Annotated in this window: 188 protein-coding genes and 1 other annotated feature; of the genes, 173 read left to right on the top strand and 15 right to left on the bottom strand. The window is 31.9% G+C overall.

The window, feature by feature from the left end; translation table 11 throughout:
* Positions 1-357: 357 nt before the first annotated feature.
* From P8V03_RS08385 to P8V03_RS08375, 3 genes are all read left to right on the top strand, one after another.
* Positions 358-1632 carry a hybrid sensor histidine kinase/response regulator gene (locus P8V03_RS08385; protein WP_261671677.1) on the top strand — a complete coding sequence of 425 codons (1275 nt, stop codon included), beginning with the start codon at positions 358-360 and terminating at the stop codon, positions 1630-1632.
* Positions 1633-1723: 91 nt separating this feature from the next.
* Entirely contained in the window at positions 1724-4915 is a 3192-nt protein-coding gene (locus tag P8V03_RS08380; RefSeq protein WP_318797846.1) for a response regulator, read from the top strand.
* A gap of 20 nt (positions 4916-4935) precedes the next feature.
* Complete coding sequence (locus P8V03_RS08375; protein ID WP_318797845.1) at positions 4936-6084, top strand: CheR family methyltransferase; 1149 nt, start codon at positions 4936-4938, stop codon at positions 6082-6084.
* 115 nt (positions 6085-6199) lie between these two features.
* Here the strand turns inward: P8V03_RS08375 and P8V03_RS08370 are convergent, their stop codons facing one another.
* Positions 6200-6631, bottom strand: a complete 432-nt coding sequence (locus P8V03_RS08370; RefSeq protein WP_261671674.1) for a ferritin-like domain-containing protein — start codon at positions 6629-6631, stop codon at positions 6200-6202.
* A 188-nt stretch (positions 6632-6819) separates the two neighbouring features.
* Between P8V03_RS08370 and P8V03_RS08365 the strand changes: the two genes are divergently transcribed.
* The 10 genes from P8V03_RS08365 (at position 6820) to hisE (ending at position 14714) form a co-directional block, all read left to right on the top strand.
* The gene (locus tag P8V03_RS08365) at positions 6820-7998 is read left to right on the top strand and encodes an ATP phosphoribosyltransferase regulatory subunit (protein WP_318797844.1); all 1179 of its coding nucleotides are present in this window, start codon (positions 6820-6822) and stop codon (positions 7996-7998) included.
* 46 nt (positions 7999-8044) lie between these two features.
* Positions 8045-8698, top strand: a complete 654-nt coding sequence (hisG, locus tag P8V03_RS08360; protein WP_318797843.1) for an ATP phosphoribosyltransferase — start codon at positions 8045-8047, stop codon at positions 8696-8698.
* Positions 8699-8711: 13 nt separating this feature from the next.
* Positions 8712-10022 carry a histidinol dehydrogenase gene (hisD, locus tag P8V03_RS08355; RefSeq protein ID WP_318797842.1) on the top strand — a complete coding sequence of 437 codons (1311 nt, stop codon included), beginning with the start codon at positions 8712-8714 and terminating at the stop codon, positions 10020-10022.
* A 38-nt stretch (positions 10023-10060) separates the two neighbouring features.
* A complete protein-coding gene (hisC, locus tag P8V03_RS08350) occupies positions 10061-11116 on the top strand; it encodes a histidinol-phosphate transaminase (RefSeq protein ID WP_318797841.1) in 1056 nt (351 codons plus the stop codon).
* 38 nt (positions 11117-11154) lie between these two features.
* On the top strand, positions 11155-11748 hold the full coding sequence (hisB, locus tag P8V03_RS08345) for an imidazoleglycerol-phosphate dehydratase HisB (RefSeq protein ID WP_318797840.1): 594 nt from the start codon (positions 11155-11157) through the stop codon (positions 11746-11748).
* Between the two features lie 47 nt (positions 11749-11795).
* The gene (gene hisH / locus P8V03_RS08340; protein ID WP_428978968.1) at positions 11796-12401 is read left to right on the top strand and encodes an imidazole glycerol phosphate synthase subunit HisH; all 606 of its coding nucleotides are present in this window, start codon (positions 11796-11798) and stop codon (positions 12399-12401) included.
* Between the two features lie 18 nt (positions 12402-12419).
* A complete protein-coding gene (gene hisA / locus P8V03_RS08335; protein ID WP_318797839.1) occupies positions 12420-13136 on the top strand; it encodes a 1-(5-phosphoribosyl)-5-[(5-phosphoribosylamino)methylideneamino]imidazole-4-carboxamide isomerase in 717 nt (238 codons plus the stop codon).
* Between the two features lie 3 nt (positions 13137-13139).
* Positions 13140-13901, top strand: coding sequence for an imidazole glycerol phosphate synthase subunit HisF (gene hisF / locus P8V03_RS08330; RefSeq protein ID WP_261671666.1), 762 nt, complete (start codon positions 13140-13142; stop codon positions 13899-13901).
* Positions 13902-13977: 76 nt separating this feature from the next.
* Positions 13978-14331 carry a phosphoribosyl-AMP cyclohydrolase gene (gene hisI / locus P8V03_RS08325; protein WP_318797838.1) on the top strand — a complete coding sequence of 118 codons (354 nt, stop codon included), beginning with the start codon at positions 13978-13980 and terminating at the stop codon, positions 14329-14331.
* A 47-nt stretch (positions 14332-14378) separates the two neighbouring features.
* Positions 14379-14714 carry a phosphoribosyl-ATP diphosphatase gene (hisE, locus tag P8V03_RS08320; protein ID WP_261671664.1) on the top strand — a complete coding sequence of 112 codons (336 nt, stop codon included), beginning with the start codon at positions 14379-14381 and terminating at the stop codon, positions 14712-14714.
* A gap of 81 nt (positions 14715-14795) precedes the next feature.
* Here the strand turns inward: hisE and P8V03_RS08315 are convergent, their stop codons facing one another.
* Positions 14796-15995 carry a nucleotidyl transferase AbiEii/AbiGii toxin family protein gene (locus P8V03_RS08315; protein ID WP_318797837.1) on the bottom strand — a complete coding sequence of 400 codons (1200 nt, stop codon included), beginning with the start codon at positions 15993-15995 and terminating at the stop codon, positions 14796-14798.
* Between the two features lie 160 nt (positions 15996-16155).
* Here P8V03_RS08315 and gloA2 point away from each other — a divergent pair, with 160 nt between their 5' ends.
* The 8 genes from gloA2 to P8V03_RS08275 all read left to right on the top strand — a co-directional run bounded on the left by gloA2 (position 16156) and on the right by P8V03_RS08275 (position 22889).
* A complete protein-coding gene (gene gloA2, locus P8V03_RS08310) occupies positions 16156-16542 on the top strand; it encodes an SMU1112c/YaeR family gloxylase I-like metalloprotein (protein ID WP_318797836.1) in 387 nt (128 codons plus the stop codon).
* 261 nt (positions 16543-16803) lie between these two features.
* Positions 16804-17472, top strand: a complete 669-nt coding sequence (locus tag P8V03_RS08305) for a phosphatase PAP2 family protein (RefSeq protein ID WP_318797835.1) — start codon at positions 16804-16806, stop codon at positions 17470-17472.
* The gene (locus P8V03_RS08300; protein ID WP_318797834.1) at positions 17418-18119 is read left to right on the top strand and encodes a response regulator transcription factor; all 702 of its coding nucleotides are present in this window, start codon (positions 17418-17420) and stop codon (positions 18117-18119) included. The genes P8V03_RS08305 and P8V03_RS08300 overlap by 55 nt, the downstream gene beginning before the upstream one ends.
* A complete protein-coding gene (locus P8V03_RS08295) occupies positions 18109-19605 on the top strand; it encodes a sensor histidine kinase (protein ID WP_318797833.1) in 1497 nt (498 codons plus the stop codon). Before P8V03_RS08300 ends, P8V03_RS08295 begins: the two co-directional genes overlap by 11 nt.
* Before the next feature lie 220 nt (positions 19606-19825).
* The gene (locus tag P8V03_RS08290) at positions 19826-20434 is read left to right on the top strand and encodes a hypothetical protein (protein ID WP_318797832.1); all 609 of its coding nucleotides are present in this window, start codon (positions 19826-19828) and stop codon (positions 20432-20434) included.
* Positions 20435-20675: 241 nt separating this feature from the next.
* Positions 20676-21581 carry an AEC family transporter gene (locus P8V03_RS08285; protein ID WP_318797831.1) on the top strand — a complete coding sequence of 302 codons (906 nt, stop codon included), beginning with the start codon at positions 20676-20678 and terminating at the stop codon, positions 21579-21581.
* 14 nt (positions 21582-21595) lie between these two features.
* Positions 21596-22366, top strand: coding sequence for a histidinol phosphate phosphatase (locus P8V03_RS08280; RefSeq protein WP_261671656.1), 771 nt, complete (start codon positions 21596-21598; stop codon positions 22364-22366).
* Between the two features lie 28 nt (positions 22367-22394).
* Positions 22395-22889, top strand: a complete 495-nt coding sequence (locus tag P8V03_RS08275) for a flavin reductase family protein (protein WP_261671655.1) — start codon at positions 22395-22397, stop codon at positions 22887-22889.
* A 526-nt stretch (positions 22890-23415) separates the two neighbouring features.
* Here the strand turns inward: P8V03_RS08275 and P8V03_RS08270 are convergent.
* Positions 23416-23829 carry a hypothetical protein gene (locus tag P8V03_RS08270; protein ID WP_318797830.1) on the bottom strand — a complete coding sequence of 138 codons (414 nt, stop codon included), beginning with the start codon at positions 23827-23829 and terminating at the stop codon, positions 23416-23418.
* A gap of 1 nt (position 23830) precedes the next feature.
* Positions 23831-24031, bottom strand: a complete 201-nt coding sequence (locus P8V03_RS08265) for a helix-turn-helix transcriptional regulator (protein ID WP_318797829.1) — start codon at positions 24029-24031, stop codon at positions 23831-23833.
* 312 nt (positions 24032-24343) lie between these two features.
* Between P8V03_RS08265 and P8V03_RS08260 the strand changes: the two genes are divergently transcribed.
* The 8 genes from P8V03_RS08260 to P8V03_RS08225 all read left to right on the top strand — a co-directional run bounded on the left by P8V03_RS08260 (position 24344) and on the right by P8V03_RS08225 (position 30376).
* Complete coding sequence (locus P8V03_RS08260) at positions 24344-24688, top strand: PadR family transcriptional regulator (protein ID WP_318797828.1); 345 nt, start codon at positions 24344-24346, stop codon at positions 24686-24688.
* The gene (locus P8V03_RS08255; RefSeq protein ID WP_318797827.1) at positions 24681-25304 is read left to right on the top strand and encodes a permease prefix domain 1-containing protein; all 624 of its coding nucleotides are present in this window, start codon (positions 24681-24683) and stop codon (positions 25302-25304) included. Before P8V03_RS08260 ends, P8V03_RS08255 begins: the two co-directional genes overlap by 8 nt.
* Positions 25305-25415: 111 nt before the next feature.
* Complete coding sequence (locus P8V03_RS08250; protein ID WP_261671651.1) at positions 25416-26201, top strand: hypothetical protein; 786 nt, start codon at positions 25416-25418, stop codon at positions 26199-26201.
* 176 nt (positions 26202-26377) lie between these two features.
* On the top strand, positions 26378-27184 hold the full coding sequence (locus P8V03_RS08245) for a DUF368 domain-containing protein (protein WP_318797826.1): 807 nt from the start codon (positions 26378-26380) through the stop codon (positions 27182-27184).
* A 224-nt stretch (positions 27185-27408) separates the two neighbouring features.
* Positions 27409-27783, top strand: coding sequence for a GntR family transcriptional regulator (locus P8V03_RS08240; RefSeq protein WP_261671649.1), 375 nt, complete (start codon positions 27409-27411; stop codon positions 27781-27783).
* A gap of 3 nt (positions 27784-27786) precedes the next feature.
* Positions 27787-28653, top strand: a complete 867-nt coding sequence (locus P8V03_RS08235) for an ABC transporter ATP-binding protein (protein WP_261671648.1) — start codon at positions 27787-27789, stop codon at positions 28651-28653.
* Positions 28646-29305 carry an ABC-2 transporter permease gene (locus tag P8V03_RS08230; RefSeq protein ID WP_318797825.1) on the top strand — a complete coding sequence of 220 codons (660 nt, stop codon included), beginning with the start codon at positions 28646-28648 and terminating at the stop codon, positions 29303-29305. The genes P8V03_RS08235 and P8V03_RS08230 overlap by 8 nt, the downstream gene beginning before the upstream one ends.
* A 96-nt stretch (positions 29306-29401) precedes the next feature.
* Complete coding sequence (locus tag P8V03_RS08225; protein WP_318797824.1) at positions 29402-30376, top strand: TIM barrel protein; 975 nt, start codon at positions 29402-29404, stop codon at positions 30374-30376.
* 163 nt (positions 30377-30539) lie between these two features.
* Here the strand turns inward: P8V03_RS08225 and P8V03_RS08220 are convergent, their stop codons facing one another.
* Complete coding sequence (locus P8V03_RS08220; protein WP_318797823.1) at positions 30540-31853, bottom strand: replication-associated recombination protein A; 1314 nt, start codon at positions 31851-31853, stop codon at positions 30540-30542.
* A gap of 302 nt (positions 31854-32155) precedes the next feature.
* Here P8V03_RS08220 and P8V03_RS08215 point away from each other — a divergent pair, with 302 nt between their 5' ends.
* The 23 genes from P8V03_RS08215 to P8V03_RS08105 all read left to right on the top strand — a co-directional run bounded on the left by P8V03_RS08215 (position 32156) and on the right by P8V03_RS08105 (position 55945).
* Complete coding sequence (locus P8V03_RS08215) at positions 32156-32938, top strand: hypothetical protein (RefSeq protein ID WP_318797822.1); 783 nt, start codon at positions 32156-32158, stop codon at positions 32936-32938.
* Between the two features lie 186 nt (positions 32939-33124).
* Positions 33125-34270, top strand: coding sequence for an AAA family ATPase (locus P8V03_RS08210; RefSeq protein ID WP_318797821.1), 1146 nt, complete (start codon positions 33125-33127; stop codon positions 34268-34270).
* Between the two features lie 111 nt (positions 34271-34381).
* Positions 34382-35761: a vWA domain-containing protein gene (locus P8V03_RS08205; protein WP_318797820.1), complete on the top strand. Its 1380-nt coding sequence runs from the start codon at positions 34382-34384 to the stop codon at positions 35759-35761.
* 97 nt (positions 35762-35858) lie between these two features.
* Positions 35859-36314 (top strand): RrF2 family transcriptional regulator, encoded by a 456-nt coding sequence (locus tag P8V03_RS08200; RefSeq protein ID WP_261671641.1) that lies wholly within the window; start codon positions 35859-35861, stop codon positions 36312-36314.
* Positions 36307-37509, top strand: a complete 1203-nt coding sequence (gene nifS, locus P8V03_RS08195; RefSeq protein WP_318797819.1) for a cysteine desulfurase NifS — start codon at positions 36307-36309, stop codon at positions 37507-37509. The genes P8V03_RS08200 and nifS overlap by 8 nt, the downstream gene beginning before the upstream one ends.
* 5 nt (positions 37510-37514) lie before the next feature.
* The gene (gene nifU, locus P8V03_RS08190; RefSeq protein WP_261671639.1) at positions 37515-37943 is read left to right on the top strand and encodes a Fe-S cluster assembly scaffold protein NifU; all 429 of its coding nucleotides are present in this window, start codon (positions 37515-37517) and stop codon (positions 37941-37943) included.
* Between the two features lie 132 nt (positions 37944-38075).
* Entirely contained in the window at positions 38076-38600 is a 525-nt protein-coding gene (locus P8V03_RS08185; RefSeq protein WP_261671638.1) for a PRC-barrel domain-containing protein, read from the top strand.
* Positions 38569-39597, top strand: a complete 1029-nt coding sequence (locus P8V03_RS08180) for an AI-2E family transporter (RefSeq protein ID WP_261671637.1) — start codon at positions 38569-38571, stop codon at positions 39595-39597. The genes P8V03_RS08185 and P8V03_RS08180 overlap by 32 nt, the downstream gene beginning before the upstream one ends.
* 53 nt (positions 39598-39650) lie before the next feature.
* Positions 39651-39885 (top strand) — a binding site (T-box leader).
* 68 nt (positions 39886-39953) lie between these two features.
* Positions 39954-42593, top strand: coding sequence for an alanine--tRNA ligase (alaS, locus tag P8V03_RS08175; protein WP_261671636.1), 2640 nt, complete (start codon positions 39954-39956; stop codon positions 42591-42593).
* Between the two features lie 63 nt (positions 42594-42656).
* The gene (locus P8V03_RS08170) at positions 42657-42908 is read left to right on the top strand and encodes an IreB family regulatory phosphoprotein (RefSeq protein ID WP_261671635.1); all 252 of its coding nucleotides are present in this window, start codon (positions 42657-42659) and stop codon (positions 42906-42908) included.
* Positions 42909-42966: 58 nt separating this feature from the next.
* Entirely contained in the window at positions 42967-43383 is a 417-nt protein-coding gene (gene ruvX / locus P8V03_RS08165; RefSeq protein ID WP_261671634.1) for a Holliday junction resolvase RuvX, read from the top strand.
* A gap of 92 nt (positions 43384-43475) precedes the next feature.
* Positions 43476-43745: a DUF1292 domain-containing protein gene (locus tag P8V03_RS08160; RefSeq protein WP_261671633.1), complete on the top strand. Its 270-nt coding sequence runs from the start codon at positions 43476-43478 to the stop codon at positions 43743-43745.
* A gap of 138 nt (positions 43746-43883) precedes the next feature.
* Positions 43884-44345: a Fur family transcriptional regulator gene (locus P8V03_RS08155; protein ID WP_261671632.1), complete on the top strand. Its 462-nt coding sequence runs from the start codon at positions 43884-43886 to the stop codon at positions 44343-44345.
* 42 nt (positions 44346-44387) lie between these two features.
* The gene (locus P8V03_RS08150; RefSeq protein WP_261671631.1) at positions 44388-46055 is read left to right on the top strand and encodes a ribonuclease J; all 1668 of its coding nucleotides are present in this window, start codon (positions 44388-44390) and stop codon (positions 46053-46055) included.
* A gap of 95 nt (positions 46056-46150) precedes the next feature.
* On the top strand, positions 46151-46501 hold the full coding sequence (locus tag P8V03_RS08145; RefSeq protein ID WP_318797818.1) for a YlbF/YmcA family competence regulator: 351 nt from the start codon (positions 46151-46153) through the stop codon (positions 46499-46501).
* Positions 46502-46686: 185 nt separating this feature from the next.
* On the top strand, positions 46687-48510 hold the full coding sequence (gene typA / locus P8V03_RS08140) for a translational GTPase TypA (RefSeq protein WP_261671629.1): 1824 nt from the start codon (positions 46687-46689) through the stop codon (positions 48508-48510).
* A gap of 12 nt (positions 48511-48522) precedes the next feature.
* Positions 48523-49548, top strand: coding sequence for an endolytic transglycosylase MltG (gene mltG / locus P8V03_RS08135; RefSeq protein ID WP_318797817.1), 1026 nt, complete (start codon positions 48523-48525; stop codon positions 49546-49548).
* Between the two features lie 134 nt (positions 49549-49682).
* A complete protein-coding gene (locus P8V03_RS08130; protein ID WP_318797816.1) occupies positions 49683-50330 on the top strand; it encodes an O-methyltransferase in 648 nt (215 codons plus the stop codon).
* A gap of 1 nt (position 50331) precedes the next feature.
* Complete coding sequence (locus P8V03_RS08125) at positions 50332-51552, top strand: peptidase U32 family protein (protein WP_318797815.1); 1221 nt, start codon at positions 50332-50334, stop codon at positions 51550-51552.
* Between the two features lie 39 nt (positions 51553-51591).
* The gene (udk, locus tag P8V03_RS08120; RefSeq protein ID WP_318797814.1) at positions 51592-52215 is read left to right on the top strand and encodes a uridine kinase; all 624 of its coding nucleotides are present in this window, start codon (positions 51592-51594) and stop codon (positions 52213-52215) included.
* Between the two features lie 61 nt (positions 52216-52276).
* Positions 52277-53935 carry a penicillin-binding transpeptidase domain-containing protein gene (locus tag P8V03_RS08115; protein WP_261671624.1) on the top strand — a complete coding sequence of 553 codons (1659 nt, stop codon included), beginning with the start codon at positions 52277-52279 and terminating at the stop codon, positions 53933-53935.
* A gap of 73 nt (positions 53936-54008) precedes the next feature.
* Positions 54009-54710 carry an RNA polymerase sporulation sigma factor SigK gene (sigK, locus tag P8V03_RS08110; protein ID WP_261671623.1) on the top strand — a complete coding sequence of 234 codons (702 nt, stop codon included), beginning with the start codon at positions 54009-54011 and terminating at the stop codon, positions 54708-54710.
* Positions 54711-54889: 179 nt separating this feature from the next.
* Positions 54890-55945: a type IV pilus twitching motility protein PilT gene (locus P8V03_RS08105; protein ID WP_318797813.1), complete on the top strand. Its 1056-nt coding sequence runs from the start codon at positions 54890-54892 to the stop codon at positions 55943-55945.
* Between the two features lie 104 nt (positions 55946-56049).
* On the opposite strand, the gene P8V03_RS08100 is transcribed toward P8V03_RS08105, so the two are convergent.
* The gene (locus P8V03_RS08100; protein WP_261671621.1) at positions 56050-56187 is read right to left on the bottom strand and encodes a hypothetical protein; all 138 of its coding nucleotides are present in this window, start codon (positions 56185-56187) and stop codon (positions 56050-56052) included.
* Between the two features lie 414 nt (positions 56188-56601).
* On the opposite strand from P8V03_RS08100, the gene P8V03_RS08095 reads away from it, so the two are divergent.
* From P8V03_RS08095 to P8V03_RS07875, 45 genes are all read left to right on the top strand, one after another.
* Entirely contained in the window at positions 56602-57876 is a 1275-nt protein-coding gene (locus P8V03_RS08095; protein ID WP_318797812.1) for a glycosyltransferase family 2 protein, read from the top strand.
* 176 nt (positions 57877-58052) lie between these two features.
* A complete protein-coding gene (ftsA, locus tag P8V03_RS08090) occupies positions 58053-59324 on the top strand; it encodes a cell division protein FtsA (RefSeq protein ID WP_318797811.1) in 1272 nt (423 codons plus the stop codon).
* 16 nt (positions 59325-59340) lie between these two features.
* A complete protein-coding gene (ftsZ, locus tag P8V03_RS08085) occupies positions 59341-60468 on the top strand; it encodes a cell division protein FtsZ (RefSeq protein WP_261671618.1) in 1128 nt (375 codons plus the stop codon).
* Positions 60469-60675: 207 nt separating this feature from the next.
* A complete protein-coding gene (gene spoIIGA / locus P8V03_RS08080; protein WP_318797810.1) occupies positions 60676-61473 on the top strand; it encodes a sigma-E processing peptidase SpoIIGA in 798 nt (265 codons plus the stop codon).
* A gap of 28 nt (positions 61474-61501) precedes the next feature.
* Positions 61502-62209, top strand: coding sequence for an RNA polymerase sporulation sigma factor SigE (sigE, locus tag P8V03_RS08075; RefSeq protein WP_261671616.1), 708 nt, complete (start codon positions 61502-61504; stop codon positions 62207-62209).
* A 76-nt stretch (positions 62210-62285) separates the two neighbouring features.
* Positions 62286-63059: an RNA polymerase sporulation sigma factor SigG gene (sigG, locus tag P8V03_RS08070; protein ID WP_261671615.1), complete on the top strand. Its 774-nt coding sequence runs from the start codon at positions 62286-62288 to the stop codon at positions 63057-63059.
* Between the two features lie 197 nt (positions 63060-63256).
* Entirely contained in the window at positions 63257-63520 is a 264-nt protein-coding gene (locus tag P8V03_RS08065) for a YlmC/YmxH family sporulation protein (RefSeq protein ID WP_261671614.1), read from the top strand.
* Positions 63521-63654: 134 nt separating this feature from the next.
* On the top strand, positions 63655-64110 hold the full coding sequence (gene nrdR / locus P8V03_RS08060) for a transcriptional regulator NrdR (protein ID WP_318797809.1): 456 nt from the start codon (positions 63655-63657) through the stop codon (positions 64108-64110).
* Between the two features lie 369 nt (positions 64111-64479).
* Positions 64480-66612 (top strand): methyl-accepting chemotaxis protein, encoded by a 2133-nt coding sequence (locus P8V03_RS08055; RefSeq protein ID WP_318797808.1) that lies wholly within the window; start codon positions 64480-64482, stop codon positions 66610-66612.
* 83 nt (positions 66613-66695) lie between these two features.
* A complete protein-coding gene (locus P8V03_RS08050; RefSeq protein ID WP_318797807.1) occupies positions 66696-68474 on the top strand; it encodes a GGDEF domain-containing protein in 1779 nt (592 codons plus the stop codon).
* A 92-nt stretch (positions 68475-68566) separates the two neighbouring features.
* Positions 68567-69277, top strand: a complete 711-nt coding sequence (gene pgeF / locus P8V03_RS08045; protein ID WP_318797806.1) for a peptidoglycan editing factor PgeF — start codon at positions 68567-68569, stop codon at positions 69275-69277.
* 25 nt (positions 69278-69302) lie between these two features.
* The gene (locus tag P8V03_RS08040) at positions 69303-69998 is read left to right on the top strand and encodes a response regulator transcription factor (RefSeq protein ID WP_318797805.1); all 696 of its coding nucleotides are present in this window, start codon (positions 69303-69305) and stop codon (positions 69996-69998) included.
* Positions 69999-70000: 2 nt separating this feature from the next.
* Entirely contained in the window at positions 70001-71707 is a 1707-nt protein-coding gene (pnpS, locus tag P8V03_RS08035; protein WP_318797804.1) for a two-component system histidine kinase PnpS, read from the top strand.
* A 274-nt stretch (positions 71708-71981) separates the two neighbouring features.
* Positions 71982-72872: a phosphate ABC transporter substrate-binding protein gene (locus P8V03_RS08030; protein ID WP_318797803.1), complete on the top strand. Its 891-nt coding sequence runs from the start codon at positions 71982-71984 to the stop codon at positions 72870-72872.
* Between the two features lie 177 nt (positions 72873-73049).
* Positions 73050-73940, top strand: coding sequence for a phosphate ABC transporter permease subunit PstC (gene pstC, locus P8V03_RS08025; protein ID WP_318797802.1), 891 nt, complete (start codon positions 73050-73052; stop codon positions 73938-73940).
* Positions 73940-74827 (top strand): phosphate ABC transporter permease PstA, encoded by an 888-nt coding sequence (pstA, locus tag P8V03_RS08020; RefSeq protein WP_318797801.1) that lies wholly within the window; start codon positions 73940-73942, stop codon positions 74825-74827. Before pstC ends, pstA begins: the two co-directional genes overlap by 1 nt.
* Positions 74828-74839: 12 nt before the next feature.
* Positions 74840-75589 (top strand): phosphate ABC transporter ATP-binding protein PstB, encoded by a 750-nt coding sequence (gene pstB / locus P8V03_RS08015; protein ID WP_318797800.1) that lies wholly within the window; start codon positions 74840-74842, stop codon positions 75587-75589.
* Positions 75590-75827: 238 nt separating this feature from the next.
* The gene (gene phoU / locus P8V03_RS08010) at positions 75828-76484 is read left to right on the top strand and encodes a phosphate signaling complex protein PhoU (RefSeq protein ID WP_261671605.1); all 657 of its coding nucleotides are present in this window, start codon (positions 75828-75830) and stop codon (positions 76482-76484) included.
* 366 nt (positions 76485-76850) lie between these two features.
* The gene (locus P8V03_RS08005; RefSeq protein ID WP_261671604.1) at positions 76851-77474 is read left to right on the top strand and encodes a DUF47 domain-containing protein; all 624 of its coding nucleotides are present in this window, start codon (positions 76851-76853) and stop codon (positions 77472-77474) included.
* On the top strand, positions 77467-78465 hold the full coding sequence (locus P8V03_RS08000) for an inorganic phosphate transporter (protein WP_261671603.1): 999 nt from the start codon (positions 77467-77469) through the stop codon (positions 78463-78465). Before P8V03_RS08005 ends, P8V03_RS08000 begins: the two co-directional genes overlap by 8 nt.
* Before the next feature lie 109 nt (positions 78466-78574).
* Positions 78575-79909: a DUF512 domain-containing protein gene (locus tag P8V03_RS07995; RefSeq protein ID WP_318797799.1), complete on the top strand. Its 1335-nt coding sequence runs from the start codon at positions 78575-78577 to the stop codon at positions 79907-79909.
* 3 nt (positions 79910-79912) lie between these two features.
* On the top strand, positions 79913-81229 hold the full coding sequence (gene der / locus P8V03_RS07990) for a ribosome biogenesis GTPase Der (protein ID WP_261671601.1): 1317 nt from the start codon (positions 79913-79915) through the stop codon (positions 81227-81229).
* A 2-nt stretch (positions 81230-81231) separates the two neighbouring features.
* Complete coding sequence (locus P8V03_RS07985) at positions 81232-82230, top strand: NAD(P)H-dependent glycerol-3-phosphate dehydrogenase (protein WP_318797798.1); 999 nt, start codon at positions 81232-81234, stop codon at positions 82228-82230.
* An 81-nt stretch (positions 82231-82311) separates the two neighbouring features.
* Positions 82312-83790: a stage IV sporulation protein A gene (spoIVA, locus tag P8V03_RS07980; RefSeq protein ID WP_318797797.1), complete on the top strand. Its 1479-nt coding sequence runs from the start codon at positions 82312-82314 to the stop codon at positions 83788-83790.
* A 188-nt stretch (positions 83791-83978) separates the two neighbouring features.
* On the top strand, positions 83979-84968 hold the full coding sequence (locus P8V03_RS07975; RefSeq protein WP_318797796.1) for an asparaginase: 990 nt from the start codon (positions 83979-83981) through the stop codon (positions 84966-84968).
* A 236-nt stretch (positions 84969-85204) separates the two neighbouring features.
* The gene (locus tag P8V03_RS07970) at positions 85205-86083 is read left to right on the top strand and encodes a YicC/YloC family endoribonuclease (protein ID WP_261671597.1); all 879 of its coding nucleotides are present in this window, start codon (positions 85205-85207) and stop codon (positions 86081-86083) included.
* 17 nt (positions 86084-86100) lie between these two features.
* A complete protein-coding gene (gene remA, locus P8V03_RS07965) occupies positions 86101-86373 on the top strand; it encodes an extracellular matrix/biofilm regulator RemA (RefSeq protein ID WP_261671596.1) in 273 nt (90 codons plus the stop codon).
* Positions 86373-87002 (top strand): guanylate kinase, encoded by a 630-nt coding sequence (gene gmk, locus P8V03_RS07960; protein ID WP_318797795.1) that lies wholly within the window; start codon positions 86373-86375, stop codon positions 87000-87002. The genes remA and gmk overlap by 1 nt, the downstream gene beginning before the upstream one ends.
* Positions 86983-87201 carry a DNA-directed RNA polymerase subunit omega gene (rpoZ, locus tag P8V03_RS07955; protein WP_261671594.1) on the top strand — a complete coding sequence of 73 codons (219 nt, stop codon included), beginning with the start codon at positions 86983-86985 and terminating at the stop codon, positions 87199-87201. The genes gmk and rpoZ overlap by 20 nt, the downstream gene beginning before the upstream one ends.
* A complete protein-coding gene (gene coaBC, locus P8V03_RS07950; RefSeq protein WP_318797794.1) occupies positions 87201-88391 on the top strand; it encodes a bifunctional phosphopantothenoylcysteine decarboxylase/phosphopantothenate--cysteine ligase CoaBC in 1191 nt (396 codons plus the stop codon). Before rpoZ ends, coaBC begins: the two co-directional genes overlap by 1 nt.
* A gap of 80 nt (positions 88392-88471) precedes the next feature.
* Complete coding sequence (gene priA / locus P8V03_RS07945) at positions 88472-90673, top strand: primosomal protein N' (RefSeq protein WP_318797793.1); 2202 nt, start codon at positions 88472-88474, stop codon at positions 90671-90673.
* Positions 90674-90712: 39 nt separating this feature from the next.
* Positions 90713-91168, top strand: coding sequence for a peptide deformylase (gene def, locus P8V03_RS07940; protein WP_318797792.1), 456 nt, complete (start codon positions 90713-90715; stop codon positions 91166-91168).
* 3 nt (positions 91169-91171) lie between these two features.
* Complete coding sequence (fmt, locus tag P8V03_RS07935) at positions 91172-92104, top strand: methionyl-tRNA formyltransferase (protein ID WP_318797791.1); 933 nt, start codon at positions 91172-91174, stop codon at positions 92102-92104.
* A 123-nt stretch (positions 92105-92227) separates the two neighbouring features.
* A complete protein-coding gene (locus P8V03_RS07930; RefSeq protein ID WP_261671589.1) occupies positions 92228-92905 on the top strand; it encodes a zinc metallopeptidase in 678 nt (225 codons plus the stop codon).
* 30 nt (positions 92906-92935) lie between these two features.
* Positions 92936-94270, top strand: a complete 1335-nt coding sequence (gene rsmB, locus P8V03_RS07925; protein WP_261671588.1) for a 16S rRNA (cytosine(967)-C(5))-methyltransferase RsmB — start codon at positions 92936-92938, stop codon at positions 94268-94270.
* 3 nt (positions 94271-94273) lie between these two features.
* A complete protein-coding gene (gene rlmN, locus P8V03_RS07920; protein WP_261671587.1) occupies positions 94274-95323 on the top strand; it encodes a dual-specificity RNA methyltransferase RlmN in 1050 nt (349 codons plus the stop codon).
* Positions 95324-95326: 3 nt separating this feature from the next.
* A complete protein-coding gene (locus tag P8V03_RS07915) occupies positions 95327-96070 on the top strand; it encodes a Stp1/IreP family PP2C-type Ser/Thr phosphatase (protein WP_318797790.1) in 744 nt (247 codons plus the stop codon).
* On the top strand, positions 96045-97940 hold the full coding sequence (gene pknB, locus P8V03_RS07910) for a Stk1 family PASTA domain-containing Ser/Thr kinase (RefSeq protein WP_318797789.1): 1896 nt from the start codon (positions 96045-96047) through the stop codon (positions 97938-97940). Before P8V03_RS07915 ends, pknB begins: the two co-directional genes overlap by 26 nt.
* A 171-nt stretch (positions 97941-98111) precedes the next feature.
* Positions 98112-98981, top strand: a complete 870-nt coding sequence (rsgA, locus tag P8V03_RS07905; RefSeq protein WP_318797787.1) for a ribosome small subunit-dependent GTPase A — start codon at positions 98112-98114, stop codon at positions 98979-98981.
* 117 nt (positions 98982-99098) lie between these two features.
* Positions 99099-99749 carry a ribulose-phosphate 3-epimerase gene (gene rpe, locus P8V03_RS07900; protein ID WP_318797785.1) on the top strand — a complete coding sequence of 217 codons (651 nt, stop codon included), beginning with the start codon at positions 99099-99101 and terminating at the stop codon, positions 99747-99749.
* A gap of 1 nt (position 99750) precedes the next feature.
* The gene (locus tag P8V03_RS07895; protein ID WP_318797783.1) at positions 99751-100389 is read left to right on the top strand and encodes a thiamine diphosphokinase; all 639 of its coding nucleotides are present in this window, start codon (positions 99751-99753) and stop codon (positions 100387-100389) included.
* Between the two features lie 270 nt (positions 100390-100659).
* Positions 100660-100875 (top strand): hypothetical protein, encoded by a 216-nt coding sequence (locus P8V03_RS07890; RefSeq protein ID WP_318797781.1) that lies wholly within the window; start codon positions 100660-100662, stop codon positions 100873-100875.
* 126 nt (positions 100876-101001) lie between these two features.
* On the top strand, positions 101002-101130 hold the full coding sequence (locus P8V03_RS07885; RefSeq protein WP_261671580.1) for a hypothetical protein: 129 nt from the start codon (positions 101002-101004) through the stop codon (positions 101128-101130).
* A 127-nt stretch (positions 101131-101257) separates the two neighbouring features.
* Positions 101258-102217 carry an N-acetylmuramoyl-L-alanine amidase gene (locus P8V03_RS07880; RefSeq protein WP_318797779.1) on the top strand — a complete coding sequence of 320 codons (960 nt, stop codon included), beginning with the start codon at positions 101258-101260 and terminating at the stop codon, positions 102215-102217.
* Positions 102218-102336: 119 nt separating this feature from the next.
* Positions 102337-102504 (top strand): hypothetical protein, encoded by a 168-nt coding sequence (locus tag P8V03_RS07875; protein ID WP_261671697.1) that lies wholly within the window; start codon positions 102337-102339, stop codon positions 102502-102504.
* Between the two features lie 190 nt (positions 102505-102694).
* Here the strand turns inward: P8V03_RS07875 and rpmB are convergent, their stop codons facing one another.
* Positions 102695-102886 (bottom strand): 50S ribosomal protein L28, encoded by a 192-nt coding sequence (gene rpmB / locus P8V03_RS07870; protein WP_261671578.1) that lies wholly within the window; start codon positions 102884-102886, stop codon positions 102695-102697.
* Positions 102887-103089: 203 nt separating this feature from the next.
* On the opposite strand from rpmB, the gene P8V03_RS07865 reads away from it, so the two are divergent.
* From P8V03_RS07865 to P8V03_RS07840, 6 genes are all read left to right on the top strand, one after another.
* Entirely contained in the window at positions 103090-103440 is a 351-nt protein-coding gene (locus P8V03_RS07865; protein ID WP_261671577.1) for an Asp23/Gls24 family envelope stress response protein, read from the top strand.
* A gap of 16 nt (positions 103441-103456) precedes the next feature.
* Positions 103457-105121 (top strand): DAK2 domain-containing protein, encoded by a 1665-nt coding sequence (locus P8V03_RS07860; RefSeq protein ID WP_318797776.1) that lies wholly within the window; start codon positions 103457-103459, stop codon positions 105119-105121.
* 139 nt (positions 105122-105260) lie between these two features.
* On the top strand, positions 105261-107303 hold the full coding sequence (gene recG / locus P8V03_RS07855) for an ATP-dependent DNA helicase RecG (RefSeq protein WP_318797775.1): 2043 nt from the start codon (positions 105261-105263) through the stop codon (positions 107301-107303).
* Positions 107304-107496: 193 nt separating this feature from the next.
* Complete coding sequence (rsmD, locus tag P8V03_RS07850) at positions 107497-108057, top strand: 16S rRNA (guanine(966)-N(2))-methyltransferase RsmD (RefSeq protein WP_318797772.1); 561 nt, start codon at positions 107497-107499, stop codon at positions 108055-108057.
* Positions 108058-108062: 5 nt separating this feature from the next.
* Positions 108063-108545 carry a pantetheine-phosphate adenylyltransferase gene (coaD, locus tag P8V03_RS07845; RefSeq protein WP_261671573.1) on the top strand — a complete coding sequence of 161 codons (483 nt, stop codon included), beginning with the start codon at positions 108063-108065 and terminating at the stop codon, positions 108543-108545.
* An 11-nt stretch (positions 108546-108556) separates the two neighbouring features.
* Positions 108557-109081 carry an ATPase gene (locus tag P8V03_RS07840; protein ID WP_318797770.1) on the top strand — a complete coding sequence of 175 codons (525 nt, stop codon included), beginning with the start codon at positions 108557-108559 and terminating at the stop codon, positions 109079-109081.
* On the opposite strand, the gene ylbJ is transcribed toward P8V03_RS07840, so the two are convergent.
* Both ylbJ and P8V03_RS07830 read right to left on the bottom strand, forming a co-directional pair.
* Positions 109064-110230, bottom strand: coding sequence for a sporulation integral membrane protein YlbJ (gene ylbJ / locus P8V03_RS07835; RefSeq protein ID WP_318797768.1), 1167 nt, complete (start codon positions 110228-110230; stop codon positions 109064-109066). The two genes, P8V03_RS07840 and ylbJ, sit on opposite strands and share 18 nt — an antisense overlap.
* Before the next feature lie 204 nt (positions 110231-110434).
* Positions 110435-111655, bottom strand: a complete 1221-nt coding sequence (locus tag P8V03_RS07830; protein WP_318797766.1) for a nucleotidyltransferase — start codon at positions 111653-111655, stop codon at positions 110435-110437.
* A 293-nt stretch (positions 111656-111948) separates the two neighbouring features.
* Here P8V03_RS07830 and pta point away from each other — a divergent pair, with 293 nt between their 5' ends.
* The 21 genes from pta (at position 111949) to rnhB (ending at position 130281) form a co-directional block, all read left to right on the top strand.
* Complete coding sequence (pta, locus tag P8V03_RS07825; protein ID WP_261671569.1) at positions 111949-112953, top strand: phosphate acetyltransferase; 1005 nt, start codon at positions 111949-111951, stop codon at positions 112951-112953.
* Between the two features lie 54 nt (positions 112954-113007).
* Entirely contained in the window at positions 113008-114207 is a 1200-nt protein-coding gene (locus tag P8V03_RS07820) for an acetate kinase (RefSeq protein ID WP_261671568.1), read from the top strand.
* 97 nt (positions 114208-114304) lie between these two features.
* Entirely contained in the window at positions 114305-114808 is a 504-nt protein-coding gene (locus P8V03_RS07815) for a YceD family protein (protein ID WP_261671567.1), read from the top strand.
* A 14-nt stretch (positions 114809-114822) separates the two neighbouring features.
* A complete protein-coding gene (gene rpmF / locus P8V03_RS07810; protein WP_261671566.1) occupies positions 114823-115005 on the top strand; it encodes a 50S ribosomal protein L32 in 183 nt (60 codons plus the stop codon).
* A 54-nt stretch (positions 115006-115059) separates the two neighbouring features.
* A complete protein-coding gene (gene plsX / locus P8V03_RS07805) occupies positions 115060-116061 on the top strand; it encodes a phosphate acyltransferase PlsX (protein ID WP_318797762.1) in 1002 nt (333 codons plus the stop codon).
* Between the two features lie 115 nt (positions 116062-116176).
* Positions 116177-116410, top strand: coding sequence for an acyl carrier protein (gene acpP / locus P8V03_RS07800; protein ID WP_315903166.1), 234 nt, complete (start codon positions 116177-116179; stop codon positions 116408-116410).
* A gap of 172 nt (positions 116411-116582) precedes the next feature.
* Complete coding sequence (rnc, locus tag P8V03_RS07795; RefSeq protein ID WP_318797760.1) at positions 116583-117284, top strand: ribonuclease III; 702 nt, start codon at positions 116583-116585, stop codon at positions 117282-117284.
* Positions 117277-118365: an elongator complex protein 3 gene (locus P8V03_RS07790; protein ID WP_318797758.1), complete on the top strand. Its 1089-nt coding sequence runs from the start codon at positions 117277-117279 to the stop codon at positions 118363-118365. The genes rnc and P8V03_RS07790 overlap by 8 nt, the downstream gene beginning before the upstream one ends.
* A 47-nt stretch (positions 118366-118412) precedes the next feature.
* Positions 118413-118673: a stage V sporulation protein S gene (locus P8V03_RS07785; protein ID WP_261671561.1), complete on the top strand. Its 261-nt coding sequence runs from the start codon at positions 118413-118415 to the stop codon at positions 118671-118673.
* Positions 118674-118917: 244 nt separating this feature from the next.
* Entirely contained in the window at positions 118918-122484 is a 3567-nt protein-coding gene (gene smc / locus P8V03_RS07780; RefSeq protein ID WP_318797756.1) for a chromosome segregation protein SMC, read from the top strand.
* Positions 122485-122648: 164 nt separating this feature from the next.
* Positions 122649-123560, top strand: coding sequence for a signal recognition particle-docking protein FtsY (ftsY, locus tag P8V03_RS07775; protein ID WP_318797754.1), 912 nt, complete (start codon positions 122649-122651; stop codon positions 123558-123560).
* Positions 123561-123800: 240 nt separating this feature from the next.
* Positions 123801-124142, top strand: coding sequence for a putative DNA-binding protein (locus P8V03_RS07770; protein ID WP_318797752.1), 342 nt, complete (start codon positions 123801-123803; stop codon positions 124140-124142).
* Positions 124143-124152: 10 nt separating this feature from the next.
* Positions 124153-125505 (top strand): signal recognition particle protein, encoded by a 1353-nt coding sequence (gene ffh, locus P8V03_RS07765; protein ID WP_261671557.1) that lies wholly within the window; start codon positions 124153-124155, stop codon positions 125503-125505.
* 74 nt (positions 125506-125579) lie between these two features.
* Positions 125580-125822, top strand: a complete 243-nt coding sequence (gene rpsP, locus P8V03_RS07760; RefSeq protein ID WP_261671556.1) for a 30S ribosomal protein S16 — start codon at positions 125580-125582, stop codon at positions 125820-125822.
* 18 nt (positions 125823-125840) lie between these two features.
* On the top strand, positions 125841-126068 hold the full coding sequence (locus tag P8V03_RS07755) for a KH domain-containing protein (RefSeq protein ID WP_261671555.1): 228 nt from the start codon (positions 125841-125843) through the stop codon (positions 126066-126068).
* Between the two features lie 145 nt (positions 126069-126213).
* On the top strand, positions 126214-126705 hold the full coding sequence (rimM, locus tag P8V03_RS07750) for a ribosome maturation factor RimM (RefSeq protein WP_318797749.1): 492 nt from the start codon (positions 126214-126216) through the stop codon (positions 126703-126705).
* The gene (gene trmD / locus P8V03_RS07745) at positions 126702-127433 is read left to right on the top strand and encodes a tRNA (guanosine(37)-N1)-methyltransferase TrmD (RefSeq protein WP_261671695.1); all 732 of its coding nucleotides are present in this window, start codon (positions 126702-126704) and stop codon (positions 127431-127433) included. Before rimM ends, trmD begins: the two co-directional genes overlap by 4 nt.
* Before the next feature lie 141 nt (positions 127434-127574).
* Positions 127575-127919 (top strand): 50S ribosomal protein L19, encoded by a 345-nt coding sequence (gene rplS / locus P8V03_RS07740; protein WP_261671553.1) that lies wholly within the window; start codon positions 127575-127577, stop codon positions 127917-127919.
* Positions 127920-127976: 57 nt separating this feature from the next.
* Positions 127977-128534, top strand: a complete 558-nt coding sequence (gene lepB, locus P8V03_RS07735) for a signal peptidase I (protein ID WP_261671552.1) — start codon at positions 127977-127979, stop codon at positions 128532-128534.
* Between the two features lie 19 nt (positions 128535-128553).
* Positions 128554-129399, top strand: a complete 846-nt coding sequence (gene ylqF / locus P8V03_RS07730; RefSeq protein ID WP_261671550.1) for a ribosome biogenesis GTPase YlqF — start codon at positions 128554-128556, stop codon at positions 129397-129399.
* Between the two features lie 18 nt (positions 129400-129417).
* Positions 129418-130281: a ribonuclease HII gene (gene rnhB, locus P8V03_RS07725; protein ID WP_318797746.1), complete on the top strand. Its 864-nt coding sequence runs from the start codon at positions 129418-129420 to the stop codon at positions 130279-130281.
* An 80-nt stretch (positions 130282-130361) separates the two neighbouring features.
* Here rnhB and P8V03_RS07720 read toward each other — a convergent pair whose 3' ends face one another.
* Complete coding sequence (locus P8V03_RS07720; protein ID WP_261671548.1) at positions 130362-130730, bottom strand: YraN family protein; 369 nt, start codon at positions 130728-130730, stop codon at positions 130362-130364.
* Between the two features lie 270 nt (positions 130731-131000).
* Between P8V03_RS07720 and P8V03_RS07715 the strand changes: the two genes are divergently transcribed.
* Positions 131001-132518, top strand: coding sequence for a YifB family Mg chelatase-like AAA ATPase (locus P8V03_RS07715; protein WP_318797743.1), 1518 nt, complete (start codon positions 131001-131003; stop codon positions 132516-132518).
* Between the two features lie 67 nt (positions 132519-132585).
* Here the strand turns inward: P8V03_RS07715 and P8V03_RS07710 are convergent, their stop codons facing one another.
* Together P8V03_RS07710 and P8V03_RS07705 are read right to left on the bottom strand one after the other, a co-directional pair.
* Complete coding sequence (locus P8V03_RS07710; RefSeq protein ID WP_318797741.1) at positions 132586-133404, bottom strand: TIM barrel protein; 819 nt, start codon at positions 133402-133404, stop codon at positions 132586-132588.
* A 46-nt stretch (positions 133405-133450) separates the two neighbouring features.
* Positions 133451-134254 carry an MBL fold metallo-hydrolase gene (locus tag P8V03_RS07705; RefSeq protein WP_318797739.1) on the bottom strand — a complete coding sequence of 268 codons (804 nt, stop codon included), beginning with the start codon at positions 134252-134254 and terminating at the stop codon, positions 133451-133453.
* 159 nt (positions 134255-134413) lie between these two features.
* Here P8V03_RS07705 and dprA point away from each other — a divergent pair, with 159 nt between their 5' ends.
* The 40 genes from dprA (at position 134414) to P8V03_RS07505 (ending at position 176767) form a co-directional block, all read left to right on the top strand.
* The gene (gene dprA / locus P8V03_RS07700) at positions 134414-135502 is read left to right on the top strand and encodes a DNA-processing protein DprA (RefSeq protein WP_318797737.1); all 1089 of its coding nucleotides are present in this window, start codon (positions 134414-134416) and stop codon (positions 135500-135502) included.
* Positions 135503-135649: 147 nt separating this feature from the next.
* The gene (gene topA / locus P8V03_RS07695; protein WP_318797735.1) at positions 135650-137806 is read left to right on the top strand and encodes a type I DNA topoisomerase; all 2157 of its coding nucleotides are present in this window, start codon (positions 135650-135652) and stop codon (positions 137804-137806) included.
* Between the two features lie 263 nt (positions 137807-138069).
* Entirely contained in the window at positions 138070-138771 is a 702-nt protein-coding gene (codY, locus tag P8V03_RS07690) for a GTP-sensing pleiotropic transcriptional regulator CodY (RefSeq protein WP_318797733.1), read from the top strand.
* A gap of 361 nt (positions 138772-139132) precedes the next feature.
* The gene (gene rpsB / locus P8V03_RS07685; protein WP_261671541.1) at positions 139133-139834 is read left to right on the top strand and encodes a 30S ribosomal protein S2; all 702 of its coding nucleotides are present in this window, start codon (positions 139133-139135) and stop codon (positions 139832-139834) included.
* Between the two features lie 74 nt (positions 139835-139908).
* Positions 139909-140829, top strand: coding sequence for a translation elongation factor Ts (gene tsf / locus P8V03_RS07680; protein WP_261671539.1), 921 nt, complete (start codon positions 139909-139911; stop codon positions 140827-140829).
* An 89-nt stretch (positions 140830-140918) separates the two neighbouring features.
* Complete coding sequence (gene pyrH, locus P8V03_RS07675) at positions 140919-141632, top strand: UMP kinase (protein ID WP_261671537.1); 714 nt, start codon at positions 140919-140921, stop codon at positions 141630-141632.
* Between the two features lie 20 nt (positions 141633-141652).
* Positions 141653-142210, top strand: a complete 558-nt coding sequence (frr, locus tag P8V03_RS07670; protein ID WP_261671536.1) for a ribosome recycling factor — start codon at positions 141653-141655, stop codon at positions 142208-142210.
* Between the two features lie 89 nt (positions 142211-142299).
* The gene (uppS, locus tag P8V03_RS07665; RefSeq protein ID WP_318797729.1) at positions 142300-143064 is read left to right on the top strand and encodes an undecaprenyl pyrophosphate synthase; all 765 of its coding nucleotides are present in this window, start codon (positions 142300-142302) and stop codon (positions 143062-143064) included.
* A gap of 130 nt (positions 143065-143194) precedes the next feature.
* The gene (locus P8V03_RS07660) at positions 143195-143992 is read left to right on the top strand and encodes a phosphatidate cytidylyltransferase (RefSeq protein WP_318797727.1); all 798 of its coding nucleotides are present in this window, start codon (positions 143195-143197) and stop codon (positions 143990-143992) included.
* Positions 143993-144209: 217 nt separating this feature from the next.
* Positions 144210-145190, top strand: a complete 981-nt coding sequence (locus P8V03_RS07655; RefSeq protein WP_318797725.1) for an AI-2E family transporter — start codon at positions 144210-144212, stop codon at positions 145188-145190.
* Between the two features lie 28 nt (positions 145191-145218).
* Positions 145219-146382, top strand: a complete 1164-nt coding sequence (dxr, locus tag P8V03_RS07650) for a 1-deoxy-D-xylulose-5-phosphate reductoisomerase (protein ID WP_318797723.1) — start codon at positions 145219-145221, stop codon at positions 146380-146382.
* 45 nt (positions 146383-146427) lie between these two features.
* The gene (rseP, locus tag P8V03_RS07645) at positions 146428-147438 is read left to right on the top strand and encodes an RIP metalloprotease RseP (RefSeq protein WP_318797721.1); all 1011 of its coding nucleotides are present in this window, start codon (positions 146428-146430) and stop codon (positions 147436-147438) included.
* Between the two features lie 157 nt (positions 147439-147595).
* On the top strand, positions 147596-148645 hold the full coding sequence (ispG, locus tag P8V03_RS07640) for a flavodoxin-dependent (E)-4-hydroxy-3-methylbut-2-enyl-diphosphate synthase (protein WP_318797719.1): 1050 nt from the start codon (positions 147596-147598) through the stop codon (positions 148643-148645).
* A 415-nt stretch (positions 148646-149060) separates the two neighbouring features.
* Positions 149061-149525: a ribosome maturation factor RimP gene (gene rimP / locus P8V03_RS07635; RefSeq protein WP_261671529.1), complete on the top strand. Its 465-nt coding sequence runs from the start codon at positions 149061-149063 to the stop codon at positions 149523-149525.
* A gap of 18 nt (positions 149526-149543) precedes the next feature.
* A complete protein-coding gene (gene nusA, locus P8V03_RS07630) occupies positions 149544-150692 on the top strand; it encodes a transcription termination factor NusA (RefSeq protein ID WP_261671528.1) in 1149 nt (382 codons plus the stop codon).
* A 23-nt stretch (positions 150693-150715) separates the two neighbouring features.
* The gene (gene rnpM, locus P8V03_RS07625; RefSeq protein WP_261671527.1) at positions 150716-150985 is read left to right on the top strand and encodes an RNase P modulator RnpM; all 270 of its coding nucleotides are present in this window, start codon (positions 150716-150718) and stop codon (positions 150983-150985) included.
* On the top strand, positions 150975-151289 hold the full coding sequence (locus tag P8V03_RS07620) for a ribosomal L7Ae/L30e/S12e/Gadd45 family protein (protein ID WP_261671526.1): 315 nt from the start codon (positions 150975-150977) through the stop codon (positions 151287-151289). Before rnpM ends, P8V03_RS07620 begins: the two co-directional genes overlap by 11 nt.
* A 17-nt stretch (positions 151290-151306) precedes the next feature.
* Positions 151307-153394, top strand: coding sequence for a translation initiation factor IF-2 (infB, locus tag P8V03_RS07615; protein WP_318797716.1), 2088 nt, complete (start codon positions 151307-151309; stop codon positions 153392-153394).
* Between the two features lie 46 nt (positions 153395-153440).
* Positions 153441-153806 (top strand): 30S ribosome-binding factor RbfA, encoded by a 366-nt coding sequence (gene rbfA, locus P8V03_RS07610; protein ID WP_261671524.1) that lies wholly within the window; start codon positions 153441-153443, stop codon positions 153804-153806.
* Positions 153793-154755 carry a DHH family phosphoesterase gene (locus P8V03_RS07605; RefSeq protein ID WP_318797714.1) on the top strand — a complete coding sequence of 321 codons (963 nt, stop codon included), beginning with the start codon at positions 153793-153795 and terminating at the stop codon, positions 154753-154755. Before rbfA ends, P8V03_RS07605 begins: the two co-directional genes overlap by 14 nt.
* Positions 154756-154890: 135 nt before the next feature.
* Positions 154891-155766, top strand: a complete 876-nt coding sequence (truB, locus tag P8V03_RS07600; RefSeq protein ID WP_318797847.1) for a tRNA pseudouridine(55) synthase TruB — start codon at positions 154891-154893, stop codon at positions 155764-155766.
* A gap of 6 nt (positions 155767-155772) precedes the next feature.
* On the top strand, positions 155773-156711 hold the full coding sequence (locus P8V03_RS07595) for a bifunctional riboflavin kinase/FAD synthetase (protein WP_261671522.1): 939 nt from the start codon (positions 155773-155775) through the stop codon (positions 156709-156711).
* A 116-nt stretch (positions 156712-156827) separates the two neighbouring features.
* Positions 156828-157091, top strand: coding sequence for a 30S ribosomal protein S15 (rpsO, locus tag P8V03_RS07590; protein ID WP_261671521.1), 264 nt, complete (start codon positions 156828-156830; stop codon positions 157089-157091).
* Between the two features lie 171 nt (positions 157092-157262).
* Positions 157263-159374 (top strand): polyribonucleotide nucleotidyltransferase, encoded by a 2112-nt coding sequence (locus tag P8V03_RS07585; RefSeq protein ID WP_318797711.1) that lies wholly within the window; start codon positions 157263-157265, stop codon positions 159372-159374.
* Positions 159375-159529: 155 nt separating this feature from the next.
* Positions 159530-160828: a M16 family metallopeptidase gene (locus P8V03_RS07580; RefSeq protein ID WP_318797709.1), complete on the top strand. Its 1299-nt coding sequence runs from the start codon at positions 159530-159532 to the stop codon at positions 160826-160828.
* Positions 160829-160903: 75 nt separating this feature from the next.
* Entirely contained in the window at positions 160904-161176 is a 273-nt protein-coding gene (locus P8V03_RS07575; RefSeq protein ID WP_261671517.1) for a YlmC/YmxH family sporulation protein, read from the top strand.
* Between the two features lie 56 nt (positions 161177-161232).
* Positions 161233-162444: an aspartate kinase gene (gene dapG / locus P8V03_RS07570; RefSeq protein WP_261671516.1), complete on the top strand. Its 1212-nt coding sequence runs from the start codon at positions 161233-161235 to the stop codon at positions 162442-162444.
* Between the two features lie 123 nt (positions 162445-162567).
* Complete coding sequence (locus P8V03_RS07565) at positions 162568-163269, top strand: ClpP family protease (RefSeq protein ID WP_315903164.1); 702 nt, start codon at positions 162568-162570, stop codon at positions 163267-163269.
* A gap of 173 nt (positions 163270-163442) precedes the next feature.
* A complete protein-coding gene (locus P8V03_RS07560; protein ID WP_318797705.1) occupies positions 163443-165701 on the top strand; it encodes a DNA translocase FtsK in 2259 nt (752 codons plus the stop codon).
* A 92-nt stretch (positions 165702-165793) separates the two neighbouring features.
* The gene (gene rimO / locus P8V03_RS07555; protein WP_318797703.1) at positions 165794-167134 is read left to right on the top strand and encodes a 30S ribosomal protein S12 methylthiotransferase RimO; all 1341 of its coding nucleotides are present in this window, start codon (positions 165794-165796) and stop codon (positions 167132-167134) included.
* Entirely contained in the window at positions 167118-167705 is a 588-nt protein-coding gene (gene pgsA, locus P8V03_RS07550; protein ID WP_261671513.1) for a CDP-diacylglycerol--glycerol-3-phosphate 3-phosphatidyltransferase, read from the top strand. Before rimO ends, pgsA begins: the two co-directional genes overlap by 17 nt.
* 397 nt (positions 167706-168102) lie before the next feature.
* Positions 168103-169164: a recombinase RecA gene (gene recA / locus P8V03_RS07545; protein WP_261671512.1), complete on the top strand. Its 1062-nt coding sequence runs from the start codon at positions 168103-168105 to the stop codon at positions 169162-169164.
* A gap of 309 nt (positions 169165-169473) precedes the next feature.
* Positions 169474-171015, top strand: coding sequence for a ribonuclease Y (rny, locus tag P8V03_RS07540; RefSeq protein ID WP_261671511.1), 1542 nt, complete (start codon positions 169474-169476; stop codon positions 171013-171015).
* Between the two features lie 153 nt (positions 171016-171168).
* Positions 171169-171429 (top strand): stage V sporulation protein SpoVS, encoded by a 261-nt coding sequence (gene spoVS / locus P8V03_RS07535; RefSeq protein WP_261671510.1) that lies wholly within the window; start codon positions 171169-171171, stop codon positions 171427-171429.
* Positions 171430-171733: 304 nt separating this feature from the next.
* On the top strand, positions 171734-172600 hold the full coding sequence (locus P8V03_RS07530) for a decaprenyl-phosphate phosphoribosyltransferase (RefSeq protein ID WP_261671508.1): 867 nt from the start codon (positions 171734-171736) through the stop codon (positions 172598-172600).
* A gap of 22 nt (positions 172601-172622) precedes the next feature.
* Positions 172623-173876 carry a hypothetical protein gene (locus tag P8V03_RS07525; RefSeq protein WP_318797699.1) on the top strand — a complete coding sequence of 418 codons (1254 nt, stop codon included), beginning with the start codon at positions 172623-172625 and terminating at the stop codon, positions 173874-173876.
* Complete coding sequence (locus P8V03_RS07520) at positions 173873-174229, top strand: SMR family transporter (protein WP_318797697.1); 357 nt, start codon at positions 173873-173875, stop codon at positions 174227-174229. The genes P8V03_RS07525 and P8V03_RS07520 overlap by 4 nt, the downstream gene beginning before the upstream one ends.
* Positions 174230-174257: 28 nt before the next feature.
* Positions 174258-175100, top strand: coding sequence for a PHP domain-containing protein (locus P8V03_RS07515; protein ID WP_318797695.1), 843 nt, complete (start codon positions 174258-174260; stop codon positions 175098-175100).
* A gap of 43 nt (positions 175101-175143) precedes the next feature.
* Positions 175144-176337 (top strand): pyridoxal phosphate-dependent aminotransferase, encoded by a 1194-nt coding sequence (locus tag P8V03_RS07510; protein ID WP_318797693.1) that lies wholly within the window; start codon positions 175144-175146, stop codon positions 176335-176337.
* A 169-nt stretch (positions 176338-176506) separates the two neighbouring features.
* Positions 176507-176767 (top strand): HPr family phosphocarrier protein, encoded by a 261-nt coding sequence (locus tag P8V03_RS07505; protein WP_261671501.1) that lies wholly within the window; start codon positions 176507-176509, stop codon positions 176765-176767.
* A 46-nt stretch (positions 176768-176813) separates the two neighbouring features.
* Here the strand turns inward: P8V03_RS07505 and P8V03_RS07500 are convergent, their stop codons facing one another.
* Complete coding sequence (locus P8V03_RS07500; protein ID WP_261671500.1) at positions 176814-177032, bottom strand: DUF378 domain-containing protein; 219 nt, start codon at positions 177030-177032, stop codon at positions 176814-176816.
* 277 nt (positions 177033-177309) lie between these two features.
* Between P8V03_RS07500 and purB the strand changes: the two genes are divergently transcribed.
* The 5 genes from purB (at position 177310) to P8V03_RS07475 (ending at position 184280) form a co-directional block, all read left to right on the top strand.
* Positions 177310-178740: an adenylosuccinate lyase gene (gene purB / locus P8V03_RS07495; protein ID WP_318797689.1), complete on the top strand. Its 1431-nt coding sequence runs from the start codon at positions 177310-177312 to the stop codon at positions 178738-178740.
* 347 nt (positions 178741-179087) lie between these two features.
* Positions 179088-181160 carry a glucose-specific PTS transporter subunit IIBC gene (ptsG, locus tag P8V03_RS07490; protein WP_318797687.1) on the top strand — a complete coding sequence of 691 codons (2073 nt, stop codon included), beginning with the start codon at positions 179088-179090 and terminating at the stop codon, positions 181158-181160.
* Positions 181161-181284: 124 nt separating this feature from the next.
* Complete coding sequence (locus tag P8V03_RS07485; protein ID WP_318797685.1) at positions 181285-181539, top strand: hypothetical protein; 255 nt, start codon at positions 181285-181287, stop codon at positions 181537-181539.
* A gap of 129 nt (positions 181540-181668) precedes the next feature.
* A complete protein-coding gene (locus tag P8V03_RS07480) occupies positions 181669-183111 on the top strand; it encodes an NAD(P)/FAD-dependent oxidoreductase (RefSeq protein WP_318797683.1) in 1443 nt (480 codons plus the stop codon).
* Positions 183112-183425: 314 nt separating this feature from the next.
* Complete coding sequence (locus P8V03_RS07475; RefSeq protein WP_318797681.1) at positions 183426-184280, top strand: 4Fe-4S binding protein; 855 nt, start codon at positions 183426-183428, stop codon at positions 184278-184280.
* A 67-nt stretch (positions 184281-184347) separates the two neighbouring features.
* Here the strand turns inward: P8V03_RS07475 and P8V03_RS07470 are convergent, their stop codons facing one another.
* Positions 184348-185283, bottom strand: coding sequence for a Rossmann-fold NAD(P)-binding domain-containing protein (locus P8V03_RS07470; RefSeq protein ID WP_318797679.1), 936 nt, complete (start codon positions 185281-185283; stop codon positions 184348-184350).
* A gap of 255 nt (positions 185284-185538) precedes the next feature.
* Here P8V03_RS07470 and P8V03_RS07465 point away from each other — a divergent pair, with 255 nt between their 5' ends.
* Both P8V03_RS07465 and P8V03_RS07460 read left to right on the top strand, forming a co-directional pair.
* On the top strand, positions 185539-186075 hold the full coding sequence (locus P8V03_RS07465) for a 2'-5' RNA ligase family protein (RefSeq protein WP_318797677.1): 537 nt from the start codon (positions 185539-185541) through the stop codon (positions 186073-186075).
* A gap of 79 nt (positions 186076-186154) precedes the next feature.
* Positions 186155-187090, top strand: a complete 936-nt coding sequence (locus tag P8V03_RS07460) for a hypothetical protein (RefSeq protein ID WP_318797675.1) — start codon at positions 186155-186157, stop codon at positions 187088-187090.
* 44 nt (positions 187091-187134) lie between these two features.
* Here P8V03_RS07460 and P8V03_RS07455 read toward each other — a convergent pair whose 3' ends face one another.
* Positions 187135-189549 carry a Lon protease family protein gene (locus P8V03_RS07455; protein ID WP_318797673.1) on the bottom strand — a complete coding sequence of 805 codons (2415 nt, stop codon included), beginning with the start codon at positions 189547-189549 and terminating at the stop codon, positions 187135-187137.
* A 265-nt stretch (positions 189550-189814) separates the two neighbouring features.
* On the opposite strand from P8V03_RS07455, the gene P8V03_RS07450 reads away from it, so the two are divergent.
* A complete protein-coding gene (locus P8V03_RS07450) occupies positions 189815-190228 on the top strand; it encodes an acyl-CoA thioesterase (RefSeq protein ID WP_318797671.1) in 414 nt (137 codons plus the stop codon).
* Positions 190229-191032 lie beyond the last annotated feature (804 nt).

Genomic DNA, 191032 nt, shown 5'->3' with positions numbered 1-191032 from the left:
GGAAACTGGTTTAACTTCAAGAGAAGCAGTATATGCTGGTGGAGATGCTGTAACTGGAGCTGCTACAGTAATATTAGCTATGGGAGCTGGAAAGAAGGCTGCTAAGGCTATTGACGAGTTCTTAAGCCAAAAGTAGGTTATCTCAGGTAAATACTTAACTTATATAACAATATACCATTCTTTAGATACACTGCATTAGGGTAAAGCTTAATGTAGTGTTTTTTTATCTATAATTATAATAAGTCTGTATATTTATAAATTTACTAAATTTGACAAATCCCTGAAATAGGGTACAATTATATATGGGGAAGGTATATTAATATGCCTAATTATAGCCTATTGCGGAGGATTGTGGAATTGGAGAAGGATGCGTTATATAATATACTAATTGTTGATGATAATAGAAATAATTTGATATCACTAAGAGCTCTTATTGAAGAATATATTAATGCTAATGTAATAGAAGCAAACTGTGGACAAGAGGCCCTAAGGGAATTATTAAAACAGTCTATAGACTTAATAATTCTAGATGTACAAATGGAAGGAATGGATGGATTCGAATTAGCTACATTAATAAAACAGAGGAGGAAAACAGAAAGTATACCAATCGTATTTTTAACTGCTGCGTATACTAATGAGCAATTTAGAAAGCGAGGCTTTCAAGTTGGTGCTGTAGATTACTTGACCAAGCCTATTGATGAATATCAGCTAATCAATAGAATTAATATATACCTAAAAATGATTGAAAAAGAAAGAACTATGAATTTAGAATTAGAACAGAGAGTAAACGATCAAGTCAAGGAGTTAAAAAAAGCGAAAGAATTAGCAGAGCAGCTAAATGAGGCAAAAAGCACTTTTATTGCAAATATGTCTCACGAGCTTCGCACACCTCTTAATATTTTATTAAGTACAACCCAGTTAATTAACTTATATCTGAGGGAGGATAGGGCGCTAGATAGAGAAAAACTACAAAGTAAAATAAACTTGCAGGTACAAAATTGTTATCGATTACTAAGACTTGTAAATAACTTAATTGATATTACAAAAATAGATGCAGGATATTTTAATCTTAGGTTAAGCATGTGTAATATAATTGAAATTGTTGAGGAAATAACCATGTCAGTAGTTGAATATGTTGAAAACAAAGGAGCTAATCTAATTTTTGATACAGATATCGAAGAAAAAATTATTTGTTGTGATCTAGATGCTATTGAAAGAATTATGTTAAATCTGCTTTCTAATGCTATAAAATATACCCCTAAAGGAGGAAGTATATTTGTTAACGTAAAAGATTTAGGGGATAAGGTGATGATTTCAGTAAGAGATACAGGTATAGGTATCCCAGAGGATAAACTTAATATTATATTTCAAAGATTTAAACAAGTAGATAACCTCCTTACAAGGCAATGTGAAGGAAGTGGAATTGGTTTGAATTTGGTAAAGTCTTTAGTAGAAATGCATAATGGACAGATATATGTTGAAAGTGAGTATGGAAAGGGAAGTGAACTTATATTTGAACTACCTACAGATTTACAGGGGGAGCAGGAATCTATTCCTGATTTAAAACCGCTTATTACGGAAGAAAACGTTATGCAAAGAATACATGTTGAATTTTCAGATATATACTACTAAGCTTTTAAGAGCATATAGTTACTATTTTAGCTAGGAAATAAACAGCAGATACAAAGATACAAAGTTTAGCAAGGAGGCCTTCACTTTTACTATGAAATTCTTAGAAAATGTAAGTATACAGAAACGTCTAATCGGAGCTCTTGTAATCTGGATGATTATTCTTATTGGTTTTGGCACCTTAGCAATTATCAAGCTTCAGGAGCTTGCCTTGGTGACTCAAAAAATATACGATTATCCATTACAGTTATCAAATTCAGCAAAGGAAGTTAGAGTAGATATTATAAAAATACATAGAGAGATGAGAGACGTAATACTTTCTGAAAGCGAAACAGAAATACAAAGTCATATAGATGTTATAAATTCACTTGAAAATAGAGTTTATCAAGAAATGGATGTAATAAAAGATGCCAGTTCTTCTGGAGACGTTAAAAGCTTAGAAATGGATATCAGATCTTTATTAACAAAGTGGAAAAAAAGCAGACAAGATGTAATCAATCTTTCAATAAACGGGGAGAAAAGAGAGGCTTTAATTTTATCACAGGATAATAACAGTGATTTTGTAGGTAAAATAGAAGAAGAGCTAGATAAAATAGATAAGCTAGAAGGAATACTAGCCAGTGATCTAATAACAGATGCTCATAAAATTCAGAACTCACAAAAGTCTATACTTTTATTATCTTTATTAGTATTTGGACTTATAGCAGTTGCTTTTTTTACCCTAATAGCAAGAAGTATAATAGTACCTATTGCTCAGTTAAAGGCTGTAATGAAAGATAGTGTCACTACCGATGACCTACTGGAATGTAGCCTACAGGGGAAAAATGAGCTAGTAGATATGTCAGAAAACTTTAATGCTTTAATTTACAAGCTTAGAAGTCAGTTTTGGATAAAAGATGGGCAAAACAAATTAAGTCAGCAAACATCAGGTAACTACTCTTTAAAAGAACTTACTCAAAGGGTTATTAACTTTTTAGGTGAGTTTTTAGAAGCGGGAAATGGAGTTTTCTATTTATATAACGAGAAGGATAAAACCCTGAGATTAAATTCAGCTTTTGCTTTTACTGAAAGGAACATTTTATTTGAACATTATGCTATGGGACAGGGAATTGTGGGGCAGGTTGCATTGGAGAGAAAGCCTATTCTATTACGTAATATAAAAAGGCAGGATGCTTTAATAAGGACTGGTATAATTAGTGAGCCGCCTCTTAACTTATATGCCTTTCCATTAATTCACGAGGACAAGCTTTATGGTGTTATTGAGATTTCCTCTTTTCAACCTTTTACAGATGCAAAACAGGAGTTTTTAAAAGAAAGCAGCAGAATAATTGCCATTAATCTTTTTTCTGTAATTCAAAATGAAAAGATAAAGACTCTTCTAGAAGAATCAGAGGAAGCAAAGGGAAAAATTCAGATTACTGCAGAAGAATTGCAAAAGGCCAACACTATATTAGAGGAACAACAGATATTATTACAGCAGCAAACGGAAGAGTTACAAAAAACCAACGCTGAACTTGAAGAACAACAGCAATTGCTGCAGCAGCAAAGTGAGGAACTGCAGCAAACTAATAGTCAACTTGAAGAACAACAGCAAATGTTAGAGGAACAATCTAAGGTTCTAAATACTCAGAATAGAGAATTAGAAAGTTCTAGAGAGGAACTTATTAGTCGTTCAAATGAATTAGAAATAACTAATAAGTATAAGTCGGAGTTTTTGGCCAATATGTCTCATGAGCTTCGAACACCTTTAAATTCTATAATTTTGTTATCTAAATTATTAATAACAAATCAAGAAAGTAGGTTAAGTAAGGAATATATTGAAAAAATAAGTATTATACATAGTTCTGGAAATGAATTGCTAAGATTGATAAATGATATACTAGACCTTTCAAAAATTGAGGCTGGAAGAATGAATTTAAACATAACAAAATTTCATTCTAATGAACTTTTACAAAACCTAAAGAACCTCTTTGGCGAAGTAGCTGAAGAGAAGAATGTTCAGTTAATAATAAAGGATAGTGTTGATAAAGAATTAAAGGGTGATAGAGATAAGATTTCTCAAATACTTAGAAACTTATTATCTAATTCCTTAAAGTTTACTAACGAAGGATCTGTTAAATTAATAGTAGACCTAGATGAGTATAAAAAAGACATAGTAGTATTTTCAGTTATAGATACCGGTATTGGGATAAGATATGAGCAGATACAGATGATATTTGAAGAGTTTCAACAGGGAGATGGTTCTATATCCAGAAAATATGGCGGCACCGGTCTTGGGCTTTCCATATCAAAGAAATTAGCTGAATTCATGGGAGGCTGCATTGAAGTAAACAGCCAACTAGGAGTGGGAAGCGAATTTAAGCTGATTTTGCCAGGATTAATTGATATCTGTGCCACCAGAGAGGAAATTAAGGTTATTCCAGATGATTCTAGTGAAAATATAGGTGAAGGGCTGGAAGAGGAATCCGCAGGAAAGAGTGATAGACTTACTTTATTGCTTGAAAAAAATTTAGACTTTATAACTTCTGTGAAAAACATTAACCAAGGTCTAGGTTTCAATACTGTAGTTGCTGCTAATGTTGAAGAGGGAAACAGTATACTTAAAAAGTGTAAAGTAGATGGTATTATAGTGAATTTAGCATTATTGAGTAAAGAAGAGTTACAAAGGCTAAAAGCACTGAGGAATAGTAATAACAAAGAAATCCCTATTATTGCATATACAGATAAAGAGTTGGAAGTTGATGAAGAAAGGAAAGTAAAAAGGTATTTTGATAGTGTAATTTTGAAGACATTTAATTCTGACGAAAGATTGATAGATGAAATTACGTTGTTTTTACATAAGGTTAGAAAAAATAATAAAGAGAACGGATACCTAGTAAGTAGAACAGATAGAGAATATGCTTTGAATTTGAAAGGTAAAAAAATACTAATAGTAGATGATGATCCAAGAAATATTTTTGTTTTAGCATCTGCTTTAGAAGACTTTGAGGGAGAGGTGCTTGATGCTGAAAATGGAAAGATTGCAATAGAAAAGCTTAAGAAGAATAATGTGGATTTAATCTTAATGGATATTATGATGCCTGTTATGGATGGATACGAGGCTATAAAGACAATACGTAAAGATGAAAAATTAAAAGACATTCCTATAATTGCACTTACTGCAAAAAGTTTAAAGGAAGATAGAGCAAAGTGTATTGAAGTTGGAGCAGATGATTATATTTCAAAACCTGTAGACTATGATATTTTTATCCGTTTAGTAAAGGCTTGGATAAGCAAAAAACTTTAATGGTTAAGGAGGATAAGTGAATGGGGGTAAGTGTGGATAAGGTAATAAATGGAGTATGTATTACAGTAACCGGTGAGTTATGTGATGAAATTGAGATAGAAGAATTTTTTAATATACTAGATCAACAAATCACTACTGAAGCCCAAGTAACTTTTCTTGATGCCTCTACTTTAGAGGCGGCAATTATTGAAAAACTGGCAGATATTCAAAGTGCTAGAAAATTAGAAATTTCTGTTGTTAAGTCGTATCTGTATTCTTATATGTATAAGCTAGGAATTCGATGTAAGTATAATCCAATGAGAAATATGAGTTCGGGAATTATCTCTAAAAAGCTGCAAAGCGCTGAAGTAAAACTAGGGAGAGAAGAGGTTTTATATTTCCTTGAGAATATTAATAAAAAATATGGCTATGATTATACTGAGTATCAAGTTGACAGTATTATGAGAAGAATTAAAATATCAATGCTGAGAGCTAATACTGACGATTTTACCGGGTTTCAGAATTTAGTTTTAGAAAATGACAGTTATTTTGAACAGCTATTTTTAGATTTTTCTATAAATACCACAGAGTTTTTTAGGAATCCAGAAGTTTTTCAGGTAGTGAAAAATAAAGTACTTTTACACCTTAACTTTTATTCACATATTAGAATTTGGTGCATAGGTTGCTCTACAGGAAAAGAACCCTATTCCTTAGCTATTTTATTAGAAGAAGCAGGATTACTCCACAGAGTACAAATATATGCTACAGATATAAATCCATATGTTATAGAAGAAGCAAAAAATGGTATGTACTCCATGGATGATATAGAAGAAGGAATTCAAAACTATAGGAAAGCTGGTGGTGAAAATAGCTTTACCAGCTATTTTGAATTGAAGGGAAATTATATTAAAATTAAACAAGGGCTTAAGAAAAACATATTGTTTTTTCAACATAGTATTTTAGGAAATGGTATTATCAACGAATTTCATCTTATACTATGTAGAAATGTATTAATTTATTTTAATAACAGTCTTCAGAAAAAGGTATTAAGGTATCTAAGTGACTCCTTAGATAAAAATGGTTTTTTAGTTTTGGGAAAAAGTGGAGGAATACTTCAAAATGGTGGCTATAACTATTTTACCAAGTATGATGAAATAAATAAAATTTATAAAAAGAAAGAATTAGTTTAGAGCTTAGATGAAAGTATAAAAACAATGATAAAACATAAGTTAAGAGAGCTGAAAACTGGACATTTTAGCTCTCTTAAAATTACTTTAAAATCACGATTTAACTAGGCATAGTTTGTTATTTTAGCATACTGTACAGATATACAAATCTAGTTGCATGCTCCTGTTCATCAGTAATGATTTCAAAAAGCATATCTCTCATCTGGATAGTAGGAAGCATTGACTGAATTCTTCTATACAATTCAACAGCTCCCAATTCCCCGTTTATACTACTTTCAATTGCAGGAAGCAGACAGTCTATCTTTTCAATTTTAGGAACCGGTATGTCGCATTCTCTTCCGGTTAGCATATAGTAAATGTGTTTAAACATCATATAATGTTTTCCTTCATCCTTATAGGCGAATTCTATTTGTTTGCGAACCTTATCATTTTTAGCTAATTCCATCATTTTTTTATACTTTACTCTATCATGTCGTTCATCTTTCATGGCTTCAGTGATTAAGTCTAGTACATTTTTGTCTCTCCTATACATATCCATTCCGTTAAACAAAATATGTTCCTCCCTAAATATTGGTGTTGCTAGAAGCACTTAACTATATAATATGTGGCTAAAATAAATTTGGTTACTGAATATTTTACTATTGCAATTCTAGGAATAAACTGTTAAAATTACACTATGACAAATTAGTGCTTTATTATGATAAAATGATAAAGTGATAAAATGAGGAAGTGAATTTGATGCTAAGTTGGAAGAGATATATACCAGAAGGTACAAGAGATATGTTATTTGAGGAATGTAGTAGAAAAATTCAAGTAGAAAATATATTAAGGACGACCTATGTAAATAGCGGGTTTTTGGAAGTAATATCTCCAACACTGGAGTTTTATGATGTCTTTAGTGGAGAAACCTCTACTTTGGCTCAGGAGAAAATGTATAAGTTACTTGATAATCAAGGTAGAATATTAGTTTTAAGACCAGATATGACTACACCTATAGCCAGACTAGCAGCTACTAAACTAAAAGATGCACCTCATCCTTTAAAATTATGTTATACATCAAATATTTATAGAATGAATGAAAGTTTAAATGGTAAAAATAGTGAAATTACCCAGTCAGGGATTGAACTTATAGGGATAGACAATATTAAAGCAGATGTGGAAGTAATAATAACAGGAATATCTGCACTATTAAGCTGTGGACTTGATAATTTCAAAATAGAGCTAGGGCATGCTGAGTTTTTTAAGGCTATAGTAGAAGAAGCTAACTTTGAAGATGAAGTAAAGGAAAAGCTTAGAATACATATAGAAAACAAAAACTTTACGGCTCTTTCAGAATTTTTAGAAGAGAAAAAAGCTGATATAGATGAAAAAACAGTATTTATTCTAAAAGAGCTTCCTAAGCTTTTTGGAAACATTGAAATATTAGATAAAGCCTCAGAACTAACAGTTAACTCTAGAGCTTTAGATGCATTAGAAACTATAAGAAATGTTTATAAAGTAATTGAGGATGCAGAACTTTCAGGGTATTTATCTGTAGATTTAGGGATGGTTCAGGACTTAAATTATTATACCGGAATAGTTTTTAGAGGCTATGCACCAGGAGTTGGTGGAAATATATTAAGTGGAGGAAGATATGATAAATTGATATATCAGTTTGGAGAAGAACAGGCGGCTACAGGGCTTGCCATTGATGTAGATAGTATTTTGACAGCTCTGCAGAATAGTGATAGTAAAGAATCAGTTAAAGAGAAGATTTTAATTTACTATAAAGAGGGGCAATTTAGAGAGGCATATAGAAAAGCGATAGAACTTAGAAGAAGCGGCATTATTACTGAACTTAATCTAACAAATTCATATGAGGAAGCTGTTAAATATGCACAGATGAAGGGACTAAATAAAATTGTGAAAATTATATAAGTGAAAGACAAAACTTTATCAAATTAGGAACATTGGAGGCTTTAATATGGAGAATAAACAAACTGTCAGAATAGCTTTAACTAAAGGGAGAATTGAACAAGGGGCTATAGACATTTTTAAGGCTGCTGATATAGACTGCAGTGAGCTTTTAAATAAAGGCAGAAAACTAATATTTGAGAACAAGTGCAGCAATATAGAATTTGTTCTTGTAAAAGCAGCAGATGTTATAACTTATGTGGAACACGGAGTTGTTGATATAGGTATAGTTGGAAAAGATACATTAATGGAATATAATAAAAGCTTTTATGAAGTTCTAGACTTAAAATTTGGGTGTTGTAAGTTTGCGGTAGCAGGTCCTAAAAACTCTAATTTTTATGAAGGCTACAATAGGAAGAAAATTGCTACTAAATATCCTAATGTAGCAAGAAATTATTTTAGAACCATTGGTCAAGATGTTGAAATAATTAAAATAGAAGGTTCTGTAGAGTTAGGTCCTATTCTAGGACTAGCTGATGCTATAGTAGACATAGTAGAAACAGGAAATACATTAAAGGAAAATGGTTTGGTAATTTATGAGGATATATGTAGTATAAGTGCAAGAATGATAGTAAATATAGCTAGTATAAAGATGAAGAAAGAAGAAATAGGAGAAATTATGTTAAAGGTTCAAAGGGAAGTTAGCAAAAGGGAAGCAGTGTAGTCGGAGGTAAGTTATGGAGAATGAAATTATAAGTTTAATATATAAAGATACAGATGAAGGGATTAAATATTTGAGTGCTCTTAGAGATAGGGAAGAGAGCGTTCAAAGAGAAGTGATTGTTAGAGTTGAAGAAATATTAAAAGGCATAAAAGATGAGGGAGATGATGCCTTAATAAAATATACTAATATACTTGATAGTGACAAAGTAAACAAAGAAAATATTTGTGTAACTAAAGAGGAACTAGAGGAAGCTTATAAGCAGGTTGAGGGAGAGTTTTTAGAGGCTATTAAGCTAGCAGCTAAAAATATAAGATTTTTCCATGAAAAACAGAAGAAAAATTCCTGGATGGTGACAAAGGAAGATGGCGTTATCTTAGGTCAAAATATTAGGGCTCTAGAAAATGTAGGGATTTATGTTCCGGGCGGCACAGCAGCATACCCATCATCAGTGCTTATGAATGCTATTCCAGCAGAGGTAGCAGGAGTTGATAACATAATAATGGTAACACCTCCTCTAAAAGATGGCAGCATTAATCCAAATATATTAGTGGCAGCAGATATAGCTGGAGTAGACAAAATTTATAAAGCTGGAGGTGCACAGGCAATTGGAGCACTAGCCTTTGGAACAGAAAGTATAGAAAAAGTAGATAAAGTAGTTGGTCCAGGAAACATGTACGTTGCCATGGCAAAGAAAAGTGTATATGGATACGTTGATATAGATATGATAGCTGGTCCAAGTGAAATTATGGTTATAGCAGATGACAGTGGAAAGGCAGAGTATATAGCTGCAGATTTGATGTCTCAGGCAGAACATGATAGATTAGCTTCAGCAGTTTTGGTTACCACCTCCCAAAAGTTGGCAGAAAAGGTTAGGAAGGAATTAGAGAGACAGGTAAAAAGCTTAAGTCGTAAAGATATAATAGTAGACTCTCTTCAAAATTATGGGGTAATTATTGTAGTAGACAGTCTACAAGAGGCAATAGATATGGCTAATAAAATAGCACCAGAGCACCTTGAACTTTGTATCAAGGAGCCATTTAGAGCACTTGGAGATATTAAAAATGCTGGCTCAATTTTTTTAGGGGATTATGCACCGGAACCTTTGGGAGACTATTTAGCAGGGCCTAACCATGTATTGCCAACTAGTGGAACTGCAAGATTTTTTTCTCCGCTTTCAGTAGATGATTTTGTTAAAAAATCTAGCTTTATTCATTACTCTAAAGAAGCTCTTTTAGAAGTTGGAGGGAAAGTGGTAAAGCTTGCGGAAACTGAGGGATTAACAGCTCATGCTAATTCAATCAGTATAAGAATGAAAAGTAAATAGAACTCTGATTATGTTCTTATTGTGAAAGGATGGGGGCTATGATAGAAGAATTATTTAAGGAAAATTTAAAAGTGTTTAAGGCATATGAAGTTCCGAAACTTGAGTATAAGGTGAAGCTAGATGCTAATGAAAGTTTTCTGGCCTTGGATGAAGAAATTCTTGAAACAATAGCAAGTAGACTAAAGAAAATTACCATCAATAGATATCCGGATGCAGAGTCCCAGACAGTTTGTCAATTATATGGACAATATTCTGGAATAAGTCCTAAAAATATAATTGCTGGAAATGGTTCTGATGAATTAATACAAATGATTGTAGGAACTTTTGTAGATAAAAATGAAAAAATAATGACCCTAAATCCAGACTTTTCAATGTATAAAAGTTATGTGGAATTAGCCGGTGGTAAGGCGCTACATTTTGAACTAGATGAGGAGTTTAATTTAGATGTAGAATCACTTGTAGAAAAAGTTAATGAAGAAAAGGTAAAGATACTATTTATATCAAATCCCAATAATCCCATAGGAAGGGTTATAGAAAGAAGAGAAATAATAAAAATAATAAAAAGTTGCAATTGCATAGTAGTGATAGATGAAGCTTACTTTGAATTTTACGGGGAGTCGGTAGTGGACGAAGTTCAAGACTATGAAAATTTGATAGTTCTAAGAACTTGCTCAAAGGCTATAGCAGTGGCAGGTATACGATTAGGATTTTTAATAACAAATGATCTTCTTTTAAACGAGATTAAGAAAGTTAAGCCTCCTTTTAACGTAAACTCTGTTACTCAGTTGATAGGTGAAGTAGTTTTAGAAAATACAGCTAACATAAAAGAAGCCATAGAAAAAATAGTAAAAGAGAGAAGTTTCCTTTTGGAACAATTAGCCTCTATAGAGAAGATAAAAATATATCCGACCTTTGCTAATTTTATATTAATTCAGTCTGAGAATATAGATAGGATTTACAATGGTCTTTTTGAAAAGGGAATAATAGTGAGAAAGTTTAAGGATGAGAGATTAAAAAGATGTCTAAGAATAACTGTTGGAAGCAGGAAAGAGAATCAGATATTATTAGACTGTCTCAAAGGTATAGAACTTTAACAGTGATTTTAGTAAAGATGAAAGGTGAATAGAAAGATATGAGTAGTATTAGAAAGACAGAAATTTTTAGGATAACTAGTGAAACTGATGTGGCTGTAGAAGTGAACTTAGATGGAGAAGGAATTTATAATGTGGATACAGGAATAGGCTTTTTTGATCATATGCTTTCTCTTATTTCAAAACACAGCATAATTGATTTAAATATAAAGGCCAAAGGTGACCTGTATGTTGATGGACATCATACTGTAGAAGATGTGGGAATAACTCTTGGTAAGTGTATACAAAAGGCTTTAGGAGATAAAAGCGGTATAAAAAGATATGGCACAGCCTTTGTGCCTATGGATGAAGCTCTAGCTGTAGTTTCTATGGATATAAGCGGAAGGCCTTTTTTGGTATTTGACGGCAAGTTTAATTCAGAAAAGGTTGGAAAAATGGATTCGGAGCTAGTTGAAGAATTTTTTAGAGCATTTGCTGTTAACAGTGGAATCACTCTCCATATAAAGGTGCTCTATGGCAAAAATACTCATCATATGATAGAGGGAATTTTTAAGGCCTTTGGAAGGGCTTTAAGAGAAGCAATAAGTAAGGATGATAGAATAAAGGGAGTGATGTCAACAAAGGGAAGTTTATAATTTCGTTGTACTTATGTAGAAATGTTTTTGTGCTGGAGGTGAAAGTAGTGATTTCTATTATAGATTATGGTATGGGAAATTTAAGAAGTGTTGAAAAAGCTTTAGAGTACATTGGAGAACAAGTTGTTATAACTTCAGATAGAGAAGAAATAGAAAAAAGCACTGGAATAATATTACCAGGAGTAGGGGCTTTTCCAGATGCTATAGAGAACTTAAAAAGTAGAGAATTAGATATGGTTTTAAGGACAGCAGTAGATAAAAATAAACCGATGTTAGGCATATGTCTCGGCATGCAGCTTTTATTTGAAGAAAGTGAAGAAGTTAGCTTGAACAAAGGCTTAGGTTTTTTAAAAGGCACAGTTAGAAGGCTTTATGGTGGTATAAAAATACCTCACATGGGCTGGAATAGTTTAAAGGTAGAAAGAAATTGTCCTATTTTAGAAGACATAGAGGAAGGAAGCTATGCATATTTTGTTCACTCCTTCTATGCAGATGTTGAAAATAAAGAAAACCTTGATGCTATAAGTTTTTACGGAATCGATATTCCTGCGGTGGTAAGCAGCGGCAATTTATTTGGAGTTCAGTTTCACCCTGAAAAGAGCGGGGATATTGGGATCCAAATGCTAAAGAATTTTGTAAAACTTACAAAATAGATTCGGGAGGTAAGTACAGTGATAATATTTCCTGCTATAGATTTGAAAGAAGGTAAATGTGTAAGGCTTTACCAGGGCGAAATGTCTTCTTCAGAGATTGTTGGTGAAGACGCAGTAAAAACAGCGTTAAGTTTTAAAAATTCAGGAGCTGAATACCTACATATGGTAGATTTAGATGGTGCGGTGAAGGGATCACTTCAGAATATGGATGTAGTTTTGCAGGTAGTAAAGGAAGTTAAAATACCGGTGGAACTAGGTGGAGGTATAAGAGATTTGCAGACTATTGATACAATTATAGACAAGGGTATCAGTAGAGTTATACTGGGAACTGAAGCTCTAAGCAATCCCGAGATGGTAAAGGAAGCTGTGAAAAAATATAACAAAAAGATAGCAATAGGAATAGATGCTAAAAATGAGTTAGTAGCAGTAGATGGCTGGCTAAATGTAAGTAAGGTGAAATATATAGATTTTGCTAAAAAAATAGAGGATATAGGAGTACAAACTATTATATATACAGATATAAGCAGAGATGGAACTTTGACAGGACCTAATTTGGAGCAGCTTTCAAGAATAAACTCCGCGGTCTCCTGTAACATAATAGCTTCTGGTGGGGTAAAAAACATTGAGAGTATTAAAGAACTTAAAGAAATAGGGGTATATGGTGCAATAGTTGGAAAGGCTATTTATTCACATAACATTAATCTGGAAGAGGCAATATCTGTTGGGAGGGAGTAAGATATGCTTGGTAAAAGAATAATTCCCTGTTTGGATGTAAATATGGGGAGAGTAGTAAAAGGTATAAACTTTGTTAAACTTAGAGATGTTGGCAATCCAGTAGAAATAGCAGAATTCTACAATAAAGAAGGCGCTGATGAATTAGTTTTTCTGGATATAACTGCCACTCACCAAGGTAGAAAAACTATGATAGAGGTGGTAGAGAGAACTGCAGAAAAGGTATTTATACCTCTTACTGTTGGTGGAGGTATAGGCAGCATAGAGGATTTTAAAAGTATATTGAGAGCAGGTGCTGATAAAATTTCTGTTAATTCAGCAGCTATAAGAACGCCGCACCTTATTAGCAGGGCCGCAGATAAATTTGGAAGTCAGTGCGTTGTAGTCGCAATTGATGGAAAGATGAGAGAAGATAAATCAGGGTGGAATGTAGTTATAAACGGTGGCAGAATAGATACAGGTTTGGATGCAGTAGAATGGGCGAAAGAAGCAGAAAGACTAGGTGCAGGAGAAATACTTTTAACTAGCATGGATGCTGATGGAACAAAGGCTGGATATGACATAGCTCTTACTAAAGCTATAACTGATAGCTTAAATATTCCAGTAATAGCTTCCGGGGGCTGTGGAAAGTTAGAACATTTCTATGATGTGTTTGCAGAATCTGGGGCAGATGCAGCGTTAGCAGCGTCACTCTTTCATTATAGAGAATTAACTATAGGTAAAGTTAAGGAATACTTAAGAGGTAAGGGGCTAGAGGTTAGAATATAAATTCTATAAACTTTAGGTGGATTATAGACTGATTTTTGAGGTGGAAAGTAAAAACTTGCTAAAGAAGGTAATTTTAATGGAAAGTTTACAGTTAAGTAATATAAGTAATAATAATCTCAAAGAGGTAGATTTTAATAAGGGGTTGATCCCGGTTATTATACAAGATTACGAAAGCAAAGAAGTGCTTATGCTAGCATACATGAATAAAGAATCCCTAAATAGAACTTTGGAAACAGGAACTACATGGTTTTGGAGTAGATCAAGAAATAAATATTGGAATAAAGGGGCTACTTCAGGGCATTTTCAACATGTAAAGAGTATAAGTATAGATTGTGATGGAGACACCTTGCTTATAAAAGTAGAACAGGTAGGTGCTGCTTGTCATACAGGAAGCAGAACTTGTTTTTATAGAGAAATTATTACAGAGTAAAACTTTGGGAGGTTACTTGATTTTAAATTAATAAGGGAGGGGTTAAGATGGAGTTAAAGAGTATCGTAGAGCAACTTTATGGAATAATAGAAGAAAGAAGAGAAAACCCAATAGAGGGCTCCTATACTAGTTACTTATTTAAAGAAGGCTTAGATAAAATATTAAAAAAGATAGGAGAAGAGAGTTCCGAAATAATAATAGGAGCTAAGAATAATAGTAAGGACGAAGTGGTATATGAAACCTGTGATTTAGTTTACCACTTATTGGTACTGATGGTTCAACAGGGAATTGATATTAATGACTTAGTAAAAGAGCTAGAAAAAAGAAGATTAAAAATATGCAATAAAAAACCAGAAAGAAAAACAGTAGAGGGTATACACTAAAGGAAAATTAAGTTTTTAAAAGCACTAATCTTTTTAGGATAAAGTGCTTTTTCCTCTTGTTAACATATACGGAATATTTGCTTACAAGGTACTAGGTTTCATATTACTTAAAATATAGTCTAAACATATAAGTCTTAATGGATGTCCTGTACCTTCTAAGTTTAGTAAAGAATCTTTTGAACTAATCCGAGCCTTAAGTGCCCTTTTAAAGTGGCGTCTTTCTTTTTTGCCTAAGGATTTATAATATTCATACTCTTCGATGACGATATTTATTGCCTCTAATTTGTAGTAATTTTCTTCAATAATATAGGTTTTTAAAGCAAACACCCATATGTAAAGGAACAATGCCATTATACTCCACATATCTGTTCCTAAAATTTGTCTATTTTGCTCAGGCATTGAAGCTTCTTGAAATCTAAGAATCTGAACAGGCAATTCTGAGTGATTTTTCACTAGACTAAAAGTAGCAATATCATAAGTATTGTATAAGATATCATCTAAAAATGTTTTAATGCTAATAGGATAAGCGTTTTTCATTTTTATTTCCTGTTCCAGGCTTTCCTTAATTCTTTCAGATATTATTATAAAACTCTCTAAGTCGTTATTAGAATTTATTAGGCAGTATAAATCATATATATTCTTATAAATTCTATCTAATTGAGTTTTTTCAAGACCAGAGAGATTAGGTGCTAAAGTGAGAAATTTATCACTAATAGTAGAATATTTATCAATAACAATAGGCTTATATGAGAGTTCAAGTCCTAAAGCTTTACATTTAGAAAGTCTTACAGTATGAAGTTCTTTCAAATCTAAAAACAAAAAGTCTATTTTAAGCCCTGGATATCGTTGTCTTTTCCAAGAGTTAAATACAAAAGGTATATGGAATATAAAAGTCATCATAGGTATGGTCCTACCATGGATTTGTACTTCTCTAGGTATATATTCTTTATAACTGCAGTGAATGCCGCCTTTATTAAAATCCTCTTTAATTGAACGGATTATTCTCTCTAATTCTTTTCTTGATAAATCCGTTGCACAATCTATATCAGCTGTTAATCTTTGGAGTTCCAGAGGAAGATGTAGTTGTGTAGCTGCTCCACCCTTTAAGACACATCTATTTTTTGCTCTCCTCTGTATTTGAGAGTGCAGTTCATATATCCAAATTTGATCTTCTAAGGTGTATTTATTTATTATACCAAGCTGCTTAGAGGCAGACTTAATATATCCTTTTGTAAAGTTAACAGATGGATGACAGAGCATATTCTGTTTTTTCCCCGCCAAAACCTTCACCTCTCCATCATAATTTAGTTTTAGAAAAACTATATTTATATAATTATTATTACAAATTGATTAAATTATATCATAATTGTGCATTGAAAATAATGTTATAATTAGTGAAAGTAGTTATTAAGTTTTAATGGAAAGGGAAAGATGGGAAGTTATGAAGTTAAATAAAATTCATCATGTTGCTATTATCTGTTCTGATTACCAGAAATCTAAAGATTTTTATGTTAATATATTAGGATTAAAGATTATAAGTGAAACTTATCGGGAGGAAAGAAAATCTTATAAACTAAATCTTTTAATTGGAAAAGAGGAAGAAATAGAGTTGTTTTCATTTCCCAATCCACCTAAAAGACCGAGCTATCCTGAGGCAAGAGGCTTGAGACATCTAGCCTTTGAAGTTGATGACATTGAGATTATAGTAAAGGAATTAAATTCAAAGGAGATAGACACTGAACCCATTAGGAAGGATGAAATTACCGGTAAAAGATTTACATTTTTTAATGACCCTGATAACTTGCCAATAGAATTGTATGAAAAGTAACTAAACTCTAGAACATATTAAGGTATACACTTAAATATAAGTTCTTTAACTTTATTATGGTTTATGTTTCCAAAAGGGTGCTCATGGCACCCTTTTTATTAGTTAGCATATTTTAAATTATAATTTGTGTAGTAGAGTTAAAAGATATTTTTAAGAAATAATTAAGATTTTGCATATCAATTAATTAAGATGGACATCTTATAATTTTACATATAGATTTTAGAAACATGAGGATAATCCATAAGAAAGGGTGATTATGAAATGAAGAGGTTAAAAGATAACATATTTCCATTAATGCTAATGCTATTAATACCGTTGGTGAATATTTTTTACGGTTATATAAATAATCCTAGAAGAGGAACACACAGCCTCGTGACGGATTTAGATAGAAGCATACCTTTTATAAAAGCATTTATAATACCCTATTTAATATGGTATCCCTTTATAATACTTACCCTAATATATTTATGCATTTACTATAGAGAAACTTATTATAAAACTATAAGTACCATAATTATAGGCATGCTTTTAAGTTATTTAGTATACTTTTTCTTCCAGACCACTGTTCCAAGGCCTATACTTACTGAAAATGATTCTCTTACGGAAGTTGTAAAATTTGTATATAAAACAGATAATCCTTTTAATTGTTTTCCAAGTATACATGTTTTAACCAGTTATGCTATGATAAGAGGGGTAAGAAAAAGCAGCTGTAGCAAATTAACTATTAAGTTAACCATTTATTTAACAGCTATACTTATAATTTTATCAACTGAATTTGTTAAACAACATGTTATTTTAGATATATTTTCAGCAATATTGCTAACTGATGGAATATATAGAACTATTGACAATTTGACTACAAAGAGGTGTTTAGTATGGAAAAAGAAACAATTTTGGTCGTGGATGACGAAAAAGAAATTAGAGATTTAATAGGAATATACTTAGCAAATGATGATTATAGGGTTTTAAAAGCAGGAAATGGAATAGAAGCTTTAAATTCCTTGGAAAAAGAAAATGTAGACTTAATAATATTAGATATTATGATGCCTAATATGGATGGAATGGAAGCTTGTATGCAAATTAGAAAAGATAAGAATATGCCAATTATTATGCTTTCCGCCAAGAGTGAGGACATTGATAAGATTATGGGCCTTACCACAGGAGCAGATGACTATGTTACTAAACCTTTTAATCCTTTAGAACTTATAGCTAGGGTAAAGTCTCAGCTTAGGAGGTATAAAAGACTAAACTCATCAGCGGCACTAGAAAAAAATGAGGCTGTGATTGAAGTAGATGACCTTTTAATAAACATAGATACTCATGAGGTTAAAAAAGGTAGTAGAGAAATAAAGTTAACGCCTAGAGAGTTTGATATATTATTATTACTTGCTAGAAACAAAGGTATAGTTTTTAGTATAGAAAAAATATATGAAATGGTATGGAAGGAAGAGTTTTTTCAATCGGATAATACGGTAATGGTTCATATAAGAAAAATAAGAGAAAAGGTAGAGGATAATCCAAGAAAACCTAGATTTATAAAAACTGTGTGGGGAGTTGGATATAAAATTGAAAATTAGGGTTCCCAAAATAATAAAGAAGCTTTTTAGTCCCGGTAGGAAATTGTATACACTGATTTTAAGTAAAGTTAGTAAAAGTATAAGAATGGAATTAGTTTTAGTGTTTGGAATATGTTTACTAGCTTCTATATTGGTGGGAAGTATAGTAAGTGATTCTTTTCAAGGAAGAAACGCTAGAATCGATTACACTACAGGCGTACGAAGGATATCAGAACAGGCAAGTTATATCGCTAATACCTTAAGAGAAGGAAAAGTAAGTGTAAATGATAAGGAGAAGGTACAACAGACTTTGCAGCATTCAATACAATCTGAGAATTTTAAAGTACTAATATCAGACCTAGATGGAAAGGTTTTATACAAATCAGCTAATTCCAATGAAACGCAGATAGACATATATAGTACAATAAAAAATGCAATGGAGACGGTTAGAGATTCTGAATATGGAAACAACTCAGCTGTGTATAGAAATAAAGAATATGTAAGCTTTTATCCTGTGAACTTTACAGATGCAAGGGGATATTTAATAGTAAGCGGAATGCCACAGGGAGAGATAGTTTATGATAAAAATAATAATAATTTGCCAGGCACAGTAGCAATACTAGTTACTTTTTTATCATCCTTTTACTTTATAACAAATAAAAAGATGAAATACATAGAGGTGGTATCTAAGGGGCTTTTAGAAATATCCAAAGGTAATTTAGATTATAGAATTAAAAAGTATGGAAATGATGAACTTGCTTCTTTAGCAAATAATATTAATTTTATGGCAGAAGAGCTTAAAAATAAGATAGAAAGTGAAAGAAAATCAGAAAGGGCAAAAAGTGAATTAATAACTAATGTATCTCACGATTTGAGAACACCTTTAACCTCAATTAAAGGATATTTATCACTAATTAAAGATAAAAAGTATTCACAGGATTCTCAGTTAGAGCAATATGTAAATATAGCCTACAGCAAGTCAGAAAAGCTTGAAGTTCTAATTAATGACTTATTTGAATATACTAAAATTGCTAATAATGGAGTTAGTTTAGAAAAACAAAATATAGCTTTAAATGGATTGTTAGAGCAGCTTATAGATGAATTAGTTCCTATTAGTGAAGAAAACAATGTGTCTATATTTAAAGAGTTTGTAGAGGAAAAAGTGATTGTTAGCGTAGATCCAAATAAAACTATGAGAGTATTCGAAAACTTGTTAATGAATGCTATAAGGTATAGCTTGAAGCCAGGAAAAGTTAAGGTAGTTCTTTATAAGGAAGAACAATTTGCTCTAGTAAAAGTGCAGAATAACTGTGACAACATAACTGAAGAGGATTTAGAAAAGATATTTGATAGATTTTATAGAGTAGAGAAATCTAGATCTACAGATACAGGAGGAAGTGGTTTAGGACTTGCTATAGCAAAAAATATTGTAGAGCTTCAAGGAGGCGAAATTGACGTAAACTATAACAATGGATATATAAGTTTTAATATTAAATTTAAACTATAAAAGGGCTAGAGACAAACAAACTTTAGCCTTATTTTAACCTTGAATAGAAACTATGCAACTGCTAGTGTTTAGGATAAAGTGAAAGATTTGAAAGAAAATAACAAGTTAAAAATATAAAAATGTGGTATAATTTAGTGTGTGCAATAAATTTAACTTGTGTTATGTTTAATTTTTAACAAATATTATATTATTCAAGAGGACAAGCAGGGGAGGGTTAATCATGGAGAGTAGTATTAAAGATAAGAATACTTTAATATTAGAACTTGTAGAGATTTCTACAAAACCAATATTTAGTTCGAAAAATTATTGGTATGAAAGCATCTATAATATTTTAAGGGGAAAGGCAGAAAACATTAAAACTGAAGAAGAATATATCAATATATTAAAATCAGAACTTCTTTATCTTAAAAGATTGTGGAATAGAGAATTGGACACAATTTATCAATGGGGGATAAAAGGTCAAATTCCAGAGGTAGATGAAATTAACAAAGTCATTGTTGAAATAGAAAATGAATGTGAAACTGCTGTAGTTAATGGTAAAATTACATTTAAAGATGGAAAAAGTATAAATAAGGATTATCTGCAGTTTATTGAGAGATATAATGCTATACCAGATTCAAAAGAAAAGATTAGAGCTTTACAAGAAGATTATATGTATCTTCGTATTAGAGATTACATTACTCTAAATATTTATCAGTTTCTTTCTGAAAATAAGGAATTATTATTAGGTTTATTTAAAGATAATGCTAAAGAAACTACCCAGAGAATTGCTGATTTAGTTTCTAGTGCTGCAGATGCTTGTATGTATCCCGATATAGAAAATGTTTAGTATATAAAATAGTAGATAGTCCCCTGAGGTAGTAAAAAGGTTTAACAGATATCAGTATACCTGTTTTCCGCCTCGGGGGTCTTATATACTATTTTTAAAATCACTATTGCATATGAAGTAATGATCTTCCCTATATAATTTTTTCTATAACAAATATATAAAAAACTTATAAAACAAATCCTTTATTTTTCTAGCATAAAAGTGTAAAATCTTAGTGGACACTAATTTTGGGGGAGATATTTTGAATAACAATGTAATAAATCAAGTAATAATATTATCATTAGTAATGATGGTTGGAGTATATGCAAGGAAAAGAAATATAATAACTGGAGAAACTAGAAAAAGTCTCTCAGACCTACTTATGAATATAACACTTCCTTTTTTACTTATATCTTCATTTAACTTTAACTACTCAGAGAACATGATTGTAAACGCTAGAACTATTTTTATATATTCTATACTTATCCATGTAATTCTAATATTTGCAAGCAAAATCCTAGCTTTTAAGTATCCAGAGAATTCTCAGAAAGTTTTAAGGTTTGTAACAATCTTTTCAAATTGCGGCTTTATGGGATATCCAGTTTTGGAAGGTCTCTTTGGAAAAATAGGGATTTTCTATGGAGCAATTTATAATATACCTTTTAATATATTTATGTTAAGTGCTGGCGTTATGATTTATACAGGTAAAAAGGACTTAAAGACATTAAAAAGTGTTTTAGTACATCCAGGCATAATTGCAACGGTACTAGGTTTTTTAATGTTTATTTTTCAAATAAAGTTGCCTTATCCATTATATACCACACTCAGCGTTGTAGGTTCAATGACTACACCTCTTTCTATGGTTATTGTAGGTGCAATGCTTGCAGAAGTTAAGTTTAAGGAGGTTTTTAAAGGAACCTTAGTATATTACGCTTCCTTTTTAAGACTTATGGTGGTACCGTTTCTTACTCTTTTTATTCTAAAATTGCTTAATGCAGACAGATTGCTGTTGCAGGTAAGTGTAGTTATTGAAGCAATGCCGGCAGCAGTGCTAGGATCAATATTTGCAGAAAGATATGGAGCAGATACAGCACTTGCATCAAGAAGTGTGTTTATAACAACTGTAATATCAATGATCACAATACCTATAGTGGTTATGTTTATTTAAAGGAGTGAAGGAATATGTTTGATACCCATGTTCATACTAAAATTTCCACAGATTCAAAAATGGAATTAGAAGATGCTATCAAATTAGCGAAGGATAAAGATATTTCACTAATAATAACGGAACACATGGATTTAAAATTTCCAAAGGAAGGATTATTCTGTTTCGATGCAGAGGACTATTTTAATCAATATGCTAAATACAGAAATGATAGGCTATTACTAGGAATTGAAATAGGGATGAAAGACGATTGTGTCTATGAAAGTAAAGAGTTAATAGAAAACTATCCCTTTGACTATGTACTAGGCTCAATACACTTAGTTAACAACTTAGATATTTACTATCCTAAATATTATGAAGGCGTTAGTAAAAAGGAAGCTTACAAAAGTTATTTTAATGCAATGCTTAAAGCAGTAAATGAATTTGATTTTATCGATAGCATGGGACACATAGATTATATTGCAAGATATTCAAAGTTTGAGGATAGAGAAATATACTATGAAGAGTTTTCAGAAATAATAGATAAAATACTAAAAACAATTATTGAAAAAGAAAAATGTATGGAACTTAATACCAGAAGACTTGATGATATAAAGGTAGCAAAGAATCTTATACCTATATATAAAAGATTTAGGGAGCTTGGAGGTAGAGAGATAACCTTAGGTTCTGATGCTCATAATTCACTAGCAATAGGCGGTAACTTTAGTGTTGCTAAAGAAATAGTAGACTTTTGTGACTTAAGAGTAGTATATTTTAAAGATAGAAAAAAACAATATGATAAAATATAAATATAGTTAGACTTTGGAGGGAACAAATATGGACTTTACTAAAAACTTAGAAAAAAATATGGAATTCTTACACAAGAAAGGGGCTTTTCTAACTACAAAGGTTGGTGACGAAGTTAATACAATGACTATAAGTTGGGGAAGTATTGGATTTATTTGGGGTAAACCTATGTTTACTGCATTAGTTAGAAAGTCAAGACATACATACAATCTTCTTGAAAAGGCAGGGGAATTTACTGTAAGCATACCTCTTGATGATAGTATGAAAAAAGAACTAGCATTATGCGGAACAAAGTCTGGAAGAGACATGAATAAAATTAAAGAAGCTAATTTGAAGCTTGAAGAAGGAAGAAGTCTTTCAACTCCTGTTATCAAAGGTTCAAAAGTTCATTTCGAATGTAAAGTAGTGTATAAGCAGCCAATGACCCCAAATCTTTTAGATGAAGCTGTGGATAACAATTCTTATGGAACTAAAGATTATCATACAATCTATTTTGGAGAAATAATAGACTGTTACGAAGAATAAGTATGATGCGACACAAAAGCTTGGGTGCACTGAACACCGGTGCGTTTGATAGAGGTATACTGCTCAAAAGCCCTCACTTCGGGAAGAAGATCTAATGCTGGCTCAACTTCGAAAATGAACTCAAACTCAATGCTTTCTTCGAAAGCTGAGTTTGAGTTAACATTTTCGAAATCGCCAGCATAAGACCTTCTAACCCTCATTCGAAGCTTTCTACACAGTATACCCCTATCTACACACCTGTTTTTAGTGTATACAAAGACTTTGTTGTGTCTGTCATCACACATAAAATTTATGCCACAGCATAACTAATAGATTAAAATAGAAGTAATATAATGTAATATTTAGGCGTTAAATCATAGAAATAAGAATGGGAGGCATGAGTTTGACAAGTTTCTATAATTAGTATTGCTAAATTTGATTAAATAAAAAGTCTTCAACAAAATTATGATTCTTATTGTTTGGGAAACTTACATAATTCAAAATCTCTAATTTTCATCTTACATATTATTCTCCAGTATATAACACTTTAATACTCTTTATTATATTTTGAGTGAAACATAACTATTAAAATTGCTTCCAAAAGCAATATTCCTACAGGAATGCATACTATCCATATTTCCACTCCCATTAATCCTAAGGAAAAACCAATAACCCCTAAAATTGGTGTCATTAGTTGATAGACTCGATAACTTGATTTGTATAGAATAAATTGATTTCTTTCATCATTATTAAGAATTTCATGTTTCTTTTGCAGTTTCATATCATCTCTCAAGGAATAACTTGTAAGTATTCTACTAATGACTGATGACAATGTCATTATTCCAATGCCTACACCAATTGCTAAAAGCCAGTTTTTTCTGTATGAAAATCCAATTAATGATATCCCAAAAATTAGTATTCCTACAACTAATAATGCACATTTCTTTTTATTTTTCTTCATATTATTCATCCTCCTCATAAATAAATATTTCTTCGATGCTAAGATTAAAATATCGAGCAATTTTAAATGCTAATATAATAGATGGATTATATCTTCCGTTTTCTAAAGAGCTGATTGTTTGCCTAGATACTTCTAAGATATCTGCCAGTTCTTCTTGCTTTATACCTCGTGCTTTTCTTATTTGTTCCAACTTATTCTTCACATTTATTTCCTCCATTTGTAAAGCTTGCTTTCCATTATTAGTATAATGGAAATTTAAGCATATGTCAAGTTGGCTTTACGTATATCGTAAAAAGTACAAGTCTACATAAAACTTTTGAATAAACTAAAAACAGATATATATCGCTATCTACACACCATTTTTCAGTGCACAAAACTTTTGTGTCGCAATAAACTGCCATTATTCATTTAGCTACAATTAATATAGTAATCTCCAATATTATATAGTATAATTGTACTTAATAATATAAAGTAGTATGTATAATGTAATAGTTTTATTAAGGAGGTGAAAGTATTGCAATTTGATAAAGAGATACTGAAGGGATATATTGATACAATGGTATTAAGTGTTTTACAAAACAATGATATGTACGGATATGAAATTGCTAAAAGAATAAGAGAAAAATCAAGAGAAGAGTTTGAGATAAAGGAAGCTACTCTGTATGTATCCTTAAAACGGTTAGAAAAAAAGAGTTATCTAGAGGGATACTGGAATGATGAGGAAGGTACTGGAGGAGGAAGAAGAAGATATTATAGAATTACTGAGGAGGGAAAAAGATATTTAACAGACAAGGTAAAAGAATGGAAGCTTCTAAAATCATTATTAAATAATTTTATGGAGGTTATGTTAGATGAATAAAATTGATGAATATATCGATAGTATTTATGGTAATTTTGATAATTTAGATAAAGATACGAAAATATTAAAAGAAGAAATGAGAAACCATCTGTATGAGGAAGTAGAAGAGTTAAAAAGGCAAGGATTAAGCGAAGAAGAGAGTATAAGCAGAGCCTTGGAAGGTTTTGGCCAGGAAAATTATGTAGTAGCTGAGATGAGCAATGTATTAAAAAGTCGTAATATATTTACCAAAATGCTTGTTAAAGCAGGGATTGCTGTTTTCGTTATAGCATGCTTTTTTCAAGTTGCAAGTATATTTTTCAGTAATGAAAGTATTCATTACTTTAGTTTAGAACTAACAAAAAATCAGTTAAAAAACAGCTCATATTTATTATTTGTAATTTCCCTAGCACTTTGGGACATAGCTTTCTATTATTATTACTTTATTAAAAAACTAGATCTAGTATTACTAGCTTTTATAGCTTGTGATTTTGTCATATGTGTACCTTTCTGGTTTGTATGGATTTTCTTTCCTCAGCATAAGGTGAAAAGCATGGCTTTTATAGTAGGTAGTACTTTCATAATAACCTTAATTATACGGATGTATTACATTAAAAGAAAAAATAATGATAAGTAAAGCATAAAATGGAAAAGATGAAGAAAGTAGGCTACAATATTACTTAACCTAAAGACAAGTGCAATAGTTTAGAAGATATGAATATATATTAAAAATAGGAGAGAGGGCCTTATGGGATTAATAAATAAGTTTACAAAGTTAGGAAAGTTAGCAGCTAGTTCTATTGAGGAAAATGTTAAAGGTAAGTTAGCAGAAAGTAAGATTAAAAGTATAGATAAAAAACTAGAAAACTTGGATGAAAAAGAAGGCGCTCATTTAATAATTGAAAAAGAAAATCTTGAAAAAAAGCTTAAGAAAGAAAAAAATGAAGAAGAGAGAAAAAGAAATAAAGTAAGGTCAGAATTAAAAGAGGAAGTTAAACACTCCATATTACAAAGGAAAAAAGACAATAAAAATCTAAATGTTATACAGAAAGTCCAAAAGGAATTTCAAGAAATTCCTATAGCTACTGTAGTAAATGACCTGGCAGAAGGGCTATCTGAGATAGAAAAAGCAAAAAAATGCATAAAAGTTAACCCTGAAAAGATTGAATGCTGGCTTGAATTAGCAGAATCTTTAAGGTTTTATAAAAAAGCTTTTGTAATTATAAATGGAATAAAAGCACCTATTGACCCAATAGGAAGCACTATCGATATTACATCAGAATTAGTTGGAGGATCTATAGAAAGTGCTCTAGATAAGGATAAATGGACTTATGAAAGAGCATTAGAACAAGCTAGAAAGCTAGGAGCTACAGAAAATCAAATAAAGGAGTTTGGCGAAAATTATAAGAGAAATGTTCTTGTTACAACAATAAAAGGAACAGGGCATATGGTTAAGAAGCAAAGTCAGAAATTATTAAAGACCAGTGAAAGGATTGTGGATTTTGCTGTAGATAAGCTAATTGAAGACAAATAAAAATGTAAAAAATTCTTAAACAATTTGTCTCAAGTTTGAACTTAAGGTTAAAAGTATTCTCTATAGGTTTACAGAAAGGCACTTGAAATTTATAATTCCTGTATAAACATAAATCTTTGTATATATAATTATCTATACAAAGGATGAAAATATAGTGTTTATTATAGGAGGATAAATTGAAAAAATTAATTAATTTTTTTAAGGGAATGGCAATTGCTGTAGCGACGCTAGTTCCAGGAGTCAGCGGGGGAACTATGTCCATAGTATTGGGAGTCTACGACGAACTTATTAATTCTATCAGTTCTTTCTTTAAGGATTGGAAAAAACATTTTGTTTTTTTAGCACAAATAGCATTAGGTGGGGCTATCGGTATTCTACTTTTCAGCAGACTAATAGAGAGTGCCCTTAGTAAATATCCCTTTGTGATGAGATTTTTCTTTATAGGGGTGATTCTTGGTAGTTTACCTCTATTATATAAGAAATCTATTTCAGTAAAAAGGAATAATAAAGATTTGATGTTTTTACTAGTAGGTTTGGGAGTTAGTCTTTTAATGTCTGCAGAGCCTGAGGGAATTGCTGCTTTAGCTGCAGCAGAAGGAATGAAAAGTATAATTTTTCTTCTGATTGCTGGAATAATTATTGCAGTGGCATTAATTTTACCAGGTATAAGTGCCTCCTTTATGCTTTTAACTTTGGGACTATATGATATTACATTAAGTTCCATAAATACTTTTAATATAAGATTTCTAATTCCATTGGGGATTGGAATAGTTATAGGCACCTTAGCTACTGTAAGAACCTTAGAAAAACTAATGCAAAGGTATCCCGGCAAAACTTATATGCTAATTATAGGTTTTGTAGTGGGTTCTTTAATGCCTGTATTTCCAGGGATTCCTCATGGAATCCATATTATACTGTCAACTACAGTCTTTGTACTTGGCTTTATATTAATATATTGGTTAGGAAAAAAAGAGATTAATTAAAAAGCTTACTCAGTCATATAAAAAGGATTTAGTATAGAAGTTTATAAGAATTTTCTATACTAAATCTTTTTTTATTTAGAAAAACTTTATTCTATTTGTCACCAATATGTTTATACTACCAGGTTAAAAAATTAAAATAATTTAATTTTTATATTTACATGATTGTTAATACTGTATATAATGTATATATACAGTATTTGCAGAAGAAGAGGTGATTAAAATAAATGAACATAATTATTTCTAATTCATCACAGGAGCCCATATATAGTCAAATTGTAACTCAAATTAAGCAATATATTTTAAAGGGTGAATTAGAGGAAGCGGAGACACTTCCGTCAATTAGGAACTTAGCAAAGGAGTTGCAAATTAGTGTTATCACTACTAAAAGAGCTTATGACGAGCTAGAAAGAGAAGGCTTTATAGTAACAGTTCCAGGTAAAGGAAGCTATGTTTCAGCTCAAAACAAGGAGCTGCTTAGGGAAAGCAGGATAAAGATTGTGGAAGAAAAGCTAATGGAAGCTGTTAATGCGGCACAAAGTATAAACTTAACATTACAAGAGCTTCAGGAAATGCTTAAACTTTTTTACGAGGAGGTATAGGAAGTGAATTCGATTCTAGAAGTTAAAAATCTAAATAAGTCTTTTAAGGACTTTTCTTTGAAAAATGTAAGTTTTTCTCTACCGAGAGGATTTATAATGGGATTTATAGGACCTAACGGTGCTGGCAAAAGCACTACTATTAAGTTAATAATGAATTTATTAAAAAAGGATAGCGGTGAAATTAAAGTCTTTGGATTAGATAATATTAAAAATGAAAAAGAAATCAAAAATAAGATAGGTTTTGTATACGATGAAAATTATTTTTATGAAGAACTGACTATAAGCGAAATGAAAAATGTCATTGCTCCACTATATAAATTTTGGGATAAAGACGCTTTTGATAAGCATATAAAAAATTTTGAACTTTCTCCTAAAAAGAAAATAAAGGATTTGTCCAAAGGAATGAAAATGAAGTTTTCCTTGGCAGTTGCTCTTTCACATGGAGCAGAGCTTCTGATAATGGATGAACCAACATCAGGCTTGGACCCGCTAGTAAGAGGTGAACTTTTGGATATTTTATCTTTTCTAATACAGGATGAAAATAAAGGAGTCTTTTTCTCAACCCATATAACATCAGACTTAGATAAAACTGCTGATTATATCACTTTACTTCATAATGGAGAGGTTTTATTTTCTACTGCTAAGGATGAACTTTTAGATAGTTATACTATTATAAAGGGGGATAAAAAACTTCTAAATGAAGCTGTTAAACAGAATTTTATCGGTATTAAAGAAAACAGCTTTGGCTTTGAAGGTTTATTGAGAGACAGGAATAGTATTAAAACTCTATTTAAAGATAATGTAATTGTTGAAAAACCAACACTAGAGGATATTATGTTGTATTCTACAAGGAGGAGTTTAAATGATTAATTTAATTATAAAAGATATTTTAGTGCAAAAAAAGACTATATTAATTTCTTTAGTGTATACTATATTTTTTATATTTACTTTTCAAGGTATGGGAAATGTAGGCTTTGTTGGATCAGTAGTAGCGATAGTTTACCTATTACTTAATACTTCCTTGGCATATGATGATAAAAATAAGTCTGAGATTATGCTAAATAGTTTACCTATAAAAAGAGAGGATATAGTTACTGCAAAATATGTTTCCGTGCTTTTATACTTAACTATTGGGATAAGTTTTTATTTTATATCAACTTTATTGATTAAATTAACTATGCTGCCTATTCAACTTAACACTGTTACAACTGTGGATATTATTAGTAGTATGATTTCTGTAATATTATTAATTAGTATTAATTTACCTTTGTTTTTTAAATTAGGTTATATTAAATCTAAAATGTTTAGTTTCATTTTGTTTTTCCTATTTTTCTTCGGAGCAGCGTCGCTAGCTGGATACCTAAAGAATAATAAAATTATTGGGACATCAGGGTTACTATTAGATTTTTTATATAATGGGTCAGATATTCAAATATTACTCTTTTTTATTGTAATTGTATTTATACTAGCTTTGGTTTCTTACGGAGTATCTATTATTCTTTATAAGAATAGAGAATTTTAGCCTGAATGAGAAAGCTTAAAAATGTTGATATAGCTTAGAAACAGGTATACAATTTTAAATAGAAAAAAAGAAAATAGGGAAATGGGGATAGTATAAATGTTGAAGCTTATAAACCTTTCCACATATGATTATGATCTTGAGAAATTTAATTTTGATAGTAAGCAAATAATGGACTTTTTAGAAAAGCATAAGATGGATGGTGTTGAACTTTTAAATCCAGTTACCTGGGAAGAAAGTATTCTTCCTAAAAAAATAGTTAGAGGAGTACACTTAAAGTATTACCCTACATGGTTAGATTTCTGGAATGGTAATAAAAAGGAGCTTTTAAACCAATTTAAAACAAAGGATATGGTTAAACAGTATTATTTAGGTAATAGCAGGGAAGTTATGATACGACACTATAGGAAAGAAATTGAAACTGCCACTAAAGTTGGTGCAGAGTATGTGGTATTTCATGTAGCCCATGTAGAAACTGAGCATACTTATGACTATAAATTTACATACTCAGATAACGAAGTGGTACATGCAAGTATTGATTTAATAAATGAGGTGTTTAATGGTATAAACACAAATGTAAAACTTTTATTTGAGAATATGTGGTGGCCTGGATTTACTATGCTTGACAAAAAAATTGCACTTGAATTATTAGACAAAGTTCAATATAAAAATAAAGGTTTTATGCTTGATACATCACATCTAATGAATACAAATTTGTATCTTAAAGATGAAGAAGAAGCAGTGGAATATATAATAAACTCTGTAAGGAATCTTGGAGAGTTAAAAAAATTAATAAATGGTATACATCTTAGTTGTTCATTGTCAGGAGACTATGTAAGGTATCAGATAGAGAAAAATGAGAAAAAAGATAAAGAATTTTCTTTAAACCCAATAAGTGATGAATTATTTATGCATGTTTTTAGAATAGATCCCCATAGACCTTTCACTGATAAATATGTAAAGAAACTTATTGAATTTATAAATCCCCAGTATCTTGTATATGAACTTATAACAAATTCTATGGAACAACTTGAAGAATATATAGAAACTCAAGATAAAACCTGGAATCTTTAAAAAGAGCTTAAACAACTATTAAAAGGTTAAGAAAGATAAAGGAAAAAATCAATCCATGTGGTAAGGTATGGATTGATTTTTCTTTTTATCCATGTTCACAATAATGTTAGTTAACACAGCGGTTATCTTTAAGTTATTGCTAAAACTTAGTGATTTTATTAGTTTATTTTTTATCCCAGAGCCTAATTAATCTCTCTTTAATTTTAGATTCGAATCCGTTAGATGTTGGATTATAATACACAACATCCTTATGAGAATCAGGTAAGTACTGCTGTTTAATAAATCCACCATAAGAGTGGGGATATAAATAATCAGTTCCATGTCCTAATTTTTCTGCACCTTTATAATGAGAGTCTCTTAAATAAGAAGGTATTCCAGAATCTCTCCGATCTCTTACATCAGTAAGTGCTGAGTCAATGGCAATGCAGGAAGCGTTTGATTTTGGTGCTGATGCAACATATATTGCAGCCTGTGATAGTGCATATCTACATTCAGGCATGCCAATCATATGAGCAGCATTCATAGCGCTTACAGCTAATACTAATGCCATTGGGTCTGCATTTCCTACATCTTCTGAAGCCTGTATAACAATTCTCCTTGCTATAAATACTGGGTCTTCACCAGCATCCAGCATTTTTCCAAGATAGTATACTGCTGCATCTGGAGAACTGCCCCGAAGGGATTTTATGAAAGCACTGATAGTATCGTAGTGAGATGTACCCCCTTTATCGTACAGTGTCATTTTTCTCTGAATGCATTCTTTTGCATCTTCAACAGTTACAAAAATTTTATCTTCTTTTCTTGATGAGGTTCTAACTGCCATATCTAAAGCATTTAAGGCCTTTCTTATATCGCCATTACTATGTACAGCAAAATAATCAAACACTTCAGGTTCCACTTCTATTTTAAGATAGCCAAAGCCTTCTGGACTTTCAATGGCATTTTTCAATGCTTTTTTAACATCATCCTCGGAAAGACTGTTTAACTGAAAGATCATAGAACGAGAAAGAAGTGCATTATTAACTTCAAAATAGGGATTTTCTGTAGTGGCACCTATCAATATAATGATACCTTTTTCAACTGCATTTAAAACACTATCCTGTTGAGCTTTATTAAATCTATGTATCTCATCAATAAATAATATTGTTCTTTTAGAATAAAACTTTAAGTTATCCTCTGCTTCCTTTATAACTTTCTTTACATCTGCTGTACCAGAATTTACAGCACTTAATTCATAAAAATTTGCCTTTGTTGTATTAGCTATAATTCTTGCTAATGTGGTCTTACCTACGCCAGGTGGCCCATAAAAAATTGCTGAAGAAATATTATCTGTAACTATTGCTCTATACAGCATCTTACCTTTACCTAAAATATGATTTTGACCTATATATTCATCTAAAGTCCTTGGTCTCATTCTTTCAGCCAAGGGCTTTAATCCTTTATTGTTTTTTTCGTTAGCAATATCAAATAAATCCATAATCTCACCATCCTTTTAAAAAGTATTTTATATTATTATACTTCAAAATTGATGGTTTTTAATAATAAAATCAATATTCAAGTATTTCTGTGCACATGTTCACTTGTCTGAAGCTGATATTCCAATGCTAACTTTATTTTTAACAGACTATTAATATCTTAATTGCTTTATCTGTTCAACTTATTGTTTATGAATTATAATAAGTGTAACGACTAACCTTCAGCTTATAAGTATTATATAAGCAGCTAGCATATAAAAAACAGTTTAAAGACTGATAACTATTAAAGATGGAGGTAATATCCATGGATAACGAAGAAAAAATCTTAAAGACACTTTCTATAAATCCTAATTATATTAAATCAGTGGAAAATCCTACAGAAGAGATGCAGCTGATGGCAGTTAGGGCAAATGGAATACTTTTAAATTACATAAAAAACCCCACTGAAAAGGTACAATGGGAGGCTTTAAAATATAATAAATGGGCTATAGAATACATCAAAGATCCTTCGGAGGAAATGTGCCTATTTGTAGTAGGACAGGCATGGAATACATTGAAATTTATTAAAAATCCAGGAAAATCGGTTATTATAAAGGCTCTAGAACAAAAGGGATGGGCAATTCAATTTTATGAAAACCCTCCAGAAGAGTTGCAACTCATGGCTGTGGAAAAAGATTGGGATGCTATTAGGTATATTAAAAATCCTACGGAAAAGGTTAAAAAACTTGCAGTAAAAAAAGAGTGGAATAGTATAAAATATATTAAAAATCCATCAGTGGAGCTTCAAAGAATATCAGTGATTCAGAATGAAGAAGCAATAAGATACATTGATAATGTTACAGAAGAAAGCTGGCAGTTTTTCATTAGAGATAACGTAAGGGCATTAAAATATTATAACGGACAAGTACCTCGGGAAAAGGTTCTTGAAATTTTAAAAGAAAGATTAAGCAGTGACGATGTAGACAGAAACTATGTAATAGACTTTATAAAAGAAGAAAGTTTAGATATTGATAAGGTCAAGTTTATCCATCACTATGGAAGCAAAGTTGCAAAGGTAATACTTGTAGATTATAAGCTTTCCATATAGCTTAAATGCTTGAAACAAGAAAAACTATTTATAAAGTTATAAGAGTAATCCCATAGAATTGGTTTCAAAACGATTCTATGGGATTTTAGACTGTTATTATATTTTTTAATAAATAATGGAACTTTTGAATAAAGTGATGTAAAATATTAATTAATAAGAATTATTACTTGGAAAGAAGGTTTGAATATGAACTTTATAGATACATTACTTACAGCAGACTTAGTTATAAAAAGCGGAGCAGTACCGCTATTAATTGGAGAAAGTGGTATAGGTAAAACTGCACTAGCTAAAACGTTAGCTGAGAAGGAAGCCTATTATCTAGTTACAATAGATGGAAATATGCTCAAAGAAGGGGAAATAGGAGGACTACCTACTGTAGAAGACTATACTGTGAATATGGGTGGAAAAGAGGTAATAAAAAAGAGAACAGTTTATGCTGTTCATACAAAGCTTCAAGAGATTGATGATATTATATCTAAAAATCCTGATGAAGAGGTTCTTCTTTTCATAGATGAAATAAATAGATGTGAGCATAGTGTACAGCAAGAGCTTATGAATATAATTTTAAATAGAGAGATAAATGGGTATAGACTTCACCAAAATGTTAAGGTCATAGCAGCTATGAATCCTTCAAGTAAATATGATGATTTTGCCGGTACAGATTATGGCGTAATAGACATGGACCGGGCACAGGAGGATCGCTTTGTATGGATTGAGTTAGAGGCAGATACAAAATCATGGCTGCAGTGGGGAATGGAAAGAAACCACATAAAAGGAGAGAAAAACATTCATGAGCATGTATTAGAATTTATAGCTAATTTTCCAGAATTTCTTCATACGCCTAACTCTCAGGAAATGATAAAGGCAACACCAAGGAGCTGGGAAAGGGTATCTAACTCTTATAAAGTATATTTAAAAAGTCAAAATAAAATACCGTCTAGAATATTCTACAATGTAGTAAGGGGCAACGTAGGGGGAAGTATTGCGCAGGATTTTATAAACTTTATAGAAAATAATAAAAACCCCTTAATAAGACCTGAAGATCTATTTAGAAATGATGAATTGGCCGATGATCTTAGGGAGAAAGTAAAGGACGAAAGCCACTCTAGACTTTATCTTTCTGCTAAAAATGCATTAATTTATTTGGCGGAGGAAAAGCATAGTGAGTTTGAAATTAGGTTATTTACAGATTTTCTACAGCTTTACCCTACTGATTTAAGAATGGCTATAATGCAAGAAATCAAGTGGAATTATGAGGACAATCTTTATAAGGAGTTCTTGAATGAAGAAGTTTTTATAGAAAGTTATTTTTCTATGTATGAGAAGCTTTAAAAAGGAAAAGGTAGAAAGAGTTCTGAGAGCCGAAAATAGAGGATTGGTGTAAAGTAGGTCTATTTATGGTTATTGGAGATATTTCTAATTATTTAGAAGGGGGGAGTATATATGGAAACAAGTAATAGCTTTGAACAATTAAGAAAAAGGCTTTATGCAGAGGTGCTGCAATGGCAGGACGATAAGGATATAACGGAAGAATTTGAAAAGGATTTTTCAAAACTTATAGAATTATGTACCTTCTCAATGATGGGAAGTGAGGATAATTATTTCGCGCTATTTACTATGCAAATGAAAAGAGAAGTTAAATTAGATATAGAAACAGCAGTAGGAAGTATAGCAGCTTTATCTCACTATAAAATATACTTCAATCCCTACATTTTTTTACAGTGCTCTATAGAGGAAATGAAGGCACTACTGAAGCATGAGGTTTATCACATTATGTATAATCACTTTAAAAGAGCTGAACATATTAAAGGTAAATACAGCAGCTTGGCTATAAGTAGAGCTATGGATGTTTCTATAAATCAATATATAAGGAATTTACCACCTTGGTCTGATAAGCTGCATAATGTGAGTTTAACTTACAATATTGATTTAAAACCTAATCTAACAATGGAGGAATATGCAAAGGAGATTCAAGAAGGAATAGATAAGCTGAAAGGTAAGGAGGGAAAAGAAGTTATAAAAGATAAAGGCGATGATGAAGAGTTTCAGATCAAAAAGGAACATAATCCGGAGCGGGCTCACCAATTGTGGAAGGAAAATGAATACTGCCTTAATTTTGAACAAATAAAAGAGCTTACTAAAAAGATTGCCAGTAATGCGGCTAAAGGAAAAGTACCTGGAGAATTTAGAGAGATTTTAGAGAGATTAAGTCAGAGGCCAGAAATATCTTGGAAGGATTATTTAAGGAGAAACATAGGGAAATTACCTTCTGGATATAAGAAAACTATTACCAGAAAAGATAGAAGACAGCCGAATAGGCTAGATATAAGAGGAAGGTTATCGAGAAAAGTTACTGAAATAGTTGTAGCTATTGACATAAGTGGAAGTATTTCCGATAAGGAGATAGAGCAAATAGTAATTGAGGTATTGGAGATTGTAAAAAACAGCAATTCTGAAATAACAATTATAGAGTGCGATAATAGGGTTAGAAGAGTCTATAAAGCTAAAGATAAAAAGGATATTAGATCTAAATTAGATACAAGGGGAGGAACTGCCTTTTCGCCGGTATTTGAATATATAAAGAGAAAATCCATGAGAGACTGTTTCATAATTTATTTTACTGATGGTGTAGGTGAAGAAGTATTAAGCTGTACTCCTATAAATAGAAATATTTTATGGGTGCTTACAGGGAAAGGTGAAAAACTTTCACTAAGAAATCCCTATGGACCAGTGAAAAAACTATCCTCAATAGAAGTAAAATCTGCAGATCCAACTTATGCTAAAGACACAATGAAAGAAATACTGATGGACTGGGCAAAGTAGAATATTTTGTTAACTTTATTGTTGACAATTTTACTCGGGTTTGCTATTATAAAGTTGAAAGCATAGTAAAACGCTCAACATTAAAGGAGGTGGTTAGGTGAAGCTATCAACTAAAGGAAGATACGGTGTAAAAGCTATGGTTGATTTGGCTATTCATTATGGAGAAGAACCATCATCCATAAAAAGTATATCGGAAAGGCAACATATTTCGGAATATTATCTAGAGCAGCTATTTTCTCCTCTTAGGAAGGCGAACCTAATTAAGAGTATTAGGGGTGCTCAGGGAGGTTATATATTAAGTAGAGAGCCTAGAGACATAACTGTAGCGGATATAATGGAGGTCCTTGAAGGACCTATAGAAATATCAGAATGCATAGATGGGGATAGTGAGAAATCCTGCAGTAATATAGATTGCTGTGCTACAAGATTATTATGGTCTAGGATAAAAGAAAGTATGGACAGTGTTATGGAGTCCACCACATTACAAGATATGGTAGATGATTATAATAAAATGAAATACAATAGAGCGAAAGGGGATAATGTCAATGAATAAAAAGGTTTATATGGATTACTCAGCTACTACTTATACAAAACCAGAGGTTTTAGAGGAAATGCTTCCGTTTTTTACAGAGCATTTTGGAAATCCATCATCATTGTATTCCATGTCAGACGTTCCTAGAAAGGCAGTGAATACAGCTAGAGAAAGAGTAGCTAAGGCTATAAATGCTGAGAAAGAGGAGATATTCTTTACAGCTGGTGGTTCTGAAAGCGATAACTGGATATTAAAGGGTATAGCTTTTGCTAATAAAAATAAAGGAAATCATATAATAACTACTAAAATAGAGCATCATGCAATATTACATGCATGTAAGTTTCTTGAAAAGAACGGATTTGAAGTAACTTATCTTCCTGTAGACGAATATGGAATAATAAGCTTAGAAGACTTGAAAAATGCTATTACTGATAAAACAATACTTGTTTCAATAATGTTTGCAAACAATGAAATAGGAGCAATTCAACCTATAGCGGAAATAGGTAAGCTTTGTAGAGAAAAGAAGGTTTATTTCCATACAGATGCGGTGCAGGCTATAGGACACGTAAAGATAGATGTAAAGGAAATGAATATAGATGCATTATCAATGGCAGGTCATAAGTTCTATGGACCTAAAGGTGTAGGTGCAATGTATTTAAGAAAAGGTGTGAAAATAGAAAACTTAATCCACGGTGGTGGTCAAGAAAAAGGTAAAAGAGCATCAACAGAAAATGTTCCTGGAATCGTGGGTATGGGAAAGGCCATTGAATTAGCTACAGAAGAGTTAGAAACAGAAGCTGCTAGATTAAGAGATTTAAGAGATAAGCTTTTAAATGGTCTTGTTGAAAAAATACCTTATGTTAAAATTAATGGTCCTATAGGCGACAACAGAATGCCAGGAAACGTAAATGTAAGCTTTATAGGAATAGAGGGAGAAACTTTATTACTTGATTTAAATGATGAAGGAATATATGCTTCTACAGGAAGTGCCTGTGCATCAGGTTCTTTAGATCCTTCACATGTTCTTTTATCCATAGGATTATCCCATGGAGTAGCACATGGATCATTAAGACTAAGTCTTGGATCTGGAACTACAGAAGAGCAGGTAGACTACGCTCTAGAAGTAATTCCAAGAATAGTTGCCAGAAGAAGAGAAATGTCACCATTCTGGGAAGATTTTATAAAAGAAGAAAATGCTAAAAAGGAAGGTAGGTAGTTAATATGTATAGCGATAAGGTTATGGAACACTTTAGAAATCCTAGAAACGTTGGAGAGTTAGAAGATGCCAATGGTATAGGGGAAGTGGGCAATCCTCAATGTGGAGATATAATGAAGATTTATATAAAAGTAGAAGATAATATAATAAAGGATGTAAAGTTTAAAACTTTCGGATGTGGTTCAGCAATAGCTTCCTCAAGTATGGCTACAGAACTTATAAAAGGAAAAACTGTAGAAGAAGCTTGGAGTCTAAGTAATAAGGCGGTGGCAGAGGCTCTAGATGGACTTCCACCAGTAAAAATGCACTGTTCAGTACTTGCAGAAGAAGCTATTCATAAAGCTATAAATAACTATAGAGAATCACAAGGATTAGAACCTTGGGAAATGAAAAATCATTCAGATCATATTCATGACCATGTTCATGGACACTAAGAATAATATAAGAATATAAAACCTTGCAAAAAATATAACTTCATTTAGAAGTTATATTTTTTTGTTTAACTGGCAAAACTATTAATTATTAAGTTTCAATTCTTAACATTTTATAATTTTGGCGGTGGTAAGTTGTATAGAAGTAAGGACTTTACTCTTATGGATGTTGTAGATATTAGTGGAAAAAGATTAGGTTATATTAAAGACTTGCTAGTAGATTTTAATAGAAAAAAAGTTATAGGTTTTAATTTAGCTTCAAGCAGTTTATTCAAGAAAAACCTAAACATAATGATGAATAACATAGTGGGGTACAATTCTACTATGGTTGTCACAGAGGCTACTAAGGGGGTATTTCTCCAGTTTAATGATATAAGAGGAATGGATATCCGAGATAGAAAGGGTAATATAGTAGGCATGATAGAAGACGTTTTATTTGACGAAAATAACTTTTCTATAAGAGGAGTAGTAATATCTACCGGATTTATAAATAACTTTATCCTGGGGAAGAAAATTATTTTAATTAATAACTTAATACTAGGAGAAAATACTTTGCTTTTTAATGGTAAAAAAGACAACTTGAATTTTTCAACTGTACCACACAAATTATTTATGGAAGAGGATAATAATGAAAAAGATAAAAAGATTAACAGTATATAAATACTTAATAGTTTTTATCATTGTAATTATACTGGCGTTCTTATCATTAAAAAGTGTGGTTATAAGAGAAATAATTAATTTATTGCTTGTCTCTTTTGTTATATCTTATACTTTAAAGCCTCTACAAAAGGTAATGGAACAAAGGAGAATAGGTAGAAGAACTGCAGCTTTAATGTTAATATGCGGATTAATATTGTTATTAGTTGCCATATTTACTCTCTTAATACCTTCTATATTTAAAGAAAGCCTAAATATAAATGATACAGTAGTTAATATTCAGAAATTTATAGATGGAATATATTCTAAACTTAAACCAATAAGTATTAATAAAACAATGTATACTGCAATGGATAATCTATATGGAAAGATAAATAATCACATAATATCAGTATTTACCAGAATATTTGATGCTGTTTTAAATATAGGGGAAAATATAGTTATGATAGCGGTTATTCCTATAATATCGTACTATTTCCTATCTGATGGGGAGTACATTTCTAGTAGATTATTAAATTTTCTCCCTGTTAGAAGTAGAGATATGGTGAAAAAAGTTACATCAGATATTGATAAGATACTGGGAAGATATATTGTTAGTCAGTTGTTTTTATGTGGATTAATTGGTGTAGCAACTTTTATAATACTATTATTTTTGAAGGTGGATTTTCCAGTTATTTTATCTATATTGAACGCTTTTTTCAATATAGTACCGTACTTTGGGCCAATATTTGGAGCAGTTCCAGCTATATTTATTGCTTTAATCGATTCTCCTGAAAAAGCTCTATGGACTGCTCTGTGGCTGTACATATTGCAACAGATAGAAGGAAATATACTATCACCTAAGATTACTGGAGATACTGTTAGTATGCATCCTCTTATTGTTATATTACTTTTAATTATAGGGGGAGAGACTGCAGGGTTCGTAGGGATGATATTGGCTGTACCTATAGGGGTCATTATAAAAGTAATCTATGAGGATTTGAACTACTATTTGTTTTGATTAAATGTTGACAGATATAACATTTTTCTTTATAATTTGTAGCATAATTAGATAGTAAGGCAATGATTGGAAGGAGTAAATATATCTTTATATTTAGAGAGGAAGTGGAAGGTGAGAACTTCTTATAAAGTATGTTGAAGCAGTCCATGAGTCATGATTTTTAAAGAGACACAGTACTAAAGTATATGAAAAGAACTCTTATTAATGTTCTATAGATGGTAGGGTTTTTGGTTTGAAAAACAGCTGTGTAACTAGGGTGGTACCACGGAATGAGCTTTCGTCCCTTACTGGGATGGAAGTTTTTTTGTTAAAAATAAATTAAGATAAAATAAATTAAGATAAAGGAGAGATGAACTTTGGAAAAGTTAGGTTTAAATCAATTAAGAGAAATGTACTTAAGTTTTTTTGAAGGTAAGGGACATTTAAGATTACCAAGTTATCCACTAATACCGAAAGATGATAAAAGCTTACTGCTTATAAACGCAGGTATGGCACCTTTAAAGCCTTATTTTACTGGTCTACAGGTTCCTCCTAGTACGAGGGTTACTACATCTCAAAAGTGTATAAGAACTGGAGATATAGAAAATGTAGGAAAGACTTCAAGACACGGCACTTTCTTTGAGATGCTTGGAAACTTTTCTTTTGGAGATTACTTTAAGGAAGAAATTATTCCTTGGGCATGGGAATTCTCTACAGAAGTTTTAAAGCTACCAAAGGATAGACTCTACGTAACTATTTATCTTGAAGATGATGAGTCTTATGAGATATGGACTAGAAAAACAGACATAGATCCTTCAAGAATTTTTAGATTAGGAAAAGATGATAATTTCTGGGAGCTTGGAGTAGGACCTTGCGGACCTTGTTCGGAAATTCATTTTGATAAGGGTGAAGGCAAAATAAATTCTGCAGAAGAATTTGTTAAGGCTGCCGACGAAGATAGGGTAATGGAATTCTGGAATCTTGTATTTACACAATTTGATAAGGATGAAGAAGGAAATTACAATAGACTGGCAAAACCTAACATAGATACAGGAATGGGGTTAGAAAGAATAGCTAGTCTAATGCAGGGAGTAGACAGCATTTTCGAGGTTGATACTATAAAGTCTATATTAGACCAAATCAGCAAAAATTGCGGAATACAGTATGGAAAAGATGAAAAAAGCGATATTTCTATGAGAGTAATAACTGATCATATTAGAAGCGTTACCTTTATGACTAGTGATGGCATATTACCTTCTAATGAGGGAAGAGGATATGTACTTAGAAGACTATTAAGAAGGGCTGCAAAGCATGGAAAGTCTCTAGGAATAAGTGAGCCTTTCTTATATAAACTTACCGATGTTGTTATAGAAAGTTCCAGCGGAAACTATCCTGAACTTGAGGAAAAAAGAGAGTATATAAAGAAAGTTATTAAACTAGAGGAAGAGAGATTTGATGAGACTATAGATAGTGGAATGCAGATCTTAAATGAATATATAGAAGAACTTCAAAATAGCAGTGCATTTGTATTATCAGGAGAAAGAGTATTTAAACTTTATGATACTTACGGTTTCCCATTAGAGCTTACCCAGGAAATTCTTGAGGAAAAAGGGATGACAGTGGACATAGAAGGTTTTGATAAAGAAATGCAAAGCCAAAGAGAAAGAGCAAGAGCTGCTAGAGAAGAAACAAATTATATGGGGGCAGAGGATACTATACTTAATAAAATTCCTTTAGAGATAGAAACTGTTTTTGAAGGCTACGAAACTCTATCTACTATATCAAAGGTAAGAGTTATAGTTAAAGATGAGAAATTTGTTACTTCTGCTGAAGAGGGAGATAAAATAGTAATAGTTACAGATAATACTCCTTTCTATGCAGAAATGGGAGGCCAGGTAGGAGATAAAGGAGTAATATTCAATAGTTCATTCAAAGCTGAGATACTAGACTGTAAAAAGAATGTAGCAGGAAAAGTGTTGCATTTTGCAAAGGTTCTATCAGGTATTATAAAAGTAGATGAGGATGCTACGTTAAGCGTAGATGAAGAGAGAAGAAATAATATAAGAAGAAATCATACCGCAACTCATCTTCTTAATGAAACCCTAAGAAAGGTTTTAGGAGAGCATGTTCATCAATCAGGTTCCTATGTTGATGATGAAAGATTAAGATTTGATTTTAATCATTTTGAAGCTGCAACAGGTGAAGAACTTAAAAAGATAGAAAAGATAGTTAACGATAGTATAATGAAGGTTTTAATGGTTAAAACTGATGTTATGAGTATAGAGCAGGCTAAAGAAAGTGGGGCTATTGCATTATTTGATGACAAGTATAAAGATGAGGTAAGAGTTGTTTCTGTAGGTGATTTTAGTAAAGAATTATGTGGTGGAACTCATGTAAGAAACTCTGGTGAAATAGGATTGTTTAAAATAGTTTCAGAGGCAGGTGTAGCTGCTGGTGTAAGAAGAATAGAAGCTGTTACTGGAGCGAAAGCTATTGCTTATGTAGAAGCTAAAAATGAGCTTTTAAAAGAAATCGCTAGCAAGCTAAAGTGCTCTGAAAAGGAAATAATTCATAAACTTGAGCTACAAGGGGCAGAATTAAAGGAAAGAGAAAAAGAGATTACTGAATTAAAATCTAAGCTAGCAGGAAACGCTGAAGATGACATATTAAACAGTGTAAGAGAAATAAAAGGTGTAAAACTATTTACAGGGGTGCTAAAGGACATTGACGGTGATGCCCTAAGGGATTTAGCAGACAAGATTAGAAGCAAAGGTGAAGATTGTGTAGTTCTTTTAGGAAGCACAGTAGAAGAAAAAGTTCAATTTGTAGCTATGGCATCTAAAGGAGCTATAGAAAAAGGAGCACACTGCGGAAAGCTAATAAAGGAAGTAGCATCCATTGCTGGCGGCGGCGGTGGTGGAAGACCAGACATGGCCCAAGCAGGAGGTAAATTGCCTGAAAAACTAGAAGAAGCGGTGGCTAGCTCTTCAGCTGTTATGGAAAAACTAGTTAAATAGTATACTTTTTATTAAATATGTTCTATAATATATTTAACTAGAATTATTAGAGGGGTGAGATAAATGAGTAACGATAATACTATTCAGTTTGATATTTCTAAAAGCAAAAAGGATTTAACAAAGGAAATATTAACAGAAGTTTATAACTCCCTTATAGAAAAAGGGTATAATCCAGTTAATCAATTGGTAGGATATTTGATATCTGGAGACCCTACATATATAACAAATTATAATGGAGCTAGAGCTTTGGTAAGGAAGCTTGAAAGAGATGAAATATTAGAGGAAGTTTTAAAGGCATACTTAGATATAAAATAAAAGTGCCCTTAGGGGCATTTTTATTTTAAATTTGAACATAATAAACAGGAGAGAATAAATGAGAATACTAGGCTTGGATATTGGTGATAAAACAATAGGTGTTGCAGTAAGTGATTTGCTTGGATTTACAGCACAGGGGGTAACTACCATAAAAAGAATAGGAAAAGAAAAAGATATACAAGAATTAAAGAAAATATGTGAAGAATATAAGGTAGAAACTATTGTTGCTGGACTTCCAAAGAATATGAACGGAACTTTAGGACCACAGAGTGAGAAGGTATTAAAATTCTGTGAAGTAATTGAAGAAAGAATTGGATTACCTATAAAAATGTGGGATGAAAGGTTAACAACAGTAGCAGCCCATAGAGCTATGCTTGAAGCAGATTTATCTCGTGCGAAGAGAAAGAAGATAGTTGATAAGATGGCCGCTATGTATATATTGCAGGGATACTTGGACAGTATTAGTAGTAAATAGACTATGTATTTTCATATGGTTAATAGTTCAAATACTAAGAGCTTATAATTAAGGTGTTTAATTTGATAATATAAATTTAAGAGGTGAAATATATGGATAATGATGTAAGCAGCATAGTTTTAAACGACGAAGATGGAAATGAAGTAGAATTTGATGTAATAACTAAACTAGATATAGAAGAAAAAGAGTATGTAGTTGTAGTGCCGAAGGATGAAGAAGAAACAGATGAGGCAATAGTACTTAGAATTGATAAGGACAATGAAGGAAACGATATATTAGTTACAGTAGAAGATGATGATGAGTTTGCAATAGTAGCAGAGGCCTATGAGACATTATTTGGGGATGATGGTGAACTTGATTAATATTCTATTATAAAAGCTATGTATATCACATAGCTTTTCATATTATCAATAGACTTTCAATTGACAATTAATACAATAAGTATTAAACTAAAATTTGAAAATGACGAAAAAAAATAATGGTGGAAACGAGGTAGTCCAATGTCAAAGCTTTCGCCGGAAGATATAGAAAGATTTAAAGGTAATCTAAAAGAAAAAGGATACAAACTTACGCCTCAAAGACGGGCGATAGTAGATGTGATAATAAGAAATGAGGGAAGTCACCTCACAACAGAAGAATTATATGACCTGGTAAAAAGAGAATGTCCAGAAATAGGGCTTGCTACAGTTTATAGAACAGTGCAATTATTGGAGGCCTTAGGCGTTATTTGTAAATTGGATTTGAATGATGGATGTAGTAGGTATGAATTAATTCATGAAGAGGAAAATCATCAGCATCATCATCTAGTATGTACTAACTGTGGAAAAGTAATTGAAGTTCAAGATGATTTATTAGAAGTACTAGAAAATGAAATTGAGGGGAAATATAATTTCAAGATAAAAAATCATAGTGTTAAATTTTATGGAATATGCAATGAATGTACAAAAAATTATAATAAATAAATTTGCAAAAATTAAAAAAAACGAATAAGGAGGGGAGAATTTTTGCGTAGGGAAAAAGATAAAGTGAGAATTATTCCACTAGGTGGACTAAATGAAATAGGAAAAAATCTCACTGCGATAGAATACAAAAATGATATAGTAGTGATAGATTGTGGACTTAAGTTCCCAGATGAGGAGATGCTTGGTATAGACATAGTAATACCGGATATAAGCTATCTTGAAAAGAATATAGAAAAAGTAAAGGGAATATTTTTAACTCATGGTCATGAGGATCATATTGGAGCGTTACCATATATATTAAAAGAGATGAATGTTCCAGTATATGGTACTAAGCTGACTTTAGGTATCCTTCAGACAAAGTTAAAGGAACATAATCTTTTAAGTGTAGTAGAATTAAACTGTATAAAACCAAGAGATATAGTTAAGCTGGAAAATGTCTCTGTAGAATTTATAAGACAGAGTCACAGCATAGCTGATTCAGTAGCAATTGCTATACATACACCAATTGGGGTTATTCTCCATACAGGAGATTTTAAAATTGACTACACACCAATCGATGGATGTGTTGCAGACCTAGGTAGATTTGCAGAGTTAGGCAAAAAAGGTGTAGCAGTTATGCTTGCTGATAGTACAAATGTAGAGAGACCAGGCTATACGATGTCAGAAAGCATTGTAGGTGAAACTTTTGAAGAGTTTTTCAACAGTGCGAAAGGGAGAATAATTGTAGCTACCTTTGCTTCTAACATTCATAGAATACAACAGATAATTGCGGCAGCAGAAAAGCACGATAGAAAAGTTGCTGTTTCTGGAAGAAGCATGGAAAATATAATGGAAGTAGCTAAGGAACTAGGGTATATTCATGCAGAGAAAGACGTGTTTATTAATATAGACAGCATAAATAAATACCCAGATAACAGAATAGTTATAATTACCACTGGCAGTCAAGGGGAGGCGATGTCAGCGCTTTCAAGAATGGCTGCGTCAGAACATAAAAAGGTAAATATTGCTCCAGGAGATATGATAATAATATCAGCTACACCTATACCGGGAAATGAAAAACTAATTACTAGAGTTATAAATCAATTGTTTAAAAAAGGTGCAGAAGTAATATATGAAGCTCTAGCTGATGTACACGTTTCAGGTCATGCTTGCCAGGAAGAATTAAAACTTATGCATACCCTTGTAAAGCCTAAGTTTTTCATACCAGTACATGGTGAATACAGACATTTAAAGCAGCATGCAGAATTGGCAATTAAGTTAGGACTTTCGCCAAATAATGTTGTTATTGCAGATAATGGAGAAGTAATAGAGATAACAAGAGATTCTATAAGAAAGAATGGAACTGTTGTATCTGGTCAGGTATTTGTTGATGGACTTGGCGTTGGAGATGTTGGAAATATAGTTTTAAGAGATAGAAAACACCTCTCACAGGATGGAATACTTACTGTGGTAGTTACTATAGAAAAGGAAACAGGAAGTGTAATAGCAGGTCCGGATATTATATCAAGAGGATTTGTATATGTAAGAGAATCAGAAGATTTAATGGAAGAAGCAAGGGAATTAGTTAGAGAAGCTCTAAGAGAGTGCGAAGAAAAGCATATAACTGAATGGGCTAGTATAAAATCTAACATAAAGGAAGCTCTTAGAATGTTCCTGTATGAAAGAACAAAGAGAAAACCAATGATACTTCCGATTATTATGGAAATATAGGAATTAGAGTAAAATTAAGAATGAATGTAGGCTTTTCTCTATCCATATAGAAACCTACATTTATTCTCAATTAGGAAAAAGAGGGGGTACTGGTAATGAATATATATGATAAAACTCATGAATTTGCTAAAGAGTTAAGAAATGTACCTGAAATCGTTCAGCTAAGAGAGTTAAGTAAAAAAATTGAAACTGATGAAACAAACAAAAGAATGTTAAGTGATTTTAGAAGAGTACAATTTGAAGCTTATTCAGAGCAAGTAGAAAAAGGAAGTATATCTGATTCTGTAAAAGAAAAGCTTAATAATATAGGTTCAGTCATATCCATGAATCCAACGTTATCAGAGTATCTTCAGGCAGAGCAGAGATTTAGTGTTGTGTGGGATGATATACTAAAGATACTAAATGATGCCATAGGAATTGATTTTGGTTTTGCTACAGAGAAATAATTCTACAAAAGTTGACTTTTTACGTCTATAATACTAAAATAGATAAGTAAGACTAAATCCAATTGGATACGTAACAGTATCCAATTTTTTTGAGTATTTTATTTAAAGAATAAGAACAAGTTTTGATATAACATCAGTTTTTACAAATATAAATTTGTGTCTTAAACAAAATTGGAGGAATAATAATGGAATTATTTACAAGAAATGATATAAGAAATGTGGCTATAATAGCCCACGTTGACCACGGTAAGACTACTTTAGTTGATGCATTACTTAGACAAAGCCGTGTATTCAGAGAAAATGAAAAAGTTGATGAAAGAGTAATGGACTCAAATGATCTTGAAAAAGAGAGAGGAATAACTATTCTTTCAAAAAATACTGCAGTTATGCATGATGGAGTAAAAATAAACATAGTTGATACACCTGGACACGCTGACTTTGGTGGCGAAGTTGAACGTGTACTTAAAATGGTGGATAGTGTTTTACTAGTTGTAGACGCTTATGAAGGTCCTATGCCTCAGACTAAGTTTGTTCTAAAGAAAGCATTAGAGTTAAATTTAAATCCAATAGTAGTTATAAACAAAATAGACAGACCAGACGAGAGAGCAGCAGATGTTTTAGATGAGGTTTTTGATCTATTTGTAGAACTTGGTGCTAATGATAACCAGTTAGATTTTAAAGTAGTTTATTGTTCAGCAAGAGCTGGTTTTGCAAAGAAAGAACTAGAAGATGAATCTGATAATATGGAACCTTTATTTGATACTATTGTGAAAAATGTTCCAGCACCACAAGGTCATTTAGATATGCCTCTTCAAATGTTAGTTACAACTATAGATTATAATGAGTACGTTGGTAAAATAGGAATAGGAAAAATTGAAAGAGGAAGCATTAAGAAGAATCAGCAGGTAGCATTAGTAAGAAAAGATGGAAAAGTTGATAATGTTAAAGTATCAAGTCTTTATGTATATAATGGTCTAAAGAAAGAAGAGACTGATGAAGCTAAACTTGGAGATATAATAGCTGTAGCTGGTATTCCAGATATAAATATAGGTGAAACTATAGCAGATGTTAATGAGCCTGAAGCACTTCCATTTGTAGAAATAGATGAACCAACATTAAGTATGAACTTTATGGTTAATGATTCACCTTTTGCTGGTCAAGATGGAGACTATGTTACATCAAGACATCTTAGAGATAGATTGATGAAGGAATTAGAAACAAATGTATCTTTAAGAGTTGAAGAAACTGAGTCTGCAGATTGCTTTAAGGTAAGTGGTAGAGGAGAACTTCATCTTTCTGTTCTAATTGAGACAATGAGAAGAGAGGGATATGAATTCCAAGTTTCTAAACCTTCTGTAATATTTAAAGAAGAAAATGGAAAGAAACTAGAGCCTATAGAATATTTAACTATAGATGTTCCAGAAGAGTTTATGGGACCGGTTATGGAAAAGTTAGGACCTAGAAAAGCAGAAATGGTAAACATGACATCAGCAGTTAACGGATATACAAGATTAGAGTTCAAGGTTCCTGCAAGAGGACTTATAGGATTTAGAAATGAATTTATGACTGACACTAAGGGAAATGGTATAATGAATCATGTTCTTCATGGTTATGAAGAATATAGAGGAGAAATTCCAGAAAGAACTAGAGGTTCCCTTGTAGTATTTGAAACAGGAACATCAATTACTTATGGATTATTCAATGCACAAGAGAGAGGAACATTATTTATACCGGCAGGTATAGATGTTTATCAGGGAATGATAGCTGGAGAATGTTCTAGAGCAGAAGATATTGATGTTAATGTATGTAAGAAGAAACAGTTGTCAAATACAAGATCTTCAGGATCAGATGAAGCTCTAAAACTAGTTCCAGTAACTCAAATGTCCTTAGAGCAAAGTCTTGAGTTTATAGCATCAGATGAACTTGTAGAGGTAACTCCTAAGAATATAAGAATGAGAAAGAAGCTATTAAATCCAGAGATGAGAAAAAGAGCTCAAAGGAAAAAATAAGGATGAATTGAAATGAAGAAGATAAACTTATTAAAAGTTTTCGTAAGTTGTTTATTATTTTTCATTATAATACTTGGAGGATTTTTATACTTTAGAGGAAGCGTTTTAAAGCATCCTCTAAAGTCTTCCGATAAGAAAGTGCAGTTTGCCGTCAATGATGGAGACAACTTAGATACTGTAATTCAGAATTTAAGCGATAAAAACCTTATATCAAATGCTTATCTTATAAGACGATATATAGATATCAGTGACATTAATCAACAAGTAAAACCGGGAAAATATTCCTTTTCAGAGGATATAACTTTAGAAAAGTTTATTAGGTTGTTAAACAAAGGTATTAAAGATGATGAGCCTGTTAAAGTTGTAGTACCTGAAGGTTATGATATTGAACATATTGCATTAGCTTTAGAAAAAAAAGATGTAATAACTAAGGAAGAGTTCATAAAAAGCTGCAGAGAATATAAACTTCCAGAGTTTATAAAAAATAATTCTAATAGAAAATATGCATTAGAAGGATATCTGTTTCCAGACACCTATGAATTTTTAAAAGGTACTGAGGGAAAAGAGATAATAAATATTATGCTGAAAAGATTTTCTTCGATAATTAATGATATTGAAAAAGAAAATGGCAAAAGTATTAATTATGAAGATTTAGATAGAATAATAACTATGGCATCTATTATAGAAAAAGAAGTTGAAAGACAAGATGAGAGAGAAAAGGCTGCTTCTGTATTTTACAATAGAATAGACAGGGGTATGAAACTACAGTCCTGTGCTACAGTTTTATATGCACTAGGTTATCATAAGGATAAATTATACTATAATGATTTAAAGATAAAGTCACCTTATAATACCTACATTGAAAAAGGATTACCAGTAGGGCCTATTTCAAATCCAGGCAAGGAGTGTATTAAAGCAGCCATAAATCCTAAAAAAACTAATTATTTATTTTTTGTTTCAAATAATGACGGTACACACTTCTTTACAGATAGTGAAAAGAAATTTTCAGAAGTTAAGAAGGTTACACAGGGAGAGTAAAACAGTTGACAATGGACAATTGACAGGAAGTAGTCAGTTGTCAACTGTCAACTTTTTTATATAATATAAATGTAGCTAAATTCTTGAGACTTATAATAAATTTAATTAGATTATTATAGTTTTGGAGGAAAAAAATGAGCGGTGTTGCATATGAGTACATGGAGCATTATATAAGAGGCCTTATAGAAGAGCATGAAGGTATATTAAAAGAACTTGAGGACTACGGCCATAATAACCTTGTTCCTATAATACAAAAGGAAGTAGCAAAGTTTCTTGAACTTATGATACAGATGAAGAAGCCTATAAAGATTTTAGAATTAGGTACTGCAATAGGATATTCAGCAATTTTAATGAGTTTAAGTTCTAAAGGAAAAAGCTCTATAACAACTATAGAAAGAGATTCTAAAATGGTTGAGATTGCTAGCAGTAACATAGAAAAGTATGGCTTCAAGGATAAGATAAATATCCTACAAGGAGATTGTCTAGATATTCTAGAAAAACTAGATGATAAATACGACTTAATATTTATGGATGCAGGAAAAGGCCATTATAATCAGTTTCTCCCTCACTGTATTAGACTACTTAATGAGGACGGAATAATAATAGCTGACAATGTACTTTTTAGAGGGATGGTTGCATCCGATGAACTTGTAGAAAGAAGAAAAATAACTATTGTTAAAAGAATGAGAAAATACCTAGAGATGGTATCTAAAGATAAAAATTTAGTAACCTCAGTTATACCTATGGGTGACGGAATTGCGGTTACTAGGAGGAGAGATTAATATGAAAAAGCCAGAATTACTAGCACCAGCTGGAAATCTAGAAAAGTTAAAAACTGCTATAGATTTTGGTGCAGATGCAGTCTATCTTGGTGGAAGCAAGCTCAATTTAAGGGCTTTTGCAGATAACTTCACTGATGAAGAATTAAAAGAAGGGATAGAATATGCTCATAGTAGAGGTAAGAGAGTATTTGTTACAATAAATGTATTTCCACATAATGAAGACTTAGAAGGATTGGAAGATTACTTAATAAACCTACACAAAATAGGGGTAGATGCTATAATTGTATCTGACCCAGGAATAGTTATGACTGCAAGAGAGGTAGTACCAGAGTTAGAGCTGCACTTAAGCACTCAAGCCAATAACGTAAACTGGAAATCTGCAATATTTTGGCATAAGCAGGGCATAAAGAGAATAGTTTTAGCAAGAGAATTATCCTTGCAGGAAATAAAAGAATTAAAAGAAAAGATACCTGAATCCTGTGAAATAGAGGCCTTTGTTCACGGTTCAATGTGCATGGCTTATTCTGGTAGATGCGTTATTTCTAATTATATGACTGGAAGGGATTCCAATAGAGGTCAGTGTGCTCAACCATGCAGATATAAATACTACCTAGTAGAGGAAAAAAGACCAGGAGAGTATTTCCCGGTATTTGAAGATGAAAAAGGAGCCTACATATTAAATTCCAAGGATTTATGCACGATAGAGCATATACCGGAACTAGTTGAAGCTGGCATAGAATCCTTCAAGATAGAAGGGAGAATGAAGAGTGTCTTTTATGTAGCTTCCGTTGTTAAAGCTTATAGACAGGCGATAGATGCATATTTTGAAAATCCAAAGGACTATAAGTTTAACAGCAATTGGTTAGAAAATCTTGAAAAAGCAAGTCATAGGGAGTATTTTACAGGATTTTACTTTGGAGATCCAAACAAACAAACCTATGGATCATCTTCTTATATAAGAGGTTATGATATCGTAGGGATAGTAAAAGCTTATGATAGTAGTACTGGCGTTGCAACAGTTGAGCAAAGGAATAAAGTACTAGAAGGAGACAAAGTAGAGGTTTTAAGACCAACTGGAGAAAACCTTGAAATATTCCTAGAGGACATGAAGAACGGAAAAGGTGAAAAAATTCCTTCAGCACCTTCAGCACAGATGATATTTACCATAAGAACAGACGTTGAATTAGTAGAAGGAGACATGTTGATCAAAGATAAAAAATAAATAAAGGTATTTAATATTGCTACAAAAGGGGGATAATAAATGAAGCGTCCAATTCTGATAGGAATTACTGGTGGAACCGGTTCAGGAAAAAGTACTGTTGCTAAAGAAATATATAAGAAGTTTAATAAGGATTGCATTGCAATGATAGAGCAGGATTCTTATTATAAAGATCAAAGTCACCTTTCTATGGAAGAAAGGATAAAAACTAACTATGACCATCCTAATGCCTTTGATACAGCACTACTTATAGAGCATTTAAAAGACTTGTTAAATAGCAAGTCTATTGAGAAGCCTATCTATGATTTTGAGGTTCACAACAGAAAAAAAGAGACAGTAAAAATTGAATCTCGAGAAATAATCATAGTAGAAGGAATACTTATCCTCCAGGAAGAAAAAGTAAGAGATTTATTAGATATAAAAATATATGTTGATACAGATGCCGATGTAAGAATAATAAGACGAATCTTAAGAGATATAAATGAAAGAGGAAGAACAGTAAATTCAGTTATAAATCAATACTTAAATGTAGTAAGACCAATGCATATGCAATTTATAGAACCAACTAAAAGATATGCTGATATTATAATACCTGAAGGTGGTCACAACAAAGTGGCTATAGACATTATGGTAGCAAACATAAAACAAATTTTACAAAGAGATTAGTAAATATATGAATAAAATACCTCATTTTGGACAAAATTTTGTCTGAGTGGGGTGTTTTTTTATGATAATAAAAGTAAGTAGAGCAAAGATAGGAAAAAGGCAGCGTATAATATTAGCAATTTTTTTAATTATACTTAGCATATTGTATTATAGAATAGTTAAATTTCAATATATCGGGTCAGATATACTAAGTGCACAAGCAGATTCTCAATATGCATATAAAGAGTATATTACCGATTCAAATTATTTATTATTTGATAGTAATGGAAAGCAGCTATTAAATTATGATAAAAAATATTATGCAGTAATTTCACCAGATATATTTAAAAGAAATAATTTAGATACAGATTCTGATCAAATCTTAACGTTAATGTATATTCTTCGAAATTACAATAAAGAATACGATCTAAGCAATATAGGAATGTTAAAAAGCAGCCAGAAACTTTATTATGAAATTGATGAGAGTACTTATAATAAGTTAAAGTTGGTGAAAAATGTTAAAGGATTTTATGTGTATGAATCCTCATCATTAAATAAGGACGGGGTATGGAAATTAGAGAATCTATTAGTTAATCCTAGAAGAACTGATAATAATGAATTAAAGTCTGCGGATTCCTTAGAGATGCAAATTTACAATAAGACAAAAGACAATAAAAAGCCTCAGATAGTATTTAATCGAGATGTAAATGGCAGCATAATCGGGGAAGAAACTGAGTTGCCTAAAAATAATATAAACGTCAGATTAACAGTAGATAAGAATATAGAGGATAAGATAAAGGAAATACTAGTTCAAGATAAGAATTTTTCTCAAATCGGAGTAGTATTAATGGAAGCAAATACAGGTAAGATTAAAGCATTAGTTCAGAAAGATGATAGTAAGCCTAATGTAAACTTAGGAGTAGCTACTAATCATGGTTTTTTTGCTGGTTCAATATTTAAGATTATAGTTGAAGAGGCAGGATTAGATAGAAAAAGTATAAGTAGCAATGATGTATTTACTTGTAGAGGTCTATATGAGGGAGAAAAGCACAAGAAACATGGAACTTTAACTGTAGAAGAGGCTTTTGTAGTATCCTGTAATGACATATTTGCCCAAATAGGAAATAAAGTAGGTTTTAATAACTTTTATGATAATGCTAAGTCCCAGGGACTTTTAGAAAAGGTACTAGGTTTTGATAGTGAGAAAGAGGGCATTTCTGAAGTGAAAAATGCTAAGTATAGTGACGGAAGCTTAGGAATTGCATCTATTGGTCAAAGCATTAGAATAACTCCTGTTGGAGCTTTAAGTATAGCCAACACCGTTGCTAATAATGGTGTATACGTAAAGCCGTATATTATAGATTCCTATGTAGATGACAATAACAACGAAATAGAAACCTTAGCTACAGATCAGAGGCCAGTAGTAGAAAAGTCTACAGCCGATACTATAAAAAATCAAATGAAAAAGGTTGTAAAAGAAGGAACTGCCAAGGCAGCTTTCATAGATGGCTTAGAAATAGGAGGAAAAACTGGAACTACAGAAAGGATGGAAGTATCAAAACAGGGAGAGGTAGAAGAACATTCAGATGGATGGTTTGCAGGATTTTTTAAGATAAATAATAAATACTATTCTATGATTGTATTTATACAGGATATAGATAAGGATAAAGATAGTGGAGGATCTACATCAGCGCCAGTATTTAAAGACATTGTTAATGGAGTAAGTCAATATCTAAAATAATTTCATATTTACATGCACTTTTTTTAGCACTACCTCATAATATATTAATAAGCACTATTAGGAGGAGCAGCCCGTGTTTTTAACAAATTGCTTATTAGATATTGTAGGTAATATGGTCTTTTTAACAGCTTACATTACGAACAGTAGTTCGTTTCCGCAGCCTCTAAATGACCAGGAGGAAGAGTATTATTTAAGGATGTTAAAAGAAGGAGATATGGTAGCTAAAAATATTTTAGTTGAAAGAAACTTAAGGTTAGTAGCACATATTGTAAAGAAATATTCATATCCAGGTAAGGAAGTTGATGACTTAATATCTATTGGAACAGTGGGTTTAATTAAAGCTATAGATTCTTTTGATGCATCGAAAGGAACCAGACTTGCAACATACGCGGCAAAATGTATAGAGAATGAAATACTTATGCTTATAAGAAATAATAAGAAGAACAAGAGTGAGGTATATTTGCAGGATCCTATTGGCATTGATAAAGAGGGAAACGAAATATCTCTTATGGACGTTTTAAGTAGTGATGAAGATTCTATAATAGAGATTGTTGAAAGTAAGATACAAATTAAAAAGTTGTATTCCAAGATAAATACTTGTCTTTCTGAAAGAGAAAAAAACGTAGTTGAAATGAGGTATGGACTCTTAGAAGGAAAGCCAAAAACCCAAAGAGAAATAGCAAAAATTCTTGGTATTTCTAGATCCTATGTTTCCAGAATAGAAAAGAGAGCACTAAAAAAGTTAAATAAAGAGTTAAACTTGGGAAAAAAATAATTAAAACTGAGAATTAATTCTCAGTTTTAATTTGATTTTTAGTTTAGTAAATTAAAATAATAAAAGGAATTTAATAAAATTTGTAGAATTATAATCTTATGTGTTTATGATTATATACGATAGTTATAAAGGATGCTAAATTTTTGATTATAGTAAGCATTGATGAAAGGAGAGCATAAATGGAACTACTAAAGGATTTACTAGATATAACCATGAAAGAAAATGCTTCAGATTTGCACTTAACTGTTGGGGTGCCGCCTGTGATAAGGGTGAATGGGGAATTAAGGCAGATAAGCAATGTAAAGCTTCAGCCAATAGATACTGAAAATTATGCTAAGGAAATATTAGGAGAAGATTATGAGTCTTATATAAAAACAGGAGATTTAGATACTTCTTTTTCTGTTGCTGGTACTGGCAGATTTAGAGTTAATTTGTTTAAACAGAGAGGAAGTAGTGCTATTGCCATAAGAGTTGTTGGTTCCAAAGTCCCTACATTAAATGACCTTAATTTTCCGCCTATTATAAAAGAACTTGCAGCTAATAAGAGAGGTCTGGTTTTAGTTACAGGTCCTACTGGATCTGGTAAGAGTACAACCCTAGCTGCTATGATAAATGAAATTAATGCTACTAGGGCTTCCCATATAATTACACTTGAAGATCCCATTGAATATTTACATAAACATAATAAATCTATAATTAATCAAAGAGAGATAGGAAAAGATACATTAAGCTATGCTAATGCTTTAAGATCAGTATTGAGGGAAGACCCTGATGTTATTCTTGTGGGAGAAATGAGAGATTTGGAGACCATATCCGTAGCGTTGACAGCAGCAGAAACAGGACATTTAGTTTTATCTACATTACATACTATAGGAGCGGCAAAAACTATCGATAGAATTGTAGATGTGTTTCCACCGCACCAGCAGCAGCAGATTAAAATTCAGCTTGCTGCAGTACTTAAAGGGATTGTTTCACAACAGCTTTTGCCTAAGGTGAATGGAAAAGGAAGAGAGGCAGCTTTAGAAATAATGGTAGCTACCAGTGCAATTCAAAACATGATTAGGGAAGGTAAAACCCATCAAGTGGAATCATCAATGCAAACTGGTGCTAAATATGGAATGAAGACAATGGATATGTCATTGTCGGAACTCTACAAGAAAGGTTTAATATCCTATGAAACAGCCCTTAGCTATGCTATAGACAGGGATATGCTTACAAAAATTATTTCTTTATAAGTAACAATTATACTTTAATAGAGAAATGAGTATATATAGAGTAGCTTTCGTGTTAACTTTAAAGTGCTCTAAAAAAGCAGAGTCCATAGGACTCTGCTTTTTTATTAGAATATGAAATAGTCTAAAGTTTTCAAGCAAAATTGATCTTTTAGAGATGTACTCTTCTTCTCAACTTCCTTAGTTTTTTCTATTTTACTCTCAGTTATATTAGCGGTGTTAACTTTTTCGACAGTAGCATTCATAGTAAATCCTCCTTAAATTTTTAAATTTAAATTTTAAGAGAGGACTTAACCAAAGGATTCGTCTTTTTTATGAAGCCTTCGTAAATCAATGTAGAAGATCAGTTCGTAGCGCCTCATAAGGCTCTACCCCCTTTTCTAATTGCTGTACTATAACAGCTAAGTTTATTTTTGTTAATTATATAATACCACATAACTTTATTAATAACAAATGGACTTTATATAGTTAAAGTTAATTAAAATTCAAAAAACTTGTAATAATAATAGTTAAGTGCATTTATGTATATATTGCTATAGATATCTTGTAGTTAGTCAATTTTACAATTATACATAAAATAATTTCCATAATTATTAAAAATTCTATAGTAATTAATTTTTATTTATGCTAAAATAACCTTGAATTAGGGGGGATTGATAGTGAGCGTTTTTAAGGAAATTATTCATGATACCTCTCGTGTTTTAACCTATATAGTGTACATTATAACCATATATTACTTATGTATATCCTTTTTCGGCATATATAGAAAAAAAGAGAAGAGAGAGGTAAAACCGAAGAAAAGCTTTGCAATGATTGTAGCAGCACATAATGAAGAAATTGTTATTGGAGATATTGTAGAAAGTTTAAAAAGGCTTGATTACCCTAAACACCTTTATGACATTTATGTTATTGCAGATAATTGTACCGATAAAACTGCGCTGAGGGCAAGAGAAAAAGGTGCTATAGTTTATGAAAGAGTAAATAAAGAAAAAAGAGGAAAAGGCTATGCACTTGAATGGATGTTTGATCATATTTTTAATATGGAGAAGAAATATGATGCAGTTTCGATATTTGATGCAGATAACCTAGCTCATAAGAATTTTTTAATAGAAATGAATAAAAAACTATGTGAGGGATATAAAGTTGTTCAAGGATATCTAGATAGTAAAAATCCAGAGGATACATGGATTACTGGAAGTTACTCAATATCCTTTTGGACTAACAATAGAATGTTTCAATTAGCTAGAAACAATATTGGACTATCAAGTCAGTTAGGTGGAACAGGATTTAGCATTGATACGGAAATACTAAGAAAATTAGGTTGGGGTGCTACGTGTTTAACTGAGGACTTAGAATTCACCTGTAAGCTAGTTTTAAATGGTTATAAAGTAGGTTGGGCACATGATGCTGTTATATATGATGAAAAGCCTCTTACGCTGGCTCAGTCCTGGTGGCAGAGAAAAAGATGGATGCAGGGATTTGCAGATGTTTCAAGTAGGTATTTTTTTAAATTACTAAGAAGAGCAATATCTAAATTTAGCTTTGTTGCTTTGGATTGTGCACTGTATAGCATTCAACCTATAATTGCCATTTTGATAGGTATCTCTGCAATAACCGGTGTATTTCAATACTTTATGAAAGCATTTAATATAATATCTAACTTCAATACTTTTATTTATTCATTCAACTTTAACTTGCTTACTATTGCTATTGGCATTTTTGGAGTTTTACAATTTATATACACGCCGCTTATACTAGTTCTAGAAAAGAAGCTTAACTTAAAAATATTCTGGTATTATATAATATATCCTGTTTATGCTATTACATGGTTTCCGATTTCCATTCAAGGAATCATGGATAAAAATAATAAGGAGTGGAGTCATACTTTACATACCAGAAGTGTAAAAATAAATGATTTAGAAAAAGCCAATTAGAATATAGATAGGGAAAGACTGGAAGTCTTTCCCTTTTGGAATATTGAGTAAACAAAAAATAAGATTATTTAACTATATTTGAGATTTTATTAAAATATGATAAAATATAAGAGGAAAATTAGAATTTTTGTTGAATATATACTTTGATGGTTCTCTTACAGGGGGGGAAATGCTTAATGAATGAATATATAATTGGAATAGATATTGGATCATCGAAGATATGTGCTGCTGCCGGAAAAATAGACAAGCACGGTAGAATGCAGATAATGGGAATTACATCGGCAATTTGTAATGGAGTAAAAAAAGGAATTGTTGTTGATATAGATAGTACTTCTGAATCTGTAAAACAGTGTATTGACGGACTAGAAAGAATGGTCGATATCAAGATTACGGATGCATACATATCTTTACCTGGAGGAATAAGTGAGCTGGTTTGGAATAAAGGTGTTGTAGCTGTAGCTTCAGAAGATAGAGAGATAAAGGATAACGATGTTAAAAGAGTTATAAAAGCATCTAAAATCATTACAATTCCATCCGATAAAGAAATTATAGGTGTAATACCCCAGCAGTACATAATCGATGGGTATGATAAGATAAAAGACCCTATAGGTATGAGTGGATTGAGATTGGAAGTAGATGCTCAAATCATACTAGCTCAAACTACTGTGGTAAATAATCTATTTAAAAGTATAGAGAAAGCTGGAATAAATGTATCTGGCATAGTATTCCAACCTTTAGCTCTATCAGAGGTTGTGTTAAAAAAAGAAGAAGTTGAAAGAGGAGTAGTATTAGTAGATGTAGGAGCAGAATCTATTAATATATATAGTTTTGAAGGGGGAAACTTAGTAAGTATAAGCACAATGTCATTAGGTGGAAATACTATAAGTAATGATATTGCAGTCTGTCTTAAGCTTCCTTTTTCAGAGGCTGAAAAACTAAAAATTAAGTATGGTAGTGTTGGTAGAAGCTCCGTTAACAATGATATAAAAATAGAAGTCAACGCTGACTATAATAACAAAATTCATGTAGATCAGGATATACTTAAACAAGTAATTGAGGCTAGAGTTGAGGAATTACTGTGCATTATTAAAGGTGAATTAAAATCTAATGAACACTATGACAAAATTTCAGGTATAGTCTTTGTTGGAGGGGGATTTGCATTAATTAAAGGAATTGAAGACTTTAGCAAGGATATACTACAGAAACCTGTTAGAGTAGGAAGTCCTGAATATATTGGAGCAGCAAGCCCTCTATATGCAGCAGCTGTAGGTGCAGTAAAGGATGCTGCAGACTCTATGAAAGATAAAAGTTTAAGGATTAAGTCAGAGAAGGAAACAGAAGGTATTCAAAGGGAATGGACTAAAGAGAGAAACAAACATGAAGAAAAAAAAGAAAATAGTAGTGGCTTTGTATCAAAATTAAAAGATTTTTTCACAGATTTTTTCTAATAGGGAGGTAAATATTGTGCTAGATTTTGATGTTGATGTTCAACAATTAGCTAATATAAAAGTAATAGGATGCGGTGGTGGAGGAAACAACGCCGTAAATAGAATGATAAGAGAAGGACTAAAGAATGTTGAGTTTATTTCTGTAAATACAGATAAGCAGGCATTAGCTCTTTCTCAGGCGTCACAAAAGATACAAATAGGAGACAAACTTACTAAAGGTTTAGGAGCAGGTGCAAATCCTGAAATAGGAAATAAAGCAGCTGAGGAAAGTAAGGAAGAAATATCTCAGGCCATAAAAGGTGCAGATATGGTATTTATCACTGCAGGTATGGGTGGCGGAACCGGTACTGGAGCAGCACCTGTAATTGCAGAAATAGCTAAGTCTATGGGAATACTTACTGTAGGAGTAGTAACTAAGCCTTTCCCTTTTGAAGGAAGAAAAAGAATGCTTCACGCAGAAATGGGAATAAAGAATTTAAAAGAGAGAGTAGATACATTGGTAACTATTCCAAATGAAAGACTACTTACAATTGTGGATAAAAAAACTACATTGATGGAATCTTTCAAATATGCAGATGACGTTCTAAGACAAGGTGTACAAGGTATATCTGACTTAATTACAATACCAGGTCTTGTTAACCTTGACTTTGCAGATGTTAGAACTATCATGATAGACAAAGGTCTTGCACATATGGGAGTAGGAAGAGGAACAGGAGATAATAGAGCACAAGAAGCGGCAAAGCAAGCTATTTCCAGTCCTTTACTTGAGACATCTATAGTAGGAGCTACTGGAGTACTTCTAAATATAACTGGGGGACCGGACTTGGGACTTCTAGAAATAAATGAAGCAGCAGAAATAGTGCAGGATGCTGCTGACCCAGATGCAAACATCATATTCGGTGCTGTAATAGACGAAAATATAAAAGATGAGATAAGAATCACAGTAATTGCCACAGGCTTTGAATCAGAAAAGATGCAAAGAACTCAGCCAGAGCCGGTTGCAAAAGTAACTGCAGCTCCAACACAACCAACAGTTAGTTTTACAAGTAATAGAGATGAAGCCGCAGCTACTGTAGAATATCATCAAAATTACGATGAAAATAACCTTGAAATACCAGCCTTTTTAAGAAGACAAAGAAAGTAATATAAGAATAAAAAAGCAAGTGTAGCCTATGGCTACACTTGCTTTTTTATTCTTATAACATACAGGCAGCAAATTATAATAAGTTGGCATATTATAGCATATAAAAATAATAATAATTTATAAAAAATGACAAAATTTTAAAGATAATAAGTATATAATAAAAAGTAAGAAAATGGAAATTAATTGTAATGGAGGTGAATATAGTATTTGATTATATATATCGATGTTTTGATTTTTCAAAACTTAGTAGTTAACCTATTTTTGTTATATATAACTGCCCGTACTTTGAGAGTAAAAGTAGAACTAAGATATATCTTAGTTGCAGCAGCTATTGGTAGTATGTATGTTATAACTTTAGTCTATCCGGAGCTAAAAAGGTTTTCTACGGTTCCATTTAAAATGATAATAGCAGCAGCCCTAATACTAATTAGTTTTAGAAAAAGGAAAGTGTTTTTTAATTTAAAGGCGTTATCTATATTCCTCTTGTATTCCATGCTTCTAGCTGGAGCTTGCATGTTTATACAATATAACGAAGACTATGACATTAATAACTTTGTTATTATAAACTTTTCCTATAAAAAGCTTATGCTTTCAATAATGATAATATATATATTAATTGATAGAATAGTAATCTACATAAAAGATAGAAAAGACTTAAAAAGTCTTATATATGATGTAGATATTGTGTTAAAGAACTCAGAGAAAAATATTAAGGCTTTTTTAGATACTGGCAATGAATTAAGGGAACCAGCTACTAACCTACCAGTAATTATAGTGGAGAAAAAGGTTTTTAAGGATATAGATTTAAATCTATATGATAAATTTTATATTCCCTATAGAGTAGTAAATGGACAAAGTGGTAACCTCCAAGGATTTAAACCTCTCTGTATAAGAATACACGGTGGAGAGGAATGTCAGAATAGAGAGGTAATAGTTGCTTTTTGCGAAGAAAGATTAAGTGATTTTAATGATTATGAAGCTCTTTTATCTAGAGGAGTAATGTAAAGGATATTAAATTGATTGGAGGATTAATATGATTAAATTAAAGATATTGTTAAATAGAATATTAACTAAATTTAAGGTCTTTATAAAGACAGTGTACTACATAGGTGGCAATGAGGTACTTCCCCCTCCTCTTAGTAAAAAGGAAGAAGATGATCTAGTTGCAAGACTTGTAACTGGTGAGGAGAGTGTAAGATCTACGTTAATAGAAAGGAATTTAAGATTAGTAGTATATATAGCAAGAAAGTTTGAAAATACAGGGGTAAACGTAGAGGATTTAGTATCAGTAGGAACTATAGGTTTAATTAAGGCTGTTAACACCTTTGATCCAGAGAAAAAAATAAAATTAGCTACATATGCATCTAGATGCATTGAAAATGAAATACTTATGTATTTAAGAAGAAATAGCAAAGTAAAAGCCGAAATTTCCTTTTATGAGCCTTTAAATATTGACTGGGATGGGAATGAACTACTATTATCAGATATATTAGGTACAGATAATGATGTGGTTTATAACCTCATTGAGGATGAAGTTGATAAGCAACTTTTAATGGTAGCAATGAAAAAGTTAAGTGCTAGAGAAAAAGAAATAGTAAATCTAAGATTTGGGTTAGGCGGTCAAGGAGAAAAAACACAAAAAGAAGTTGCTGATATGCTTGGTATATCTCAATCATACATTTCCAGATTAGAAAAAAGAATAATAAAAAGATTAAAGAAAGAAATAAATAAAATGTTATAAGGTTGTCTTTAGTATAAAAAAGCCCTACTTAGGAAATAATTAAAATGCTATATATTCTAAAGGGGCTGATGACTTTATGATAATTAATAAAGTTGAAATCTGTGGAGTTAACACTGCCAAATTACCAGTATTAAAGGAAAATGAGATGAGAGGACTGTTAATGGAGATGAGGAGTGGAGACTACTCATCAAGGGAAAAGTTTATCAAGGGTAATTTGAGACTGGTATTAAGTGTTATCCAAAGATTTAACAACCGAGGAGAAAATGTTGATGATTTATTTCAAGTTGGTTGTATAGGATTAATTAAGGCCATTGATAACTTTGATTTAAATCAAAATGTAAAGTTTTCTACTTATGCCGTTCCTATGATTATAGGAGAGATAAGAAGGTATTTAAGAGATAACAACTCTATAAGAGTGAGCAGATCTCTAAGAGATATTGCTTATAGGGCTCTGCAAGTTAGAGATAAACTTATAGGCGAAAATAATAAGGAGCCTACAATATCTCAAATTGCTAAAGAGTTGAAAGTGCCAAGAGAGGAAGTAGTATTTGCATTAGATGCTATTCAAGATCCGGTATCTCTCTTTGAACCTATTTATCATGACGGTGGAGATGCAATTTATGTAATGGATCAAATAAGTGACAACAAAAACTTAGATGATAGCTGGTTAGAGAACATAGCTATAAAGGAGGCTATGAAAAAATTAAATGATAGGGAGAAGCTTATACTCAACTTGAGATTCTTTGATGGTAGAACTCAGATGGAGGTAGCAGATGAAATAGGCATATCCCAGGCTCAGGTTTCTAGGTTAGAAAAAACTGCCTTAAGACATATGAGAAAATATGTATAGCCTTGGTAATAATCGTACTTATATTTAATTTTAGGATAAAAACTGAGAGTATACTAATATGACGATATTAGTATACTTTTCTCGGTTTTTATTTTTTATGAATTATTAAAAGAATATAAGCATATTATTTACTGAGCAGTTATCGCGAAGAAGTCTTGAAAGGCTAATTTTAACTGAGAAAACTTGGAGGGATAAAAATGGATGAAGAAAAATCTTTATATTCTTTAGGAAATTTAAGGGCAATGGAAATTATAGATATAAATACGGGAACAAAATTAGGATTTATAAAAGATTTAAAAATTGATTGTGATGAATATAAGATTATATCTATTATTTTACCATCTCAAAAAATGTCTTGGTTTGGGAAAAGTGAAGATATAGAAGTTCCTTGGGAAAATGTAAAGAAGATAGGTGTTGATGTTTTGCTTATAGATGGAGGAGAGTTTATGTTGAAGGAATAAGTGGATGTACAAAAGGTTAGATTTATAAAATTAATTAAAATCTACTAAACTATAGAATTTACCACTGAAATGTGTATAATTATTATAGGCGTAAATTTAAAAAGGATAATATATTTAGAAGGACGTGAAGAGATGTGAAGTGCCCTTACTGTGGTTATTTAGAAAGCAGGGTAGTAGATTCAAGATCAACTGAAGATGATATGTCTATAAGAAGAAGAAGAGAATGTTTGGAATGTGCGAAAAGGTATACTACATATGAAAAAGTTGAAAATGTGCCTATACTAGTTATAAAGAAAAACATGAATAGAGAATACTTCGATAGAACAAAAATAATAAATGGATTAATAAAAGCTTGTCAGAAAAGGCCTGTTTCGAGGCAGCAAATAGAGAATATTGCAGATGAAGTAGAAAAAAAGATTAGTAATAAAATGATGACAGAAGTTCAGTCTGAGTATATTGGTGAAATGATAATGGAGAGTCTCAAGGATTTGGATGAAGTGTCTTATGTTAGATTTGCATCTGTATACAGACAGTTTAAAGATATCAATACTTTCATGGAAGAAATTAAAAGTTTACTGGGAAATAAGTAGAGCATTATAAGATTAAAGTTATATCAGAATTACGGCAGCTAATGTATGAAAATATATGATTTCTTTAAGGTAAGGTAAAAATAGCTTAACATAAAAAGGTGCTATTAGGTTTATTGAGTTTCAATAAATCTGATAGCACTTTTTTTATAATTAACTTAAATAATATATAGTTATTTAAATAATAATTTTTTTCATTAAATTAGGGTGTTTAACTTATATTTAACATAAGTTAAATATAAGTTAAAAAAGCTATTATTCAATGCTAAGCAAATAATATATTGTTATAATATTTGTAAGAAAATACTGGAAAGTTCGAACTTTATAATATAAATTTAACTGAGAAGTTAAATAATTTTAGGAGGGATAGTTGTGAAAAATTGTTTAGGGGTTAACTTTTTAAAAAATATACCTAAAACAATAAAAGAAAATTGGATTTATGTGGGCATAAGGGGATGGACCAAAGGATTAAGTGAAAGTTTTACAAGTAGTGTAGGAGCAAAGATAACCATTCAGATTGCGTTACTGCTTACTATCGTCTGTGGTACTTTAGGCATAATCTCATACCAAAGCTCTTCTAAAGCCTTAGAAAGAACAATTGCTTCATCACTTCAATCAAGGGCTACCGAGGCAGCAAAATTAATAAACTCTACTTTGCAGCAGGAATTGAAAGCTATGGAACAAATTGCTGAAAGAGCGGAAATTCAATCTATGAATATTGAAGATCAAATACCTGTATTAGAAGCTCAAGGTAAAAATTTGAACTACATAAGCTTGAATGTGTTACAACCTAATGGAATAATACATTTCCCAAATGGTTCTAAGTCCCAAATAGATCTTTTAAATAAAGAGAAAAACACAGAATATTTAAGAAAAGCTTTTTTGGGTATAGCTTCCATATCTAATCCTGTAACTAATATTGATGGAGAACAAATTATAGCTATTGCAGTTCCTATAAGAGATAAAGAGGGAAATGTTTCAGGGGTTTTACAATCTAACATGTCTATGGGAAAGCTTAACGAAATAGTACAAAAGACAAAGGTTGGAAATAGCGGTTATTGCTTTATAATAAATAAACAGGGAACAAAGGTTGCACATAAGGATTTAAAATTAGTGTTAAATAAGGACAATACTGTTCATAACTTGAGTAAGGATCCGTCTTTAAAAGCACTAGCAGAATTAGAAAGTAAGATGATGAAAGGAGAAACAGGCTCTGGATATTATTTAAAAGGTGGTGCAGAAAGGTTTATGGCTTATGCGCCAATTCCTAATATGGAATGGTTTTTAGCGATGAGCATATCTAAAAATGAAATATTTTATCCAGCGGATAAACTAAAGTATCAATCTATTATAATAACTATTATTTTTATTTGTATTGGAATCGTGGTAGGATTATTGATTTCTAAATCTATAAAGCAGCCTCTACTTAAAATTAAGAAATACGCAGATAAGCTTTCGCAGTGCAATCTTTCTCATAGGATTGAAATTAAAAGGAAAGATGAATTTGGACAAACTGGAAATGCTCTAAATAGTGCTATAGACAGCGTAGAAAAAATTATTTGTTGCGTCAAGGAAGAAAGCGGAAACACAGTTAACTCCACAAAGGACATAAATGATTTATTTGTTAAGGTACATAAAGGGGTTAAAAGAATTTCAGAAACATCAGAAGAAATTTCAGCTACAATGCAGGAGTCTTCAGCGGCTATACAGATTGGAAGTTCAAAGGCCTCAGAAGTTAAAGCGGAAATAGATAGTGCATTAGAAGAAATAAAAGAAGGACTACAATTGGCAAACAATATAAAAGGAAAGGCTGCCTTAATGAAGATGGATACTGAACAGTCAAGACTAAGAGTGAAAGATACATACTTAATGTCTAAAAATAAGATGAATAAAGCTTTAAAAGAAGCTAAGGTAGTAAAAAATATTTCTGCACTAGCAGAAGGTATAAGGGACATTGCAAAAAAGACGAAAATTTTAGCTTTAAATGCTACCATTGAAGCTACTAGAGCAGGGGAACATGGCAAAGGTTTTACAGTAGTTGCTAAGGAAGTTAGAAAACTAGCGGAACAATCAGCGGATTCGGTAGTACACATTCAGAAAAATGTTAAAGAAGTTTTAGCCTCTGTAGGTGAGCTTGCAAACTCTGCAGAGTTTATATTGAAGGTTATGGAGGAAGAAGTCCTACAAGATTATAAAAAAGTAATAGAAGTAAGTGAAGAATATAGAAAGGATGGAGAGGTTTTTCATAGTGTATTAGAGAGATTTTCTAGCTTAGCTCATCATATGAATGTATCTATAGAAGATATTTCAGAAAGCATGAAGGAATTAAATTTAGTAGTTAACAATTGTGCAGAAGCTTCTGTATACATAGCTTACAATATAGGAAAAGTTAATGAAGAAAATGAAATTATAATGGATAAGTCACAGAAGAATGCAGAGGGAGCTGAAACTTTAATTACCCTTGTAAGTGAATTTAAAATAAAGGATGATTCAAGTATGGCCTAGTATAACTTTGTGGGAAAATTTGTGATTTTAATATTGTGCAGAGAAGTGTTGCATTATAATTTATAAAGGAGTTAGGATAAGGAATGTGTAATTTAAGAGGAGAATTAGAGAGAATCTTAAAGCTAGGAAATATAAAGACAGTTTTTCAACCTATAATCTCTTTAAAAAGTGGGAATGTATTTGGTTATGAAGCTTTAACAAGAGGACCGGAAAATTCACCACTTAAAAGTCCCGAAAAATTGTTTTCTGTGGCCCAAAGTTATAACAGACTCTGGGAACTAGAATGTCTATGTAGGAGTAAGGCGATAGAGAGAGGTCATAAGATTCATAAGAATAAATTCTTGTTTTTAAATGTTGATCCATATATATTTAAAGATGACAAATATAAAAAAGGATTTACTAAAGAGTTTTTATCTAAATATAATATGTCTCCAGAAAGTATAATATTTGAGATTACAGAGAGAACTTGTATAAAAGATTATAAAAGTTTTAAGTTGGCGTTAGATAACTATTTAGAAGAAGGCTATAAAATAGCAATTGATGATACTGGGGCAGGATATTCCGGACTTAAAATGTTATCTGAAACAAAACCTCATTACATAAAAATAGATATGGATTTAATAAGGGACATACATAAGGATTTATTTAAACAACACTTGATTTCTGGTCTTGTAAGTTTATCCAATAGTACCAATATGAAACTTATAGCAGAAGGAATAGAGTGTGAAGAAGAATTAGTAAAACTAATACAATTAGGTGTTCATGCGGGACAGGGATATTTTCTTCAACGCCCATCAGAAACTCTCCTAGATACTAATGAAGAAATAAAAAATATAATTTTAAATACCTATAACCAGGAGAATAGTAAATTGTTAAATTGTTCAAAAATCTCTATAGGTCAAATAGCTAGGAGAGATAAAACCTTTGACTTAAATAGACCTTGTAAGGATATAAAAGAATACTTTGATAATACAACGTACACTGGTGCATGTATTGTGAATAAAGACTTACCAGTTGGACTTGTAATGAGTCATTCACTAAACTCCATATTTGCTACTCAGTATGGGTTAGCGGTATTTCTTAAGAGGCCAATATCACTAATTATGAATACTTCACCACTAGTTGTAGATTATAACACCTTTGTAAGTGACGTGTCTCAAGTTGCTATGTCAAGGAAAGATGAAAATGTATATGATTATATAATTATTACTAAGAATTTTAAATACTATGGTGTAGTTACTATAAAAAATTTGTTGGAGTTTACAACTGCCTTAGAACGGAATTATGCTAAGGAGTTGAATCCTCTCACATCACTTCCGGGAAATGTAATTATAGAAAACAAGCTTAAAGAGGTTTTAGAGCTTAAGCGCAATTCCTGCATATTGTATTTTGATATTGATAATTTTAAAGTATATAACGATAGTTATGGTTTTGAAAATGGTGATAAGGTATTAAAGTTGACAGCAAATATTATAAAAAATAACTTAAAAATATATTTTTCTAATAATAATTTTTTAGGGCATATAGGTGGAGATGATTTTATAGCAGTTGTAGAAGGTTGTTATGGAGACTGTGTAAAATTGTGTGAAAAAGTAATAAAGGAATTTGATGAAAAAATATTAGATTATTTTGATGAAGAAGATAAGAAAAATGGCTTTATAGAAGCCATAGATAGAAAAGGAAATAAAGATACTTTTGACATAACATCTATATCAATTGCAGGAGTTTTGGGAATGCTAAATGTATTTTCAAAGGTTAACGATATAGCTAAATATGTGGCTAATATGAAAAAGGAAACTAAAAGCTTAAGATACAGTAATTATAGAATTAAAGTTTTATCTAATGATGATAATTACTTATAATAGAGACCTAAATTTAAGTTTTCTATAAATAGTTCATTATTTTGTAAGTATCTATGTTAAAATTAATTTAAAAGGATATTTGGAGGAGCAAAATGGAGAAAGTGCTAATTGATAACTATGAGCTTATAAAAGTTTCTTTAGATGGAGCTGTGGCAGTTTTTTCTACCGGAAAAAGCGGCTTGGATTTTAATAAAAATACAGAGGAAGGACAAAAAAATATAAAAAATATAAAAAAATGGTTTGATGTGAAAGAAGTAGGATATATGAACCAGGTACACAGTGATTGTGTTATTACTTACGATGGGGAAGTAAAAGAAGGAGATGCACTAATAACTAATAAAGAAAATACTGCCCTTGGAGTTTTTACTGCAGATTGTGTACCGATTTTATTATATGATAAAAAAAATAAGGCTATAGCTGCAATTCACAGTGGTTGGAGAGGAACATTTTCCTGTATTGCATTGAAAACTATTGAAAGAATGGAAAAACAGTATGGCACAAAAGCTGAAGATTTAGTTGCATACATTGGGCCACATATGCACCAGTGCTGTTATGAAGTTAGTGTTGAAATAATAAATCAATTTAAAAATCATGATATATACAAGGGAGTAGAGTTATCAGATGGAAGGATGTTAAGTATGACAAAATGTATTTTTCATCAGTTAAGAACTAAAGGATTAAAGGAAGAAAACATAAAGGATTTAAATATTTGCACTTTCTGCGACAAAGAATATGAATTACATTCCTACAGAAAGAGCACAAATAAATATGGAAGAATGTTTTCCTTTATATTCTTAAAATAGTTTGAGGGACTGAGGTGTTAGGAAGATGTCAGAGGATAAAATATTAGTTGTTGATGATGAGGAACATATAAGAGAATTAATTAAATTTAACTTAGAGCAAAATGGCTATAAAACCATTTCGGCAGATAATGGTTTGGATGCCTTAAAGAAGGCAAAGGCAGACAATCCGCAATTAATACTCCTTGATGTTATGCTGCCGGATATGGATGGTTATGATGTGTGTAAGGAAATAAGAAGGGACAATTCTATTTCCTCAACTCCTATAATTATGATTACTGCGAAAGGAGAAGAATTCGACAAGGTATTAGGATTAGAGTTAGGGGCAGATGATTATATAACAAAGCCTTTCTCTATTAGGGAGCTTATGGCTAGAGTTAAAGCTATACTTAGAAGGACTTCTATTAAACCTGTAGACAATTTTTATAGTTTTGGAAAGGTTAGTATTGATTTAGAAAAACATGAAGTTGCTAAAGACGGAGAAAAGATTGATCTTACATTAAAGGAGTTTGAGCTTCTTGAAATTCTAATAAAGAATAGAGGAAGAGTAATGACAAGGGACTTTTTATTAGATAAAATATGGGGTTATGAATATATGGGAGAAACTAGAACTGTTGATGTTCATATAAGGCACTTGAGAAAGAAAGTAGAAGATGATGATAAGAAGCCTAAGTATATAGAAACTATTCGTGGCATTGGTTATAGATTTAGTACAGGGGAATAATTATGAAAAGAAAAATAATGTCTTCAATGTTAAGTACTTTAATTCTTAGTTTAGCTATAATGACTGTACTATTTATAGTGATAGAAAACTACCAGTATTTAGAAAATATGAAGCAGACATTAAAAGTAAATAATGAACTTATTATTAATGTGTTAAGAAATGAAAGGGAAGAAGATAGAAAGAAACTATTCAAAGATAACTTTAAAAATGAAATGATAAGGCAGACTTACATTGATTCAAGAGGTAATGTGCTAAGTGATTCTGTTGCAGATTCAACCATCATGGATAATCATAGTTTAAGAAAAGAGGTGCAGGAAGCCAGAAAAAACGGAACTGGTTATAGTATAAGACATAGTATAACTACAAGTACAAGTACACTATATTTTGCTACCGCTTTTGAGGGTGGATATATTGTAAGAAGTGCTATAACTATGCAGACTATTAAAGGGATTGAGAGCAATTACTTTAAATATTACATGCTTATTATGGCGTTTTCTGTACTAGTATCTTTAGTTTTTGCCTCTCAGCTATCGCATTCTATAGTGAAGCCTATTAAAGATCTTCAATTTATTACAGATAGAATTTCCCAAGGGGAACTAAATAGAAGGGTTAATGTAAATTCTGCTGATGAAATAGGACGATTAGCCATAACCTTCAATAAGATGGCAGGCAGACTTCAGGACACTTTAAAAGATTCCTTAGATAAACAAAACAAGTTAGAGGCTATACTAAAGAGTATGGATAGTGGTGTTATAGCTGTAGATAAAAATCATAAAATTATAATTGCAAATCCTTATGCAAAAAAGATTTTCGGTATTAATAGAGACATAATCGGGAAGAATCTAATGGATAATATAAGAGATTTTGAGTTGGAAAATATATTTAAAGACAGTAAGGAAGATTATAGAGAGATCAGAATATTATGGCCTAAAGAGAGAGAATTGAGAATAAGAACTGCAGATATTATAAACAATAAAGAGAAAATTGGTACTGTTGCAGTAGTACAGGATATAACAGATGTTAAAAAGCTTGAAAATATGAGGTCTCAGTTTGTGGCTAATGTTTCTCATGAACTAAAAACTCCTCTTACCTCAATAAAAGGTTTTGCAGAAACCTTAAAGTATGTAGAGGACGCTGAAAACAGGAATAGATTTCTAAATATTATAAATGATGAAGCAGATAGATTGACTAGATTGATTAATGATATTTTAATACTTTCTCACATAGAAAGCGGTGTGGAACAAAAAAAAGAAGAAATAAGTATAAATACTATTATTAAAGATGTTTACTATCTAATGAAAAATATTGCAGAAAAAAAGAATATTAAAATTTTACTTCAAGAGGAAAAGATACCATGCATTTGGGGAGATAGTGATAGAGTTAAACAGATGCTTATTAACTTAGTAGATAACGCCATAAAATATTCAGAGAGAAACGGAAATGTAATAATAGAAGTAAAACATGAAAATAAAAAATGCATAATATCTATAGAAGATACCGGTGTTGGCATACCAAAAGAAGACCTAGGAAGATTATTTGAAAGGTTTTATAGAGTTGATAAGGCCAGATCTAGGGCTCAGGGGGGAACTGGACTGGGTCTTGCTATAGTAAAACATATTGTTATGGGGCTCAATGGAAGTATTGAAGTTCACAGTGAACTGGGAAAAGGAAGTAGGTTTACTGTTAAAATACCAATAGAAGAGATATAAAAGTTTTAATTTAAATTTACTAAATTATATACCTATGTTAAATCTATGTTAAAAGAAATAGTTGTAATAATTATATTAAAATTGAGAAAAATACCCTTAGGTACTTATATCTAGGGGTGTTTTTTTCTTTTGCTCTGGAAAAGTTATGCAACAAAAGAAAATTTGAATGTTAACTTAACTTAACATCTCTATAATAAACGATTAACTTTTATATAGTATCATTACAGATGTAAGATAAGTGTAAACACTTTAAATTATGAGGAGGGTTCACTAAATGAAGAAGAAAAGTTTAAGAGCCATGATAGCTGCATTAGCAATAACTGTGGTAGCAGGAGCTTTTGTAGGCTGTGGAAACAAGGAATCAGAACAAACAGGAGATGCTAACAAAGGGGTATCAGGTTCAATAACATTAGCAGGTTCAACTGCACTTCAACCATTAGCAGAACAAGCAGGAAAGAAATTTACCGAAAAATATCCTGATGCAACAATAAATGTTCAAGGAGGCGGTAGTGGTACTGGATTGAAATTAGTATCAGAGGGAACTGCAGATATTGGAAACTCCGACGTATTAGCTGAAACTAAATTAGATAAAGAAAAAGCAAAAGAATTAGTTGATAATAAAGTATGTGCTATTGGATTTGCAATTGTAGTTAATAAAAACGTAAAAGTTGACAACTTAACAAAGGAGCAGGTACAAAAAATATTTACTGGTGAATATACAAATTGGAAGCAAGTAGGTGGAGATGATAAGCCAATTAATGTAATAAATAGGTCAAAGGCTTCAGGTACTAGAGCAACATTTATAGATACTGTAATGGATAAGAAGTCAGAAAAAGAGGGCTTAGGAACAACACAGGATTCTAATGGTGCTGTAGAGAAATCCTTAGAAACTACAGATGGTGCTGTAAGTTACTTAGCTTTATCAGCTTTAACTAATGAAGAAAGCAAGAAAAATGTAAAAGTATTAAAGTTAGATGGTGTTGAAGCAACTAAGGAAAACATAACTACAGGAAAATATCCATTCTGGTCATATGAGCATATGTATACTAGAGGTGAGCCAAAAGAACTCTCAAAAACATTTATTGATTATATGAAAAGTGATGAAAGCAAAGCTTTAATTGAAAAATCAGGATATATTCCAGCAAGTGATATGAAAGTCCAATAAGATACTTTTAGCTGGTTGCAACAGCAACCAGCTTTTATAGAAGCCTATAGTTAACAGCACAACCATTAGCTATCAGTCGTAATACATCTTTTAGAAGCACCTAAGTGTTATGAGCGATAGCTAATGGATTTAAATATATTTTTCATTACATAAAAATTTATTATTGAGGTTGATAACATGAAAAAAAGAACAGTATGGCAAAAGTTAAGAAGTGAATATATTGGGAGAGGTTTTGCAACCTTTTGTGGTTTGCTAATCGTAGTTTTAACCTTAAGTATATTAGGTTTCGTAGCTTCAAAGGGATTGAACACCTTTATAAAGCATGGTTACTCTTTGGCGGATTTTCTGTTTACATCTAAGTGGAGTCCGGATAGTGAAACACCTAAGCTAGGAGCAGCTATATTTATTTTAGGATCTACTTTAGTATCTATAGGAGCTGTAATTATAAGTGCGCCAATAGGTATTGCATTAGCAATTTTTATGAATTATATATCACCTAGATTAGGGGAAAAGGTACTTCAACCTGCCCTTGAGCTATTTGTTGGTATACCATCTGTTGTTTATGGTTGGATTGGATTTACTGTGTTACTTCCTTTTATAAAGGGTTTTGGTGGAATAGGTTTTAGTTTAATTGCAGGTATATTAGTTTTAAGTATAATGATATTGCCTACAATAGCTAGTATTTCATCAGATGCAGTAAAAATAGTACCTAAAAGTTATTTGGAGGCATCTTATGGACTAGGTGCAACTAGATGGCAGACCATAAGAAAAGTTATAGTTCCATCGGCTAAAGGTGGAATTCTAACAGGTGTAGTGTTAGGTCTTGCAAGGGCATTTGGAGAAGCACTTGCTGTTCAGATGGTTATAGGAAATACCATAAAGTTCCCTGAAAATCTGTTAAGTCCTACATCTACCTTAACTAGCATCTTAACAATGGATATGGGAAATACAGTATCAGGAACAGCATGGAATGATGCTTTATGGTCATTGGCTCTACTACTATTGGTTATTTCCTTTGTATTTATTTTTATATTAAGAGTCATTGGAAAAAGAGGTGAAATGAAATAATGAGTGAAAAATTAAAAGATAAAATATGGACCGGTGTTTTGTATGCTATATCTGCTTTTGTGGTAATCCTTTTGATAGCCTTAATAGGATATATACTAGTTACAGGAGGAGATTTTTTCAAGCCATCATTTCTCTTTGGTAATCCAAAAGCTGGGGAAGCTGGAGGAGGTATTGGGCCTCAATTATTTAACTCTTTTTACATGCTAATTGTTTCTCTTATAATTTCAGTTCCTTTTGGTGTAGGTGCGGGAATATACTTAGCTGAATATGCTAAAGAAGGAAAAATGTTAAATATTATAAGATTAAGCATAGAAACAATGGCATCTTTACCATCTATAGTAGTAGGATTATTTGGACTTCTTGTTTTTGTAAATATGACTAAGTGGGGATTTACATTGTTATCTGGTGCATTGGCTATATCGGTACTAAATTTACCAGCACTTACTCGTGTGAGTGAGAATGCCATAAGGGCAGCAGCTAAGCCAGTAAAAGAAGCAAGCCTAGGACTTGGTGCTACACAATGGCAAACAATAAGAAAAGTAATACTTCCTTCTGCAATACCTCAAATCCTAACTGGAATAATACTAGCAGCAGGAAGAATATTTGGCGAAGCAGCAGCCCTTCTATATACAGCAGGGATGAGCGCTCCTATACTACGTTTCAATAATTTTAGTTTAATAGAAAAGGCATCGCCTTTTAGTTTAATGAGACCAGCTGAAACATTATCCGTATATATATGGAAACTTAATGCAGAAAGAATGGTACCAGATGCTTCCTTAATTGCAAGTAGGGCTTCAGCAGTACTTATTGTTATGGTTTTAATATTTAACATTTCAGCTAGAATACTAGGTAAAAAAATATATGAATCTTATGCAGGTAAGAAGTAAGGAGGACATTAAATGGGTATAATACAAACTAAGAATGTTGATTTGTATTACGGAACTACGCAAGCTTTAAAAAAGATAAATTTAGACATACAGAAAAATGCGGTTACAGCATTGATAGGGCCTTCAGGTTGTGGTAAATCTACTTTTTTAAGGACCTTAAATAGAATGAATGATTTAATCGAAGGTGTGAAAATTGAAGGGGAAGTTCTTTTTGAGGGGAAAAATATATATCAAGATTATGATGAGATTGAGCTTAGAAAAAGAGTAGGAATGGTATTTCAAAAGCCCAATCCCTTCCCGATGTCAATATATGATAATGTAGCTTATGGACCTAAAATCCATGGTATAAAGGATAAAAATAAGTTAGATGAGTTAGTAGAAAATAGCCTAAAAGGTGCTGCCCTTTGGGATGAGGTAAAGGATAGATTAAATAAAAATGCATTAGGTATGTCCGGCGGTCAGCAGCAAAGGTTGTGTATTGCAAGAACTCTTGCGGTAGAGCCAGAAGTATTACTTATGGATGAGCCAACTTCAGCACTAGATCCTATATCTACCTTAAAGGTAGAAGAACTTATGGATGAGCTTAAGAAAAAATATACTATAGTAATAGTAACTCACAATATGCAGCAGGCAGGAAGAATATCAGACTATACAGCTTTCTTTTTAAGTGGAGAAGTAGTGGAGTTTGATAAGACTGAAAGTATTTTCTATAAGCCAAAGGATAAAAGAACAGAAGATTATATAACAGGAAGATTTGGATAAAAATTCTTTGTTCGGGTTAGACTACTTATAGGACTCCTGCTTTCAATGGCAGGAGTCCTATAAGGTAAAGGTTGAATTAATTAGTACCATCTAAGCAATAATCATAAAAAAATTGGTAAATAGTATAATATTATTAAAGTAGATACTATACTTATATGTGATTAGTTATAACTATCTTTCAAAGTAATTAGAAATATGTAATAATGAAGAGAAGAATAATTAAAAAGAGGTGAGTATAATGACAAGAATAGGATTTGACTCCGCTTTAGAGGAACTTCACAACGATTTATTAAGAATGGGCAGTATAGTTGAAAAACAAATTCACCAGTGTATAGAAGCTTTAGTTAAACAGGATGAGGCTTTAGCAGAACAAATAATAAAAAATGATGATTTAGTCGATAAACTTCAAAGAGAAATCGAAGATAAGTGCATTAAACTAATAGCTAAAGAACAACCTCTTGCTATAGACTTGAGAACTATAGTTACTACTTCAAAACTAGTTACTGATTTAGAGAGAATGGCAGATTATGCAGTAGATATAGCCAAAATAACAATAAGGATGAAAAATGAAAAGTATGTTAAGGAATTAATTGATATTCCTAAGATGGCTGAAATAGTTAAGGTTATGATTAGAAAAGCATTAGACGCTCATGTTGCAGGAGATGTAGAAGCAGCTTACGAGGCATGCAAAATGGATGATGAGATAGACCATTTATATAGAAACATCTTTACAGAGATGCTGACATTAATGTCAAAAGGTCAGGAAAATGTCGGTCAAATTACTCAACTACTATTTGTTTCTAAATATCTTGAAAGAGTAGGAGACCATGTAACAAATATCTGTGAATGGACTATATATCTAGTAACCGGTGAACAAATAGACTTAAATGAATAGGGAAAGTTAATTATATAATAAGCTTAGTAGAGGAAATCGGTATTGAATAAATATCGATTTTTTCTTTGTATAGAATTATATTATGCAAGAGTTTTTAATATAGTAAGATTAAAAAACTTTTAAGTTATACTTAAGTTTATAAAAATATGTTTTGATTTTATTGCTAAAATATTAATATTTTCAGGCGAAAAAAGACAAAAAAGTGTACTTCTAAGAAAATGAGTGACAAAAAAGTCTAATAAAAATTTGTCTTGAAAAGGTTTTCAAGGGGCGAGTTTTGTTAATTTAATGTTTTATTTTTAAAAAATTTATGTTATACTTTATGAGGTCGAAAAAGAATACTTTCAAATTATCAGGAGGGATAAAATGTTTAGTTTGACTCCAAAAGAAGACAAGTTTTTTGAACTTTTTATTGAAACTGCAAATATTGCTTATAAGGCTTCCAATTTATTAGTGGAGTTTTTGAAGGATCTAGATAATGCAGAGGAAAATTTGAAGAAGATTAAAGAGGTGGAGCACGAAGGAGATAAAAAGCAGCATGAGATACTTGAACAGTTAAATAAAACTTTTATAACACCATTTGACAGAGAAGATATCTATGCTATAGCAAAAGACACCGACGATATTATTGATTACATAGAGTCTACAGCAAGCAGATTTGTAATGCTTAATGTAAATCGCTGCACAGAAGAAGCAGAGATGTTAAGTAGACTAATTGTTAAGTCTTGTGAGGAAATAATAGTTCTTATGCAAGAATTAAAAAATATGAAAACAAGTAAGGAATTATCTAAGAAGATAATAGAGATTAATAGAATAGAAGAAGAAGGAGACAAGGTCTCAAGAACTGCTATAAAGGACATCTTCAGAGGAAATATGGATGTGTTGGATATTATAAAATGGAGAGAGATATATCAATATCTTGAAGATACATTAGATGCTTGTGAAGATTTAGCAAATGTCATTGAAGGAGTAGTAATGAAAAATGCTTAGTAGTACTATTATTTTAACAGTTACTATAGTTGTCATTGCTTTAGTCTTTGACCTGATAAACGGCTTTCATGACAGTGCCAATGCAATAGCTTGTTCTGTATCTACAAGAGTTCTAACATTAAAGCAGGCGGTAATTATGTCCGCTGTGTTAAACTTTGCAGGAGCCTTTATGAACGTGAAAGTTGCAAAGACTATTGGAAGTGGCATAGTGGATCCTAATAGTATTACCCAGCAGGTAATAATAGCTGCTTTAGTTGGAGCGATTATATGGAATTTGATAACTTGGTATTTTGGAATTCCAAGTAGTTCTTCTCACGCACTAATTGGAGGCTTAGTAGGATCAGCTATAATGTTTAAAAAGTCTTTTATTATAGTGAATTGGGCTAGTCTTTTTTCTAAGGTAATATTATGGTTAATATTATCACCAGTAATAGGTTTCTTCATAGGATTTGTATTTATGAATATAATAAATATGTTTCTAAGAAAGACAAGACCTGCAACAGTAACAAAGGTGTTTTCAAAGCTTCAAATAGGCTCAGCAGCACTTATAGCCTTAAATCATGGGGGCAACGATGCACAAAAATCAATGGGTATCATTACTATGGCTTTAGTTAGTGCTGGTTTCTTGCCAGTATTTGCAGTACCAGATTGGGTAAAGATATCTTGTGCACTAGCAATGGCATTAGGTACAAGCATGGGTGGTAAAAAGATTATAAAAACTATGGGATCTAGAATGTCAAAGATAGCTCCAGTCAATGGGTTTACAGCAGAGATGGGAGCATCCTCAGTAATCTTTACCGCGACAATGCTTAATGCTCCAGTAAGTACAACTCATATAATAACAGGTTCAATAATGGGGGTTGGAGCATCAAAAAGACTTTCAGCAGTAAGATGGGCTGTTGCTAAGGAAATTCTTACAGCTTGGGTGATAACTATTCCAGCCTGTGCTTTAATTTCAGCGTTAACCTTAATGTTGATAAATTTAATATAATTTGTACATAGCACCCTTCTGTTACAGAAGGGTTTTGTTTTTACATTGACTAAATAATAGGATTAGGGTAATATTACTAGATGTATAGCTGTAAAAAGGGGTTGAATATATGAAGAATCAAATTGCGGTAGTAAAACCAGGAAGTATTGCAGAAGAAATGGAAATAGAGGTAGGAGACCTTTTATTAAGTATAAATGGAGAACCGGTTAAAGACATAATAGACTATAAGTTTTTAATATCCGATGAATTTGTTAACATTGAAATAGAGAAAAAGAATGGTGAGGTTTGGGAGTTAGAAATAGAGAAGGATTATGATGAAGATTTAGGAGTACAGTTTAAGGAAGCCATATTAGACAGACCTAGAAGCTGCCATAATAAGTGTATATTTTGTTTTATAGATCAGTTACCAGCAGGAATGAGGGAAACTCTTTATTTTAAAGATGACGACTCTAGATTAGCCTTTCTACAAGGAAACTTTGTTACATTAACAAATATGAGCGAAGAAGATATTGAGAGAATAATTAAGTATAAAATCAGCCCAATAAATGTATCTGTTCATACTACGAACCCTGAGCTTAGAATGAGGATGACAAACAATAGGTTTGCTGGCAATGTTTATGAAAGAATAAAAAGAATGGCAGAGGCTGGCATAAAGATAAATTGTCAGGTAGTTTTGTGTCCAGGTATAAATGATGGCGATGAAATCGAAAAAACAATTGAGGATTTATATAAGCTGTATCCTCAGGTAGAGAACTTAGCAGTAGTGCCAGTAGGAGTTACTAAGTTTAGAGAAGGATTATTTAAACTGGACTTATACAATAAGAAAACAGCATCAGAACAACTTGACAGAATTTCTAGACTACAGGATAAATACATAAAAGACATAGGAAAACCTTTTGTAAGATTATCTGACGAATTTTATGTAGTAGCAGATAGACAAATTCCAGATGCCGAATTTTACAGCGGTTTCAAGCAGCTAGAAGATGGTGTGGGAGTAATAAGGATTTTTAGAAATTATATTAAGGAATCACTTTCAGATTTAAAAAAGGAAGTAAAAGGTTCCTTTACAATGTTAACTGGTGCTTTAGCCTATGAAGAAATAGCAAAAGCCGCTGAAGAAATAACGTCAGCAAATCCTAAAATTAAAATAGAAGTGAAAAAGATAATTAATAACTTTTTTGGTGAAACTATAACTGTAGCAGGTCTTATAACTGGCAGTGATATTATAGAGCAATTGAAAGATGAAAAACTGGGAGATTATATCATGATACCGGATTGTATGCTGAGAAAAGGTTACGAGCTGGCATCGAATGACGAAAAAATTTTTTTAGATGATATTACTGTAGAAGGACTGTCAAAGGCCTTAGATAGAAATATTTTAATATGTGATTATACAGGAGAAGACTTAATCCAGATAATCAATGAACATTGTAAGGAGGAATAAATAATGGGAAAACCGATAGTAGCAATAGTTGGAAGACCTAATGTAGGAAAATCTACATTATTTAATAAATTGGCAGGAAGGAGAATATCTATAGTAGAAGATACTCCAGGAGTTACAAGGGATAGAGTATATGCAGAAGCGGAGTGGCTAAAATATAACTTCACTATGATAGACACTGGTGGTATTGAGCCTGAAAGTGAAGATGTAATAATTTCTCAAATGCGCAGGCAGGCTCAAATCGCTATCGAAACAGCTAGTGTAATTGTGTTTATAGTAGATGGTAAGGAAGGACTTGCAGCTGCAGACAGAGAAGTAGCTCAGATGCTTAGAAAAAGTAAAAAGCCAATTGTACTAGTAGTTAACAAAATAGATAGTCTAAAAGATGAAGATAATGCTTATGAATTCTATAACTTAGGAATTGGTGATCCTATTACAATATCTGCTGCTCAAGGACTTGGTCTTGGAGATATGTTAGATAGAGTAGTATCTCATTTTGATGAAATATTAGATGAAGAAGAAGAAGAAGACCTTATAAAAATAGCCTTTGTAGGAAAGCCTAATGTAGGAAAATCTTCTCTTATAAACAAACTTCTAGGAGAAGATAGAGTAATAGTAAGTGATGTACCTGGTACAACAAGAGATGCTATTGATAGCTACTTAGAAACAGAAGAAGGTAAGTTTTTACTAATAGATACCGCTGGACTCAGAAGAAAAAGTAAGGTTAAAGAAGAAATTGAAAGGTATAGTGTTATAAGAACCTATGCAGCTATAGAAAGAGCTGACGTATGTATATTAATGCTGGATGCAACTCAAGGCATAACAGATCAGGATGAAAAGATAATAGGATATGCTCATGAAATAAATAAAGCTATTATGGTTATAGTTAATAAGTGGGATTTGATTGAAAAGGATACTAAAACCATGAATGAGTTTACTAAGTCCATTGGAAGAAGCTTATCCTTTATGTCCTATGCACCATACCTATTTATTTCAGCAAAGACTGGTCAAAGAATACATAAGGTACTGGATATGGTAAAGGAGTGCCACGGCAGTTATACAAAGAGAGTAAAAACTGGTGTATTAAACGATGTGATTAGTAAGGCTGTAATGATGAAGGAGCCACCAGTTGTAGCTAATAGAAGATTAAAAATATACTATGTTACTCAAACAGGAGTAAAGCCTCCAACTTTTGTATTCTTCGTTAATGATCCTCAAAACCTTCATTTTTCCTATGAGAGATATCTAGAAAATCAGCTAAGAGAAAACTTTGAGTTTAAAGGTACAGGTATCAAATTGGAGTTTAGAGAAAGGAAGGAATAGTTATGTGTTCTAAAATAGCCTTTTTAGGTGGAGGAAGTTTTGGAACAGCTCTAGCAATAATGCTTGCTAAAAAAGGGATTGAAGTTAAAGTTTGGGATAGAAAACAACAGGTAGTAGATGATATTAATATAAAAAGAGAAAATATAAAATATCTGCACGGCGCTGTGGTGCCGGCAGGTATAACAGCATCTACGGATATAGAACAAGTAGTAAAAGATAGTGAGTATATTGTGCTAGCAGTTCCATCTCATGTAATAAGAAGAATTTCTAGTGACATTAAGAAATTTACTAGCAGTAATCAGATAATAGTAAGTATAGCTAAGGGTATCGAGCAGGAAAGCGGTAAAAGACTTTCAGAGGTGATTAAAGAAGAACTTGCAGATAACCCTGTGGTAATACTTTCTGGTCCTAGTCATGCTGAAGAAGTAGCTCAGGATATACCAACAACAGTAGTAGTAGCTTCGGAGAATTTAGAAGCTGCAGAGAAGGTTCAGGATTTATTTATGACAAATAAATTTAGAGTTTATACTAATGAGGATTTAGTCGGTGTTGAAATAGGCGGAGCTGTTAAAAATATTATTGCTTTAGCTGCAGGAATATCTGACGGTATAGGGTATGGTGATAATACTAAGGCTGCCCTTATGACTAGAGGTATAAGTGAAATTGTAAGAATAGGAATAAAATTAGGTGGCAAAATAGAAACTTTTGCAGGACTTACTGGAATAGGAGACTTAATTGTTACTTGTACGAGTATGCATAGCAGGAATAGAAGAGCAGGTATACTGATTGGTAAAGGGGCTACAGCAGAAGAAGCAACGAAAGAAATAGGTATGGTAGTAGAGGGAATAAAGGCATGTAAAGCATTTTATGGCTTAAAAGAAAGACTTGGAATATCTATGCCTATAACAGATGTTTTATATAAGGTGCTTTTTGAAGATAAGGACCCCAAGTACGGTGTATATGAACTTATGACTAGAGATAAGAAAGACGAAGCATATTAATTTTTTTTTCTAATAGTAATAAATTACCCCCACTGAAAATATATATATACTGTTAACATTAAGATTATTGGGGGTAATATTTTGGAGAACTTTGATATATACCAAGATATAGCAGAGAGAACACAGGGCGATATATATGTAGGAGTAGTTGGTCCAGTAAGAACTGGAAAGTCTACTTTCATTAAGAGATTTATGGAGCTTATGGTAATACCTAACATTGAGAATACTTATAAAAAGCAGAGGGCAAAGGATGAGTTACCTCAAAGTTCATCAGGAAAATCTATTCATACTACTGAGCCTAAGTTTGTACCTAATGAGGCAATAGAAATAAATCTAAATGAAAATACTAGATTCAAAGTGAGATTAGTAGACTGTGTTGGATATATTGTTAAAAGCGCCCTAGGATACATGGAAGGCGAACAAGCCAAAATGGTTACTACACCTTGGTATGATTATGAAATACCTTTTGAACAAGCAGCAGAGCTTGGAACTAAGAAGGTTATAAATGAACACTCAACTATAGGTCTTTTAGTAACTACAGATGGATCTGTAACAGATATAAGTAGAGATGACTATGTTGAGGCTGAAGAGAGAGTGGTAAGTGAACTTAAAGCTATAAATAAGCCATTTATAATTATACTAAACTCACAAAACCCTAGTAGCCCTGAAACTACAGCTCTAAAGAGAGAGTTAGAAGAAAAATATGATGTGCCTGTCCAAGAAATGAACGTACTTAATATGAAGCAGGAAGATATTACTGGAGTTTTTCAAAGAGTTCTTAAAGAATTCCCGATCAAGGAAATAAACATTGATATGCCTGAGTGGATAGAAAAATTAGAATGTTCCCATTGGCTAAAACTAGATTTTATTAACCTTGTTAAGGATATGTGTAAGAACATATATAAAGTTAGAGACATAGGTAAATCTTTAGAGGGATTTAAGGATGTAGAGTTTATTGGGGTTTCTAATATTGATGAAATTAATATGGGAGAGGGTACCGCAAGAATTAATCTAAGACCTAAATCAGATTTATTCTATAGAATATTAAGTGAAGTTTGTGATGCTGAGGTCTCCGGTGAAAGTGATTTACTGAACATAGTTAAAGAAATGCATAAGGCTAAGATTGAATATGATAAGGTAGCTATTGCACTAAGGGATGTAAGAGAAACTGGATATGGTTTGGTAGCACCTCAACTTTCAGAAATGAAATTAGAGGAACCTGAGATTGTAAAACAAGGTAGCAGAACGGGCATTAAGCTAAAAGCTAGCGCTCCTTCACTTCACTTCATAAGAGCGGATATTGAAACAGAGGTTTCTCCTATAATGGGCACAGAAAGAGAAAGCGAAGAGATGGTTAAATCCCTTCTTGAACAGTTTGAAAGTGACCCATCAAAGATATGGCAGAGTAATATGTTTGGTAAATCCTTAGAAATATTGGTAAAAGAGGGACTTCAAAATAAGTTGTACAAGATGCCTGAGGATGTACAGCTTAAGATACAGAAGACCCTTCAAAAGATAATAAATGAAGGCAACGGTGGATTAATCTGTATTATATTATAAGTTAATAATTACTGATATAATATAATCACCATAAAGCCTGTGAGCCATTAGGTTCACAGGCTTTATGGTGTGAAAAAATGCAGGAAAAGGCAATTTCAATAGAAAATAAGAATAAATTTAATAAAAACCATGAAAAATGATGGATATTAGATTATAATAGAAGAATAGGAAATTAAGGAGGAATATTAATGAAAAAAGTTGCAGTGGTCTTTAATGGTGGGACCATATCTATGAAAGTTGACCCAAGAGTTCAAGCAGCAGTGCCAAGCTTAAGTGGAGAAGAAATAATGGCTATGGTAACTGGAATAGAAAAATATGCAGAAATAGAATCACATAATTTTTCTAATGTGCCAAGTCCTCATGTTACTCCTTTAGACATGATGGATTTGTCTAAATACATAAAAGACTTGTTAAAAAGAGATGACATAGTAGGGGTAGTAGTAACACATGGTACAGATTCACTAGAGGAAACTGCCTACCTATTAGATTTAACTATAAAAAGTGAGAAACCAGTAGTGGTTACAGGTGCTATGAGAAGTAGCTCCGAGTTAGGTTATGACGGACCAGCAAATCTTTCGGCCTCAATTTGTACAGCTATATCAGATGAAGCACGAGGAAAAGGTGTTTTGGTATGTATGAACGGGGAATTAAATTCTGCTTCAGAAGTTACGAAGGCCAACTCAATGAGCCTAAGTGCATTTCAGAGCCCTTCCTTTGGACCAGTAGGTATTGTAGATAATAATCAGGTTATTTTTTATAGAGAGAGTTTAAACAGACAGTACATAAACACAGAAAACATAGAAACCAAGGTATCACTGGTAAAGTGTGTTTCTGGAATGGATTCAAAGTTTATAGATTTTTGTATAACTGAGGGAGATAGAGGAATAGTAATTGAAGGTATGGGTAGAGGTAACGTACCTCCAGCCATGGTAGAGAGTATTAGGACTGCAGTTGACAAAGGTATGGCAGTTGTATTAGTGTCACGATGCTATGAGGGTAGAGTTCTAGACACTTATGGATATACTGGTGGTGGCAAGAACCTAAGAAACCTAGGAGTTATATTTGGAGATAACTTACCAGGACAGAAGGCTAGAATTAAATTAATGCTGGCACTAGCGCATACGGATAATCTAGGTGAAGTTAAAGAAATTTTCGAAAAGGGATTATATTTAGTTTAAATGGGTATCATTATTGTATAATTTTTATTATAAACTAAATACTAAATTAATAATATATTTGTAATATTTCTGTAAATGCATTTATTCTTTGTACTTATGCTATAATCTTTATATTATAGTTGAATAACAGAGTTTAAGCCTATGTTTAGTAATTGTAAATTTATCTTGAAATTATTATTAATATTTATGTATAATTAGTATGAATTGACAAGGCAACATGGAAGGATGAAATAATAATGATTAAAAGTATGACAGGTTTTGGAAGGGGAAGTATAGAACAAAATGGGCGTAGTTTTACAGTAGAAATAAAAAGTGTTAATCATAGATACTGTGATTTAAATGTTAAAATGCCAAAAAGCTTAATGGCTCTTGAAGACAGGATAAGAAAGACAGTTCAAGAGAAAGTAAGCAGAGGAAAAGTTGATGTATTTATTATTCAGAATAACTATGAAAAGCAAGGAGCTAAAGCAGTATTAGACGAAAAGCTTGCAGATAGTTATGTTCAATGCCTGAATAAAATAAAAGATAAGTATGAGATTAAAGATAATATTTCAATTTCGCTTATTACTAGGTTTCCAGACGTAATAACTTTAAAGCAGGAAGATGATGACATAGAAGAAATGTGGAAAATTCTATCTAACCCCTTAGAAGAAGCGGTTCAAATGCTTGTAGAAATGAGAGAAAAAGAAGGGGTAAAGCTCCAAAACAATATACTTTCAAAGTGTGACTATATTAAGAATTTACTGGATAAAATAGAAGAGAAGTCTCCTTTAGTAGCAAAAGAACATAAAGCAAAGCTTACAGAAAGACTTGGAGAGTTACTTGGGGATTTTCAAATTGATGAAAGCAGAGTGGCAATGGAAGTGGCTATGTTTGCTGATAAATCCTGTATAGATGAAGAGATAGTTAGATTGAATAGCCATATAATTCAATTGAAAGAAACCTCTGGCTTAAATGAACCTGTGGGTAGAAAACTTGATTTTATTGTTCAAGAAATGAATAGAGAAGCTAATACAATTGCCTCAAAGGCAAATAATTTAGAAATTACAAATTTTGTTTTAAATATAAAAAATGAAATTGAAAAAATTAGAGAACAAATACAAAACATTGAGTAAGAGCTAGGAGGAAATATATGAGTATCAAATTAATAAACATTGGCTTTGGAAATATTGTCTCAGCAAATAGATTAGTTGCTATAGTTAGTCCAGAATCCGCTCCAATAAAAAGAATAATTCAAGAAGCAAGAGACAGGGGAATGCTTATAGACGCTACATATGGTAGAAGAACAAGAGCTGTTATTATAACAGATAGTGACCATGTAATACTTTCAGCAGTGCAGCCTGAAACTGTAGCACATAGATTATCTTCTAAGGAAGAGGAAGATGAAGTTGAGGTAGATGAATAATGCAAAAGAAAGGTCTTTTAGTAGTAATATCAGGACCTTCAGGAGCCGGAAAAGGTACTATATGTAAAGCGTTATTGGAACAAAATGATTTTTGGCTTTCTGTGTCTTCAACTACAAGACAGCCAAGAAAAGGAGAAATAGAAGGAACTAACTACTATTTCTTAAGCAGAGAACAATTTGAAGATAGAATTGCTAAAGATGATTTTTTAGAGTATGCAGAAGTATATGGAAACTACTATGGCACACCAAAATCTAAAGCCCTAGAAGCTATAGAAAAAGGTCAGGATGTAGTGCTTGAAATAGATATTCAAGGTGCTCTAAAAGTTAAAGATACTTATCCAGAAGGAGTATTTATTTTTATACTTCCTCCTTCTATGGAAGAACTAAAAAAGAGAATTATAAATAGGGGAAGTGAAACCCCAGAATCTCTGATGACAAGATTTAAATCGGCTTACAAGGAGATAAATTACATATCAAAATATAACTACGCAGTTGTGAATGACACTGTGGAGGAAGCTGTTCAAAAAATTGAAAGTATAATTGTAGCTGAAAGATGCAGAGTAGATAGAGTGAAAGAGAAAATATTAGATTCAAAGGAGGGCATTATTCATGAACAACTCTATGATTAATCCATCTATAGTAGATTTGCTAACAAAAGTAGAAAATAGATATACATTAGTTACTATGACAGCTAAAAGAGCTAGACAGATAATTGAGGGAGAGGAGCCTTTAGTAAGAGTAACTTCAACAAAACCTGTTACAATAGCAACAAATGAAGTAAACCAAGGAGCAATTACTTACGAAACTGTAAAAGAAGGTATTAAATAATGATAAAAGAAAAGAAGACTGTTGTAGTAGGAGTCACTGGGGGAATTGCTGTTTATAAGGCTTTAGATGTAATAAGCAGATTAAAAAAGAAGAATTTTGAGATAAATGTTATAATGACAGAATCTGCTGCAAAGTTTGTAACTCCTCTAAGTTTTCAGAGTTTGAGTCAAAACATTGTTAATTCAGATATGTTTGCTGAGCCAAGAGCTTGGGAAATACAACATATTTCTCTTGCTAAGAAGGCAGACTTAGTGCTGATAGTTCCTGCTACAGCCAATATTATAGGGAAGGTTGCAAATGGAATAGCAGATGATTTGTTATCAACTACTATTATGGCAACTAAAGCCCCTGTAATTTTTGCTCCTGCAATGAATACAAATATGTATAGTAATGCTATTGTTCAAGAGAATATCCATAAGCTTGTTAAGTTTGGATACAACTTTATAAATCCTGCCAGTGGAAGATTAGCCTGTGGAGATGAGGGCGAAGGAAAACTTGCAGATACAGAATCTATAGCTGAATATGTAGAAAGTATGCTATATGATAAAAAGGATTTAAAGGGAAAAAAGGTTTTAGTAACAGCTGGGCCAACAATTGCAGCAATTGATCCTGTCAGATTTATAACCAATAGATCTTCTGGAAGAATGGGATATGCCATAGCAGAGGAAGCTAGAGATAGGGGAGCTGAGGTGTTACTCATATCTGGTACTTCAAAACTTAAAGCACCGTTAGGGGTAAAAGTAGTTAATGTTAGCACTAACGAAGATATGTTAAGAGAAGTCTTAAAACACTATGTTGATCAAGATATAGTAGTTAAGGCCGCTGCGGTAGCTGACTATAAACCAAAACAGTATTCAGATAAGAAGATAAAGAAAGCAAATGATGATCTTAACTTAGAACTAACTAAAGATAATGATATCCTTAAAAAGTTAGGTGAATTAAAAAAAGAACAAATACTTGTAGGTTTTGCTGCAGAAAGTAATGATTTAATTGATAATGCGCAGAAAAAACTTGAAAATAAAAACCTTGACTATATTGTAGCAAATGATATTACCAGTTCTGATACAGGCTTTGCTTCAGAAGATAACAAAGTTACCATACTTTGTAGAGATGGTAGGAATCTTCCTTTAGAAAAGATGTCAAAGAGACAAGTAGCAAGAAAACTATTTGATATAATAAGTGAAAAATAGATTTGATAGAGAGGGGCTGGAACTTACACTTTTGTAAGAGAATGCCTCTCTTATTTAGTATGTTATTAAAGGGTGATTAAGTGTATAAATACGCTGGAATAATAGTAAATAATGCATCAATACAATTAGATAAGCCATTTACGTACAGATTACCGGTTAGTATGTATGGCAAAATAGATATTGGATATAGGGTGAAGGTTCCCTTTGGAATGGGAAACAAAAAAATAGACGGATTTATAGTAGAGCTATATGATGAGTATAAAGGTACAGGAAGAATTAAGGAAATAGCAGAAGTATGCGAGGAGTTTCCGTTGTTTACAGAGAGGGATTTAATACTCATAAGAGAGATGAGAGAGAAGTACCTCTGCACATATCTTGACTGTATTAAGGTTTTCATTCCAACTGGTGTTTTTAAAGGAATGAAAAATAAAAGAGAAAGCCTTGTATACTGTGGAAATATGCCAGAAGGTAAGTTTAGTAAAGAAATTTATAAAAACATATATAAAATAGTAAAAAATAATGAAGGTATCTTTACTAAGAGCGGATTAAGTAGAGAATTTAATTTATCTTTATCTTCAATAAATACTATGATTAAAAATCAAATACTTTTAGTACAGGACAAAGTTATAAATAGATATAATGAAAGAATATATGCTCAATACTTACCTAAAAATTTAAATAAGGAACAACAGGCAGCTGTAACCAGAGTATTAAGTTCAAAAAAAAGAACATTCTTATTACATGGAGTTACCGGTAGTGGAAAAACTGAGATATACATGCATCTAGTAAGTGAAATGATAAATCAGGATAAAGAAGCAATTATATTAGTGCCAGAAATTGCCCTTACACCTCAAATGGTTGAAAGATTTAAGGGAAGGTTTGGCAAAGATATAAGTGTATTTCATAGTAAGTTATCCGATGGTGAAAGATATGATGAGTGGCTTAGGATAAAAATGGGTAAAGTAAAGGTAGCTATAGGGGCTAGATCTGCAGTTTTCTTACCTTTTAATAATCTAGGTTTAATAGTTATAGATGAAGAACATGAGGGAAGCTATAAATCAGACAGTAATCCTAAATACCATGCTAGGGAAATCGGTGAGTTAAAGTGCTCCATAAGTGGCTGCAAGCTGGTTTTAGGTTCTGCTACCCCGTCTATGGAAACTTACTATAGAAGTAGAAAAGATGAGATAGAGTTAATCACTTTAACAAATAGAGCTGATAACGCTGAATTGCCAGAAGTAGAGATAGTAGATATGAGAGAGGAGCTTTTAAACAACAATAAATCTATTTTCAGTAAAAAACTGCAGGAGGCTATTGAGGATAGGTTAAAGAAGAAAGAGCAGATAATACTCTTTTTAAATAGAAGGGGATTTTCAACCTTTGTTTCCTGTAGAAAATGCGGATATGTATTTAAATGTAATAACTGTGATATATCACTTACATACCATAGTGAAGGTAAAAAGTTAATGTGCCACTACTGTGGAGAAAAGCAGGCAGTGCCTAATAAATGTACCAAGTGTGGCAGTAAGTATGTTAAATATTTTGGAGTGGGAACAGAAAAGATAGAGCAGGAAATTAAGAACTACTTTCCATCAGCGAGAACTTTAAGAATGGACTTTGATACTACAAGAGGAAAAAATTCCTATGAACAGATATATAATACTTTTAGGGATGAAAAGGCAGACATATTAATAGGGACTCAGATGGTGGCTAAAGGTCTTGATTTCAAAAATGTTACTTTAGTAGGGGTTATTGCAGCGGATTTGTCTTTAAATCTTCCGGATTTTCGCTCTGCAGAGAGAACATTTCAGCTTATAACCCAGGTTTCAGGCAGGGCTGGAAGAGGAGAGAAAAAGGGAGTAGTCGTTGTTCAGACTTATAATCCAGAGAACTTCAGTATTAGATACGCTGCTTCTAATGATTATGAAAGCTTTTACACAGAAGAAATAGAATTAAGAGAGAATATGGAGTATCCGCCTTTCTCCGATATCCTTCTTATAAATATGAGCAGTAAAAATGAGAATTTATTAATAAAAAGTATACAAAATGTTGGTATATTTTTAAAAAATAGACTAGAAGAAAATGATAAAATTAATATGTTAGGCCCATGTCCCTGTGAAATCTCAAAAATTAAGGAGTTATACAGGTGGCAAATCATTTTTAAAGGAAAAATAGATAAAGAGTTTGGTGAAAATATAAGAAAAACAGTTTATGAATTACTAAAAGATGTTTATAATGATATAAGGGTGAGTATTGATGTAAACCCAAATAGTTTATTGTAAATAATTAGATTGTCTTAGAAAAATTTGGAGGTAGATATTATGGCTTTAAGAAATATAAGAGAATACGGAGATGAACTATTAAGAAAGAAAAGTAGAAAAGTTGATGTTATAGATGAAAGAATAATAACCTTATTAAGGGATATGGAAGAGACTATGTATGCTGCAGATGGAGTGGGTCTTGCTGCTCCGCAGGTAGGGGTACTTAAGAGAGTAGTAGTTATAGATGTAGGTCAGGGAATAATTAAATTAATAAATCCGGAAATTATAGAAACAGAAGGTAGTGACATTGATACAGAAGGATGTTTAAGTGTTCCTGGTGAACAAGGAGAGGTGGAAAGACCTTATAAGGTTAAGGTAAGAGCTTTAAATGAAAAGGGAGAGGAAATTGAGATAGAAGGGGAGGGGCTTTTAGCAAGAGCTTTTTGTCATGAAATAGACCACTTAGATGGTGTATTATTTGTTGATAAGACCATAACCAATGAAGGAGGAAAATAAAATATGAATATAGTATTTATGGGTACTCCTGATTTTGCAGTACCTTCCTTAAAGAGGCTTATTGAAGAATTTGGAGTAACCGCTGTATTTACTCAGCCAGATAGACCAAAGGGCAGAGGGAAAAAGCTATCTATATCTCCCGTAAAGGAGGTAGCAGTAGCACATGATATACCTGTATATCAACCAGAAAAACTAAAAAATGATCAAGATGCACTGCAAAAATTGAAGAACATAGAGCCGGACTTTATTATTGTTGTAGCTTACGGTCAGATACTTACTAAAGAAGTACTAGATATGCCTAAGTATGGATGTATTAATCTCCATGGTTCTTTACTTCCTAAATATAGAGGGGCAGCGCCGGTAAATTGGGCTATTATAAATGGAGAAAAGGAAAGTGGAAACACAACTATGTTTATGGATGTGGGACTTGATACAGGAGATATGCTTCTGAAAAGCAGAGTAGAAATCACTGAGGATATGACTGCAGGAGAGCTTTATGATATTCTAAAGGAAGATGGAGCACAACTGTTGGTAGACACGATTAATGGTCTAAGGGATGGAAGTATCCAAAGAGAAAAGCAGGGTGAAATGCCTACGGATTACGCTAAGATGCTGAATAAAGAGATGGCGAGAATAGACTGGAACTTAAGTAGTGTTACGATAAAGGATTTCATAAGAGGTTTAAACCCATGGCCTATTGCGCACACACAAATTGAAGAGCAAAACATGAAGATACATGAAGCGGTAGTTTTAGATGAGAAGTCACAAGGAGAACCGGGAACTATAGTAGATGTATCTAAAGAGGGGATAAAGGTTAGTTGCGGAGAAGGAGTGCTATTACTAAAAACTGTACAGTTTCCAGGTGGAAGGCCAATGGCTGTAAGTGAGTATATTAAAGGACATGAAATTAAAAAAGCTGTGATATTAGGGAAATAATTTTAAGGATGCTGAAATGGAAATAAGAGATTTTAGGATATTCAGTATGATTTTAAAGTTAAAGAAAGGCACTTTTATAGTGTAAAACTAATTAGTATTTACTTTGTAATTGGAGGTGTAATAATGTATTTTGATAGTAGTTTTATAATATTAATTCCTGCACTTATTATTGCAGCTTGGGCTCAGTTTAAAGTGTCTTCAACTTTTGAAAAGTATTCTAAAGTTGGAAGTAGCGGAGGATATACAGGAGCACAAGTGGCAAGAATATTATTAGACAGTTATGGACTATATGATATACCTGTAGAGCTTACACCTGGCAGACTTTCAGATCATTATGATCCTACAAGAAGGGTTATGAGACTTTCGGAAGAGGTGTATTATGGAAACTCCGTGGCTTCTATTGGAGTGGCAGCACATGAAACCGGCCATGCAATTCAGCATAAAGAACGTTATGCACCGTTGGTTATAAGAAATTCCATAGTTCCAGTTGCGAACTTTGGATCAAATGCCTCTTGGATACTATTTTTATTGGGAATGGTTTTTGGATTGAAAGGGCTAGTAAGTATAGGAATACTTCTTTTTACAGCAGCGGTAGTTTTTCAGATCATAACTCTACCAGTAGAATTTAATGCATCCAATAGGGCGCTTAAAATATTAGAGTCTAAAGGAATACTTTATGGTAGTGAGCTTGGAGGAGCTAAGTCAGTTTTAAGTGCAGCAGCAATGACTTATGTAGCAGCAGCTTTAACAGCAGTAGCTCAATTATTAAGATTAATATTTATAAGCAGAAGTGATGATTAATGTAAATTATTTTAAAGATGAGGTAATAGAATGAACAATGCTAGAAAAACTGCAGTAAAGGTACTGGGAGAAGTATTTAATAAAAATGCTTACTCAAATATAGTATTAGGTAGAGAGCTAAATAAATCTGATTTAAATGATAAAGATAAGGGGCTAGTTACGGAAATAGTATATGGGACGATAAAGTACAAATATACTATTGACACTATACTAAACTATTTTATAAAAAGTAATTTAGAAAAATTAGAAATAGATGTTCTAAATATACTTAGGATATCTATCTATCAAATGTTATATTTAGATAAGATTCCGGAATTTGCAGTAGTAAATGAAGCGGTAGAATTAACTAAGATAAAATCTCCTAAAGCAGCAAAGCTTGTAAATGGAGTTTTAAGGAACTATTTAAGAAACAAAGATATAGATTATCATAATAAAAACAGCAAATTAGAAGAACTAAGTTTTAAATATTCATTTCCTAAATGGATGGTCAAACTTTTTTTAGAGAGCTATGGCATAGAAGAAGTACAAAAGATACTTAGTGGGTTAAATATGGTTCCAGCAGTTACAGTGAGAATAAATGCTTTGAGAACAGACTACGAAGAAGCCTGGAAGAAGCTTGCGGATAATGGATATGATATAGAAGAAGGGAAAGTATGTCCAGAAGCTATTCAGATAATAAAAGGAAGAAACATTGAAGATAATCCTCTATTTAAAGATGGATTAATAACTGTTCAGGACGAAAGTGCAATGATGGTTGCTCCATCTATGGATTTAGAAGAAAATATGATTGTTTTAGACCTGTGCAGTGCGCCTGGTGGTAAAGCTTGTCATGCAGCAGAAATAATGAATAACACTGGGAAAATACTGGCTTTTGATATTCATGAAAACAAGTTATCTCTAATTAGAGATAATGCTGAAAGATTAGGAATAAAGAATATTAGTTGTGCTGTACTTGATGCTGCTAAGTATTCCAGTAAATACAAAGATGGAGCAGATAGAGTACTGATAGATGTACCTTGCTCTGGTATGGGAATAATAAGGAAAAAGCCGGAAATCAAGTGGACTAAGGATAAGGAAGATATTAGAGGTTTAGTTAAGATTCAAAGAGATATTATGTTAAATGCTGCTAAGTATGTTAAAGAAGGTGGAAAACTTATTTATTCCACTTGCACACTAAATAAAGAGGAGAACGAAGAAAATATAAGATGGTTTTTAAAGAAATGTCCAGATTTTAAAGTAGAACCACTTTATTTTGGTAATTTGGATAATTTAATTTACCATAAAGAAGGAGTAGTAACTATTCTTCCAGATAAAAATATGGATGGATTTTTTATTGCTAAAATGATAAAACATGGGCAGGTGTAATCAGTGTACAATATTTTAGATTTTAGTCTTGATAAGCTAAAGCAATGGATGAAAGATAATAAAGAGAGTGAGTTTAGAGCAAAGCAAATTTTTGATTGGATATACAAGAAGAATATCTGGAACTTTGAGGATATGAGCAATATTCCTAAAAATATAAGGGAAAAGCTTAATAACTCCTTTTATATAGAAATACCTCAGGTAGTAGATGTATATAAATCTAATTTAGATGACACTTTTAAATTCCTTTTTAAATATAGAGATGGTAACATTATTGAATCTGTAGTTATGAAATATAAACATGGAAATTCTATATGTGTTTCCACTCAAATTGGCTGTAGAATGGGTTGTAAATTTTGTGCTTCTACCTTAGGTGGAATGATAAGAAATTTAACTAGCGGAGAAATATTAGCTCAGGTTTTAAAAGCTCAGCAGGAAATAGAAGATAGAATATCAAATATTGTGTTAATGGGAAGTGGTGAACCTTTAGACAATTATGATAACGTAATGGAGTTTTTAGATATAGTAAGAGCTGAATATAGTGTTAATGTAGGACAGAGACATATAACCTTATCTACCTGTGGAATTGTTCCTAGAATTAAGGAGTTAGCTGATAAAAATCTTCAGATAACCTTGGCGATATCTCTTCATGCACCAAATGATGATCTAAGAAGGAATATGATGCCTATTGCCTATAAATATTCTATAAATGAAGTTATGGATGCTTGCAGGTATTATATTAATACTACGAAAAGAAGAGTAACCTTTGAATATGCCCTGGTAAGAAACGTAAATGATAATAATGAATGTGCCAAGCAACTAATAGATCTACTAAAAGGTCTATTATGTCATGTTAATTTAATACCTGTAAATGAGGTAAAGGAAAATAATTTTAAAAAGTCTTCCTCTGATAACATTAAGAAATTTTATAATATGTTAATAGAGGCCGGTATTGAAACTACTATAAGACGAGAAATGGGTTCGGATATTAGTGCTGCTTGTGGGCAACTAAGAAGAAGCTATTTAGAATCAAAAAATGATTTAAAAGGGGTGTAGATTATGGTGGGGATCCTATCGGATATAGGGAATATAAGAAAAATTAACGAGGACTTCGTAGATTTCTATAGGAATGATAAATTTAGCATCTATGTTGTAGCTGATGGAATGGGGGGACATAATGCCGGAGAAGTTGCTAGTAAACTAGCTGTAGAGACTATTATTTCTTTTATTAAATCATTGGATAATATTGATGATATGGAAGATGTTCTGAAAAAAAGCATCCAATCTGCAAATGATAAAATTTTTGAATTAGCTAAAAATAACGAAGCACTAGGCGGAATGGGGACAACTATAACTGCCTGTTTGGTAAAGAGCAAACAAATGATTACAGCAAACGTAGGGGATAGTAGTTGTTACATTGTAAAATATGATGGCATAACAAAAATAACAAAAGACCATTCCCTAGTACAACAGTTAATTGACGAGGGCAGTATAACAGAAGAGGAAGCAGCTAATCATCCAAATAAAAATATAATAACTAGAGCATTAGGCACTAATCTTTCTGTAGAAATAGATACCTTTAAAGTGGATTTATCCGATGTTAAAAAGGTAATAATGTGCACTGATGGTTTATCTAATGGAGTAAGTACAAGTGAAATGTATGATATAATAATGAATGATGATAACAGTAATTCCTGCAGAAGATTAGTAGAACTTAGTAAGATAAAAGGTGGCAGAGATAACATATCAGTTATTGTATTTGAAGGAGAGTGTGAAGATGATAGGAACCATGCTAGGAAATAGGTATGAGTTATTAGAGAAGATAGGAGAAGGTGGAATGGCTTTAGTATATAAGGCTAAGTGCCACCTGTTAAATAGATACGTTGCTGTAAAGATACTAAAAGAGCAGTACAGTGATGACAAGGAATTTGTGGAAAAATTTAAAAGAGAAGCTACTGCGGCAGCTAGTCTTTCAGATAATAATATAGTAAATATCTATGATGTAGGTACCCAAGGAGATGTTAACTATATAGTAATGGAGTATGTTAAAGGCAAAACTCTAAAGCAGATAATTAGAGAAGCAGGTAGAGTAGAGCCAAGTAAAGCAGTAGATTTCGCTATTCAAATAGCTAAAGCTCTTGAGTGTGCTCATAAGAATAACATTATACATAGAGATATAAAGCCCCATAATATACTTGTAACAGAAGAAGGTTTGATTAAAGTTACAGACTTTGGAATAGCTAAGGCATCGAATTCAGTAACAATAACTAATTCAAGCAAGATAATGGGATCAGCTCATTATTTTTCTCCTGAACAGGCAAGAGGAAGTTTTGTTGATGTAAGAACTGATATATATTCTTTAGGAATAGTAATATATGAAATGGCTACAGGAAGGGTTCCTTATGATGCTGATAGTCCAGTATCAGTAGCTTTAAAACATATACAAGAGCCTGTAGTTCCTCCGAAACAGATTAATGGAAATATTCCTGAAAGCTTAAATAAATTAATATTAAAGGCTGTAGAAAAGGAGCCTATAAAGAGATACCAAACAATAAAGGATATGCTTTTGGATTTAAGAAAAATTGAAAGTAATAAAGAATTCAAAATCTCTACAAATGATTTTGACGACGATATGACAAGAATAATGGATCCTATAGTAATAGATGACAACTATAGCAAAGAAAACAAGAATGCTGAAAATCCGAAAAGACCTAAAAGAGGTATAGATTCTAGAAAAAGAAGAACCATTATGGGAGCAGCTATAGCTATATTAATTATCGTGATAGGTGCAGTTTCAGGTTATTTTGCTTACAGTAAATTAGGAGGCTCTAATGGAGAAACAGTTGTACCTAATATAGTTGGTATGAAGCAAGAAGACGCTAAAAGACTAGTAGAAGAGAAAAAGCTAAAATTTGTAGCTGTTGTTAAAGAAAAAAGTGACAAACCAGAAGGAACTGTCCTTAGAACTTATCCGGAAGAAGGTACCAAAGTAAAGGTGAATTCAGAGGTTAGAGTTAACATAAGTGGAGGTCAGGATACTTTAGGGGTTCCAAACCTAGTAGGGGTGGATTTAGAGACTGCTAAGGATATAATAACCAGCAGCGGATTAAAGCTTGGTAATGTAACTTATAAATATAGTGATACAGTGACAATAAACTCTATAATAAGCCAAAGTCCAGAACCAGACTCAAATGCAAATTCAGACACTAAAGTAAGCTTGGTGGTAAGTAGGGGACCAGAGGTTAAGTATATAAAAGTACCTGATGTCAGCGGAAAGAACATAGAAGAAGGAGCATCAGCAGTGGCTAACGCTGGGCTTAAAGTATCTAGAAATCCAGTTAACACTACAGATAAAGCATTAGACGGAAAAATCACCAGTCAGAGTGTAGGAGCTGGTCAGCAAGTAAAGGAAGGCACAACAATTAACTTGAGTTATTATAAATATACTGAGCCAGTTAAAAAACCAGAAGATAACACACAAAAGGGAGATAATAATAATCAACAGCCTGGAGATACTAATGGTAAACCAGATGGAGGAAATCAACAAGGAGGAGACAAAGGACAAAATAACGGAGGCTCTGGAACAGGTGGAACTAACACAGAAGGTCAACAGGGCGGTGAAAGTAATAATACTACTGACAAAAAACAAAGCACTGTGAAACCAGGCCAATAACATTATTTAGTTTCAGATGAAGGTTTTTCATCTGAAACTAAATATTACCCAAAATTAAGTATATGCAAAATTGTTTATTGAGTATAGTAAGCTAAAAGGTGAATTTTATGTAGAGGAATATTTGAAGGAATAGGGACGGTAAATAAAGTTTTAATTTATATAGGAGGAAATATGCAGGGAACTATAGTAAAGGGTATAGCTGGATTCTATTACATAAAGACTGATGAAGGAGTAGTTGAGTGTAAGGCTAGAGGAAAGTTTAGGCTTGATGAACTTACTCCAATGGTAGGGGATAAGGTAGAAATTACAGTGAAGAATGGAAAGGGAGTAATTGACAAAATTCATTCAAGAATTAATGAATTAATTAGGCCGGCAGTTGCAAACGTTACTCAAGCTTTAGTGGTATTTGCTTTAAAAAATCCTGATGTAAATCTAGATTTGTTAAATAAATTTTTAATAAACTGTGAGTTTAATAATCTTAAAGCAGTAGTGTGTTTTAATAAGTTGGATTTAGTTTCCTATGAGGAAAAAAGTGAAATAATAGAAATGGTAAATAAGTCTGGATATGAAATATTACTTTTAAAAGCGAAAGAAGGCTATGGCATAGATAAGATTAGGGAAAAGCTTAGGGATAACGTTACTGTTCTTTGTGGTCCATCAGGAGCTGGAAAATCTACAATTTTAAATTCAATAGCTGGAAGAGAGCTTATGGAAACCGGTGAAATAAGTGAAAAACTTAAGAGAGGAAAACATACTACAAGGCATAGTGAGCTTATAGATATAGGAGATGGTTTTGTAGTTGATACACCTGGTTTTTCCTCTTTTGATATCGATTTTATATCAAAAGAAGACTTACAACATTGCTTTCCTGAGTTTGAGGATTATATAAATAAGTGTAAGTTTAGGGGATGTCTTCACTATAAAGAACCTAACTGTGCTGTAAAGCAAGGTGTAGAAGAAGGTAATATAAATAATAATAGGTATGAATTTTATATAAAAACACTGGAAGAAATCATAGCCAATAAGAATAAACAATGGTAAAATTATTTAAAAGATTAAATGATAGATGTCATGTTTATATGATTCACATTAAATAAAACTTCATTTTGTGAAGTTTTATTTAATGTGATGGAATCTATTACTAAGGAGGAAAAAATTATGATAAAGATAGCACCTTCAATATTATCTGCAGATTTTTGCAAACTAGGAGAAGAGGTTAGAGATTTGGAAAAGCATGGTGCAGACCTCATTCACATAGATGTTATGGATGGAATGTTTGTACCTAATATATCCTTTGGGTTGCCTATAATAAAGAGTATAAGAAAAGTGACAAAGCTTCCTTTTGATGTACATCTGATGATAGAAGACCCTTCTAGATATATTGAGGATTTTGTAAAGGCTGGAGCTGATATAATAACTATACATTATGAAGCAGATAGACATATTGATAGAACTATAAGCTATATAAAAAGCTTTGGGGTAAAGGCTGCAATAGCTTTAAATCCAGCTACACCTGTAGACAATATAAAGCACTTAATACCTGTTTTAGACATGGTTCTTATAATGTCTGTTAACCCTGGATTTGGTGGTCAAAAATATATAAAATATTGCTCTGAAAAAATTAGAGAAATAAAAGAGCTTAGTGATAAATTAAATCCAAGTCTTATGATAGAAGTTGATGGTGGCGTAGGTAAGGATAACATTAAGGAAGTAGCACAATGTGGCGCTAATGTAATAGTCGCTGGTTCAGCTGTGTTTAAAGACGGAAAGATAGAGGAAAACATAGAGGCACTAAGAAGGGAAGTTTAGTATGAAAATAGTTATTGTATCTGGTGGAACGCCTCCTTCTTATGAGTTACTAAAAAAAGAGTTAAAAAACAGTGACTATTTAATTTGTGCAGATAGTGGCGGTAACTGTTTATACAAATACAATATAGTTCCTGATTATATTATGGGAGACTTTGATTCTATAGACTCAGATGCATTCGACTTTTTTTCAAAGGATAAGAACTGTTCTATAGAGAGGTTTTCCAAGTATAAGGATTGCACTGACACAGAACTTGTATTAAATAAGGCCATTGAAATTGGAGGAAGAGAAATTGTATTGTTAGGATGCACTGGTAGCCGAATAGATCATTTGATGGGCAACATTGGTATGTTGTTAAAGTGCTTGAAATTAGGAATAAAAGCATCCATAAAAGATAACTATAATTCTATATATATAACAGATAAGCCTATTAAGATAAAGGGTATAAAGGGAGAGGTGTTTTCACTTCAAGCTTATAGTGATTGTGTTAGTTCCCTAAATATCAGTGGGGCGAGATACAAGCTTGTTGATTACAATCTAACCTTAGGGGATCCGCGAACAGTATCAAATGAATTTTTAGATGACTATGTAGAAATCAACTTTAAAAGTGGAATCTTACTCATATTTTATAGTAAAGATTAACTACTAATAATAAAATATTTTAATTATTAAGAGTGTTAGGATTTTAAAATTCTAGCATCTTTTTTATAAAGAAATGCACAAAATTTATAGTACTATCATAAACTATTAATATATTTTTGGTTTTTACAAATTTACTACTGTGCAGGGGTAAGATTTTTACTCTTCTATAAGTATATGTTATAATATATTTAGGTAACGTTTACATATGATTTTTAGTAAAAACAAAAATAATATGGTAAAAATATAGGGGTTTTTATGGGGGATATAAAAGTGTTTAATTATTATAAGAGAATTGCTCAGTATGCTAATGATTTAGAGAATGATGGAAAGGTTAGCAAGGCTAATCAGATAAGAGAGATACTTAGGAATGAGAACAGATGTATTCTTTGTGGTAGCAAAATGATATTTAGTAATGGGTTCTGGAGCTGTAACAATTGTATAATAGGTAATTGTGCTAAAATTGAACAACAACAGGACTGCAACTAAACTTAATTTTGTCACAAGTTGGTATTTGTCTGATAACTGCAAGAATAAAATTGAAAAATTAACAGGGTAATAAGAATTAAAATATTAATATAGTGAAAAATATATTTATGAAAAGAGGTGATATATATGCCAACAAAAGCAGAAATTAAGAGTAGAAATGATAATAAAGGAAAAAATTCTAAGACTGCTAATCCTATTACTAAGGACGTAGATCCAAATATGAGAAAACCAGTTAGGGGACTTCCTGAAGTTTAATATATACTTACAAAATTAAAGAGCCACCCAAGGCTCTTTTTTAGGTATTTATAAATAAAATATAAGTAGCATTCACTATTTATAAAATCTCTCATATTATAATCTTGAAGGGAAGGAGGTAGAGAATATGAAAATAGCTGTAGATATAGGTCATAACTGTGCTCCAGATACAGGTGCCGTTGCTATAGGAAACGAAAATGTTCTGGTTATGGATGTAGGAAGAAGAGTTATTTCTAAACTTAGGGCTTTAGGTCATAATGTGTTACCTGTTACACCTACTGACTGCTCTAGTGTTTCAAATAGTCTGTGGCAAAGAGTTAGCAGTGCTAATGGTTGGGGAGCTGAATTATATGTTAGTCTTCATGAAAATGCAGGAGGAGGCCATGGAGTAGAGGTATGGATTGGTAGTGAAAGAAGTCGTGCAATTGCTCAAAATATAGTCAATAATATAGCAGCATTAGGTTTTAGAAACAGAGGAGTAAAAGTACAGGGTAAAGATGGACCGCATTTATACGTGTTGAATAATACTATAATGCCTGCACTTTTAGTGGAAGGTGCTTTCGTAGATTCTGCGGAAGATATGCGAAGATTTAATGCAGAGGATATGGCTAATGCTATTGTACAAGGAATAACTGGACAAACCATATCTGGAGTAAGTTTGTCAACAGAGCCTTCGACTCCAGCAACTGCTGGGGGCGGTACAACTTCCTCTACCACCGATGAGAGTACAAGAAGACTTCAGGAATATCTTAATAGCTTAGTTAATGCAGGGATTACTGTGGATGGGATATATGGTTCGGCTACTAGAGCTGCAGTAGCACGTTTTCAAAACATCATGGGATTGACAGCAGATGGTATAGCTGGATCTAATACTTGGAATGCTATAAAAGCAATATTGGCTAGGCCGCTAAGTAGAGTTGGAAGTAGAGGCTATGCAGTAAGATGGATACAGTGGCGCGTAGGAGCCGCTGTAGATGGCATATTTGGGAATGGCACAAGACAAAAGGTAGAGGTGTTTCAAGGAAATCGTGGACTGAATCCAGACGGAATAGTGGGAAACCTAACTTGGCAGCAGATGTTTAAATAAAAACGCAAATAGGAAACAAACATTTAGTTTTCTAAATGTTTGTTTCCTATATACTTTTTTGTAACTAAATAAATAAATCAAGCATATAATATTATAAAGCAATTTTGGGGGATAATAGTGTGTCTAGAAGAGGTGAAAAAAGAAAGGCAAGAAAACTAGGGCTAATGGCTGCATCTATTGGAATAGGAATAGTGATAACAGTTATTATCCCTCTTTGGGGATGGATAGTAGCTGTAGGTGGAGCATTAATCTATTTTGGATGGTATTTAATAGGGCATAATAAATAAAGGGGGGAATTTAATGAAAATTATTGCTTTTAAGCTTCCAGGATTTTTATCTAACTTTATAAAATTCTTTAGGAGAAAGAAATAACATAAAAGAAAATAATCCGCCACTATTTTAATAGTGGCGGATTATTAAGTATAAAAAGAAATAAAAATGCAATTGTTAATCAACTGCATTTTTTATTCCTTTTTATTATATAGCACGTTGAACCTTACCGGAACGTAGGCATCTTGTACAAACATGTATAGTTTTTGGTGTTCCTTCAACTATAGCTTTAACTTTTCTTATGTTTGGAGCCCAAGTTCTTTTGGATTGACGGTGTGAGTGGCTGTATTGAACGCCAAATACAACACCTTTATTACATACTTCGCACTTTCTTGACACTGAAAACACCTCCTTACCAAATTGTGAAGATAAAATCTTCTCAATTCAAACATTTATTATTTTACCACAGAATACATAATTCGCGCAAGTATATAATAAAATAAAAATAGTAAAAATAACATTATAAATAATATATTTCCTTGAATTAATAGGTTATTTAATATAAAATATGTTATATGGTGTTATAGTAAGGAGGGTTTTATATGATAGGTAATATTACCAATGAAAATGGTTATATTAATTTTTCAGAGGAAGTAGTAGCTAATATAGTTGGTATTTCTACTATGGAATGTTATGGCGTTGTAGGTATGGCATCAAAAAATGCTAAGGATGGGCTTTGGGAATTAATAAGAGGCGAAAATTTAAGTAAAGGTGTAAAAGTTCGTTCAAAAGATAACGAATTATTTATAGAATTATATATAATGGTTGAGTACGGAACAAAAATATCTGTAATAGCAAATAATATCATTCAGAAGATAAGATATAATTTAGAAAACTATACAGGACTTAAAGTTTCTAGTATCACAGTAAATGTTCAAGGTGTTAGAGTCTAGGAGGTAGTACAAAAAGATGGAATACTTAAAGATAGATGGGCAGAGCTTTTACAATATGGTTGTAAATGCTAGCAATAAACTAGAAGAACAGAAAGAGTATGTAAATTCCTTAAATGTTTTTCCAGTTCCAGATGGAGATACAGGAACTAATATGTCTATGACCTTTAGAACTGCAGTATCTGAGATAGAAGGAATGAATACTGCAGAAGTAGGAGATATTGCAAAAAAATTAGCTAAGGGAGCTCTTATGGGTGCAAGAGGTAATTCTGGAGTAATACTCTCACAGATATTTAGAGGAATTGCAAAGGGCTTAGAAGGCAAAAAAGAGGTAGAGGCAGAAGATTTTGCCAACAGTTTAATGGAAGGTTCAAAATCAGCTTATAAGGCTGTAATGAGACCAACGGAAGGTACAATCTTAACTATCATAAGAGCAGCTGGAGAAAGCGCTATTAAATCTACTCACACTGATGTAGCTGAACTTTTAGAAGAAGTTTGTCAGTATAGTAAGTCTATTTTAAATAAGACCCCTGAAATGTTACCTGTTTTAAAGAAAGCAAAAGTGGTAGATGCAGGTGGTATGGGATTATTAATAATACTACAGGGAATGTATGAAGCGTTAAAAGAAAATATGGAATTAGTCCATATTAAGGAAGCTAAGGAGCCTATAGCAGAATCTGCCGCTAAAAATCTTGGAGAACAGGATATAACTTATGGATATTGTACTGAATTTTTTATCCGCTCAAGTAATTCAGATATAGATAGATTTAAGAATGAGCTAGAAACCATGGGTGACTCTATGGTAATGGTAAATGATGAAGACATCATAAAAGTACATATCCATACAGATGATCCAGGTTGGGTTCTATCACAGGCTATAAAGCTAGGTGAACTTTCCAGAATAAAAATCGATAATATGAGAGAGCAACATAGACATGTATTAGATATAGATAAGAAGCCATATAGAGAGGAAAAGGCAGTTGATAGTGAAAGTGAAGACATAAATACTGAAACTAGTGAAGTGCCTAAAAAATATGCCTTTATATCAGTGGCTATGGGAGAAGGAATTAAAAATATATTTGAGGATTTAGGGGTTGATTTCGTAATTGAAGGCGGCCAAACAATGAATCCAAGTACACAAGATATATTACAATGTATAAATAAGATAAATGCAGAGAATATATTTGTGTTACCAAATAATAAAAATATAATTATGGCTGCTAACCAAGCAGCAGAGTTGTCAGATAAAAATGTAAAGGTAATAGGTACAAAAACAATTCCTCAAGGGATTACAGCAGTGACTGCTTTCAATCCAGACTTAGCACTACAAGATAATATACATGCTATGGAACAGGGGATTAATGCGGTTACCAGTGGTTCAGTAACTTATGCAGTAAGAGATACTGAAATGGATGGAAATAATATAAGCGAGGGAGATATTCTTGGACTTATAGAAGGAAAAATCCAGGAAGTAGGAGAGGATATGTTTACCGTATGTGAAAACATTATTCATTCAGCAGTTACTGAAGATAGCGAGCTGATAACTATATTCTATGGAAAAGATTGTGATGAAGAAAAAGTTAATGAATTTGTGAAGAAACTTGAAGAAAAGTATCCAGATGCAGATGTGCAATGCTATAACGGTGAACAGCCTTTATATTACTTTATAGTTTCTGTTGAATAAAAAAGCCTATAAGGCTTTTTTATTTTATTGCAGAACCGAACTGATGTGTTGTATATTAGGATAGAAGCTATAATTAGGTTTTACCTTCATTGTTAATCAAGTAGTACATCAATTTAATTACAAAATACGAGGTGAGCGAATGAATATATACAGCAGTATAAGGGATTTAAGGGGTGTTGGTCCCAAGACAGCAGAAACTTTAGAAAAATGCTGTATTTTTAGCATAATAGATTTACTTTTGTATTTTCCAAGGGACTATGAAATGATTTCCGCTTGTGACTCTTTGCAGGGAGATAAAAATTATGGAAAAGTTATAATCAAGTGTGAAGTTGTAAGGATAGAAAAAGATATTAGAACTAAAAGTGGAAAGGTACTTACTACTATAGTTTTTAGTGATGGAAATAGTGAGTTTAAAGGAAAATGGTTTAATCAACCTTATATAAAGAATTATTATAGGTTAAATAAGGAATATACCCTAATGGGTAAGCTTCAGGAGTTTAGAGGTGAAATTATACTTTCCAACCCTACATTAGTGAAAGAAAAAGTTAACATCTCCACTGAGGAGAAGATAATCCCAAAATATCCTTTAAGGTCAGGGATAACAAATAATCTAATGATAAAATTAATAAGTCAAGTTCTTCAGGAGGTTGAAATAGAAGAAAATCTTCCTATGTGGATTATAAATAAGTATAAGTTATGCAGCTTAGATACAGCTATGAGAATTATACATAGTCCTAAAAGTTCTGAAGAATTACATGAAGCAAGTAAAAGATTAAAGTTTCAGGAACTCTTTACATATTCCTTAAAAATATTAATGCTTAAAGATTATTTGAATAAAAATAAAAACGGGATTTCTTTTAAAATCCATGAGGAATTGAAAATGTTAAAAGAACAGTTGCCTTATGCCTTAACAAAGGCACAAAGTAGGGTGGTAAGGCAAATACTGGTAGACCAGAAAAAAGGAATACCTATGAACAGATTAGTCCAGGGGGATGTAGGAAGTGGCAAGACTATTGTTGCCCTTATATCCATATTTAACGTGATAAAAAACGGGTATCAAGGAGTAATGATGGCACCTACAGAAATATTGGCTACTCAGCATTACTTAGAAGCTGAAAAACTCTTCAAAGATTTTAATATTAACATTAGACTTTTATGTGGAAGCACTACTGTGAAAAACAAAGAAAAAATAAAACAAGGATTAAAGGATGGAGAGATAGATTTAGTAATAGGTACTCATGCACTTATAGAAGATGACGTAGAATTCATGAATTTAGGAATGGTTATAACTGACGAGCAGCATAGATTTGGTGTAGCTCAGAGAAGCAGATTAAGCAATAAGGGTAAAAATATAGATACACTAGTGATGACTGCAACACCTATACCTAGAACCTTGAGCCTCTATCTTTACGGAGATTTGGATGTATCTATTATAGATGAGCTACCACCTGGAAGACAGATAATTGACACCTATTATATAAATAAAGCTGGTAAGGATAGAGTTTATAATTTTGCATTAGAAGAGATAAAGAAGGGAAGACAGGTCTATGTAGTTTGTCCTCTGGTTGAAGAAAATGAAGAACTAAAATTAAGTTCTGTAGAAAATTTATATAGCGAATTAAAGGAGAAATACTTTCAAGACACGGAAATTGAGATATTACATGGTAAAATGTCACCTAAACTGAAGGATGAAATTATGAATAGATTTAAAAGGGGCGAGACCAAAATTATAGTGTCTACTACTGTTATAGAAGTGGGGATAAATGTACCTAATGCTACTTTAATGATAATAGAAAACGCGGAGAGGTTCGGATTAGCACAACTTCATCAATTAAGAGGGAGGGTAGGAAGAGGAAAGCATAAGTCTTACTGTATCTTAATTGCTGATGTTAAAAATGACATAATAAGAAGAAGAATGGAGATAATGAAGAGTAGTAATGATGGATTCTTTATTGCGGAACAGGATTTAAAAATTAGAGGTTCTGGAGAAATATTTGGAGTGAGACAGCATGGGGAGAGTAGTTTGATTTTATCAGATGTGATAGATGATATAGAGTTATTAAAGCTGGCAAATCTTGAAGCTAAAAGACTTATTGAAAGTAATATAGAAAATGACATAAAAGTTAAGGAAGAAATTTTAAGGAAGATTGAACAGAGTTCAAGATTTATTTGTTTTAATTAAATAGTAACCATAAAAATCAGTTACTGTATACTAAATGCAAACTATATGTGTTTTTAAATATTTCAAATAAAGTGCATAGTAAAATAGGACTATACTAGAGTTCATTTGGTATATATATAAAATAATTTTGTATAATGAAGACATATGTGTTAAAATATTAAGGAAAAATCGCTATAATTTAGGAGGAGAAGCTATGAGAATTATTGCAGGTCTTGCCAAAGGCAGAAAACTTTTGTCACCAATTGGAGCAGGAACTACGAGACCTACTTTAGATAGAATAAAAGAATCGATGTTTAGTATAATACAAAATAGAGTATATGGTTCTAGAACTTTAGATGTTTTTGCAGGAACAGGAAGCTTAGGTCTAGAGGCTGCAAGCAGAGGGGCTAAGGAATGCTATTTAATAGACAAAAGCCCTCAAACTTATCCTTTTCTTGCTAAAAACATAGAAAATCTAAAATTTGGACATATATGTAAGAGTTTAAATATGGATTCATATAAGGCTCTGGAGGACTTAGCAAGAAAAGGCTTAGTTTTTGATATAATTTTTCTTGACCCTCCTTACTTAAAAAATATGATTCCACCAGCAGTGGAAATTATAGAAAGAGAAGAATTGCTAGATAAGGAAGGGATTATTGTAACTAAAATTGATTCTGAAGAGGAGTTATATGAAGGTACAGATAACATAATTCTTTTCGATTATAGAAAATATGGTAATACAACGGTGTGCTTTTATAAGTACAAGGAGGACTAGCAAATATGAGAAAAGCTGTATATCCAGGAAGTTTTGACCCAGTAACAAATGGACACTTAGATATAATAGAGAGATCTGCTAAAGTATTTGATGAATTAGTAGTAGGTGTGCTTGTTAACCCTGATAAGAAAGGTCTTTTTTCTATAGAAGAGAGAGTTGAATTAATAGAAAGAGTAGTTAAGCATATTCCTAATGTAAAAGTTGAAAGCTTTAGTGGTCTTTTAATAAACTTTATGAAGGAAAAAAAGGCTAAGGTTATTATAAAAGGATTGAGAGCAGTTGCGGATTTTGAATATGAGTTTCAAATGTCTTTAATGAATAAGAAACTAGATTCTGAAGTAGAAACTGTTTTTATGATGACTAGTGCAAAAAATTCTTATTTAAGCTCCTCTTCTGTAAAACAGGTTGCTATGTTTGGGGGATGTATTAAAGACTTAGTTCCTGATGAAATAATATCTGATATTACAAAAAAGGTTAATAACCTTTAGGGGGAAATGCTATGGATGCTATTAAACTATTAGAATATCTTAGGGAAATTCTGGACACATCTGCAAAAGTTCCTATGACAGCAAAGGTTGTTGTAGATAAAAAAGAAGTAATGGAAATAGTTCATAAGATACTAAAGTCTCTTCCTGATGAACTTAAAAAAGCTCAATGGGTAGTAGAAGAAAAGGAAAGAATATTAAGTGAAGCTATTCAAGAAGCGGAAAATCTAAAGAAGGAAAGCTTAAGCTTATTAAAAAAACAAATAGAAAATCATGATATTACAAAAGAAGCAAATATGAGATCAGAAGAGATAATATCCTCTGCACAAAGAAGTGCAAAGGATATCAGGTTAGGAGCTAGAGATTATGCAAGTGAAATTCTAAATCAGTTAGACAGAGAGCTTACAGACAAAAGTAAACAAATGCTACTAAGCCTTAAAAACGATATGCAGGGATTTCTAGCTGATCTAGAATCAGATATTAATATAAGAACAGATTTAATAAGGAAAAATATTAAAGAGTTAAGAGACATGAAATAGATTTTTAAGTTTAAAAAATATCCATGGTAAAGTTAAAATAATAAAGGTTATTAAAAAAATATTTTCTATAGTAGCAGCAGGAGTGTGGTTATATACAAATGTCTCTTTAGAATAATATAAGGTAGATAAGTGATAAAATAAAAGGCTAATTAATGAGCAAAATAGTCCTTGTACTATTTTTCTTAAAGTGTACTTTTTCATAGATATATCGAATTTATAGGTAAAGGAATAAACCTGCGAAATAATTGATAATCCACTAAATGTAAATAAAAAGCTTACTATAGCTATTTTGGTATATATAGATGCATTTGAGGAGGAGATTAAATTACAACCATTTGTCATCTCTATTATTCCTAAGATGGAGCCTTCTATAATACTTTTAGGTACACTTATAATATTAGCCAGTTGCTGTACAAGTACACTAAACAACTGATTATTCTTAAGTATATCGATTATAACTGAATATGCAGTTACAAAGCCACCTATTGATAAGCAAGTTTTAATAGAGTTTTCGACACTACCTTTAAGTACGTTTCCAATATTCATATTAGAGTAAATATGATTTCTTTTGGGAACGTCTTTTTTGTTTGTTATATTTGAAGGTATTAGAAAACCCATAGCTATACAGGAAATTAAGTTGGATAAAAGTAATATGTATCCTATATGGGGGCTTTTTAACATGGATATGCCTACTGAACCCAACATAAATAACGGACTAGCGTTGGAAGCAATATTAAGAAGCCTCTCAAAGGTTTTTAAATCTATAACATTTCTTTCATATAAATCACTGGCATACTTAGCTCCTAAGGGATATCCACATAACACACTTATTATTAAAACAAAACTGCAGCTTTTAGGCAGTCTAAGAGGTTTGCATATAGCACTGCCTAAAAGTCTAGAGTATATGTAAACTCCATCATAAGACAGTATAATATTAGACACCACCAAAAATGAAAATAGAGAAGGAAAAACCTTATAGAAAAAAAGAAGAGCTCCATTTACAGCAGCATCTATACAAATCTTTGGTGCAGCTAATATTTGCAATATAAGCAGAGAACAAACAATTGTAATAAAGATATTTTTATTCTTTAGCAGATAGGCTAGTAGTATAATAATTATTAACACTATCAAGTAAAATATAATTTTCAATTCCAATCACCTACTTCTTAAATTGAGAATTAAGAGTTAAAAGCCCAAAATAAATTTCAATTAAGAACTTCATAACTCTTAATTCTATAGACGTAAAATTAATTTACTAAAATTATATTGTGAAAGTAGGTTACTTATTCTAGTTTAATTTTGTCTCATAAAATTAATTTGAGTTTTTGTAAATAGGAAAAAACTAATGATTTATTAACTAGTGATAATAGGACTTGTTAAGTAGTCAGAATTAGGATGAATACTATTATTTAGCAGGCTATAAAATCTTGTTGCTAGTATATCTAGCTTAAGAGTATCATCAAGAGTTTTAGGCAATTTTGTGTATATAGGAATTGAGGATTTTCGCTTTGCTTCTTTTAGTATCTTTAAACCAGTACTATTGAAACCTAACACCCTGGCATAGGGGCAAGGTCTCTTTCTTAAAAGATCAGTATCAAAGTTTTCAAACCCTACAAAGTATTGACATAGAATTCTGCTGATTCTAGTGTAGGTATATCTTTTGCTTTTTACTAAGCTTATTAGTTCCTCATAACTATTAGCAGTTTCTAAAAATTTTACTATTCTATTATCTATTCCCTCTGAAACATCAGGAAGGTTTTTTATAAGGTTTCTGTGCAAAATAGTCTTGTATTTTATGTAAGGAAGCATAGAGTCCTCAGAAACAAAGTTATAATTATTTTTAAGTAAAAATAAAAGCGAATCATATACCTTTTCAGGTAAATGATTTTGTAAACCAGATAGACTTTTATTTTCTTTTATATATTTTCTAATTGAGGAAGCACTTGAAAAAGTATTACTTAAAGCTGTACTTGTATATGAACCTCCTTGTCTTTTGATAGAGAAAGGTTCTATATTACTATTTAGCTTTAGAATGCTTTTACAGTATTCTATACCTAGGATATTGTTAGAAGAAGATAAGATTTGCTGTAAGTCTGACAAATCTTTATTATCGGAAAGCTGAAGAAATTGAATTAATGCCCTGCTTCTAGCAACTGGAAAGGATAAACCTAAGTTTAACTGATTCTTTAAAATTATTCTATACTCCTCTGGCTCTGATAATAGTATACTAGCAATTTGAGATAGTCCAGCTGCATCACCATATTCACTGCCAAAACATATGCAATTAGTTACACCTAAACTATCTAATAGAGATATACCTCCATAGGCAAAGATTTCAGCTGAAGATAAACTATAGATGGTAGGAAGCTCTATAACTAAGTCCACTCCATTGAGTAAAGCAGATTTAGCTCTATTCCATTTATCCACCATAGCAGGGATTCCTCTCTGCATAAAACTTCCGCTCATTACAGCGATGATTCCATCGCAGTTTGTGATTTCTTTTGTCTTTTCAAGATGATATAAATGTCCCTTATGAAAAGGATTATACTCTACTATAACACCTGTAACCTTCAATTCATTTCCTCCTCAGTGTGCGAAATTTTTTATTGAATTTATAACTATACATAAATCAATTATATGTTTTATTTTAAATTATATCTATATTCTAATCAGATAAAAGGCTTATAGTCAGTATTTTAAGTTAATAGAAAAAATTAATAAAAATTAGATAAATATTCCTTAATAAAAAAAAATTTCAAGAAAAATTATAAATTCTACATTTTTTTATTGAAAAATACATAAAAAAAGGATTATATTATAAGTGTATGCAATTTTAGTTTAATTTTATTGCGAAGGGAGAAACAAAGATGGAATTAATGGAACAAATCTGGAAAAAGGCGCAAGCGGATAAAAAAAGAATAGTTTTGCCAGAAGCAGAAGAGGAAAGAAATCTTCAAGCTTGCGGAAAGATAATGGAGAATGGACTTGCAAAGGTAGTACTTGTAGGAAGCGAGAAGGTAATTAGAGAAAAAGCAGCAGTTCTTGGAGTTAACCTAGAGGGAGTAGAAATACAGGACCCAGAAACTTCAGAAAAAACAGCTGTGTATGCTAATGAGTTTTACGAATTAAGAAAGAAAAAAGGAATGACTCTAGAAAAGGCAGATAAAATTGTCAGAGATCCATTATACTTTGGAACAATGATGGTTAAGCTAGGAGACGGAGATGGCTTAGTTTCAGGAGCTATACATACTACTGGTGACTTGCTAAGACCAGGACTTCAAATAGTTAAAACTGCACCTGGTATATCAGTGGTTTCAAGCACGTTTATAATGAATGTACCAAACTCAGAGTACGGTGACAATGGATTACTTCTTTTTGCAGACTGTGCAGTTAACCCAAATCCAACAGCAGAAGAGTTAGCTTCAATCGCAATAAGCACAGCTGAGACTGCTAAGACTCTTTGTGGAATGGAACCAAAGGTTGCAATGTTATCCTTCTCAACTATGGGTAGTGCAAGTCATGAATTAGTTGATAAAGTAACAAAAGCAACTGAGCTTGCTAAGTCAATGAGACCAGATTTAGACATAGACGGAGAACTACAACTAGATGCTGCAATAGTTAAAAAGGTAGCAGACTTAAAAGCTCCAAATAGCAAAGTTGCAGGAAAGGCAAATGTTTTAGTATTCCCAGATCTTCAAGCTGGAAATATTGGATATAAGCTAGTTCAAAGATTTGCAAAAGCTGAGGCAATAGGACCAGTATGCCAGGGATTTGCTAAGCCAATTAATGATTTATCAAGAGGCTGTAGTGCAGATGACATAGTAAATGTTGTAGCTGTAACTGCAGTTCAAGCACAAGCTCAAGGAAAATAATAAATAAATTTATTTAAAAAGCTAAAGTTTAAGCGTATCGAAGGGAGAATAACAATGAAAGTATTAGTAATAAATTGCGGAAGTTCATCACTAAAGTACCAATTAATGAACATGGAAAATGAGAGTGTATTAGCAAAAGGTCTTGTAGAAAGAATAGGAATAGAGGGTTCAGTGTTAACTCATAAGGTTAATGGTGAAAAAGTTGTAATAGAGCAGCCAATGAAAGATCATAAAGTAGCTATAGGATTAGTGCTTGATGCTCTTGTTGATAAAAAACATGGAGTAATAAACGACATGTCAGAAATATCAGCAGTAGGACATAGAGTTGTTCATGGCGGAGAAAAATATGCAGGTTCAGTTTTAATTGACGAAAAGGTTATGGAAGCATTAGAAGAATGCGTAAAATTAGCTCCATTACATAACCCTCCAAATATAATAGGAATAAATGCTTGTAAAGAATTAATGCCAACTACACCAATGGTTGGAGTATTTGACACAGCATTCCACCAAACTTTACCAGAAGAAGCATATATGTATGCTTTACCATATGAATTATATACTGAGTATGGTGTAAGAAAATATGGATTCCACGGTACTTCACACAGATTCGTTTCAATGACAGCAGCAAAAATGATGGGCAAAAAACCTGAAGATGTAAAAATGATAACTTGTCATTTAGGAAATGGAGCGAGTTTAGCTGCAATCGATGGCGGAAAATCAGTTGACACTACAATGGGTTTCACTCCTCTTGCAGGTGTAGTTATGGGAACTAGATGTGGTGATATAGATCCTGCTATAGTACCTTTCTTAGTAAAAGAAGCTAATATGAGCATTGAAGAAGTAGACACTTTAATGAACAAAAAATCTGGTGTTCTTGGACTATCTGGATTAAGCAGTGACTTTAGAGACTTAGAAAATGCTGCTGAAAAAGGAGATAAAAAAGCACAACTTGCTTTAGATGTATTTGACTACAGAGTAAGAACTACTATAGGTAGTTATGTAGCAGCTTTAAACGGAACAGATGCTATAATATTCACAGCTGGTCTTGGTGAAAATTCAGCAGCACATAGAGCTACAATCTGCGAAGGCTTAAGCTATTTAGGAATTAAGATTGATGCAGAAAAGAATGCTTTAAGAGGAGAAGCTGTAGAAATAAGTACTCCAGATTCAAAGGTAAAAGTATTTGTTATACCAACAGACGAAGAACTTATGATAGCAAGAGATACAGAGGAAATAGTTAGCAACAGAAAATAATAAAAATTTTCATTAACTGACAAAAAATAAATAAATCTTGACTTTTAATGCTCATCTCTATATAATAAATTGTGGCTAATATATAGAGGTGAGCATTATGAAATTAGATGTATCTGAGTTATTAAAAAAAGAGAGAAGTCAAAAAGAATTACATCTTGAAATTAATGAAGAAAAATTATATGATGGTAGTGACTACATTAACTTATTAGAACCTATTAAGTTGGATGGAACACTTAGTAAAGTAGGAGATATTCTCACAGTAGATTGTACTATACATACTGTGCTAGAACTTACTTGTTCTAGATGTGTTGAGAAATTTAGTTATCCTATTGATATGACTATTGAGGAAAGACTTACTACCAATGATAAGGCAAATAAGGATGATGACCTCATCTTTATAAATAGTGATACTATAGATATCACAGAAATAATAGAAAATAACATTATATTAACACTGCCAATCCAGGGGCTTTGTAAAGAAGATTGCAAAGGCTTGTGCCATAAATGTGGTACAGACTTAAATCTTTCTACATGTCACTGCAATGACGATGATGTTGATCCAAGGTTGGCAAAGTTGAAAGATTTGTTTTTGACTGATTAAGGAGGTGTTTTACTGTGGGAAATCCAGCGAGAAGATTTTCAAAAGCAAGAAGAGATTCAAGAAGAGCACAAACTTTTAAATTAAGTTTACCAGGAATAGTTGAATGTCCTCAGTGTCATGAAATGAAGCTTGCTCACAGAGTGTGCAAGAGTTGTGGATATTATAAGGGCAAAGAAGTTGTTTCAACTGAAAAATAACTAAAAGAAAGTCATATGACTTTCTTTTTTTGTAATTAAAAAGGATGTGAAAAGATGATAGTTGCAGTAGATGGTATGGGGGGAGATTTTGCGCCAGTTGCTGTAGTGGATGGTTGTGTTCAAGCGGTAAAAGAAAGTGACATTCATATCATTATTACAGGGGCAGAAGAACTGATTAAAAAAGAGTTAAGCAAGTATGAATATCCAAAGGACAGGATAAGCATAATACATGCAGAGGAAGTAATAAGCACAAATGAGCCACCAGTTATGGCAGTAAGACGTAAGAAAGACTCTAGCTTAGTTAAAGCACTTCAACTTGTGAAGGAAGGAAAAGCAGATGCAGTGATTTCTGCAGGAAGTACTGGAGCATTGATGACTGGAGCTACACTTATAATTGGAAGAATAAAAGGGATAGATAGGGTAGCATTGGCGCCTATAATGCCAGGAAAGAATGGGGCATTTATGGTTATAGATGCTGGAGCGAATGTAGACTGTAAACCTCAATACTTAATACAATTTGCCTTAATGGGAAAAATATATTTTGAGAATGTTTTAGGTGTAAAAAACCCAACAGTAGGTTTAGTGAACATTGGTGCGGAGGAAGAAAAGGGAAATGAGCTTACAAAGAACGCCTATAAGCTCTTGACAGAAACAAATTGCAATTTTGTAGGCAATGTAGAGCCTAGGGAAGTGTCTAATGGTGATGTAAAGGTATTAGTTTGTGACGGCTTTGTTGGTAATACCATATTAAAAATGTACGAAGGGGTAGCCTTAAATGTATTTAATATGTTAAAAGAAGAAATAATGAAATCATTTACCTCTAAAATAGGAGCTATTTTATTGAAACCAGTTTTTAAAAGCCTAAAGAAAAAATTTGATTACTCCGAGTATGGTGGTTCAGCATTTTTAGGTGCAAAGGGAATTTGTATTAAAGCTCATGGTAGTTCCGACAGTAAGGCTATTAAAAATGCTATAAAGCAAGCTGAAAATTGTTATGATAATAAAATAATAGATAAAATTAAAAAAGAACTAGAGGATATGGAAGAAGAACCATAAAAAGTAAATGTATTAATATAAAATAATTAAGTATAATAAATTTAGCAGTATTTGTATTGACGGTATAAAAGTTATGTAATATTATTTATGTAGAAAGCTTTTAGGAGGTGAGACTATTATGTTTGAAAAAGTTCAAAGTATAGTATCTGAGCAACTTGGTATTGGCGTAGAAGAAATAACTATGGAAGCATCCTTTATAGATGATTTAGGTGCTGATTCACTTGATATAGTTGAATTAATCATGGCTCTAGAAACAGAGTTTGATTTTGAAATACCAGATGAAGATGCTGAGAAGATAACTACTGTTGCAGACGTAGTTGAGTACATAAAGACTCATGTAGAAGAATAATTAGTTAAAGTCCCGTATATACGGGACTTTATAAATTTATTAAAGAATTTTAAAATAAACAAATAAATAGAAGATAAGTATTTAATACTATTAAAGTGTAGTCTATCCTTGAGTTTGTTTAAAAACTAAAAGCAAGCTGAAGAATAAACTTCAAAAGGAGTAAGGTTTATCTATGACAGAAGAAATTGTATTTATGGAATTACAAGATAGATTGAAAATATGTTTTAAGAATAAGGAATTATTCATGGTGGCTTTAACCCATAGTTCTTATGCAAATGGAAGAAAAAATATAAAGTTTAATGAAAGATTAGAGTTTCTTGGAGATTCAGTCCTGCAACTTACTATCTCTGAATATCTATTTTCGAATTATGGAAATAAATCAGAGGGAGAACTAACAAAGAGAAGGGCATTAATCGTTTGTGAAAATTCTCTTCATGAAATAGCAAAACGATGGGGAATAGGAAAGTATATAAAGATGAGCAAAGGCGAAGAGTTAACTGGTGGAAGAGAAAGGGTCTCTATACTTGCTGACTGTGTTGAGGCTATAATAGCAGCCATTTATATAGATAGTGGATTTGAAAACGCCAAAAAGTTCATTATAGAAAATTTTAAAGATACTATAGAAAAAGCTATAAAAAATAAAATAGTACTTGATTATAAAACTAAACTTCAGGAAATAATGCAGCAAAATGGAGAAATAAATATTAATTATTCTCTAATTAAATTCGAAGGACCACCGCATAGAAGAAAGTTTTACACACAGGTTTCAGTAGATGATAAAATTTTAGGAAATGGTATGGGATACAGTAAAAAGGAATCGGAGCAAAATGCAGCTCAAGAAGCACTGAAAGGTTTGGAGGAAAAGGATGAGTAAAAATCACTACATAATACCTATATTTGTATCACATGAAGGTTGTCCTCATAATTGTGTGTTTTGTAATCAGAACACTATAACAGGCAGTGAGGATAAAGTAAACTCAGAATTTACTAGAAAAACCATAGAGGAGTATTTAGAGACAATAAATAATGATAAGGCTGCAGTAGAAGTGTCTTTTTTTGGTGGAACCTTTACTGCTATAAATATTGAAAGGCAGAAAGAACTGTTAGCTGTAGCTAAGGAGTTTAAAGATAAGGGAGAGATAGATTTAATTCACTTATCTACAAGGCCGGATTATATAGATGATAAAATATTAGCTAACTTAAAGAATTATTCTGTAGATGTCATTGAACTAGGAGTTCAATCTTTAGATGAAGAGGTTTTAAGAAAGTCTGGAAGAGGACATTCGGAAGAGGATGTAATAAAGGCTTCTTCGCTTATCAAACAATATGGATTTACATTAGGTCACCAAATCATGCTTGGACTTCCCGGTGATACCCTTGAAAAAGATATCGAAACAACGAAGAAATCCATAGAAATGAAACCAGATATATACAGAATATATCCTGCCTTGGTTATTAAGGATACTCCTATGGAAATGATGTATAGAGCAGGGACATATAAACCTTATAATTTATATGAGGCTGTAGAAATTACAAAAATAGTGTACTCCATGCTTACTGCAAATAACATAAAAGTTATAAGAATAGGGCTTCAACCAACAGAAGAAATAAACAGTGGCAAAGAACTTATTGCTGGGCCATTCCATCCAGCTTTCAGAGAATTAGTGGAGGGAAGCTTATATAGCGAGCTTATATTACAATATGTCCCAGAAAACTACAATGGAATTCTAAGGATAAAAATTAACGGTAGAGAGTTATCAAAGCTATATGCAGATAAAAAGAAATTTTTTAATGACATGAAAAAACAATTAAAGACAGTAAGTATTCATGTTGTTCAAGATAATTCTGTAGATAGGGGAGAGATATCCTTGGTTCTTGAGGAAAAAGAGAAAAAAATGTCACTTACTAAATATATGATAACAAGGTATAAAGAAGGAAATCTTAGTGTTTTATAGAATTATATCCCTGTAAATATAACAACATTTGTAGGGAGGAATTATACATGGAAGTATTAAAGGTATCAGCTCAATCTCAACCAAAATCGGTAGCAGGAGCTTTGGCTGCAGTACTAAGAGATAATGATTCAGCAGAGGTTCAAGCAGTGGGAGCAGGTGCGGTTAACCAAGCTGTAAAGGCTATTGCTATTACCAGAGGATTTGTAGCACCGAATGGCATTGATTTAGTTGTTGTGCCAGCCTTTTCAGAAATAACCATTGAAGGCGAAGAGAGAACAGCTATAAAATTTATTGTTGAACCGAGATAACTTAAATTTGATAGAAAAACCCTGTGGCTAGCAGGGTTTTTTATTTTACAATTGATATTTTAATAATTATAATATAAACTATATAGTGCTGTATTAATAATAGGTAAATTAATTTTAAAGGGGTGTTTTTTATGAAAAAGAAGACTAGGGAAAAGATGAAAAAATTATTGGTTTTCTTTGTTGCATTCATATTCATTTTCAGCTTGCTTCCAATGTTATTTGGAAGATAAGGAGTGTACTTTTTATGTTTCTAAAATTTATTGAAATAAGAGGATTTAAATCTTTTGCAGATAAAACAGAACTAGTATTTAAAAATGGGGTTACTTCAATAGTAGGGCCTAATGGAAGTGGGAAAAGTAATATTTCTGATGCAGTTAGATGGGTTCTTGGTGAGCAAAGTGTAAAGAGTTTAAGGGGAGGCAAGATGGAAGATGTAATCTTTGCAGGTACTCAGTTTAGAAAACCTGTAGGACTCTGCCAAGTATCTCTTACGCTAGATAACGAAGATAAAAAGCTGCCTTTAGATTATACGGATATTACTATTTCTAGAAGACTATATCGCTCTGGAGAAAGTGAATACTATATAAACAATACTCAGTGTAGATTAAAAGATATTCACGAGCTTTTCATGGACACAGGTATAGGAAAAGAAGGGTATTCTATTATAGGTCAAGGAAAGATTGAGGCAGTTCTTAGTGGAAGACCAGAGGAAAGAAGAAGTCTTTTAGAGGAAGCTGCTGGTATAGTAAAGTTTAAATGGAGAAAAGAAGAGGCGGAGAAAAGGTTACAGAATACGGAGGCAAATTTAGTCAGAATAGATGACATACTAAGTACATATCAAGAAAGAATTGAGCCTTTACGTATTGAGAATGAAAAAGCTAAGCGTTTTATAAAAATGTCAGAGGAACTCAAGAATAAAGAAGTAAATATAATTATTCATTCTATCGAAAAACTCCAGAAAAAAATAGAAGAAATTGAAGTATCAATCAGAGGAATGAATTTAAATGCCGATGAATTAAATAGCAGTCTTTTAAAACTCAAAGATGATATTCGAAACTGGAGTGAGGAAATAGAAGATCTGAATGCTAAGAACACTAATAATAGGAAAGAATATTATGATAGCAAATCTAGAAAGCAAGCCATAGAGTCTGAAACTAAGCTTTTAAATGAAAGATTAGCAAACCTTAATAATATAATAGAAAAGAATTTAATAGAGTTAAAAGAAGTTGAGAGTAAAACAGATATCTTTTTATCTGATGAGGCTTTACAGGTTGAAGAAATCTCAAGCTTAAAAGCTAAGCAAACTGAAGTTGATAAACAAATAAATGAATTGGTAACTAAAATAGAATCAATGGAAGCTTCCATTTTAGATAAAAGTAACTTGATAAAGAAACTAAAGGATGATCAAATAGAATATTTAAGTATTGCGTCAAATCTAAAAAATAATATTGCTATTTTAAATAATGATATAGAAACAATTAAAGATAAAATAAGTAGTATAAGAAATTCCTGTGAAAGCTATTTGCATTCAATAAAAATTAATTCTAGTACTAAAGAAATACTTACAAAGCAGATAGAGGAAATATCAGGAAAGATTACTGAATTTGAAAGTAGAATCAAAAGCAATAAACAGCAAATTAATAGATTAAATGTTGCTCTATCTGAGAGAGAAAAAGAGATTAAGGCTTTAAATAATCTTCACAGCAAATTAGAGGCAAACCATAATATGCTAGTTAACCTTGATAAACAATATGAAGGCTATAATAGAGCGGTAAAAGTCCTAATGGGAGATGTAATTAAGGGGAAGGCTTCTGTGGACAAAAACAGTTGTTTTGTTTTAGGTGAAATAATTAAGGTGGAAAAGAAATTTGAAACTGCAATTGAAATAGCATTGGGAGGGGCTATATCTGATGTCATAACTAAGGATGAGGATGTAGCTAAAGTACTTATTAAATATTTAAAAAGTAATAATATTGGTAGAGCTACTTTTTTACCTCTTACAATAGTTAAAGGAAAAAAAGTTTCAGGAGAAATGGAACTGAAAAAAATAGAAGGATACATAGGTGTTGCTAGCACATTAATAGGATACGAAGAGAGGTTTACTAATGCTGTTGAATACATATTAGGTAGAACTATTATTTGTAATGATATGGATAGTGCTCTTAAAATAGCAAAAAAAAGCAATTATAGCTTTAAGATTGTTACTTTATCTGGTGAGGTAGTAAATCCTGGTGGTTCACTTACAGGAGGGAGTCTTCAACATAGAAGTACCAATATTATTGGAAGAAAGAGAGAAATAGAGGATATAAAATTAAAATTAAAAGAAACGGAAGAAAGTTTAATTAGAGTGACATCCAGTGGACAAAAGCTTGCAAAGGATATCAAATTGTTAGATGAAGAAAATTTAAATTTAAAAGATGAAGTTTATTTTCAAAACATAGAAACAACTAAGGTAAAAGGAAAAATAAACGCCATTGATACAGAAAGTGGAAAACTAAAGGAGAGTTTGCTGGTTTCAAATAAGGAAATAGAGCTGTTAAGTGATAAACTAAAAGAAAGCGTAAAAGAGTTATCTATAAAAGAAAAAGAATTAGAGGAGATTAAGAAAAATCAGAGTGGTAATGATGAATTAATTATTAACCTAGAGCAAGAATTAAAAGAAAAAAGTGATACAATTATTGATGGAAAAGAGACACTTACTCATTATAAGATTAAGAAGGCTCAAATAGATGAAAACGTAATAAACAAAACTTCTGTATTGGAGAAAATTAAAGGCGACATTAATGACTTAAAGCTAAAGCAAAGGAAAATAGCAGATGAGAATAAGAAGTCAGATAGAAGTATAGAGGAATATAGTAAACAAATTATTATAAATAATGGGGAAGTAGAGAATATAGAAACCTATATTCTGAAGTTAGAAGAAATAATTAAGAATCAGGATATAGAGATAATAAAGATAAAAGAAAAGGTTAGTATACATAGTAAAAGGGTAGAAGACTTACAATTATTAATTAATAAAAAAGAAGAGGAATTACATAAAACTCAACTTGCTTTAGCAAAACATACTTCTGAAAAAGAGTCTTTATATTCAAAGTTAAACGATGAGTTAGAAATCACCTATGCTGAAGCTTTAGAGCATAAAAGAGAGATAGAAAATATCGATACTTATAAAAAAGATATTTTAAGTTTGAAAAATAGCATATCTGCTTTAGGTGTAGTAAATCTAGGAGCTATTGAGGAATTTAAAGAACTTATAGAAAAGGTAGGTTTTATGACCACTCAAAGAGAAGACTTAATAAATGCTAAGGAAGAGCTTTTAAGCTTAATAAATGAAATGACAGATAAAATGAAAATAGTATTTAATGAAAACTTTAACAAGTTAAGAAAAAACTTTGATGAAACCTTTAAAGAATTATTTAAAGGAGGAAGTGCAGACTTGATTTTATCTGAAGGAGACGAACTTACAGGAAACATAGATATAACAGTGCAACCTCCAGGAAAGAAACTTCAAAACATTAACTTGATGTCCGGTGGAGAAAAAGGACTTTCTGCCATTGCATTGCTTTTTGCAATTCTAAAGATGAAGCCTACGCCTTTCTGCATACTAGATGAGATAGAAGCCGCTCTAGATGATGCAAATGTAGTTAAATATGCAGAGTTTTTAAAGAAATTTTCAGAGAATATACAATTTATCGTGATAACTCATAGAAAAGGAACTATGGAAGCCAGTGATATATTATATGGGGTTACCATGGAGGAAAAGGGTATATCTAAGATAGTTTCTGTGGATTTAAGCAGAGAAGCTTCTTAGAGATATAAACCTATAATAACTGAAAGTCTAATAATTGACAGTATTAACTATATAATATATATGGACTAGAGAAAAACAGAGAATTAGTAATTGGAGATTAAAAAGAAAACTTTTATTTTTAATTCTTAGTTATCTAATTGCAGTTAAATATTGGAGGTATACATATGTTTGGTGGATTTTTTAATAAACTAAAAGAAGGATTAACTAAAACTAAGAATAATCTAACAGAAAAAATAGCAGATGTATTAAGTGGAGCTATAACAATAGATGATGACTTATACGAAGAGCTAGAAGAGATATTAATTACTGCTGATATAGGTGTTGAAACTACACTGGAAATTATAGATAAACTTAAAGTAAAGATAAGAGAAAATAAAGTAAAGGATCCAGCTTTGGTTAGAGATTACCTTAAAGAAGTTATTATAGAAATATTAGGAGAAGAGCAAGGTACTATAAAGCCCAAAACTACTCCAGAAGTGGTATTGGTCATAGGTGTAAATGGAGTGGGTAAAACTACATCCATAGGAAAAATATCATCAAAGCTAAAAGATGAAGGCTATAAGGTTCTAATGGCAGCAGCAGACACTTTTAGAGCAGCGGCAATTGACCAGCTTGAGGTGTGGAGCAATAGAGCTGGAGTAGATATTATAAGAAATCAGGAAGGTTCTGACCCAGCGGCAGTTGTTTTTGATGCTGTTCAAGCTGCAAAAGCTAGAAAAACAGATATACTTATATGTGACACTGCAGGAAGACTTCACAACAAGAAAAATTTGATGGATGAGCTAGGGAAAATAAATAGAGTCATTGATAGAGAGTTTAGTGAGGCTCATAGGGAAACTTTGCTAGTATTAGATGCCACTACAGGTCAAAATGCAGTTCAACAGGCTAAGCAGTTTATGGAAGTGTGCCCTATTGATGGAATAATTCTTACAAAATTAGATGGAACAGCAAAGGGTGGAATAGTAATTTCTATAAAGCATAGTCTCAATATACCTGTTAAGTTGATAGGCGTAGGGGAAGGAATTGAGGATCTACAAGAATTTAACCCTAGAGAATTTGCAGAAGCGTTATTTTAGGAAATCAGTTGGATTTTTAAGGGGCTTAGGTTATCTTAATCTAAGCCTGCTAAACTGCATAGTTGTTAGTGGATATCAGTAGTAAAAAAATAATTTTATGTGTTAAGTAAAAATACTTGACAGCCCTTTTAATCTTTGATATTATATATTTCGTTGAGTAAATTATGTGTCCTTTGATGCATAGTTGATTTAAAAAAGTTAAGGGAGTGGAAATGTAACTTTAAGGTTACAGAGTATCTCATGGAAGAAAGAATTAAGCTTTCAGTACTTTTAGATCTTTATGGTGAGTTGTTAACAGAAAAACAAAGAGATATTATGAATCTCTATTATAATGACGACTTATCGCTATCGGAAATATCAGAGATTACAAGTACCAGTAGACAGGCGGTACACGATATTATAAAAAGATGTAATAAGCTCATGATACAGTACGAAGAAAAGCTTCATCTAATGGAAGCTAAGATAAGAATAGAGGAAATAAAAAAAGATATTTTAAAGAAGATAGATTTGTTAAGTATTCAAGATGATGATAATATAAAAATATTGAGTGAACTAAAAAAATACATAAGTGATAGTATTTAGGAGGAATAACATGGCTTTTGAAGGATTAGCTTCTAAGCTTCAAGAAACCTTAAAAAAGCTCAGAGGTAAGGGTAAACTTTCTGAGAAAGATATTAAAGATGCTATGAGAGAAGTAAAACTTGCGCTTTTAGAAGCAGATGTTAACTATAAGGTAGTAAAAGACTTCATTAAGACTGTCAGCGAAAAATGTCTTGGAGAAGAAGTTCTTCAAAGTTTAACTCCAGGACAGCATGTTATAAAGATAGTAAATGAAGAACTTACTAGCCTAATGGGAAGTAACGAAAGCACTATTCAGTACTCTTCTAGCGGAATAACTATTATAATGTTAGTAGGGTTGCAGGGTGCAGGAAAAACAACTATGGCAGGAAAGCTTGCTCTTCAACTTAGAAAGAAGAACAAGAAACCTTTACTTGCAGCCTGTGATATATATAGACCAGCCGCTATAAAACAGCTTCAAGTAGTTGGGAAACAAATAGATGTACCGGTATTTACCATGGGAGATAAAGTATCTCCAGTAGATATATCTAAGGGTGCAGTAGAATATGCTAAAAACAATGGTTTAAATGTAGTAATAGTTGATACTGCTGGTAGACTTCATATAGATGAAGAATTAATGAATGAACTAAAGGATGTTAAAGACAGTGTTAAGCCAGACGAAATATTACTGGTAGTAGATTCAATGACTGGTCAGGATGCAGTTAATGTTGCAAATAGCTTTAATGATCAACTTGATATAAGCGGTGTAATACTTACAAAGCTTGATGGTGACACAAGGGGCGGAGCAGCACTTTCTATAAGAGCAATGACTGGTAAGCCTATAAAGTTTATAGGTATAGGCGAAAAAATGAGTGACTTTGAAGTGTTTCACCCAGATAGAATGTCCTCAAGGATATTAGGTATGGGGGATGTGCTTTCACTAATAGAAAAGGCTCAGCAAAGTATAGATGAAGACGAAGCTAAAAAAATCGGAAGTAGAATGCTCAGTCAAGAATTTAATCTTGAGGATTTTTTAGCATCAATGCAGCAAATGAAGAAATTAGGACCTCTTAATAAGCTAATAGAGATGATGCCTGGGGCTAATATGAAGGAACTCCAAGGAGTAGACTTAAGTTCTAGTGAGAAAGAGTTAGCTAAAATTGAGGCAATAATTAATTCTATGACTATAAAAGAAAGAAGGAATCCCTCTCTTATAAGTAGTTCACCTTCAAGAAAGAAAAGAATTGCCCAAGGTTCAGGAACTACAGTTCAACAGGTTAATAAGCTTCTGAAGGACTTTGAGAATATGAAAAAGATGATGAAGCAGATGAAGGGAATGCAGAAGGGATTTAATAAAAAAGGACTCTTTGGTAAATTACCTTTTTAAAGGTTTAATATAAAGCTAAATAAGTAATTAACATAAGATAAAAAGTGTTTTACTATTAAAAGGAGGTGAAACAGATGGCAGTAAAAATGAGATTAAGAAGAATGGGTGCTAAGAAAGCTCCTTTCTACAGAATAGTTGTAGCAGATTCAAGATCACCAAGAGATGGTAGATTTGTAGAAGAAATAGGTTACTATAACCCATTAACTGAACCAGCTACTATTAAGTTTGATGAAGAAAAAGTTAATACATGGTTACAAAATGGTGCTCAACCAACAGACATCGTTAAGAAGCTTTTATCAAGAGCTGGATTAAAGTAGTCACTGGGGGTATAATAAATGAAAGAATTAGTTGAAATTATAGCTAAGTCACTAGTTGATAACCCAGACATGGTTCAAGTTAATGAAATTGCTGGAGAGCAATCTATAATTCTTGAACTAAAAGTTGCACCAGAAGATATGGGAAAAGTAATAGGAAAACAGGGAAGAATAGCTAAAGCTATAAGAACTGTTGTAAAGGCAGCAGCTATAAAAGAAAATAAGAGAGTTGTTGTTGAAATAATATAAGAGTTAGGTGCACCTAACTCTTTTATTTTACAAAAAAATAATCGATAGTAAGTTTGTTGAAAATAAATTTTAGTTTAAAGAATTAATAATATAATAAGGGTAAATATAGATAAAGAGAAAATATGTAATCAGGAGGAAATATCCTATGAAGCAGTTTTTGGCTGTTGGTCAGATAATAAACACTCATGGAATTAAAGGGGAGCTTAAAGTATATCCTTTGACAGATGACATAAAAAGATTTAGAAAGCTTAAGAAGGTTTACATAGATGGAGTAGAAAAGGATGTAGTATGGTGTAAACTACAAGCAGATAAAGTTATACTAAAAATAGAGGGAATAGACTCTATGGATGATGCAGTTAAATATAAACAAAAGTATCTGGAGGTTTCTAGAGAAGATGCGGTTAAACTTCCAGAAGGGAGCTATTTTGTTGCAGATATAATAGGTTGTGAAGTAGTAGATGAAAATGATACAGTTCTTGGAAAGGTTTATGACGTGATCAAGACTCATAGTAATGATGTGTACTGGATTAAAGAACCAAAGGAACTTTTGATTCCAGCCTTAAAAGACATTATAATTAGCATGGATATTGAAGATAGAAGAATAGTTATAAAGCCGGTGGAAGTATGGCAGGCATAGGGATGAAAATTGATATACTAACACTCTTTCCAGATATGTTTAAGATATTTGACCAAAGCATAATAGGGAAAGCTCAAGAAAAATCTATTATAGAGGTAAATACCTTTAATATTCGTGACTATACATTAAATAAACATAAAAAGGTTGATGATTATCCTTACGGTGGAGGTGCAGGAATGGTAATGGCACCTCAGCCTATAGTAGACTGTATAAGAACTGTTAAAAAAAACAATAAGGGTAAGGTGATTTTTTTAGGGCCTAGAGGAAAGACTTTTAATCAAAATATGGCAAGAGAACTTTCAGAGGAATCAGAATTAATTTTCCTATGTGGTCATTATGAAGGGATAGATGAAAGAGTATATTCCTACATTGACATGGAGATATCACTAGGAGACTTTGTTCTTACAGGAGGAGAAATGGCTTGCATACCTATAGTAGATAGTATATGCAGGATGGTGCCAGGAGTCCTCTCAAGCAGTGAAAGCTATACAGAAGAATCTTTTTATAATGGAGTCCTGGAATATCCTCAATATACTAGGCCTGAGGATTTCGAGGGAAAGAGAGTTCCGGAGATTTTAACCTCCGGCCATCATGAAAATATAAGAAAATGGAGAAGACTTCAATCCTTAAAATTAACCAAAGATAGAAGACCAGATTTATTTGCTAAACTAGAATTTTCTAAAGAAGATAGAAAATTGTTGAATAGTGATAAATTTAAGGATTATTAAAGGATTTACAGGAAAAAATTAAATTTAATATTGAAATATATATGTATGTATGATAGAATATTCTTCGTGCTACACAGGCGTTCCGCTGTCTGCAATTATGCTGGGCATGAGCGTCGAATAATTTTTAGGAGGTAATGCACAATGTTAGAAATAATAAGACAAATAGAAGCAGAACAAATCAGAAATGACTTACCAGTATTTAATGTAGGAGATACTGTAAAAGTTCACGTAAGAATTAAAGAAGGTAACAGAGAAAGAGTACAGGTTTTTGAAGGAATAGTTTTAAAAAGACAAAACGGTGGTTTAAGAGAAACTTTCACTGTAAGAAGAGTTGCTTACAACGTTGGAGTTGAAAGAACATTCCCTGTTAACTCTCCTAGCATTGAAAAGATAGAAGTAGTTAGAAGAGGTAAGGTAAGAAGAGCTAAGCTATTCTACTTAAGAGATAGAGTTGGTAAAGCTGCAAAAGTAAAAGAATTAATATAATACAAAAGATGGGGCTTTATAAAGTCCCTTTTTTGTATATTAAGGTGGTGGAGGATTTTGCTTAAAGAGTTAATTGAGTTAGGGAAATCGATGATTATAGCTATTATTGCGGCATTTTTAATTATAACCTTTGTCTTTGAAACTGTAAGTGTGGATGGACACTCTATGGATCCTACTTTAAGTCATAAAGATAGGTTGATTGTAGAGAAGGTTAGTTATTATTTTAGGGCTCCTAAGGCTGGAGATATAGTAGTAATTAAATACCCTGCAAATCCAAAAGAAAAGTTCATTAAAAGAGTTGTTGCAGTAGGGGGAGACAAAGTTAGAATCGAAGGAGACAAATTATATATAAACAACGTACCAAAAGATGAGCCTTATATACTTGAAGCTAATATGAGAGATTTTAATGAGGTAACTGTGCCTGAAAATACGGTTTTTGTTTTAGGCGATAATAGAAATAATAGTAGAGATAGTAGATTTTCCGATGTTGGATTTGTAAGTTACAAAATGGTAGTTGGCAGAGCTGCTCTTAGGATATATCCGTTCAGCAGATTTGGAAAGTTAACTTCTTTTAACGATATAAATGACCTTAGTGTCTTCGCAAATAATAGCTAATTAGAAAGGATATGATAATATGGCTATAAATTGGTTTCCAGGACATATGGCAAAAACTAGGAGAGAAATAAAAGAAAATTTAAAACTTGTAGATGCTATAATAGAAATAAGAGATGCAAGAATTGTAAGATCTAGTAAAAATCCAGATGTAGATGATATATGTGGGAACAAGCCAAGAATAATACTGCTGAACAAAAGTGACTTAAGTGAAGAGAAGGTTACTAGAGAGTGGATTAAAAATTTATCTAAAGATAACATTAGATTAATAGGCGTGAATTGTTTAACTGGAGAAGGATTAAAAGGTATAAGACCTTTAATGAACGATCTTTTAAAAGAAAAACATGGAAGAATGAAAGAGAAGGGTATTGTAAATATAACAGATAGAGTTATGGTTATAGGTATACCCAATGTAGGAAAATCTACATTTATAAATAAAATGGCTAAAAATAACATAGCTAAAACTGGAGATAGACCAGGAGTTACTAAAAGCAAACAGTGGATAAAGACCAAAATTGGTATGGAACTAATGGATACACCAGGAATTTTATGGCCAAAACTAGAAAGTGAGGAAACTCAACTGAACCTAGCTTTCACTGGAGCAATAAAAGATGAAATTATGGATATTGAGGAACTTGCTTTAAAGCTTATAGAAAGACTTCAAAATGAATACCCTGATAGATTAATGGGAAGATATAAGCTTACGGAGTTAAGTGAAGATCCACTAGAAAATATGAATAATATAGGTAGGAAAAGAGGGGCTGTTATATCTGGAGGTCAAATTGACTACAATAGAGTGGCTGTACTACTTTTAGATGAATTTAGAGGTGGAAAGTTAGGTAATATATCATTAGAGAGACCAGAGTAGATCAAGTGGAGAAGCAAGATGGATATAGATATTGTAAAAAAAGATACTAACTTTAGTGAAATAGAAGATAATTTATTTAAGGGGACTGCTAAATTAAATTTTAGCAGCCTTAAAACTTATGTAGCGTATTTGCAACAAAACTACTTTATTACTGATAAAGAAAAATATCAGCAAGTTATGAACTGTTTAAGTATGGATAGTAGAAAAAATGTCCAGAGCTTAGCCTTAAGTCTTGAAAAATTCATATTTAAGAAAGAAAGTGAGATTGATAGGGTTAAGGAGATGTACAGCTTTGATAAGAGCTTTGGCAACTATATATATGTAGCAGGTGTTGATGAGGTTGGAAGAGGTCCTTTAGCTGGACCTATAGCTGCCGGAGCTGTAGTACTAAACTTAAGGCAAAAAGAGGATAGAGAATTAATTCTAGGCATAAAAGATTCTAAAAAACTTTCCGAAAAGAAAAGAGAAGAGTTGTCAAAAATCATAAAGGAAAAGGCAGTAAGTTATAGCATTGCACTTATAAATAATAATGAAATAGATGAAAGAGGAATAGCTTGGTGCAATAATGAAGTCTTAAGACGAGCTGTTAAAGGTTTGAAAGTTGCGCCAGATATTGTTTTATCAGATGGATATGCAGTTAAAAACCTAGATATTTATAATGAATTTATCATAAAAGGTGATATGAAAAGTGCTAGTATAGCATGTGCTTCTATAATTGCTAAGGTATATAGGGATAACCTAATGAAGGAATATAGCAAAGAATTTCCTTACTATGGTTTTGACGGTAACTCTGGATATGGAACTACTGAACATGTGCAGGCTATAAAAAAATATGGTATTTGTAAGATACATAGAAAAAGTTTTTTGAAAAATATAATATAAAATTTAAAATGCAGCAAAAGTCGCAACGGAAGAATGACACTTTCTATTTTTAAGTGTCATTCTTTTTGTTTAAATAAAAGTTATACTTGAAAAGCATCTTTAATAAGACGTATAGACGGATTAGCATTACACTTATTAAGGATGATTTCAATAACATCAAACCTAAAATTAAATTTAAATAGTTTTTTTCGGAGTATATAAGTTTCTGCAGTTTTATAAATTTTTAGCCGCTTTGAATAAGTTACAGCTTCACAGGGACTACCATAGATTGAACCATATCTTGTTTTCACCTCTATAAAACAAATATAATCTCCATCCTTGCCTACTATATCAATCTCACCTAGTTTGCATCTAAAGTTTTTATCTAGTACTGTATAGCCTATCTGCCTCAAATAAGTCTCAGCAATATCTTCGCCCAGGGAACCAATATCCTTGTTAAAAGAATGCATAAATTCGCTCCTTTCATAGATTTTCAATTGTTATATAATTATTCTGATAAATAATAACCACTTCTACTGTATAAAATTTAGATACATTGGCATGTTTTAATTTTAGCAATATTACCTCCATTTGTAAATATAATAGATGGATTTCATACAATTTTTTCCATAGGGGTAATTAAGGGATATTTTATAAGGGATATAGACTATTTAGTATAAAGTTTTAAGAAATAGTATATAAAAGCATATATCTGTCAAGAATCTAGTGGAGGTGATATTATGGCTGTTACAATTAATACTGCTGCATTTTCAGGTATTGAAGGAGTTTTAGTTTCCGTAGAGGTAGATCTTGAGAGAGGGCTGCCTTGTTTTAGTATAGTAGGCCTTCCAGATACTTCTGTGAAAGAGTCTAAGGAAAGAGTCAGAGCTGCAATAGTAAACTCTGGTTTTGAGTTTCCTATCAAAAGAATAGTTATAAACTTAGCTCCCGCAGACATAAAGAAGGTAGGAGCTTTATTTGATTTACCTATAGCATTAGGAATTTTAATGGCCACGGAACAGATAACTTTTGAAGATGCTAAAAATTTTTTGATAATGGGAGAATTATCTCTATCGGGAAAGCTAAAAAGAGTTAGGGGAGTATTACCGATTACTATTGAAAGTATAAATGAAGGAATAAATAATTTCATTTTACCTATGGAAAATGCAGAAGAATGTTCCGTAGTTAAAAATACTAGGGTTTATGCCTTTGAAAGTTTAAAGCAAGTAATAGAATATATTAAATATAGAGATTTGATGCCATATGAGTACATCAATAATGCTGAATCAAGTAGGAGTAGTTTAGATTTTGAAGATATATTAGGACAGGAGAGCTGTAAAAGGGCTATAGAAGTAGCTGCTGCTGGAAACCATAATGTAGCTATGTTTGGACCTCCGGGATCTGGAAAAACCATGATAGCTCAAAGAGTGCCAACTATATTACCAACCTTAAGTTATGAGGAAGGATTAGAAGTTACTAAAATTTATAGCGTATCAGGAAATTTAGAAAAGTCTAAGGGATTTATAAATCAGCGGCCCTTTAGAAGTCCACACCATACCATTAGCAACATAGGACTAGTAGGTGGAGGCAATAATTTAATGCCAGGAGAAGTTTCTCTTGCTCACAATGGTGTTTTATTTCTAGATGAAATACTAGAGTTCAAAAGGAATGCATTAGAAGTTTTAAGACAGCCCCTTGAAGATAGAAAGGTGACTATTTGCAGAGGAAGTGGAAAGGTAACTTACCCTTGCAATATTATGGCTGTAATTTCTACAAATCCTTGTCCTTGTGGGTATTATGGATCAGCAAAGCAGTGCTCTTGCGGAGAATTTGAAAGAAGGAGATATATGAAAAAGTTATCTGGACCTCTTCTTGACAGAATTGATTTATTCTGCTTTGTTAATCCTTTGTCTTATGATGAGATTAAAGCTAAAGCAAAGGGGGAATCATCTAAAGAAATTAGGGTTAGAGTTGAGAAAGCTAGAGAACTTCAAAAAAATAGATTTAAAGAGGAAAACATATATTGCAACGCACAAATGGATGGAAAACTCATAAGAAAATACTGTAAGTTAAATAGCAAAAGTAATAATATCTTAGAAAAAATCTATAATAGATATACCTTAAGTACTAGAGCCTACAGCAGAATATTAAAAGTAGCTCGTACTATAGCAGATTTATATGAAAGAGAAGCTATAGTAGAAAGTGATATTATTGAAGCACTTCAGTATAGAAGGTTTTTAAATCAGGAGATAATTTAGTGTTATAAAATAAATCCGGCGGTAGTTAGATAAATGCCGTCAGATTTATTTTATTTAATCACATATATTATAGCTTGTGGTAAGTTTCTTTTAAAAGAAGAGCATCTTTTTCAAGTAAAGGACTTTCGCAGATTATGCAGCCTCTTACATTAAAGTTTTTTAAAGCTCTTAGGCATTCTACATAATTAAAATCACTTTCCAAGAAGGGAAGATGATTTCTCTCGCCCTTTTCACTGTAGTTAATGCCAGATATATGCATGTGTAAATCCTCCAAGGCTTCTTTGCCTAATTCCCCTTTTATATACTGAAGGATTTCAGAAAAATCATTGTATGTTTTAAGTTTACCATTATATCTAGCATGAATATGAGAAAAGTCAATACACAACTTGCAAGTACTAATTTCTTTACATAAGGAAGTTAACTCTTTTAAATCTCCAAATTGACTTCCCTTACCTGTAGTTTCTAATCTATAATCTACTCCGATTTTAGGAAGTCTGAGAAGATTTTCTTTTATTGTATCATAAGTCTCTGACGGAGAATCCTTCAAATAAAATCCTGGATGGAAAATTAGACTCCTTCCCTGTACTTTAAGTAAGCCTTCAGCACCCTTTATTATTCGTTCTATAGACTGAAGCTGTTTTTCAATATCGTCTGCGTTTAGGTTTATGTAATAAGATCCATGAGCAGATAAGTAGAAGTTATTCTCTATTTTAGCTTTTAGTATAGTATCTTTATTTTTATCTGTAACATTTACAGAGCGAACAAAAGGAAGTTCCATAGCATGAAGATCTAAGGTTTTTAGATACTTAATAGCAGAAGAATAGTTGAATTTTTGGGCGGCTTCTCCAATTGGAAGACCGGAAATTCCAAATAGCAAATTATCCATAAAAGCACCTCTCTATAAATTTGTTTAAATAAATAACTTAAGCACTTTAAAGCTCCATCACTTCTAAATCATTAGGTACTAATATGTTTCCCTTAAAATGTTGGCTTCCTTCCTCAGTGTAGAGTCTTTTTTTATTTTCAAGGTTTTTGTCTTCAGAATGAATTAAAATTATATTTTTAACATAAAGTTTTTCAGCATTTTCACAGGCATCTTTTACAGTAGAGTGAAACTTTTCGTAAGGATGAAAGATATCTCTCTGTGAATATAAACAGAAGGCTTCATGTATAAGATAATCTACATTATTTGAGTATTTAGATAAGTTGCCATTATAAGGCTCGTCACCTAGGAATGTTAGAACCTTACTGTTATTAAGTTCAGTAGTAAATCCGTACTGAAGGTGTTTATTACTTTTTATATCAAAGAAAGTAAAATTCCAATGAAGTATATTAAAACAGCTTTCATCTTCTATGGAAATAAATAATATTCTATCGTCTATAAAATTTGTAAATTTCTTTTGTAAAAGTAAATTACAAATATTTCTAATTATGTTCTCCACATCTTTATGACAGTATATATATAAATTTTCTTCATAATTTTCATTTAATATTTGCTGAGCAACAGCTCGTATAATCCAAACTATACCAGTAATATGGTCATTGTGACTGTGAGATATAAAAACATTATGAATTTTATTGATTGAAATACCTGCTTTTTCTAAATTGGTAAGAATAGTGTTTCCGCCACCAGTGTCTACAAGAAAATGCTCTTCACCCTTTGAGAGTGTAAAACAGCTATTATAGCATTTTGTAACCATTGCGGACCCTGTGCCTAGTATAGTTAGTTTTTCCAAGTTCAAAAACTCCTTCCGTAATTTTATTTTTTGAACAAGTATTAATATAACATATAACTTACTAAATAAGAAAGAGTTTTAGGTAAAAAAAGATAAAATTGAATAAAAAGAATCAGTTATGACAAGAATTCTTACATAAAATTAAATAAGGAGAAAAATATGAATATATACGATTTATGGTTTAGTTCAGTAAGTTTATCCAGTAAAATTAAGCTGGATTTAATAAAAAAATTCATCAACACAGAAGAACTGTGGAATGATACCTTCTATAACGCAAATAAAACATTGTTAAATGATAGAGATAAAAAGATTAAATACAATTTAAAAAAGGCTTGGGACAAAGAATTGTTAGAAAGCTTGATAGTGAAGATTAAAAGTAAAAACATAGAAGCTACAACATTTAATGAGGATATATATCCTAAAGCATTAAAAAACTATGATGATTCCCCTAGTATATTATTTTACAAAGGTGATATAAATAAGCTTAATATGGGGATTAATGCTGCCATCATTGGTTCTAGGAACTTTACAAGCTATGGAAAAGATGCTGCAAGGTTAATAAGTAAAGAAATTTCTATAAATAACATAAATGTTATAAGCGGAATGGCTAGAGGCATTGACACATTTGCACACGAAAGTTCCATAGAAAATGGAGGCTTTACCTGTGCAGTATTAGGTTCAGGTATTGATGTAGTGTACCCTAGGGAAAATAAAAAATTATACGATATTATATCAGAAAAGGGATGTATTGTTTCAGAGTTTTTACCAGGCACAAGACCTTTCTCTTATAATTTTCCAATAAGAAATAGAATTATAAGTGGTTTAAGTGATATTGTAATTGTTGTTGAAGCTAGTGAAAAGAGTGGTTCTCTTGTAACAGCAGGGATAGCCTTAGAACAGGGCAAGGAAATTGTAGCAGTACCTGGGTCCATATTTTCTGAACAAAGTAAAGGTACTAATAAGTTAATCAGAGATGGTGCATATCCTTTTACAGGTTTTGAAGATTTATTTAGAATTTTAAATGTAGACTATATGATAAAGAATAATATTAAAGTTAACAAAATAGAAGGCGTAAAAAAGAAAATATGTGATATTTTAGGCGATAGGCCTACACATATAGACGATATATTTGGAAGAACCAATATTGACATAAAACAATTATATGAGTTATTATTTGAATTGCAGCTTGAAAATGTAGTAATATGTCTTTCAGGTAACTATTATGTAAAAGTGGAAAGTACAGTATAAGTATGCTATTCTGATAAAATAAGGTATATTTATTTGAATAGAGAATAGTATTTAGTAAATATAAAGAAAATAATTATATAATTAGATATATTTCTAAATAAGGGGGTGTAAACACTTTGGTGAGACTTGTGCTTACCAGAGTACGAGATGGGACAAAAATTGGTTATAGTTGAATCACCGGCAAAGGCAAAAACCATAGGAAAATATTTAGGAAAAAATTATGTAGTAGAAGCGTCCATGGGTCATGTTAGGGATCTTCCCAAAAGTCAATTGGGAGTTGATATAGATAATGAGTACAATCCTAAATATATAACAATAAGAGGAAAGGGAGAACTGCTTGATAAACTAAGAAAAGAAGCTAAAAAGAGTGAAAAAATATATTTAGCAACAGACCCTGATAGGGAAGGAGAGGCAATTTCTTGGCATTTAGCTCACATATTAAAGTTAGATGAAAAGGAAAAGTGTAGAATAGAGTTTAATGAAATTACTAAAAATGCTATTAAAAATGCAATAAAAACTCCTAGACAGATAAATTTAAATGTAGTAAATGCTCAACAAACTAGGAGGGTTTTAGACAGATTAGTTGGTTATAAAATAAGTCCAATATTATGGCGTAAGGTAAAGTGGGGTTTAAGTGCAGGAAGAGTTCAATCTGTAGCACTAAGAATGATATGTGATAGAGAAAAAGAGGTAACTAACTTTAAACCAAAGGAATACTGGACTATAGAGTGCTCAGTACATAAGGAAAAGGAAAAAAAGTCCTTTACAATAAGGCTTACTACTCTAGATAAAAAGAAACTAGATATAAATAATAAAGAAGAAGTAGATAAGATAATAAAAGATTTGGAAAATGGAGAATTTCTCGTTAAAACTGTTAAAAAAACTGCTAAAAGTAAAAATCCATTGCCACCTTTTACAACAAGTACTCTGCAACAGGATGCTTATAAAAAATTGAATTTTGCAACTAAGAGAACCATGTCTATAGCTCAGCAATTGTATGAAGGAGTAGATATCAAGGGATATGGTGCAGTAGGTCTCATAACTTATATGAGAACAGACTCAGTGAGAATATCTAATGAGGCACAAGCTGCTAGCAGAAGCTTCATTTCAAGTAACTTTGGAGAAGAGTATATACCAAAGGAACCTAGAAAATTTAAAGGCAAGAAGAATGCACAGGATGCTCACGAAGCTATAAGACCTACAAATGTTGAAATAACTCCTGAAATTGCTAAGGCAAGCTTAAAGGATGATCAGTATAAATTATACTCACTTATATGGAAGAGATTTGTAGCTAGTCAAATGGCTACTTGTATAATGGATGTAACTTCTGTTAACATAGTAAACGGGCAATATGGATTAAAGGCAAGTGGGTCTATAGTAAAATTTGATGGATTCATGAAGGTGTATGAATATGCAACAGAAGAAGAAAAAGAGGATATTAATCTGCCAAAGCTAGAAGAAGGAGATATATTAATAAAGAAATCTGTTGATGGAAAACAGCATTTTACACAGCCACCATCTAGATTTTCGGAAGCTACCCTTGTAAAGACTCTTGAGGAAAACGGAATTGGAAGACCCAGTACCTATTCACCTATTATATCTACATTGCTTGAAAGAAAATATGTAGAAAGAGAAAAGAAAACACTAAAGCCAACTGAGTTAGGAGATATAGTTAATAATATACTTAGTGAATTCTTTAAACAAATTGTTGACTTAGAATTTACAGCTGAAATGGAACAAAAGTTGGATGATGTAGAAGAAGGAAAAGAGAATTGGAATAGGGTAGTAGATGAGTTTTTTACACCTTTAAAAGAAGCCATAGACATAGCAGAAAAAGAAGTAGCAAAGATAACTATTGAAGATAAGGTTACAGATATATTGTGTGATAAATGTGGAAAGAACATGGTTATAAAGCAGGGACGATTTGGAGATTTTCTTGCATGCCCAGGATATCCAGACTGTAAGAATACAAAGCCTATTGTAGAAGAACTAGATGTGAAATGTCCAAAATGCGGAGGAAAGGTTCTAGTTAAAAAAAGCAAAAAGGGCAGGAAGTTTTTTGGATGTAGTAATTATCCAGATTGTGATTTTGTAAGTTGGTTTGAGCCTGTGGAAGAAAAATGCACTGTTTGTGGCAGTTTTATGGTTAAGAAATATAGTAAATCAAAAGGGGATTATATACAGTGTGCAAATAATGAATGTAAGCATGTAGAAGAGAAGGTTTCAAAGGTTAACACTGATCAAGGTAACGAAAATACTATAGACACTAAAAATAAAGCTAAAAGTGATGAAGAAAAGGAATAAAAGAAGCTTAACTAATAAGAAAAAAAAATTAAAATGTCGAATTTTACAAAAAGGATGTTGAAATATAATAATTAGTATGTTATTATAATTAAAGAATAAGAAATAATTCTAAATATTTTAAAAAGTCAAAATAATCAATTCGATAACTATATTCAGCTTAAACTGATAGAGATATGCAAGATAACTTTTATAATTTTGTTAAAACAAAATTATTAGTCAAGCAAGGTTATTGGAATAGATGGAAATAAGAAGGAGGAATACAAATGACATCATTGTTAACTAAAACAAGAATGTTAAACAAAATACTGCAAAAGTCTGGTACTGAGCCAGTAGTTTTTGATGATATATGTAATTTATTAAGTGAAGTATTATCATGCAATGTTTATATTATAAGCGAAATGAGATTTCCAGAGTCCTATAATAACAAACTATTAAATATCCATGAAACTCTTTCAAATCTAACTAATCATGGTGAGTGTGTTTTTGATGAAGAGAAAGCATGCGGTATAGAAAACAAATTAACTACAATAGTGCCTATAAACGGAAATAGAGAAAGACTTGGTACTTTACTAGTTGCTAGATTTGATGAAGAGTTCGGAGAAGATGACTTAGTTTTAGCAGAATATAGTGCTACTATTATAGGAATTGAAATATTAAGAGCTAAACATGATGAAATAGAAGAAGAGGCTAGAAAGAAAGCCGTTGTACAGCTTGCTATAGGTACTTTATCCTATTCAGAATTAGAAGCAGTAGAACATATTTTTAATGAACTAGATGGAAGTGAAGGGTTACTAGTAGCATCTAAAATAGCTGACAAAGTTGGAATAACAAGATCAGTAATAGTAAACGCTTTAAGAAAATTTGAAAGTGCAGGAGTTATTGAATCAAGATCCTTGGGTATGAAGGGAACTCATATAAGAATATTAAATGAAAAATTAATAGATGAGCTTAAGAAGATAAGATAAAAGACTAATTAAGTTATTTGTTAGATTTTTAATGCAAATTGAAGTAAAAGCAAATCTTCAAATAAGAGTTTAGATTAAAATAATCTAAACTCTTATTTTTTCTAGCATCTAGTATAAAGAGTATAAAACTGTTAATAATAAAATAGTAATCATAGCATACTATTAAAAACTAAATGCTATAGTATAAATAATTGTAAATATAGCCATATAAATTTAAAAATTTTGTTGAATACCTTAATACCTTGTGATATACTACATAAGGTAAGAAAATACACACATTACCCAATTCGGAAAAGGGTGCTCGAAAGGGTATTTTACGAATATGACGGTAGTGGAGGGAAAACCTAGGAGGGAAAATATTATGTCAGTTATTTCAATGAAACAATTACTAGAAGCAGGTGTTCATTTTGGACATCAAACAAGAAGATGGAACCCTAAGATGGCTCCATACATATTCACAGAAAGAAACGGAATCTACATAATTGATTTACAAAAAACAGTTAAAAAAGTTGAAGAAGCTTATGATTTCGTTAAGAGTGTTGCAACTGAAGGAAAAGATATCCTTTTTGTTGGAACTAAAAAGCAAGCTCAAGAAGCTATTCAAGAAGAATCAGTAAGATCAGGTATGCACTTCGTTAACAATAGATGGCTTGGTGGAATGATGACTAACTTTACAACAATTAAAACAAGAATAGGTAAGTTAGAAGAGTTAGATAGAATGGAAGAGGACGGAACTTTCGAAGTTCTTCCAAAGAAAGAAGTTATAAAGCTTAAGAATGAAAGAGAAAAGTTAGAAAAGAACTTAGGCGGAATTAGAAACATGGACGCTAGCAACATAGGAGCATTATTTGTTGTTGATCCAAGAAAAGAAAAAAATGCTATATCAGAAGCTAAAACACTTGGAATTCCAGTTGTAGCTATCGTAGATACTAACTGTGATCCAGATGAAGTTGATTACGTAATACCTGGAAATGATGATGCAATAAGAGCTGTAAAATTAATAACAGCTAAAATTGCAGATGCTATCATAGAGGGAAGACAAGGTGAACAATTAGCTGAATAATTTATTAGGGTAGATGAAGAATTGTAATTCTTCATTTACCTTTTAAATTAAGTTTAAAATAGGAGGAATTTACAATGATAACTGCACAGATGGTAAAAGAGTTAAGAGAAATGACTGGAGCAGGCATGATGGACTGCAAAAAAGCTTTAAGCGAATCTAACGGAGATATTGAAAAAGCTGTAGAGATATTAAGAGAAAAAGGATTAGCAGCTGCAGCTAAAAAAGCTGGAAGAATAGCAGCTGAAGGTATAGTTAAGACATATGTTTCAGAAGACGGAAAAGTTGCTTCAATAGTAGAAGTTAACTGTGAAACTGACTTCGTTGCAGTAAACGAAGATTTTGTTACATTTGCTGATAACGTTGCAAAACAAGCAGCTCAAACTAATGCTAATACTATAGAAGAGTTAGTTGCGGAAAAATACATAGCTGATGAAAGCAAGACAGTTACAGAAACAGTAACAGGATTAATTGCAAAAATCGGAGAAAATATGGCAGTTAGAAGATTCCAAAAGCTAACTGTTGAGCAAGGAGCTATATCAAGCTATATTCATGGTGGCGGAAGAATAGGTGTTCTTGTAAAGTTAGAGTGTGAAAAAGAAAGCGAACTTTTAAAAGAATTAGCTAAGGATGTAGCTATGCAAGTAGCAGCAACTAATCCTTTATTCTTAAATAGAGAAGCAGTAGATAACGAAGCATTAGAAAAAGAAAAAGAAATCTACAGAGTTCAGGCTTTAAATGAAGGAAAACCTGAGAAAATAGTAGAAAAAATGGTTGTAGGAAGAATTCAAAAATACTATAAAGAAAACTGTTTAGTTGAGCAGGTTTATGTAAAAGACCCTGATACAACTGTTGAAAAATACCTTCAAGCAAAATCAAAAGAAATTGGAGCTCCAATAAAGGTAGCTGCTTTTGTAAGATTTGAAAAAGGTGAAGGAATCGAGAAGAAGGAAGAGAACTTTGCTGAAGAAGTTGCAAAACAAATGCAGAGTAAATAGTAATTGAAAAGAGAACACTGCGTGTTCTCTTTTTTTAAAGTATAAACCTTAATACATATGTAATTTTTGACAATTTGGAGGTATAATATATGTATAATGCTAAATATAGGAGAGTAATGCTAAAACTTTCAGGAGAAGCTTTAGCAGGTAGTAAAGGATTTGGTATAGACTTTGATGTTACTACTCAAATAGCAAAAGAGATTAAAGCACTAGTAGATATGGGTGTAGAAGTAGGAGCGGTAGTAGGTGGAGGCAATATCTGGAGAGGAAGAAGCGGAGAAGGAATGGATAGAACTACTGCGGACTACATGGGTATGCTTGCAACATGTATAAACGCTTTGGCTCTTCAGGATTCCTTAGAAAACTTAGGGGTAAATACTAGAGTTCAAACTGCTATTGAGATGAGAGAGGTTGCAGAGCCTTTTATAAGAAGAAGAGCTATGAGACATTTGGAAAAAAACAGAGTAGTAATTTTTGCTGCAGGCACAGGAAATCCATATTTTTCAACAGATACTACTGCTGCATTAAGAGCTGCTGAAATAGAAGCGGATGTTATACTTCTTGCAAAAAAAGTTGACGGAGTATATGACAAAGATCCATACAAATACAGTGATGCCAAGAAATTTGATAAGTTAAACTATATCGAAGTACTTGAAAAGGGACTTCAAGTTATGGATTCTACAGCAACATCATTATGTATGGATAACAACATACCTATATTAGTATTTGGATTAGAACAACCAGAAAACATAAGAAAAGCAATACTAGGTGAAAAAATAGGAACCTTAGTGTCTAAAGAATAAAAATAAGGGAGGTATTTTCTATGATTAAAGACATTATAAAAGTTTCTGATGAAAAAATGAATAAAACAATTACTGTTTTAAAAAAAGAATTGGCTTCAATGAAAGCGGGAAGAGCAAACCCTGCAATGCTAGATAAAATAGAAGCAGAGTATTACGGAACAATGACACCACTAAATCAATTAGGCAACATATCTATTCCAGAGCCAAGAATACTTGCTATTCAGCCATGGGATAAGGGTGCCTTTAAATCTATTGAAAAAGCAATTTTAAAATCAGACCTTGGAATAAACCCATCTAGCGATGGTGAGATAATAAGACTTATTATACCAGAGCTAACAGAAGAAACAAGAAAAAACTTAGTGAAAAACGTTAAAAAAACTGGTGAAGAATCCAAGGTTGCTATTAGAGCAATAAGAAGAGATTGTAACGATAAAATTAAAGCTCTAAAGAAAGAAAATGAAGTATCTGAGGATGAAATGAAAAAGGCAGAAGAAGATATTCAAAAGAGAACTGATAGCTTCATTAAAGAAATAGATAAATTACTTGAAGCTAAAGAAAAAGAAATTATGTCAATATAACTTATCTAAACCTGCGGATTCGCAGGTTTTTGTTAATACATAAATCATTAAGATATAACTTAATCACAATTATGAATGGAGAATGGCGTATGTTAAAATTTTTTAGTTCAAAAAAAAGCAATGAAGATTTTGAGCATATACATATTGACATGGATAATATACCGAAACATATAGCTATTATCATGGATGGTAATGGGAGATGGGCTAAAGAAAGAAAGTTACCAAGAACTATGGGACATAAGGCAGGAGTAGAAACTATAAGAGATATTGTAAAGGAATGCAGTAACTTAGGTGTAAAGTATTTAACCCTATATGCATTTTCTACAGAAAATTGGCGGAGACCAAATGAAGAAGTTAATGCACTTATGAATCTTCTAGTTCAGTATTTAAGGAAAGAATTTAAAGAGCTAAACGACAATAATGTTGTTATTAATCATATTGGAGATATATCAAAATTACCTGTACTCTGTCAACAGGAACTGCTAGAGGCCTATAACAATACTAAAGATAACAGTGGTTTAGTTCTAAATCTAGCTTTAAATTACGGTGGGAGAGATGAACTAATAAGGGCTTTTAAAACAATTTGTAAAGATATAAAGGACGGCAAAATTAGTGAAGAAAATATTAATGAAAAAATGGTGTCGGATTATTTATATACAGTAAATATGCCAGATCCAGATTTAATAATAAGGCCTAGCGGAGAGCAAAGAATAAGTAATTTTTTACTATGGCAATGTGCTTATTCAGAATTTTGGTATTCAAATATAAAATGGCCAGATTTCAAGGTAGAACACCTTCATAAGGCTATTCACGATTACCAAAGCAGGGATAGAAGATTTGGGAATGTTAAGTAACAGGTAAAATTGGAGAATTAAAAATTGCCATTAATTTTTCTCCTAAAGTGGGTAAATATTTTGCTTATGTTAAGGTGAAAATTATAGAATATAAGCAAAGGAATAAAATGAAAGCTTAGGAGATGATAAGATGAACAGTAGGTATGTAGGGGCATTGATATTGGCGCCCTTTATTGTCTTCCTATTTATAGGAGGAGTATACTTAAAATATGCTATAATGCTTTTATCCTTAGTAGGTATGCATGAATTTTATAAAGTTTTAAAAGAAAAAAACATAAATGCAATAAGCTGGGCGGGATATATACTTTGTATAATATATTATTTAACGCTAAATAAAGAAGCTAATTTTGAAATGTTATTTTTCTTTTTGATTATTACGGTTTTTATAATCATGTGCGTTCCGGTATTGGACATAGAGTATAATTTTATTGACATAGGAACTACTTTACTTGGATTCTTTTATGTAGCTATATTTTTTAGTTTCATTGTTTTGGTTAATAATAAAGTCTATGGAAACTATTTAGTTTGGCTTATATTTATTTCCTCATGGTTCTGTGATACTGCTGCCTATTATGCTGGCAGAGCCTTTGGAAAGAGAAAATTATGTCCTAAAGTAAGTCCGAAGAAGACTGTGGAAGGTTCTATTGGCGGGATGTTAGGCAGCATGATAGCCTGTGGAGTATTAGGAGCTGTGGTTATATCAAAGGGGATATCCATTCCAATGTATCACTTTTTTATTATAGGAGCAGTTTGTGGAGTTTTCTGCCAGTTTGGAGATTTAGCTGCTTCTTCAATAAAGCGCTATGTGGGAGTAAAAGATTATGGTAAGTTAATTCCAGGTCATGGAGGAATTCTAGACAGATTTGATAGTATACTTTTCGCATCTGTAGTCGTATATTATTATTTGACATTTATTGTAGGGATGTAATGCTACAAATTAAAATGAGGATTTAGAGTAGTTTAAAATTACTTTAAATCCTCATTTTAATTTAAGCTCTAATGGGCAATAATTTTTAATCTTTATCACTTAATTATGGTTATGATAAACTAATATTTATATATAGTATTTTATCCTATAATAATATATAATCATATCTATGAATATAATATTATTATAGAGCACTTGTTTTATGGGGATAGGGTACTTGAATGCAGTATATTTAAAATATAAGAAAATAGGATATTGTTTCACTGTTCTAATAGTATTTATAATCTTTACGCTTTTAATAAAATATTATTTTAAGCCTTTTTTTATTATAATAGTTACTATTTTTTTCTCCCTGCCAATACAAAACATATTAAGTAAGAATAATTTATTTAATAATAAGGTAAATGCTTTGATAAGTATAATAGTCGTCAATAGTTTGTTTTTTATGGCTGTACTGTTTATTGGCAACTTTATATATCAAGCTGTCAATTCCTTTCTTAGAGATTTCACAGACTTAACTTTAAGTATACAAAATACTCTAGAAACAGTAAGTAAAGTAACTAATATAAACTTAAATGAGCTAAAAAATAGCTTGGTGAACGGATATGGAAATATTGTAAATAGTAATTTTATAAAAAAAGGGGCTGCATACACTACTGATAGCTTATTTGCATACTTTATAGGGAATATGACTGCTTACTTTATTTTAGTAGATAAATATGATATAGTTAATCGTATCAAAAAACTAATGCCTCAGGGCAAAGCCTATTTAGTTAAAAATAAGTTAGAAGATATAAATAAGGTATTTAAGGTAGAAGCAGCATTAGTTTTAGTTACAACTATAGAAACTATCATTGGTTTCATGATACTTAATATCAAAAACTTCATACCTCTCGGTATCTTATGTGGTATTTTTGATATATTACCCTACGTAGGAACAATAATGATATTTTTGCCACTAATTTTTTATAAAATGCTTATTAAAGAATATGTAATAGCTTTTGGGTTAACTTGTCTATATGCATTACTTGTGGTTAATAGACAAATATTAGAGACTAAATTCATTAGTGACAGACTTGCAGTTCACCCGTTATTTATTATATTGTCTCTTTATATAGGTATTAAGGTTTTTGGTATTATAGGCATGTTCGTAGGACCCCTATATGTAATTACTGTAAAGGAAATACTGACAAACTGAAGCTTGCAGAGAATTAGGAGATGTTAAGATGAAAAGAATTACTATACTTGGAGCTACAGGCTCAATAGGAACGCAGACTCTTGAGGTGATAAGAAGAGAAAGAGAAAAATTTCACCTAGTTGCTGTCTCCGCAAATAATAGTTGTAAAAAGATAATTGGTATAATAAATGAGTTTAATCCCAGCTATGCTGTACTAAGTAACGAGAAGGCTTATGAAGAAGTAAGAGATTATTGTGTAAACAATAACCTTAAAACAAAAATTTTACTTGGAATGGAAGGATTAAATACTATATCAACTCTTCCAGAGGTAGATGTTGTTGTGACTTCTGTAGTAGGAATGATAGGTTTAGTTCCTACGCTTAAGGCAATTGAAGCTGGAAAGGATATAGCTTTGGCAAATAAAGAGACTTTGGTAGTTGCTGGAAAGCTAGTTATATCTGAAGCAGAAAAATATAATGTGAAGATACTTCCTGTAGATTCAGAACATAGTGCAATTTTCCAGTGCTTACAGGGTAATAAAAGAGAAGATGTAAGAGAGCTATTACTAACTGCTTCTGGAGGTCCTTTTAGAGGACGGAAAAGGGAAGAACTTTTACAGGTTACTGTTGAGGAAGCATTAAAACATCCAAGATGGGACATGGGAAAAAAGATATCTATTGACTCAGCTACTCTTATGAATAAAGGACTTGAGGTTATAGAGGCACATTGGCTGTTTGATGTAGACTATGATAATATTAAGGTAGTAGTTCATCCGCAGAGTGTTATACATTCCATGGTTGAATATAAAGATGGAAGTGTTGTAGCTCAACTTGGAAGTACTGATATGAAGCTTCCTATTCAATACGCTCTTAATTATCCTGATAGAGAAGAAGCGATTGTAGCTAAGTTGGACTTTTACGATATGGAGAATCTAACCTTTGAAAAACCAGACTTAGAGACCTTTAAGCCTCTTAAACTTGCTTATAAGGCTGGAAAAATTGGTGGTACCATGCCTGCCATATTAAACGCTGCCAATGAGGCTGCAGTAGAATTATTTCTATCTAAAAGAATTAAATTCTTAGATATAGGTAATATATTAGAGGAATGCATGAGTCGTTTTGAGGTTATTGATAATTATAGCTTAGAGGACATACTGAATATAGATAAAGAAGTTAAACAGTATGTTATAAACAAATTTGGTGTAGATAGATAAATTAATAGACAAAAAATAACTTAACATAGTTAGGAGGAATATTATTTGTATATTGTATGGGCGATTATAGCTTTTGGAGTTTTAGTTATAATTCATGAACTTGGTCATTTCACTTTGGCAAAATTAAATGGAATTAAGGTGGAAGAATTTGCTATAGGCATGGGTCCAAAGCTTTTTGGAATAAAAGGAAAGGAAACTACATACTCAATTAAGCTTCTTCCTATAGGTGGATATGTAAAAATGCTTGGAGATGAGGGAGAAAGTTCAGACCCTAGGGCCTTTAATAATAAAAAGCCTCTTCAAAAGTTAAGTGTAGTTATTGCAGGACCTATAATGAATTTTATTCTTGGAATAGTTCTCTTTGCAGTTATAGCTGGACTCAGAGGATATTTATCTCCGGTAGTTGACAAGGTAGTTCCTAATCAACCTGCTGCTGTTATGGGCATACAGGCGGGAGACAAGATAACTAAAGTTAACAACTCAAAGGTTTCAACCTGGGAAGACTTTGTTACAGGTGTATATGTTTCCTCCGGAAGTCCCTTGGATATAACCTATGTAAGGGATAACAAAGTCAATAATGTTAGAGTTGTACCGGTAAAAGATCCTAAGGAAAACAGATATATAGTTGGAATTTACCCTACAATGGTAGAAAAGCCAACTGTTTCTCAATCTATAGCCTATGGATTTAAAGAAACTAACTCTTTAGTTAAGCAAACTTTAGGTTTCTTTAAAACTCTCTTTAAAGGAAAAGCTTCTGCAAGTGATGTAGGAGGACCTTTAACTATAATAAAGGTTTCCGGTGCAGCAGCTAAAGCAGGTATTTTAAGTCTTGCTGCCTTTGCAGCTTATATTAGTATTCAACTAGCAATATTCAATATTATACCTTTTCCAGCCTTAGATGGAGGGTATATACTGTTATTTTTATTTGAAATTATTACTGGTAAAAAGGTTGATGATAATAAAGTAGGAGTTATAAACTATATAGGGTTTGCTATATTGATGACTCTTATGGTATTAGTCACTATTAAAGATATTTTATATCCTATTAAGATTTAGATGAAGTGAAGATAGGTATTAGTGAGAAATAATATGAATTTGGGAATTGGAGAGAGGAAATTTTAAATAAAGGGTTATCTTTCTTTTGTGGAAAGAAAATTTACTTATTTTAACTTTATATTTTCAATTCCCAATTTCTGCAAAGGGGTTGTAACAAGTGAGTAGAGTTAAAACTAAAAAAATTAAAGTGGGAAATACATACATAGGTGGCGATGCACCAGTTACTGTTCAGTCTATGACTAATACAGATACTAGAAATTCAGAAGCTACTGTTGCTCAAATTGTTCAGCTTCAAGAAGCTGGTTGTCATATAATTAGGTGCGCTGTGCCAGATATGAGTGCTTGTGAATCTATAAAGGAAATAGTGAAACACATAAACATTCCATTAGTAGCAGACATCCATTTTGATTATAGATTAGCACTAAAATCTATTGAAAATGGGGTATCTGCACTTAGGATAAACCCAGGAAACATTGGTAGTATAGAAAAAGTGAGAGAAGTAGCTAAGGCTGCAAAAGATAGGGGGATTCCTATAAGAATAGGAGTTAACTCTGGTTCTCTTAAGAAAAATATATTAGAAAAGTACGGTAGAGTGTGTCCGGAAGCGCTAGTAGAAAGTGCCTTAGAACATGTTAGAATTCTAGAAAATGTTAACTTTGATGATATTGTTCTATCAATAAAATCCTCTAATGTTCAGCAGATGATAGAAAGTTACAGAATGATTTCTAAAGAAGTAAAATATCCACTTCATTTAGGGGTCACTGAGGCTGGGACTATTTGGAGGGGAACTATTAAATCTAGTATAGGTATAGGAACCCTATTGGCGGAAGGTATAGGTGATACTATAAGAGTATCCTTAACTGGTAACCCAGTAGAAGAAGTTAGAGTAGGACGAGAAATTTTAAAAACCTTTTGCTATATAAATGAAGGGATAGAATTTATTTCATGCCCTACCTGCGGAAGAACTGAAATAGATTTAATAAGCATAGCAGAAGAGGTGGAAAAAAGACTTGTAAACTATAATAAAAATATAAAGGTAGCTGTAATGGGATGTGTAGTAAATGGACCAGGAGAAGCTAGAGAAGCAGATATAGGAATAGCTGGTGGCAGAGGAGAAGGTCTTATTTTTAAGAAAGGTGAAATAGTTAAAAAGGTAAAAGAGGAAGAATTAGTAGATGAACTAATTGAACAAATAAAAAGTATGTAGTAAATAGAAAAATTAGGGGTTAAGAATTAAAAGTGGGAAGGATATAAGTAGAATGATGAATGAACTTCATTCAATGGGCAATAATATAACTAAGAAGGATAAAAAAGTTTAATCTAGATGACTTTATAGGCTTCTAAAGACTAATTAGTTACCTCTCTCTAATCCATGGCTTTGTTAATATGCTAACTTTTTCTTGAAATAACCATTCTAGTATGTTAAAATAGCTTTAGTGAATCTACAGAAGTTTATGAAACAGGGAGGAGTGGGTTTGAGCCCGCTCTTTCTATTTTTAAAAAACGCAGCGAAAGTTGCGTTTTTAAATTAGCCTGATATTTTATGCAATGTTCTTGTAATAAGTCATTTTTTTATTCAAAGTTGCAGAATATATACATATATAGATAAGGAGGTAATAGTGATGAGTAAAGATGCTTTAATTGATAAACTTATAGATTTAGTAGGACCTATAGTAACAGAATTAAATTATGAATTATATCATCTAGAGTTTGTAAGAGAAGGAAATGAAAACTATTTTAGAATATACATTGATAAAGAAAATGGTGGTATATCACTAGAGGATTGTGAGAAGGTAAGTAGAGCTGTAAGCGATATGCTTGACGTTGAAGATCCTATAAGTGAAGGTTATTATTTAGAAGTTTCTTCACCAGGAATAGAAAGAATACTTTACACAGATAAACATTTAGAAAGATATATTGGATCTAATATTTTAGTAAAGTTATCTGGCATTCTAAATGGTAAGAAAAAGTTTGAAGGACAATTGTTAGGCTTTAGCTCTGAAGAATTGAGAATTAAAAGTGAGGAAGAAGAAATTTCTATTCCAAGACATAAAGTCTCAAGGGTGAGTTTGAAAGGCGAACTTTAAGGGAGGGTATATTAGGAAATGAATCAGGAATTTATAGAAGCCTTAAAAGAAATAGTTAAGGAAAAAGGTATCAGCGAGGACCTACTATTTACTACTATAGAAGATGCTTTAGTTGCTGCCTATAAGAAAAACTATGCAAATCATGGTGGAAATAACCAAAATGTTAAGGTTACAATGAATAGAGAGAATGGTGAAATTCATGTTTACTCTCAAAAGAAGGTAGTAGAAGAAGTTTTTGATGAAGTAAATGAAATAAGCCTTGAAGAAGCAAAAGATATAGATCCGAATTATGACATAGAGGATATAGTAAGTATAGAGGTAACTCCTAAAAAGTTCGGTAGAGTTGCAGCACAGGCAGCAAAACAGGTAGTAATTCAAAGAATAAAAGAAGAAGAAAGAAGAATTATATACAGTGATTTTGCTGAAAAAGAAGATGATATAATTACAGGAACTATTATAAGAAAAGATAAAAACAATGTATTAGTAGACTTAGGAAAAACTGAAGCAGTACTTGGTCCTAATGAACAAATGCCAGGAGAGAGATATATTTTCAACGATAAAATAAAGTTATATATTGTAGAAGTTAAAAATGGTACCAAAGGTGCACAAATTGTAATTTCTAGAACTCATCCAGGGCTTATTAAGAGATTATTTGAGCTTGAGGTGCCAGAAATATTTGATGGTACAGTTGAAATTAAATCTGTGGCTAGAGAAGCAGGGTCTAGAACTAAAATAGCTGTAGCTTCTAATGATGAAAATGTAGATCCAATGGGAGCTTGTGTAGGTCCTAAAGGGGTAAGAGTACAGAATATTGTGAATGAACTTAAAAATGAAAAGATAGACATTATTAAGTGGAGCAAGTTACCAGAGGACTATATTGCTAACGCATTAAGCCCAGCGAAGGTGTTAGACGTAACTTTAGATGAAAACAATAAGTTTGCTCAGGTTATAGTAGACGATAACCAGCTTTCCCTAGCAATAGGTAAGGAAGGTCAAAACGTAAGATTAGCTGCAAAATTAACTGGTTGGAAAATTGATATTAAGAGTAAGTCACAGGCTGAAAAAGAAGGAAAAATATCAGAAGAACCTAAGTTAGAAAATGATGTTGATCTAATATTAGAAGATAATGATATTGATCTAATGTTAGAAGATGATGAAAACATCTAACTTTAGATGGGGTGGTGTTTAATATGAAAGTGAAAAAAGTACCACAGAGAATGTGCACAGGGTGCATGGAAATGAAACCTAAAAAAGAACTCATAAGAGTAGTAAGAACTAAAGAGGGAGAGCTTTCTGTAGACCTAACAGGAAAGAAAAATGGTAGAGGGGCCTATATATGTAGAAACCTTGAATGCTTAGAAAAAGCCTTTAAAGCAAAAAGACTTCAAAGAAACTTAGAAGTGAGCATAAGTGATGAAATTTATAATAGATTAAAGGAAGAAATTCAAGATGATAGATAAGTTTCTTCAGTTTCTAGGTTTAACTAAGCGTGCAGGAAAGCTCCAAGAAGGTTATAATAAATGTGAGGATGCCATAAAAAGGAATAACATTCATCTTATAGTTATGTCATCAGATGCTTCAGAAAATACAGTGGATAAATTTTTATTATACGGTGATAGATATAAAGTACCTATTTTACGCGGATACAGTAAAGAAGAACTAGGTGGTGCACTAGGATTGCCAGAAATAAAAATTTTAGGTGTTTCAGATAAGAAAATGAGTGAACGGCTACTCCATTTATGGAAGGAAAAAGAAGAACTTTAGTTTCGGGGGTGAATGATTTGTCAAAAATAAGAGTTTATGAACTAGCTAAGGAACTAGAAATATCAAGTAAGGACTTAATTGCTATTTTGCAAGAGGAGTTTAGCATTGAAGTGAAGAATCACATGAGCGTAATTGAAGAAGAAGATGCTGAATTGATAAAAGAACTTTTTTCAGAAAAAGCAAAGGATAGCAAGGAAGAGAAAGAAACATCAAGCGAAGACATAAAAGAAAAATATGAGCATTTAGTAGTAGATGCTTCTAAAAAGAGCCGTAAGAAAAATAAAGGCAAAAATAATAGGAATGATGATGGTGATGGTGTGAGAGAAACAAATGATAACAATGTTGAAGAAAAAATAATAGAAATGGACGAAACAATTACAGTAAAAGAATTGTCTGAAAAGTTAGGAAAGTCCTCTACAGAGGTTATAAAACAGCTAATATTTATGGGCGTAATGGCTGCTATAAACCAAGAAATAGACTTTGAAACTGCTGAAAAGTTAGCAGAAAAGTTTGAGGCACTAGTAGTTAAAAAAGAAGCAGAAGTTGATACAGACGAAGAACTAGAAGACGATGAAATAGAAGACACTAATTTACAAAAGAGACCTCCAGTAATAACTGTTATGGGTCACGTTGACCACGGTAAAACTTCATTGCTAGACGCTATAAGAAAAGCAAAGGTTACTGAAACAGAAGCTGGTGGAATCACTCAGCATATTGGTGCTTATACTGTAAATATCAATGGAGAGACAATTACTTTCCTAGATACACCAGGACACGAAGCCTTTACTGCTATGAGAGCAAGAGGTGCTCAGATTACAGATATAGTTATTCTAGTTGTTGCTGCAGATGACGGAATAATGCCTCAAACTGCAGAAGCTATAAATCACTGTAAAGCAGCTAATGTTCCAATGATAGTTGCTATAAACAAAATTGATAGAGCAGGAGCAAATCCAGATAAAGTTAAGCAAGAATTAACTGAGTATGGATTAATAGCAGAAGATTGGGGTGGAGATACTATAACTGTACCAGTATCTGCACATACTAAAGAAGGAATAGATACTTTACTTGAAATGGTTCTTTTAACAGCAGAAATGCAAGAGTTACAAGCTAATCCTAACAGAAACTCAAGAGGAACAGTAGTAGAGTCTAAGTTAGATAAAGGAAGAGGACCTGTAGCTACACTACTTGTTCAAAATGGTACACTGCATGTAGGAGATTCTATAATAGTAGGAACAACTTATGGAAGAATCAGAGCAATGTTTGATGATAAAGGAAAGAAGATAAAATCAGCTGGACCTTCTATACCAGTTGAGATACTTGGACTTTCAGAAGTACCGGCAGCAGGTGATAGATTCCATGAAGTTAAGGATGAAAAGACTGCAAGAGAAATGGCAGAAAAGAGAAAAGATAAGGTAAGAGAAGAATACTTACAATCAACACATAAGGTTTCATTAGAAGACTTATATAGCCAAATAAAAGAAGGAAAAGTAAAAGAGTTAAACATAATTGTTAAAGCAGATGTTCAAGGTTCTATAGAGGCTTTAAAACAATCACTTCAAAAGTTATCTAACGATGAAGTTAAGGTTAGAGTTATACATGGAGCAGTTGGTGCTATAACAGAAACAGATGTTACTCTTGCTGCTGCATCAAATGCTGTAGTTATAGGCTTCAATGTTAGACCTGATGGTAATGCTGTTTCAGCAGCAGAAAAAGAAGCTGTAGATATAAAGACTTATAGAATTATATATAATGCAATTGATGATATTAAAGCTGCAATGGTGGGAATGCTAGAACCTGAATACAAGGAAGTAGTTCTTGGAAAAGCTGAGATAAGACAGACATATAAAATATCTAATGTAGGTACTATAGCAGGATGTTATATATTAGATGGAAAGCTTACAAGAAACAGCAGTGTGAGAGTAATAAGAGATGGTATAGTAATATTCGAATCTCAGTTATCCTCTCTAAAGAGATTTAAGGATGATGCAAAGGAAGTTGCAGCAGGTTATGAGTGTGGACTTTCAATTGAGAAATTTAATGATATAAAAGAAGGCGACATAGTAGAGGCTTATACTATGGAAGAAATAAAGAAAAAAGAACTATAGGATAAATATATATAGCACAGCTTATGCGAACGTGGGGTGAGAATTTATGGCTAAATATAGAAATAATAGAATAAATGAAGAAATAAGAAAAGAAATAAGCAATATAATTCGTGATGATATAAAAGATCCTAGAATTAGTGCTATGATCAGTGTTACAAGAGTAGACGTAACAAAAGATCTTAGATATGCTAAAGTATATGTTAGTCTTTTTGGAAATGATGAATCTAAGAAAAACACTTTAGATGCACTAAGAAGCTCTTCTGGTTTCATAAGAAGAGAAATTGGTCACAGAGTGAATTTAAGATATACGCCGGAAATACTGGTTGAGCTGGATAATAGCATAGAGCAAGGTATGCACATAGATGCCCTTTTACATCAGATAAAGGAGAAAGAGCATCATGATAATGAATGATATTCTAAAAAAAATAAAGGAAAGTAATAGAATTGCTATTACTTTCCATACATCACCAGATGGAGATTCACTAGGAACTTCTTTAGCTTTGCTGCAGGGACTTCGCAAAAAAGGTAAAGAAGTTTATATACTTTCTAAGGAGGAAATCCCTGAAAGCTTCAAATTCTTACCTTGCTCTGAACTAATAGATGGCAAAAACACTAAAGTATCAGTGGACACCGAATGTGTCATAGTCTTGGATTGTGGAGATAGGAAAAGAATAAATGCAGAGTTAAACTTAGATGACAGAGAGTATACGCTGATAAATATTGATCATCATATGACCAATGAGTTATATGGAGATTTAAACTATGTTGATACCAATGCGTCTGCCATGGCAGAAATTGTCTATCAAATGCTTCGCATTATGGGAATCGAAATAGATAAAGATATGGCTAAGTGTCTCTATACATCCCTAATTACAGATACAGGGTCCTTTAAGTATTCAGGAACAACTTCAGTTACTCATACTATAGCTGGTGATTTAATTAATGTAGGAATTGACTTCAGTGAAATTCATAGAAGAGTATTTGATAACAAAAAAATTGAGAGAATCAAACTCTATGGTAAGGCAATCGAAAAGCTGCAATTAGTAAATGATAAAATATGTATTCTTATAATTACAAAAGAAATGCTTTCTGAACTCGGAGTAGATGAAGATACTGACACTTCTGATATTATAAATATTGGAATGCAGATAGACTCGGTAGAAACCACTGCTCTTATAAAGGAAAAAGATAATGGTGTTAAGATAAGCTTGAGAGCAAAATCTATAGTAGATGTAAGAAAGATAGCGGAAAAATTCGACGGTGGTGGACACGTAAGAGCTTCTGGTTTAGCTATGGAAAATAAAACTGTAGAAGAAGCTAAAACCTTAATAATTAAGGAATTAGAAGAAGCATTACAGTAATAGAGTGGGCTTTTATCAATTTAGCCTATACCTAGCAAAATTATTTAATAGCCTCATATAGTTAATCTTTAATATAAAGGTTAACAATGTGAGGCTAGGCTACTATATAAAATTTTGGAAGAAGTGTTGATGAATATGGATGGAATATTGAATATTAATAAGCCTACGGGGATGTCATCCTTTGATGTTGTAAGGAAAGTAAAAAATATAGCTAAGACCAAAAAAGTAGGGCATACCGGTACCCTTGACCCAGAGGCATCTGGAGTTCTACCAATCTGTATAGGACGTGCAACTAAACTTGTAGACTATATAATGAATGATTATAAGATTTACAAGGTAGAGTTAAAGCTTGGTATTACTACTGATACCTATGACAGAGAAGGACAAATTCTTAAAACTAAAGAGGTTAATTTGCCTATTGAAGAAGTAGAAGACTGTATCAAAAGTTTTCAAGGAGAAATAGATCAGATTCCTCCCATGTATTCTGCTTTAAAGGTAAATGGTGAAAGACTATATTCCTTGGCAAGAAAAGGTATAGAGATAGAGAGAAAACCTAGAAAAATTAGTATATATGATATAGAAATACTTGAAATGAATTTACCCAATATAAACTTTCTAGTTAAATGCTCTAAAGGTACATACATAAGAAGTCTTTGTTATGATATTGGAGAAAAGTTAAATTGCGGGGGAACTATGTGGAATCTTCAAAGGGTTCAAACAGGGGATTTTAGTATTTCTGATTCTGTAGAACTTGAAGAATTGAGTAATGATAACATTCAGGGGTATTTAATTTCTATGGATAAAGCTTTAGAAAGTTATCCTAAGATTATTGTAGATGAGAGATATGAAAAACTAATATTTAATGGTGTTACCATAAAAGATCCTAATATGCTGGATAAAATAGAGAAGGATAAGTTATACAGAGTATATATAGAAGAAAATGAGTTTATTGGAATTGGAAAAAAGAGTGACTTTGGATTTAAAATGGAAAAATTATTAGTTCAGAGGTAGTTGAATATGGTCATAATTGAAGATAGCTTTAAACAACGTTTTGAAGAAGATACCTATATCGCTTTAGGAAGTTTCGACGGACTTCATATAGGACATATGAGTCTTATCAATAAGACTATCAAGTTGGCTAAAAAGAATAACGCAAAAAGTATGATTTTTACCTTTAAAAATCATCCGCTAATGACAATAAACACAGAATTAGCACCTAAACTTATTATGGATAATAATTCTAAGATAAATGTATTAAAAAGTCTAGGTGTGGATATAATTAACATGGTAGACTTTAATAAAGACTTTATGAAAATGACTCCAGAAGATTTTGTAATTAACTTGGTAAGCAGTTACAAAGCCAAAGGAATAATCGTTGGATTTAACTATAGATTTGGATATAAAAATCAAGGTGATGTGGAACTATTGAAGAAAATGAGTAAGAATCTTGGCTTTACTGTTCAAGTAATAGATCCTGTAAAGTCTAAGGGGAATATAGTAAGTAGCTCATTTATAAGAAACATCATTTCTGATGAAGGAGATATCAAAAAAGCTAATAAACTTCTTACAAGGCCTTTTATGATAGAAGGCGCAGTTGTAAAGGGAAAACAGCTTGGTAGAACTTTAGGATTTCCTACTGTAAATCTTGACTATGATAAGAAATTTCTTCTTCCAAGAGGAGGAGTTTATTATACTGTAGTTGAATATAAAAAAAGAATGTTTAAAGGAATAACAGATGTAGGATACAATCCAACAACAGAAGATAATAAACTTAGTATTGAAACTCATATATTAGACTTCAATGAAAATATCTATGGTGAAAAAATTAAGGTGTATTTTTTAGAAAGAATGAGAGAAGAGAAAAAGTTTAATTCGCTAAATGAATTAGTGGAACAGCTAAAAAAGGATAAGCTTTATGCAGCTAAACAAAAGTTAGAAATTAGTTTTAAAAATTAATTTACAATTTAATTTTTATTTGTTATAATTACATTCGTGATCCTTATGCTAAGAATTCCGACATGCCGACGGATTTCTTGGGATATAGGGGATTTAACAATTGGAGGTGTCTATTAATGGAAAAGGCAGTTAAAAACGAAATAATGCAAAAATATGCAAGACATGAGGGAGATACTGGATCTCCAGAAGTGCAAATAGCACTACTTACTCAAAGAATCAATCACTTAAATGATCACTTAAAGGTTCATAAAAAAGACCACCACTCAAGAAGAGGTCTTTTAATGATGGTTGGTAAAAGAAGAGGTCTTTTAAACTATCTTATGGCTCAAGATATTGAAAGATATCGTGCGATTATTCAACAATTAAACTTAAGAAAATAATTTTAGAGCGGCTAAAAACCGCTCTATTATTTTAAAAAAAATAAATGGAATAAAAATACAATTTTTATAATGTATAATACATAAAAATATTAAAAATTATCTATTTAAGTTGTATAATAATATTGATAAATATTGATAATAATATTGTAACCTGTGAAAGGAGGTTAATTTATGAGTCAAGTTATGGAAACTACTGTTGCCGGAAGGACTTTGAAGGTTGAGCATGGTAAGGTTGGTATGCTTTCAAATTCTGCTGTACTTGTAAGTTACGGTGATACAGTGATTCTTGTTAATGCAAATGCTTCAGATAAGCCAAGGGAAGGGGTAGATTTTTTCCCTTTAAGCATAGAGTATGAGGAAAGATTATATGCTGTAGGTAAGATACCAGGTGGATTTATAAAAAGGGAGGGAAAACCTTCAGAAAAAGCTATCTTACATGCAAGAGCAATTGACAGACCGATAAGACCATTATTCCCTAAAGGATATAGAAATGACGTTCAAGTAGTTTGTACTGTAGTGTCAGTAGAACAAGATAATGCACCAGATATATTAGCTATAAATGGAGCATCAATAGCTTTATGCCTTTCTAGTATACCTTTTAATAATCCAGTAGCAGCTGTATCAGTTGGATTAATAGACGAAGAATTTATTATAAATCCAACCTTAGAGCAGAGAGAAAAGAGTACTTTAAATCTAACTGTATGTGCAACTAAAGAAAGAGTTATGATGGTAGAAGCTGGTGGAGATGAAATACCTGAAGATGTAATGTATGAAGGTATTATGTTTGGTTTTGAGGAATGTAAAAAAATTGTAGCATTTCAAGAAGAAGTTATGACAAAGTTAGGAAAAGAAAAGTCAATAGTAGAACTATATAAAGTAGATGAAGCTATAGAAAAAGATGTTAGAGACTTTGCATTTAATATGATAAAAGAAGCTATGTACATAACAGATAAAGACCAAAGAAATGAAGCTATGGATTCCGTAAAGGAAAAAGTTAGTGGAGAATTTAGTGAGAAATACCCAGAAAGTGGTGCTGACATAGCGGATATCATATATTCAATCCAAAAAGAAATAGTTAGGAATATGCTTTTAAATGAACATAGAAGACCAGATGGCAGAGGCTTTGAGGAAGTAAGACCTATTAGTTGTGATGTTGCTCTTCTTCCAAGAACACATGGTACTGGTTTATTCACAAGAGGTTTAACTCAGGTAATGACTGTGGCAACTTTGGGAGCTCTAGGAGATGTTCAAATTTTAGATGGTTTAGGCTCAGAAGAATTTAAAAGATATATGCATCACTATAACTTCCCATCTTACAGTGTAGGAGAAGTAAGACCTTTAAGAGGACCAGGAAGAAGAGAAATTGGTCATGGTGCCTTAGCTGAAAAAGCTTTAGAGCCATTGATACCAAATGAGGAAGAATTCCCATATACTATAAGACTTGTATCAGAAGTATTAAGTTCAAATGGTTCAACTTCACAGGCAAGTGTATGTGCTAGTACGTTAGCTCTTCTAGATGCGGGAGTTCCAATTAAAAGACCAGCAGCAGGAATCGCTATGGGACTTATTACAAGTGAAGATTTATCTAAAGAAGAAGTAATAACAGATATACAAGGCATAGAAGACTTCTTTGGCGATATGGACTTTAAAGTTGCTGGAACAGAGGTTGGAATTACAGCTATTCAATTTGACACAAAAATAAAAGGATTATCTAATGACTGTATTAAAAAGTCACTAGAAGGTGCAAAAAAAGCTAGATTACACATATTACAGAAAATGAATGAATGTATTTCTCAGCCAAGAGAGGAATTATCAAAATATGCACCAAAAACTTACACGATGAGTATTGATCCAGATAAGATTAGAGATGTAATCGGACCAGGTGGAAAGGTGATTAATAAGATAATAGCCGAAACTGGAGTTAAAATCGATATAAAAGAAGATGGAAAGATATTTGTAATGTCTGATGACAGTGTATGTGCTAAGAGAGCTTTAAAAATTATTGATGATTTAACTAGAGAAGTTAAAGTGGGAGAAATATACTTAGGAAAAGTTACAAAGATAACTACCTTTGGAGCTTTTGTTGAGATACTTCCAGGTAAAGAAGGTCTAGTGCATATATCAAAACTTGATTTTGCAAGAGTAAATAAAGTTGAAGATATCGTTTCCGTTGGAGATGAAATACTAGTTAAGGTAACAGAAATAGATAACCAAGGTAGAGTTAATCTTTCTAGAAAAGATGCTATAAAAGACTCAGAAGAAAAAGAGACAACAGAACAGTAAAAATAGAAGGGCATTATAGTGCCTTTTTATTTTTGTATATTATAGCTTACAATAGTGTATACTTATAGAAAACATAGAAAATACCATGCTTTTGAGAACTTAATAAACAGTAGAAAGTATATACAGATAAAAAATAAATTTCTGAGGAGGCTCTAATGTATAACTTATTTAAATTAAATAATGGGTTAAGAGTGGTTGTTGAGAATATAGAATATGTGAATTCGGTAAGTGTAGGATTATGGGTGAAAAATGGATCAAGAAATGAGGATAAAAATAACAACGGAATATCTCATTTTATAGAACATATGTTTTTTAAGGGTACAAAAAATAGATCAGCTCTTCAGATAGCTGAATGCATTGAAGACGTAGGTGGACAGATAAATGCCTTTACAGGTAAAGAGGCAACTTGTTTCTATATTAGGGCTTTAGATTCTCACTTGGATCTTGCCCTAGATGTAATTTCAGATATGCTTTTTAATAGCAAGTTTTTAGAGGAAGATATAGAAAAAGAAAAAAGTGTAATTACTGAAGAGATAAATATGAGTGAAGATTCACCGGAGGATGTACTTTCTGACCTTCATAGTACTGCTATATGGGGAGAAGCCTCAATATCTCTGCCTATATTAGGAACAGAAAAAACGGTGAAATCTTTTACTAGAGAGCAAATTTTAGACTATATAAATTCTTACTATATACCTGAGAATTCTGTTATATCCATATCAGGAAAATTTGATATGGGAAGTATCGAAAAACTGGTAGAAAAGTATTTTGGAAACTGGAACAGTACTGATAAAAGAGTGACAGAATATTCAAAACCTAAACTTCTAAGTAACAACTTATTCAAGAAAAAGAGTATAGAACAGCTTCATATAAGCTTGGCAATGACAGGAATAGAAACAGGAAATGAAGACATATATACATTGTTGCTTTTAAGCAACGTACTTGGAGGAGGAGCATCTTCTATACTTTTTCAAAAAATAAGGGAAGAAAAAGGTTTGTGCTACTCCATTTACTCCTATATTTCAGCCTTCGTAAATACAGGAGTAGTAAGCGTTTATACAAGTCTTAATCCTAAATATGCAGTGGATGCTATAAGTATGATAAAAGATGAAATTAATAAATTTGTGAAAAATAGCATAAGTGATGAAAAGTTGATTAAATCAAAAGAGCAATTAAAGGGAAGCTATTTTCTGGGGTTAGAGAGTACTAGCAGCAGAATGTTTAGCAATGGAAAATCTGTATTGTTCCTAAACAGAATAAATACACCAGAAGATTTGATGGAAAAAATAAATAAAATAGATAGAACTAAATTAGATGATGTTATGCAGAAAACCTTTTGTCATGGTATAATAAATTCAGCCTTTGTTGGAGAAAGTGTGGATATGGCTATTGTAGATAATATACTTGAAAAGGAAAAAGTGGCTTTTGAAAACATAAAAAATAAATCTATATAGGATGCAGTAATAACTCCTTAATATTATTCATAATATGTAAGTGAACGGATAGATAATATTAAGGAGGTATAATTAATGAATGAAAATATCAAATTATATAGTGAAATGGAAAAGTATGAAATAATAAATGTAAATGACGGAGATAAATTCAACTGCTTAGGTAATAACGATATAGTAATTGATGAAGATGGGAATTTAAAACTCTTAATTTTAAACGATAGTAAATCAAAGTTTGGATTCTTTGCAAAAAATGAATTTATCGAAGTGCCTTGGGAATACGTGAAAAAGATTGGATCCAAGACTATAATATTTGATGCAGAGGAAAAAATGTTAAAGAGATCTCGTTAACACATTAGGGTTCTTTTTAATATACTGATACTAAAGAATTTGATGGAGGGTAAATGATGAAAATCTTAATACAAAAGTTTGGAGGAACTTCTGTATCCACCCATGAAAGAAGGGCACTAGTAGTTAATAAAATACTAAAGGGAATAGAAGAAGGATTTTGTCCTGTAGTAGTGGTATCTGCTATGGGAAGAAAAGGGCAACCCTATGCAACAGATACACTTCTCTCCTTAATAAGTGATGAGTTTAAAAAGAAGAATTCTTTAGGTGTAGACTTGCTTATGGGATGCGGTGAAATTATAAGCACAGTGGTAGTGAGCGACGAATTAGCTAAGAACAATCTTCAGGCAGTGCCTTTAACAGGAGGACAAGCAGGTATAATAACAGATGATAGCTATAATAATGCAGCTATATTAAGAGTTGAATCAGAGAAATTACTAAATATACTTAAAGAAGGAAAAATACCTGTTGTAGCAGGATTTCAAGGAGTAAGTGAGAAAGGTTTTATTACTACTATCGGAAGAGGTGGCAGTGATACTACCGCTGCTCTTCTAGGCGTGGCATTACAGGCAGAAGAAGTTCAGATTTATACAGATGTAGATGGCATTATGACTGCAGATCCAAGGATAGTATCTGATGCATCTTTAATTGAAGAAATAAGTTATAATGAAGTTTTTCAATTTGCAGATCAGGGAGCGAAAGTAATCCATCCACGAGCAGTAGAAATAGCAATGAAAGGGAATATTCCCTTAGCTATTAAAAACACTATGAGTGACTGTAAAGGAACTATAATAAGCAATAAAGCTATTCAAAGTTCAAATAACGTTATAGATGGAATAACTTCTATGGATAAGAGAGTACAAGTTACCGTTGAATGCAGTAAAAACACTGACAACGATAACTATTGGGTACTATTTGATGAATTAGCTAATAAATCAATAAGCTTAGATTTAATAAACGTATTTACTAAGCAAAAGATATTTACTATAGATGAAAAAGATTTAGATAATCTAAAGATTATAATGAAAAATTTGGGACTACAATATTCCTATGTAGAAGAGTGCACAAAAATTTCATTGATTGGAGCTGGAATGAGAGGAATTCCAGGTGTAATGGCTAAAATATTGAAAATACTAGCAAGAGAGAGAATTGATGTCCTTCAAACTGCAGACTCTCATACTACTATTTGGTGTCTTGTAGAAAGTAAAAATGCAGAGAGGGCAATAAATTCTCTTCATAGAGACTTTAAGTTAGGTGGATGCGAAGGTTAATGTAGATTATTCTACCATATCATAGATAGTACATCTAGCCAAAAAGTATATTCAGCATTATAACTTATGTATATAATCCCCTTTAATGCACAAAATAAAACTATGCAAGGAGGGGATTACTATATGTCTGAAGAAAAAGAAAATAAAGAAGGCAAAGAAAGTGTGGACTTAAAAGGAAATAAAGAACTCCAGAATATAAAGGAGTTAGGTATACCTAACCTTCCAAAGGGTAGAGATAGAATTCAAATACTACCTATAATTGGTCAGATCGAAGGCCATGGAGTTTTACCACCTCAAACAAAGACTACCAAATATGAACATATTATACCTCACTTAATAGCTATAGAAAATGACCCGAATGTTGAAGGAGTCCTTTCAGTACTAAACACTGTAGGAGGGGATGTAGAAGCAGGACTCGCTATATCTGAAATGATAAGAAGTTTAAGTAAACCTACAGTATCTTTAGTTATTGGAGGAGGTCATTCTATTGGAGTGCCTTTAGCTACTTCAGCAGATTATTCCTTTATATCACCTACAGCGACTATGATTGTTCATCCTATAAGAATGACTGGTCTTGTTATAGGAGTTCCTCAAACCTTTGAATACTTCAATAAAATGCAGGAAAGAATAAATGAGTTTGTAGTTAGGACTTCAAAAATAGAAAAGGATAGGTTAAGACAGCTAATGCTCCAGACTGATGAGCTTTTAAATGACATGGGCACTATCTTAATTGGAAAACAAGCGGTAGATGAAGGATTAATTGATGAGGTTGGAGGAATAAGTGATGCTCTTAAAAAATTAGATGAGCTCATAAAAAACAGATAAAAAGCAAAAGGACCATAGGATCTTTCCTATGGTAATTTGTATTTATAAATAAACTTAAAAGGAAATAGGCCCGCTATGTAGAAATAAATTATAGTATCATTGCAAATTTTAGACCTAGTACGGATCAAATTTACAACTATTAATTTAGTTTATTTTCGGAGGTGAGATTATAGATGGCTAGAAAGTCTGAAACCTATGAACTAAATAGTGATATTAAAGGAATCTTATTGATTACCACAGGAATACTAATGATTATCAGTGTTTTCTCATCAAGTCCTTCGGGAATTATAGGGAAGATAATAAAAAAAATCTTAGTAGCTGTTATGGGACTAGGAGCTTTTGTATTTCCTGCATTAATAATTTTTCTAGGGTTTTGCCTTATAGTAAAAAAGAATAAAATAAACTTTAGCAAAAAGTTCTATGGTATTATTCTATTTTTAGTAAATACTCTTTTATTTATTCAAATGGTAATAATGCCTAACTATTATATAAATGAGGATGTTACTTTAGGTGTAAAGAAGTTATATGAAGCAGATACTATGCTGCATGGAGGAATTATAAGTTTTTTAATCGATGTACCGATATTTAAACTTTTTGGAACAGTAGGGTCTTATGTGATTTTTATATCTTTCTACATAATTTCCTTTATACTAATGAGCAAAGTCACTATATATGATATTTTACATGGAATTAAACAGTCATTAATGGAAAGGACAATTGAAGAAGAAGATACTATAATTAACGATAAAAATGATATTAAGGACAGGCCTAAAAAGGGTAACTGTGAAAAAGAAAGCTTTATCAAAAATATTAATAATAGAATTAAGATATTAGATTTCATGAAATCAGCAGATAAAAAAGAGGAAGAAAATCAACCAAGTGCAAATACAGATGATGGCCTTAATAAAGTTGTACGTCAGCAAAAGATAGAAGTGGAATGCGCATCTGATAAAATAGAGGACAATTCCATAAATGAAGTGCTGACGAAACAAATGACAGACAACAAAACTTTATTAAACACCCAATATAACTATCCACCAGTAGATTTGTTAAAACCTAATATTCAATCTAAGTTAAATAGAGAAGATAAAAAGGAATTAATTAATAATGCTAATAAGCTAGAAGAAACCCTAAGCAGTTTTGGGGTAGAAGCCAAGGTTATACAGGTAAGTAAGGGGCCTTCTGTTACTAGATTCGAACTGCAGCCAAGCCCTGGGGTAAAAGTAAGTAAAATTGTAAACCTAGCTGACGATATAGCTCTAGGTCTTGCTGCTTCAGGTGTTAGAATAGAAGCTCCAATACCAGGAAAGTCCGCCATAGGAATAGAGGTGCCAAATAGAGATTTAACTGCCGTGTATTTAAGGGAAGTTATAGAATCAGAGGAATTTACAAGTTCAAGCAAAAATCTTGCCTACTGCCTTGGAAAGGATATAGGTGGAAACTGTGTAGTATCTGATCTTTCTAAAATGCCCCATATGCTTATCGCAGGTGCTACAGGTTCAGGAAAAAGTGTATGTATTAACACCCTTATAGTAAGTTTACTTTATAAGTATTCGCCGGATAATGTTAAACTTCTAATGATAGACCCAAAGGTAGTTGAACTAAGTGTTTATAATGGAATACCCCATCTATTGATACCAGTAGTTACTGAACCTAAAAAGGCTGCAGGAGCTTTAAATTGGGCTGTACAGGAAATGACCAGAAGGTATAAGCTTTTTGCAGATAACGGAGTGCGAAATATTGAAGGTTATAATGATCTGATAGGAAAGGGTAAAGTAGAAAGTAAGCTTCCTTTTGTAGTAATAATAATTGATGAGCTTGCAGACTTAATGATGGTATGTCCTAATGATGTTGAAGACTATATAGGACGCTTAGCCCAGATGGCTAGGGCTGCGGGAATGCATTTAGTTATTGCTACTCAGAGACCTTCTGTAGATGTTATAACGGGAGTTATAAAAGCAAATATTCCATCGAGAATATCCTTTGCAGTTTCAAGTCAAATTGATTCAAGAACCATACTTGATACTGTTGGAGCGGAGAAGCTCCTGGGTAAAGGAGACATGCTTTTTTATCCAGTAGGCGAGGCAAAGCCTATAAGAATTCAAGGTGCTTTTATTACAGAAGGTGAAGTTGAGAATGTAGTGAATTTTATCAAGGATAAACAGGGAGAACCAAGCTACGAGGATCATATAATAGAGCAGATAGATACAAGTTCAAACGAAGAGGAATCTGACCATGATGATCTGTTAGAGGAAGCCACCAGAATAGTTGTAGATGCAGGACAGGCATCCACATCCTTACTACAAAGAAGGCTTAGAATTGGATATAATAGAGCAGCTAGAATAATAGAACAAATGGAGGAAAGAGGAATAATATCTGGTAAAGATGGAAGTAAGCCGAGACAGGTACTAATTAAAAGAGAAGAGCTTTGATTTAAATTTTTTCTTGTAAAATATAAAAAGTAGATTTAAAATAAAATATGAGTTTACTTAAATCACACTACATATATACAGGAGGAAAGAAAGTGGAAAAATTAAAAATTGGACTTATTAGTTTGGGCTGCGATAAAAACAGAATAGATTCAGAAATTATTTTAAGTAAGATAAATGCAGAGAATGTTATAGTAAATGATCCTAGGGAAGCTGATGTTATAATAGTGAATACCTGTGGGTTTATCGAATCCTCAAAGCAAGAGTCAATAGATACTATACTTGAGATGGCAGAATATAAAAAGAAGTATAATTGCAAGCTTCTTGTGGTAACAGGCTGTCTAACTCAAAGATATGGTAAGGAACTTACAGAACTATTGCCTGAAGCAGATATAATGCTTGGAGTTAACGACTATAGTAAGTTAAATGAAAGTATTGAGAGATGTGTGCAGGGTAAAGGAGAAAAAGTTTATAGTTTTAACTATAGTGACCTTAGTATAAATGAAGGAAAGAGAATATTGACAACTCAGTCTGCAACAGCTTATCTAAGAATTGCTGAAGGCTGTGACAATTTTTGTACTTACTGTATAATTCCTAAAATAAGAGGAAGATATAGAAGCAGGCAAATGGATAGTATAATGGAAGAGGCAAGAAGTTTAGCGGACCAAGGGGTAAGGGAAATTATACTAGTTGCTCAGGATACTACTAGATATGGTACTGATATTTACGGTAAGAAGATGCTACCGGAATTAATAAGAGAAGTTTCTAAAATTGAGAATATAGAATGGATAAGAATACTATATTGTTATCCAGAGGAAATAACTGATGAGCTTATAGATGAAATTGCTAGCAATCCTAAGGTATGTCATTATTTAGATATTCCTATTCAACACATAAGTAATGATATTTTAAAACTTATGGGTAGAAGAGGAAGAAAAGAAGAAATAGTTAATAATTTAAATAAATTAAGACAAAAAGTAAAAGATATAGTTATAAGAACATCAATTATTGTAGGCTTCCCGGGAGAAACGGAAGAAAACTTCAATGAGTTAAAGGAATTTGTTCAAGAAATAAAACTTGATAAACTAGGTGTGTTCACATACTCTCAAGAAGAAGGTACACCGGCAGCTGTAATGGAAAATCAAGTTGAAGAAAACATTAAAAAAGAAAGAGAAAAAGAATTAATGATTCTTCAACAGCAGATATCTAAAGAAATAAATGAAAATAAGGTTGGTAGAATTTACAAGGTACTTGTTGAGGGGAAACGAGATGACTTGTGGTATGGCAGAAACTTTGAAATGGCACCTGAAATAGATGGTCTTGTTTATTTCCAAGGCAATAATACTGTTGAGAAAGGAGCTATTTTAAACATAAAAATAACTAAAAGCTTTGAATATGATTTAATGGGAGTTGTATGTGATGAATCTTGCGAATAAGCTCACAATACTAAGAATTATATTAGTTCCAGTATTTTTAATTTTTATTACTGTAAAAGACATACCCTATGGAAATCTTATTGCTATTGCTATATTTATAATAGCATCTGTAACAGATACATTAGATGGGTATATAGCAAGAAGTAGAAACCAGGTAACTAGGTTTGGAAAATTTATGGATCCATTAGCAGATAAGCTTCTAGTAACAGCAGCTTTAATATCTTTAGTGGAGTTTCATATAATACCAAGCTGGGCCGCAATGATAATTATTGCTAGGGAGTTTGCGGTAACAGGATTGAGATCAGTGGCTGCCGCAGAAGGTATAGTTATAGCAGCAAGTCCTTGGGGAAAGGCTAAAACAGTAACACAGATAATAGCTATTATATTAGGACTAATTAATTTGAGTTACAATAATGTATCCTTTGGCATTATTAAACAATTTATTAACTATCCTCATAGATTTTTAAATTTAGTTACGGCTATAGCAATGTCTGCAGCAGTAATCATTACTATAGTTTCAGGTTTAGATTATTTCTTAAAAAATCGAGAGGTTATGAGGTCAGACAGATAAAAAGATTTCTAGCTTCCAAGTGAGGGCTAGAAGTCTTATGTAGGGGCGTAAACGCTATTTACTCCTATCTTAAGGGTGATAAGAGTATTATAGCTTGTAGTCATTGAGTAAAACAGTTAGCATTGAGGATTAGGAATGTTTTTCATGTTCTTAATTCTCATAAAATACTTTTGCGATTAATTTAATAAGGATGATTAGTTTCTATAAACTTGTCTATAATTATAATAACAGCTTAGTAGTTCCTGAATTTCAGGAACTTTGTTTTTTAATTTTTATATTGCTACAAAAGATTATATAATTTCAAATAAGGAAATTTTTTATACAGTTGACCTTGAAAAGATTATAGTATATAATTATATTAGAACAAGCGTTCGAAAAAGGAAAGGAAGTGATCCCTGTGGGGAATATTAATGCGGATAAATTAAAGGCCTTAGAAGCTGCTATGGGAAACATAGAGAAGCAGTTTGGTAAAGGCTCTGTTATGAAACTTGGAGAACAAAGTGGACTTAATGTAGATGCAATATCTACAGGTTGTCTTGATCTAGATATAGCTTTAGGGATTGGTGGAGTTCCTAGAGGAAGAATAATAGAAATATTTGGACCAGAATCCTCTGGTAAAACTACCGTTGCACTTCACATAGTTGCTGAAGCTCAAAAAGCAGGAGGGGTGGCAGCTTACATTGATGCAGAACACGCACTTGATCCTGTTTATGCAAAAGCTCTTGGGGTAGACATAGATAACTTAATTGTGTCTCAGCCGGATACAGGAGAGCAGGCTTTGGAAATAGCAGAAGCACTAGTTAGATCTGGAGCTATAGACGTAATAACTGTAGACTCAGTAGCAGCGCTAGTACCTAGAGCAGAAATAGAAGGGGAAATGGGAGATGCACATGTAGGATTACAGGCAAGACTTATGTCACAGGCCTTAAGAAAGCTTACTGGATCTATAAATAAATCTAAATGTGTAGCTATATTTATAAATCAGTTAAGAGAAAAGGTTGGAATTATGTTTGGTAATCCGGAAACAACTCCAGGAGGAAGAGCTTTAAAATTCTATGCATCAGTAAGAATGGATATTAGAAGAATAGATTCAATTAAGCAAGGTGATGAAATAATTGGTAATAGAACAAAGGTTAAGGTTACAAAAAATAAGGTTGCACCACCTTTTAAACAGGCAGAATTTGATATAATGTATAATCAGGGAATATCAAGAGAAGGAAACGTATTAGATGTAGGTGTGAAAGAGGAACTTGTACAAAAAAGTGGCGCATGGTTCTCTTACAATGACATTAGACTTGGACAGGGAAGAGAAAATGCTAAGCAATATTTAAGAGAAAATCCTAATGTTCTTTACGAAATAGAGAGTAAAATAAGAGAAAAACATGAATTACCAGTATTAAAACCTACAGCAGTTAACGTTCAAGAGGTAAAGGAAGAAGCAAGTGCAGATGCAGAGTAATCCAAAGTATCAAAATCGCAGGTTGTAAGAGCTTGCGATTTTTTATTTAGATTTAGCATATGTTGTACCAATTTAAAGTATAATTTGTATAATATGAAATAATTACAAAAATAATGAAAAATATAATTATAAAATAGGGAATAAAGTTCATATAACCTTGACAATAATTAAAATATAATATAAAATGAAGACAAATTCTGGTTTATCGCGAATTTTAAATTACCAATTGAATAAATATGACACCTTTTCTATGCTTGCATATTTAATTAAAAAGATAGATACACAAATAAAAGCAAAGGAGGTGTTCATGTGATACCTATTATATACGAGGTTATTATTGGTATAATAATAGCAGTTGCTTTATTTGCTATGTTTAGAGCAACAACAAATAAAGCAAATGTTATAAAGTCACAGGCTCTTGAGGAGTCTAATAGATTGAAAGAAGAGGCTGAGAGAGAGGCTGAATCTAAGAAGAAAGAGGCAATTATCGAGGCCAAAGAAGAAGTTCACAAACTAAGAACTGATTTGGAAAAAGAATCTAGAGATAGAAGAAATGAACTTCAAAGATTAGAGAGAAGATTAATACAAAGAGAAGAATTGCTGGATAAAAAGAGTGATGCACTTGAAAAGAAAGAAGACAGCATGAATAGGAGACAGCAAACAATCGATGAATTGCAAGCAAGTGTAGAGGAATTGTATGGAAAGCAAAGAGAAGAACTTCAGAGGTTGTCAGGCTTAACGGCTGAAGAAGCTAAGCAAATTTTATTGGAAGAAGTCAATAAGGAAATAAAACACGACACTGCAATAATGATAAAAGAGGTAGAGGCTAAAGCTAAGGAAGAGGCAGATAAAAGAGCAAGAGAAGTTATAACCTATGCCATCCAAAGATGTGCAGCTGATCATGTAGCTGAAACTACAGTACATGTTGTTTCTTTACCTAATGATGAAATGAAAGGGAGAATAATCGGTAGGGAAGGTAGAAATATAAGAACCCTTGAAACCCTAACTGGTGTAGATCTAATAATAGATGATACACCGGAAGCAGTAATTCTTTCTGGATTTGACCCAATAAGAAGAGAAGTAGCTAGAATAGCATTGGAAAAGCTAATAATCGATGGAAGAATCCATCCAGCTAGAATTGAAGAAATGGTAGAAAAGGCTAAAAAAGAAGTTGAAAATGATATCAAGGAAGAAGGAGAGCAGGCAACTTTTGAAACTGGCGTACATGGTCTTCATCCAGAATTAATTAAGTTATTAGGAAGACTAAAATACAGAACTAGTTATGGTCAGAATGTACTTAAACATTCTATAGAAGTTGCTTATTTAGCTGGTCTCATGGCTTCAGAACTTGGCATTGATCCAACTATTGCAAAGAGAGCAGGATTACTTCATGACATAGGTAAAGCTGTAGATCATGAAATGGAAGGACCTCATGCTATCATTGGTTCAGAAGTTGCAAAAAAATATCGTGAATCATCCATAGTAGTAAATGCCATTGGTGCTCACCATGGCGATATGGAATTTCAATCTTTAGAAGCTGTACTTGTTCAGGCAGCAGATGCAATTTCAGCTGCAAGACCTGGAGCGAGAAGAGAGACTCTAGAAGCTTATATTAAGCGATTAGAGAAACTTGAGGAGATTGCAAATACATGTGAGGGCGTAGAAAAGTCATATGCCATTCAAGCGGGAAGAGAACTTAGAATTATGATCAAACCAGAAGAAGTTGATGATGCAGGGGCAGTAGAAATGGCAAGGAACATATCTAAGAGAATTGAAAGCGAATTAGAGTATCCTGGTCAGATAAAGGTAAATGTAATTAGGGAAACCCGTGCAATAGAATATGCAAAATAATAAATAATTATTTTGAAGTTAAAGGTATTCCTTTTAAGTTTTGTAAAATGCAGAAGCTTTACAAAATTTAAAAGGAATTTTTAATTTTTTGTAGAATAATATACAGTAGTAATAATAACTAATTAAGTCAATATAATATATAGGAGGTTTATTATGGAAGTATTAAAGGTTTCAGCAAAATCAAGTCCAAATTCAGTGGCAGGAGCTTTAGCAGGAGTTTTAAGAGAAAGGGGAGCGGCAGAGATACAAGCTATAGGTGCTGGTGCTTTGAACCAGGCTATTAAGGCTGTAGCTATTGCAAGAGGCTTTGTTGCACCAAGTGGAATCGATTTAGTTTGCATTCCGGCTTTCACTGATATACAAATTGATGGGGAAGAGAGAACTGCAATAAAGTTAATAGTTCAGCCAAGATAAAAACTTTCTATTAGGAGTTTTTTGTTAAAATAAATTTGATTTAGTTTTTTTATTTTTAATTCTTAGGGAATTAAAATTTTATACTGTAAATATAGTTAGAGTTATATTTGAAAATAATTTCTAAAGGGACTTGAATTTAAATCAAGTCCCTTTAATTATGAATCGGTATCCTATTTTACCCTTTATGTTATAATTGATATTGACTATATTTCGTGCTGTGTTAAAATGTAAAAAGGTATGAGTTAATATATAATTAAATAAATTAAGCAGTTAATTTGTAACATAAACATTTGGGAGGAAGTCAATGGACATTAAGGCAATAATTGAACTAATGAGACCAAAACAGTGGATTAAGAACTTTTTTGTTTTCGCTGCTGCAGTTTTTTCAGGTAACTTTTTTAACATAAATATATTAAGTGCAAATATCTTGACTTTTATTTTATTTTGTTTTGCATCTTCTTCAATATACGTATTAAATGATATTGTTGATATAGAAAAGGATAGATGTCATCCTGATAAGAAAAGACGACCACTTCCAAGTGGACGTGTATCTAAAAGTACGGCTATAGTATTAGGCATACTTTTAGTATCAGGTGTAGTGTTTTTTTCTTCTTCTATGCTGAATATGAAAGTTGGTATGATATTAATATCTTACATAGTCATAAATATATTTTACTCCTTTAAGTTAAAGGAAATAGTAATAATAGATGTAATGATAATAACTTTAGGTTTTGTATTGAGGGTGGAGAGTGGAAGTTTTGCTACAGGAGTTTCCGTATCACCTTGGTTATTGCTCTGTACTATACTTCTTTCATTATTTCTAGCTTTAAATAAAAGAAAAAGTGAGATTATAACTCTAAAGGATAAGAGTGCTTCTCATAGAAAAATATTAGAAGAATATTCTGTGCATATGATCGATAAAATGCTTACAATAGTAACGCCCTCTATACTTATGGCGTACTGTCTATATACTTTTAGTTCTGTTCAGAGCAAGACAATGATATTTACAATACCTTTTGTTCTATATGGAATTTTTAGATATGAATATTTAGTGGACAAAGACAATGTAGGGGGAAAACCAGAAGCAGTATTTGGAAAGGACTTTCCTTTTTTAATTAATATACTGCTGTGGATAATATCAGTTTTAGTTATAATCTACTTAAAGCTGTAAATGTAGAAAGGATTATATATTTATGAGAATAGAAAGCTTGAGGCAGGATAGATACTATAGAATAACTTTTTTACTAGGGATGGTAGCTTCTATACTATGGGTGATTTTTGTAAATGCAAAACCCTTTTCAGATTTTCAATATTATTATACTCTTGCAAAGAATATATCAGAGGGCTTGCCTTGGGGAGATACCTATACATCAGTAGGATATTCTATAATTCTAGGTAGCATATTTAAGATATTTGGAGCAAGTGTATTAAAAGCAAAAACTTTTAATTTAATACTAACTGCTGTAAATTACCTTTGCTTTTTATCTATACTAGAAAAGATGGATATAAAAGAAGTAGAAAGAAAAATTTTGTTTGCTTTATTTGTATTTATGCCAAGCAATATATTCTACAATAGTATACTAGCTACTGAAATAATATTTACAACTATACTACTGCTTATAACTAACCTTTATTTTAGTAAAATTAAACACAAGTATATATTAATTGGTGTTCTAACAGGTTTAAATACAATGGTGAAACCATTTTTTATTGCATTTGCTTTCGCAGTATTCCTAGTTGACTTTATCGTAGAGAAGAGATTTACAAAGGCAATTAAGAATTCAATGGTTATTTTAATAAGTTGCACAATTGTAATCTCACCATGGATTTATAGAAATACAAAACTGGTAGGACAGTTTACTTATGTATCAAACAATGGGGGAATAGTTTTATATATAAATAACAACTCTCAAAATAAATCTGGTCGATGGATGGCTGCTGGAGATGTTGAAAACTCTGTTGTAAACACAGAGGAATATAAAAATGCAAATGCAACTGAAAAAAATAAAATGTTAGGTACTGAGGCAAAAAAATGGATTAAGAATCATCCGAAGGAATTTGTAGAGCTTGGATTTAAGAGATTAACTAATACTTATTTTTGGGGAGATGATTTCCTATATAGTACCTATGGAAGTGGAATTAGTGAATACAAGAAAGCTATGTTATTTTCTATAACTAATAATATAAGGAATTTAATTTTTATTCCAGGGATTATATACATATTAATTTATAGTATAATAATTTTAAAAGAATTAGTTACAAATAGAAGAGATTATATAAATAGGTATGATTTATATAATACAGTATTGTTTTATATGTTTACCGGTATATATTTTATAACTGAGGGTCAAGGCAGGTATGCTTTTCCAGAAATATTTATAATGATATATTGCTTCTATCGTTTTTTAGCAACTGCAGTAAAGAAATATAAGGAGATAAGAACATGATTGTATTAATTTTAGTTTCAGTTTTTTTAGGTGCTATAGGACAAGTTCTTGTGAAATACGGAGCGTCAAGTCTTCAATTAAATTTTGCAGCCTCTTATTTTATTGAAAGTTTAATAGGAATACTAAAAAATGCTCCTGTAATGTGTGGGATTATATCCTATGGAGTAAGCTTTCTATTATGGATAAAAGTTTTAAGTAAGGTAGAGCTAAGTTATGCATATCCTATGGTTAGCATAGGTTATATACTTGTTATGTTTTTCTCATATTTTTTATTTAAGGAAAACATCTCATTAATGAGATTTATGGGAGTAGCTTTAATTATAGTTGGAGTAATATTAGTGGCAAGAAGCTAAAGAATAAATTAAGAAGATGGGTGATAAAATGCTTTACGCAGACTTGCACATTCACTCTAACTACTCTGATGGTAGGTTATCACCAGAAGAGATAGTTAATTTATCAATACAAAAGGATATAAAATGTATTTCTATAACGGATCATGACACTATAGATTCCCAGTATATTGTGAAGAAGTTTTCAAGTGACAAAAAAATAACATTAGTTTCAGGGTTAGAGTTAAGTTCTCAGTATAAAGATATTGAAATTCATATTTTGGCCTACTTTATTGACATAAATAATAGAAATCTAAAAATTAATTTAGATGAAATTAAAAATAGTCGGCAGGAAAGAGCTAAACAAATAATAGAAAACTTAAATAAGATAGATGTTAATATTTCTTTTGATGAAATTAGCAGTGAGAGTTTTGGTGATTCAATAGGAAGAGTTCATATAGCTAAGCTTCTTGTTAAAAAAGGTTATGCAGCTCATACAAAGGAGGCTTTTCAAAGATACCTTATAAAAGGCAGGCCTGCCTTTGTAGAAAGGTGTAAGATTGACTATAAAGAAGCACTTAAACTTATAAATGATGCTAATGGAGTAGCTGTCTTAGCTCATCCAGGAGAGATATATAAAAATATAATGATTGAGAAAATAATAAAAGATTTAAAAATATATGGATTAAAAGGTATAGAGGTTTTTCACCCAGCCCATTCATCTATGGAATCAAGCAAATATTATAGTATGGCTAAAAAGTATTCACTTGTTATTACAGGAGGAAGCGATTCCCATGGAACAATAGTAAATGGTGACTACACTTTAGGCACTATCGGTATGGATAAAACACTGACTTGCAAATTCTTAGACTATGATACAAGTAATAATTCATAGTCAATTATTAATATTTAAATTTATTGCATATGGAGGAAGTAAAATGATTTTTTCAAGAAAAGCAGAACAAATAGCACCATCTATTACTTTGGCTATAACAGCTAAAGCTAAAAAAATGAGATCAGAAGGAATTGATGTAATAGGTTTTGGAGCAGGGGAACCGGACTTTAATACTCCGGAACATATTCAAGAAGCTGCAATAAAGGCGATAAAAAATGGATTTACTAAATATACTCCCGCATCTGGGATAATGGAGTTAAAAGAGGCTATTATAGAAAAGTTTAAAAAAGATAATGGATTAAGCTATAATGCTTCTCAAATTATAGTATCTACAGGAGCTAAACAATGTTTGGCAAATGCTTTTGAAGCAACTTTAAACCCAGGAGATGAAGTAATTGTTCCTGTCCCATATTGGGTTAGTTATCCGGAGCTTATAAAGCTAGCAGATGGAGTTCCTGTATTTGTAGAGACTAAGGAAGAAAAGGATTTCAAATATACTATAGAAGAATTAAATAAAGTGGTAACAGATAAAACAAAGATGATAATTATAAATAGCCCTAACAATCCTACAGGAACTGTTTATACAAAGGAAGAGCTTGAATCTTTAGCAAACTTTGCTAAAGAAAAAGATATATTAATTTTAGCTGATGAAATATATGAAAAATTAATATATGGGAATACTAAACACGAAAGCATTGCTAGTTTGAGTGAAGATGCTTATAAAAGAACTATAGTTATAAATGGAGTTTCAAAGGCTTATTCTATGACAGGGTGGAGAATAGGTTATGCTGCTGCAAGTGAGGAAATAGTTAAGTTAATGTCGAATATCCAAAGTCATACTACATCAAATCCTAGTTCTATAGCACAATACGCATCAGTAGAGGCGCTAAATGGAAATAGTTCTGATATGGATGAAATGATTACTGAATTTAAAAAGAGAAGAGATTATATGGTAGATAAGATAAATAGCATTGATGGGCTATCTTGTATAAAACCGGAGGGTGCATTTTATGTAATGGTAAATATATCTAGGTTGTTCGGAAAAAGAGTTGATGGCATAGAGATAAAAGATTCAATGGGCTTTTCAGATTTATTATTAGAAAAGCAAAAGGTAGCAGTTGTACCTGGCATCGGATTTGGATTGGATAATTACGTAAGATTATCTTATGCTACATCTATGGAAAATATAAAAAACGGTTTAGATAGAATAGAAAGCTTTACAGGAATGTTAAAATAATATGGCTTTATTCTAGATTGTGGGTTAATAGGAAATGTATTCTAAAAAATAAAAATTATTATTGTGTAATCATTTTCATAAGAAAACAGATGTTGAAAGATGTAGAAAAAATGTTATAATAATAAGGTAAGTTTGTTAAATATTATAATGAATAATAGAGGTGAGTAATATGGTATCTAAAGAGGTTACTGTAAAAAGTGCAACTGGGTTACATGCAAGACCAGCAACTTTATTAGTTAAAAAAGCTTCTTCTTTCAAGTCTGACATAAGCATAGAATTTGATGGAAAGAAAGCTAATGTAAAGAGTTTAATAGGTGTTTTATCACTAGGAGTTACTAAAAATGCAACTGTAAAGGTTATTGCATCTGGTGATGATGAAGCATTAGCAGCAGAGGAAGTTGCTAAATTAATAGAATCAATAGAAGAATAATTTATGACAAGATAAATAAAAGGCTCAAAATATATGAGCCTTTTATTTATTGTTTAAAACTCTGTTTTGTTTTAATTAAAAGCATTAAAAGATTAGCTCCTGATACGCCAATTAGGATGTAGACCAACCTTCCAATTAAATTTGCAGGTTCACCAAAAAGAACCCCTACTAAATTTAGATTAAACAAGCCTATTAGCCCCCAGTTTATTGCTCCGATAATTGCTAAAACTAAAGAAATTTTGTCTATAAGTTTAAGTTTATACATAAGATACCCCCAAAACCCTATAAATTTTTCACTAGTAAATTATATTATTAGCAAAATAAATTAGAACAGTTTGTACACAATTTGTTTAACATAGATAAGAAAGCTAGTTTAAAATTTAAGTATAACTTTGAATTGATAGGGTAAATTTAAAATTATAAAATTATACTAATTAGAAGAAAAAATACGAATGTACATATATAAAATACAATTAATATATGTTATAATATGAATGAAAAACATAAAAAATAAAATTATATACGTGCGGAGGTGCCTTGGCATGAGAGATACATATAGTACACCTTTAAATACAAGATATGCTTCTAAAGAAATGAGTTATTTATTTTCAGAGGAAAAAAAGTTTAAAACATGGAGAAAGCTTTGGGTAGCACTAGCTGAGTGTGAAAGAAAATTAGGATTAAATATAACTGATGAGCAAATTAAAGAACTTAAAGAGAATGTAGATAACATAAATTATGAAGAGGCAGAAAAACGGGAGAGAGAAGTGCGTCACGATGTTATGAGTCATGTCTATGCCTACGGACTTCAATGCCCAACTGCTAAAGGAATAATACACTTAGGAGCAACTAGTTGTTATGTAGGAGATAACACTGACTTAATAGTAATGAAGGAAGCACTTATTATAATTAAGAAGAAAATAATAAATATAATCAGCTCTTTATCTAAGTTTGCTATAGAGTACAAAGATTTAGCTACACTTGGCTTTACACATTTACAACCAGCACAGCTTACTACAGTTGGTAAAAGGGCAACTCTTTGGATTCAAGATTTGTATCTTGATTTAGAGAATCTAGAGTTTGTAATTGATCATATGAGGTTCAGAGGAGTAAAAGGAACTACTGGAACTCAAGCAAGCTTTATGGAGTTATTTAATAGCGATGAGGATAAGGTAAAACAGTTAGATAAGATGGTAAGTAAAGAAATGGGTTTTGAAAATGAGTTTATGGTTACAGGACAGACTTATCCAAGAAAACTAGATTCTACAATATTAAATACACTTTCAGAAATTGCTCAAAGTGCCTATAAATTCAGTAACGATTTGAGACTTCTTCAAAGTATGAAGGAGATGGAAGAGCCATTTGAAAAAAATCAAATTGGTTCATCAGCTATGGCTTACAAGAGAAATCCTATGAGATCTGAAAGAATGGGTGCATTAGCTAGGTACATTATAGTAAATTCATTAAATCCAGCGATAACTGCTTCAACTCAATGGTTTGAAAGAACATTAGATGATTCTGCTAATAAAAGAATATCGGTATCGGAAGCATTTTTAGCATTAGATGGGGTTTTAAACCTATACATGAATGTAGCTAGCAATATGGTAGTATATCCAAAAGTTATAGAATCCCATATAAAAAGTGAACTTCCATTTATGGCTACAGAAAATATTATCATGGCAGCAGTTAAAAATGGAGGCGACAGGCAGGAACTACACGAGAGAATAAGACAGCACTCTATGGAGGCAGCTAAGATGGTAAAAGTAGAAGGGAAAGACAATGATCTACTTCAAAGGATTATAGAGGATAAGTTCTTTAACATGACAGAGGACGAAATTCAAGCATTAGTAGATCCTAACAAATTTGTAGGAAGGGCGCCAGGGCAGGTAATAGATTTTATAGAGGAAATAATAAAGCCTGTTTTGGATAAAAACAAAGATATGTTAGGGGAAAAAGCAGAAATAAATGTGTAATTGAGAAAAAATATAAAAAAATTAAAAAACTATTGAAAAGTGAAAAATAATTTGTTATAATTCACATATAAAGTTGCTAGGCGAAGTCATATAACATTTAGTCTAGCATAGAAATTAATAACTTAATTTGCGTGTTACTGATTCGATCAGGCATGAGCAAAAGTAATCACATAGTTAGATTGATATCTATTTTTACTAGTGGAATAGATATAGTCTATCTTGATTACCTTGCTCATGCCTTTTGTGTTTTGGCATGGAAAATTAAGTTAATGGATTAATTCAAAATTTTTTACACACAATAATTTAAAATAATAATTAAGAATCAACTATTGAAAGGAGTTAATTATATGTCTAAAAAAGGCAGTGCTTTCGGTGTACTACAACAGGTTGGTAAAGCTTTAATGCTTCCAGTTGCGATATTGCCAGCAGCGGGTATGTTACTTGCTTTTGGTAACTTGTTTCAAAATCCTAACTTTTTAAAATATGCTACATTTTTAAGTGGTCATGGCTTCCAAACATTTGCTAGAGTTATGGAACAATCAGGAGATATTATATTTGGTAATCTTTCACTATTATTTGCAGTAGGTGTTGCAGTTGGACTTGCAGGTGGAGAGGGTGTTGCAGGACTAGCAGCAATTGTTGGTTTCTTAATAATGAATAAAACCTTAGGAATTGTAGCGGGAGTTACTCCAGAGGTACTAGCAGGCAACAATCCAGCTTTCGCATCAATTTTAGGTATTCCATCACTACAAACCGGTGTATTTGGTGGTATACTAATGGGTATTGTGGCAGCACAGCTTTATAAGAGATTTTACAATATAGAATTACCTTCATACTTAGGATTCTTTGCTGGAAAGAGATTTGTTCCTATTGTAACAGCAGTTTCAGCTATATTTTTAGGAATTATACTTGTGTTTATATGGCCGCCAATCCAACATGGATTAAATGCATTCTCAACTAACATGATTGATACTAACAGAACTTTAGCAGCATTTATATTTGGTGTTATAGAAAGATCCTTAATACCATTTGGATTACACCATATATTCTACAACCCATTCTGGTATCAATTTGGAGAATATGTAAGTAAAGCAACAGGTCAAATTGTAAATGGAGACCAAAAGATATTCTTTGCTCAGATGACAGACTTTGCAAGATATGGAGTTCTTAGCAACGGTGCTACTCAGTTTACAGCAGGTACATTTACCACTGGTAAGTTTCCATTCATGATGTTTGGTTTACCAGCAGCAGCTTTAGCTATGTATCATGAAGCGAAACCAGAAAAGAAATTACTAGCTGGAGGTATACTTGCATCAGCAGCATTAACTTCATTCTTAACTGGTATAACAGAGCCAATAGAGTTCTCATTCTTATTCGTTGCACCAGTATTATTCGGAATTCACGCTATATTTGCAGGACTATCCTTTATGGTAATGCAGATATTAAATGTCAAAATAGGAATGACCTTCTCTGGTGGATTAATAGATTATATTCTATTCGGAGTAATACCAAACAGAACAGCATGGTGGTTAGTAATTCCAGTAGGGTTAGCTTTTGCCGTAATTTACTACTTTGGATTTAGATTTGCTATAAGAAAGTGGGATCTTAAGACTCCAGGTCGTGAAAGCGATACTGAGGAGGCAAGTGCATCTTCAGGAAGTATAGCTGGGGGAGAATTAGCAGCAGGTATACTAAAGGCATTAGGTGGAAAAGAAAATATAACTAACCTTGATGCATGTATAACTCGTTTAAGAGTAAGTGTAAATGATGTTAAGAACGTAGATAAAGCTGAGCTTAAGAAACTAGGTGCAGCAGGTGTTATGGAGGTTGGAAATAATATCCAAGCTATATTTGGAGGAAAGTCAGACCAATTGAAAACTCAAATTAAAGATATAATGTCTGGAAAAACTCCAACGGTTATAGAAGAAAAAACAGTAACAAAAGGAGTAGCTGCTACCAACGCAGGAAACAGCACTTTTGTGGCTCCAATTGAAGGTAAAATATTACCTATATCAGAGGTTCCAGATGAAGTTTTCTCACAAAAAATGATGGGAGATGGATTCGCAATAGAACCAGCAAAGGGAGAGGTTGTATCACCAGTAAATGGAACGATAACAACTATATTCCCTACTAAACACGCTATAGGAATAACTGCAGATAATGGAAGAGAAATTTTAATTCACTTCGGTATAGATACAGTAAATTTAAAGGGCGAAGGCTTAGAGGCTCTAGTTGAACAAGGAGCTACGGTAAAAGTTGGACAGCCAATTTTAAAGGTTAATCTAGCGGAAGTAAAAGGAAAGGTTCCATCAGTTATTACACCAATTATATTTACTAATTTAGCTGAAGGAGAGACAGTATCAGTTAAAGCAGGCCAGCAGGTTAAAGCTGGAGAAAAAAATATTGTAACTATAAAATAATAAAGAAACCAGTGTGTACTAAAATAAGTACATACTGGTTTTTTACTTTATTGTGTCATAATCCAAAGTATTTCATAATATTTTAATAACAACAGCGTGATATTATGATTATGAGGTGAGCATAGTGTGTACACAAATATATCAAAGTGCTGATTTTAAAATTTATAAAGCGGGAGATGGATATATAGTCCATAACACACACAAGAACTTTAAAGAAGGTCATACACATGTGAAAAAGTACGATACATGCATGGTTATGATTAAACTAGTTAAGAGAAAGCTCATACCTAAAAGTAAAAGTAAACATTTTATCGAGAGTCTTCTAAGAATAAGTGATGATGGAAGGTATAATAATATAATAAAGGAGTGTATTCAATAGTCCTGGGTTATCCCAGGACTTTTATAAGTATATAGAAGAAAGCAGTAATAATTGAAAAATGATTAAAAATATTATATAATATTTAAAACAAAGTGATAATAATTATTTGCGTTGAGGGGAGGAATTATTATGTATGATATAGTTATTATTGGAGCAGGAGTGGTAGGTGCAGCTATAGCTAGAGAGCTATCCAGGTATAAATTGAACGTATGTATAATAGACAGAAGTGAAGATGTAAGCAGCGGAGCTTCAAAGGCTAATAGTGGAATAGTTCACGGTGGTTACTCTGATAAACCAGGAACATTAAAAGCTGAGCTATGCGTTAAGGGTAGTAGAATGTTTGAAAAGCTTAACAGGGAGTTAAACTTTGGATATAGAGAGACCGGTTCCTTAGTACTTGCTTTTTCTGAGGAAGAGAAAGATTACTTGGAAAAGCTTTATGATGATGGAATAAAAAATGGTGTCAAAGGTATGGAAATAATAGATGGTAATAAGGCTAGAGAACTAGAGCCTTATATAAGTAAAGATGTTAAATGGGCACTTTATTGTAAAGATGCTGGTGTATGCTCACCTTATGAGTTTACCATAGCACTTATTGAGAATGCCATTGAAAACGGTGTGAAATTAAAGCTAGGCACTGAGGTTTTAGGTATAGAAAAAAAAGTTGATCATTTTGTAGTTCATACAAAAAAAGGAGACTTTCAATCAAAATATATAATTAATGCGGCAGGAGTATTTAGTGATAAAATAGCAGCAATGGTTGGAGCAGATGACTTCTATATCATTCCTAGAAAAGGGGAGTATGTACTGTTAAATAAGGATCAATCCTATCTAGCTGGTAAAGTTATATTCCAGGTTCCTTCAGATAAAGGAAAGGGAATATTAGTAACCACAACCTATCATGGAAACCTTATGATAGGGCCTAATGCTCAGGAGGTAGATTATAAAGAAGATGTATCTACAGATGAGAATTCACTAAAATACATTATAGATACAGCAAGAAAATCAATAGAGGGATTTGATATAAAAAAGGCCATAACAAGTTTTTCAGGAATAAGGGCAACTAGTAATAGAAAAGATTTTATAATTGAAGAAACAAAAATTAAAGGTTTTATAAATGTTGCGGGAATTGATTCGCCAGGGTTAACATCATCTCCTGCAATTGCGGCAAAAGTAGTAGAAATACTTAAAAAGAACTTTTGTCATTTAGAAGAAGACAAAGACTTCAGTCCTTATAGGAAAGGCATTATTGTAAAAAAAGATAAAAATTTTCAGGGTGACATTAATTGTCAGGAACCAGAAAAACACATAATATGCAGATGTGAGCAGGTTACTGAAGCGGAGATTGTTGATGCTATTCATAGAAATATACCAGTGAAATCTATTGATGCTATCAAGAGGCGTACGAGAGCAGGTATGGGAATGTGTCAAGGAGCTTTTTGTGGCAAAAGAGTGAAAGAAATAATTGCTAGAGAGCTTAACATTCCTATAGGTGAAGTTCTGCAAAGAGAGGATAAATCTTCAGATTTAATAAAAAGAGTAAAAAGAAGTGATATTATAAATATAGAGTAATATGTAATAAAAGCCTTGGGATGCCCAGGGCTTTTATTACATAGTTTTAAATATAAGTTTTCTCACTTTACAGCAACTGTTTTGTTTTTGTAATATATCTGTTATAATAGTAATTGCGATTTTAGCACAGTAAATATAAGCATGTATTGAGATATTAACTTGGTGTACTATTATTTTTAACAGTGTGTTAAGTTTTTGTCTGGCAATTTAAAGTTTTAAAACGCCAAATTGTAAACAATGAAGGACAAGTATTATAGGGCGGGTTAATAGAGATTACGTAATTGTACATATTTGCTAATGGAGGTTTTTTAAAGATGAATAAGAAAGAGATTGCAGAATTAAAACTTCAAGGATATTTGCAGCAACAAGATCAGGAATACTTTTCGGTAAGGGTTATATCTAATGCTGGAACTATGACAGCAGTTCAAATGATAAGAATAGCAGAAATCTCACAAAAATACGGAAGAGGGAATATGGGCTTTACTTCTCGCATGTGTGTAGAGATTCCCTGGATTAAATATGAAGATATTGAGGCTGTGAAAAAGGAAATGGAAGATGCAGGGCTTTGTACAGGAGGTACAGGCTTAAAGGTTGAGCCTATAGTGGCATGTAAAGGAACGGTATGTTCCTATGGATTAATAGATACTCAAGATTTATGTAGAAAACTTCATGAAAAGCATTTTGAAAAGGATCTTCCGGCAAAATTCAAAATAGGAGTGGTAGGTTGTCCCAATAACTGTGTGAAAGCACCAATAAATGATCTTGGTTTTATGGGACAAAGAATTCCGATGGTATTGGAGGATAAATGTAAAGGCTGTCAACTTTGTCTTAGAGACTGTCCGGTTAAAGCAATAGAAAAGGTTGGTAACATAGTGCAAGTTGATTATGACAAATGCATACATTGTGGTAGATGTATAAGAGTATGTCCCTTCAAGGCTATGGCTGCTGAAAAGGAAGGCGTAGCAGTATTTATAGGTGGGAAGTTTGGAAGAAAACACCGAATAGGTGATAGAATTGATAATATATTTTCACTAGAAGACGCAGAAAGAATTGCAGATAAGGTTATAGCTTACTACAATGAAAAGGGTAATCCAGGAGAAAGACTTGGAAACACCATTGATAGAATAGGTTTAGAAAATGTAAGAAGAGCTGTATTCGGAGAAGAATAGCATTTTTAAGGTTATAGGTTATAAAAATAGTCTTTAAGGAAATAGATCTTTAAAGACTATTTTAGATTTAATTTATAATAAAATCTTTAAATATTTTAACATCTTTCTTATATACATTTGCGCTAAAAGATTCACTGATTTTTTCGCTAACAGTTCTGTACAATAGAGAAGGTGTATTATTTACAACATAGTAATAAAGACCATCTTTTTTATAAATAGGATTGTTTATTTTAGTGTTTACTGTTCCCTCGATTGCCTTTCCTGCATTTGCAGATGCATCAATTATTAAACAGTTTTTTTTCATTCTTTTTTGATTTTCTAGAGTAAGTATGTGAAGACCTTCTCTATCTATTTCTATACCGTTTATAACCATGTCGAAAGTATGAACAGAGTCTATAAATTCATTCAACGTTTTTCTATAAAATAACCTCACATTATTGCTGAACTTGGAGATAGCTGCAAAAGCTCCTTGAGATACATTTCCAGAACCTAAAATTGCAATATTCCAATTAGGGTTTGGAATTGAACCATAATTGATTAAGGCATGTAGGACAGCGGAATAACCGGCAGTAAAGCTATTATCTTTTATAAAATTAGGCTTAATCCAATCTATTTTCTTCTGTGCATCTTGATAGTAAACTGTTGGGTGTATGTTGTCTAAGTCGACAATGATGAGATCTTTAATTTTGGCTTGATCTTCCATGAACTTTCCCCCAGAGCCATGTGGATGAATCCAGCCGATAATCATTTGATTATTTCTTATATATTTATAGTCTTCCTCACCAATAAGTTTTAATGAAAATACTGCATCACACTCTGAGTATATTTCTTTTCTAGACGCTATATTGCAGCCTACTTCTTCATATTTTTTATCAGTTAAATCCAAGTTCATACCAAAGTTATGCTCTACTATAATTTCATTTTCGAAGTTACGTACATGTTCTGGCAATAGAGCTACTCTTTTCTCACCTGGAAAGCTTGGTATAATAAAACCTAATTTCATAATTATTTAACCCCCTATATAATTGAAGTGTCTAGTAACTTTTCTGTTCTCCTTGAACCTTTTGAATGAGATTTTGTTTATATTGGAAAAGTAGTAGAATTGAATTATAGAAAATAAAGTGACAACTTAAATATATCATGAAGTTGTTGGATTGTAAAGGAAATTAAGTTTTGTTAATATAAATTTGAAAAAGTGCAAAACATATAAAAAGGCTAAGCTACTTAATTAATATTAATTTAAAGGAGTTGAATATAAGTGGAAAGATATGTTTTGGTATGCAATATAAATGGGGAAGCTTCTAGATTCCATAATAAGATAACAAATGAGGTTTGTCATAAGTTTAATAAAAGACCTCAGAAATTACCTGCTCACATTACATTGAAAGCGCCTTTTGAAACAAACAAAATAGAGGAAATGATAGAAGTTTTGGAAAGATTTGTTTCTGTCAGAAAAAAGTCTCCTATAAAGATTGAAGGCTTTGGAAAATTTAGGCGAGATGTTGTATTTATGGACGTCCAAGTATCTCTGGAAGCTAAAAAGGTGCATGACCAGTTGATAGAGGAACTTGGAAAGATTCCATGGATAGAATTTAAACGTAATGAAGGCAAAGATAAAGTATTTCATTGTACTATACTTTCTAGAAGGATACAGGATAAATTTGATCAAATATGGGACTATGTAAATAAATATGATTGTAACTTTGATAGTTATTTTGATAATTTATCATTATATCAATGGAAGGATAACACATGGATACTTGACAGACAGTTTAAGTTTAAGGAATCTGACTAAAAATTTGTTGATACTAATTCAGTAACTGCTACTATGGGTAAAACATATTATATATTAATAAGTTTTTGGAGGCAGTGAATTGAAGAAGCGTAGCGACTTTGATAAGTTAATAGATATGTTTTTATATGTCTTGCCTAAGTACCTGAAAAACATCGACAACGATAGGTATGAGAAAGAGAATATAGGAGAAGAGGCGTTAATTCGTATATTAGATAAAATAGATTTTAAAGAATTGACTAAAGAATTAATTAAAGAAGATAAGGAAGCAAATAGTAATAAGACATCAAGGAATGTGAATAAGCAAGAAGATGAGCAAAGTGTAAAGAAAAGCTATCATGATGATAGAACTGAGAAAGAACATTCTAACAAAAATCAAGTTAGTGAGGACAAGAAGGATTCAAAAGAAGATATAGACAAAGTTACTAGGAAAATAGATCAAGGTAAGGAAAGTAGAGCTGATGAAAAGAAGAAGGAAGTAGAAAGGAAAGGTAGTGATAATCAAGAATCTGATAAACAAGTTTTAGATAATAAAAAATATGAAGTTAAAGTACTTAAAGAAGATTGCAGTACTTGTTTTAATGGACTTAAAGATGCATTAAAGAAATTAATAGGAGAAAGAATTACGTTGTCCCTTGAAGGGTGTCTTGGAGGAATAATAGATGATGCAATTTTGCTAGCTGTTGAAAATAGTATTGTAAAGTTAAAAACAAGGGAAAAAACTATCGTGCTGATACCAATTAATGAAATTGTATCAGTAAAATCAGAAGAAATATCTTCAATGAAGTTTAATGTTGATTCTAAGACACTCGAAGGCATTTGCAATAAAAGCATGGATTTAAGCAGGTATTTTAATTTAAATGTTGGTAAAACTATTTCGTTGAGAACTAAAGGAGAAGGAGAATTTAAATATATTAGTAGAAAAAAAATAACTGGATCATGGACAGGAGTTGTAGTATTAGAGGGTAACATGCTAATATCTATTTGCAAAGTTCTTTTAATCGAGGAAACAGATTAAAAAAGGCTGTTGAGTAGTACATACTACCAACAGTCTTTTCTAATTTATTTCTTTAAAAGGCTTCTATATCTACCAAGCTTATTTAAAATCCGTTGTTTGATAAAGTCCATTGAAGATAGACCCTCTTTATCTAGTTCACTAAAATCGAATAAAATTTCAATACAATCTTCTATAGTTTTAACTGAATAAAGATGAAATAAGCCCTTTTCAACAGCAGCGACTACTTCACTCTTTAAAACCAAATCCTGTAAGTTGGAATTAGGAATAGTTACTCCCTGCTTTCCTTCTAAATTAAATAAACCGCATATGTCAAAATAACCCTCTATCTTTTCATTTACTCCGCCTATAGGTTGAATTTCCCCCTTTTGATTAACAGAGCCAGTTATCGCAATACTTTGTTTTATAGGTATGTCGCTGAGACTGGATATAAGAGCTAAAAGTTCAGCAGCAGAAGCACTATCACCTTCTATGCCGGAGTAAAGTTGTTCAAAAACTATTTTTCCGTTGAAAGAAAGGGAGGTGTTTTGACCTAGAAATTCCCCTATAAAACCAGAAAGGATCATAATACCTTTGCTGTGTATATTACCACTTAAATTTGCTTCTCTTTCAATGTTGGTAATACCCTGCTTTCCAGCAAAGGTGGTAGCAGTTATTCGATGTTGTTGACCTACTGTAGAGTCGCCAAAGTTCATAACAGATAAACCATTAATCTGACCTATTTTAGAGTTTTTAAAGTCTACAATATACTTACCTTCCTTATACATCTGTAGAACCTTATTTTTTGCAAGTTCATGCATTGAATGAAGTTCTTCTATTGCATGAACAACATGTTGCCTATCTATCAATTTTGAACTATCCTTTATTGCAAAAACATGAGATACATCTATAATTTCCAGCAGTTTATTCATATAGGCAGTGAAATAATTTTGATTTTCTGCAAGTCTAGAGGAATATCTAAACAATTCTTTTACACCATCTCTAGTAATATGGCAAAATTTATTTTCATTAATATAATTGTTTATAAAACCGAGAATATTTTTGGTATTAATTGAATCTTTTTCTATTTTACTATCAAACTCAGACTTTATCTTAAAAAGCTTATTAAAGTCATAATCCTGCTGAGATAACAAAGAGTAGGTGATACTACTTCCTACGAGAATGATTTTAACCTTTAAAGGTATATATTCAGGAGTTAAGGTAACTATTGGGAACAATTCCATATTGTTTTTAGAATTTTGCACAACTATAGCTTCAGATTTTAAACACCTTTTAAGTGCCTTCCAAGCGTTGGGATTACTTAGAAGCTGTTCAGCATTAACAACTAGGAAACCACCATTAGCTAAATGAAGACTTCCTGGTCGTATCATAGTGAAATCAGTTACTGTATTTCCCTGTATATTTTCATATTCGATTTTTCCAAAAATACTGTTATAAGTAGGAGAATCTTCATAAATAACAGGAGCACCCTTACCTATTTTATTAGTAGAAATAATTTTTACATCATATCTTCTAAAAAAGTGTTTTGAAAACTTAAAAATATATTCCTTGGAATCAGTGCCGGATTCTTCTTTGTCCTCTCTCTTGTTAACAGAGTCTTCACCACTATTACGCTTTAAAAAAGCACTGATATTTTGAATTATATCTTTTTGAAGCATATCTAAGTAGCTAATAATTTTGCTGTACTTTTCATACTTGTTTTTTAAAATTTCAATCTGTTCAAGCACTATATTTTTTGACAGGCTATAATCTAAGGTTTTAAGTTCCTCAAGCATTAACTTATTTAAAGCAGATATTCTCTTTAAGAGCTCATAAGAAAGCAGTTTGAGTTCATTAGAACTCTTGTTAATTCTTGATTTTTCATCTGTAGATAATTTGTTATAGGTATCAATATCCATTTTCTTTCCTTCGCTTAAAGGTATAAAAATAAAGTTTCCATTATCATCATGTTCTACAGCAAAGTTGTTCTCTGAAGCTTCATCGTAAATTTCTCGAGATATTTCTAAGACCATTTTTTCATATTTTTCAACAATTTTTCTCTTAGCATTTTCATAACTTTTACTATCAAAAACGGTAGGAACTTTTCTAAATAAATCGTTTATAACTAGAGCTATAGATTCCCTAAAGCTTTCAGCAGTTCCAGTAGGCAGCGAAAGTGCTATAGGTTTATGACTATCTCTAAAGTTATATACGTAACACCAGTCATGAGGGTCTTCAAGAGTTTTTGCATATTCCTCGATTTTATTTACTATATAACTAGTTTTACCTGTACCACTGGGGCCAGAAACATATATATTGTATTCTTTTTTATCCATTAAAAGACCTAAGTCTATAGATTTAGCAGCTTTGCTTTGACCTATTATATTTTTATAAGGAGATAATTCTTCAGTAGTATCAAATTTAGGAAGTACATCAAAATTTAACTCTAAATCTTTTGAAGTTAACTCTAAATAAGTTGACATTTAATCACCTTCATTTCTTTTCAAATTACTAATATCATAGGAAGAGTCTATATTAAAATCAGCTACAGTAAATTAATTTCTAAAAAGCATTTTAAACAGTACTAAGTATTTGTATTGTCTAAAGTAAGAATAAATCTCATTTAAGTTTTACTTTATATAATATGCAAGTTGGAGTTAAATGGAAACTGTAAAGATAATATATAGACAAAATATATATTCAGAGTAAAATAGTATTATATGTAAATATTAAAAGAAGGTGAATTAAATGTATGTAAGTGAAACAAAATTAAAAGTAAGATATGTGGAAACAGACCAGATGGGAATTGTCCACCATTCTAACTATTATGCTTGGTTTGAAGTTGGTAGAGGAGATTTTATACAGAAACTAGGAATGAGCTATAGTGACATGGAAAAGAAAGGTATTATGATGCCCTTAGTGGAAACTTATTGTAAGTATCATGAAGGGGCAAAGTATGAGGATGACATAGTAATACAAACCTTTGTTGAAGAGTTAAGCCCTATAAAAGTAATCTTTAACTATAATGTAATCAGAGAGGTAGATAGTAAGGTTTTAGCAAAGGGAAAAACTACTCAAACTTTTATTAATAAGGACTTTAAAATAATTAATTTGAAGAAGAACCATAATGACTTATGGGAAAAACTTCAGCAGTTAAAGTAAGGCTTAGAATTCAGTTATAATGAGACTTAAGTATTTATACATACAGATGTATATGAAGCACTCTATTAGTCTTGGCTTCTGAGGCAGCATCTGGTGCTGTTTTGATTTTAAAAAGGTTAAATTTTTTAATTATCTCATACCTTTTTAAAATCAGTGTCATCAGAGGCTGATTTTCTTTTTCGAAACTAACTGTAGTCTATATGCAGATAACAAAATTTTAATTATTAATTTAAGTTTCGTTTTTTATTTTATTGAAAAAATATAAGGCTATAAGTTTTTATATTGCAACATTTTCATTAGTAAGATAGATGAACGTATCTTAATTTATACAAGTTTTGTAATTGCTGATAACTATTTAGAGATGAAATGGTATCAACTGATTCAAGTGTATCATCATCAATCATATTTAGATATAGTTAGGATTTTTAAGCGTAATTGAGTTAATCTAAAATAGGAGCATACTTATATAGTTTTAAAGAATGATAAAGATGATAGAATAACATTCGTTGCTGAAAAGTCAGTGACCAAGTTCATAAAGTAACCTATTAAAATCTTTAGAGAAATCTATTGACATAGGAAAATATTTATGATATTATGTAAAAGTTGTGAAAACGACAGAAAATAAAAATAATTTACAAAATTCTTGACAGGCTCAAATGTATGTGATAATATAAATGAGCGGTTAAACTATAAAAGATGATCCTTGAAAATTAAACAGAGTAAAGATAAGATAACTTATTTTTGAATAAACCAGCAATTCTTTAATGAATCTTCTCAATAAACTGAGAGGCAAGCGACTATCAC

The organism is Clostridium tanneri (genome assembly GCF_033659955.1).
GTDB classification, from domain to species: domain Bacteria; phylum Bacillota; class Clostridia; order Clostridiales; family Clostridiaceae; genus Clostridium_AM; species Clostridium_AM tanneri.
The sequence above is the reverse complement of the archived record's forward strand: the minus strand, read 5'-3'. Positions and strand labels throughout refer to the sequence as shown.

Bases quoted from the DNA above. Each gene is read 5' to 3' on its own strand.
- ftsY (WP_318797754.1), top strand. From the start codon at position 122,649: ATGTTTGGTGGATTTTTTAATAAACTAAAAGAAGGATTAACTAAAACT.
- coaBC (WP_318797794.1), top strand. From the start codon at position 87,201: ATGATAAAAGAAAAGAAGACTGTTGTAGTAGGAGTCACTGGGGGAATT.
- P8V03_RS08225 (WP_318797824.1), top strand. From the start codon at position 29,402: ATGTTGAAGCTTATAAACCTTTCCACATATGATTATGATCTTGAGAAA.
- typA (WP_261671629.1), top strand. From the start codon at position 46,687: ATGGAATTATTTACAAGAAATGATATAAGAAATGTGGCTATAATAGCC.
- P8V03_RS08210 (WP_318797821.1), top strand. From the start codon at position 33,125: ATGAACTTTATAGATACATTACTTACAGCAGACTTAGTTATAAAAAGC.
- P8V03_RS07450 (WP_318797671.1), top strand. From the start codon at position 189,815: ATGTATGTAAGTGAAACAAAATTAAAAGTAAGATATGTGGAAACAGAC.
- codY (WP_318797733.1), top strand. From the start codon at position 138,070: ATGACATCATTGTTAACTAAAACAAGAATGTTAAACAAAATACTGCAA.
- ptsG (WP_318797687.1), top strand. From the start codon at position 179,088: ATGTCTAAAAAAGGCAGTGCTTTCGGTGTACTACAACAGGTTGGTAAA.
- rsgA (WP_318797787.1), top strand. From the start codon at position 98,112: ATGCAGGGAACTATAGTAAAGGGTATAGCTGGATTCTATTACATAAAG.
- P8V03_RS07480 (WP_318797683.1), top strand. From the start codon at position 181,669: ATGTATGATATAGTTATTATTGGAGCAGGAGTGGTAGGTGCAGCTATA.
- mltG (WP_318797817.1), top strand. From the start codon at position 48,523: ATGAAGAAGATAAACTTATTAAAAGTTTTCGTAAGTTGTTTATTATTT.
- ftsA (WP_318797811.1), top strand. From the start codon at position 58,053: ATGAATGAATATATAATTGGAATAGATATTGGATCATCGAAGATATGT.
- sigG (WP_261671615.1), top strand. From the start codon at position 62,286: ATGATAATTAATAAAGTTGAAATCTGTGGAGTTAACACTGCCAAATTA.
- P8V03_RS07970 (WP_261671597.1), top strand. From the start codon at position 85,205: ATGATTAAAAGTATGACAGGTTTTGGAAGGGGAAGTATAGAACAAAAT.
- pgsA (WP_261671513.1), top strand. From the start codon at position 167,118: ATGAATCTTGCGAATAAGCTCACAATACTAAGAATTATATTAGTTCCA.
- P8V03_RS08250 (WP_261671651.1), top strand. From the start codon at position 25,416: ATGGGATTAATAAATAAGTTTACAAAGTTAGGAAAGTTAGCAGCTAGT.
- P8V03_RS07520 (WP_318797697.1), top strand. From the start codon at position 173,873: ATGATTGTATTAATTTTAGTTTCAGTTTTTTTAGGTGCTATAGGACAA.
- P8V03_RS07605 (WP_318797714.1), top strand. From the start codon at position 153,793: ATGATAATGAATGATATTCTAAAAAAAATAAAGGAAAGTAATAGAATT.
- P8V03_RS08065 (WP_261671614.1), top strand. From the start codon at position 63,257: ATGGATGAAGAAAAATCTTTATATTCTTTAGGAAATTTAAGGGCAATG.
- uppS (WP_318797729.1), top strand. From the start codon at position 142,300: ATGTTAAAATTTTTTAGTTCAAAAAAAAGCAATGAAGATTTTGAGCAT.
- P8V03_RS08305 (WP_318797835.1), top strand. From the start codon at position 16,804: ATGAAGAGGTTAAAAGATAACATATTTCCATTAATGCTAATGCTATTA.
- P8V03_RS08040 (WP_318797805.1), top strand. From the start codon at position 69,303: ATGTCAGAGGATAAAATATTAGTTGTTGATGATGAGGAACATATAAGA.
- rpoZ (WP_261671594.1), top strand. From the start codon at position 86,983: ATGAACAACTCTATGATTAATCCATCTATAGTAGATTTGCTAACAAAA.
- P8V03_RS07885 (WP_261671580.1), top strand. From the start codon at position 101,002: ATGCCAACAAAAGCAGAAATTAAGAGTAGAAATGATAATAAAGGAAAA.
- coaD (WP_261671573.1), top strand. From the start codon at position 108,063: ATGAGAAAAGCTGTATATCCAGGAAGTTTTGACCCAGTAACAAATGGA.
- phoU (WP_261671605.1), top strand. From the start codon at position 75,828: ATGACAAGAATAGGATTTGACTCCGCTTTAGAGGAACTTCACAACGAT.
- P8V03_RS07715 (WP_318797743.1), top strand. From the start codon at position 131,001: ATGGCTGTTACAATTAATACTGCTGCATTTTCAGGTATTGAAGGAGTT.
- P8V03_RS08230 (WP_318797825.1), top strand. From the start codon at position 28,646: ATGATTAATTTAATTATAAAAGATATTTTAGTGCAAAAAAAGACTATA.
- recG (WP_318797775.1), top strand. From the start codon at position 105,261: ATGAATATATACAGCAGTATAAGGGATTTAAGGGGTGTTGGTCCCAAG.
- P8V03_RS07580 (WP_318797709.1), top strand. From the start codon at position 159,530: ATGTATAACTTATTTAAATTAAATAATGGGTTAAGAGTGGTTGTTGAG.
- pnpS (WP_318797804.1), top strand. From the start codon at position 70,001: ATGAAAAGAAAAATAATGTCTTCAATGTTAAGTACTTTAATTCTTAGT.
- P8V03_RS08290 (WP_318797832.1), top strand. From the start codon at position 19,826: ATGGAGAGTAGTATTAAAGATAAGAATACTTTAATATTAGAACTTGTA.
- P8V03_RS08300 (WP_318797834.1), top strand. From the start codon at position 17,418: ATGGAAAAAGAAACAATTTTGGTCGTGGATGACGAAAAAGAAATTAGA.
- P8V03_RS07560 (WP_318797705.1), top strand. From the start codon at position 163,443: ATGGCTAGAAAGTCTGAAACCTATGAACTAAATAGTGATATTAAAGGA.
- nifS (WP_318797819.1), top strand. From the start codon at position 36,307: ATGAATAAAAAGGTTTATATGGATTACTCAGCTACTACTTATACAAAA.
- P8V03_RS07510 (WP_318797693.1), top strand. From the start codon at position 175,144: ATGATTTTTTCAAGAAAAGCAGAACAAATAGCACCATCTATTACTTTG.
- P8V03_RS07755 (WP_261671555.1), top strand. From the start codon at position 125,841: ATGAAAGAATTAGTTGAAATTATAGCTAAGTCACTAGTTGATAACCCA.
- P8V03_RS07975 (WP_318797796.1), top strand. From the start codon at position 83,979: ATGAAAAAAGTTGCAGTGGTCTTTAATGGTGGGACCATATCTATGAAA.
- rnpM (WP_261671527.1), top strand. From the start codon at position 150,716: ATGAAAGTGAAAAAAGTACCACAGAGAATGTGCACAGGGTGCATGGAA.
- P8V03_RS07880 (WP_318797779.1), top strand. From the start codon at position 101,258: ATGAAAATAGCTGTAGATATAGGTCATAACTGTGCTCCAGATACAGGT.
- hisC (WP_318797841.1), top strand. From the start codon at position 10,061: ATGATAGAAGAATTATTTAAGGAAAATTTAAAAGTGTTTAAGGCATAT.
- P8V03_RS08270 (WP_318797830.1), bottom strand. From the start codon at position 23,829: ATGAAGAAAAATAAAAAGAAATGTGCATTATTAGTTGTAGGAATACTA.
- P8V03_RS07720 (WP_261671548.1), bottom strand. From the start codon at position 130,730: ATGCATTCTTTTAACAAGGATATTGGTTCCCTGGGCGAAGATATTGCT.
- rimM (WP_318797749.1), top strand. From the start codon at position 126,214: ATGAAGCAGTTTTTGGCTGTTGGTCAGATAATAAACACTCATGGAATT.
- P8V03_RS08005 (WP_261671604.1), top strand. From the start codon at position 76,851: ATGTTTAGTTTGACTCCAAAAGAAGACAAGTTTTTTGAACTTTTTATT.
- P8V03_RS08280 (WP_261671656.1), top strand. From the start codon at position 21,596: ATGTTTGATACCCATGTTCATACTAAAATTTCCACAGATTCAAAAATG.
- P8V03_RS07660 (WP_318797727.1), top strand. From the start codon at position 143,195: ATGAACAGTAGGTATGTAGGGGCATTGATATTGGCGCCCTTTATTGTC.
- ffh (WP_261671557.1), top strand. From the start codon at position 124,153: ATGGCTTTTGAAGGATTAGCTTCTAAGCTTCAAGAAACCTTAAAAAAG.
- P8V03_RS07710 (WP_318797741.1), bottom strand. From the start codon at position 133,404: ATGGATAATTTGCTATTTGGAATTTCCGGTCTTCCAATTGGAGAAGCC.
- tsf (WP_261671539.1), top strand. From the start codon at position 139,909: ATGATAACTGCACAGATGGTAAAAGAGTTAAGAGAAATGACTGGAGCA.
- dxr (WP_318797723.1), top strand. From the start codon at position 145,219: ATGAAAAGAATTACTATACTTGGAGCTACAGGCTCAATAGGAACGCAG.
- P8V03_RS08105 (WP_318797813.1), top strand. From the start codon at position 54,890: ATGGAACTACTAAAGGATTTACTAGATATAACCATGAAAGAAAATGCT.
- hisF (WP_261671666.1), top strand. From the start codon at position 13,140: ATGCTTGGTAAAAGAATAATTCCCTGTTTGGATGTAAATATGGGGAGA.
- pstA (WP_318797801.1), top strand. From the start codon at position 73,940: ATGAGTGAAAAATTAAAAGATAAAATATGGACCGGTGTTTTGTATGCT.
- P8V03_RS07985 (WP_318797798.1), top strand. From the start codon at position 81,232: ATGTGTTCTAAAATAGCCTTTTTAGGTGGAGGAAGTTTTGGAACAGCT.
- rsmB (WP_261671588.1), top strand. From the start codon at position 92,936: ATGAACAATGCTAGAAAAACTGCAGTAAAGGTACTGGGAGAAGTATTT.
- dprA (WP_318797737.1), top strand. From the start codon at position 134,414: ATGAATATATACGATTTATGGTTTAGTTCAGTAAGTTTATCCAGTAAA.
- pgeF (WP_318797806.1), top strand. From the start codon at position 68,567: ATGGAGAAAGTGCTAATTGATAACTATGAGCTTATAAAAGTTTCTTTA.
- nusA (WP_261671528.1), top strand. From the start codon at position 149,544: ATGAATCAGGAATTTATAGAAGCCTTAAAAGAAATAGTTAAGGAAAAA.
- rnc (WP_318797760.1), top strand. From the start codon at position 116,583: ATGACAGAAGAAATTGTATTTATGGAATTACAAGATAGATTGAAAATA.
- pknB (WP_318797789.1), top strand. From the start codon at position 96,045: ATGATAGGAACCATGCTAGGAAATAGGTATGAGTTATTAGAGAAGATA.
- P8V03_RS07595 (WP_261671522.1), top strand. From the start codon at position 155,773: ATGGTCATAATTGAAGATAGCTTTAAACAACGTTTTGAAGAAGATACC.
- P8V03_RS08000 (WP_261671603.1), top strand. From the start codon at position 77,467: ATGCTTAGTAGTACTATTATTTTAACAGTTACTATAGTTGTCATTGCT.
- ylqF (WP_261671550.1), top strand. From the start codon at position 128,554: ATGGCTATAAATTGGTTTCCAGGACATATGGCAAAAACTAGGAGAGAA.
- P8V03_RS08125 (WP_318797815.1), top strand. From the start codon at position 50,332: ATGAAAAAGCCAGAATTACTAGCACCAGCTGGAAATCTAGAAAAGTTA.
- pta (WP_261671569.1), top strand. From the start codon at position 111,949: ATGGAATTAATGGAACAAATCTGGAAAAAGGCGCAAGCGGATAAAAAA.
- P8V03_RS07530 (WP_261671508.1), top strand. From the start codon at position 171,734: ATGGACATTAAGGCAATAATTGAACTAATGAGACCAAAACAGTGGATT.
- smc (WP_318797756.1), top strand. From the start codon at position 118,918: ATGTTTCTAAAATTTATTGAAATAAGAGGATTTAAATCTTTTGCAGAT.
- plsX (WP_318797762.1), top strand. From the start codon at position 115,060: ATGATAGTTGCAGTAGATGGTATGGGGGGAGATTTTGCGCCAGTTGCT.
- rpsO (WP_261671521.1), top strand. From the start codon at position 156,828: ATGGAAAAGGCAGTTAAAAACGAAATAATGCAAAAATATGCAAGACAT.
- hisD (WP_318797842.1), top strand. From the start codon at position 8,712: ATGGAGAATGAAATTATAAGTTTAATATATAAAGATACAGATGAAGGG.
- def (WP_318797792.1), top strand. From the start codon at position 90,713: ATGGCTTTAAGAAATATAAGAGAATACGGAGATGAACTATTAAGAAAG.
- P8V03_RS07840 (WP_318797770.1), top strand. From the start codon at position 108,557: ATGGATGCTATTAAACTATTAGAATATCTTAGGGAAATTCTGGACACA.
- rpe (WP_318797785.1), top strand. From the start codon at position 99,099: ATGATAAAGATAGCACCTTCAATATTATCTGCAGATTTTTGCAAACTA.
- P8V03_RS08030 (WP_318797803.1), top strand. From the start codon at position 71,982: ATGAAGAAGAAAAGTTTAAGAGCCATGATAGCTGCATTAGCAATAACT.
- P8V03_RS07585 (WP_318797711.1), top strand. From the start codon at position 157,263: ATGAGTCAAGTTATGGAAACTACTGTTGCCGGAAGGACTTTGAAGGTT.
- dapG (WP_261671516.1), top strand. From the start codon at position 161,233: ATGAAAATCTTAATACAAAAGTTTGGAGGAACTTCTGTATCCACCCAT.
- P8V03_RS07930 (WP_261671589.1), top strand. From the start codon at position 92,228: ATGTATTTTGATAGTAGTTTTATAATATTAATTCCTGCACTTATTATT.
- P8V03_RS08050 (WP_318797807.1), top strand. From the start codon at position 66,696: ATGTGTAATTTAAGAGGAGAATTAGAGAGAATCTTAAAGCTAGGAAAT.
- P8V03_RS08275 (WP_261671655.1), top strand. From the start codon at position 22,395: ATGGACTTTACTAAAAACTTAGAAAAAAATATGGAATTCTTACACAAG.
- P8V03_RS07525 (WP_318797699.1), top strand. From the start codon at position 172,623: ATGAGAATAGAAAGCTTGAGGCAGGATAGATACTATAGAATAACTTTT.
- hisB (WP_318797840.1), top strand. From the start codon at position 11,155: ATGAGTAGTATTAGAAAGACAGAAATTTTTAGGATAACTAGTGAAACT.
- topA (WP_318797735.1), top strand. From the start codon at position 135,650: ATGGGACAAAAATTGGTTATAGTTGAATCACCGGCAAAGGCAAAAACC.
- P8V03_RS07470 (WP_318797679.1), bottom strand. From the start codon at position 185,283: ATGAAATTAGGTTTTATTATACCAAGCTTTCCAGGTGAGAAAAGAGTA.
- sigE (WP_261671616.1), top strand. From the start codon at position 61,502: ATGATTAAATTAAAGATATTGTTAAATAGAATATTAACTAAATTTAAG.
- P8V03_RS08375 (WP_318797845.1), top strand. From the start codon at position 4,936: ATGGGGGTAAGTGTGGATAAGGTAATAAATGGAGTATGTATTACAGTA.
- P8V03_RS07455 (WP_318797673.1), bottom strand. From the start codon at position 189,549: ATGTCAACTTATTTAGAGTTAACTTCAAAAGATTTAGAGTTAAATTTT.
- P8V03_RS08365 (WP_318797844.1), top strand. From the start codon at position 6,820: ATGCTAAGTTGGAAGAGATATATACCAGAAGGTACAAGAGATATGTTA.
- P8V03_RS07785 (WP_261671561.1), top strand. From the start codon at position 118,413: ATGGAAGTATTAAAGGTATCAGCTCAATCTCAACCAAAATCGGTAGCA.
- P8V03_RS08145 (WP_318797818.1), top strand. From the start codon at position 46,151: ATGAATATATATGATAAAACTCATGAATTTGCTAAAGAGTTAAGAAAT.
- P8V03_RS07565 (WP_315903164.1), top strand. From the start codon at position 162,568: ATGTCTGAAGAAAAAGAAAATAAAGAAGGCAAAGAAAGTGTGGACTTA.
- purB (WP_318797689.1), top strand. From the start codon at position 177,310: ATGAGAGATACATATAGTACACCTTTAAATACAAGATATGCTTCTAAA.
- P8V03_RS07505 (WP_261671501.1), top strand. From the start codon at position 176,507: ATGGTATCTAAAGAGGTTACTGTAAAAAGTGCAACTGGGTTACATGCA.
- gloA2 (WP_318797836.1), top strand. From the start codon at position 16,156: ATGAAGTTAAATAAAATTCATCATGTTGCTATTATCTGTTCTGATTAC.
- P8V03_RS07575 (WP_261671517.1), top strand. From the start codon at position 160,904: ATGAATGAAAATATCAAATTATATAGTGAAATGGAAAAGTATGAAATA.
- P8V03_RS07620 (WP_261671526.1), top strand. From the start codon at position 150,975: ATGATAGATAAGTTTCTTCAGTTTCTAGGTTTAACTAAGCGTGCAGGA.
- remA (WP_261671596.1), top strand. From the start codon at position 86,101: ATGAGTATCAAATTAATAAACATTGGCTTTGGAAATATTGTCTCAGCA.
- P8V03_RS07790 (WP_318797758.1), top strand. From the start codon at position 117,277: ATGAGTAAAAATCACTACATAATACCTATATTTGTATCACATGAAGGT.
- rimP (WP_261671529.1), top strand. From the start codon at position 149,061: ATGAGTAAAGATGCTTTAATTGATAAACTTATAGATTTAGTAGGACCT.
- rpsP (WP_261671556.1), top strand. From the start codon at position 125,580: ATGGCAGTAAAAATGAGATTAAGAAGAATGGGTGCTAAGAAAGCTCCT.
- pyrH (WP_261671537.1), top strand. From the start codon at position 140,919: ATGTATAATGCTAAATATAGGAGAGTAATGCTAAAACTTTCAGGAGAA.
- frr (WP_261671536.1), top strand. From the start codon at position 141,653: ATGATTAAAGACATTATAAAAGTTTCTGATGAAAAAATGAATAAAACA.
- P8V03_RS08130 (WP_318797816.1), top strand. From the start codon at position 49,683: ATGAGCGGTGTTGCATATGAGTACATGGAGCATTATATAAGAGGCCTT.
- rnhB (WP_318797746.1), top strand. From the start codon at position 129,418: ATGGATATAGATATTGTAAAAAAAGATACTAACTTTAGTGAAATAGAA.
- P8V03_RS08170 (WP_261671635.1), top strand. From the start codon at position 42,657: ATGAGTAACGATAATACTATTCAGTTTGATATTTCTAAAAGCAAAAAG.
- P8V03_RS08115 (WP_261671624.1), top strand. From the start codon at position 52,277: ATGATAATAAAAGTAAGTAGAGCAAAGATAGGAAAAAGGCAGCGTATA.
- P8V03_RS08240 (WP_261671649.1), top strand. From the start codon at position 27,409: ATGAACATAATTATTTCTAATTCATCACAGGAGCCCATATATAGTCAA.
- truB (WP_318797847.1), top strand. From the start codon at position 154,891: ATGGATGGAATATTGAATATTAATAAGCCTACGGGGATGTCATCCTTT.
- P8V03_RS08380 (WP_318797846.1), top strand. From the start codon at position 1,724: ATGAAATTCTTAGAAAATGTAAGTATACAGAAACGTCTAATCGGAGCT.
- nifU (WP_261671639.1), top strand. From the start codon at position 37,515: ATGTATAGCGATAAGGTTATGGAACACTTTAGAAATCCTAGAAACGTT.
- ruvX (WP_261671634.1), top strand. From the start codon at position 42,967: ATGAGAATACTAGGCTTGGATATTGGTGATAAAACAATAGGTGTTGCA.
- gmk (WP_318797795.1), top strand. From the start codon at position 86,373: ATGCAAAAGAAAGGTCTTTTAGTAGTAATATCAGGACCTTCAGGAGCC.
- P8V03_RS07860 (WP_318797776.1), top strand. From the start codon at position 103,457: ATGGAATACTTAAAGATAGATGGGCAGAGCTTTTACAATATGGTTGTA.
- udk (WP_318797814.1), top strand. From the start codon at position 51,592: ATGAAGCGTCCAATTCTGATAGGAATTACTGGTGGAACCGGTTCAGGA.
- P8V03_RS07815 (WP_261671567.1), top strand. From the start codon at position 114,305: ATGAAATTAGATGTATCTGAGTTATTAAAAAAAGAGAGAAGTCAAAAA.
- hisG (WP_318797843.1), top strand. From the start codon at position 8,045: ATGGAGAATAAACAAACTGTCAGAATAGCTTTAACTAAAGGGAGAATT.
- P8V03_RS07995 (WP_318797799.1), top strand. From the start codon at position 78,575: ATGAAGAATCAAATTGCGGTAGTAAAACCAGGAAGTATTGCAGAAGAA.
- P8V03_RS08220 (WP_318797823.1), bottom strand. From the start codon at position 31,853: ATGGATTTATTTGATATTGCTAACGAAAAAAACAATAAAGGATTAAAG.
- P8V03_RS08180 (WP_261671637.1), top strand. From the start codon at position 38,569: ATGAAAAAGATAAAAAGATTAACAGTATATAAATACTTAATAGTTTTT.
- rsmD (WP_318797772.1), top strand. From the start codon at position 107,497: ATGAGAATTATTGCAGGTCTTGCCAAAGGCAGAAAACTTTTGTCACCA.
- P8V03_RS08155 (WP_261671632.1), top strand. From the start codon at position 43,884: ATGTCAAAGCTTTCGCCGGAAGATATAGAAAGATTTAAAGGTAATCTA.
- P8V03_RS07865 (WP_261671577.1), top strand. From the start codon at position 103,090: ATGATAGGTAATATTACCAATGAAAATGGTTATATTAATTTTTCAGAG.
- P8V03_RS08205 (WP_318797820.1), top strand. From the start codon at position 34,382: ATGGAAACAAGTAATAGCTTTGAACAATTAAGAAAAAGGCTTTATGCA.
- der (WP_261671601.1), top strand. From the start codon at position 79,913: ATGGGAAAACCGATAGTAGCAATAGTTGGAAGACCTAATGTAGGAAAA.
- pstC (WP_318797802.1), top strand. From the start codon at position 73,050: ATGAAAAAAAGAACAGTATGGCAAAAGTTAAGAAGTGAATATATTGGG.
- P8V03_RS07515 (WP_318797695.1), top strand. From the start codon at position 174,258: ATGCTTTACGCAGACTTGCACATTCACTCTAACTACTCTGATGGTAGG.
- P8V03_RS08255 (WP_318797827.1), top strand. From the start codon at position 24,681: ATGAATAAAATTGATGAATATATCGATAGTATTTATGGTAATTTTGAT.
- rbfA (WP_261671524.1), top strand. From the start codon at position 153,441: ATGGCTAAATATAGAAATAATAGAATAAATGAAGAAATAAGAAAAGAA.
- P8V03_RS07475 (WP_318797681.1), top strand. From the start codon at position 183,426: ATGAATAAGAAAGAGATTGCAGAATTAAAACTTCAAGGATATTTGCAG.
- hisE (WP_261671664.1), top strand. From the start codon at position 14,379: ATGGAGTTAAAGAGTATCGTAGAGCAACTTTATGGAATAATAGAAGAA.
- rplS (WP_261671553.1), top strand. From the start codon at position 127,575: ATGTTAGAAATAATAAGACAAATAGAAGCAGAACAAATCAGAAATGAC.
- hisI (WP_318797838.1), top strand. From the start codon at position 13,978: ATGGAAAGTTTACAGTTAAGTAATATAAGTAATAATAATCTCAAAGAG.
- P8V03_RS07895 (WP_318797783.1), top strand. From the start codon at position 99,751: ATGAAAATAGTTATTGTATCTGGTGGAACGCCTCCTTCTTATGAGTTA.
- P8V03_RS07500 (WP_261671500.1), bottom strand. From the start codon at position 177,032: ATGTATAAACTTAAACTTATAGACAAAATTTCTTTAGTTTTAGCAATT.
- P8V03_RS08215 (WP_318797822.1), top strand. From the start codon at position 32,156: ATGGATAACGAAGAAAAAATCTTAAAGACACTTTCTATAAATCCTAAT.
- P8V03_RS08100 (WP_261671621.1), bottom strand. From the start codon at position 56,187: ATGAATGCTACTGTCGAAAAAGTTAACACCGCTAATATAACTGAGAGT.
- P8V03_RS07915 (WP_318797790.1), top strand. From the start codon at position 95,327: ATGGTGGGGATCCTATCGGATATAGGGAATATAAGAAAAATTAACGAG.
- P8V03_RS07770 (WP_318797752.1), top strand. From the start codon at position 123,801: ATGGAAGAAAGAATTAAGCTTTCAGTACTTTTAGATCTTTATGGTGAG.
- P8V03_RS08160 (WP_261671633.1), top strand. From the start codon at position 43,476: ATGGATAATGATGTAAGCAGCATAGTTTTAAACGACGAAGATGGAAAT.
- pstB (WP_318797800.1), top strand. From the start codon at position 74,840: ATGGGTATAATACAAACTAAGAATGTTGATTTGTATTACGGAACTACG.
- P8V03_RS07820 (WP_261671568.1), top strand. From the start codon at position 113,008: ATGAAAGTATTAGTAATAAATTGCGGAAGTTCATCACTAAAGTACCAA.
- rpsB (WP_261671541.1), top strand. From the start codon at position 139,133: ATGTCAGTTATTTCAATGAAACAATTACTAGAAGCAGGTGTTCATTTT.
- fmt (WP_318797791.1), top strand. From the start codon at position 91,172: ATGAATATAGTATTTATGGGTACTCCTGATTTTGCAGTACCTTCCTTA.
- spoVS (WP_261671510.1), top strand. From the start codon at position 171,169: ATGGAAGTATTAAAGGTTTCAGCAAAATCAAGTCCAAATTCAGTGGCA.